This window comes from Pseudarthrobacter sp. KH_020_B (assembly GCF_057840185.1).
In genome coordinates, this window is record NZ_CM174506.1 from 115,344 (window position 1) to 343,037 (window position 227,694).

Genomic DNA, 227,694 nt, shown 5'->3' on the forward strand with positions numbered 1-227,694 from the left:
ACCGGGCCTACAACCCGGACGGTACGCTCGTCCCGCGCTCCCAACCGGGCGCAGTCCTTGAGGATCCAGAACAAGTGGCGGAACATGTCCTGCGGATGGCCACGGAATCCGCCGTCCGCACAATCGACGGGTCCACCCGCAAAATCCGCGCAGAAAGCATCTGCGTGCATGGTGACTCACCGGGGGCAGTAGCAATGGCCACCGCAGTGAAGTCCGCTCTCGGCGACGCCGGTGTCAGCATCGGCTCGTTCCTCTAGTCCCACCCCATGGCCGCACACCGGCCCCCGCAGCACCCCTCATCCCCCGGAGGAAAACCATGACCAGCACAAACAAGGCAGCAAAGACGGCGGCAAGGAAGCCCCCGCCCGGTGCCCTGAAGGCGTATATCGCCAGCCTCACCGGCACCTCGCTCGAGTACTACGACTTCGCCATCTACTCGGTGGCCTCGGCCCTCGTCTTCCCCAAGATCTTCTTCCCCTCGGACGATGAATTCGTGGGCCTCCTCCTGTCCTTTTCCGCCTTTGCGGTGGGCTACCTCGCCCGCCCGATCGGTGGCGTGATCTTCGGCCGCCTGGGCGACAAGATCGGCCGCAAGTACGTCCTGGTCTTCACCCTGGTGCTGATCGGCGTCGCCACCGTCATCATCGGAGCGCTGCCTGACTACTCCGTGATCGGCATCTGGGCGCCCATCATCCTGGTGCTCCTGCGCCTGGCCCAGGGCATCGGCGTCGGCGGCGAATGGGGCGGCGCTGTGCTGCTGTCCAGCGAATTCGGCGACCCCAACAAGCGCGGTTTCTGGTCCTCCGCGGCCCAGATCGGCCCGCCCGCCGGCAACCTCATGGCCAACGGCGTCCTGGCCGTCCTCGCCGCCTCCCTCAGCACCGAAGCATTCCTCTCGTGGGGCTGGCGCGTAGCCTTCCTGGCCTCGGCCCTCCTGGTGGTCTTCGGCCTGATCATCCGCCTCAAGCTTGAGGAAACCCCGGTCTTCAAGGCCATCGCAGCCCACGGCGACCAGCCGAAGGCGCCCATCAAGGAAGTCTTCACCACCCAGCCCCGCGCCTTGATCTCCGCAGCCCTGTCGCGGGTCTGCCCGGACGTCCTGTACGCGCTTTTCACCGTTTTTGTGGCCGTCTACGCCACCAAGGAACTGGGCATGACCACCGGCAACGTGCTGGCCGCCATCCTGATCGGCTCCGCGTTCCAGCTCTTCCTGATCCCGCTCGCCGGCGCCCTGACCGACCGGTTCAACCGCCGCTGGGTTTATGGCATTGCCGCTGCCGCCACCGCCGTCTACATTCCCCTCTTCTTCCTGATGATCGCGGGCAAGTCCGTGATGATGCTGATCCTCGGCGTGGTGATCGGACTGGCCCTGCACGCCTTTATGTACGGCCCGCAGGCGGCCTTCATCACCGAGCAGTTCCCGGCCCGCCTCCGCTACGCCGGGAGCTCCCTGGCCTACACCCTTGCCGGCGTCATCGGCGGCGCTGTGGCTCCGTTGATCTTCACCGCCCTCTACGCAGCAGCGTCCGGCGGCTGGTACCTGATCGCCGGGTACATCCTCCTGACGGCCATCATCACGATCGTGGGCATGCGCCTTGGCCGCGACCCGCAGCCCGAAGAAGACCTCCGCCTGCTGCACCGCGACGACGCGCAGGGGAGCCGCGCCTAAGCGGCGCGGCCTGATCCCATGGAAACAGTCAGCAAGCCCGCCGCCGCGGCCCGGGTGCTCGCCGTCAGGCCGGTAGGTACGACGGCGGTGCTCGCCGAACTCTCCGGGCTCCACGATGTGCTGGCCCTGCAGGCCCTCCTGCTGGAGCACCCGCTGCCCGGCCAGGTGGACGTCCTGGCCGCCGCCGAAACCGTGATGGTCAAGGCGGATTCACCCGCTGCGGCGCGCAGGATGGTGGCCCGGCTGCAGGAGATGGACCTGACGGTCCAGTCCCACGCCGAAGGCAAGCTGGTGCAGATTGAGACCGTGTACGACGGCGACGACCTCGCCGAAGTGGGGCGGCTCACCGGGCTGGGCGCCGACGGCGTCATCGCGGCCCACACCGGGCAGGTCTGGACAGTGGCCTTCGGCGGCTTCGCGCCGGGCTTCAGCTACATGGTGGGGGAGAACCAGGTACTTGAAGTCCCGCGCCGGAGTTCGCCCCGGACCGCCGTCCCCGCAGGTTCCGTGGCCCTGGCGGGCAACTATTCGGCCGTGTACCCACGGAAATCCCCGGGCGGCTGGCAGCTGATCGGCCGCACCGCGGCCCCCATGTGGGACCTCAGCCGGGAGCAGCCGGCCCTGGCTGCTCCCGGTGACCGCGTGCAGTTCCAGGCGGTGCGCGAGCTCATTGAAGTCGCGGCACCGCGTGTCGCTGCCGCGGATTCCGAAGCCTTGGCTGCCCGGGAACCGGAGATTCAGTCCGGCCTCCGGATCCTGTCGCCCGGACTCCAGAGCCTGATCCAGGACCTCGGCCGCCCCGGTCACGCCGGGCGCGGGGTGTCCTCAGCCGGGGCACTCGACCGCTCCTCCCTGCGCCGCGCCAACCGGATCGTGGGCAACCACCCCTCGGCCGCCGGCGTCGAATCCGTTGCCGGCGGGCTGCGGGTGCAGGCCGTGGGGGACCAGGTGCTGGCAGTCGCCGGCGCGCCGTCGGCACTGACTGTTGTGACGCCGTCGTACGCTCCCGATCCGGAGGCTGATGACGAAGGCGACCGGTCCGAGCAGGTGCGCGAGGTGCCCATGGCCACGGCGTTTGCCCTGCTGGACGGCGAGATCCTGACCATCGGCGCGCCCGAGCGCGGCTTCCGCAGCTACCTGGCCATCCGCGGCGGGGCAGCAGTGGACGCGGTGCTGGGGAGCCGGTCCACGGACACCATGTCCGGGATCGGGCCTGCGCCGCTGGCCGCCGGGCAGCTGCTGGGCGCCGGCGCCGCCACGTCCTCCAACGTGGTGGGCAACCCGGAACTGCAGCCCGACTTCCCGGACACGGGCGTCACTGTCCTGGACATCGTGCCCGGACCCCGCGATGACTGGTTCGACGCCGCCGCGCTCGATTCGCTCTGCGCCCAGGACTGGGCGGTGACGCCCCGCTCCAACCGCGTGGGCATGCGCCTGGACGGTGAGCCGCTGGGGCGGAGCCGGGACGGGGAGCTGCCCAGCGAGGGAACTATGGCGGGCGCGCTCCAGATCCCGCCCGAAGGCCAGCCAGTCCTCTTCCTGGCTGACCACCCCATCACCGGCGGCTACCCCGTGATCGGTGTGGTGGTGGACCACCAGCTGGACCTGGCCGCCCAGGTCCCCATCGGCGGGTCCATCCGGTTCCGCTGGGCTCCCGGCTACGGGCTGCCCACGCATTCTTCCCCTGACATTTCCCAGACAAAGTGAGCAACTGATGCGCAAGGTCCTGATCGCCAACCGCGGAGAAATCGCCGTCCGCATCGCCCGTGCGTGCGAGGACGCCGGACTGGAGTCCGTGGCTGTCTACGCGGACGTTGATGCCGACGCCATGCACGTGGGCGCCGCCACCGAGGCCTACAGCCTGGGCGGCAACGCGCCGTCGGAAACGTACCTCGATATCCCCAATCTCCTGCGCGTGGCCGCGGAGTCCGGGGCGGACGCCGTGCACCCCGGCTACGGCTTCCTGTCCGAGAACGCCGGCTTTGCCCAGGCGGTCCTGGATGCCGGCCTGACCTGGATCGGGCCCAACCCGGAGGCCATCCGGCAGCTGGGCAACAAGATCACGGCGCGCGAAATCGCCGTCCGCGCCGGCGCCCCCTTGGTGGCCGGTAGCGACGGTCCGGTGGCTTCGGCCGCGGAGGTCCGCGAATTCGCCGAACAGCATGGCCTGCCGATCGCCATCAAGGCGGCCTTCGGCGGCGGCGGGCGCGGGCTGAAGGTGGTCCGCGAGATGGACCAGATCGAGGAGTCCTTCGATTCCGCGGTCCGTGAAGCGGTGGTGGCCTTCGGCCGTGGCGAGTGCTTTGTGGAGCGGTACCTGGACCGGCCCCGGCACGTGGAGGCGCAGGTCCTGGCGGACCAGCACGGCAACGTGGTGGTGGTGGGCACCCGCGACTGCTCGCTGCAGCGCCGGCACCAGAAACTGGTGGAAGAGGCCCCCGCGCCGTTCCTGACCGAAGCCCAGACCAAGCAGATTTACGACGCCGCCAAGGCAGTGTGCCGCGAGGCCTCCTATTCAGGGGCCGGGACGGTGGAGTTCCTCGTGGCCGCCGACGGCACCGTCGCGTTCCTTGAGGTGAACACGCGCCTCCAGGTGGAGCACCCCATCACGGAGGAGACCACCGGTGTGGACCTGGTCCAGGAACAGTTCCGGATCGCCGCCGGCGAGGTGCTGCGCTTCACCGCCGATCCCACACCTCGCGGGCATTCCTTCGAGTTCCGGCTCAACGCGGAGGATGTGGGCCGGGGCTTCCTGCCGTCACCCGGAACCATCGCCACGTTCAGCGGCCCGACGGGACCCGGCATCCGGCTCGACTCCGGGGTGCGCTCCGGCTCCATTGTGGCGCCGCAGTTCGACTCTCTGCTGGCCAAGCTGATCGTCACCGGCGCCGACCGCCAGCAGGCGCTTCGCCGTGCCCGCCGTGCCCTCGCGGAAATGGAAATCACCGGCGTGGCCACTGTCCTGCCGTTCCACCGGGCCGTGGTCCAGGCGCCGGACTTCACCTCCGAGACCGCGCTCGGCATCCACACGCGCTGGATCGAGACTGACTTCGCGGATTCCATCGCGGCGGATCCGGAGTTCGGCACGTCCGTTCCGGACGGTGAGCGACGCACCATTACTGTGGACGTCGACGGCCGGCGCCTCGCCGTCGGCCTTCCCGCTGACCTGTTGGATGGCTGGGCGCGGTCGGGTGGCGCTGTTCCCGCGGGGGTTTCCCTTGACGGGACGGCTTTGGACGGCGCGGCCGACGGCGGTGCTGCCGCCGGTTCCGCGCATCCGGGTGAGTTGCGCGCGGACATGGCCGGGACCGTGGTGAAGTGGCTCGTCGAGCCGGGCGCCGAAGTGGCGGCGGGGGACGCCGTCGTCGTGCTTGAGGCGATGAAGATGGAGACCCAGGTGACCGCCCACCGCGCCGGTACGGTGACCGGTGTCAGGACCCAGCCCGGTGGGGTTGTGAACGTAGGAGCCGTGCTGGCGCTGATCGGCTGATGCCTCAAGGCCCTCGATCTCGACGGTAACCGTGTCACCGGGTGCGGGGAAGAGCTGCGGATCGCCCAGCGTTTCATCCAGGCCTGTTCCCTTGCGCTTCGGGGCGCTCACAGTGCACCATCCTGTGGCAGGCGGGAGCGTTTCGGCCCGTGCGTTGCAGCGCTTGTTCGTGTCGTTCAGGGGACGACTCAATGGAGGTGAGGCCGCTGTGGTGCCCCAAAATCTTCACTGAGAGAGCGTCCGGGGAGAGCGGCCCAAAGGTGAGAGAGCGTCCTGCCTACGCCGCCGTGATCCGCAGCGGCAGCGAACGCCAGCCGCGCAGGGTGTTGTGCAGGTACGGCACGGGCTCGCCGGCGAGTTCGATGCTCTTGACCCGTTTGGCCAGGGCCGTGAACAGCACGTCCATTTCGAGGCGGGAAATCGGCTGGCCCACGCACTGGTGGATGCCCATGCCGAACGCCAGGTGTCCGCCGGCGTTGCGGCCGATCACGTACTCGTCCGCAGTGTCGCCCCAGTGCCGGGCATCCCGGTTGGCCGAGCCCATGAAGAGCAGCACCTTGGTCCCGGCGGGCAGCGGGATGCCACGGAACAGGGTGTCCGACCCGGTGGTGCGGAAGAAGGATTGGAACGGGGATTCGAAGCGGAGGGCCTCGTCGATGGCGAACTTCGCCAGACGGGGGTTGGCGTGCAGCTCGGCCCACTGTTCCGGGTGGGCTGCCAGGGCCTGGAGCGTGTTGCCGATGGAAAATACCGTGGTGTCCAAGCCCGCCGAGAGCATGGCACGCACCAGTAGCGCCGCCTGCCCGGCCGTGATCTCGCCGCGGTCCGCGAACTCCCAGATCTGGGCGCCCATGCCGTCGGGGGAGAGGTTTTCGCGCGCGCAGTTGTTCATGACCCACTCGTGCGTCCCCGCGCCTTTCTCGAAGAACTCTTTCGAACGCTCGTCGTCCGGGCCGAAAGCACTGAAGTTCATGGCGCCATGCGGGAGCAGGTTCGCTTCGCGTCCCTCGCGGGGGATCCCGACGGCGTCTCCGAAGACCCGGATGGGGAAGAGTTCGGCGAGGTCCGCGACGCCGTCGAACGTTCCCCTTGCGATCAGCGCGTCCACCAGCTCGTCGGCAAACGCCTCAAACCCGGCGCGCAGGGACCGGACCCCGCGGGGCGAGATGACGGCGGCCATGGCGTTGCGCATGGGACCGTGCACCGGCGGATCGGATTCCAGGATGCCCTGGGGCCGCCAGGCGGGTTCGCTGTGCAGGTTCTTGGGGCCGACGCCGGCACTGGAAATGAAGGTCCGGTAGTCGTCCAGGATGTCCTTGCATTCCTCGAAACCGGCGAAGGCCAGCACCTGGTACTTCTCAAGCCACACGGCCGGCCCGGCCTCCCGCATGCGTTCGAACAAGGGGTACGGGTCGCGCAGGTTCTCGTCGGAGTAGGGATCGTCCGTCATTACCGGGATGGTCTGCGGGGGCATGGTCACTGACATCTGGGGCCTCGTTTGCGTCGATGGGGGGCTGCCGCTCAGCGGGTTCGTGGCCTCAACGTACCGGTCACAAAGTGCAGCCGGTAAACGATGTTCTCACCCTGTGAGAATAGGGTTTGTCGCAATGGCCTGGCGTCCTGCACGATCATTCCGTGGTGGCGATCCGTGAGGGATCCGCCCGGCACACCCGTCCGGCACAGAGCACTTCAGAAAGGGGCAGGCCCATGGCAGGAACAACATCCTTCGAACGCGGTCTCATGATCCTGTCCGAAATCGCCGACGGCGGTGACACCACAGTGGAGAGCGTGGCCCTGAAGCTGGGCATCCCCGTCAGCACCACCTACCGCTACTTCCGGCAGCTCCGCGAACACGGCTTCGTGCAGGAGGACGACGGGAGCTACAGGCCTGGGCGTGCGCTGTTGGCGCTGTCCGGCAGGCACCTCACGCAGAGCCACCTCGCGGAAGTTGGCACGGCTGTGCTGAAAAGTATCGTCGACGCCGTGGGGGAGACCGCGGTGATGGTGATCCGGGTGGGGACGCAGGCCATGTGCCTGCGCCGCGCCGAACCGGACAAAGGCTTCAAGTACACCTTCGCCGTCAACGAACTCCTGCCCCTGTCCGCGGGAGCAGGCCCGCGGACGCTGCTCGCCTGGGCGCCCGCCGACGTCGTACGCCAAGTGCTCGACGGCGAGCTTCCGCGCTTTACGGACAACTCGCCATCGGCCGAGCAGATCCTGGCAACGCTGTCCCAGATCCGGGCGAACGGCTGGGTGGTCTCGCGCGGCGAGCTTGATCCCGGAGCGGTCTCGGTGGCCGTCCCGGTGATCTTCGACGGCGAGGCAGTCTGCGCCATCAACGTGGCCGGACCGGAGAGCCGCTGCGGCTCGCGGGCCTGGCTCAATTCGACTTTGAAAACCATGAACGAGGCAGCGGAGAACCTGGCGGCGTCGCTGGGTTCCCTCGCCAGCCAAAAAACAACACGAGAGGCAAGCGATGACGCTCGACACTCTGCTTGAAACCGAAACGGTGGTCCTGGGGATCCACCGGGCAACGTTGGAGGATCTGGTGCAGGTGGCCAGGCACCGCAGGCCCGTGGTGGTGGACCAGGCCGCCCTGGCCCGGATGAAGCCCAGCGAGGACTGGCTCAACGGCGTCATGGATGACATGAAGGCCGGCAAGGACACCGCGCCGATTTACAGCATTAACACCGGCTTCGGATCGCTGGCCGGCCGCAAGGCTTTCGACGAACCGTCCGACGCCGCCGAGCTCTCGCGCCGCCTGGTTCTCTCCAACGCCGCCGGCGTGGGCCGGTACGTGGACGAGGAAGTCGTCCGGGCCACCATGTTCATCCGCATCGTCAGCCTCACCCAGGGCTATTCCGGTGTGCGCGCGGACATTGTGAAGACCCTTGCCGAGATGCTCAACCGCGGCGTGTACCCGGCCATCCCCGAATACGGCTCCCTTGGCGCCTCGGGTGACCTCATACCGCTGGCCCACGTGGCCATAGTGATGTCCCGCTCGCACACCGGCGAGGACGAGGAACTGGACTCCGGCGAGGCCTTCGTGGACGGTGCCGTAGTCTCCGGGATTGCAGCCATGGCCCACGCCGGCATCGAGCGCCTCCCGCTGGGAGCCAAGGACGGACTGGCCCTCCTCAACGGAACCTCGTTCTCCTGCGCCCAGGCCGCACTGGCCCTCTACGACGCGCAGAACCTGCTGGAAACAGCGCAGATCACCGCGGCCATGAGCATCGAGGCACTGATGGGCTTCGGCGATGCGTTCATCGACGAGCTCCACCAGGCCCGCGGCCAGCGCGGGCAGATCGAAGTGGCCGCACGGCTCCGTGAGTTGCTCGCCGGCAGCGGTTTGGTGGACGGCGATGCGGACCGCGACCCTGTCCGGCAGCCCCCGCAGGACGCCTATTCGCTGCGTTGCATCCCGCAGGTCTTCGGCCCGGTCAAGGACACCCTGGAGTTCGCGGCCGGCATCATCGATAACGAGATCAACGCTGCCACCGACAACCCGCTGATCTTCCCCACGCTGCCCGCCAGCCGTACCCTGAAGGCCGTCTCCGGCGGCAACTTCCACGCCGAATACGTCGCCTTCGCGGCCGACTTCATCTCGATTGTGGTCACCGAAATCGGCAACATCACCGAGCGCCGGCTCTTCAGGCTCGACGACGGCACCCTGAACCGCGGGCTGCCGGACATGCTGGTGGCCAGCGAACAGATCGGCATGGACTGCGGGTACATGCTGCCCCAGTACCTCGCAGCCGCGCTGGTGTCGGACTGCAAGACCCTGGCGCACCCGGACAGTGTTGACTCCATCCCCACCTGCGCCAACCAGGAGGACCACGTGTCCATGGCCAACAACGCAGGCCGGCACACCCGGCAGATCGTGGCGAACATCGAATCCGTGGTGGCCATCGAGCTGCTCATGGCCGCCCAGGCCCTGGAGCTGCGGATGCGCATGCCGGCCCCGGGCGGCGCCGAGCAGAGTGCCAAGCCCGGCGCCGCGAGCCTGGCCGCCCTGGCCTACCTGCGCTCCACCGCGTCCGCGGACGGCCGACCCATCGACCACCTCACGGAGGACGTGGTGATGTACCCGCGGCTCCGCAAGGCCGGCGAACTCGTCCATGACGGTTCCGTGGTGGCCGCCGTGAACGCCGCGATCGGCGGAGGCAGCCATGACGCTGCAGGCCGCTGATTCCGCCGTCCTCGCGGCTCCCCTGAAGGGGTTCACGCGCCTTGCGGTGGGCGCCATCCGCCGCGAGGCCGACGCCGTCGTCTCCTTGCTGCTTAGCGACCCCGACGGCGGTGCGCTGCCGGCCTGGGTGCCCGGCGCGCACGTGGACATCCTGTTCGCCAACGGCATCCTGCGGCAGTACTCGCTCTGCTCGGATCCGGCCGACCGGACTGCCTGGCGCGTGGCCGTGCTGAGCGAGCAGGCCAGCCGCGGCGGCTCCAGCTACGTCCACGAGGCCCTGCGGGCCGGGGACACTGTGGAGGTCCGCGGCCCGAAGGACAACTTCCGAGGCGCGTCCGGCGCGGGGGAGAAGGTGTTCATCGCCGGCGGCATCGGCATCACCCCTCTGCTGCCGATGATCCGTGAAGCCCATGCGGCAGGGGAGCCCTGGCGGCTGCTGTACCTGGGTGCCGGCGCGCGGTCCATGGCCTTCCTTGCCGAGATCGCAGCTCTGGATCCTGCCGGCGAAAGGGTCCGGATCCATGCCAAGGACCAGCACGGCAGCCTGGACCTGGCGGACTACCTCGGCGGCGCCGTTGCGGCGGACGCCACGGTGTATGCCTGCGGTCCGTCCCGGCTCCTGGCCGAGCTCCGCGCGGCCCATGCCGCGGGCACGCTGCCGCACCTGAGGTTTGAGGACTTCGGCGCCACGGTATCCGCTCTTGATTCCGATGGCGGTGATTCCGGCGGCGGGCCTGCTTCCGGCGGGGACAACTCGCCTTTTGTCGTGGAAACGGCGGACGGACAGGAAATAGATGTCGCATCCGGTGAAACAATTCTGGACGCCCTGCAAAGATCGGGCGTTCCGGCATTGAATTCCTGCAGGAAAGGCACTTGCGGCACCTGTGAGACGGTTGTTCTGGAAGGAATTCCGGACCACCGCGATGACATTCTCAGCGACGAGGAGCGCGCATTGAATGAAACAATAATGATTTGTGTTTCCCGCTGCCTCGGGGAAAGGCTCGTGCTCGACATCTAAGCGGTGCCGGGCCTGATGGATCGGTGGACTTGGCCGCCGCGCAGCTGGCGCAGGACCGTCTCTGCCCCTGCGACTTTCCGAATGGTTAATCCTTGAATTGCGGTGCTTCATGTCCTTTTTCAAATGCCGGATCCGGCCATTCCGGATCCGGCATTTGCATTTTGGTAATACTTTGAATTTTGCACAGATTAACTATTGTGGGTTGTGATATTCATCTCTAGGCTGATCAAAACCCACGCTGATTTTTGAAAGGAATTACCGCACCCCAAGCGGCAGTTCTTCGGCGGTTCGCACGAAGCGTTAGAACAACAAGGAGCATAAACATGAGCATTTCAGCAATTTCCCTCCGCAAGCCGGCCATCGCCGCCCTGGCGCTTGCCGCCGTCGTCGGCCTCACCGCCTGCGGTGGATCAGCAACGGCCGGCAACCCTGCAACGGCCGACGCGGCAAAGGCGCCGCTGTTCAGCCAACTGCCCCAGGACATCCAGAGCGCCGGGACCATCAAGGTGGCCAGCAACGTTGAATACCCGCCGTTCGAGTCCTTTGACAAGGACGGCAAGACGATCATCGGAATCGACCGTGAATTGGCGGACGCCATCGAGAAGAAGCTCGGCGTCACGCTGGCCTTCGACAACATCGCGTTCGACGCCATCATCCCGGGCCTGGCCTCCGGCCGGTACAACATGGGCATGTCCGCCATGTCGGACACCAAGGAACGGCAGAAGCAGGTCAGCTTCCTGGACTACTTCCAGGCCGGCGGCGGCATCATGACCACCAAGACCAAGGCGGACAAGCTGAAGTCCCTGGACGATCTCTGCGGAACCAAGGTGGGAATCGTCAAGGGGACAACCGAGGACGCCGACGCCACCGCACAATCGGGCAAATGCGAGGCCGCCGGCAAAGCCCCGCTGGCCGTGACCATCTACGCCGGACAGAACCAGGCCGTGCTGGCCCTGCAGAGCGAGCGCGTGGACGCGTTCCTGGTGGACTCGACGTCGGGTTCCGTGGTCGCCGCCGAAAGCAACGGCGAACTGACCATGGGCAAGGCCTACGAGGCAGCAGCCTTCGGCATCGTGTTCCCCAAGGAAAGCACCCAGCTGATGACGGCTGTCCAGAAGGCCCTTGAGCAGCTCAAGACCGACGGCAGCTACGACGCGATCCTGGCCAAGTACAAGATGGATGATCACGCCGTGGACACGTTCACTGTCAACGGGGCCACCAAGTGACGCTGTACCACGCGACGGAGGACGAGCAGACGCTCTCAATCGTTCCCGCCCGCTACACCGGGCGGTGGGTCATGGCAGGTTTCGTGGTATTGGGCGTGGTCCTGCTGGGCTACGGCATGATCACCAACCAGCGCTTCCAGTGGGAAGTAGTGGGGGAGTACCTCTTCGCCGCACCAGTGATGTCCGGGCTCGCCAACACGCTGCTGCTAACCGCCGTGTCCATGGCCATCGGGATTGTCCTGGGAATCGGGGTGGCCGTTTGCCGCCTCTCCCCGAACCCCATCCTGTCCTCGGCCGCCTGGGCCTACTCCTGGTTCTTCCGCGGCACCCCGCTCATGGTGCAGTTGCTGTTCTGGTTCTTCATGGCGGCGCTGGTCCCCAAGCTGGTGCTGGGTGTGCCGTTCGGCCCCAGCTTCTTCGAGATCTCCACCAACACGCTGATCTCGCCGTTCACGGCAGCCCTCCTCGGCCTGGCCCTCAACGAAGGCGCCTACATGGGCGAGATTGTCCGCTCCGGCATCCGTGCCATCCCCGTGGGCCAGACCGAGGCCGCCAAGGCCATGGGCATGTCCCGCCTGCAGACCATGCGGCGCGTCATCCTGCCCCAGGCCATGCGCGTCATCATCCCACCCACGGGCAACGAGACCATCGGCATGCTCAAGTACACCTCGCTGGTGATTGTGATCGGCTACAGCGAGCTGCTCACCTCGGTCTCGATCATCTACTCGCGCACGTTCCAGACCATCCCGCTGCTGATCGTGGCGGCCCTCTGGTACCTCGCTGTCACGGCGGTCCTGTCCGTGGGCCAGTACTACGTGGAGCGCCACTTCGAACGCGGCTTCACCCCGCACAAGGCCACCAAGCCGTCCGCAGAGAAAGGCGTGCCGAAGGCCTCGCCCGTGCGTCCATCCGCCGTCGCCCTGGCCAGTGGCCCCGAGGCAGAACTGGAGAACGTCAAGTGAAAGAACCCATCGTGCGGGCCCGGGACATCCGAAAGTCCTTCGGCAACGTGGAAGTGCTCAAAGGCATCAGCCTGGACATCAACGCCGGCCAGGTCGCCTGCCTGCTGGGCCCCTCCGGCTCGGGCAAGAGCACGTTCCTGCGCTGCATCAACCACCTCGAGAAGATCGACGGCGGTCAGCTCTGGGTGCAGGGTGAGCGGATCGGATACCGGCGCTCGGGCAACAAGCTGCACGAGCTCAAGGAACACGAAACCGCCAGGCAGCGCGCCCACGTCGGCATGGTTTTCCAGCAGTTCAACCTCTTCCCGCACCGCACGGCCCTAGAAAACGTCATCGAGGGTCCCACCGTGGTCCAGCGCATCCCCAAGGAACAGGCCGTCGAGGAAGGCCGCCAGCTGCTGGCCCGGGTGGGCCTGGCGGACAAGGCCAACCACTATCCTAGCCAGCTCTCCGGTGGCCAGCAGCAGCGCGTGGCGATTGCCCGCTCCCTGGCGCTCAAGCCGTCCGTGATGCTGTTCGACGAGCCCACCTCCGCCCTGGACCCGGAACTCGTGGGCGAGGTGCTGGACGTGATGCGCTCCCTGGCGGATTCGGGCATGACCATGATCGTGGTGACACACGAGATGGGCTTCGCGAAGGAAGTGGGCAACGTGGTCCACTTCATGGCGGACGGCCAGCTCGTGGAGAGCGGCGACCCCCACCAGGTCCTGGAGGATCCGCGCGAGCCCCGTACCCAGGCCTTCCTGTCCAAGGTGCTTGCATGAGCAGTTCGGGCCAGCTGGCGGCGTTCCTCGACGGCGCGGCGGATTCCCGGCCGGAGCCCCCGACGGCGGTAGCGGCCGTCGTCGGGGAGCTCCAGCAGGCGCTCGGCGGCAAGGTCGCCGTCGACGTCCCCACCCGGACGGCCCGCTCCCACGACCGTTCGCACCTGCCCGCGGGGCTGCCCGCCGCCGTCGTGCGCCCTGCCTGCACGGAGGACGTCGCGACGGCAGTGCGGATCTGCGCCGCGCACGGCGTTGCCGTGGTGCCGATCGGCGCCGGGACGGGGCTCGAGGGCGGCGCCAATGCGCGGGCCGGGATAGTCACGATCGACCTGTCCGCCATGGCCGGGATCCTGCGGCTCAGCCCGGCGGACCTGGATGCCACCTTGCAGGCCGGCGTCATGAAGAGCGCGCTCAACGCGGCGCTGGACCCGTACGGACTGGTCTTCCCCGTGGGGCCGGGCGTCGATGCGAGCGTCGGCGGCATGTGCTCCACCCGGGCCAGCGGCACCACCGCCGTCCGCTACGGCACCATGCGCGAGAACGTCCTGGGGCTCACCGTGGTGCTGGCCAGCGGCGAGATCGTCCGCACGGGCGGGCGGGCCCGGAAGTCCGCCGCAGGCTACGACCTCACCCACCTGTTCGTCGGCGCCGAAGGGACTCTGGGGATCATCACCGAGGTGACGCTGCGCCTGTACGGACAGCCGCAGGCGGTCTCGGCCGCCGTCTGCGGCTTCCCGTCACTGGGCGCGGCTTCGCTGGTGGTACAGGAAGCCATCCAAGCGGGGATTCCCGTGGCGCGGGTGGAGCTCCTGGACGACACCACCATCGCGGCCGTGGGCGCCTACTCCGCCCTGGAGCTGCCCGGACGCGCGACCCTGCTGTTCGAATTCCACGGCACCAGGCGGGCTGTGGAGGAACAGACGGAGCAGATCCGGCAGATCGCCGCCCGGCATGGCGGCAGCGGCTTCGAATCCGCCACGGAGGCCGGGGAACGGGAGCGGCTGTGGCAGGCCAGGCACGACGTCCTGCCCGCCTGCCAGGCCCTCGTGGAAGGGTCCCATACCTGGTCCACGGATGTGTGCGTGCCCATTTCCCGGCTGGCCGAGTGCATCGCCGCCACCAAGGAGGACATCGTCGCTTCCGGGCTGGTGGCCCCGATCGCCGGGCACGCCGGCGACGGCAACTTCCACCTCGCCATCGTGCTCAAGCCCGGCGACGACGAAGCGTTCGCCGCGGCGTCGGCCCTCAACCAGCGGCTCGTGGCCCGTGCGCTCGCCATGGGCGGCACCTGCACGGGCGAGCACGGCATCGGCGCCGGCAAGATGGATTCCCTCCGGGCCGAACACCCCGCTGGTGTGGGCGTCATGGCCGCCATCAAGGCAGCCCTGGATCCGCGGAACCTCATGAACCCCGGCAAGGTGCTGGCGGCCGGGAACGCGGCCCCGGTGCGACCCGCTGCCCGTCCGGCGCCAAGGCCCGAAATCGCAGCCCTTCCCCGCTATTCCCGGGCGTCCGGGCTGGCGAGCGTCACCTGGGTGGCGTCGTCGAACGAATCCTCCGTGCCGCCGTCGCCCGCTGTCCGGAAAGCCATGGCCGAGGCCGCTGCGGGAGTGAACCGCTACCCGAGCCCCTTCGGGGATGAGCTGGTGGCCGGCATTGCGGCCCGGCTGGGACTCACCGGCGAGCAAGTGGCGGTGGGCGGGGGCTCCTTATCGATCCTGCAGCAACTGCTGACCGCCTACACGGGGCCCGGCACCGAGGTGGTGCATGCCTGGCGCAGCTACGAGGCGTACCCGATCACTGTGGGCGTGGCGGGGGCGTCGAGCGTCCGTGTGCCGCTCGACGCCGGGTACCGGCACCAGCTCGATGCCATGGCGGCGGCCATCACCGAGCGGACCAGAGCGGTGATTGTCTGCAACCCCAACAACCCCACGGGAACGGTGCTGGGGTATGGTGAACTGCTCCGCTTCCTGCGCCGGGTGCCGGACCATGTGCTGGTGGTACTGGATGAGGCCTACCGGGAATTCACGCAGCCCGGGCAGGATGACGTGGCGCTGCTGGACCTGTTCCCGAACCTGGCCGTCCTCCGGACGTTTTCCAAGGCCTACGGACTCGCCGGGGCACGGGTGGGCTACCTGGCTGCTTGCCCGGATATCATTGGGAACGTGCGGGCCTCGGCGCCGCCGTTCGGGCTCAGCCGCGTGGCCGAGGCAGGGGCAGTCGCGGCCTGGGCCGAGCAGGATCTCATGGAAGCCGCCATGGCCGATGTGGTGGCGGAACGGCGCTTCCTGGCCGACTCGCTGCTGGGCCGGGGACTGGACGTGCCGGAGAGCGGCGGCAATTTCGTGTGGATCGCCCTTGAGCAGGCACGCGAGCTGGAACAGGAGTGCGTGCGCCACGGCGTTTCGGTGCGCACGTTCGACGGCGAAGGCGTCCGCGTGACCATCGGCGGCCGCGAGGCCTCCCTGGCCGTGCTGGCCGCGGTGGACGCGTTCCTCCAAAAGTGAGAGAGCGTTGGCCGGAAGGGCCGCAAGGGTGAGAGAGCGTTGGGTCCCCTTGGACGCTCTCTCGCTTTTGTGGCCAGAATACGGAACCCTCTCGCAGATCATATGCAAGAGGTCGTCTACCTGGCGACGCACAAGCTCAGCCCGCTGTCCCGCTCCAAAGACACGCCGGCCACGACCCTCCCCGGCGCCCAACTCCAAGAGTCCAAGGCCCGTGTTTCCGCGGAGGAAACCGCATGAACGCCGCGACTTCGTCCACGCTGGTGGTCATCGACATGCAGAACGCCTTCCGCGAAAGCACCAGCCAGTGGGCCGTTCCACGGTATGACGAGATTGTGCCAGTAATCGAGGCCCTGCTCCTGCCATCTACACGAAGTTCGCGGCAGATGGCCAGAAGCCCGGCGCCTGGCAGGCGTACTACCGCCGCTGGCATGAGATGTGCCTGCCCGAGGACGCCGCCGAGTGGCACATCACCATTGACGTCCCGGCCGCAGCGAGACCATCTCCGCGCCCACGTTCCCTGCCCTTCGGCTTCATGGCGGCGATGACGCTGTGCGGCACGGTGAACGGCGTCGCGATGATGAAGATGTACCGAAGCGCCGTTGTGGACCCCCGGCGCCGTATCGGCTTCAACGTGGTCATCACAGGCGTCTCCGCAGCCTCAGCCCTGTTCATCTCGGTCATCACCATCGCAGGCGTACTGCACGGGATGCTCGGACTCACCGACCCGGTGACCACCTTCCTGGCCGAACTCGACCTCGGCCATGCCGGACTGGTCCTCGTGGCGCTGCTGCTGTTCATCTGGGCCGCGCATACCTGGGTGCGCCGCGCGGGCGAAGCTGCCTCCGCCACAACGGGCGGAAACCCGCAGGGATAGGGCTGGACGCTGCTACTCGGCTGACGGCCGCTGCCGTTGCCGTTTCGTCGCCGACCGCTGTTCCTTGGCGGCGAGGCGACGGCGGTTCGAACCCCGGGTGGGTTTGGTCGCCCGGCGGCGGGGGCCTTCGGGTGCCAGGCCTTCAGCCACGAGATCGGCGAGCTTGGCCAAGGCGGTCTCGCGGTTGCGCAGCTGGGAGCGCTGCTCGGAGGAGGCCACGGTGATCACTCCGGTGACGAGGCGTGGTCCGAGACGCGTGAGCAGCATCAGCCGCTGGTCATCCGTGAGCGCGGCGGAGCCGGCGATGTTCCACGAAAGTTCCGCGCGGCTGTCCGTCGTGTTGACGTGCTGACCGCCTGGCCCGGACGAACGCGAGAACCGCCAGCGGAGTTCCGACGCCGGAATCGTGAGCGCGGGCGACACCTCCAGATCCATGCAACCAGCCTAGTGCTCGTAGATGTCGCGCCGGTGGCCCATGGCGAGAACCAGGACGATCAGCTGTGCGTCCCGGATCTCGTAGATGATCCGGTAATCGCCGGTACGGACACGCCAGTCGCCGCTGCCTCCGGAGAGTTTCCTGGCTCCTGGGGGACGCGGCGTCTCGGCGAGCAGTTCGATGGCGGCTTGGATGCGTCGGCGCGCGTCGGGCGGAAGTTTGCGCAACTGCCGGACAGCGGCAGGAGCGAGCTGCACGGCATAGCTCACGCCAGACCCAGTTCCGCCTTGACTTCCTCCCAGGGCACCGGGCCTTCGCCCGTATCGGCCATTTCTGTCCGCGCCGCGCTCGCCGCGCGGAGATCCTCCAGGTCCTCGGCAGCCTCGATCAAGCGGGCCAGATCCTCCGCGTCGATCAGCGCGGCCACGCGGCGTCCCCGGCGCAGCAGGTACACCGGTTCATGGTTCACCCGCGCGGTATCGACCGCTTCCGAGAGCCGGCTCCGTGCGTCGGACACAGTCATCTCACTCATGACTCTATTTTAGTCCTAACCTGCTGAAACGTACATAAGCGCCAAAAAAGCGGAAATGACGTTCATGCTACGCCCGTCGGGCGCAGCGGAGGGAGGTACTGGCAGACCCCTGATAGGCAGGGCCCTCGCTAGGACCGGGATGACCGCGTTGTATTGAACGTGAACCCCAGTCTTGCCCCTACCCATAGAACGGAGCCAGCGTGACCGCCGTCGACACCACAATTCCCGCACGCGAGCAGGCGGTGGGCCGGCCCCTGGCGATTGTGCTTGGCCTGCTGACCATCTTCGGTCCCATCTCCATGGACCTCTACCTTCCGGTGCTCCCAGCCCTCACGGCTGAGCTGCAAAGCACGACGTCGGTGGCCCAGTTGACCATCACGGCCTGTCTGCTGGGCCTCGCCATCGGCCAATTGGTGGCCGGGCCGCTCTCGGACCGCCTGGGCCGGCGGACGCCGCTGCTGATCGGCGTTGTTGCCTACACGGTCACGTCGGTCCTGTGTGCGCTGAGCCCGACCGTCGAGACGCTCATCGTCGCTAGGTTTGTCCAGGGCCTGGCCGGCGCCGTGGGCATCGTTATTGCGCAGGCCGCCGGGCGGGACGTCTACTCGGGCGCCAAGCTGATCCGCTACTACGGCCGCCTCACGGTTCTCGGCGGACTGGCCGCCATCATCGGCCCGGTCATTGGCGGGCAACTGGCCACCGTTACGGACTGGCGGGGAGTGTTCCTGTTCCTCGCAGCCGTCGGGGTCGCGGTCCTGCTGGCGTCATTGGTGATCTTCAAGGAGACCCTGCCCGCGGAGCGGCGGGTGATCGGAGGTCTCTCGCACACCCTCCAGGATTTCCGCAGACTCCTCGCCGACCCGGTGTTCGTCGGCGCCGTGCTGATCACCGGTTTCACGTATTCTGCGGTCTTCGCCTATCTGAGCGGGGCAACGTACATACTACAAGGCATGTATGGGCTCTCCCCGCAGGGCTACTCGTTTGCCTTTGGCCTGAATTCACTGGGCTTTGTGGTTTTCGGTTTCGTCGCGGGCCGCCTCGCTGAACGGTGGTCCGAGCGGGGGACGCTCACCGTGGGCCTGATCATGACGGCGGCCGGCGCCCTGGGTCTGCTGGCGACGGCGGTCCTGCACCTGCCGCTGATTGCCATTGTCCTGTCCCTGTTCACCATGGTCAGCGGCGTGGCCGTCACCAGCCCGCCGGCCACCTCACTCGCACTCAAGGATTATCCCGATATCGCCGGGACGGCCTCCTCATTGCTGGGGCTGGCCCGGTACGCCTTCGGAGGGATCGCCGCCCCTTTGGTGGGCATCGGCGGCGCCAACGACGCCGTTCCGTTCGGGATCGTCGCGGCCGTTTCCGCGGCAGCGGCCGTCCTGTGTCTGGGGCTGGTCAGGAGCCGGCGCAGCCCGGATCGAATTCGCTGACCCGGACCACACTCGCACACCCTCTCTGAGGCTTCGTCAGCGAGGCGTGTAGACGTCCGCGCGGTGTTCGATGCGGTGGACATATAAGGTGTGCTCTTCAATATCGAGAGTGAACAACACGCGGTAGTCACCACGGCGTGCGGTGCGCAGGCCCAGGAGTTCACTTGTGAGGGGCTTGCTGAGCCGGCGGGGATGGTCGGCCAGAACTCCAGTAACGAATTCGACAATTGCGGCAGCAGCCTTCTCCGGCAGCCGACGAAACCCCTTCAGCGCGGGGCTGGTGACTTCGATTCTCCAAGGGCCCTGCTCGTTCGATGGCTCCTCCGTCACCTCGGCGGTAGCCCAAACTCGCGGCGCAGGTCATCGCCGCTGACGGTGTTCCCTGCCTCGATGTCGCGCCGGGCCTGTTCCAAATCTGTCCTGATGTCCGGCTGCGATAGCCAGTGGATGGTTTCCTGGAGTGACTCGAGGTCGTCAGCGGACATCAACACCGCTGACGGGTGCCCGTGGCGGGTGATCTGGATGATCTCATGCGTCTTGTCCGCCTCCTCCACGAGTGCGGAAAGCTTGTCCTTGGCTTCGCTAAGAGGCACGGTTTTCATACTGTGATTATAGCCAGAAGTCAGGCCATTTAATGGCCTGACTTTTAGCCGATAATGGAACTCGCGGGAGATCAGCTGATGTCCCTGCTTAGGCCCGCCGCGTCACCCCGTCCGCTCCACCGCCGCCAGGATCGCCTGGCCCAATTCCACAGGTTTGGTGAACTGGGGCCAATGGCCGGTGGGGAGGTCAACGTATTCCACATCGCGGATGCGGGCCAGTTCGGCGGTGAAGGGGTGGCCGGCGTCGATCCATTCGGTGAGGAGCGACGATGGGAACTGGCACGCGATCACAGTCGCCGGAACGTCGTAGCGGCGAACGTCGTGCAGGCGCTGCTTGCCGTAGGCCACGCCCCTGGGCTCGGGGATGGCCCGCGCCCGGAACGACGCGCGCAGGTCGTCGGTAAGGTCCACCAGGTCGGCGTCCTCGAAACCGTCCCACGGTGGCAGCGGCACGTCGTCGCCCTTGGTGGGCAGTTCGTCATTGATGGCGCCGCCCTCGCCGAGCGGTCCGCTGTCCACGTAGATGTTCCGGGCAACGCGGTCCGGCCGCGCGTCCGCCACTCCGTGGATAACCGCGCCACCACCGGAGTGCCCCACCAGGACCACCTTTCCGTTGAGGCCGTCCACAACATTTACGACGGCGGCGATATGGTCCTTGAGGGTGATGCCGCCCCGCCGTGCGTCCACCGACTCAAGGCCGGGCAGAGTCAGAGGGTGGGTCGTGTGCCCCGCCGCCTCCAGGGCAGGCATCACCTCCTCCCACGAGGACGCGTCCAACCAGAAACCGGGTACCAGGATGATGTCCATGACGGAACCCTACTCCGGGGTGCCTGCGGGGGGTAGGCAAGAAACGGTGCCGGCACGGCGCGTGGTAGCCGCAAGCGGGCGCCACCGGGCTCCACAACGATACGTGAGGCCGTGACGATCAACCTTGGCTAGTCAGTTTCCGGCCCGTTGCAGTAGGGACAGTCTGTGGGGCATTGCCCGACGACTGTTTGAACGGGCAGGGCCTCCTCGGACCCGTCCCGGCTCATAGATCCAAGACCAGCCGCTTGCCACGGCACCGGGACACGCAGATCATCATGGTGGTCCCTTCGTCGCGTTCCTCCGGCGACAGCAAGGTGTCCCGGTGATCGATTTCTCCGTGCAGGACGGGAGTCTCGCACGTACCGCAGATGCCTTCGCGGCAGGAGTTGACCGGGTTAACACCAACCGATTCCAGCGCCTCGAGGATGGTCAACTCTGGGGGGACCGGCACTTCTGTCCCGTCGGCCAGTTCGACGACGAACGATGAGTTGGACTCCACAGTGGCTGTTTCGCCGGGGCCAAGTGAAAATCTCTCGCAGTGGAGGGCTGACGGATCGGCCCATCGGTGGGAGGCCGCTTCCAGACCGTCGAGGAGTCTCTGCGGCCCGCAAGCGTAAACCGCCGTGCCGGGAGCGAGTTGGTCAACGAGGTCATTCAACGGATAGGGTCCGGCATTCTGGCTGACATGGATCCGGGCGTTGTCCCCGAATGCGTTGATTTCCTTGACGAAGGCCATTGAGTTCAGGGTGCGGCCGAGGTAGACCAGATCCCATGGGACGTCCTGCTGTATGACGCGCCGGACCATGGAAATGATGGGTGTGAGGCCGATGCCTCCCGCGATGAACAGGTACCGCTCCGCAGGGGTCAGGGGGAAGTTGTTCCGGGGTCCCCGGACCTGGAGTTTTGTGCCCCGTTTCAGTTCGTCGTGGACGTAGGCCGAACCGCCCCTCCCGTCGGGCTCGCGAAGCACGGCAATGCGCCAGCTGCGTGGTTCTTCAGGGTCCGAGCAGAGCGAGTACTGGCGAACCAGGCCGTTGGGAAGCTGAACGTCGACGTGCGCGCCCGGGTGCCAGAGCGGAAGGTCCTGCCCCAGGGGGTGTTCCAAAATCAGCGAAACGACGTGGTCGGACTGGCTGTCCACTGAGTGGACCACCACGTCAAAGAACCCTTTCTCCATGTCAGCTGGTTCCCTCTCCGGACAGGACGGATGCCAGGAAGGCTTTCGTCCGCTCGTTCGCCGGGCTGGTGATCACATCACGGGCAGGGCCTTGTTCGATAACGTGGCCGCCATCCATGAACACGACGCGGTCCGCGACGTCCCGTGCGAAGTTCATCTCATGCGTCACAACAATCATGGTCATCCCTGACAGGGCCAGGTCCTTCATGACCTTAAGTACTTCCCCTACCAGCTCCGGATCGAGGGCCGATGTTGGTTCATCGAACAGCATCAGTTTGGGTTCCATGCACAGCGCCCGGGCAATGGCGACGCGTTGCTGCTGGCCTCCGGAGAGCTGGCGCGGGTACGCGTTAGCTTTATCGCTTAGACCCACCTTTTCCAGGAGGTCCAGGGCACGGGCCGTCACGGTGGCTTTCTTTTCTTTTCGTACCAGACGCGGCGCCTCGATCAGGTTTTCCAAGACGGTCATGTGGGGGAACAGGTTGAATTGCTGGAACACCATCCCGATGTCCATCCGCTGGCGGCACACATCCCGGTGGTTTTGCTCGTGGAGCCTGGTGCCTTTGAGGTCGTAGCCCACGATGGTCCCGTCCACCCACATCCGGCCGCCGTCCACTGTTTCCAGGTGGTTTATACAGCGCAGGAAGGTGCTTTTCCCTGAACCTGACGGACCGATGAGGCAGACCACCTCACCGCGGGCGACTTCCATGTCGATGCCCTTGAGGACTTCGTTGCCCGCGTAGCTTTTGTGGATTGAATTCGCCCTGACCATTGGCTCCGGCGCTGTTTGGACCGTCATCGCGGGCCGCCTTTCAAGGAGATGCTCTTAAGTGACAGGGCATCGTGGGTGCGGAAGAACTTCCGAAGCTGTTGAAACGGCGTGGGCGGCAGGTTGCGCTGGTTACCGCGTGCGTATCTGCGCTCCAGGTAGTACTGGCCGATGGTCAGAATGGACGTGATCAGGAGGTACCAGAGGCTGGCAACGATCAGCATCGGAATGGTCTCAAACGTCCGGGCATAGATGACCTGCGCCGAGTACAAGAGCTCAGGAACTGCAATAACGCTGACGAGCGAGGTGGATTTGAGCATGCCGATGGTCTCATTCCCGGTGGGAGGGATGATGACGCGCATGGCCTGGGGCAGCACGATCCTGCGAATGGTCTGCATGCGGGTGATGCCCAACGCTTCGGCAGCCTCTATCTGCCCGTTGTCGACGGACAGGATTCCGGCCCGAACGATTTCCGACATGTACGCGCCCTGGTTGAGCCCCAGGCCCAGGATGGCGGCAGTGAGTGGGGTGATGAGCTGGTTTGCATCCAGATGGAGTCCTGGGATGCCGAGGGTGATGACGGGGTACAGTGCAGCCAGGTTGAACCAGAAGAGCAGCTGGACGAGCACCGGGGTTCCGCGGAAAAAACTGATGTAAGCGAAGGCAGCGGTACGCACCACGGGGTTGGGTGAGAGCCGCATTACGGCGAAGACCACTCCAAGGATTGCCCCGATGATCATGCTGATCGCGGTCAGTTCAAGGGTGACGAGGATTCCCTGGCCGATGGAGACCTCGCTGAGGTAGGTCATGACCACGTCCCAACCGAAGTTGGCATTTGTTAGCACCGATTGCAGGAGCAGCCCGCCGATGAGCACAATGATGGCGGCGGACGCCCAACGCCCGGGGTGCTTGGCTTTGACGACGGTATATTCGTCGCCGGTAGCCGCTGCGGCGAGCTGGGGTGTTGTTGTTGTCATCAAAGTGTCCACTTACTTTTGCGCCAGTACATCGGCTGTGACCAGGACGCTAGAGGGTACGCCCCACTTCTCGCTGATCGCCGGATAGTGGCCGCTGTTCAGCACATCCCGCACAGCCTCTGTGACCGCTGCCTTCAGTCCGGATTCCTTGTTAAGTGCCAGGCCAATTGGTTCCGGGTTGTAATCCTTGCCTTCAGCCAGTTCGAACTTGTCGTTTGCATGCTTGCCTTGGTAGGCGAGCGTGACACTGTCCGCGACGACGCCATCCACACGCCCGGAGACGAGGGCGAGATTGGCATCGGACTGCGAGGGGAAACTCTGGATGTCGATGCCCGTGTTGCCTGCCTCGGTGCACTTGGCCGAGAACGCAGGCAGAATTTCCATGGACTGAATCGAACCTTTTTGTGCGGCGACGGCCTTGCCGCACATGGTCAGGGGGTCCATGGTGATCTTTTGGGGGTTGCCCGCCAGGACAGCGACTCCTGAGCCGCTGTTGATGTACTGAACGAAATCAACGATTTTTTCCCGCTCGGGTGTTACGGAGAAAAAGGAGGCTGCCATGTCGTACTTGCCTGAGGCGAGTCCGGGAAGGATGGTGTCAAACGTTGCGGGGACGTGCTCGATCTTCAGTCCCAGCGCCGCCCCCACTGCGTCAGTGAAGTCAACATCCCAGCCGATCATGGTCTTGTTGTCGGTATCGAAGTATTCAAAGGGCGCGTAGGTGGGATCCGATGCGACCCTCAGGACACCGGCGGCGCGGATGTTTTCGGGGAGAAGGCCACGGGCTGCTTCATTAATTGGTATAGCGGGGGCGCCGGATGCTGGAGCGTTGCTGGCGGCCGCGGCCGGGCCTTGCGGAGAGGCCTCCGAGACCGCAGTGCAGGAGCTGGCGGACAGGGCCAGGAGCATGGCGCCTGTGAGGATGAGGGGATTGCGGAGGTGGCTCATGGTGATACCTTTCGACGCTGAAACGTATTGGGACCCGGCATATGGCACGACGGTCAGGGGACCCATCGGAGGACTTTGGCACGTGTGGGGGAGAGGGTAATGACCTGCACGGCCGATTCACCGGCGGTCAGGGAGAGGCGAATCGACTCTGGGTCTTCGCCTTCGACAATGAAGGTGTCGCCCGGTCTGAGCCATCGTTGCCATGGCCCATCTTCAGCGGAGACCAGCGCCTCACCGGCAAGGCCAGCCATGACAATCTGCTCACCAGCATCCCGCTTGAAGACGCCGGTGTAGTTGCCTCCGTAGCGGGCGCTGCTGGTGCGGACATAGGCATTGTTGGCCGTGACCGCCGCAAGCGGTTCCGGGGTCGTTTCGTCGATCTCCACCGTCCACCGCCAAGGATCCCCGCGTTCGGCCGAGTCAGGGTTGGCGGCAAGGATCCGGGCCCCGGACGGTGCCCTGACGGCGCCAACGTCGTTGGCCCGGATGAGCATCCACATACCTAGCCCCTTCCTTGGGCGGCGGGTACCCGGGCGATGTCTGCGGACGCTGCCTGCTGCTCCTTACGAAGCAGTGCCGAGAGGATGCGCCGCGCCTTTGCCACACCCCCGTCCTGGGCGATGAGCACATCGTGCTCCCCGGCTGGCCGTGTGATCATGCCAATTTCCTGGGCCTCAAGGGCTGCGGCGTCTTCGTCCAGGACGGTGCTCAGTCCCACCCGGAGATCCTCGGTGGCCTGGGCATTGTCGACTGCGAAGTTGCGGCTGAACGCGTAGTAGTACCAGCTGTTGTGCTCGTCAATGGGTGTGATGCCGTTGAGTACCTTGATCAGGAATCCTTCTTCCCGGGGCCGGCCCTCGCCCGTGATCCCTGAGTGCAGCACGTGCAGGTTGGGTACAAAGAATTCCGTGCAGTGGAACCGGTCGAACAGGCCGCGCGCATCCATGGTCTCCGCATAAAGCGGGGGAGCTGCCACCGAGGGCATAAGGCGGTCTACGCTGACCACATTGCCGTCCACTTCAACCGTGATTCCGTGCTCGTAAATGTAATCGTCGCCGACGGTGGTCTGGTGCAGGAATGATTCGTGCGTCAGGTCCAGCAGGTTGTCGTGAATAAGGTCCGTGCGGCACTTGAAGTGGTAGGAGTGCGTGACGGTTGCCCATTCAGGATCCACCATCCAGTGTGTATCCGGGACCAGCGCCGGATCGGCCAGTTCGGCGTCGCCCGTCCAGACCCAGATCCAGCCGTCTTTTTCGACGAGGGGATACTTGCGTACCCGGGCACGTTCCGGGATGGAGGTCTGCGCCGGAACCCGCGTGCACGCCCCGTCCGGGCCGTACGTGAAGCCGTGGTAGCCGCACTCGACGGAGTCCCCGACAGTCCGCCCTTCCGACAGGGGAAAGGCGCGGTGGGCGCACCTGTCAGCCAGTGCCACGGCTTCGTTGTCCTGAGTGCGGAAAAGGACGATGGGCTGCTTGCAGATGACGCGGCGTACGGGTTTGCGGGACACGTCCGCGGACCACGCTGCCACGTACCAGGTATTCAAAACGAACATCTTTGTTCTCCTCAAAATTGACTGTATACAGTGTATTCAGAGAATTGGATAAGGGTCAAGCATTTCCCGGGGTGATCTCAAGGGCAATAAAGCGGGAATCAGGGGCATTGCCTGAACTTTCACGTCGTGTCATTCGTGTCAAAATTGCAGGAACTGAAAGCAGAGGTCCCATGGCCGTACAACCGAAGGATCTCCGGCCCTTGGCCGAGAAGGTCTACGATTTGATCACCGCTGACATCGCCACGGGACAGATTACGTCAGGCACCGCCCTCGTCCAGGAGCAGGTGGCAGCGCAATACGGGGTCTCCCGGACTCCGGTCCGGGACGTCCTTACCCGCTTGACTCTGGAAGGGCTGACCACGCTCGTTCCTGGCCGCGGCTACATCGTCAACGAACTGGACGAAAGCGAAATCGCGGATGTTTTTGACGTGCGTTACGCCCTCGAAGCGCTGGCGGTCCAACGCGCATGTGGCCATTACACTCCCCAGCAGATGCTGCGCATGAGCAGTCTGACGGAGGAGACTGCAATCATCGACCCCTCGGACAACCTGGAACTGTTCCGGCTGGGCCAGTCCTTTCACATAGCCCTCGTCGAGCCGGCCGGAAACAGCTTCCTGCTGAGTGTGCTCACGTCCGTTTGGAACCATCCCATCCAGAAGCGCATCACCATGACCTATCGGCAAGGTGCTGGCTATCAAAAGAAGGTGGTCCACGATCATCGGCAGATTCTGGAGGCCCTCAAAAACGAGGATGCTGACCGGGCAATAGACCTGCTGCGCCACTGCCATGACGTGGCTGACCCGACGCGCTCCCAGCTGCCAGGCGGCTGAAGCCGGGAAGGTACCGGGGCGCCGGAAAGGCGCCGGCCCAACACCTATGCCGGTACCGCCGGCACCGCCGGCGCCGTCAGACCCCCGTCGCGCATCACGGCGACGGCGTCCGTCAGCGGGACGAATTCGGTTTCGTGTGTGACCATCACGGTGGCGACCTGGAACTCGTCCGTCACCCGGCGCAGCAGCCCCACGATTGACGCGCTGCGCGCGTGGTCCAGCGCCGCCGTCGGCTCATCCACCAGCAGCACTTTCGGGCTGCCCATCAGGGCGCGGGCAATGTTCACCCGCTGCCGCTGACCGCCCGAGAGCTGGTGCGGCCGCTTGTCCGCGGACCCAGCCAAGCCCACCAGATCCAGCAGTTCCGTGGCGCGCGAACGCGCGGCCTTCAGCGGTTTGCCGCGCAGGTGGTGGCCGATCATCAACTGCTCGACGGCGGTCAGGGACGCCAGGAGGTTGGGTTGCTGGAAGATGATGCCCACCTTCTCCCGGCGCAGCGCGGTCAGTTCCCTGTCCTTCAGGCCTGCCGTTGTGATCCCGTCGATCACCACCTGCCCATTACTAGGGCGGACCAGGGTTGCGGCGACGGCCAGGAGGCTGGACTTGCCCGAACCGGACGGCCCCACCAACGAGACCATCCGGCCGGCGGCGACCTGGAGGCTGACGCTGTCCAGGGCTTTGATGGTTCCGCCCCCGTCCGGGTATTCGAGGGTGACATCGCTGAGGGTCAGCGGGTGGGTGAGGGCGGAGCCGGCAGTTGACGCGGCGAAGGATGCGGCAGCAGTAACAGACATGGGAAGTACCTTTCGGGAGATGCGGGGGAAGGGTTAGTTGCCGCCGAGGGCAATCAGCGGATCAACCGTGGTGACCCGCCGGACAGCCAACGCGGCACCGGCCAGGCCGAGGGCAACAATTCCGAGCACGGGAAGCAGCGTGGTGGCGGGAGTGACCAGGAAGGGCGCGGCCTGCGCTGCGGCGAACCCGCCCAGAATGCCGACGGCCCCGCCAAGACCCGCTCCGGCCAGCAGCACGACGGCAGCCTGCGTGATGGCGTCGCGCAGCACGTAACCACCGGACGCGCCCATGGCCTTGAGCACGGCGATATCGCGCGTCCGCTGCAGGGTCCAGACCGTCAGGAACGCCACGATCACCAGCGCCGAAATCCCGTAGAGGAACGCCTGCATCAGCATCAGCGATCCGTTTTCGCTCTTGAAGGAACCCAGCGCCTGGAACGAGCCGGTGCGGCTGGTGCTGACCGTGCGTGCCATCGCGTTGGCCGACGCCTCGTCCACCACGGCCCCGTCCTGGTAAGTGACAGCCACGACGGTCGCCACCGGCCCACTTCCCGGCGAGCTGCCGGCGGCCGGGGCCAGGTGGGCCGTCTCAGCCCAGGTGGACAGTGCCGTCCACACCACACCGGTATGCGAATACCACTGATCATCGACGACGTCGGTGACGGTCACTTCAGTGACACCCACCGTGGCCGTATCGCCGACGTCGAGCGAGAGATCTGCGGCAACGGTCGCGCCGATCACCACCGAGCCCGCCCGGACCGCGGCCGGCGCGAGCAGCCCGTCCTCGGCGACGCCGAACACCGCCACATTGGTAGTGCCGCCGTCGCCGCCCTGGAGGCGTGACTGGCTGATTCCCAGGGGCTCGGCCCTGTCCACCCCGGCGACATGCTTCCAGCTGTCCACCTGCGCGGCCGTCACCTCGCTTTCCGTGTAGGACGCCGTGGGCTGGTTGGTACCCGGGGCGCCGAAAACGATGCTGTCCACCGGTTTCGCCTCAACGCCGGAAGTGCCGGACGCACCGCCAAGCGGGCCGGCGCCCAGCTTCCCGATGGCCGACGTCGACTGGTCGCCCAGCCCGGCGGTGAGGCCAGACAGCAGCACCAGGAGCAGCGTCACCAGGGCCACCACGCCGCCCATCAGGGCGAACCTGCCCTTGGCGAACCGGATGTCGCGAATAGCGAGAAACACGTTGTACTTCCTTCAGTCGGGGTGAAATTCCTTCTGCATCAACTCTCCGGCGCATCGGCCCGGCCCACATCGGGGACTTGGTTGAGCCGGGCGGTTCGAAGGGTTGACGCGCCGGTCAACCTTTTGGTTGATCCGCCCGCCCCCACGGGCGCATAAGCTGGGGGAATGCCTGCCGCGGACCCACAGACCACCCCGTCGGGGGCTGCCATCCTGCGGTTCCTTCGGGTGACGCTGCATGTCGGGTTTGCGGTGCTGCTGCTCGTGGCCATCCTGCGGATGCACCTCGCGGACGGAGCGGCCGACGCGGGCACTCCCGCCGGAGCGCGTCGCTACATTTGGTCCGCGCTCGCCGTCGCCCTGGCCGGGGCATACCTCGCCGGCACCGTCCTGGAGAAGCGCTTCGCCGCCGGCCGCTCCAGCTTCAATCCGCACCCCTACGCCGCCCCGTGGCTGGGCCTGGTCACCGCGCTGTGGGGCGTCCTCCTCGCCGGCAGCGCCGAATTTTCCTGGGTCGCCTTTCCGCTCTTCTTCCTCCACCTGCATGTCCTGCGGCGATGGATTGCGCTGCTCACCATCGCCGCGATGACGGCCGCCGTCGTGGCCTCGCAGTGGGTGGCCAGCGGGCTGCCGTCGCCCTCCCTGCCGATGGTCCTGGGGCCGGGGCTGGGTGCCGTCTTCGCGGTGGTCACCGGGCTGGCATACCGCGCTCTCTACCAGGAGAGTGAGGCGCAGCGCCTGGCCGCGGACGAACTCCGCCGCACCCGGGCCGAACTGGCCCGAACCCAGCACGACGCAGGCGTCGCGGCCGAACGTGAGCGCCTGGCCCGCGAAATCCACGACACCCTCGCGCAGGGCCTGTCCAGCATCGTCCTGGTGGCGCGGGCCGCGGAGAAGTCCCTGGCCAGCGGCGATCTTGCCACCGCCGCCGAGCGGTTCGCACTGGTGCAGCAGACGGCGTCGGAAAACCTCGCGGAGGCCCGCAGCTTTGTCCGCGGGCTCACGGCGCCCCGGCTCCAGGAGTCGTCTCTCCCGGAAAGCCTGCAGCGGCTCTGCGGCGAAACCGAAACCCTGGCCGCCGCGCGCGGCGACGGGCTCCGCTGCCGCTTCGAACTGGTGGGCGATCCCGCGGAGCTGCCGCCGCAGTACAGCGTCACGCTGCTCCGCGCCGCCCAGGCCAGCCTCGCCAACGTGAGGCAGCACGCGAAGGCACGCACCGCCGTCGTCACCCTCGCGTTCCTTGGGGACGAGGTCACCCTGGACGTGTACGACGACGGCACGGGCTTTGTGCCGGAAGCGCCGGGTTCCGGGGTGGCCGGCCGGGTGGACGGCAGCGGGTTTGGGCTGCGCTCGCTAGCTGCCCGGGCGGCCGAACTGGGCGGAACCGTGGACGTGGAGACGGCACCCGGCGAGGGGACCGTCGTCGCCATCCGGCTGCCGCTGAGCGGCGCGGCTGCGACGCCGAAAGGGGAGCGGGACTGATGGGTAATCTCCGCATTCTCCTGGTGGATGACCACCCCGTGGTCCGTGCGGGCCTGCGCGCCATGCTCACCGAATTCGAGGACTTCAGCGTGGCCGCCGAGGCCGCCGACGGCGACGCCGCGCTGCGTGAACTCGCGCGGCTGCGGACGCTGGGGGAGCGCGTGGACGTGGTGCTGATGGACCTGCAGATGGGTGCCGGGATGGATGGCGTCACCGCCACCGCCGCGATCCGGCAACTGGACTCTCCGCCGCCGGTCCTGATCCTGACCACCTACGACACCGAGGCGGACATCCTGGCAGCGGTGGAGGCAGGCGCCAGCGGCTACATGCTCAAGGACGCCCCGCCGGAACAGATCCGGCAGGCAGTGCTGTCGGCCGCGGCCGGCCAGACGGCGCTCGCACCCAAGGTTGCCGCACTGTTGATGTCGCGGATCAGCAGCCCGGAAACCGCCCTCACACCCCGCGAAGTGCAGTTGCTTGAACTGCTGGCAACCGGCCTGACCAACCGCGCCATTGCCCGGCGGCTGTATATTTCCGAGGCCACCGTCAAGACCCATCTGGTGCACATCTACGGCAAGCTCGGCGTGGACAACCGGACCTCAGCCATCGCCCTGGCCGCGCAGCGACGGATTATCCGCACGCACGGCCAGTAACCTCCCGAATTTTTGGGCAGATATCGGCCCCTGGACGGCCTCCAAAGCCGAATAGGTGGACAAAAACTCCGGGGGTGGGCGGGGCTACAATGTCCGACGCCGGTGTAATACTGAGGTTTGCATCACTCGGCGGTCGGGGGGAACTTCTTACATGATCCTGGATACAGCCACGCTGCGGGTCGCCTTCGGCCTGATGGCCCTCCTGATGGCTCTCCTGTTCTACTTCTTCGCCTACCGCACTACGCGCGCTCAATACTGCGGCTTGTGGTGCGCCGCACTGGCGTTTTTCCTCACGGGAGCCCTGGCCTTCCTGCTCGATGGCACGCCCCATCAACGGTGGGCCAATCCATTGGGGAATGTCCTGTTGGTTTCGGGGGCGGTGAGTGTTTGGTCCAGTGCATGTTCACTGCGGCGCGAACTTCCGCGGCCGTGGATGTTGGTGGCCGCGCCCGCCGCGACCCTGCTGGCTTCCGTTCTCGACAGTCCGGCCACGAACACGTGGGCAGGGGGCCCGGTTTTTCTCGCTTCGATGGCGCTGATGTTCGGCCTGGCGACCCGCGAAATGTGGCCGACTGAGCCAGGTTACACCCGCGTCCGCGTCCCCATGACGGCATCTGTCGGGCTGGTGGCCGTCTTCTACACGGGCCGCCTTATTGCGTTTCTTACAGATGGGCCGGGAGGGCCCATCTTCGAGTTGTTCTTTGGTTCCGCGGTCACCACCATGCTCACCATGGTGCTGCTGGTGGTGGTGTCTTTCAGCATGGCCGCGCTCAGCAGCGAACAGCAGACCAGGGCCCTGCATATGGTGGCCACCCGGGACGATTTGACGGGGCTGCTCAACCGCAAAGCCTTCCTGGACCTGGCCGGGACGCTGTTGAAGGACCCGGCCGTGGCTCAGGGGACCGGTGCCGTGATCCTCGCAGACCTCGACCACTTCAAGTCGGTCAACGACACCCACGGCCATGCCGCCGGCGACCTCGCGCTCCAGGCCTTCGCCCGCGCGTGCCGAGACACCGTCCGGTCCACGGACCTGGTGGGACGGTACGGCGGGGAAGAGTTTGTCCTCCTGATCGAAGGCGCTTCCGCCGGTCGTGCGGAGAAAATCACCGGGGAAGTCAGCAGGCGCCTGGCCCAGATACCAACTGCCGGGGGACTTGAGATGCCTACCGTCAGTTATGGCGTGGCGATGTACGACGCCGGGACCTCCGATGTGGAGGACCTCATCGGAGCCGCCGACCGGGCTCTCTACGTGGCCAAGTCGCTGGGCAGGAACCGCACGGTCCACAGCGACCGGATCGGCTAGTTCAGCTTCCCCGCCAGCCGCTCCCGCATGGCCACGCTGGCGGCATTGAGCCCGATCAGCTCCACTTCCCGTCCGTGCCGGCGGTACTTCTCGGTCACGGCGTCCAGCACCGCGATGGTTGACGCGTCCCAGAGGTGCGAAGCGTGCAGGTCCACAATCACCCGGCTGATGCCCGGCTCGGCGTCCAGGGCGTACTCGAACTGCGTGTAGAGGTCGTTGGATGAGGCAAAGAACAATTCGCCGTCCACGGTGTAGGTGGCCACGTTCTCGCCGTTAAGTTCGACGACGGTACGCTCCACCATGACGAAATGCGCCACCCGCCAGGCGAACAGGGCCGTGGCCGCCAGCACACCCGCCCCGACGCCGATGGCCAGGTGTGCGTGGCCGACACCACGGCCACGGTGATCAGCATAACGGCGGTCTCGGACTTGGGCATCCGGCGCAGGGTCCGCGGGGCGATGGAGTGCCAGTCGAAGGTGATGGCCGAAACGAAGATCATCACGGCCACCAGCGCGGCCATCGGGATCATGCCCACCACGTCGCCGAGCGCCATCACGAGGACCAGCAGGAAGACGCCGGCGAGGAACGTGGACACCCGGCTCCGTGCCCCGGATCCCTTGACGTTGATCATGGTCTGGCCGATCACGGCGCAGCCGCCATGCCGCCGAAGAAGCCGGTGACGATGTTCGCCACGCCCTGGCCCCAGGACTCGCGGGACTTGTTGGAGCGGGTGTCGGTGATGTCGTCCACGAGCTTGGCGGTCATCAGCGATTCCAGCAGTCCCACCAGTGCCATCGAGAGGGAGAACGGCGCCAGGATCTGGAACGTCTCCCAGGTAAGGGGAACGCTCGGGATGAATAGGGACGGCAGGCTCTCGGGCAGCTGGCCCTTGTCCTGCACGGTGGGGACGTCCACGCCGGCGAGGACGGCAAACAGGGTGAGCACCACCATGGCCACCAACGGTGAGGGCACCGCCGTCGTAATTCTTGGCAGCCCCACCACAATGACCAGTCCCACCGCCACCAGCGGATAGACCAGCCACGGCACGCCGATCAGTTCGGGCACTTGGGCCATGAACACCAGGATGGCCAGGGCGTTCACAAAGCCCACCATCACCGAGCGCGGGATGAACCGCATCAGCCGGGTCACGCCGAGGACCGCCAGCAGGATCTGGAAGACGCCCGCCAGGCTCACCGCTGCGATCAGGTGGTCCAGGCCGTGGCTGCGCATCAGCGGCGCGATGACCAGGGCTACGGCGCCGGTGGCGGCAGCAATCATGGCGGGATCAGGGCCAGTGCCACCACGAGGCCTGCCAGCGCCTCGGTCTTCAGCCGCCGCGGCGAGCGAAGGGTGGCGCGGACTGATTGGAGCCGCTGAGGCGTGCCGGCCCGGGCTTCGGGGACGCTTCGTACGGCCATGGCTGGGTCCGATCGTGCTGGTGAAGCCGGCAGTGGCGGCTTCATTCATGGGCGGGGATGGGGCGGCGCGACGCCTCGTTGCGAAATAGGGGGCACGTCCGCCGGGAAAGGTCTGGGGCGCGCGCTAGGCCAACTGCTAAAATGGCTGGGTTGTAGACCGGCCTATAGCTAGTCCAGCCAGCGCCGTAACGTAAGTAGGGGACCACACAAGACATGACGGCAGGCGGTTCACACATCAGCACTTCGGAGAGCTTCCCGGGTCCGTCGAAAAAGACTGCGGCGGAACTTCCGAAGTCCGCTGCGCCCGCCGTAGCTCCCCCCACGAAGCGCCGGGTGTACATCGCCACGTGGCAGGGGTTTCTCGGCGCCCTCATGATGTTTGTGGGCTCGATCGGAACGGGCTGGATCGCCAACGGCTCACCCATGATCCGCCAGCCGGTGGTCATCGCCCTGCGGACCGAGGGCTGGGGCGTGACGCTGTCCACCGTGCTCCTGACCGTGGGGGCGATGCTCCTGATGCGGTCCTGGCTCCGGCTGGGCCAGCGGCTGGACGACTGGGGCGAACACTCGCTGCGCTCGGTGGTCATCGCCATCTCCGCCTGGTCCCTGCCGCTCCTGCTGGCCGTCCCCATCTTCTCCCGCGATGTCTACGCCTACACCGGCCAGGGCCGCCTGGTCATGGAAGGCCAGAACCCCTACACCGTAGGCATCTCCACCCTCAACAACTGGTTTGCCCTCGGCGCGGACCCGGCATGGGCCGAGAACCGGACCCCCTACGGGCCCTACTTCCTGTGGCTCGCCCGCGGAGTGGTGGAGCTGACAGGGGCACAGCCGGACGTGTCCGTGCTGCTGTTCCGCCTGCTTGCCGGCGTCGGCGTTCTGCTCTGCGTTATCTACGTGCCCAAGCTGGCCGAACTGCACGGCATCAACGGCGCGCGCGCACTCTGGATCGCGGTGGCCAACCCGCTGTTCCTCATCAGCTTCGTGGCCAGCGCCCACAACGACGCGCTGATGGTGGGCCTCGCCGTCGCCGGTGTCTACTTCGCCGCGACAAAGCATTACCTCACCGGCATACTTCTGGTCACCGCCTCGATCGGGATCAAGCCCATTACGGTTCTGCTGCTCCCGTTCATCGGGGTTATGTGGGCGGGGCCGGCCGCCTCGTGGACACGGAAGTTCCTGATTTGGGGCGCGACGGCGGGAATCAGTTTCGCGGTGCTGGCGCTCAGCGGCATCCCGTACAACCTCGGGCTGGGCTGGGTCTGGGCCATCATGGATCCGACGCCGGGTTACACCGGCTATTCGCCGTCAGGCTTCCTGGGGCAGCAGATTGAGTTCCTCGGCAACGTGCTGGGGCTGCCGGGCGGCACGTTTGCGGACCTGCTGCGCACCGGGATGAAGTGGGCGGCCATCGGGCTGGTGCTGCTGCTGATGTTCCGTGGCGATTACTCGCGGGCGGTGCGCCGGCTGGCCCTGGCGTTTACCGCCGTCGTGATGCTTTCACCCATCATCCAGCCCTGGTACATCCTCTGGTTCCTGCCGTTCCTGGCCGTGACGGGTATCCGGAATGACTGGCAGATCCGGTGCCTCTACGTGGGCATAACGTTCTTTGTGGTGTTCGGCGCGCAGGACCAGCTCTCGGTCTGGTCCTTTGTGGAGCTGCCTATTGACGCGTCGTCCCTGGCGTTCGTGACGGCGCTGCTGTTCACGTTCTACCTGCTGGTGCTGGACATCCACACGCGGAAGCTGCTGATCGAGGGCAAACCGTCAGACTGGGCGCGGCGGGCGTGGGGCTGGGTCCTGGACCAGCGGGCCGGCTCGGCACGCTGAGGGACGGCCCGCCTGCTTCGCGTTGCAGTTTATTGTTCCCCGGCCGGTGTGCGAGGTCGGAGGAGGGTCACCCGGTAGGTTGCGGCAGTTCCACCGGATCTCCGTCGAGCTCGAGCCGGCACCGCAACCCCAAACCGCGGACAGCAGCGCCGGTTTCGAAACTCTCGCAGAGCCGGCGCAGGCTCTCGATCAGCGAGGTTCCCTTGAACGCGGGGAGGACAGACCGCGGACGAAATTCCGGGCCTCCGCCAGGTTCTCCAAGACGGTCTGCTCCACCAACGCGAAGCGTGCGGCGGCGATGGCGGTGTCTCCGTCCGCGAGCGACTTTCGGCGCAGCCTCGATACCGCTGAGCAGGGCATCGCCCGGTTCTAAGGACGCACTGATTATTTAGTTGGTGTGTCGCCTGGTTTGAGGGTGTAGTTCCATTCGGGGTGCCATTCGTGTCTGTTCAGGGTTCCGCTGGTCTCTAGTGAGGTCATTTCGTGGTCTGGTATTTTCACGCCGGTGGGGTACTGTCCTGTGTCGAGTTCGGCCCGGACGGTGAGGCCTGTTTTGGTGGTGGTCGCGGCGATGGAGTTGACGATGACTTCGTGGCTGGACAGAGGCCGGCCGCGCCAGTTCATCGAGATGTGGGAGAAGAGCTTGTGCTCTATTTTGTTCCATTTGCTGGTGCCCGGGGGCAGGTGGCAGACGGTGATTTCCAGGCCGGTCTCGGCGGCCAGGGCGGCGAGTTCGGTCTTCCAGAGCCGGGTGCGGTAGCCGTTGGATCCGCCGCCGTCGGCGGTGATCAGCAGGCGGTTCGCCTGCGGGTGGGCGGGTTGGCCGGCGGTGTTCCACCAGGAGCGGATGGTGTTCACGGCGAAGGCTGCGGTGTCGTGGTCGGTGCCCACCGAGACCCATCCGGTGTTCGTTCCCACGTCGTAGACGCCGTAGGGGTTGGCCTTGCCGAGTTCCTTGTCGATGAAGTCGTGGACCTTGACCTGTTCCGGCTCTCCGGCCGGACGCCATTCGGCGCCGTTGTTCTTGTACTGGCCGACGAGTTCCTTCTTTTTGGTGTCGACGCTGATGACCGGCTGGCCCGCGTCCAGGTGCCCGGCGGCCTGGTCGTTGAGGTAGCCGAATTGGCCGTCGCGGTCCGGGTGTTGGCCGCCTTCGAGAGTCTTGGCGTTTGCCTGCAGGCTGAAGCCGTTGTCCTTGAGCAGTTTCGCCACGGTTTCCGCGCCCGCCGGGTGCCCCCTGCCGGTCAGTTCGGCGGCAAGCTTCGCGGTGGAGAGCGTGGTCCAGGACAGTGCCGATTCGGGGTCCCCGCGGCGGGTGGGCTCCACCAATTCCAGCAGGGCCGGGACCAGGCCCGGGTCCTTCTCCACCAGGGTCTTTCGCCCCGCACCGGGCTTGCGGACACGGCCCAGCGGCGCCTCGCCGGCCTCCAGCTCGGCGACGCCCTGCTGGACCCGGGAACGCGCAGCCCCGGACGCCCGGGCGACCGCGGCAATCCCGCCGTGGCCCAGGGAACGCGCCTCCGCTGCCAACAAAAGACGAGTTGAGCGTTCGTCGAGGTGCGGCAGGATCGCATCGAACTTTGCGCGCAAGGCCTCGACGGCTTCAGTGGAAATAGGCATACACCATCATCCCACCAAAAACCGCTAGTAGACGCACTTATTTATCAGCGTGTCCTAAGGGACCGGTCCGGTCGGGAAGGGAGGGTGCCTCTGCAGGGCATTGGATCAGCTTATACGTTCCCGGTCTGGGACGGATCAACCAAAAGGTTGACCCGAGGATCAACCATTCGTCCGTCCCAGATCAACCCCCTGCACGATGGCGCCGGACCCGGTCCGCGGGACAGTGGATATAAGAGCCCCTCGGCCGCTGCGTCATCCACTGAAAGAAGAGAAAACGTGTTTCTTGCCATCCGCGACATCCGCTTTGCCAAGGGCAGGTTCGCCCTAATGGGCGGCGTCGTCGCCCTGATCACCCTGCTGCTCGTCATGCTCTCGGGACTGACGGCCGGCCTCGGTGATCAGTCGACCTCCGCCATTGACAAACTCGGCACCGTCAACGGCAGCGGCGTCGCCTCCGAGGCCGTGGACAGTATCGTTTTCGGCGCCCCCGGCACCAACGAGCCCAAGGCCTCCTTCACCGAAAGCGAAGTCACCGCCGCGCAGCTCGAGACCTGGAAGAACCGGGCCGGCGTACAGAACGCCGAAGCCCTGGGCATCAGCCAAACCCGCTTCCAGGCCGTGGCCGCAGACACTGGATCGGGCACCGGCACCACCAACGTCGCCGTCTTCGGCGTCGCCCCGGACGGCCGGCTGGCACCCTCCCGGGTCACCGCCGACACCGTCGTGATCGGCAAAACCGTCGCCAAGGCCCTTTCCCTGAACACCGGAGACAAAGCCAGCGTCGGAGGAACCGAACTGACCGTCAGCGCCGTGGTCGAAGACCAGTGGTATTCGCACACCAGCGTCGTCTGGACCGCCCTTCCCACCTGGGCCAAGCTCGCCCACCTGACCGACCCGGAACAGCTCGGAACCGTCGCCGCCATCACCTACAAGGACGGCGCCACCGTTGATGAGGCCGCCGCCAACACCGCCGCCCGCACCGTGAGCGACTCGCGCACCGGATCCTTCCAGGCACTGGGTTCCTACAAAAGCGAGAACGGCTCCCTGACCCTGATGCAGGCATTCCTGTACGGCATCTCCGCCCTCGTGATCGTGGCCTTCCTGACGGTCTGGACCGTCCAGCGGACCCGCGACATCGCGGTCCTGAAAGCCATGGGCGGATCCAGCGCCTATATCCTGCGCGACGCCATCACCCAGGCCGCAATCGTGCTGCTCGCCGGAGCGGGAATCGGCGGCGCGATCGGCGTCCTCGGCGGCTTCTTCGCAGCCCAGGCAGCCCCCTTCCTGGTCACCCCCGCAACAACACTCCTGCCCATCCTGGGAATCATCGCCCTCGGCCTGGCCGGAGCGGCGCTGGCCGTCCGCCGCGTCACCAAGGTCGACGCCCTTATCGCCCTCGGCGGCAACTAAGCCTCCCGAGGGCCTGGCGCGTCCCTTCCGCAGACCCCGCCACCGAATACTCCCGAGCACATCATTACAAGGAAGCAACATCATGTCCTCCAGCCCCCTGAACCTTGTTAACGTCACCCTTGAATACCCGGACGGGGACGGAACCATCAAAGCCCTGGACACCGTGAACCTCACGGTCCAGGCCGGGCAGATGATCTCCCTCGTCGGCCCCTCCGGTTCCGGCAAATCCAGCCTCCTGGCCGCTGCCGCGACCCTGGTCCGCCCCACCCACGGACTGGTGCTCATCGACGGCACGGACGCCACCGCGCTCGGCGACAAGGACCTCACAGCGCTGCGGCGGGAGAAAATCGGCATCATCTTCCAACAACCCAACCTCCTCGCGTCCCTGACCGCCGCCGAACAACTCATCATCGGCGATCACCTGCGAGGAAAATCCGTCAAGGCAGCCCGGGCCAAAGCCGCGGAGCTGCTCGACATCGTCGGACTCACCTCCAGCGCGGACAAACGTCCGCACCAGCTCTCCGGCGGGCAGCGCCAGCGGGTCAACATCGCCCGCGCCCTGATGGGCGACCCCAAGGTCCTGCTCGTGGACGAACCCACCGCTGCCTTGGACCACGAACGCAGCGACTCCATCGTCCGGCTCCTACGCCGCGTCACCGACGACTTCATGGTCGCCACCGTCATGGTCACCCACGACACCGAATTTGTCCCGCTGACCGACTCGGTCGCCACCATGCGCGACGGAAGACTTACCGCCCCCGTGCTGACCAAGGTTTAACGCCCCTCTACCAAACCCCACGCAAGAACCGGGTGCCGTCCCCGGTACCATCCCGGGGAGCTGCCGCCTCCCACCCCATCAAGCCAAGGACCACACCCATGAAAAAGCTCTACTACGCCGCCTTCACCTACATGATCGCCGGACTGGCGTCCGGGCTGTTCTACCGCGGATTCACCAAAGCAAACGACTTCACCGCAGACAGCCAGCTTTCCGTGGTCCACACCCATTTCCTGGCCCTGGGCATGCTCTTCTTCCTTACCGTCCTGGCACTGGATAAAGTCTTCAGCCTTACCGGCACGCGCATGTTCAACGCGTTCTTTTGGACCTACAACTCCGGCCTTGCCCTCACCACGGCGATGATGATCCTCAGCGGCATCCTCACCATCCAGGGCATCACCACGTCCGCTGCGGTCGCCGGCATCTCCGGGCTGGGCCACATCGGCCTCACCGCTGGCCTGATCCTCCTCTTCATCACCCTAGGCAAGCGCGTCTCCGGCAAAGCAACCGCCGAAGCCGAACTCACCCCCGCCAACTGACCCGGCCCATGACCATCAACCACGGCGCCGGCGCCGCAATTGCCACGGAGGAAACGTAAGATGTCGCACCGAGTGCTGCGCGTGACCGTGTGCGACGGACTCGCCGGGGTCAACCGAGTCGTCAGCCTGGTGCGTGTCCGCGGAACCGAACCCCGATCCATCACCGCATGGGTCACGGCCGAGACCGACACCTGGGTCGTCGAGCACACACTCATTGCCAACGAAGAAGGTGCAGCGCTCCTCCAAAGGCAGCTCGAACGGCTGCCTTGCGTAGTAGCTGTCCAGCACGGCTTGGCAGGACCGGCAGTCTCACTTGATGAGCTCCGACAGGGTTCACGAGTGACGAGTCGGCAGCGCTGGGACCTACCAGTGATCTAGGGGTATTTCCGGCTGGGCCTGCCGGTCTCACCGCCGCGGCCAATCAACCCGTTTCTTCGGGGCATCGAACCTAAAACCCACGTCCCACACCAAGGTGACGAGATCAGGAACAGAAAAGCATGGATCCAGGACGAATCATCTTGATTACCGGAATGATCGGGTTGTTGGCACTGATCATGATGCTGCTGGCACTCCTGTCCCGGAGGATCCTGGGTGTACGCATCGGAACGGCCCGCACGGCCATGGCCCTGATCGTTGCGGTCGGGGCGGAATTCCTCTTCGAATCCCAAATCCTGTGGCAGAACCCGGACCGCGGACTCGCCTACATCAGCATCCAGTTCGGCATCGCACTGTTCGCAGCCTTCTTGTTCTTGGTCGTCGCTGAACTCATCGTCCCCCGTGGAGTTCTGCCCCCGCCCCACAGCTGGCTCCCCGCGCTACGAGCGGCGTCCCAGCGGGGGATCCGGTACGCCCAGATCCTGCGTATCGCCGCCAGCCACGGGCTCTTCCCGCTCCGCGCCTCCAACGACCCGGACGTCAACGCCAACGCGCACGGTCCCGGCGCCTCGCCCTGGAAAAAGCAGGTGTGACGTTCGTGAAGTTCGGCCAGATGCTCTCCACCCGGCCGGACTTGCTGCCTCCGGAATACATCACCGAACTATCCCGTCTCCAGCAGCAGGTAGGGTCAGTCCCCTGGCACGAGATCCGACTCATGGTTGAAGCGGACGCCGGCCGCCCCATCGAAGATGCCTTCTGCTACTTCGAGGAAACGCCTCTGGCGGCCGCGTCGATCGGACAGGTCCATCGGGCAACCCTTCACGACGGATCCCGGGTTGCCGTCAAAGTCCAACGACCCCACATCCGGCGCAAGGTGGCACTGGACCTAGACATCGCCGTCCGGCTGGGCAAAATGCTCGAAAAGTCCTCGACCTTCGGCAGGTCCCTGGGTACCGAGGCGCTGGCCCGCGGCTTCGCCGAAAACCTCCGGGAAGAACTCGACTATGAGCAGGAGGCACGCAACATAGTCGCCCTCCGCACCGCCGTGGCCAAGCACCCGGACGCCGTGCGAGTCGTCATACCGTTCCATGTCCCCGAGCTTTGTTCTTCCCGCGTGCTCGTGATGGAGATGCTGGAGGGATGCACGTTCAGTGACCCGGAAACAGCCCGTTCCATGGACGCCGGGACCCGCAGGAACTACGCCAACCAGTTGATGCGCAGCCTCCTGCGGCAGATCATGGTCGACGGGACATTCCATGCCGACCCGCACCCGGGCAACATCATAGTTCTGGGCGACGGCCGGCTGGGCTTGGTTGACTTTGGCTCCGTAGGCCGGCTGGACCATGACCTCCGGGCCAGCATCCAACAAGTCGTACTGGCCATCGACCGGGCCGATGCATCTCTCCTCGTCGACGCCCTCTTTGAGGTTGTCATCAGGCCAGATGAGATCGATGTCCCGGTTCTCAAACGCGCCCTCAGCCAATTTATGGGAACGTCCCTCCAGTCCGGTGTCCCGCTGGACCTAAAAGTCATTAACGAACTGATTCGGATCCTTGCCCGCTTTGATCTCGCCATCCCGCCTGCTCTCGCCGGCGCCTTCCGTGCCATAGCGACCGTCGACGGGACGCTCACCTCGCTTGCTCCGGGCTTCGACATCGTCGCCGAAGCCCGGACATTTGCCGGCGCCCAGATTCAAGAACGACTCAGCATCGCGGGGATCAAGGAGACGGTGCAACAGGAACTGATGGACACCCTCCCGCTCCTGCGTAAATTGCCTCGCCACCTTGACCAGCTCGTGTCATCCCTGCAGGAAGGTCATCTGAGCGTCAACGTCCGGCTCCTCGCGGACCGACGCGACAGGGAAGTGTTGACCCGAATGCTGGGCCAGGCCCTGGTGACACTCATCGCCGGGGTGCTCGGAATCATGGGCGTCGTCATGCTCGCCTTCGGCAACAGCGCCGACGTCGCCCCGGGCCTGCCGCTATTCCACGTCATCGGCTACAACCTCGCCGGCATAGCCGCCGTCCTTATGCTCCGCGTCCTCTACCTGGTCTTCAACACCCGCTCGAATGAATAGGCACCCGCAGGACTCCGTGAGGCATTGAATGAGAACGGACATCTGCGCCCAGCGCCCCCAGGTCAGGCCGTCCGCGCCTCGGGAACCGCCGTCGCCTTCCGGCCGAGCTCCGCGGTCCGCTTGACCGACCACCACAGCAGCACCACCAGGAGCACGTTGCGGGTGGTGAGGATGGCCGCCATGACCGGGTGGGCGTGGATGAGCGGGGTGTAGAACAGCGGGTAGATGACAAAGGTGGTCATGGCGATGCCCATGAGCAGGGCAGCCGGGACCTTCCACCGCTCCCAGTCGTGGGTCAGGCCCGCGATGATCACAGGGGCCAGCCAGATGATGAACTGCGGCGAACCCACCTTGTTGAACACGATGAACGCCGTGGTCATCATCAGTGCGCCTTCGAGGAAGAGTTCCTCCCGTTCGGCACCGCGGTTCAGCGCCCGGACCAGCAGGACGGCAGCTACGACGGCTGCAACGATCAGCAGCGGCTGCATTAGGAACGCGGCCACCTCGGCGCCCGGGCCGTAGACCTCGGTGGAGTTGATGGCCGTGTTGTCCGCCATCTTGGACCCGGCGATGTTGAACACGCTCAGCCAGACCCACGGCGTGGAGAATGTGGCTTCAAGCTGCATGCCGCGCTCGCCCTGGTTGGTGAGGAAGTCCATGATGTGCGGCAGGCCGCCGGACAGGTACGTGCCAACGCCCACCACGGCGGTGACCGCGACGCCGGACGCCAGCACCTGGATCCGCTTCCGGCTGGCGATCACAATCGGCACCAACACGGCCGCCGGCCACACCTTGATCCACGTGGCTACGCTCAGCAGAATCCCCGCCAGTACGGGGCGTTCGGCCGCGTACAACAGGGCAATCAGCACGATCGGGGCGGTGATTCCCTCCACCCGGGCGAAGCTCAGGTAGCCCATAAAGACGGTGAAAAACAGCCACCACCAGGCCGGGGCAATGCCCTTCACCTTCCGCTGCCCGCGGGTCAGGAAAGCAAGCCCGACGGCGTTGAGGGCTGTGATGATCAGGAACCAGCACAGGAGGTAGAGGCTCGGTCCGGCGATGTTCGCGAGGAAGATCGGGATCTGTGCCAGCACCGGGTACACCCAGGGGCTGATCTTGCCGTCCAGGCTGGCCGGGTTGTAGCCGTCTACAGCCCATTGCCGGTACTGCTCGGTGTCACTGAACGTGTCGCCGTTGAGGAAGAACGACGCCATCCAGCCCAGGAAGTACAGGTGGATGACCGCGAAGCCCCACCAGACGCTGGACGGACGGGCGAACCAGTCCACTACGCGGGCAGGCAGGACGATGCTGCGGACGCTGACCAGCCGGTCGAAGAACTTCGTGGAAATCTTAGGACTCCTTGAGCGCGGGGACGGACGCGGGAGTCTTTTTGCCCAGCGAGTACAGGCGCCGGACCGACCACAGGAACAGGACCACCAGGAGGACGTTGCGGATGGTCAGCACACCGGCCATGAGGGGGTTGTTGTGGCTGAGGGCATCATAGAACAGCGGATAGATGAAGAACGTGGCCACCGCGATGGCGATGAGCATGGCCGCGGGGACCCGCCACTCACGCCAGCTGTGCGCCAGGCCCACGGCTACGGCCGGGGCCAGCCACACCATGAACTGGGGTGAGCCGACCTTGTTGAACACCACAAACGCGGTGGCCAGGGTCAGCGCCCCGGCCAGCAGGAGCTCGGTACGGTCAACGCCGCCGTCGACTTTTCCGTTGCCGTGGAGCTTGCCGTTGTGCAGCGCCCAGAACGTCAGGCCGGCCACAAGCAGCGCGGCCAGGATGAGGAGCGGCTGCATCAGCACGGACATCACGGCGGTGCCGGGGCCGTCCACCTGCATGGAGTTGATATCGGTGTTCATGTACATCCGGGAATCACCGATGTTGAGCACAGACAGCCACAGCCACGGGGTGGTGAACGTTGCCTCAAGCTGCATGCCCCTGTCACCCTGCTGCGTCAGGAAGTTCAGCAGCTTGGGCACACTGCCCACGACGGCGGCCAGCGCCACCACAACAGCCGACGTCGCCACCCCTGCCAGCACCACGAGGAGGCGGTTCTTGACCACGGCGAACAGGGCCAGCATCACCGCGGCAGGCCAGACCTTTACCCAGGTGGCGGCAGCGAGGATGACCGAGGCGATAAACGGCCGGCGCACCCCGTAGGCCAGGGCCACCAGGACGATCGGGGCCGTGAGGCCGTCCACGCGTGCGAAGCCCAGCCAGCCCATCAGCAGGGTGAACACCAGCCACCACCAGGCTGCCGGAATCGCGTCCTGCTTGCGGCCGCGCTCCGTGAGCTTGGCCAGGGCCCAGCCGTTGAGGATGGTGGTCATCAGCACCCAAAGGAAGAAGAACGGTCCGGGCCCGGCAAGCCCCGCCAACGCCATGGGGATCAGCGCGAGGATGGGGTACACCCACGGGCTGGGGCCGCCGCTGAGGTTCGCTTCGTCGAAACCCGCCCGGGCCCAGTCGCGGTAAATGAAGGTGTCGCTGAATGCCTCGCCGCGCAGGGACAGCAGTGCCGCGAAGATCAGGAAACCCAGGTGCACCAGGATGAAGCCGGTGAGGAGCCCCCGCGGCGTGTTCAGCCAGGACCGTGCGGCGGCCGGCAGGATGACGTTGCGGATCCGGGTGAGCGTGGCGAAGAATGCGTCCGTGGAAATGGCGGAATCCTTGTCAGAGAGGGGCAAAAACAGGTGCCGGATCTTGCCGCGGGGCTGGAGCCGGGAGCATCGGAGGTCGGTCTACAACAGCCTCCACCATGAGTCAAGGGTAGTTGAATGTCGGTGGTGCCCAATAATCCTGCGGCTCCGTGAGTGGTCTACGCGGGCTTGGTCTGGCGGTAGCGCTCGATCTGTTTGAGCCGCCGCAGGAGGCTGTCGCGCCGCGGGTGCGGGACGGCGTCGGGCGCCTCTGCGGTGAGGTCAATGTGTTTGGTGCCGTACTGCCAGAGCAGGAGGTCATCCAGCAGGCGGTCCGGGCCGGGGGAGTAGCGGTGGTCCAGCGCCTTGCGGACCTCGGTGATCCGCTGGGCGCTGAGCAGGCCAGCCAGCTGGACGGTCTGGTTGAGGCCGTGGGCGGCCATAAGTTCCGCCGCCCAGCCCCAGTCGTCATCTACTTTGCGGTCCACGTGCGGCAGCAGCGTGCGCCAGACGTCGCGGATCCGGTTGGGCGTGAGCTGCGCGGCGCCTTCCCCGTCCACGTCCCAGTAGCTGCGGACTTCCTCATAGCGTTCGTGCAGGTCCGCGAAGGCGCTCTCTACTGTTTCCAGCATGGCGGCGGTGGCCGTGAACTGGCGGTCGAAATGCGGTGTCCAGGCGCGGGGATCCTCGGCCTTGAAACGGATGTCGTGCTCGATCTCGCTCCACGCGTGGGCGAAGACGGTGCGGATCTGGCATTCGAAGAAGTAGCTGCCGTTGGCAGGAATGTCCGCGTTGAAGACCTGCTGGTATTCCTTGACCGCCTCGTTCTGTATGGTGCGCAGAATGAGGTGGCGGCTGGAATAGCCATAGGTGCCCGACTCGATGGAGCCGATGTCCTTCTCCCGGTCACCGCGGCAGTCGAATACCTGGCGCTGGCGCTTGATGATGTTGGCCACCAGCGCATTCTCGGCCGGCAGCTTGGTGATGACGCGCACGCCCACCATGTCGTTGAGCGTGCGGAACGGGTCCGGGAACTTCAGCACCGGGGGTCCGCCGGGCTCCAGCGGTTCCTCAATCCGGGAAATCTTCTCCCGGAACGATTCCACCGACTTGGTGCGCCCGGTGACAAACAGCGGCGTGACCTCGGTGTCCTTCAACATGTCGCGGAGGATGTGGAGAACGTCCTTGGTGACGAGCTTCAGGGCAGGGCGGACGCGCTCGTAGATCTCCACGTTTTCCTGCACGGATTCACGCAGGCTGATGTCCAGGCTGTCCCAGTTACTCGGCATGCTCCCAGCTTACGGCGGGGGTGTGACACCACCCCATCAGGACGCTCTCTCACTTAACGTAAGAAAATCAGCAACGCTCTCTCACTTTCTTAGGGAAAGTGAGAGAAGGTTGATCGAAAACCTGCATTAAGTGAGAGAGCGTTGTCAGGGGCGGGAGGGTCAGTCGGGGTTTGACGTCGAGTTGCGGACCACCAGGGAGCTCTCCAGCGTCAGCTGCGGCTGCTCCAGCCGGTGGCCTTCCATGAGCCGGCGCAGCTGCCCGCCTGCCTGCACTCCCAGGGAGGTTGCCGGCAGGTGCACGCTGGTCAGGCTGGGGTTGCTCGTGGCGGAGTAGGGCAGGTCATCAAAGCCCGCGATGGCCAGCCGGCCCGGGATCTGCACCCCGGCCACCCGTGCTTCCTGCAACACGCCGTAGGCGTGGGTGTCAGTGCAGCAGACGACGGCGGTGACCCCGGACTGCTGCCACGCCGGCCAGGCGGCGGCGAAGGCAGCCGCGGACGCCCCGACGTCGATGGTGGTACTGATGATGCCGTCGGCGGGCACCGATATGCCGCGTGCGCCTGCCGCAGCCAAGAAGGCGCGGCGCCTGACCTCGAACGTTGCTGTGCCGGTGACGCTGTCCACGTAGGCCACCCGGCGGTGCCCGGCATCCGCCAAGTGTGCGGCCAGCTGGCGCGCGCCGTGCGCAACGTCCAGATTGACCGACGGCGCGTAAGCCTCCAGGCCGGGAGCGTCGAGCAGGACCACGGGGCCGGCGGCGGAAAGTTCTTCCAGGAATTCGGCGTTGGGGGCACCCACCAGCAACCCGGCCGGCCGGAGCGCCATCAGCTTCCGGACGTCGGCCGCCTGCGGAAATTCACCCGCGTCGGTGACGGACAGCAGCAGCTGGTAGTCAGACCCGAGTGACTCCCGGACACCGGCGATCACCTTGGCGAAAAACGGGTTGGAGATGTCCGGAGACACGAGGATAACGATGGAGCTGACGCCTTTTGCCAGCGAGCTGCCGATGCCGTCCACCACGTACCCGAGCACGGAAATGGCGTCCCGCACCCTGGCGATGTTGACCTCCGAGACGCGGCCGGCAGTCTTGCCGTTGGCCACCAGGGAAACCGTCGCCGTCGAGACGCCGGCACGGGCCGCGACCATGGCAGCCGTGATCCGCCGAGAGCGGACGGCGTGTTGAACCTGCTCGACGGATTCCATACCCCCGATCGTAGTAGGCGGCGGACATAAAACCGCACACCAAGACATCAAGCGCTTGACGTGCAGCAACGTTAAGCGCTTGACGCATGCCCCGGGCAAGTGCCATGATCGCACTGAATGCTTTCGGCCACTGCTCCGGCAGGCCCCAATGACGTGGAGATTTAACGTGGAATCCAAACCGATGAAACCCGCCCCCAAGAAAATCATTCTTGACTGCGACCCCGGGCATGACGACGCCGTGGCCATCCTGCTGGCGCACGGCAACCCTGACATTGAACTGCTGGCCGTGACCACCGTGGTGGGCAACCAGACGCTCGAGAAGGTCACCAAGAACGCCCTGTCCGTCGGGACCATCGCAGGCATTACCGGGGTGCCTTTCGCCGCCGGCTGCGGCCGGCCCCTGGTCCGCACCATCGAAACCGCGCCGTCCATCCACGGCGAGACGGGCATGGACGGCCCCGCACAGCCCGAGTCCACCATCGAACTGGACCCGCGCCACGCCGTCGACCTCATCATTGACACCGTGATGGCCCACGAACCGGGCACGGTCACCCTGGTCCCCACCGGCGGCCTCACCAACATCGCGCTGGCAGCCCGCAAGGAACCGCGCATTGTGGAACGCGTCAAGGAAGTTGTCCTTATGGGCGGCGGCTACCACGTGGGCAACTGGAGCGCCGTGGCCGAATTCAACATCATCATCGACCCCGAGGCCGCCCACATCGTGTTCAACGAGAAGTGGCCCGTGGTGATGGTGGGCCTGGACCTCACGCACCAGGCCCTGGCTACCCCGGACGTCGTCGAGAAGATCGCGGCCGTGGGCACGGGACCGGCCAAGTTCGTGATGGAACTGATGGAGTTCTTCACCCAGACCTACAAGGACGCCCAAGGCTTTGACTTCCCGCCCGTCCACGATCCGTGCGCCGTGGCCTACGTGATCGATCCCAGCATCGTCACCACGCGCAAGGTTCCGGTGGACATCGAACTGCAGGGCACGCTGACGCTCGGCATGACCGTGGCCGACTTCCGCGCCCCCGCACCGGAAGATTGCACCACTTCCGTGGCCGTTGACCTGGACCACGCCCGTTTCTGGGACCTCGTCACGGATGCCCTGGTTCGGATTGGGGAGCCCGACGCCGGCGCTCCCGCCGCCGCTGCTGAACCCGCCGTCCTCGCAGCAGCCACGGGAGCCAAGTAAATGAGTGCCACCCTCACCGAGGCAAAGACCAGCCGGGGCAACATCACCGCCCTGATGGTCGCCCTGCTGGCGGCGTGCGTCGCCTTCCAGCTCAACGCCTCCATGCTCAGCCCCGCCCTGGTCACCATGGGCAACGAACTCCAGACTGACCAGGCAACCATCGGCCTCTCCCAGACCTGGTTCTTCACCGCGGCCGCCCTGTTCTCCCTCTTCCTGCCCCGCCTGAGCGACATCATCGGCCGGAAGAAGATCCTGATCGGGATGATGCTCCTGATGGCCGTCGGTTCGGTCATTGCGGCCATGGCCCCCGACGTGACCTGGCTCTTTGTAGGCCGCATCATCCAGGGCGTCAGCGGCCCCACCGTGCCGTTGTGCCTGATCATGCTGCGCTCCGCCGTCAGCAACCCGCGCAAATACGGGACGCTCATGGGCCTCATCACCGCAGTCAACGGCGGCGTCGCCGGTGTGGACTCCTTTGTGGGCGGCTATTTCGCCGAGCACTTCGGGTTCCGCAGCATCTTCTGGCTCATGGTGGTCCTGGCCGTCGTCGCCACCGCCCTGATCGCCCTCCTCGCCGGCGAAAGCAAGCCGGCCGCAGGCACCTCCATGGACTGGCTTGGGGTGTTCTTCATAGTCGTCGCCGTGGGTGCGCTGCTCACCGCCCTCAACGAGGGCTCCAAGTTGGTGGGCGCCTTCGCGCCCGGAACGCTCATGCTGGCGATCGGGCTGGTGGTGGTTGCCGCCGTCGCGTTCTACGCCTTCTGGACCGTGGAAAAGCGCGCCAAACAGCCCATGGTGGAAACCGTCCACCTGCGCCAGCGCTCCACCTGGGCGCCGCTGCTGACCACCACGCTGACCATGACCGGCATCTTCGCCGTCATCAACGGGATCGTGCCGGCCTATGTGCAGGCCGCCGACCCCGGATTCGGCATCGGCCCGACGGAAATGTCGCTCATCATCCTCACCCCGTACGCCCTGCTCGGCTGGCTGGTGGGACCCCTGAGCGGCAGGCTCGCGCCCGTTCTCGGCTACACCAAGGTCCTGCGCATCGGCATGCTGGGCAGTGTTGCCGCCCTGGCCATCATCGCGTTCTTCGGCCTCAGCAGCCTGCCCATGATGATCGCCGGCACCGTCTTGCTGGGCATCATGTACGCGGGTACGGTCAACATCATGCTGAACGGACTCGGAGTTGTCCTCTCACCCGCCGGAAACCCGGGATTCCTGCCCGGCATGAACGCGGGCGCCTTCAACCTGGGCGCCGGCCTGAGCTTCCTGGTGCTGCCCGCCGTGCTCGTGGCCACGTCGGCTCTCGGCGACGCCAAGGCGTCCTACCTCACCGTGGTTGTCACCGGCCTGGTCATCACGGTGGCCGCGTTCGCCGCGTCGCTCCTCATCCCCAAGCCCGTCGAGGCTGAGGTGACCGAGTGACCTCCGCAACAGCCGGCACCCAGGGCCGGATCGTCGTCGTCGGTTCCCTGAACGCGGACCTGACCATCTACTGCGAGCGGCTGCCGCTGCCTGGTGAGACGGTGCACGGCAACGGATTCGCAGTGAACCCCGGTGGCAAGAGCGCCAACCAGGCCGTCGCCGCCAGCCTGCTGGGCGGTTCCGTGAGCCTTGTCGGTGCCGTGGGTGACGATTCCAATGGGAAGATGCTGCTGTCCTCCACGGCCGGCGCGGGAGTCGACGTCGGAGATGTCCGGACCGCCCCCACGGAGACGGGCGTCGCCGTCATCGCCGTGGATTCCAACGGCGAGAACAACATCATCATCTCGGCGGGAGCCAACGGCACCCTGTCGCCGGCGGACGTCGCCGCCGCGGCGGAAACGTTCGACGGCGCCGCGGTGGTCTGCCTCTGCCTGGAGGTCAGCCTGGACACGGTTGAGGCCGCCGCCCGGGCAGGGCACGACGTCGGCGCCACAGTTCTGCTGAACCTCTCGCCTTACGCGGAAATCCCGCAGCCGCTGGCTGACCTGGCCGACGTCCTGCTGGTCAACGCCCACGAGGCGTCGCTGTTCCTTGGCTCGGCCGCGATTCCCGGCAGCGACGCGGATGCCGGCGACTGGGAAACCATCCGGCTGCGCTTTGGCGAGCGCGGGCTCCAGCGGGTCCTGGTCACGCTGGGCGCCCACGGCTCCGTGGTGCTGGATTCGCTGGCCCCCGCCGGGCAGCAGCTGGTCCGGGTGGCGCCCACCAAGGTCAATGCCGTGGATACCACCGGCGCCGGCGACGCCTTCACCGGCGCTGTGGCAGCCCGCCTGGCAGCCGGAGCGACCCTGGCTGACGCCGCCGCCTTCGCCTCGGTCGCCGCCGCGCTCGCCACCACCCGCAAGGGAACCCAGGCTGCCTACCCGGAAGCGGCGGACGTGGAGCGTGTGCTCGCCTCGGGAACCGTCTGACGGTCCCACGAAACGCGGGAAACGCCGACGGCGACAGGTGACTGTCGCCGTCGGCGTTCCTTGTATTTGGGGTTGTGGAGCCGGGGTTACCGGCTGTGGCTAGCGGCTCGTTTCTGCTGCCGGACCTCGGCCGGCGTGAACCGGGCACCAGTGTCCGGGAAGGTGGGGACCTCGATCCGGGCGTGGGTGTGGACCTCCTCGACGGTCCTGCGGGTGTGCTCGGCGATCTCCTCCATTGTGGTGACCCACATGCCGTCCATGGATTTCACCCGGTCAATCAGCTGTTCCAGGGCCACGGCCTTGGACGGCCGCCCGGAGATGAACGGGTGGTTGGTCAGGACAAAGCAGCTGCCCTGGGCATGGTGTGCCTCAGCCTCCAGGGTCCACATTTCCAGGACCTTGGCGGGACTTTCGATGACGCCGCTGCCGGTGACGCCGGGGTAGAACGCGTACTGTTCCCAGTCGTCCAGGGTCCAGTCAACCGGGATCTCCACGATGTCCCTGGTATCGCCTTCCGCCACCGCAAAGCGGTACGGTGCGTCGCCGTCGAGCAGGCTCGAATCGTAGAGGAAGCCGCGGTCCGCGAGGAGCGCCGGGGAGTGCCAGTTCAGTTCCCACCACGGGGCCCGGTAGCCCACCGGTTCCACGCCGACCTTGGCGAGGGCCTCCAGCCCGCGGTCGATGTAGCGGGCTTCGGTCCCGGCGTCGATCCCCTGCATGGGTTCGTGCAGGTAACCGTGGTGGGCCACCTCGTGCCCGGCATCCACGATGCGCCGGACCGTGTCCGGGTAGCAGTCTGCCGTGAAGCCGGGAACGAAGAAGGTGGCCCGGATGTCCTGCCGCTGCAGGATCTGAAGCAGGCGCGGCACCGCCACCTTGGGCCCGTACGACTGGTGGGTCATCAGGGACATCCGGCGCGTGCTCTTCGGATCGTGGGCGATGGTGCAGGATTCGGCGTCGACGTCGAACGTGAAGGACGCTGCTGCCTGCTTGCCCTCAGGCCAGGTGATGGGGTGGGCGGAATCCGGGAATGCTTCAAAGGTCATGGTTTGGTTCCTTGGGTATCAGGGTCCGTCAGTGATTCAGGTCCGGGGTGTTCAGAGTCCAGCGGGGGCGCTGGGCCGGGCGGCGAATCCCAGGTCGGCGGACGTCTGGTGAGCGGCGCCATCTGACTGGGCGGAGGCGAGGTATTTGCGGTGGACCTTCGGCCCGAGGATGGCGTAGGTGCCTGCACTGGCGAGGCCGCCGGCGAGCCAGGACAGGTCCCAACCGCCCAGGGCCACGGCCATGGGGCCCTGCATCGCCGGAACAAGTCCGTACATAAACAGCCAGGTGGCGAAGATGCCGACCAGGAGGGCGGTGACGCCTGCCCAGTTGACGCCGGGGAGGCGTTTGGTACCTACGGCGTCGAAGAGCCTCTCCGGGTTGCCCGGCCAGCGCTTCTCGATCCAGAAGTAGTGGACCAGCATGACGCCGCCCCATGCGGCAACCCACGCGACGAGCCCGATGAGCCAGGCGTCGAGGACTGTTGCGAAGTCTTCCTGGAAGATGAAGAACACGACGGCGGCGAGGGAGAAGACGCCGACGAACAGGTTGAGTTTGCGGCGGCTGATGGTGATGTCCAGCGACTGTGTGGCCACCGAGAAGGTGTAGATATTGAGGATGTTGGTGGCGATAGGGCCGTGGAGGACCATCAGCAGGACCGGCAGTGCGAGGACGCCGAAGTTTTGGACGATGAGCTTGCCGGGGTCGATTTCACCGCTGTTGGTGGCCAGGCTTGCGCCGAGGATTCCCAGCCAGACAACCGGGATGAACTGGCCCAGCACGGAAGCCAGGTAGACCTTTTTCTTGGGAACTTCCGTGCTGACAAACCGGGAGTAGTCTGCGGCGTAGGTAAACCAGGTGATGCCCCAGCCGATGCCGATGGCGGTCATCACGGCGCTCATGGCTGCGATCCGTTCGGAGCCTTCCAGGATGTTGCCGGCCGGACCGGCGTATGTCCAGTTGATCTTCATGCCGAACCAGGCAACGGCGGACATGACGGCCAGGATGAGGATGGTGGGCGGCACGGTCCACTTTTCGAAAGCTGCGATGGCCTTGTAGCCGAACCAGGCGATGGCTACCTGCGCGGCCATGATGGCGGTGGCAACGCCGATTTTCCATCCATAGTTCTGTGCTGTGGGATCAACCCAGCCGAGCGTGCCGAAAAGGGCCATGACGAGGTCCAGGATGATCCACGTGTTAACCGCGCACCAGCCGATCACCAGGACCGCCTGGATGGCTGCCGGCAGGTAGTTGCCGCGGCGGCCGAACGCTGCGCGGGCCAGGACCATGCCAGTGGCGCCGGTCTTCTGGCCGAGGAGCACAAAGCAGCCGAAGAGCAGCATGCCGATCAGGTTGCCCAGCACCAGGACGATGACGGTATCGGCGAAACCCAGCCCCAAGTGGATTCCGAGGGCACCCAGTACCCAGTTGATGGGCGCCAGGTTGGCGCCGGCCCAGATCCAGAACTGTCCGGAGACCTTGCGTGTCCGCTGGGATTCGGGGATGGGCTGGAGCCAGGCTTCGCAATCCTCGGCCGGCGTCGTTGCCGGGCCCGACTGCGTGGTGGAGAGGTTGTCTTGCATGGGGGAGAGCCTCCATAAGTGAAAGGGATAGATCCAGATTATGTGGGCCAGGCCACATGCACCACATACAATGTGTCTTGAAGTTAATGAGAAAACGCTACGGAGTGTCATGCCAATACGCCTGCAGGATGTTTTGAAACATTCCACCCTCACCCCCGCGGATCCTGTGATCCGCGCAGCGGCGGCCATTGCGGCGCAAACCCAGCTGCGCTGGATCCACTCCAGTGAGGTTTTGGACATCGCCCCGTTACTTGGCGGCGGCGAACTGCTGCTCACCGGCGGCCAGGCCCTCGTCGCGGCCACGGACAAGCGGAGAATTGGCTACATCTGGGAGCTGGCGGAACGTGGAGTGGCTGCGCTCGCCATCGAGACGGGCACGCAACTGCCGTCCATTCCGTCCTCGATGGTGGCAGCAGCGGAAGCCGCCGGGCTTCCCTTGATAGAGCTCCGCAAAGTGGTGCCCTTTGTGGGCGTCATGGAAGCCATCAACTCGCTGCTGGTGAGCGAGTCAGCTGCCCACTTGCAGCAGGCTGACCAGGCCAGCCATGCCATGGCGGTGGAGCTGGCCCATGGCGGCAGTCTCGACCGGATCCTGGCTGTCCTGGCGGACGCTACCGGCAGGGAAGTTGTCCTGACGTCCATCGCGGGCGCCCCGTTGGCGAGTGCCCTGCCAGCTGATCACACGGAAGAGCCCGAGCCCACAGACTCGATCGACGCGCCGGATCGTGCAGGAACCATCCAGGTTGACGTGTCCGTACGTGGCATCCCTTCGGCCCGCCTCACCCTTCACGCCCGGGAGGGAACGGATGTGAACCTGGCGAGGACCGCGGGGAACCGCTCGGTGGACATTCTGGCGTTGGCCCTGCTGCAGCGCATGCCCCCCGGCCTGAAGGAGATGGCCGGTGCGGCGCTGATCCGCGCCGTCGATTCCGGAACTCAAAACTGGCGGCTCCAGCAGCTCGCTCCGGCAGCCGGGATCCCGTTGTCCGCGCAGCTGGTGGCCGTTGTGGTTCGTTCCCCTGGCTCAAGGCAACCCCGGATGGCCGTGGAGCACCTGCTGGAGCGGGTGGGGCATCACAGTGCAAGCTACGCCGACAACGCGGAACTCCTGGCACTGGCCGTCCTCCGCCCCGGCAAGATGCAGGAAGACCGGGACGCAATCATGGCCGGACTGCAGTCGCTTGCCTTGCCGGAGGGAACCGTCAGCGCCGTCGGACCGGTGGCCACCGGAATCGCCGCGGCGCCATGGTCCCTGACGGAAGCCCGGCTGACGCTGGACCTTGCAGGCGGGGCCGAGCCGCTCAAGGCCGGGCCGCTCAGAGCCGGGCCGGGACAGTCGGGAGTGCTCCTCGACGCCGAGGCGTTCGCGGTGGAGCGGCTCGCCTTCCATTCCTTGGATGATACCCAGCGCACGGACTTTGTCAGCCAGCAGCTCGGTGCCATCCTCGCCCACGATGCCCAACGAAACTCCGCGCTGGTTGAGACGCTGCGGGTCTGGCTGGATTCCGGCTGCAACACCGCCCAGGCTGCGCGCGAACTGCACCTGGAGCGGCAGTCGATGCATCAACGGCTGCAGCGGATCTTCTCCCTCTGCGGCGGCGACCCCCGCGGAACGGGCAGGCTCGCCGCGCTGCACCTGGCCACCCGGCTCGCCGCAATGTAGCCCCGCCCCCCTCAGACGCTCTCTCACTTAATGTGGGTTTTCGGCGAACGCTCGTAACCGAACGCTCTCTCACCTAATGCGGGTTTTCGGCGAACGCTCTCTCACCTCCCGCAGCCAAATGGCCGCCTGTGGATAACTTCTGCAGCGGCATGCCGTTACGGGTCACAATGCCAGCATGCGAAAGCAAGATTTTCTGCCCCAGCCGCATGAGCACACGGTCCCGGACTTGGCTCGATTTGGCACGAACCCTGCCGCTCAAAGACCTGGTGAGCATGGGCGATGAATTGATCCGCATCCCGCGGGTGGATTTCGAGGGAAGGACGCAGCCCTACGACACGATGGCGGGGCTGCGCATGCTGGTGGGCCGCCACCCAAATCTCCAAGGCATCGTCCGGGCCCGTGAAGCGTTGGATCTGATGCGTGTGGGTGCTGACTCGGCGCCAGAGTCGCTGCTTCGGTTGGCAATCGCCGACGCCGGGCTGCCCGAGCCCGAACTCCAGGTGCCATTGCGCGCCGGAGACGCGCGATCGCCGTCGGCCGATCTCGCCTACCGTCATTGCCGGCTCGCCATCCAGTACGACGGCGGACATCACCTTGGTGCCGTGCAGATCCTCAGTGACAGGAGACGGGACATGGCGTTCGAATCAGCTGGCTGGACGGTCTTGGTTTTCGATAAGAGCGATCTTGCCGACGATTTCCAGCAAGCAGTCGTGAAGATCAAAAAGGGGCTTCGCAACGGCTGGCTTGACCACCCCCAAGCGTCTGGTTTTGCCAGCGACTGAGCGTTAAACCCGGGACGCTCCCTCACCAGAGTGAGAGAGCGTCACGCAGAAACCCACATTAAGTGAGAGAGGATCGCCCGAAAACGCGCACTAAGTGAGAGAGCGTCCTGGGGGTGGGGGCGCACGTCTGTTAGCGGAGCACTACCGTCCTGTTCCCCTGCAGGATGACCCGGCCCTCGCAGTGCCAGCGCACCGCGTTGGACAGGGCCTTGCATTCGGTATCCCGGCCGGCAGCGACCAGGTCATCGGGACCGTACGTGTGGTCCACCTCCACCGTCTGCTGCGAGATGATTGGCCCCTCGTCCAGCTCGGCATTCACGTAGTGCGCGGTGGCGCCAACAGTCTTAACCCCGCGCGCGTAGGCCTGGTGGTAAGGCTTGGCGCCCTTGAAGCTGGGCAGGAATGAGTGGTGGATGTTGATCGCCCGGCCGTCCAACCGCCGGGTGAGCTCGTCGCTGAGCACCTGCATATAACGGGCCAGGACCACCAGTTCCACGTCGTATTCGTCCACCAGTTCCAGCAGCCGGGCTTCGGCTTCGGGTTTGGTGGCGGGGGTGACGGGCACGTGGAAGAACGGGATGCCGTGCCACTCCACCAGACCCTGGTGGTCCGTGTGGTTCGAGACCACGGCCGCGATCTCCACCGGAAGCTCGCCGGTCCTGGTGCGGAACAGCAGGTCGTTGAGGCAGTGCCCGAACTTGGACACCATGATCAGCACGCGGCGCTTGGAACCCTGCGGCTCCAGCCGCCAGCGCATCCCGAACCGCTCCGCCACTGGGCCGAAAGCGGCCCGCAGCGTATCCGCGGTGGAGGCGTCGCCGTCGGACGCAAAATGCACGCGCATAAAGAAGTGCCGCTCGGCGCGCTCGCCGAACTGCTTGCTGTCCACGATGTCGCAGCCGTGTTCCAGCAGGAACCCGGACACGGCGTGGACGATGCCGGGCGTCTCTGCGCAGTCGAGCGTCAGGACGTGCTCCACCGAGGTCGGGGCAGTGGACGGGGAGGATTCAGTCTGAATGGCAGTCATGGTTCAGCACTCGATCACGTTGACGGCGAGACCTCCGCGGGAGGTTTCCTTGTATTTGGTTTTCATGTCCGCTCCTGTCTCGCGCATGGTTTTGATGGCTTTGTCGAGGGATACTTTGTGGCTGCCGTCCCCGTGCAGGGACAGCCGTGCGGCGTTGATGGCCTTCACGCTGGCGATGGCGTTCCGTTCGATGCAGGGGATCTGCACCAGGCCGCCCACGGGATCGCAGGTCAGGCCAAGGTTGTGTTCGATGCCCACTTCGGCGGCGTTTTCCACGTGTTCGGGTGTCCCGCCGAGGACCTCGCAGAGGCCGGCGGCCGCCATGGAGCAGGCCGAGCCCACCTCGCCCTGGCAGCCCACTTCGGCGCCTGAGATGGAGGCGTTGATCTTGAAGAGGATTCCGACGGCGGCCGCGGCCAGGAGGAAGCGGACCACTCCGTCGTCGTTCGCGCCCGGAACAAACTTGATGTAGTAGTGCAGGACGGCGGGGACGATGCCCGCCGCGCCGTTGGTGGGGGCGGTGACGATGCGCCCGCCGGCGGCGTTTTCCTCGTTGACCGCCAGGGCGAAGAGGTTCACCCATTCCATCGCACGCAGGGGGTCGGTGACGCCCGTGTCCGCGGTGAGGGTCTGGAATAACGACGGCGCGCGGCGCCTGACGTTTAGCCCGCCGGGAAGGATCCCTTCCGCGGCGCAGCCGTTGTCCACGCATTCGCGCATCACGGCCCAGAGTGCCAGCAGCTTTTCGCGGAGTTCGGCTTCGCTGCGCCACACCAGTTCGTTGGCGAGCATGACGTCGGAGATGGACATGCCTTCGCGGCTGCAGATCTCCAGCAGTTCGTCGGCGGTGGTGAACGGGTAGGGGAGCACGGTGGCGTCGGCCACCACACGGTCGCCGGCGTCGGCGTCGCCGTCCACCACAAAGCCGCCGCCGATGGAGTAGAAGCTCCGTTCGCTCAGGACGGCCCCGGCGTGGTCCAGGGCGCGGAAGGTCATGCCGTTGGGGTGGGCCGGCAGGGACTTGCGCCGGTGCAGCACCACGTCCTCGTCCCAGTTGAAGTCCACCCGGTGGGTCCCGCCGATCATGAGTTCGGCGTCGAGGGCTGCGGCGGCCACCTGGTCATCCGCCGTGGTGGTGTCCACGGTTTCCGGGTCCAGCCCTTTGAAGCCCAGGACCACGGCCTTGTCCGAGCCGTGGCCCCGCCCGGTGGCACCGAGCGAACCGAACAACTCGGCCTGGACGCGTCGGGTGGAGCTCAGGTGGCCGTCGCCCTTGAGCCCGTCGGCGAACAGCTTCGCCGCCCGCATCGGGCCGACCGTGTGTGAGGACGAGGGCCCGATGCCAACGGAGAACAGGTCCAGGACGCTGAGGGCCATTTAGGGGACCTCTGGCGAGGCGTACTCGCGCATTGCATCGAGGAGCCAGCGGCCCAGGAAGTCCGCGAACGAGGCGCGGGGGAAGAGCCGGAAGCTTTCCTCCCCGGTTTTCTGCAGGACCACCGGGATGTTGCCCACCTCGGTGTTCAGCGCGGTTCCCGGGGTGAAGCTGCGGGGGTGCAGGTCCAGGGCGCAGCCCTTTTCCAGGACGGCCCGGGCGCGGGGGCCGGACAGTTCGAACGTGGTGCGGTTGGCGGACAGGTCCACCACCTGGCCCGGGGCGTCACCCAGCGCTTCCGTGAGGGAACCGATGAGATGGCCGCCCAGGGAGTCGTGGGCCTGTTCCGGTGCCACCACGAGGAACTCCGACGGTCCCAGCCAGAGGACGCTGACGCCGTCGGCGCCGCCCACTTCGCCGCAGTGCGCCGGCAGGCCGCCGGTGGCGGCGGCAAGCCGTGCACCTTCCGCAGAGCGCGGGTCTACGCGGACCCCGGCCATGGTCTGGAACGGGCCCTCGTTCAGGACCACTGTCCCCTGGATGGAGCCGGCTTCCAGCGCTGCGGTCAGGTGGGAGGCGGGGCTGCGGCGGATGTCCCGGAGTCCATTGATGCCTTCGAGTGCTGCTGAATTAGCCATCTTTGCGGGTCCCTTCGGGGTCAAATAGTACGGTTTCTGCCACAACAACATCAACCAGCTGGTCGCCGGCTGCGGCCACCAGGGTCTCGCCGATGCGGTTGCGGCCATTCTTGATCAGTGCCAGCCCGAACGAGCGGCCCAGGGCGGCGCTGTGGTAGCTCGAGGTCACGAAGCCCTGCATGGGGACGGGGCCGTAGGCGGGGCTGGTGCTGATGCCCTTTTCCACGAGCTGGGTCCCTTCCGGCAGCCGGATGGAGCCGTCCACGGGCAGGACGCTGACCAGGTGCTTGCGGTCCTCGCGCTGGGCGTCGGCGCGGGCGTAGGAGCGCTTGCCGATGAAGTCCTTGGCCTTGGAAACCACCCATTCCATCCCCGCGTCCTGCGGGGTGACCGTGCCGTCCGTGTCCTGGCCGACGATCGGGTAACCCTTTTCGGCGCGGAGCACGTGCATGGTTTCGGTGCCGTAGGGGGTGATGTTGAATTTGGCCCCGGCGGCGGCCACGGCTTCCCAGGTGTTCAGCCCGTACCAGGACGGCACGTTGATTTCGTAGGCCAGCTCACCGGAGAACGAGATCCGGCAGATCCGGGCCTGCACGCCGGAGGCGAGCGTGGTTTCCCGGAAGGTCATGAACGGGAAGGCTTCGGCTTCGAGCCCGCCGTCCGCTGCCAGTTCCGGTGCCAGTTTGGCGAGCACCGCCCGGGAGTTAGGCCCGACGACGGCAATCGTGGACCACTGTTCGGTCACCGAGGTGCAGTGCACGTCGAGTTCCGGCCATTCGGTCTGCAGCCATTCCTCCAGCCAGTCGAGCACCTTGGCGGCGCCGCCGGTGGTGGTGGTCATGAAGTAGCGGTCCTCGTCCAGGCGCAGGGTCACGCCGTCGTCGAAGATCATGCCGTCCGCCATGCACATCACGCCGTAGCGGGCGGAACCCGGGGCGAGTTTCTTGAACGCGTTGGTGTAGATCCGGTTGAGGAACTCACCGGCGTCCTTGCCGCGGATTTCGATCTTGCCGAGGGTGGTGGCGTCCATGAACCCGACGGAGTCGCGGACGGCGGCGCACTCGCGGAGCACGGCTGCGTCCATGTCCTCCCCGGCCTGCGGGTAGTACCAGGGCCGCTTCCACTGCCCCACGTCCTCGAACAAGGCGCCCTTGGCCTCGTGCCACGGGTTGATGGAGGTGACGCGGGCGGGGTCGAACAGTTCGCCGCGCTGGCGTCCGGCCAGGGCCGCGAAGGCTACCGGCGTGAAGGGTGCCCGGTAGGTGGTGGTGCCGATGTCGCCGATGCCGCGGGACGCTTCGCCGGCGGTCCGGAGCGCGGCGGCGATGACGCCGATCGCGTTGACGCCGGAGGTCTTGCCCTGGTCGTTGGCGGTGCTGATGGAGGTGTAGCGCTTGATGTGCTCCACGGACCGCATACCGGCACCGGTGGAGCGCAGGACGTCGGCCACGGACTGGTCGCGCTGGAAGTCCACAAAGTGGTGGTGCCAGTCATCCGGGGTGCCCGCCTGGCCGGGGACCAGCCACAGCTGGCGGGTCGGGGCGGACGCCTTCGGCTCTTCGATCACGGAAGGCGCGACGGCGGAGCTGAACCCCGCCGCGATGGCCGCGGCGGCACCCGCGGAGATGCCCTCGGCAAGGCAGTCCCCGAGTTCGAAGCTGCCGCGGCCCGAGCCGATGGTCTGCTGGTTCGGAACCACGGTGCTCGGCACAAACGCCGCCAGCTCATCGTCCCAGCGCAGTTTGCCCTGGCGCTGGGAGTGGAGGTGGACCAGCGGGCTCCAGCCGCCGGAGACTGCCAGCAGGTCGCAGGCGATTTCTTCGACGCCGGAGGTGAGTTCGCCGTCGTCGTTAATGCTCCGGACGGTGACGCTCCCAACCCGGCCGTCTGCGCTGTTGGAGGCGGTGTTCGCCACCGCGCTGCCGATCAGCACGCGGGTGCCGGCTTCGACGGCGGCGGCCGCCACCGGCGTGAGGGCCGGACGGGCGTCAACGACGGCCGCGACCTTGACACCGGCGGCGCGCAGGTCCGCGGCGAGGGCGTAGGCGCTGTCGTTGGTGGTGCTGATGACCACGCGCTGCCCGGCGGCGACGGCGTAGCGGTTCAGGTACGTGCGGACGGCGGAGGCCAGCAGGATGCCGGGGCGGTCGTTGTTCTCGAACACCAGCGGGCGTTCGTGGGCGCCGGGAGCCAGCACCACCTGGTTGGCACGCACGTGCCAGATCCGCTGCCGGGAGACGCCGGGGGCGGCCGGGCTGGACAGGTGGTCGGTGCGGTTCTGGACCGCGATCACGTAGTTGGCGTCGTAGGCGCCGAACGCGGTGGTGCGGTTCAGGACGGTGGATTCGGCGCCGGAAACCAGTTCGGCTTCCACGTCCGCCACCCATTCCAGGGCCGGCTTGCCTTCGATGGTCTCGGCCAGGCCGGACGCGGTGGCGCCGGAGAGGAGCGAGCCGCCGAGTTCGGGCTGGTCGTCCATCAGGATCACACGGGCGCCGGTGCGGACCGCTTCGCGGGCAGCGGCCAGGCCGGCGGGGCCGCCGCCGATCACCAGGACGTCGGTGTGGACGTACTTCTTGTCGTACTCAGCACGGTCATCTTCCGGGTCCAGGCGGCCCAGGCCGTTCAGCATGCCTGCGGCGAGGCCGTCCACCAGGGTGACGGTGGTGGCGGGGAGCATGGACTCGGCCACGTGGCCCGGGAACCGTGGTTCAACACGGACCAGCGCGTTGGATTCCTCCACGCCGGCGGACATGATGCCGCGGGGGCGGTCCTCGTAGAGCGAGTTGCCGGCGGCGATGCGGCCGTTGGCGAGCAGGGCCGAGGCGAGGGTGTCGCCAGGGTGGCCCGTGAATTCCTCGCCGTCCACGGTGAAACGCCAGGAGATGGTGCGGTCGATGCGTCCGCCGGCGGCGAGGCGGGCGTTCTGGGAAGTCACTTGGTTGCTCCTTCCGGGGCGGTGGTGCTGGCGGTGATGCTGATAGCGGCTGGGCGCGGCGTGCCCATCGGGTAGACGGCCTGGATGTCGTAGGTGACGGTGTCGCGCAGCATGTTGAACCACTGGCGGCAGCCGGTGCTGTGCAGCCAGCGTTCGGCGAAAATGCCTTTGGTGTTGTCGCGGTAGAACAGGTACTCGGCCCATTCGCGGTCGTTCAGGTCGTTCGGGTTCTCCGGGTAGGCCACGTGGGCCTGGCCGCCGTAGTGGAATTCGGTCTCGTCGCGCGAGCCGCAGTTGGGGCATGAAATGAGGAGCATGTCCGGCCTCTCTTAGTGGGCCACGGCGGCTGCGCCGTGTTCGTCGATCAGTTCGCCGGTTTCGAAGCGTTCCAGCGCAAAGGGCTTGTTCAGCTTGTGCGGGGTGCCCGTGGCGATGTTATGGGCGAACGTCAGTCCGGCGGCAGGGGTGGCCTTGAAGCCGCCGGTGCCCCAGCCGCAGTTCACGAACATGTTCTCCACCGGGGTGTTGCCCACGATGGGGGAGGCGTCCAGTGTCGTGTCCACGATGCCGCCCCAGGTCCGGAGCACGTGGGCCCGGGCGAAGATGGGGAAGAGTTCGACGGCGGCCGCCATCTGGTGCTCGATCACGTGGAAGGAGCCGCGCTGGCCGTAGCCGTTGTAGGAGTCCACGCCGGCGCCCATCACCAGTTCTCCCTTGTGGGCCTGGGAGACGTAGACGTGTACGTGGTTGGACATGACCACGGTGGGGTGGACCGGTTCGTGCAGTTCGGAGACCAGCGCCTGGAGCGGGTGGGACTGGATGGGGAGCCGGAAGCCGGCCATTTCGGCCAGGACCGAGCTGTGCCCTGCGGCCGCGAGGCCCACCTTTTCGGTGTTGATGGTGCCGCGGTTGGTCTTGACACCGGTGACCCGGTTGCCGTCCTTGACGAAGCCCGTGACTTCGCAGTTCTGGATGATGTCCACGCCAAGTTCGTCGCACTTGCGGGCGAAGGCCCAGGCCACGTGGTCGTGCTTGGCGATGCCTGCGCGCGGCTGGTACGTGGCGCCCATGACCGGGTAGCGGATGTTGTCGCTGATGTTCAGGATGGGGCAGAGCTCCTTGACCTGTTTCGGGTCCAGCCATTCAGCGTCCACGCCGTTGAGCTGGTTGGCACCCACGCGCCGGATGCTTTCGCGGACATCGCCCAGGGTGTGGGCGAGGTTCATCACGCCGCGCTGGCTGAACAGGAAGTCGTATTCGAGTTCCTCCGGCAGGATTTCCCAGAGCTTGAGGGCGTGCTCATAGATGGCCGCGCTCTCGTCCCAGAGGTAGTTGGAACGGATGATGGTGGTGTTCCGGGCCATGTTGCCGCCGGCCAGCCAGCCCTTTTCCAGGACGGCGATGTTGGTCATGCCGTGGTTCTTGGCCAGGAAGTAGGCCGTGGCCAGGCCGTGCCCGCCGCCGCCCACGATCACGGCGTCGTAGGACTTCTTCGGGTCCGGGTTCCGCCAGAGGAAATCCGGGTGCTCGGGGAGCTGGTGGGTGCTCACTGGGCTGCTCCAATCAGGTCAGATTCGAAAGCGGCGATGTCGGTGCCGCCATTGAGGTGCGAGTAAAGGGGGAACTGCTCTGCCAGGGCGGTCACGCGGGCACGGAGTTCGACGACAGTCTGGTCGCCGATGGTGCCGTTACCGGCGGCGGCGATCAGCGCCGTCGCGATGATGTCGGCAACCTCTGCGAATTCCACCGCGCCGAAGCCGCGGGTAGCGAGGGCTGGCGTGCCGATCCGGAGGCCGGAGGACACCATCGGCGGGCGGGGGTCGAACGGAACAGCGTTGCGGTTGACCGTGATGCCGATCCGGTGCAGGACGTCTTCTGCCTGCTGGCCGTCCAGTTCCGAGTGGCGCAGGTCCACCAGGACCAGGTGGACGTCGGTGCCGCCGTTGACCACGGAGATTCCGGCCGTGGCAACGTCCTCCTGGAGGAGCCGTTCGGCCAGCAGCCTGGATCCCGCCAGGACGCGTTCCTGGCGTTCCTTGAATTCAGGCGAGCCGGCGAGCTTGAAGGCCACGGCCTTGGCGGCGATGACGTGCTCCAGCGGGCCGCCCTGCTGGCCAGGGAACACGGCGCTGTTGATCTTGCGGGCGTACTGCTCCTTGGCCAGGATGACGCCGCCGCGCGGACCGCCGAGTGTCTTGTGGGTGGTGGTGGTAACGACGTCGGCGTACGGCACCGGGTTCGGGTGCAGCCCCGCGGCGACGAGGCCGGCGAAGTGGGCCATGTCCACCATGAGGTAGGCGCCCACGAGGTCCGCGATCCGGCGGAATTCTGCGAAGTCGAGCTGGCGGGAGTAGGCGGACCAGCCGGCGACGATCAGCTTCGGGCGGTGTTCCAGCGCCAGCGCCTCGACCTCTGCCATATCGATCCGGAGGTCGTCCTCACGCACGTGGTACGGAACCACGTTGTAGAGCTTGCCGGAGAAGTTGATCTTCATGCCGTGGGTGAGGTGGCCGCCGTGGGCCAGGCTCAGGCCCATGATGGTATCGCCCGGGCTCAGGAGGGCGAACATTGCGGCGGCGTTGGCCTGCGCGCCGGAGTGCGGCTGCACGTTGGCGAACTCGGCGCCGAACAGGGCCTTGACCCGGTCAATGGCCAGCTGCTCGATGACGTCAACGTGCTCGCAGCCACCGTAGTAACGCTTGCCCGGGTAGCCCTCCGCGTACTTGTTCGTCAGCACGGAGCCCTGCGCCTCCATGACGGCGGACGGGGCGAAATTCTCCGAGGCGATCATTTCCAGCGTCGACTGCTGGCGGACCAGTTCATTATTGATGGCCTGCTGGACCTCGGGATCGACTGCGGAAAGTCGCTCGTTCAACTGCTCAACCACGGATGCTCCTTTGAAATACCACTGTTGTGATGACTGATATATCAGCGTGAGGTCAATGTTATGATTGAGGTCACACAAGAGTCAATAGCTGGAAGCAAAGTGGCACAAAGCTTCCCGGTTGAAGTCGGAGACTCGGTAGCGAAGAACGGAGCGGCGCCTTGAATGCACTTCCTGTAATGCCTCCCGCCGAGGCTGAAGCGCCGTCCCAGGCGGAGGCGGCCTACCGGCAGCTGCGCGACAAGCTGATCATGCTTGAGATCCGCCCCGGTGAGCCCATCAACGACGGGCAGCTGGCGGCAGAGCTCGGTTTCGGCCGCACTCCCGTGCGCGAGGCCATTAAGCGGCTTGAGGTGGACCATCTGGTGGTGTCCTATCCGCGCCGGGGGACCTTTGCCACCACTGTGGACTTCACGGAACTCGCGGATGTCTCCGAAATCAGGGAGCTCCTGGAGCCGCTCGCAGCGCGCCGCGCTGCCAAAAGGGCCAGCAGCGCGATGCGGCAGGAGCTACTGGAAGTTGCCGAAGCCATTGCCGCCCTGGACCCCAGCCTCGCCGAATCCCGCGACCTCATGCGCTACGACCTGACAGTGCACCGGCTGATTTACAGAGCCGCCGCCAATCCCCATCTGGAAGACACCCTGATCCGCTACGACAACCTCGCCACGCGCATCTGGTGCCTGGTCCTGGACAAAGTCCCGGCGGTCAGCGGCCACATTACAGAACATGTGGACCTTCTCAAGGCCGTCGCGGAGGGTGACGCCGACAAGGCCGCCGAGCTGGCCCTGCACCATGTCACCAGCTTTGAGGAAACCATTCGGAAGGTGCTGTAAGCCCCGCCACAAACCGGAACGCTCTCACCTTCCGCAACGAAAACGCTCTCTCATGCGTGAGAGAGCGTTCCGTAAAAGGGCGCAGGATGTGAGAGAGCGTTCCAACCACCGAAATGCCCGGTGATCCGGAGGCCCACAGCAACGACTTGCACTATTCCCACTTGCGTAACGGAATGCCGGTTTCCTCGCGTCTGGCGGCATAGGATCGAAAGCGTTTGAACTAACCGGGAGGTCGCCATAGGCGCCTTCGCGGTGGGTAAGCAAGCCGCACACTACTTGAGAGTATGGAACATGGCTTCGAACAATGACCGAGACCCCGACGTCGACGCGGAGGCCGGCCAGCACGGCGGCGTCCAGTCAGTGGACCGGGCCATGGCGGTCCTCGAGATCCTGGCGCGGGACGGCCATGCCGGCGTGAGCGACATCGCCGAGGAGATGGGCATCCACAAGTCCACCGTGTCCAGGCTGCTGGGTTCGCTGGTGAGCCGGGAAATGGTCCACCAGAACAGTGAGCGCGGGAAGTACCAGCTGGGCTTCGGCATCCTGCGGCTGGCGAGCTCCATCCCCGGGCGGCTCAGCCTGGTCCGCGAGGCCCGCCCCGTCCTAGAAAGCCTGGCGGAGGAATTCAAGGAGACAGTCAACCTCGCCGTCCTGCGCTCCAACTACGCCGTCAATGTGGACCAGGCCATGGGCCCGTCGACGCTGGCCACCTATGACTGGGTGGGCAGCCTGACGCCGCTGCACGCGACCTCCAGCGGAAAGGTCCTGCTGGCCGCATTGTCCGCAGATGAGCGTGACCGGATCCTGAAGGAGACCGGGCTGCCGGCCCGGACACCCCGGACCATCACCAACCGGAACAAACTCGAAACCCAGCTGATCGACGTCGCCCGCGACGGCTACGGCGTCACCCTGGAGGAATTCGAGATCGGCATCAATTCCATGTCCGTTCCTGTGTACAACCACCTGGGAACGGTCATTGGCGCCGTCAGCATCTCCGGCCCCGCCTTCCGCTTCGACCCCGAAAAGGAGCCCGGACTCGTCGAAGGAATCAAAGAGGCCGGGCTCCAGATCAGCGCGAAGATGGGTTACACCCGGCGCTAGCTGGACGCCGCGCAAGAACACAAACGAACACCCCGGATAAAAGTCCGGGGTGTTCGTTCGTCCTGCGGCCGTTGCGACAACTCAGGAGACGATGCTGGCTGGGGACTCGTTCCGTTCGAGGGTTTCAGCGCGCTCCTCCAGCGGCGGGGTATCGGCGGTGAGGCCCAGCCGCACCTCTCCTGACTGGGCGATGTCGCCCACCTTTTCCTGCACCCAGTCATGGAAGGCGCCGATGTGGTGCTCGCTGGGGACCAGCACACCGCCCTTGGCGTAGGTCTTCGAAGCCATGCCGGGCTGGCAGCGCTCGCAGGCGTCGAAGTCCTGCATGTTCACCCGGTGGAACAGCTCCACCGAGGCGGTGACATCCTTTCCGCTCTCGACCACCGACGGCAGGTACAGCCAGTCGCATTCAACAATGGTGTGGTCCGCGGACATGGGGAACATGCGGTGGATGATCACGTGGTCCGGAACCAGGTTCACAAACACGGTGGGCTTGATGGTGATGGCGTAATAGCGGCGGTCCTGGTCATCCCCGATGCCCGGAATCAGGTCCAGGCCCTCGGAGCCGTCCACGGTGAAGCCCTTGATGTCCTCGCCGAACTCCGCGCCGTGTCCCACGAAGTACTGCGCGGCCAGGCCGTCCGCGAACTCCGGCAGGACCTCGGTCAGTTCCGGGTGGATGGTGGCGCAGTGGTAGCACTCCATGAAGTTCTCGATGATGAGCTTCCAGTTGGCCTTCACGTCGTAGCGGATGCGGCGGCCGAGGCTGAGGTTGGCCACGTCGTAGCCTTCGATCGCCTTCAAATCGCCGAGCCGCTCCTCGATGGCGCCCATCACGTCCTCTTCGAACGACGGCGGCTCGTCGGCCAGGCACACCCACACGTAGCCCAGGTATTCGCGGATGTGGACCTTCACCAGGCCGTACTCGTCCCGGTCGATGTCCGGCATCTTGGTCAGGTTGGGTGCCGCGATGAGCTTGCCCTCGAAGTCGTAGGTCCAGGCGTGGTACGGGCACTGGAAGGAGCGCGCGGCTTCACCCTGCTCCTCCATGCACAGCTTGACGCCGCGGTGCCGGCAGACGTTGTAGAAGGCGCGGATAGCGCCCTTGCGGGTGCGGCTGATCAGCACGCTCTCCCGCCCGATCTGCACGGTCTTCCACGCGCCGGGCTTGTCCAGGTCCGCTGAGCGGATGGCACAGAACCACATCTGCTCGAAGATCCGCTCCTGCTCGGCTCGGAACACGGCCTCATCCACATAGGTGTAGCCGGGCAGGGTGGGGATCAGACTCGGGGCACTTACCTCAACAGACAATTTGTCCTCCTAACGAACAAAAGATCAACAAACAAAAAACTTGGGTGGGAAAGGGGATTCGGGATCAGGGTGCGGACAGTTCTCAATGCACGACGTCGGCAGGCGCGGCGGCCGCCGTCGCAACACCGGCCGGCGCTGAGAGGCTCCGCCGCCACTTGGTGAACAGCCGCGGCTGGTTCATGCCGAGCACGGCCACCGGGACATCCTCGCGGTAGTACACGGCAAGGCAGCTGTGCGAGCGGACTTCGCCCACTTCGATCTCCAGCCGGTCGTAGCCGGCAGAGTGGCCGGCGAACTGCAGCTTGACGCCGTACTGGTCGGACCAGAAGTAGTGCGGCTTGGCCGGCTTCGGCGCGGCATCAGCGTCCAGCAGTGCCTCAACGGCGACGGCGGCACGCTCCAGGGCGCCGGTCCAGTGTTCCATCCGGCGGTGCTTGCCGGCTGCCTGGTCGAACCACGCAGCGCAGTCACCGACGGCCACGATTCCCGGTACACCGGTTCGCCCCATCGCGTCGCACACCACGCCGCCGCTTAGCTCCAGGCCGGAGCCCTCCAGCCACCCGGTGTTGGGCTCGGCTCCAATGCCAACCACCACGACGTCGGCGGCCACGTAGCGCCCGCAGGCCAGCCGGAGTCCGGTCACGTTGCCCTCGCCGCTGTAGAAGTCCTCGATCACGGCCGAGGAAATGAGCTCCACTCCGTTCGCTGCGTGCAGTCCGCCAACCACGCCGCCCATCTCGGTGCCGAGCTGGGCGGCGAACGGCACTGGCTTGGTGTCGATCATGGTCACGTCCATGCCCCGCGACGCGGCTGCTGCGGCCACCTCGGCGCCGATGAAGCCGGCGCCTATCACGGCCATCCTGCTGCCGGGGACCAGTTCCGGGGCGAGGCTCTGTGCGTCCGCGAGGGTGCGGAGCGTAAAGACATTGCTCAGCCCCGCCAGGGTGGGCAGCTGGCGCGCCCTCGCACCGGTGGCAATGACAATGCCGTCCGCTGCTATGGTGCGGCCGTTCCTAAGGAGGATGGTCCGGGAAGCCGCATCCAGGGAAGCCGCGCCGGTACCCAGAACCCATTCCGCCTCCAGCTCGTCGGCATCGGTTTCCAGGTAGAGGTCCTCGGCACTGACCGCTCCGAGCAGGAAGTCCTTTGAGAGCGGGGGACGGTCGTAGGGCCGGTGGGGTTCATCGCCAATGATGACCAACCGGCCGGTAAAGCCCTGGGCGCGGGCCGCCCGGGCGGCGGACAGACCGGCCAGGGAGGCTCCCACAATTGCAAGCGTCTGCATCAATACGGCCTCTTTCAATTGCTTCTTACGCAACAACAATCGCTATATGCAACAGAGTGATCTATGCCACGACGACTGTCAAGCGTTCCGCCGATGGGAAGACGAAGACCCGCAATAGAAGGAGAAAACCTTGACAAGCGGTGTGAGCTACCGCACTCTGTTGCTTATTGCGATTGCTGTTGATCACTACGGAACGGCAGGCATCGCACCCCTAGGATCCCCGAACGAGGAAGAGGTCCCTACATGCACAAGGCATGCCCGCTCAGTGAACTGGCGCCCGGGGAAGCACTGCGGCTGGATACGTCGCCGCCCATCGCCGTCTTCCACACCGAGGACGGCGAGCTCTTTGCCATCGACGACACGTGCACCCACCAGGACGCCTCGCTGGCGGACGGCTGGGTGGAGGACTGCTGGGTGGAATGCCCGCTGCACGCCTCCCGGTTCAACCTCCGCACGGGGAGCGTCGACGCGCCGCCCGCCAAGCTCCCGGTGCGCTCCCACGAAGTAACAGTGATCGACGGCGACATCATGATCACCGAATCCACGGAAGTCCCCAACCTTCCGCCCGGCCTGACAGTGGACGGCCACGTCTAGCACCAGCCCATGCATCCGAACAAAAAGGACTTGCTCATGGCTTTGAACAGCGACACCCGCGCGGTCACCGAAATCCGCGTCGACACCACCCCCCTTCCCCTCGCCGGCCAAGATCAGCTCGCGGAAGCCGAAGACACCGAACAAATCATGCAGGAACTCCGCCAGACCCGGTCCGAGCAGGCCGTGGCCGAACGGCGGAACCGCAAGCTCATTCTCGACAAGGCCACCTTCGGCATTACCGGTGTCCTCGCCCTGGCCTTCGTGGCCTGGGGATTCCTTGGCCGGGACAGCCTGGCCGCCACCTCAACACAGGCACTCAACTGGGTCATGGAGTACACCGGCTGGCTCTTTATGGTCCTGGCCTCGTTGTTCGTGGTCTTCGTGCTCTGGCTGGCGCTCGGAAAATGGGGCAACATCCCGCTGGGCAAAGACGGGGAGAAGCCCGAATTCAAGACGGTCTCCTGGGTCTCCATGATGTTTGCCGCGGGCATGGGCATCGGCCTGATGTTCTACGGCGTTGCCGAGCCGCTCTACCACTACATCTCCCCGCCGCCCGGAACTGTGGACGGACGGACCCCCGCGGCCATCCAGACCGCCATGGCCACCTCCATCTTCCACTGGACCCTCCACCCTTGGGCCATGTACGCAGTCGTAGGCATCGCCATGGCCTACGGCACCTACCGCCTGGGCCGCAAGCAACTCATCTCCGCGGCGTTCACGTCCCTGTTCGGCATCAGAACCGTGGAGGGGCCGGTGGGGAAGTTCATCAACATCCTCGCCATCTTTGCCACGCTCTTCGGCACGGCGGCTTCCCTCGGCCTGGGCGCCCTGCAGATCGGCAGCGGACTGACATCGAACGGCTGGGTGGGCGAGATCGGCACCCCCGTGCTGGTGGCTATTGTGGCCATCCTGACGGCCTGTTTCGTGGCCTCGGCAGTGTCCGGCATCAGCCGCGGCATCCAGTGGCTATCCAACATCAACATGGTCCTTGCCGTGGTCCTGGCGCTCATCGTGTTCATCGCCGGACCCACGCTGTTCATCCTCAACCTCATCCCTGCAGCCGTGGGCGACTACGCCCGGGACCTGGCCGAGATGGCATCCCGCACCGAGGCCGTTGGCGACGAGGCCCTGCGCACCTGGATGTCCGGCTGGACCATCTTCTACTGGGCATGGTGGGTCTCCTGGACACCCTTCGTGGGCATGTTCATCGCCCGGATCAGCCGTGGCCGCACCATCCGTCAGTTCGTCACCGGCGTCCTGCTGGTCCCCAGCATCGTCAGCGTGATCTGGTTCGGGATCTTTGGCGGAACCGCCTTCCACGTCCAGCAGGAAGCAGACAAGGCCAACCAGCCCGGCCTGGTCACCATGACCGACGGAACACCGTCCATATCCTTCGACGGCGCCCTCTTCGACCTGGTGCGGAACCTGTCCATGCCCGCCTGGGTGACCGCAGCCGTCGTCGTCCTCGCCATGGTCCTGGTGGCAATCTTCTTCGTGACGGGGGCAGACTCTGCCTCCCTGATCATGTCGTCCCTGAGTTCAAACGGTTCCGCTGAACCGAAGCGCGGGCTGGTCATCTTCTGGGGCCTCCTCACCGGTGCGGTGGCGGCCGTGATGCTGCTGGCCGGCGGCGATGAGCCCTCGGAAGCACTGTCCGGCCTGCAAAGAATCACCATTGTGGCGGCCCTGCCGTTCGTGCTGGTCATGCTGCTGCTGTGCTTTGCCCTGGTCAAGGACCTGCGCCGGGACCCCCTGTCACTACGACGGCGGCTGGCAACTTCCGTCGTCGAACGCGCCATCCGCGACGGCGTGGACCAGCACGGCGGAGTCCAGTTCGACCTCGTCACCAGGCACGAATGCGATGACCGCTGTTCCGTCGGCGCCCGCTGTCCCGGCGACGCCACCGAAGCCGCCAGGAAATAGGAGAAACCGTGACCGCCATCATTGAAAGCCGCCCCGCCCGCGCCGAAACAGTAGCCGCGACGGCCGCCGTCAAAACCCGGGCAGCCGAATTTGTCCTCACCCTGTCCTGCCCCGAGCAGCCCGGCATCGTCCGGGCGGTGACCGCCTTTCTGGCCGACCGCGGCTTCGACATCGTGGAGCACCAGCAGTTCGACGACCACGTCAGCGGGAACCTCTACCTGCGCACGGCCTTCAGTTTCGACAGGCTCAACCACCAGGACGGGCTCAACCACCGGGAGGTGGAGAGCCTCACCGCCGCCTTCGCGCCGACGGCCAACGAATTCGGCATGGACTTCAGCATCCACGACGGCCGGCCGCAACGGCTGCTGGTGATGGTCTCAAAGTTCGGGCACTGCCTCAACGACCTGATCTTCCGCTGGCAGGCGGGCAGCCTCGGTGCGGAGATCGCCGTCGTCGTTTCCAACCACGAGGACCTGCGCGCCATGGCCGAAGCCGCCGGCTTGCCCTTTGTCCATGTGCCGGTGACGCCCGGCACGAAGCCAGAGGCCGAGGCCCGGCTGCTGGAACTCGTGGCCGAGTACAACGCGGACCTGGTGGTCCTGGCCCGCTACATGCAGGTGCTGTCCGACGGCCTGTGCACCAGCCTGCGCGGCCGGGCCATCAACATCCACCATTCGTTCCTGCCCGGCTTCAAGGGCGCCAAGCCGTATCACCAGGCCTACGACCGCGGCGTGAAGCTGGTCGGGGCCACGGCGCACTACGTGACGCCGGACCTCGACGAAGGCCCGATCATCGAGCAGGAGGTCTTCCGGGTGGACCACAGCCTGGATGCAGAAGCCCTGGTGACCGTGGGACGGGACGCCGAAACGCAGGCCCTGTCCCGCGCCGTGAAGTGGCACTGCCAGCACCGCGTCCTGCTCAACAACACCCGCACCGTCGTCTTCCGCTAACGCGAACGTCCGCCAAGCAAAACCAGGAGAACCACTTATGAGCACCTCACCACGCGTTGTCATCATCGGCGCCGGCATCGTCGGCACCAACCTCGCGGACGAACTCGCCACCCGTGGCTGGACCAACATCACGGTGGTGGAACAGGGGCCGCTGGAACTGGCCGGCGGTTCCACCTCGCACGCCCCCGGCCTCGTGTTCCAGACCAACCCGTCCAAGACCATGACGGAATTCGCCAGCTACACGGTGGACAAGCTGCTCTCCCTTAGCGCAGACGGAGTGTCCTGCTTCAACCAGGTGGGCGGGCTGGAACTGGCCACCACCGAGGCCCGGCTGCAGGACCTCAAGCGCAAGCTCGGCTACGCCGCGTCCTGGGGGATCGAAGGCCGGGTCATCGACGCCGACGAGTGCGAGAAGCACTACCCGCTGCTGAACAGGGGCGTACTTGCCGACGGGCGCCGCATCCTGGGCGGTCTCTATGTCCCCACCGACGGCCTGGCCTCGGCAGCCCGCGCTGTGCAGCTGCTGATCAGCAAGACCCGGGCAGCCGGCGTAACGTACCGTGGCTCCACCACTGTGACCGGCATTGAGCAGGCGGGCGGCAAGGTCACCGGCGTCGAAACGGCCGACGGCGTGATCCCGGCTGACATCGTGGTCTCCTGCGCCGGCTTCTGGGGCCGTGAACTCGGCAAGCTGGTGGGCCTGAAGGTGCCGCTGCTGCCGCTCGCGCACCAGTACGCCAAGACCACCCCGCTGAACGAGCTGCGCGGCGTCAACGAGCTGCCAAGCGGGGCCAGCAAGCCCATCCTGCGCTACCAGGACCGCGACCTGTACTTCCGCGAGCACGGTAACCGGATCGGCATCGGCAGCTACGCACACCAGCCGATGCCCGTGGACATGGAACGGCTGCCCCGCGTCGGCGCGGAGGAGATGTCCGACCACCACATGCCGTCCCGCCTGGACTTCACGCTCGAAGATTTCGCACCGGTCTGGGAGGACTGCCAGGACCTGCTCCCGGCGCTGCATGCAACCCAGATCAATGACGGCTTCAACGGCGTCTTCTCCTTCACTCCCGACGGTGGGCCGCTGATGGGGGAGGCGCCCGACGTCGAGGGCTTCTTCGTGGCCGAGGCTGTGTGGGTCACGCACTCGGCCGGAGTCGCCAAGGCCATGGCCGAACTGCTGATCGAGGGCCAGTCCCGCACCGACCTGCACGGCTGCGAGCTTAACCGCTTCGAAAAGGTGCAGACGTCCGACCAGTACGTCAGCGAAACATCACAGCAGAACTTCGTGGAGATTTACGACATCCTGCACCCGCTGCAGCCCAAGGAATCCCCGCGGGACCTGCGCGTCAGCCCGTTCAACGTCCGGCAGAAGGAACTCGGGGCGTTCTTCCTGGAGTCCGCCGGCTGGGAGCGTCCGCACTGGTTCGAGGCCAACCGCGGCCTGCTCGACGAACTGCCGGCGGAATGGCAGGCGCCCGAGCGGGACGAGTGGGCAGCGATGTTCCATTCCCCGATCTCGGCTGCCGAAGCGTGGAAGACGCGCACCGCCGTCGGGCTTTATGACATGACCCCGCTGAAACGGCTGTCCGTCACCGGTCCCGGTGCGCAGGCGCTGCTGCAGCGGCTCAGCACCGGCAACATCGCCAAGAAGCCCGGTGCCGTGACGTACTGCCTGCTTCTGGAGGACGACGGCGGCATCCGCAGCGACGTGACCGTGGCGCGGTTGGGGGAGGAACAGTTCCAGCTGGGCGTGAACAGCAATGTGGACTTCGACTACCTGCGGGTCGAGGCCCGGAAGCAGTCGACGGCGGATCCCGCCCAGTGGGTGCACGTCGCCGACATCACCGGCAGCACGTGCTGCATCGGACTGTGGGGGCCGCTGGCCCGGAAGGTGATCGGGAAGGTCAGCGGGGACGACCTCACCAATGATGGGCTGAAGTACTTCCGGACCAAGGAAATCTCGGTGGGCGGCATCCCGGTCACGGCCATGCGCCTGTCCTACGTGGGCGAGCTCGGCTGGGAGCTGTACACCACTGCCGAGTACGGTCTGAAGCTCTGGGACCTGCTGTTTGAGGCCGGGCAGGAGCACGGCATCATCGCGGCCGGGCGCGGCGCGTTCAACAGCATGCGGCTCGAGAAGGGCTACCGGCTCTGGGGCACGGACATGACGTCCCAGCACCACCCTTACGAGTCCGGCCTGGGCTTCTCGATCGCCAAGGACAAGGAGGGCTTTGTGGGTTTTGACGCTCTTGCGGCACGCAAGGAGCAGCCTGCCACGCGCGCGCTGCGGTGCCTGACGGTCGACGACGGCACGTCCGTGGTGCTGGGCAAGGAACCGGTGTACGTCAACGGTTCTGCAGTTGGATACGTCACGAGCGCCGCTTACGGCTACTCGGTGCGCAAGCCGATCGCGTACGCCTGGCTGCCGGCGTCGGTGTCCGTGGGTGACGCGGTGGAGGTCGAGTACTTCGGGAAGCGCATTGCCGCCACCGTCACGGCCGAGCCGCTGTTCGATCCCGGCATGGAGCGCCTGCGCGGCTGACGCCCGGCCTGCCGGGCATCGTTGGGGCCCAGCGTCCCGCGCTGAGTGGCCCGCCGGCTTGGGATTCCCAGGCCGGCGGGCTCTTTCGCGCGAACGGACACTTCAGGCCCCGTTCCTTCCCGTGAGGTGGCACTTAACGGCAGTCCCGTCGAACACTGCCGTTAAGTGTCATCTCGCCGGTGGGAGGCGGGCTGGACTGAGCCTGCACGTCAAAATGTCAGACCCTCCCGCGATGATGGATGCATGGGAAGAGAAGCCGTGGCGAAGGCATTTGCGGATATCAATGCCGCCGTTGCTGTGCTGAGTGCCGAGCTTGGCGGGAACGGCTCGGGGGAAGCCGCTGATACCGACCCGATGCAGGGCCTGTCGGATGTTTGCCTGGACATTCTGGCCGGGGTGGCCGGGTCGGAGCCGCGGTTTGCCGCCCTGAAGGCCCAGGCCGCCGTGAAGTTCGCGGACAATATCCGCTCGATGGCACCCCCCGGCGCGCCGACGATGCCGCGGGAGGCGTCGGTGGCTGCGGAGATCGGGTGCGTCCTGAGCATCGGGCCGCGCGCGGCGGGTGCGTTGCTGTCCGAGTCCCACGAGCTCACCACGCGTTTGCCGCTGACCCTGTCCGCACTGGAGGCCGGGACCATGTCCTGGCAGCACGCCCGGGTGATGGTGGACGAAACAGCCAGCCTCGATCCGGCAGGGGCCGCGGCCCTGGAGGCGCACTTCCTGGACCCTGACGCACCAAACCCGGCCAGTGGCTGCCCTGCCGGGGAAATGCCCGCCTCCCGGTTCCGGCACAAAGCCCGCATCTGGCGCGAACGACACCACGCAGAGAGCATCGAGAAGCGCCACGCCAAATCCGTCCTGGACCGGCGGGTGGACTACACGCCGGACAAGGACGGCATGGCCTGGCTCTCGGCCTACCTCCCCGCGGACCAGGCGGCAGCGATCTGGAACCGCACCACCGCCATTTCCCGGGGTCTGCAGGGACCGGACGAGTCCAGGACCCTCACCCAGATCCGGGCCGACGTTTACGCCGCAGCCCTCCTCGGCCGCGGAAACGGCCGCAGTATCGGCCGCGGCGGCGAAGCGGGGGACGGGGAAGCGGGGAACCTGGGAGGAACGGGTCCCGGGCAGGTCCGCACGCCCCGGGCCGAGGTCCTGGTCACGGTACCGGTGTTTTCCCTGCTCGGCGCCACCGAGGAACCGGCCATGCTGGACGGGTACGGCCCGATCCCGGCGTCGATGGCCAGGGACCTGGTCGCCAACGGGGCCGAGTCCTTCTACCGGGTCCTGGTCGACCCGCGGGACGGGGCGTCGCTGGAGATCGGCCGCACGAGGTACCGGCCCACCAACGCGATGCGGCGCTGGCTGCGGATGCGGGACGGCCGATGTCCCTTCCCGGGATGTTCAAACCAGTCCCTGGACAACGAAGCGGACCACCTCGTGGCCTGGCATCGGGGCGGAACCACCGGCGTATCGAATTTGGGCCATCCATGTCCCCGGCACCACCGGCTCAGGCACACCACCGCGTGGAGACCCACGCCAGCCACGAAGAACGAACCACCCGGCTGGATATCACCCAGCGGGCGCCACTACAAAAGCGAACACCAGGACTGGGAACCACCACTCTTGCCTAAAGACCTGCAACCGGAAGTGGCATCCAAGCGGACAGCAATCGAGCACGGGCCACCCCCAGCTCGGCGTGACTCGTTCTGCGGCCACCTGGATTTCGCCCACATCGGGCTCTCCATGGGAGAGGAAGGCCTGGCACGGTTCCTCCACGCCGCCGTCTGACAAGCGCCCGAGAGCAGCGTGTGCGCCCGTCTGCACCTGGTAGCACTATGACGGGCGTGGGAGCCGGGGCGTTGGTGTTTCCCAGGTTCTTTGGCTGCACCCATGGTTGCCGCGGTCCGGAACAGGTACAACTAAGTCATGACGACATCCCTGGTGCTCGGCCCCATGATGCGGTACGTGGATGAGACCTCGGCCAGCATCTGGGTGGAGACCCGGAATGAGTCCCGCGTCACCGTTCGCGCCGGCGGCAGGGACTGGGAGGCCCGGACCTTCGCCGTACACGGCCACCATTACGCACTGGTGGAGGCGGACGGGATTGAGCCAGGATCAGTGCTTGCCTACACCTTGGAAATCGACGGCGTGCAGGTCTGGCCCGAGCCCGCCTCCGGGTTTCCGCCGCCGGTGATCGCGACCCTGAAACCCGGCAAGCCGCTCCGCATGGCCTACGGCTCCTGCCGCACCAGCGTCCCGCACGACGCGACCGGCAACCGGACCCACGGCGTCGACTCGCTCCGCGCCTACGCACTGGCGATGGCATCCGGTGGAGGTGTGGCATGGCCGGACCTGGTGGTTTTCCTCGGCGACCAGGTGTACGCCGACCTGACGAGCGAACAGATGCAGGATTTCATTCGCGCCCGCCGGGACATTGAGGAACCGCCGGGGGAGGAGCTCAAGGACTACGAGGAGTACGCCCACCTCTACAATCTCGCGTGGTCCGACCCGGCGAACAGGTGGCTGCTGTCCACCCCGCCCAGCGCCATGATCTTCGACGACCACGACATCCGCGACGACTGGAACGCCTCGCTTAGCTGGAAGAAGGAGATGGAAGCCACCTCGTGGTGGCACGGGCGGATCGTCTCGGGGCTGGGCTCCTACTGGGTCTACCAGCATCTGGGGAACCTCTCGCCGCAGGAGCGGCTCAACGATGCCATCTGGCAGCACATCGTCCGGCACCAGGGCGAGGCCGAACTCGACGTCAGCGCTGACCTGGACAGCTTCGCGGAACGCGCAGACCAGGACCCGGAATCCTACCGGTGGAGCTACTGCCGGGATTTCGGCGACACCAGGCTGATAGTGGTTGACTCCCGCGCCGCCAGGAACCTGGCACCGGAAGCCCGCGCCCTGCTCGACGACGACGAAATGGCCTGGCTTGACGGCCGGATGCGCGGCGGATTCCGCCACCTGCTCCTGGCCACGTCGCTGCCTTTCCTGCTGCCGATGGGCCTGCACCACGTCGAGTCGTGGAATGAGGCTATATCGGAGGGCGCGTGGGGGAAGCTCGCCGCCCAGGCGGGCGAGAAGCTGCGCCAGACGGTGGACCTGGAACACTGGGGCGCCTTCCAAAATAGCTTCCAGGACGTGGCTGCCATGGCGTCCGAGGTCGCCGATGGCAAGCGCGGCCCGTCACCCGAGACAGTGACCTTCCTGTCCGGGGACGTCCATTTTTCCTACGTCGCGGAGGTGGAACGCTCCTCCGGCAGCCGGATCATACAGGCAGTCTGTTCCCCGATCCGCAACCCCCTTCCCCGGCTGATGAGATACTTCGGGGCCGTCATGGCCTACGGCCTGGCGTCACCGGTCGGTGCCATGGTGGCCCGCTCGGCGCATGTGCCCAACCCGCCGTTCCGCTGGACACGCGTCGAGGGGCCTTGGTTCAACAACAGCCTGGCCAGCCTGGAGGTTGCCCCGGAAGGGTTGAAACTCTGGTGGCAGACAGGCGTCGTGGAAGGCGGCGACAACCTGCACCCACGGCTGGAAACTGTGGCATCCCTTACCGTGGCTCCTCGGAACTCCCAGGAGCGTGCGGCACGAAGCGGACGAACATTGCCGGGGCGCGACTAGGCAGCCAGCCACACACTCCCTTCCAGGTACCGCACGCACGTGCCGGAGAGCAGGGTGCGCTCACCTTCCACTCGGCAGAGCACGGTCCCACCGCGTGCCGAGAGTTGGCTGGCAGCCAGGACCGTGCTGCCCAGCCTGGCGGCCCAGAGTGGGGCCAATTGGGAGTGTGCCGAGCCGGTCACCGGGTCCTCGCTAATGCCGGCCCCGGCACCAAAGAAGCGTGAGACGAAGTCGTGGCCGGTTCGGTTCCCCGCAGCGGTGACGACGACGCCGCGAACCGGCAGCAGCCAAGCAGTCCGACGGCGGCGGCATCAGCTTCGGGATCCACTTTGGTGCACTGCCCTGCCGCCACCAGGGTCTTCTTCGCGAATGCGCCGATGCCCAGCGCCGGCGACAGTTCCGTGCCGTCCTCGAGCGTCATCTCCTGCGTGGCGTTGTGGGTGTTGAAGCAGTACTGCGGCTGGCCCTTGGCGCAGGCGCGGCATTCGCCGCAGGTGAGGATGTCCACCAGCGCCTCACCCGGACCGGGGTCCGGCACCAGGATCCCAAAGGGACGGCTAGTGGGCTGGTTCGAGGTCCTCATCACGCTTGATGGGGTCGCCGGCCACAGCCTTACCGGCCACGGCGCCATCTGCCGCGGGAGCCGCATGCTCGGCCAGGACACCGGTCTGGTGCCGAAGCTTCAGCCGGTACATCAGGACGCCAATGGCGACGACGGCCCCAACGAAGATGACGCCGCCCCACTGCAGGTACCACTCGAACGGGGGCACTGAGTTGTAGATCTCCGGCCGTGGCCAGATCAGGTTCAGGGTCATGCCGCCGCCCCAGAGAACGGCGAGGACATTCACCGGCAGCCCCCACTTGCCGAGGCTGAAGCCGGGTTCGGTGTCGTCGTTGGGCAGCGGCCATTTCTTCACCAGGCGCCTGCGGAGCATGGGCACGGTGACCAGAAGGTAGGACAGGTAGATCAGCACGATGCTGATGCTGGAGAGGATGGTGAAGATTGCGGGCTGGGAGACGTTGACGATCAGCGGGATGACGGCGATGACGCCGATCACGATGGCCGCGACCGTGGGGGTCTTCCGGCCCGGGTGTACCTTGCTGAGCTGGTGGCTGAACGGCAGGTTGTTGTCCCGGGCCATCGCGAACATCATCCGGATGGCGGCGGCGTGGACGGCCAGGGTGCAGACCACCACGGCCACCACGATGCACACCAGGAACGCCTTGCCGAACGGGCCGCCCAACACGGACAGCACGATGTATTGCAGGCCGCCGTCGGCAGCTCCAAGCCTGGGGTCGCCCAGGTCCGGTGCAGCCAGGAGCCCGCCGAGCAGGATCAGTCCGCCCAGCACGAAGGACGCAGTGACCGCACGCAGGATCGCCTTCGGGGCCGTGCGCTTCGGGTCCTTCGTCTCCTCGCCCAGGGAACTTGCGGTATCGAAGCCGTACATCACGTAGCCGGACGCCATGGCCCCGATGAGGAACACGCCGAAGAACCCCAGGGGGTGCTCTTCGCCGAACCCGGCGGTGTCAAAGAGGACCTCGGGACCGCGGACCACATGCCAGCCAAGGGCGAGGATGAGCAGCACGGCCGCGACCAGTTCCACGAACACGCCAATGCTGTTGATCTTGGTCATCAGCTTCACGCCGAAGGCGTTGATGAGCGTGGAGATGCCGATCATGATGCTGGCCAGCACCACGCCGTTGACCGCGAAGTCGGACGGCCCGGTCCCATCACCCACAAGCTGGAATCCGGACCAGATCTGCGGCAGCGTGAGTTGCAGGGCCAGGGCCACTGCCCCAAGCGCCACGATCGAGGAAATGAGCAGCAGCCAGCCGGCCAGCCAGGCGAACGTGCCGGAGGAGAGCCGCTTGGCCCAGTTATAGACCGAGCCGGCCACCGGGTATCGGCCTGCCAGTTCGGCGAAGCACAGCGCCACCATGAGTTGCCCGGCGAAGACCAGCGGCCAGGACCAGGCGTAGGCCGGTCCGGCCATGGAGAAACCAAAGTAGAACAGTTGAAAAACACCGGTGAGGATGGAGATGTAGCTGACTCCGGCGGCAAAACTGGCAAACTTGCCGATGCTGCGGTCCAGGGTCTGGGCATAGCCGAATTCGTCCATGCCGCTTGCGTCAACGCTCTTGCTGGGTTTTAACATCTGAGCTCCTAAATCGAATAGCACGATGGTGATGCCCCGCATCTCGCCGGCGCAGGCGTCATCAACGGCCGGGCACAAAGCGATGCGTGCCGGGCCGGTTCCCCTTGGTTTTGCGTAATTGTTAGTGCGTGGCTGTTGAGCCGGTCCTGCCTGTCCTAGGCCTCCGTCGGTGAGCCGAACCAGCCGCTGGGAGCGGGCCGGGTGTTCTGCCAGATGTGCTTGGTTTCCCGGTATTCGGCCAGGCCGAGCGTTCCCAGTTCCCGGCCGTTGCCGGACTGCCCGAAGCCGCCCCATTCCGCCTGCGGGACGTAGGGGTGGTAGTCGTTGATCCACACCGTGCCGTGCCGCAGAGCCTGCGCCACGCGCTGCGTGCGGGAGGCGTCGCCGGACCAGACAGCTCCGGCGAGGCCGTAGACGGTGTCGTTGGCGATGCGGATTGCCTCGGCCTCGGTGCGGAAGGTTTCCACCGTGAGCACGGGCCCGAAGGATTCTTCCTGCACAACGCGCATGCTGCTCCTGCAGCCGTCCAGGATGGTGGGCGGGTAGTAGCTTCCTGCTGTGAGGTCGGCCCCGGCGGGAGAGACGCCGTCTGGGATGAAACCGCCGCAGACGAGCGTGGCGCCTTCCTCCACCCCTGCCTGTACGTAGGCGTGCACCTTGTCCCGGTGGGCGAAGGAAATCAGCGGCCCGGTCTCGGCCGCTTCATCGAACGGTCCGCCGAGCCGGATATTCCGTGCCCGCCGGGCAACCTCGGCCACGAACTCATCGTGGATCGACTCCTCCACGATCAGGCGCGCCCCGGCCGAGCAGACCTGCCCGGAGTGCAGGAAGATGGCGGTCAGGGCGAAGTCGACGGCGGCTTCCCGGTCGGCGTCGGCGAACACAATGTTGGGGTTCTTTCCGCCCAGCTCCAGCGCCACACGCTTGACCGTGGCGGCAGCTGCTTCCATGATGCGCTTGCCGGTGGACAGGCCGCCGGTGAAGGACACCAGGTCCACCCTGGGATCGGTGCTGAGCACGGCCCCGACTTCCGGCCCGGTGCCGGTCACCAGGTTGGAGACGCCGGCCGGCACCCCGGCCTCGGCCAGGGTCTCCATGAGAAGCACGGCCGTTGACGGCGTCAGTTCGCTGGGCTTGAGGACGAAAGTGTTCCCTGCAAGGAGCGCCGGGGCCACCTTCCACGAGACCTGGAGGAGCGGATAGTTCCAGGGGGTGATGAGCCCGCAGACCCCCACCGGCATGTGCACGATCCGGCTGATCGCCTCGGGGTTGCCGGTCTCGATCACCCGTCCCGCGTCGTTTCCGGCAATCCCTGCGTAGTAGCGGAAGCAGGCAATGACGTCGTCGATGTCGCATTCGGCCTCGACGTAGCGTTTTCCGGTGTCGAGCGCCTCGGCGGTTGCGTAGGCTGCCTTGTCGCGCTCCAGCAGCGCGGCGACGCGCTGGAGGACGCGGCCCCGCTCCTTTTCCCCGGCGCGCGGCCAGTCGCCGTCGTCAAAGGCGCGCCGTGCGCTGGCCACTGCGGCGTCGGCATCCGCTGCCGTCCCTTCGGCGACGACGGCCACCGTGGTTCCGTCGGCAGGGCAGCTGATGGTCCGGGTCCGGTTTCCCGACGACGGCGACCACGCGCCGTCGACATAGACGCCCCGGGCGAGCTGGACTGGTGTGTCAATCGTCATGTCCCCGCCTCAGCCCTGGTTCGTGGCGACAGCGGTACGGTCCAGCGGGCTGATGCCGTGCCGGTAGAACTCCGCGTTCTGCGGTGCGAGCGGCGCCTTGCCGGCGATCAGGTCGGCTGCTTTTTCGGCCAGCATCATCACCGGGGCGTAGATGTTGCCGTTGGTCACGTAGGGCATGGCCGAGGCGTCCACCACCCGGAGGCCGCGGGTGCCGTGGACGGTCATGTCGAGCGGGTTCACCACGGCCATGGGATCGGACTCCGGACCCATTTTCGCGGTGCAGGACGGGTGGAGCGCGGTTTCGGCATCACGGGCAACCCAGTCGAGGATCTCCGCGTCTGTCTGGACGCTGCGGCCCGGCGAAAGCTCACCGCCGTTGAAGGGGCCCATGGCCGATTGGCCGAGGATGTCACGGGCGATATGGATTGCCTCCACCCATTCGCGGCGGTCCTGTTCGGTGGAAAGGTAGTTGAACAGCATCGAGGGGTGGACGGTGGGATCCGTGGACCTGATCCTGAGGCTGCCTCGGGCGTCCGAGTACATGGGGCCAATGTGCACCTGGTAGCCGTGCTTCGCTTCCGCCTTCTGGCCGTCGTACCGCACGGCGACAGGAAGGAAGTGGAACATCAGGTTGGGGTAGTCAACGTCCTCGTTGGAGCGGACGAAGCCGCCGCCTTCGAAGTGGTTGGTGGCGGCGGGTCCCTTGCGTCCCAGGAGCCACTGGAGGCCGATGAGCGGGTAGCGCCACAGGTCCAGGTTCGGCTGCATGGACACGGGCTGCGTGCAGGCGTGCTGGATGTAGACCTCGAGGTGGTCCTGCAGGTTTTCGCCCACGCCGGGCAGGTTGACCACCGGGTTGATGCCGAGGGATTTCAGATGCTGCGCTTCGCCCACACCGGACAGCTGCAGCAGCTGCGGGGTGTTGATGGCGCCGCCGGACAGGATGACCTCGCCGGCTTTTACCTGGTGCGTCTTTCCGTTTCGGCGGAAGGTGACGCCGGTTGCAACGTTGCCCGTGAAGTTGACCTTGGTGACCAGCGCGCGGGTCAGGACGGTGAGAGTGGGCCGTTTGGTGTTGGGACGGAGGTAGGCCCTGGACGCCGACAGGCGCTGGCCTTTGTGCACGTTCCGGTCGAAGGCTGCAAAGCCTTCCTGGCGGTAGCCGTTGACGTCGTCGGTCATCGGGTAGCCGGCCTCCAGGGCGGCTTTGAAGAAGGCCTGGAACAACGGATTTGTGGCGGGGCCGCGCTCCAGGACGAGGGGACCGGAATGGCCGCGCAGCTCATCATCGGGATCTGCGGCGAGGGCGTTTTCCATCCGGTTGAAGTAAGGCAGGCAGTGCGCGAAGTCCCAGGTGTCCATTCCGGCGTCGGCGCCCCAGCGCTCGTAGTCGAGCGGATTTCCGCGCTGGAAGATCATGCCGTTGATGGAGCTCGATCCGCCGAGAACCTTGCCGCGTGCGTGGGCAACTCTCCGGCCGCCCATGTGCGGTTCGGGATCAGACTGGTAGCGCCAGTCGTACAGGGGGTTGCCGCTGGGAAAGGTCAGGGCGGCAGGCATTTGGATGAAAAGGTCCCACGGATAGTCGCTTCTGCCGGCTTCCAGGACAAGGACACTGGAGCCTTCCGCGCTCAGCCGGCCGGCCAGCACAGAGCCGGCGCTTCCCCCTCCGACGATGACGTAGTCGTAGTTCGTGTCTGTCATGTGCAAAGTCTCCTTGTACGTCGTACGGACCCGGCCTGGTGGCACCCGGCCGGCGTCTCGTCGAGAAGCTGGCCAAGTGCCGGCACCGCATCCAAGTCAATTGCGTATTACACAACACGGTGCACATAGCGCGTACTCGAAAATATGACAGCCATCACAAAGGGTGTCAATAGAAGGCGCCACTGTGACTCTCCCCGCGAAACCAGGAGTCACTTTCGGCGCCCGATTCGACGCAACGCGCCATCGCTGGCTGCAACTAATTCTCAGGGCACCCCGACTATCCAGATGGCCCTATCCAGCGCCTTCCCCAAAAATTTTCCCGCTACAAACAAAAAAGGATTGACTGTGCTGCAGGTCACGCATAATCTGATGCAACAGCGTTGCGCTGATTGCAACCCCAAACAACTTGGTGGATACATGAGTAACGAAACTCCCTCCCCCGCTCTTGCGGGAGGCCTTGGCCCGGAACCGCACGGCGTACATGACAGCCCCCGCGCCAGCCGCAGCACCATGAGCGGCCAGAATTTTGAACCGGCTGACAACGGTGTCAGCAAAGAAACGCGCCGCAGAGTCATTGCGGCCAGCTTCATCGGCAACTTCGTTGAATGGTTCGACTACGCCGTTTACGGCTATCTGGCCGTTACCATCGCCACGGTGTTTTTCCCTGAGTCAGATCCCCAGACCGGGCTTCTGCTGACCTTCGCCCTGTTTGCGATTTCGTTCCTTGTACGCCCGCTCGGCGGGTTCGTCTGGGGCCATATCGGAGACAAGGTAGGCCGCCGGACCGCACTGTCGCTGTCCATCCTGATCATGTCCGGGGCAACTTTCTGCATCGCACTGATTCCTGGCTACGACACGATCGGCATCTGGGCTCCCGTCCTGCTTCTGATCATCCGGGTAGTTCAGGGCTTCTCCGCCTCCGGCGAGTACGCCGGAGCATCGGCCTTCCTCGTCGAGTACGCGCCCGCCAATAGGCGCGGCCTGTACGCCGCGGTTGTTCCCGCCAGCACCGCGGCCGGCCTGCTCCTCGGTTCCCTGATGGCAGGCCTGCTGACAGTCCTGCTCAGTTCCGACGCAATGCAAAGCTGGGGCTGGCGCCTGCCGTTCGTGCTGGCAGCCCCGATGGGACTGATCGGCCGCTACATCCGGACAAAGCTCGAAGACACCCCGGTGTTCCGCGAACTCGCAGCCGAGGACGAAACCATCAAGGCACCCGTGTCCAGCCTGTTCCGGAACCACTGGCGGCAGTTGCTGCAGGCCGTCGGCGCCGTGCTGCTCAACGCCGTCGGGTTCTACGTCATCCTCAGCTACATGCCCACTTATTTGTCCGCGGAACTGGGCCTGGGCGAAACAGAATCCTTCCTGGCAACCACCATCGCGCTGCTGACGTACATCGGTTTTATCTTCCTGACCGGAATGCTCTCGGACCGCTATGGCCGCAAGAAGGTCCTCATCAGCGCATCCATCACCTTCATTGTGCTGACCGTGCCCGCCTTCGCGCTGCTGGGAACAGGGAACTTCCTGGTCATCGTCCTCGCCCAGATCCTCCTCGGTGCGATGCTCACCCTCAACGACGGCACGCTCCCCAGCTTCCTGGCCGAAATGTTCCCCACCCGGGTCCGCTACAGCGGCTTCGCGGTCAGCTTCAACCTCTCCAACGCGCTTTTCGGTGGCACCGCTCCGTTCATGGCAACGCTGCTGATCGCGGCCACTGCCAATGACCTGGCTCCGGCCTGGTACCTGGTGGGCGCCGCGGTGATCTCCCTGATCGCCGTTGCCCTCTCCCGCGAAACCTGCAAAGAACCGCTGCGCCACGACTAACAGACTTCTTCTTCCCACTTCAAGTAACTGCACCACAGAAAGGCACCACCACAATGACCACCACAGCATCTGAGAACGCAACCTCCGTTTCCGAACTGGAGCGCCTGAAGGTCCTCAAGAACGGCCAGAAGGTCTCCCTGACCTTCTCCGACACCGAGTTCGAGCGGCGTATCGCCGGGCTTCGCCGGATCATGGCGGAGAAGGACCTGGACGCCGTTGTCCTGACCAGCTACCACTCCATCAAGTACTACTCCGACTTCCTCTTCACCACCTTCGGCCGTTCCTACGCCATGGTGGTCACCAAGGATGACACTGTCACCGTCACCGCCAACATCGACGCCGGCATGCCCTGGCGCCGGAGCTTCGGCGACAACCTGGTCTACACGGACTGGCGCCGGGACAACTACATCTTCGCCATCCAGGAAGTCCTGCGGACCCGCGGGATCAACCCGCGCCGCCTCGGCGTCGAGGACGACTCGCTGCCGCTGGACAACCGCAACAAGATCCAGGCCGCCTTCTCCGGCGCAACCCTGGTGGACGTGGCCCAGGCCGCGATGCGCCAGCGCATGATTAAATCCGCCGAGGAAATCGAGGTCATCAAGCACGGTGCCCGCATCGGCGACCTCGGCGGCGAGGCAATCCGCAACGCCATCACGGCCGGCATCACCGAATACGAGGTGGCCCTGATCGGCACCGAGGCCATGGTGCACGAAATCGCCCGCACGTTCCCGGACTCTGAGATCCGCGACACCTGGGTGTGGTTCCAGTCCGGCATCAACACCGACGGCGCCCACAACTGGGCCACCACCCGCAAGGTCCAGGAACACGACATCCTGTCCCTGAACTGCTTCCCCATGACCAGCGGCTACTACACAGCCCTGGAGCGCACCCTGTTCTACGGCGAACCCGATGCCCGCTCGCTGGAACTGTGGAACATCAACGTGGAGGTCCACAAGCGCGGCCTTGAGCTGATCAAGCCCGGCGCCGTGTGCAAGGACATCGCCGCAGAACTCAACGAGATCTACGTCGGCCACGGACTGCTGGCCAACCGCACCTTCGGCTACGGCCACTCCTTCGGTGTCCTGAGCCACTACTACGGCCGCGAAGCCGGCCTGGAACTCCGCGAGGACATCGACACCGTACTCGAGCCGGGCATGGTGGTCTCCATGGAGCCCATGATCACCGTCCTGGACGGCCAGCCCGGTGCCGGCGGCTACCGCGAACACGACATCCTCGTGGTGGGCGAAGATGGGGCAGAGAACATCACCAAGTTCCCGTTCGGCCCCGAATACAACATCATCGGAGCCTGACCCGGGGCGCTTGAGCTTAACCCCCGGTGGTTGAGCCTGTCGAAACCCGGGTTTCGACAGGCTCGACCACCGACCAGGTATTCGCCGCTTTCGGCTGACTATGCGCAATGATAGTGACCATCATGACCACACCAGATTCCAGTGACACCAACGGCAGCGACACCAACGGCACGGGCGACACCAAGGGTGCCTCGGTCATCCTCAACGCCATCGCCGTCCTACGATCATTCACGGCCGACGAACCCTTGCTTGGCGTGACGGAGATCGCCAACCGGGTAGGCCTGCACAAAAGCACGGTGTCACGGATCCTGGCAACCTTCGAACAGGAAAACCTCGTGGAGCGGGATGCGGACACGCGCCGTTTCCGCCTCGGGCTGGGCCTGATTGCCGTCGCCGGCCCGCTTCTGGCCGACCTGGAGGAACGGCGCGTCGCCTATCCTGTTCTGCAGGAACTCACCGAACTGACCGGCGAAACCAGTGCCTTGATGTTGTGGGAGGGCCACGAGTCGATCTGCGTGGAGCAGATTGCCAGCCGTCACCAGATCAAGCACACAACGCCGTTGGGGGCACGGTACACCGACGCGTTGAGTTCCTCGGTCCAGGTGTTCCTGGCAGCGGAACCGGAGGAGAGGGTCCGGGCCCTCCTGCGCAGCGGAGCCATTACCTACCCCGGGCTGGACGAGGCTTCCCTCGAGGACTATCTGCTCCGCCTCAAAGACGACGCCAGCCGCGGATGGGCCATCAACTACGGCGAGTCCTCCATGGATGAAGTCGGCGTCGCCGCCCCCGTCTACGATCACCGCGGCGACCTTGTGGCAGCAGTCCTCATCCCGGCCCCGCGGTTCCGCGTCTCCAAGGACCGCCTGCAGAACCTCGGCGAATCCTGCCGGGCAGCGGCAGCCAAAGTCACGGCACGGCTGGGCGGCAACGCCCCCGGCCCAATCAAACGCTCTCTCACTTAACGCAGGAAAATCACCAACGCTCTCTCACTTGCCTCAAGAGAGTGAGAGAGCGTTTGGCTTAAAGCCGCATCAAGTGAGAGAGCGTTTGGGCTGGCTGCACGGATTCAGGCTGTTTGGCTATTCGTCGTACGTGGTGGGGAATTCCCGTTCGCCGCCAATTCCGGAAATGATGCCGGCGGCCACATCCTTTAGCTTGATATTGCGGTAACTGGACGCCTTGACCAATATCTGGAATGCCGCCTCGCGGTTGCACCGGTTCTGCGCCATGATGGCCCCAATGGCTGTGTCAATGACAGTGCGGGATTTCAGGGCGGCCGCGAGGTCGTCACGCGCGTCGCGCAACTGTGCGATGTTCAGGGCAAGGTCCAGCGCCTTGGCGGCGATGCCCGTCAGGCCAACAGCCGCATCAATCCCGTGACGCGGGAAGCCATCCGTGTTGGGGGAGTAGAGGGTAACCACCGCCTGAGCAGGAGCATGCAGATGCATTGGTACCGCCACGATGGAGCCGATGCCCAGCAGGCGGGCAGCCTGGGTGTATTTCGGCCAACGGACATCGTCGTCCAGATCCGGGACATGGACCATGCCTTCTGTCCGAAGGGCGGTCAGGCAGGGTCCGTCGCCAATGCTGTTTTGCAGTTCGTCCAGGGTCCGGGCGCGGGTATCGCTGCAGGCCACAGCGACCGGCCGCTTCTGCCGGACGACTGTGATCCCACAGGACAAGTGGTTCCCGGGCTGTGACAGTTGGGTGGCAAGAATCGCGGCCGTGTCCGTCAGGAATTCACGGACGTCGGGGCTTGCCAGGACGAGGTCCTGCAGGTGGAGCACAAACTCGTGCAGGCCGGCGCCGGCGCGTCCAAGCTTGCCGGATTGGGGTTCTCGGATATCAAAGTCCTGGGACATGTGCACTTCCCGGTCCGTCCGCCGTGATCTCCTTGATTGCGGCTTGGATGAGATCCATCTGCAGTGGGGCCAATTCCACCAGTTCGTGCAGATAGGCGTCCACCCCGAGCAGATCGACGTTTCCGCCGATCCCCTAATAGTAGGTCCATAGCCGGGGGAGGCTGATGTTCCCGCTCTGGAACTGGGTGGCCGCAAACTTGCGCTGCTCCGCCTCGAAGGCTGGCTGGGGGGTGCCCAATCCGCCGTCGTCCATCATTTCTTCCCGCCTCCTGTGATGACGGGGATGTCTGACGTGTGGTGCAGGATGTCCTCGGCGATGTCATGCACCCGGCGGTTGCTGCTGCGGGAGGCAAGATGCAGGAGCTTGACGGCGGTCTCATGGCTGCAGCGGTTCTGCACCATGATCAGGGCCACGGCCGAGTCCACAACGGCCCGGGACTGCAACGCAGTTCGTCCGCCTGAAGATCACGGATAAGGACTGTGCGCTGCTCCCGCAGCGCCGTCAGGCAGGGGCCGTCCTCGAAAGCGTACTGGCGTTCGTCCAGGCTCCGGGCTGTCAGTCCAAGGAGGAATTCGGTGAAACCCTGACTCTCAAGAAGCAGGTCCTGTAATTGCTCCGCCGTTGGCAGGGCATCATTCTCGGCCATGCGGCCTCAATTCCAAGCGTCGCCGGGGTCACCCGACCCCGCTGGCGGCTGTGCGCTCTCTGCGCGCGCGGCCCGTATATTCAACCCCGGACCTATATGCCACCCCGAAATCTCCTACTACCGACACTACGCCCTTCCCAGGAGGCCGCTGGTGGTCCCGGCGATGTATTAGTTCGCCACCGCGGCGAGGAGTGGACCCAGCCGTGCGGCCATCAGCCGGTAGCCCGTGTTGTCAGGATGGAGCGTGTCCGGCATCAGTTCGGCGGCCTGGTCGGGAGTGAAGACGGCGGCGCCGTCCAGGCAGTGGAACCCGTGGTCGCCGCGTTCCCGCAGGACACGCACGACGGCGGCTGTTGCGTTCCGGTAGTCCCGAAAGGTCATCCCGACGGCGTTGGGCAGCTCCTCCCGGGGCAGCGACAGCATGGGCGTGATGACGGCGATCGGCGCCAGGGGATGGGCTTTGCGGATGTTCGCCAGGAAGCCCAGGACCTGGCTCGCGTAGCTGCGTTCCGAAAATACGGCTGCGTTATAGGAGTTGATGCCCAGGCAGAGCGAGATGAAATCAGCCGGCAGCTGCTGCAGCGTCGACTCCGCAGCGGGATCCAGCTGGCACTCGCCAGCGAACCCAAGCGAGGTGAGCTGCCAGCCATACCGGTTCGCCACCAGGGCAGGCCAGGTTTCCGACGGGCCATTGGCCTGTTGGCAATGCGTCAGCGAGCTGCCGTACGTCAGCCAGCGTTTGCCGGACTCCGTCACTGATTCCACGCCCTCGCCCTGAGCGATGCTTCCCGGATCCTGACGGTCCCAAACTGGGGGAGCCAAAGCTGCACCGTAGTTCCGGGCTTGAGGGTCCCCAAGGGGAGCTCGTAACTCACCGGGCCTGCCGCGGTGACCCTGTGGGCCAGCTTCCCATCCACCAGAACGTCAAACGGTGAGCTGTCCGCTGTGCCCTCCGCTTCCAGGACAAGCGTCCCGGACGACGCCGTCCAGCTTGCCCGGATGCCGGCGGCCATGGTGGCCCGGTTCTCGAGTCCGTCGGTGGCCGGGGAAATCAGCAGGGCCGGATCGAGCCGCCGGAAGTGTTGCCAGCCTTCGGCGTCCGTGATTACCCGAAAGGCCCCGGTCCAGTGCGCACTGATGGAATTCACGGCACAAATCTACCGGTTTGCTGCTCGACGACTTTGCCGGGAGGCACCACGCTGTAGGCTCGGCACATGGCTGATCTGCGGCGTCGGACGTTTGTCTTCCGCACGCTGGTTGGTGCGGCTGCCGCGGCGGCCGTTGGAACTTTCGGCGCCGCGTGTTCGCCCGGCGCCGAGCGGGACGGTACCGCCGGCGGCGGCGCCAAGGGGGATGCAGTGAAGCGGCACAAGTACCAATACGGCGAGGACGCCAGCCAATGGGGCGAGCTTTTCCTGCCGGAACTGCCGGCCGGCGGCGAGCACCGCGGTGTGGTGGTGGTGATCCACGGCGGCTACTGGCGCTCGCAGTACGGCGCAGAGCTCGGGGAGCCCATCGCCCGGGACCTGGCCGCTCATGGCATGGCCACCTGGAACCTGGAATACCGCCGGGCCGGAAACGGCGGTGGCTGGCCCAACACGTTCATTGACGTCCTCGCTGGAATCGACAAGCTGCAGGACCTCGCGGCCAAGCATGCCCTGAACATTGGCCCGGTGGTGGCGCTGGGTCACTCAGCGGGCGGGCATCTGGCTGCCTGGGCTGCGGGCCGCGGCAAGCTCGCCCAGCTGGGAATGCCGGACGCTGACCGCCAGGTGGCCCGTACCTCGGACGCCTCCGCGGTGCACCTCACCGGTGTGGTCAGCCAGTCCGGCCTGCTCAACCTGGCCGAGGCGGAGAAGCTGAACCTCAGCAACGGTGCGGTGAGCAACCTGCTGGGCGGGTCGTCGTCGAAGTATCCGCACCGCTACAGATACGCGGACCCCATGACCGCACTGCCGCTGGCCGTGCCCGTGATCGCTGTGCATGGATCGGAGGACACCACTGTCCCGCTGGGCCAGTCCGAGTCCTATGTGAACGCCGGAACCACAGCAAACATGGAGACGCGGCTGGTCAGGGTTCCCGGGGACCATTACGCCCTGATCGACCCCAAAACGCCTGGTTACCGGGCGTGCCGCGAGCTAGTCCGGTCCCTTTTGGGTTAGATTCGGCGCTCCTGGGTTAGATTTGGTCACTCGGCGTTGAAAATGCTCAAAAATAGGTTCGTCATTTCTAGACATTGGACGTCCCATCTCCTGTACCCTTGAGAGGTAGGACGAGTCGCGACCCCTAAGCGCGGCAAGGAGGAGACCCCCGTGGCCATCGCATCGCAAGAAGTATCGCCCGCCCGTTTCAGTGCGCAGCTCCGTTCGCATGCCCTGCAGACGCGCATCATGGACCTTATTCTGGAGCGCGGCCTGGATGTCGGTGACGCGCTTCCCACCGAAAGTGAGCTTTCCGCCGAACTCGGCGTGGGCCGCAACACCGTGCGCGAGTCCCTGAAAGTACTGCAAGCGCTGGGCGTCATCGAGATCCGGCACGGCTTTGGCATGTTCGTTGCGCCCAACAACTTCAGCGCCCTAGTGTCCGGCCTGACGTTCCGTGGCCGGCTGTCCCTGCGCCACAAGGGCGAGGAAGCCATGGAGCTCATCGATGTGCGCCAAGCCCTCGAGTCCGGGCTGATCGGACCGGCCATTGACCTGCTCACCGATGAGCACGTGGCTGACCTGCGGTCCACCATGGAAGCCATGGAGAACGCGGCCAAGAAGGGGGAGCCACTGTATGAGCACGACGCCGAATTCCACCGCCGCCTGTACGCCCCCCTGAGCAATGAGCTGCTCATCAACCTCATGGATGTGTTCTGGCAGGTTTACCGCAAGATCCACCTGGCCATCGGTACCGGCCCGGTCAACCTCGAGCAGCAGACGCAGGACCACTGGGACATCTTCGAGGCCGTGGCCAACAAGGACAAGGCCCTTGCGTCCGAACGCCTGCAGCGCCACTTTGACGGTATCCGCCTGAAACTCAAGGACGTCGCGGCCGCCTAGCCTGTTTTTCTCCGCCTTTTCCTTCGACGCCCGCGCCCGGGCGGATTCAGCCCTGCCCTTTTCGTAGAGAGTGCCTTTGACGTGGAAATTTTCGTTGTGCCTACCGCCTCAGCCACCGGTTCCGTCGCCGCCGGGATCCTTGCCGCCGTCATCCGAAGCAAGCCCGACGCCGTCCTGGGCGTGGCCACGGGCGGATCGCCGCTGCCCATCTACGCGGCGCTCGCCAACCACCGGCTTGACATGTCTTCCGTCCGTGCCTTCGCCCTCGACGAGTACGTGGGCCTGTCCGCCGGACACCCCGAAAGCTACGCCGAAGTTGTCCGTCGCGAAGTGACTGAGCGGCTGCATCTGAACCCCGCCAACGTTACGGTGCCAGACGGAAGCGCTGAGGACCCCGAGGCTGCTGCCGCTGACTACGACGCGGCCATTGCCGCCGCCGGCGGGATCGACGTGCAGATCCTCGGCATCGGCCACAACGGTCACCTGGCCTTCAATGAGCCCGGTTCCGCCCTGGACTCCCGGACCCGCGTGGAGGTCCTCACGGAACGCACCCGCGAGGCCAACGCCCGCTACTTCAGCACGCCGGAGGAAGTGCCGCTCCGCTGCATCACGCAGGGCCTGGGCACCATCCTGGAAGCTGGCCACCTCCTGCTGGTGGTCAACGGCGCGGACAAAGCCGGCATCCTGGCTGCCGCGCTCAACGGACCCGTCACCGCGGACTGCCCGGGGTCCGTCCTGCAGCTGCACCCGCACGTGACGGTGGTGGCTGACGAAGCCGCGGCGTCGCAGCTGGCGCAGGGGAGCGGGCAGGTCGCCGTGCGCGTGTCCGAGGCGACCGCCGGGGTCTGAGCCCCGCTGGTTGCCCTGGCATTTCCGCAGGGTTCAATAGTGGTGCCGGGCGGCGATGATGACGAGCTGCGTGGGTTCTGCGGCGTAGACGAGCCGGTGCTCCTCGGTGATTCTTCTGGACCAGTAGCCGGACAGCTGATGCTTGAGGGCTTCAGGCTTGCCGATGCCGTCGAAGGGATCGCGCTGGCAGTCCCTGATCAGCAGATTGATCCGCTTGACCATTGCCTTGTCGGTTGCGGTCCAATAGACGTAGTCGTCCCAGGCCTTGTCCGTGAAAAGGATGTTCAGTCGGCCAGTCCGCGCTGGGCGGCCGTGCCGGCTCGGTGCTGCGCAATGCTTTCAAGCAGATGGGCCGCGTTCGCTGGCGTCCGCAGCAGGTACGCCGTTTCCTGCAAAGCCTCGTAATCTGCCAAGGACATCAGCACGGCGCTGCCCTTTTTTGACACGATTTCAATGGGCGTGTGGTCGGCATTGACCTTTTCAATAAGGGGAAACAGCTCTGCCCTGGCCTGCGAGGCGGTGATCGCCATGACGTGCTCCTTAGTCGCGGAGTGGTACCACATATTGTACCACTCTGGGCCTTTGACGCACGCGGGGCGTCAGTTTCAGCGGACCTCTAAATGGATGCCATCGACGTCGGACCGAGTGGTGAACTGGATCTGGATATGCTGGAGCTCGGAGCGTGGAAGCACTGCAGTTACGACGCCACCGCCTGCCAGTTCTGCGCCGATACCGTATACGAACGGGTCCGTATCGACCTCCGCGGCGAGTACTTCGACTCCGTTAACGAGGACGCTCACCTGATCATTGACCATTCGGTCGGTCACTACACGCGCGGGCTGATCCCAGGGGTTGCCGCTCAGCCTGAGCTCCTTCCGGAACTGGTTCATGAGGACGTAATTAAGGTGGTCGACCAGCACACTGCGGACCGAAGAACGCTCGGAGGAGTCACGGTGCCAGGTGGTTCGTACGGCCTCCCACAGCTGCGGGTATCGCATTCGCTCCACCTGCTCGACCAGCCAGGCGGGTCGCGGCCAGGGCGGAACGTCCTCGATCGCCCTGCGCTTCTGCTCGTCGAGGTCCGCGAGGTTTATCGGGTCTGAGCGGTCAAGCGGGTTTCGCCAGATTGTGTAGGTGACGCTCGCTGTCATTTCCTTGAATCCACGAGCGTCCTGACCGTATCCCAGGCCGACCGTATCCGTGTCCTCCAGCGAGGGCTGGGGCACGAGTCCCATCACCGGGATGGGCATGAGTTTCAGGCGTTCAGCCTGCTCAGCGCGAGGGTCGGGCGCGTCCTCAGGGAGAATTCCAGTCACTCTCATGCCTCGAGTATGAACCCCACACGTGATCGGGGCCCATGCACGGGCACGAGATTGCCGAACCAGTCCGGTGGGCGTTCCGCTTCCTGGGGGCGAGGCACCTCGATGCCCGCCGCCGTCGTCGATGTGCGACGGCGGGCATCTTCAGACGCCTACGGGGCGGTGTCTGAGACAGAGGTTTCTACCGTCGTCCAGGTTCTCGCTGTTCCGGCCGGCATGGTCCCGGAGGGTTCGGTGAGCACTTGACGTTCCCCGGTGGGCAGCCCGTTTTTGGGGTCAATGATGATGTCGTGACGGAAGTGTGAGAAGTCTTCGACCCGTCCGATGGCGATGCCTTTGCGACCATCGAGGGTGGCTTGTTCATCGGTCACGGTCACTCCTGGTATCAGTGCCGCCGCCTTATACAGTGCCGCCCGGAGTTCGCCGGGAACCATTCCCGTGCGCAGGAGATCGGCGATGAATACCAACGCTTCGCCATCAACAGACTGCCCCCTTCCGAGGGTCTTTTGATAGATGTCGTCCAGGAGCACTCGGGGGTCCCGGGAAAAGGAGTCCAGATAGCTGGGGGAAGGGAAAGTGGATTCGCTTCCCGGTCCGTAGAAGGCTCCGTTTGCCCCACGCAATACGTACGCTTCCGTTCCATCTGTTTGCGTGCGCTCTACGTATTCTCTGGATGCTTCATCAAAAAATGTCGTCGGGATCCGGCCTGAACGTTCCCAAACCCATTCGCCCTCCCGGTTGGCCGGGATAGACATGGTCATCTTTTCTGTATCCAGCCACTGATAAGTATTTCCGCTGGCGTCGACCGCGGACGAGGCCCATAAATTCGTGCTTTGAATCTTAAGGTACTGGCCGGGTCCCACAACCGGGTCGGAGGTCTGGATGGTTGCTGCCGCTGCATTGTTCAGGACCTCGGCGGCTTCGGCAGTTGCGCCCGGACCCGTGGGCCTGACTACGTCTGCCACGACGATTCCGCCCACGAGCAGAGCCGCTGCTGCCGAAGCGAGCAGGATCCGGCGCCGGAAGCGGATCGGGCTGACAGTGCCTTTGGTGTCCCTGTCTGTCGACGCCGCAGTGGTGGAAGTCGAATCGATCCTGGCCATGAGTTGGCTGCGACCGCGGGCCAAAGTGGCCGAAGCGGGGGAGCCGATGTCGCTACGCATTTCGCGGAGCAGCTGCAAGTCGTCCATGGTCGTTCTCCGTTTCATCAAGTGTTTCGAGGTTGAGCTGTTTCCGCAGCATCCGGCGGGCGCGGTTAAGGCGGGAACGCACGGTGCCCACCGGGACGTCCATGGCCAGGGCGATGCCCTCGTAGGTCAGGTCCGCCCAGGCATGCAGCAGCAGCGTTTCTCGGTCGATGGCCGGCATGGACTTCAGGGTTCCGGCAACTTGGCTTCAGCACGATGATGCCGCCGGAGCAGATTGGTGGCGATCCCGAACAGCCAGGGCCGGGCATCCTCCCGGTCAAGGTCGTAGGTTTCCAGCTGCCCCCAGGCGACCAGAAAGGTCTCGGACGTGACGTCGTCGGCAGCGAAGTCCCCGGCCCGTCTGGCGGCGTATCTGTAGATGACTGAGGCGTGTCTGTCGTACAGCTCCCCGAAAACTGCGGGGCTGGCCCGGGACCGCCTGATGATGTCGTTATCTGTGCTCACACTATGTATTGCCCCCTGGCCGCAAAAGGGTTCACGGAGCTTCCCCTTCTTCACAGTCAACGGATCTCCATCGAAGCGTACCGGCGTCCCGTAGGCGGATTACTCATGATGCTGGTCCAACCCTGGCCGCTCTACGATGTCACCGCAGTCCTGGCTGCATCGACCTCCATGAAATTATCCGGGGCACGCAGGACGTAAGGGTGTCAAGGTTGCCGATATGCCCCTCCATGGAACGAATCTTGCAGGGCAAAGGAATTGCTTCGCTAAATCATGGAACCGGCGGGGGTGACCGGACACTATGAGGTATGGGCGAGGAATTGGGTGTCTCGGATGAGGTTTTGTGGCATCGAGTTGTCAACGGAGATGGTGACGCCTTCGGGGTGCTTTTCGACCGCCATCACGACCGCGTGTGGCGGCACGCTGTAAAAGTCCTCAGGCTCCCTCACGTGGCTGAGGACGTGGCAGCTGTGGTCTTCTATGAGGCGTGGCGCCGGCGAGCCAATGTCCGCATGGTCAATGACTCCATATTGCCCTGGTTGTTGATTACGACGAACAACACTCTGCGTAACCACGTCCGCCAGCAGCGCCGCTATAGACATTTCCTCAACCAGCTCCCACCGCCGGAAGATGCAGCCGACATTGCCGACAGCATTGCTGATACTGACGAATCTCAGATCAAGGCCTCTGCCCTCCGGACAGCTTTCGCCCAACTAAGACCTCCGGAACGCGACGTTCTCACCTTGTGTGTTGTTGAAGGCATGGGAGCTAGAGAGGCCGGCGCTGCCCTTGGCATCGCGGACGGAACGGTGAAGTCCCGTCTTCACCGCGCCAAATCAAGGCTCGGCGCCTTGTACAGCCAGGTCATGCATGAAGAAGAAATTGATGCCCAGACAACTCTCGGACGGAGAACATCATGAGCACACCCCAGTTCCAAGCCGACCGGCGGGAGGCCTTGCGTCAGCAGCTCGTTGAGCTGCCAACACTGGTCGGCGCTGAGGACCCCATCCGGTACAGACCCGGCAAGGCAACTCCCCGCCGCCGGCTCCGCAGTTCGGGGAATCCGAATTCCCGCTTGCAGCTCAAGGATGCCGCGGCGCCTCGTCCCATCGCCCGGCGTGTGCTACTAACAGCCGCCACGGCTGCTGTCGGGACACTTGTCGTCGGTCAGATCAGCGTCACTGCCCAAAGCGCCCACGCGGCTGAGGTCCTGCGCGCCGCGGCAGAGCAGACAATGACGTTTGTGGATCCGGTAGCAACGCCGGGCGAATACTTGCTGGTCCATACGCACGCCAATTGGAGTGTCACCAGTGCGGACGCATCCGGGAAAATCAGCACCAGGATGAATGCACAAACCATTGACGTCTATGTCCCAGGGAACCGCGACGAGGAATGGGTGCTCGATCGGGACTGGGGAGACGCGGGTCCCGCGCCCATGGATGACGGCGTAATCCGGGCCAAAGACGGACACTTTTATGGAGGTCCATGGACACCGCTAAGTGACGAGGAGCTGGATGGCCTGCCGCGGGACGGGCAGGCTTTGTACGACCACTTCAACGCCCAGTATCAGGGTGGTTCCGCCTCACGGGATGAGGACAATTTCGTCCGGATCACCGACCTTCTCAGGTTGGGACTCGTTCCGGCTGACCTCCGCGCTGGTCTCTACGAGGCCTTGGCCCTGATCCCTGGGGTGACTGCCAGCGAGCAAGCGAACTTCGACGGCAAGGTTGGCATAGCCATAGGCCGCACAGAGCCACTTCGTGCAGGAAAAAGGGCTGAAATGATCATTGACCCTGGCACCGGCTTGGTCATAGGCGAACGAAGCATCATGACTTATGCAGCCTTCGGCTTCGGCTCCAACGAAGTCGTCGGCCACACCGCCATCGACTACCGAATTGTGGATGAAGCCCCTCAATAGAGGTGGGCAAACAAACCTCAGCTTTCACACTGCGGGTCGGTTGCTGAGTTGCTGTGCCAGGCAGAGCATGCTGATAGGAGGAAGCCGTGCCAGACAAGGACCTGAATGATCAGCGAGCCGCGGAGCTCGTCATCGTGCCCGACGTTGTAGGTGAGCGATTCCTCGCAGCTCGGGAGATAGCCCAGTCTGCTGGACTGACATTGGCGAACCCTGACCCGGATGGACCACCAATAAGTGGGATCGCGTGGCCCAACAACCCGCTCGTTGAGCGTCAGTCTCCGGCGCCGGGCAGTCTTCTGTATAGGAACGACTCACTGCGAGTATGGTTGCGCTTGGATCTTGAACCGGACATGGCTCGCAAGCTGGAAGTGCGTCCGCCTTCCGTAGATTGGGCCCACGCCACGCCGGATAAGCCTGTTCAAAGCGTCGAGCTAACCAGCAGCAACCCTGAGGATGAACCGGCTGGCGGGCCGATCAGTTAGGGCGGATTTGGAGTCCTGCGTGGCTTCCCATCGAGGACTACGGCGGCTACGGCCGCGGCCAGGGCTGGGACGTAGAACCAGCCGATGCTCGCGGAGGCGATGACTACGAAGACGACAAGAGCGACAGCAGTCGCGACCGACACTGGCATCCGCGCACGCCCTCGTATCAGGAGCGGTAGCGCGGTCAGGGCCACGGGGATGAGCAACGGCACGAAGATAGACGGCCCTACTGTCTCAAGCAGGGTCGGATGACTGACCTGCTCTGGCCCATCAGACGTTACTTTTACTTGGGTGTACATCGGAACCAGTAAGAGGACCAAGGAAGCAACTATCGCGAGTAAGACAGAAAGGACCTGGCGAACCTTTTTAGAATCCAGATGGCGTTTCATGTGACTCTCCAGTTGATGCTGTATAAGTCAACGAAAGCATGGTTAGTGTGATTCCACGAGAGGACAGTTGGGCTCGAAACGAACGTCCCGTAGGGGGTTCCTCAAACGGGACACTTCAATGGCTCTCTGCGGACCACCCTACGGCGGCGATTGCAGCGGACTATATTGATCACGGTGAACACTCTAAGGAAATCGACACCCGCCGCTGTTGGCAGCCTCCGGAGTTCATGGATAGTTTGGTCAGCAGCCGGAATGGCGTGGCTGCTCGGCTTCATCTCAAACTTTTTGGTTGCTCCGACCAACACCGGGATGGATGTAGGGAGCTCGTATGCCGCATTCCAAGGTGGATCCAACCTCGGCAACCTGGTGGCTCTGGCCGTGTGGTCAGGCGCAGCCCTCGGAGCCGGGTTGCTCGCGTCGCGATTGTCGGGACCCACATGGGTGCGAACCCTTGCGGCCTACGGGGTGCCCGCGGCCACGTCGCTGTATCCGTCTGCGGTGGTTAGCAACGCGGTCGCCCATGTGGTCGCCGTCGGGGACGGATTCGTTTACGACGACTGGTTGGCTGGACCGTTGGTGATATCCGGTCTGGCGGCGCTGGCGGCGGCGTTGACTGGCGGCTTAATTGCCCGGAAGCGCAAGAACGGCATACGCCCTGATCAGGCCTCTTCGACCGGCAGCACCAGCAGGTAGCCGGCCGGCAGGTCGCTGCTCCAGCGTCGCGGTTCTCGGACCACGAACTGCGTCGCCAGCTCCTCGGGGGTGAGTCGGCTGTTGGGGGCAGGCGACGGACCCCACTTACCGCTGCCGTGCGGGTAGAGCGGATCCTGGACGCGGACGCCGGTGACCGAGAACTCCGGAAACTGGTCGGGATCGCCGAGCGACTCGAACCCGCTCATCACCCAGGCGTGGCGGCCGCTCCACATGACCAGCCCGACCGGCCGGTCCGTGTCGGCGATGGCTCGCGCAGCGGTTCGAAGCGCGTCCTCGTAGTCGGCGATGCTGACGACGGCGTATGGCCCCATTCCCACCTCAGTCAGCACCGCAGCCCAACCCAATGGGTTGGCACCGTTGAACGAGTTGGATGACCGCGCCCGGGCCTTCTCCCACAGCTCGTTCTGCTGAGCGCGGTCGGTCCATGTGCCGCCCCCGGTGTCGTCGATGAGGTTGTGCGCGATCTGGATACTCGCCGCAACGCACCAGTCGAAGGTGTACTGCGGCACGAAGTCCCCCTCCTGGTAGAGGTTGACGGCGAACGCCTGGGGTACCGGGGCTGGCGCGGGAACCGCCGTCGGGGTGGGGCTCGGGCTCCGCTGAGGGGCGAGGGCGACGTCGCCTGCGGCCGGCTGGACCGAGGAGGTCGGAATTGGCCGATCGGTGGCGATATCGTCGAGGTCGATCGTCGGAGTGCAGCCCGCGACGAGGGTCGCCAGGAGGACGATCCAAGCCAGAAGACGGGCAGGGGCACCGGTCATGATCGAAAGTCTAGCGCGATGCGGCCAGGTATTGACGGGGAACACAGGCGCCGTTCGCCCGGCGCCTGTCCTCCCGCCGTCGTTCACATTGGACGCCTCCGGAGGGAGAAACGCCCGACGGCGGTGGCCTGGCGGGGTGCCTTGCGCCAGGCCCGGCGGTCCAGCGCCATCGTGGCCAGAACCGCGAGAACGACGACCACGAAGTAGATCAGTTCCGCGCGGTCGGCGCCGGCGACGGTGAAGCCGAAGGAACCCACCGTGAAGGTGCCCTGGCTGCTGTGGAACAGGAGCGTCAGCAGGACGCTGCCGCCTGTGCGGTTGAAAAGCCACACGTAGAGGAAGGTGATGGCGAACGTCGTCGGCAGCCCGATCAGGCTCAGCCCGGCAAACAGGACCAGCGGCAGGTGCCACACAGCCACAAGGATGCCGAGAATTGCTGCGGACGGCAGCGGAGGCAGGGACGCCTGAAGCAGCGGCAGGGCGTAGCCGCGGAACCCGGGTTCTTCGCCCAGTGGTCCGTCCATCGGATTGACCAGCCGGACGGCGAATACGGTTAGCAGCCCGCTCCACGTCAGCTGTGCAAGGCCCGGAGCGGAGGCGCCGAGCGTTATGGTGATGAGCCCCGTGACCAGGACAAGGACGGCGGGCAGGAGAAGTGCGACGGCGTACCAGACCCACCGGACGCGCCACCGGATGAGCCGCCGCCCCCAGGCGAGGAAGCCAGGGCGGCCCTCAGCCAGGGCGATGACGATAATTGCCGCAGCAAGCGGGCCTATCGGCAGGAATTCCATGCGGGGAACCAGCCCAGACGCGGAAGCGGGCCACGATGCCCAGGAAATCGCGTAGGTCAGGACAAAGAATGCCAAAAGCCTGTGGTGTTTTAGCCAGCCAGTGGAACGGCGCATGATGGCTCCAAACAGTCACTGCAAGGTGCTCCAATTGTCCGCCCCCTGCAACGTGCGCGCCAGTGCTGGATGCCCGCCTTTCCGGATGGTCCAGCCCGGGCGCTAAACTCCGACGGCGGGGCGGCCCAGGGTGCGGCCGGCGCGCAGTACCAGAACGCGGCGGAAGTTCCGGTCCACCACCACGACGTCGGCCCGCAGGCCGGCGCGGAGGCTGCCGATTTCCTGCCCCTGGCCGATGATGGCCGCGGGAACCGCGGTGGCTGACAAGACAGCGGCGGCCGGCTCCACGCCGGCGCCAATGGTCCGCCGCACAACGTCCAGCATTGTGGCCGTCCCGCCGGCGAGGGTGCCGTTGCTGAGCCGGGCCACGGCACCGCTGACAGAGACGGCGGCGGGGCCAAGCTCGTAGTCGCCGTCGGGCAGCCCGGTGGCGGCCATCGAGTCGGTCACCAGGACCACGTTTCCGGCCCCCACGAGCTCGAAGACCATCCGGACCGTTTCGGGGTCCAGGTGAGCGCCGTCGGCGATGAGTTCGACGGCAATCGTGCCCGCCCCGGCCAGCCGGAGGCACGCAGCCACGGGACCGGGGCTGCGGTGGTGCAGCGGCGGCATGCCGTTGAAGACGTGCGTAACGGTGGGGCGCGATACGGTCCGCAGTCCGGAGGTTGCCAGCAGCTCGGCTGCCTCGGTGAGGGAGGCCGCCGTCGTCCGCGCGTCCGCGTCGGTGTGGCCCAGCGACGGCGTCACGCCGTGCTCGGCGAGGGTGCGCACCACGGCGTCGGCTCCGGGCAGCTCGGGCGCGTACGTCATGGTCCGCAGGTGGCCGCCAGCCGCAGCCAGCATTTCACCCAGCAGCGGGAGGTCCGGCTCGCGAAGGAACCGGGGGTCCTGGGCGCCGCAGCGGGCGTGGGACAGGAATGGCCCCTCGGAGTGGATACCCGCGATGAGCCCTTCGTCGGCGAGCTGTCGGAGGGTCTCCAAGCCGCGCAACAGGTCCTCGCGCGACGCGGTCACCAGGCTTGCCAGCAGCGTGGTGGTGCCGCTGCGGTGCAGGAAGTCCACGGCGGTGCGGGCCGGATCGCCGTCGCCGCTGGGGAAGTCGCCTCCCACGGCGCCGTGGCAGTGCAGGTCCACGAGGCCGGGCAGAATCATGCTGCCTGGCGGTAATTCGAGTTCTTCAAGACCGGGCAGCGATGACTCATCCAGGCCGGCTCGCGGGCCCACATACGCGATGCGGCCGTCCACGACGGCCACCACTGCATCGTCCTGGGCCGAGCCGTCGGACAGGACCGTGCCGGCCAGCAGGTAGTTCCCGGACTCGGCGGCGTTCGGTCCGGGCGTCACTTCAGGGCCTCGGCGAACCAGCCGGTGATGGTGGCCGGGTGCGTGATCGCGGTACCGACGACGACGGCGAACGCGCCGGCGTCGAGGCACTGGCGGGCCTGTGCGGGGGAGTGGAGGCGGCCTTCGGCGATGAGCGGCACGCCGAAGCCGGCGGCGGCGATCTGTTCCAGCAGTTCCAGGTCCGGGCCGTGCGTCTTGGGTCGCTCGCCGCTGTAACCGGACAGCGTGGTGCCGATCAGGTCAGCCCCGGCCTCGACGGCGGCGGCAGCGTCATCGAAGGAGCCGCAGTCGGCCATCACCAGCGCGTGGGAATCCTGGTGGATGCCCGCCACCGTCTGGGCCAGGGTCAGGCCGTCCGGGCGCTCCCGGCGTGTGCCGTCGACCGCCACCACCTGGGCGCCCGCGTTGGCCACCGCCAAAGCGTGGCGGAGTGTGGGCGTGATGAAGACGCCGTCGTGCCCGTCCTTCCAGAGCCCGATCACCGGAACCTCCACGACCGAACGCGTGAACTGAACATCGGCCAGGCCCTGGACGCGAACAGCGGCGGCGCCACCGATCACCGCGGAGGCGGCAACCTGCCCCGTGGTGCGCGGGTCCCGCATGGGCTCGCCCGGGTACGCCTGGCAGGACACGATCAGTTGGCCGCGCAGGGCTTCGAGGGCTTCGGGGGTTAGGATCACGGTCGGTTTCCTCTGGAAAGTTGGCGGTGCGGGCTGAAGATCGGGTGGGGCGAGGTAGTTGGGACGACGGGTGCTTAGGACGGCGTGGTGAGCACCAGGCGCGCGGCGCCCACCATTGCTGCTGCGTTGCCGAGTTTAGCGGGGAGGACGGGGAGATCGAGCAGTGCCGGCAGGAGTTCGGCGCGCAGGGCGCGTTCCATAGGGCGCCACCAGGGGGCGCCGGCGTCGGAGAGCCCGCCGGAAACCACCACCACTTCGGGGTCCAGGATGTTGGCGAGTCCGCCCACGGCCTGGCCGGCCGCGGCCGCGCCCATGCCCACCGCCTTGATGGCCGTGGCATCGCTGGCGCTGGCGAGGGCAAAGACGCCGCGGGCGTCCGACGCCGGCTCCTGGCCGCCGAGGCGAACATACGCCTCGCGGATGGCGGGCCCGGAGGCGATGGCCTCAACGTGCCCGGCGCCGCCGCAGACACACGGAACAGCCTGGCCCTCGTGGAACGCATACGGGGAAGCGAAGTGGCCCACGTGTCCGCCAACGAAACGGTGCCCCAGGACCGGGTGCCCGGCCAGGACAAAACTGCCGCCGACGCCGGTGCCGAAGGCCACCAGGAGCGAGCTTGCGGTTCCTGCGGCGGAACCCGTCCACGACTCGCCCAGGGCGTGCGCATGGACATCGTTCACGGCCTGGACAGCCTCCGGCGCCAGGCCAAGCCGGGCGGCCAACCCTGCGGTCAGCTCGGTCCCGGCCCACCCGAGGATGGCATCGGTAGCGGACACCACCACACCGCGAACGGCGTCGATGACCCCAGCCGAGCCCACCCCGACCCCCACCACATCCAGGCCCTCTGCTTGAGCCCGTGACATGAGGGAAGAAACCAGCGCCGCAGTAGCGTCCAGGATCGCCTCACCGCCATCCCGGTTCAGCGTAGGAATGGTCTCCGAAAACAAGACCTCCCCAACCTCGGAAACAACCCCGGCAGCAGTCTTAGTACCCCCAAGGTCAACACCGATCGCGTACAGCATTATTGTCCTTCTGCTCTCTGCTTTGGTTGTGCTGTTGTCGGGTTCGTTGTGCTCGGGTCGCGTCTGAGGGGTCATTTTGCCGTCCCTTAGACACCTCCCGCCATGCCACTCCGGTCGCTGAGCGACCTCCGCAGCATTCTGGTCGGCGATGCGGGACTACGCAAAACAACCCCTCAGTCGCTAGGAAAGCCGCTCACCGATCGCGCCACCTACGGAAGGCAGCCATCGCACCTAGCGTCACAAGCTCACCTATTGATCTGTCTCTGCTTCGGGAACCTGAGCCGGACGCCTAAGGTGCCTGGCCGGGGTCTTGCGTAGGCCCGCATCGCCGACCAGAGTCGTCTGCAGGTCGCCCCGCGACCGGAAGATGACGCCGGGAGGTGTCTAAGGGCCGGCAAGGCCTCGGTCTGGCGCCGACCCGACCACGACCCGGCACCCCTGGATTTCGACAGGCTCAATCACCAGGCGCCACAACTAACTAGATCAGGCCGTTGCGTTCCAGGATGACCTTGACCGCTGCGGTCTCGTCCTCGTCCAGGGAGAGCATGGGGGCGCTCATGACGTTGGTCTTGATGACGCCCATGAGCTGCAGGGCGGTCTTGAAGGCGCCCAGGCCCGCGGCGTTGCCGGACATGCGGCCGGCCTTGGGGGTGTAGACGATTTCGAAGACATCGGCCAGGCGGTCCTGCTCGGCTGCAGCGCCGGCCCAGTCGCCGGCAACGGCGGCGTCGTAGAGGCGGCGGTAGCCGGCCGGATCAACGTTGCCCAGGCCCGGAACAACACCCTGGGCGCCGCCGAGGAGGGCGCCGTCCACAACCACTTCGTGGCCGGTGAAGATGTCGAAGTTGGGGATGTCCTTGGCTGCGATGAGCAGCTGGCGGAAGGAGACGTCGTCGCCCGAGGAGTCCTTCACACCGGCAATGACACCGTCGCGGCCCAGCTCGACAAGCAGGTCCGTGGGCAGCTTGAAGTGTGTGCGCACCGGAACGTCGTAGGCAAAGACGGGGACGTCCACGGCGGCGGCGATGGAGCGGAAGTGCGTGTTGTTCTCCTGGGCGTTGGAGATGGCGTAGTACAGGCTGGTGGCCACGATCGAGTCGGCACCCAGCGCGATGACGCGCTTGGCTTCTTCGATGACGCGGTTGGTGGTCTGCTCTACGGCGCCCACGATCACCGGCACCTGGCCGGCGTTCACGCCTGCCACGGTCTGTACAACGAGGTCGCGCTCGGTGTTGGTCATATGGGTGACCTCGCCGGAGGAACCCAGAACAAACAGGCCGCTGACGCCGCCGTCGAGCAGGTGCTTGGTGACGTTTTCCAGCGACGGTACGTCGATGGCGCCATCGGCAGTGCGGGGGGTTACGACGGGCGGGATGACGCCCTGGAAGCGGGAAGCGACAGTAGTCACAGTGTTCTCCAAATATTGATGGTTAGACGAAAAACTTCTTGGGGGAAAGCTAGATGTGGAGCAGGCTCGGGGCGGCGCCCAGCAGCTTCTTGGTGTAGTCGTTGGTGGGGCTGTCGAAGACCTGGGTGGCGGTGCCCTGCTCGACGATCTTGCCGAAGTACATAACGCAGATGCGGTCCGAGACGTAGCGGACGGTCTGGATGTCATGCGAGATGAACACCATGCCGAGGTTCAGTTGCGTCTTCAGGTCCGAGAGCAGGTTCAGCACCTGGGCGCGGACGGATACGTCCAGGGCCGACGTCGGCTCGTCCGCCACAATGATGTCCGGGTCCAGGGCCAGGGCGCGGGCGATCGCCACACGCTGGCGCTGTCCGCCGGAAACTTGCGACGGCGTGACCTCGGCCGCGGACTGCGGCAGGCCCACGAGGGCCAGCAGTTCCTTGACCTTGGCCGCGCGGGTTGCCGCGGTGCCGATGCCGTGGATCTGGAGGGGGTCCGTGAGGATGTCCTGGACGGTCATGCGCGGGTTCAGCGCCGTGGCCGGGTCCTGGAAGACCACGGACACGGAGCGGCCGAATTCCTTGCGCATGTGCGCGTTCCGCTTGATGGCGGGCTTGCCGTGGAACAGGACCTCGCCCGACGTCGGCGTCTGCAGTCCCACAAGCACGGACGCGAGTGTGGACTTGCCGCAGCCGGACTCACCCACGATGCCCACGGTTTCGCCGCGGCTGATGCTGAAGTCGACGCCGTCGACCGCTTTGACGATGTTCGGGCGGAAGAGCCCGCCGCCACGTGCGTGGTGGTGGACCTTGACGTCCTTGAGCTCGATGACCGGCTTGCCGGTGGATTCACTCACTTTGCATCCTCCTTCAGGTGGCTCGCCCAGTAATGGTCAGCGTCCCCGCCGCCGGCGGCTCCGACTGACGTCAGGACCAGCTGCTGGTCGGGGTCGGCGTCGGACCGCAGTGAACGCGGGGCGAAGCGGTCGCCCGGGGCGAAGTCGCGCGGGGACGGGACGGTGCCGGGGATCTGGTGCAGGCGGACGGCGTCGGCCTCGATGGAGAGGACAGCGCCGAGCAGGCCGCGGGTGTACTCGTGCTTGGGGTTCTGCAGCAGCTCCGAAGCCTGTGCGGATTCCACCACCTGGCCGGCGTACATGACCGTGATGCGGTGGGCCAGGGAGGCCACCAGGGCGAGGTCGTGGCTGACGAAGACCATGGCGAAGCCGAGCTGTTCGCGCAGTTCGTTGAGCAGGTCCACCACCTGTTTCTGGACGGTGACGTCCAGGGCGGTGGTGGGCTCATCGGCCACCACGATCTTCGGCGAACGGGACAGCGCCATGGCGATCAGCACGCGCTGGCGCTGGCCGCCGGAGAGCTCGTGCGGGTAGCTGGCGAGCGTCCGGACGGGATCGAGCTTGACCAGTTCCAGCAGCTCGGCCGGGGTCTTCCGGCCGCCGCGCTTGGTCAGCTGCTCCATCTGGTCCTTGATCTTCATGGACGGGTTCAGGGAGCTCAGGGCGTCCTGGTAGACCATGGCGATCTGCTCGCCGCGCAGGCCCTCGTAGGCCTTGACGCTGCTGTGCTTGATGGCCGGATCCAGCAGTTCCTTGCCGTCGAACTTGATGGAACCGGTGACCTGCGCGGTCTTGGGCAGCAGGCCCATGACCGCGAGGGACGTGATGGACTTGCCGCAGCCGGATTCGCCCACCAGGCCCATGGTTTCGCCTTCGCGGACCGTGAAGGAGACATTGTCCACAATCGCGGTGTCGCCGAAGCGGCCCGGGAAGCGGATGGACAGGTTCTTGACCTTGAGGACGTTCCGTGCGCCGGCCGGGACCTGGGGGAGGCGGTCCGTACGCTGGGCCTCGATGGCGGAGAGCAGTTCCAGTTCCTTGTCCAGCAGCAGGTGCGGGTTCGCCGCGGCCAGCTTCGGATCGGTCAGGATGGCCGCTTCGTTGTAGTGCTCCTCGGTGAGGACGTCACCATAGGCGGCGCGCACGCCGTCGAGCTCGTGCTCTTCCACCACGGAGGGCTGGGCCACGGACGTCGCGATCTCGGTATCAACAGCGGCGCCGGCAACGGCGGCGGAGGAGCCGTCGTCGTCCTTTACTACAGGAGCCTTGCGCAGTTTCGGGTTCACCATGGCGTCGGTGAGGCCCTCGGCGAGGATGTTCAGCGAGAGCACGGTGAGCAGGATGGTCACACCGGCGAAGGTGGTGGCCCACCAGCCGCCGGACAGGACCAGGTTGCGGCCGTAGGAGATCACGTTGCCCCATGACGGTGCAGGGTCCTGGACGCCGGCGCCGAGGAATGACAGCGAGGCTTCGAGGATGATGGCGTCAGCCACCATGACCGTGGCGAACACCAGCACGGGGGCGGCGGTGTTGCGGACGATGTGCTTGAGCAGGATGTAGAAGCGACCGGCGCCGATCACACGCTCGGCGCGGACGTAGTCTTCGCCGTACTGGGAGAGCACGTTGGCGCGGACCACGCGGGCCAGCTGGGGTGTGTAGATGATGGCGATCGCGATGATGATGGTGGGAACCGAGTTGCCGAACGCGGCCAGCAGCACTGCCGCCAGGGCGATGCCCGGGAACGCCATCAGGATGTCCATGAGGCGCATGATCAGTTCGTTGACGGCCTTGCTGGATGTCGCGGCGAAGGAGCCCAGCAGGGCGCCCGCCAGGATGGCCAGGATCACGGCGCCGAGGCCGATCATCAGCGAGGACTGGGCGCCGAAGAGCAGGCGGGAGAAGATGTCGCGGCCCAGCCGGTCGGTGCCGAAGAAGTGCTCGGCGCCCGGCGGGGTGGCGGGGATGAAGGTTTCCAGCGGATCGTGCGGGGCGATGACCGGCGCGAAGACGGCTGCGAGGACGATCGTGATGAGGAAGAGGAGGGCGATGCGGGAGCCCCAAGGCAGGGCCTTGAAACGGACGCCCGGGGCACTCAGCCGTTCAGCAAGCTTGCTACGCATGAGCTATACCGTCCTGATTCGGGGGTTGATGAGCAGGTACAGGAGGTCCACCACGATGTTCACCAGAACGAAGGTGACCGAGATGGTGAGCACCACGCCCTGGACCAGGTTGACGTCCAGGTTGGTGATGCCGTTGAGGATCAGCTGGCCCATGCCGGGCAGGGCGAAGATCATTTCAATCACGACGGCGCCGCCGAGCAGGTAGCCCACGCGCAGTCCCAGCACGGTCACCGGAGTCACCAGCGCGTTGCGGAGGACGTTCTTGGAGACCACCTCACGGTAAGGGACACCGTTGCCGATGGCGGTGCGGACGTAGTCGCGGTCCAGCTCCTCCACCATCGAGGTGCGGACCACGCGGATCAGCGAGGCGGAAACCGGGATGCCGAGGGCCAGGGCCGGGAGGGCCATCGAGTTCAGCCAGCCGCCGAAGCCGGATTCCGGCGTCGCGATTCCTCCGGAGGGGAACAGGGGGCTGGCGCCGAGCGCGAACCACTGGATCAGCAGGATGCCCAGCCAGAACGACGGCGTGGCGATCGCGGCGATCGAGAAAACCCGGACCAGCTGGTCCTGCCATTTGTCCCGGTAGAGGGCGCCGAGGATGCCGAAGGCAAGGGACACGACGATCGCGATCAGTACGCCCAGGAAAGTCAGCTGCAGCGTCAGGGGGAACGCTGAGCCGATCATGGAGGCCACCGACTTTGCCGGCGGGGTGGTGACGCCGAGGTCGAACTGCAGCAGCTTTCCGAGGAAGCGGAAGTACTGGAGGACCAGCGGATCGTTCAGGCCGTTTTCCTGGCGGTACTGCTGCTTCGCTTCTTCGCTGGCGCCGTCGCCGAGGGCGGAGCTTGCCTGGTCGCCGGGTGCGGCCTGCAGGACAAGGAAGACGAGCAGGGTGATGCCCAGGATCATCAATGGCAGTGCTGCGAGTCTGCGGCCGAGCAGACGCAATATCGTGACCAATTTGTTCTCCGGTTTTGTTTGGTTGTGCCGCGGGGGGTGCGTCACGGGGTGGTGCTTCTCAGCCCAGAGGGGCCATGGCCAGCGGGCCACAGCCCCTCTGCTGCGTCGAGTTGGTGGTGCCTGATCCCGGGAAGTCCCGGGGGATTCGCTCCTTAGGAGGTGCGTCCGACGTCGATGAACGACATGCCGGTGGTGGGCAGCGGCTTGAAGCCGTTGAGCTTCTTGTCGTCCCAGGCGGAGGGCAGCTGGCGGTGGAAGATCGGGTACAGGGGAAGTTCCTCGGAGACAAGGTCCACAATTTCGCCGGTGATCTTCTTGGCGTCTGCTGCGGCTGCCTGCGAACCCTTGTTCATGAGTTCCTGCAGCTTGGCGCGCTCCGGAGCGGTCCAGTAGGCCCGCTTTTCCATCCAGGTGGCGCCCGAGTAGAACCAGCTCAGGAGCAGGTCCGCGTCGTTGCCGAAGACGGACGGGTCGCCCGGGGCTGCGACCACTGTGTAGTCGCCCGTGCCCACGCGGTCCGTGTACAGCGCGCCGGACTGGATGCTCTTCACGGAGACCTTCACGCCCGGGATCTTGTTCCAGGACTCGAGGATCAGCGGGGCAACGTCCTTGACCCAGGCGGTGTCCGTGGTGAGCAGCTCGAATTCGAGGCTCGTGACGCCGGCCTGCTTCAGCAGGTCTGCAGCCTTGTTGGCGTCGTAGCCGTAGACGTTCTTGGCCTTGACGTAGTCCGGGTGGCCTTCCTGGAAGTAGGAGCTGGCGGCCTTGGCGTTGCCGAACAGGGCCTTCTTGATGATGGCTTCCTTGTCCAGGCCGTAGTGCAGGGCCTGGCGGACCAGCTTGTTGTTGAACGGGGCCTTGTTGCAGTTGAACAACAGGAACATCAGGCCGAAGGACTGGACTGATTCAACCTTGACCTTGGACTTCAGGCCATCGATGTCCAGGTAGGGGACGTCCTCGATGGCCTGGACACGGCCGGACTGGACGGCGGTGACGCGGGCTGCGGCGTCGGAGAGCAGGAGCCAGGTCATGCCCTTGGCCAGTGCCGGCTTGGGGCCGTTGTAGTCGGCGAATGCTTCGAAGACGATCTTGTCGTCCTTGGCAGCGGAGATGAGCTTGTAGGGGCCGGTACCGACGGGCTTGGCGTCGAAGGCCTTGAGGTCGGTGGCGAGGGCCTTGGGGACAATCTTCACCACGGAGATGCGCGGTCCGAAGCCGGGGAAGGCGTACTTGAGGGTGAACTCGACCGTCTTGGCATCAACAGGCTTGACGTCCTGGATGAACGGGATGAACTGCGAGAACAGGGACTTGTTGGCCGGGTCCATCACGCGGGTGAAGGAGAAGGCGACGTCTTCGGTGGTGACCGGGGTACCGTCGTGGAACTTGGCGCCCTCGCGGATGGTCACCTGGTAGGTGGTGTCGCTGACCTTCTTGGGGTCCGATGCCGCCAGCGCGTTGTACGGCACGCGGGTGGCCGGGTGCAGCTCGATGAGGCCTTCGAAGATGTGCAGGTTGGCGGCCATCGGGGTGGCGCCGGAGGAGCTCAGCGGGTCGAAGCCGGTGGAGAGGGCGTAGGAGATGCCCGCCTCGATGGTGAGGTCCTTGTTGACTGCCGCGGCGCTCGCTGTGCCGCCGGTGGTGGTTGTTGCCGGGCTGCCGCAGGCGGCCACAGAGGCGGTGAAGGCTGCGGCGGCGCCCATGGCACCGGTCAGCTTAAGGAAGTTCCGGCGGCTGGCGTCATTGACCAGCGGCAGGTTCTTGGTGATGTTGTTCATGAGGGCCTCGCCATTCCAGAAGGTTTATCGGATGTAGGACGTCCGAGCTCGTATGTCGACTGTAAGCGTCATCACAGGTTCACGTCAAGCGCCAGTTTCCCGGACGCTCTCTCACATAATGTGGGTTTTCCCGAAACGCTCTCTCAGATCCTGTGGGTTATTCCCGGACGCTCTCTCAGTCCGCCGTGCTGACGTCGCCTGTTCGGGTGTCAAACGTGAAAGCACGACGGCGGCGCACGGCAGTGCCGCCGCTCTCGGTGGTCACCTCGTAGGCCACGTCCGCATGGCCCTGAGCCACGTCCGCCTCCGTGACGGTGTACCCGGGCGTGAAATACAAGGTTTCCTGCCCGGCGCCAAGGTCCGCCGCGGGGAACGCGTCCGAGCCGGGACCGGACAGCCGGACCCCGGAAATGGGCAGGGCTCCGTCGTTGCGTGCCCGGCCCGTGAAGGCCAGGATGTCGCCGGCCTTGTAGCCGGGAATGATGGGGCCATAGTTCAGGTCCTGTGCCTCCCGCGTGCCGATGACCTGCGCAGCTTCGGCCGAATAGCCCTGGCCGATTTCCTTCCAGGTGTGCACGCCCCAGTCCTCGCCGCCGGGCTGCAGGACGTGGAACTCGCCGGCGTTCTGCCAGACCTTCGGCCGGCCGGGCGTGATGGAGCGCAGTTCCATGTCGAAGACCAGGCCGGCATTGCCATCAGGTTCGGATCCAGGGTCAGCGGCGGCGGCAGCCGCCCGGCCCGCAGCGGCCACCTGATCAAGAAGCTGTTCCGCGGGCACCGAAACAAACACGATTTCCCGGTAGCCCTGCCGTTCGTAGAGGACGCCGATGTTGCCGTCGGGGAGCCGGGCCGCCGTTGAATAGGCCGAGCTGCCCGGACACAGGACCAGCTTCGCCGGCCAGCTGGTTCCGTTGTCCGTGGACAGGCTGATCACGGTGTTCCGCCGCAGTGCCGTGTCGTGGTTGTTCGTGGCCAGCAGCCACGAGTCGGTGGCCTCGACGGCAACTGAGGCCACGGATGGCAGGCCGTCGAAGCGGACCAACGAGCCGTTGTCACCCGGGTCCGGGAGGTCCTCAACGGGGCGCAGGGCGCTCCAGGTGGCCCCGCCGTCGTCGGACGTTGCGGCAAGACGGCACGGGGTGCCGCGGCTGTGCAGCAGGAGCCGGCCGTCCTGCAGGGCGGCAACCTTGTTTTCGTTGGGGGCGTGGCCGTGCGTCCGGGCGCCGATGAGCTCGCCGAGCGTCCAGGTGTCGCCGTGGTCGTCGCTGTACGCGGAGGCGGCCATGATCTCGCCGCCGGCCAGGACCACAAACTGCTGGACCAGCCGGCCGCGGTAAGGGCCGGTGTGGATCTGGATGCCCTGCCCCGCCGCGGCGAAGATTCCGGTGATGTCCGGCTCGTCCGTCCTTGGCCCACGCGGGTGAGCCGGCGGGCGGAGCTTGAGCTGCGCGGTGATCCTGCGGTGCTGCCAGGTCAGGCCGTCGTCGTCGGAGAAGCTGAGATCGCAGTGCTGGACGTCGTCATCGGGCTCCAGCCCGGCCGCTGCTTCGAAGAATCCGGCGTGCGTTCCGGCGGCGTGGAACATCAAGATGCGGCCGGTCTCCACGTCCACCAGGAGGCTCGGATCGCCGTAGCCGTTGAGGCCGCCGCCGGTCCGCACCACCTGCTGCGCGCCCCAGGTCCGGCCGTTGTCCGTGCTGCGGCGGAGCAGGAGATCGATCGGGTTGGGCAGGTCATCGAGGTTGGGGCGGCCGTCGTAGGCGGCCAGCAGGGTGCCCTGCCGCGAGACCGCGAGGGCGGGGATCCTGTATTGCCGGTAGCCACCGGTGCCGCGGACCGCCAGGACGTGTTCGACGTCGGGCAAGGCAGCCGACATTGGCGGGAGGACATGGGATGTCATATCTCCATGGTATGCGACTCGTAACACGCCTGTGTAGGCGGGCACATCTCTGGCAGAGTATGACCATGCTCACAGTAATTGGCGAGGGCCTTGTTGACGTTGTCCAGCGCGCCTCCGGAATCGAAGCCCACGTGGGCGGCAGTCCCCTAAATGTCGCGGTGGGCCTGGCCCGCCTTGACCACCCCGTGCAGTTCATCGGCCGCTACGGCCTCGACGCCTACGGGGATTCGGTGGCGGCGCACCTGCGCTCCAGCTCGGTCATGCTGCCGCTGGGCCCCGATGAGCTGCCCACCAGCGTGGCCACCGCCGTAATTGACGACGACGGCGCCGCCACCTACACGTTCGACCTCGCCTGGGAGCTTCCCGGACTGGCGGACCGCCTCGCCTTTATGCTGCAGGGAACCACCCTGCTGCATACCGGCTCCATCGCCACGATGCTGGCGCCGGGCGCCGCGGCGGTGCTCGCCGCCGTCGAGCACGCCCACCCCGCCGCGACGATCAGTTTCGATCCCAACTGCCGTCCCAGCATCATCACCGACGTTGATTACGCGCGGACGCAGGCGGAGAAATTTGTCTCCCTTGCGGACGTGGTCAAGGCCTCGGACGAGGACCTGGAGTGGCTGTACTCGGGTGTGGACGCGCGGGAATCGGCGCGCCGCTGGCTGTCGCTGGGCGGTTCCGAGGGGCCGGCCCTGGTGGTGGTCACGCGCGGCGCGGCCGGTCCATGGGGGATTACGGCCGCGGGTGAAGCCGCGGTTGACGCGCCGCGCGTGGAAGTGGCCGACACCGTGGGTGCCGGTGATTCCTTCATGGCTGCGCTGCTTTCGGGGATCGTGGACCGGGGCCTGGACGGTGCGCAGAACCGAAAGGACCTGCGCGAGCTTCCGGCCGAGGGCCTGGCCGAACTCCTGGCCCACGCTGCCCGCGCGGCGGCCGTCACCGTTTCCCGCCCGGGTGCCAACCCGCCCACGCGTGCCGAACTGAACGCGGTCCCGGCGGAGTAAGAAAGCTTTCCTCATCGATTGCTCCTCCCCACCGGCCCCCTCGCCTCGCAAGCTCGGCCAGGGAACCTTGCCGGCGTGGGCCCATGCGCCGTTTTGAGGGGTCAAAAGGGCGTTTACGGAGCAGCCGATTGTTCAAATGTTGGTGGCGCGGGTGAATCGCTCACCCATTCGCGCAGGTACGCCTTGAGTTCTGGCGGGGAGCGCACTTCGAAGTCGGCCCCGATCGTGCCGAGGAAAAGTGCTATCCAGTCAAGGGAGTCCACGTCCGCCCGCATAATGCCTTCCTGGTCGAGTGTTTCTTCGACGACGGCCCACCGGCCAACTTCGGTACTGACTGCAACCGCCGGCGCGTGGATCAATACTTCGACGCGGTACCGCCGCGGAAGGTTCTCGATGCCGGTCCGGACAAACTCTGCAGCGTCACCGCCGGGCAGGTCGCGGGAACGGAACCGCCCTCCGGTTCGCACGGCGTCGGCCAGCCGGTCGAGGCGGAAGCTGCGCCAGTTGTGCCGGGCCAAGTCGTACGCAACCAGGTACCAGCGCCGGCCCAGGGAGACCAGCCGGTGCGGTTCGACGTGTCGCTCACCCTGCTGACCGTCCACGCGGGCGTAGGTGAACCGCAGACGTTCGGCATCCCGGCAAGCCTGTGCGATCAGCGTAAGAACCGCCGATTCGACGTCGCCCGCCGGAATTTTATCTGCCCATATGGCTGGGACCTCAGTAGTGATGGTTGCCGATCGCAAACCGGACTGGCCGTTCACGCCCAGCCTGCTCCAGGTATACGTGGACGATCTCCCCGCAGCCCTCGAACGGGCCCAAGGCCTGGGCGGGACTGTTGTCACCGATCCCACCGACTTGTACGGCACAACGCTCGCCCGAGTGCTGGACCCGTGGCGCAACCTGTGGTGGATCTGGCAACACCGGGAAGCCCCCTCATGGGAGCCGGAAAGAGCAGAGTCCGGCTTGGCCTCGTACGAGGATCCTGAAGAGGGTTGGAGCCAGGACTCGCCTGAGCTCACCTACATTCACGACACGCTGCTCAAAACCATGCGCGAGCTCGGACGGTGACGAGCGGCTGCCCTGATATGGGGTGGCCTGGCTTTCAGGGCTCCGGGCTCCGCAGATGCTCGTGGTGGCCCACCGCGTAGGCCTCGCGGAGCCAGCTGGCAAGTTCGTCGTCGACCTCTGATGCCTCGGTCACACGCACCGTGTAGAGATGCGTGTACGGAGACAATGTTTCGACCCGTCGGAATCTGGGCGACTCAACCCGGCGTGTCAGCCAGAGGTCCACATCAAGCCACTTGCTCGCAGGTTTGACCCCGGCGAACCGGACCCGAACCGTAAAGGCCACACGGTCGCGGTACCGAACCAGCGTCACCGGGCCGATCGTCTCAACCGTCCGGCGCGTCGACGGTGTCCGCGCGTCCTCGAGGAAGCGCGTCAGCTCCCGCCGGTGCGAAACGGGCAGCTGCTCCCATTTGTCCGGCGCTCCCACGGCCGCGTCCAGGGCGGCAGCCAAATCTCCGGGCGGGATGAACTCGTTGGCGTTGAGCGCTAGAACGTCCACGGTGACGGTTTCCCCGACGCGCACGCCCGTTGCCGTCCGCAGGCCGCCAGAAAGATACAGGACGTGCCGGCCGGACTTGCCCGGCATCACCGTGGCGTTGAACTCCGTGCCCCTGAGCTTTCCGGTCACCCTGATCCGGCCATGCTCAGCAAGCGGCAGCAGTTCAGCCACCGCTGTCGTCGGGACGTCCACAAATGTATGGACCCCGCGCAGCTGAACAGTGGCGGTGAAACGGACCATACGGTCATTATCGACCCGGCCGGTCGGCTCGAAAAAGGAATCCTGCGAGTACGCGGGTGACCGCTGCCCCGGCCGAGTACCGGGTTCTGCCGCATCCATTGCTCCGTAACCGCCGTTTTGAGGGGTCAAAAGGGCGCCTACGGAGCAATGGATGGAGTTTGGCTTACTCCTTGCCGAGTCCGGCCGCGGAGGTCTTCTCCCTGGTGACCTGGTTGAGGGCCGCCAGGTCAAAGATGCCGTTGATGTCCGCCTGCTTGGTGGTGCCGGCTTCCACGCCGTCCTTGAGCAGCTTGGGGTACGTTCCGGCGAGCGGATCCACGGTGAAGACGATGTTCTGCAGGGACCGCTCGATCACGTCGGCCTTGAGTTCGGCACCGGCAGCTTCCTTGAGGGCAGCGTTGATGATGGTGGCCTTCTCGCCTGCAGCCGCGCTGTTCAGCCAGTCAACGGACTTGGCGTGGCCCTTGAGCAGGGCCTTCACGGTGTCCGGGTGCGCGGCGGCGAACTTCTGGTTCACGATCAGGATGGTGGTGGGGAACTTGCCGGCCTCGCCGGAGAGTGATCCGTCCCAAAGATCCTTTTCGTCCACCAGGACCTTGGCCCCGGCGGTCAGCACCAGACGGGAGGCCCACGGCTCAGGCAACCACGCGCCGTCGAGCTTCCCATCCTGGAACAGTTTCAGCGTCTGGGCGTTCTCCGTCGGGTTGATGGCCACGTCGCCGCTGCCGTCAACGTTGGTTTTGTAGCCCTGGGCGGAGAGCCACGCGCGGAGCGCCACGTCCTGCGTGCCGCCGAGCTGCGGCGAGGCGAGGGTCTTGCCTTTCAGATCGGCAGCGGAAGTGATCCCAGGACGCACAACCAGCTGCGCGCCACCTGCGGCAGCGCCCGCGATGACGCTGACGGACTCCCCCTCGCTCTTGACAAACGAGTTGATGGCCGGGTTCGGGCCGATGTAGGTGGCGTCGATGGCGCCGGCGTTCAGAGCCTCGATCGCGGCGGGCCCTGCGTTGAAGACCTGTGTGCTCAGCTTGGTGGCGCCCAGTTCTTTGGCGATGTGGCCCTGGCTGACACCCACCAGCGCGGGTGCGTGCGTCACGTTGCCGAAATAGCCGAGCTTGAGCTCTGGTGCCGGGTTGCCGGCCGGTGCGGACGCCGCGGAGGTGCCGGCGTTTTTGCCGGAGAAGGCCGATGCCACGGCCACGCCGCCGCCGACCAGGGCCAGAATGCCTGCCACGATGCCGATCTTCAGGCCGAGCGGACGCTTCGGTGCGGACGTCTGGCCGGCCACGATGCGGGTTGCCGCCGGTTGGTTTTGCGGAGTGTTATCCGGGGGAGTTGTCACGGTATTTCCTTTGCTTGCGGAGATGTTGAAGATGAGATTACGGACGGCCCCCACGCCCCACAACGGCACCGGACACGGACGTTCACGCCACGACGCGCAGGCTCAACAGAACGTAGCGCGGCGTCAAAAAACGTCGCCGGGCGACTCCAGCGGGCCAGCCGCCAGGGATGAAGCTTCACGGCCCGGGAAACCCCGTGCCCCACGTAGACTGGCAGGATGCGGCTGGTAGCAAGTGATATTGACGGAACGATTCTTGGGCACGACGGAAAGATCAGTGACCGCACCGTCCGGGCCTTCCACGCCTGCCGGGACGCCGGGATCGAGCTCGTTTTTGTCACCGGCCGCCCGCCGCGCTGGCTCCACCCGCTGGAGGAACAGCTGGGCCACACCGGCACGGTGATCTGCTCCAACGGCGCCGTGGTGTGGGACCTCGAAGCGGACCGGCTGGTTTCCGCCCGGACGCTTGGCCTGGATGCGGTGCTGGAACTGCGGCGGATCATCAAGGAACTGCGCCCCGCCGCGCTCTTCGCCGCGGAAACGCTGACCGGATTCCACCTTGAGCCCGGTTTCATCGAGAACGGGTCCAGCGAGCTGCTGGCCGAATTTACCCCCGCCCCGCTGGCCGAAACGCTCACCGCGGACGACGCCGTCGTGAAGTTCCTGGCGATTGTCAGGGATGGCACCGCGGACGACTTCCTGGCAGCGGTGCGGCCCGCCGTCGCCCATCTCGCCTCCGCGACGCACTCCGCGCCCGCCGTGGCGATGCTGGAACTGGCGCTCCCCGGGGTCAACAAGGCCGTCACCCTGGCCGAATACGCCAAAGCGCTGTCCATTGACGCGGCCGACGTCGTGGCGTTCGGCGACATGCCCAACGACGTCGAAATGCTGCGTTGGGCTGGCCACGGGTACGCCATGGCCAGCGGCCATCCGGACGCCATCAACGCCGCCGGACAGCAGGCGCCCCACTTTGACGACGACGGCGTGGCCCAGATTCTGGAGGCCAGGCTCGCGGCGCTGGGGGTAGGGCTGTCCTGACCTGACTTTCGCAGCAGGAATTCACAGCTTCCGCTCACCTCCCGTTCACGTTTGCCGCCTACCGTGGGCCACGGATACACATCCGCAGCAAAGGGGGAAGTCATGGCAAGGAACGGCAACCAACGCGCGGCCGAAGCGCCGCTGCGCCCGGCAGAGCCGGCTGCGCACTGGAAGGCACTGAAAGAGGGCGACCGCGTGCGCGTCCGCCTCAGCCAGGGATATGAAACCGGCGGGTTCGTGGATGCCATCACGTGGGACCACACTGCTGTGTGGGTGGACCTCGACAACGGCCATGGCCGCACGCTGCTGCACTGCAGTGACGGCGTGGAGATTGTGCCGCAGGACGCATAGCCCAGCGCCTCGGGTACGCTCACAAGCGTGACTGAGCCGTTTTTTGATGCTTCCGGCGGTGCCGCCTGTCCCATCGCCATGGCCCACCGCGGATTCTCCCGGGAGGGGCTGGAGAACTCGATGGCCGCCTTCCGGGCCGCCGCCGAACTTGGCTATGAGTACCTCGAGACGGACGTGCACACCACCTCCGACGGTGTGCTGCTGCTCGTCCACGACGACACCCTGGACCGGGTCACCGACGGCCGTGGCCGGATTTCCGAGCTGACCGCTGCCGAGGTTTCCACGGCGCGGATCGGCGGGCGAGAACCCGTGGCGCTGTTCGATGACCTGCTGACGGCCTTCCCGGCTGCCCGGCTGAACCTGGACGTCAAAGACTGGAACTCCGTGCAAAGCCTGGCCGCCGGCATCGAACGGCACGGCGCGCATGACCGGGTCCTGGTGGCCAGTTTTTCGGACCGCCGACGCCGGGCGGTGCTGAAGCTGCTGAGCCGTCCGGTGGCGTCGTCGGCAGGGATGGTGACGAATGCGCTGTTTGTCCTGCTGGGCCCGGTCCTCCCGGCTGCCTGGCTGCGCTTTGTGCTGCGGGGTCCGTTGCGGGATGTCCAGGCGCTGCAGGTTCCGGTCCGCTATGGGGCGATCCGCGTGGTGACGCCCGCCTATGTGCGGCGGGCGCACGCCCTGGGCCTGGTGGTCCATGTGTGGACCATCAACCACCCCGCCGAGATGCGCCGGTTGCTTGACCTGGGCGTGGACGGGATCGTGACGGACCGCGCGGATCTGCTGAAGCAGGTTCTGCAGGAACGCGGCGAGTGGCCCGGCAGCTGACCCGTTTTGAGCGTGGCGGTTTTGAGCGTGCCGTCAGCCGCCGCGCGGTCTACCTCAGTCAGAACCGCCGGTTCCGTGAGCGTGATCGGCTGCGGCGGCGAGGTGGCGGAGCCCGTCGGGGTCGAGCGGCGTATTCCACGCCGCCCAGTCCTTCGGCCGCACGGAGGGCCGGCCCAGCAGGTAGCCCTGACCGGCGCTGAAGCCCAGCTCGGTGAGGACCTTCAGTTCTTCGGCGGTTTCAACACCTTCGGCCACCAGAACACTGCCGATCTGCTCCGCGAAGTCCACCAGGCACGCGGCCAGGGCATGTTGGGACGTATCCGTGTCCACGCCGCTGATCACGTTCCTGCCCAGCTTGATGAAGTCGGGCCGCAAATGAAGCATCCGGCTGAGGGCGCCGGCGCTCGGGTGGGAATCATCGATAGCGATGCGCAGCCCGCGTTCGCGGAGCGGCGTAATTGCGGAAATGAAATGCGAGTATTCTTCGTCCTGAATTTCGTCCGTCAATTCGAGCACAATGCGGTCCATTGACAGTTCGATGTGGTCAAACAATTCAGGCAGCCGGGGATCCAGGCATGACCTTGGGGAGATGTTCAGGGACACATAGAGGTGTGGCGGGAGTTTCGCGGCAGCGGCGGCTGCGGAGGCGAGGGCCGAGAATTCCAGGTTGGCGCCCAAGCCAACGGCGGCCGCCTCCGCGAACCAAAGTTCCGCGCTGGCGCCGTCATCGCTGACAAAGCGCGACAACGCCTCTACGCCCACCACGTCCTTGGATTCGAGGCCGTAGATCGGCTGGAATGCGGTCATCAGCATCTGGTTTTCCAGGAGAGCGCTGATCCGGGACAGGCTGCGCAGGGAATCCAACTTCTCGGCCAGGTGTGGCGGCATGGCGCTGAGCGGCTGCGGGAAACGCGCGGTGTCCGGGGTTTCCACGTCTGTAGTGTCCTCTTGCCGGCGTTCCAGAAGATATTCCAGCAGTGCCCGTTCCGGCATGCCGGGGTTTTCCCCCAAGCGGTCGCTAAGGCGCTGACGTACTGCCGCGCCGGCAGGATCGGAATCCCCCAGAACCGCAGCAATAATTCCCCAAGCTTGTACCCGAACCGTCATTAGCAACGCCCCCAGCTGACGAAGTAATGGCTCCTTGGCCCCTTTATTTTCAAATTTCCAGATGCCTTCGGAATGCGTTACTCCTGATTAATGCCGATCTTCCTGGCCTCGAAGAACCGGATACCGCAACTCGATAGTATATCGGGATGAGCAAAAAGCGCAGCCCTTAATCGATCAACCTCTATTACTTTCGGAAGAAGTTTCGGCCAGCAGCGCGGGAATCCGTTCGGGCGGGAGGGGCTTGCTGAAGAAATAGCCCTGTGCGCTGAGGCACCCGAGGTTCCTGAGGTGCTCGGCCTGTTCCGCTGTTTCCACGCCTTCCCACACGGCTTCGAGGCCGCAGGCGCGCACCAGCTGCAGGACTGCAGCCACCAGTGCCGGCTGGCTGGGGTCTGTGCCCAGGCCCTCGATCAGGGACCGGTCCACTTTAACCCGGTCCACCGGGAGCCGGCGCAGGTAGCTGATGGAGGAATATCCGGTACCGAAGTCGTCGATCTCGATCCCGACGCCCAGTCCCCGCAGCCCGCCCAGGGAATACCGGTCCAGTTCGTTGCCCCTGACGATGGCCGCTTCCGTCAGCTCCAGGACCACCTGCTCGGGACGGACGCCTGTCTGCTTGAGCACGGCGCGGACGTCCTCGATGAACTGCAGGCTCTGCAGATCCGTTGCGGAGATGTTGATCCGGACGGAAAACCGGCTGTCCACCACGTCGGCATCAATCCAGCGGCGCAGCTGGCCTACAGCCGTGCTGAGCACCCACAGGCCCAGCTCGGAGATCAGCCCGGCATCTTCTGCCAGCGGGATGAACTCGTCCGGCATGATGCGGCCGCGGGTGGGGTGGTCCCAGCGGATCAGGGCTTCCACCCCTTCAATGCGCCCGGTGCCCAGTTCAACCACGGGCTGGTAGTTCAGCACCAGGCCGTCGCCCTTGATGGCGGCCCGGAGGTCCTCCAGGAGTTGGCTGCGGAGCCTGCGGATGAGCAGGAGCCCGGGTTCGAAGACGTGCAGCCGGTTCTGGCCCTCGGCTTTGGAGGCGTACATGGCCACATCGGCCTCCATCAGCAGGTCCTCGGCCCTCCGCCCGGCCGCCCCGACGCTGAGTCCTACACTCGCCCCGCAGCGGACGGTCCGGTCAGGCAGGTCGATGGGTTCCTTAATGGCTGCCAGGATGCGCTGGCCTACGACGGCGGCCTGGTCGGGGCCCGTGGCCGGCATAACGATGGCGAACTCATCCCCGCCCAACCGGGCAACGACGTCGCTGCTCCGGACGGCGCTGCGGATGCGTTGCGCCACGGTGATCAGGACCTGGTCGCCGGCAGTGTGGCCGAGGGTGTCGTTGATGGATTTGAAGGCGTCAAGGTCAAGAAGGAGGATAACGGGCTGGCTGAGGGCATCGCCGTCGTGGTCCTGGGTGGACTTGAGTGCGGCCAGAAGCGCCGAGCGGTTGGCGAGGCCGGTGAGGGGATCCTGCATGGCCATTATCTGCATTTCGCGGTGCGCTTCGTGCAGCAGCCGCGTGCGGACCTCGACGCGCTGCTCAAGCTCTTCGTAGATGATCTGGAGGTCCTCGGCCAGGAGGTTGGTGCCCATGATGATGGCGTCGAGCTCGTCCCGGGCCGGCGATACTTCGATCCGCGACTGGAGGTCTCCGGAGGCGAGCCGGACGATGCCATCGAGCAGCTGGGAGAGCCTGGGGTCATCGTCAGCGAACATCTGGTGCCTCCTTTCCGGTTCAGGGTTCGTGGGACGCGTGGGCTCCAAGGGGGAGGTTCACGGTAACAGCGGTGCCAACACCCAGCTCCGAGGTTACGTCAATGCGTCCGCCGTGGCGTTGGACGATGTCCTGCGTGATGGCGAGCCCAAGTCCGGTGCCGGGAACCGCCCCGGACATCGCGTTCGAGGCGCGGTAGAAGCGGGTGAAGATGTGGGCTATCTCGTCGCTGGAGATCCCCATCCCGGTATCCGAGACGCTGACCGTCGCCCACCGCGTGCCGTCTGCATCTGTCCGCGTCAGGCTGACGACGTCGATCTGTCCGCCGCCGGGGGTGAACTTGATGGCGTTGGAGACCAGATTCGTGAAAACCTGCTGCAGCTGAACCTCATCTGCCAGGATTTCCGGGTCCTCCGAGGCGAGGGCCATCACAATGGCGACGTTCTGCACTTTCGCGAGCGGCCTGAGTGCAGCGGTGACGATTTCGAGCGTCCGCGCCAGCCGGACAGGGGCCAGATGCAGCGGGCTTTGCTCATGCCCGTTGCGGGAAACGCTCAGCATGTCTTCGATCAGCAACCGCAGCCGTTCGGTGTTCCTGACCACGATGTCCAGCATCTGGTGGACCTCGCTGGACACGGGGTGGGACGTATTCTCCTGGATCATGTCCAGGTACGCCATGATCGATGTCAGCGGCGTGCGGAGCTCATGGTTGACGGTGGCCAGGAAGTCGGTCTTGGCTTTGTCCAGCTGCTGGAGCTGCTTGACCACCTGCTGCTGGCTGGTGATCAGGTGGCTTTGGATCAGGCCGTGGGCGGCATTGCCGGCCACGTGGTGGATGAGTCCGAGCTCGGTCCGCGACCAGTCCCTGGGCGAGTCCATCAGGGCTATCCAGATCAGGCCCAGCGACGAGCCGCCTTCCCCCATGGGAATGGCCAACGAGGCGGCGGCGCCGAGTCTTGCGAGTTCGGCCGGCAGCCCGACGTCGCCGGTGCCGCCGGGCACGAAGGCTCCCTCGACTGTCAGGGCCTCTGCCCGTGCCCACAGGAGATCAGCCGTCCTGCGTGCCGGTTCCTCATCACTGAACAGGCCATCCGGCAGGGGAGTCAGCCTGGACCGGTGCCACTGGGCGGTGATGGGCGGCACCCGGTCGTCGTCGAACGTTGTCAGCCAGACCCGGTCCGCGCCGAAAGTCTCGCCGAAACCCCTGACCACAAAGTCGGCGATCTGCTGCGGATGGTTGGTTCCGCGGACGGCCGCCGATACCTGCCGCAGCCTTTCGCGTAACGTCTCCGCTTCCTGCCGCGCTTCATTCCGGCGGGAGACCAGGTTGATCAGGGCTGTGGCGCGGTGGACAAGTTCCTTGGCAGCAGGCGGTTTGGCGATGGAGTCCCGTACGCCGGCATGCTCCACCGACTTGATCTCTGCCGGACTGTCGAGATCCACGAGGACCAGCACAGGGGCGGTCACGTCGACGTCGGAGAGTGAACTGTCCAGGACCAGGACGGAGGGCTCGCGCTGGTCCAGGAGGGCCGTCAGGCTGGCGGCGTTAGCGGCCGCGGTGACGGTGAAGCCCGCCGCCTCCAGCGTCGTCGTCGTGAATTCCCGGCGCCCGGGGTCGGGGTCCGCAACGACAGCCAGGTATGGCACGGTTGCGAAATGTGGTGTGTCCGCAGGCAATCTGCCCCCTTCGCTCCTGAGTGAGCACCCGTTTGCTCCTGACTGAGTACATTGTAGGGTGACGGAGCACACCTGTTCCTATAAGAATGCGCGGAGGGTAATCGTGACGAGTCAGCCTGCGGAAGCAGCCAAGGCGGACCTGACGCTGGATGAACAGGGTGTTGTCCAGCTGAAGTGGCCGCGGGGTGTGTCCATCGCGGAATCCGACGCCGAGGCCGCCATGCAAAACGTGAACGACCTGTGTGGGGCCCGCCGCCATCCCATGCTGGTGGATATGGCCACGACGGCCCAGGTCAGCCCGGGAGCCCGTGCCGTCTTTGGCCGCCCCTGCCAGGCCTCCCGCATTGCGCTGCTGGGGGCGTCGCCGGTTGACAAAGTACTGGCCAACTTCATCCTGGGCATCAACAAACTGCCCTGCCCCACGCGGTTCTTTACGTCCCGCGACGACGCCATGGCCTGGCTGCTGAAGGAGCCCGCGGCCACAGCCTGAAGGAACCCGCCCGGCCAAACCGCCGGAGCGTGCTTGGGGTCCTATATTTATACGATGCCATCCCCAGCGAAACAGGTGCTCTCCGCCTTGCGGAAGTACCTGATCCTGCCCAAACTGATCAGGCTGTCCTGGTCTGCTCCGAAGAACAGGACTGTGGCGTGGGACCGGTATTGGGCCGGGATCGCCAGGACGGGCGCCCGGGGTGACGTGCTGTGGGACTCCGGCACGGACCACGAAATGCTGGGCTACCGGGACGTCCTGCACCGGCATTTCGATCCCAGCCTTCCCGTGGTGGATGTGGGATGCGGGCACGGCGCCTTCAGCCGCGCGCTGACAGTGTTTTCACCGCGGGTCCTGGGCGTTGACGTGTCTGCGCACGCGGTGGCCCGTGCCCGTGGTGAATCGGCGGGTGTTGAGGGTGTCAGCTACCTGGCGCGTGACATGACCGAGCCAGGGGCGGCTTCCGGGCTGGTGGGATCCACGGATGCCAACGTCTTTGTCCGCGGTGTGCTGCACGTCCTGACCCCGGCCGATCAGGCCGCGCTGCTGGAAAATCTGAGGCAGCTCGTGGGCGCCCGCGGCACAGTATTCCTGGCGGAGACGAACTTCCAGGGCAACCCGGTGGAGTACGTCGCGCATCTGGGTGCTTCACTGCGGAGCATCCCGGCCCCGCTGGAGCTGGCTATCCGGAACCTGCCCATGCCGGGCCGCTTCGGTCCGGAGGAGCTCGCCCGCGTGATGCCCAACGACCGGTGGACGCTGGTGGAGGACGGGGCCGCAACCATCGAGACGAATCCGCTGATGGACGCTGCGGGGAACAGCCGCGTGCCGGGCTACTTTGCGGTGCTCAGGGCCAAGGATCCCGACGCCGGCCGGTAGCGGCCGTCACGTACTGTCCGCATGCCGGATTGGGCAAGCGCTTTCCCGGGCTCGGCTGGCATGATGGACGGCATGCGCATTCTCATTGCTCCGGACAAGTTCAAGGGCTCGCTCACCGCCGCGGAGGCCGCCGCCGCCATCGCCGAGGGTGCGCTGCGCGTCTACCCGGACGCTGTGGCCAACCAGTTTCCGATCGCCGACGGCGGTGAAGGAACCCTGGAGGCTGCCGTTTCGGCCGGCTACGAGGAGCGGCTCAACGCCGTCGTGGGTCCCATCCTCGCCCCCGTGGGAGCCGCCTGGGCCATCCGGAAGAACGCCGACGGCGGTGCTACCGCCGTCATCGAGACGGCGCAGGCCTCCGGCCTGGCTGAGATGGAACCCACCCCCGCCAACGCCCTGCGGGCCCACAGCTACGGCTGCGGACAGCTGATCGCCGCGGCCCTGGACGCGGGAGCCACGGAGATTGTGCTGGGCCTGGGCGGATCGGCCATGACCGACGGCGGCAGCGGCGCCCTGCGTGCGCTGGGCCTCAAGCCGCTGGACGCCGCCGGCAACGTTGTCCCGCTCGGCGGCGGATCACTCGCCGACGTTGCAACCCTCGACACCACCGGACTGGACCCCCGCCTGTCCGCCGCCTCGTTCCGGATCGCCGTGGACGTCCAGAACCCGCTCTATGGAACCACGGGCGCGGCCCACGTCTTCGGGGCCCAGAAGGGCGCCGACGACGAGGCAACCGAACAGCTCGACGCCGGTCTCCGCAACTGGGCGTCCGTCCTCCGGGAGGCCACTGGCCGGGACGTCAACATCCCGGGCGCCGGGGCAGCGGGCGGCTTCCCGGCGTCGTTCCTTGCCTTCACCAACGCCGGGCTGGAAGGCGGGTTCGCGCTCGTCGCAGGGCTCACCGGCCTCGCAGGTCAGCTGGACAACGCGGACCTGGTGATCACCGGCGAAGGTTCCATGGATTCGCAGTCGCTGACCGGCAAGGCCCCCATCGCGCTCGCCGACGCGGCCCGGGACCGCGGGATCCCGGTGATCGTCGTGGCGGGGCGGATCCTGGTCACGCCCGAGGACCTGGCCGGGCACGGCGTGGTAGCCGCCGCGCAGCTGCTGGATGTTGCGGCCAGCCCGGAGGACGCCGTCGCCAACGCCGCAAAATACCTGGCCTGGGCCACCAGCCAGGTCCTGGAAGGCGCCTGAAGGCCGGGGCAGCTCTACCGTTTCGCTGCGCGCTTGTTGAGGTTCAGCGGAACGTAGATCAGCAGGACCAGGAGGACCGCCAGCAGGATTCCGCCGGCCGTCAGGCCGGCGGTGCGGCCAGCCGTCACGTCAAAGACCAGGGCCGCTGTCCCCACACTGAGCATCCCCACGCCGGCCAGGGCGATCTTGGTGATGGTGTCGGCGCTGGAGACCAGGGTTTCCTTGAGCCGTTGGCGGAAAAGCCGGCGGTGGACGCTGACGGGAAGCAGAATAAAGGCCGTTGTCAGGGCCGCGATCACCACATTGACGAGATAGAGGGCCACCTGGAAATCGTCCAGGTCCTCGAACCGCTGCTGGAACGGCAGCGTCAGGAGAAAACCGGCCAGGATCTGGACCCCGGTCTGCAGCACCCTGAGCTCCTGCAGCAGCTCGGCCCAGTTCCGGTCCAGCTGCTCCTCGCGGGTTTCATTCCGTCCGGTGCTGCCGGTGAAGTCCTCGATATCCGACATGTTTCTCCTCGCTTCGGGGCCAGGCGTGTGCTCCAAAACTAAGCTGAAGTTGCGCCAAGGGCAACGCTTAATAAGTTTGCTGATTATTTCCTCCGGGCGGTGGAGCGGCCGTGGCCAGCACGACCGTTGCGGCCAGCGCCGTCCGTGCGGGCCAGGGCCGTTCAATGGAGTTTTATCCCCGGACTGTGATGTCTCCAGACATCGGTGACAGTTCTGCCTCAGGACAATGGTGACACTTGCTGCATCAAGACATCGGTAACAGTCCGCTCCTGCGCGCCACTACTTTCGGAACCGTGCTCGGGCCTTGCCGATCCCGACGTATCCGGTGCCTTCTGGCGGCCAGAAGTACTCCGCGATGACCTCGCCTTCGGTGTTGGCGAACACGACACCGTCCGTGTCCCAGACGGCAGTGACGATTCGTCCGCCCATCCGCTTGGTTACCGAGTACAGGGTCCTGCCGATGTTGACCACGCCGTTGGGATAGACCTTGAGCTTCTGGCTGCCGGTGGCTGCCGGGTGGGCAATGCTGCCGCTGATCTTCTGTGATGCTGTGGCCTCGGAAGAAGCTTCTGCTCGCGGCTCCGTGGTGGTCTGCCCTGCCGCTTCCGTATCGGCGGCCGCCACTGGTTCGGCAGCGCTCGGTGCCCCGGTCACCGGCCCCAACACCTCGGGTTCGGGAAGAACCGGCACTGGTTTGGGCCGGGGTGCTTCGGTAACGGCCGTGGCATCCCAGGACTGCTTCGGAGTGATGCGCCCCGGCAATCCCTGGTGCGGACGCTCGGTGTTGTAGATCAGGTCAAACCGGTCGACCTGGGCCTGGAGCTCTGCGTGGGATTGGGCCAGGGGCTGCTTGTCCAGCCAGCGGAACAACGTCTGATGGAACCGCTCGTTCTTTCCCTGGGTGGTCGGTTTATATGGTTTGCCGGTGATCGGCTCGACGCCGAGCGAGGAGACGTAGGTGACCAGCTGGCCTTCCCACCCCCGGCGTGAAGGATTTAGGGCCATGCCGTTATCCGTGAGCAACCTTTGCGGCACACCGTGGGCGGTGATGCCCTTCTTCACGACCGCCAGGGCCGCCTCACTGGTTTCGCCGGCCGCCACGTGGGTGGCGAGTGCGAGGCGTGAATGATCATCCTGCAGCTGGAAGATCACGCACTTGCGCCCACCGGTGAGCACGTACTCGGTGGCATCCAATTGCCAGCACGCGTTCGGGGCCGGATAGACGAACCTGCGGTAAGCGGCACGGGGCTTCTTCTTCGGCTCCAGCCGGGCCACGTTCTTCTCCCGAAAGATCCGTGCCAGCGAGGCCACGGACGGGGCGCGCATCTTCAGGGACACCATCTTGTCGTGCACGCTGATCGGCCCATGATCCAGCCCCGAGGATTCCAGAGCGGCCCGCACCTTCAACGCGTCTTCCTTGAGGTCCTCGGTGAGCTTGGTGGGTGAGGTTTTCGGGCGGCGTGAGCGTGGCTCCAAGGCTGCGGCCTGGCCTTCATCGCGTGCCCTGGCCCGGATCGCGTAGAACGTCTTGCGGGTGATGCCGTGCTCGTCGCAGAATGTGGTGACGGACCCGCGGGGTGCATCATCGGGCCACTGGGCGATCGCAAGGCGGATACGGGCGTTGATGGGCTCATTCTTATTCACCCGTCATTCTTGGTTTCCCATGCCATGCCGGCCAAAGCCGTGTTAACCCTCGAAAAGTGTCACCACCAAAGCCCGCCGAAGTGTCACCATTGTCCTGAGGCAGAACTGTCACCGATGTCCTGCGACATAACAGTTTTATCCCCGGACTGCGGTTTTTGTGTGGCTGGATCACGCCCTGGGAGCCATCACCGGACGTATCCTAGAAGCAGGTTTTGCAGTGGGCCACGCGTTTCGAACCTAGGCGTGGAACATGGCCGCGGAGACACCGGGGGAGCCGGGCTGGGGATCGCTTCCCGATCCCCAGGATGTGGTGTTCGACAGCACGGATGTTGAAGACTTCCTTGCTGCGGTCACCGGCGAGTTCATGCGCGACATCGACGGCGATTCCCGCGGGATCAGCTGGGCTGTCACTTTCTTCCGCCCCGGCTCTGTCCGGACGGCCGCCGCCGGTACCGTCGAAGCCCGCGCCGCAGACGAAGAACAATGCTCGTTCGCGGACGGACCGGTGCTGGAAGCCGTTCGCGCGGGTGATTTTGTGCACCTGCCCGACGTCGCCCGCGACCGGCGGTGGCCGGGCTATGCCAGTGCTGCCGCGGGCCACGGCGTCAGGTCGCTGCTGTCCACGCCGATTGTGGCCACCCTCGGATGGAGTGCCGCACTGAGCCTCTACGCGTCCACTCCGCATGCCTTCACCAGCGAGGACATCATCAGGACGCGCCGGTATGCGCGGCAGGTGGCCCGGTCGCTGCGGATGGTGGTGCGGGTGGCGGAGCGGGCCGAAGCCGGCGCCCAACTGGCGGTAGCCCAAAGCTCCATGATGCTCATGGACCTGGCAGTCAGTACCCTCAAAACCGATTACGGGCTCGGCCATGAGGCGGCACTGCAGTACCTCCGCACTGTCTCGCGGCACACCAACCAGGGGCTTCGCGAGACAGCCCTGAATATTGTGGCTGCCTCGCGCCCGGACCCGGCGGGACGCGGCCGGGAGAATGCCTCCTTCCAGGGACTCGCTGGAATTGAAACCTCCTCCCTCAGCGAGGGACCCTACAAAACAGGGAGCACGGCATGAACGTCTGGAAACAGGACATTTCAGCCAAGAACACCTCTGTGGAACCGGCGCCCCACCCGTGGCACCGGCTGGTTGCGTTGGGTGACTCCTTTACCGAGGGGATCGGGGATCCGGAGCCGCGCAGCGAGGGTGGTTTGCGCGGCTGGGCAGACCGCGTGGCCGAGGAACTCAGTGCGAACCAGCCTGATTTCGCCTACGCCAACCTGGCCGTCCGGGGCCTGCTCGTGCAGCAGATCCTCGACCACCAGCTTGCCCCTGCACTGGCCCTGAAACCTGACCTGGTCACGCTTTCCGCCGGCGGCAACGACATTGTTTTCCGCCGCAGCGATCCTGACCGGCTCGCCGAAAAGATCGACGACGGCGTGGACCAGCTGGCACGGTCCGGCGCCACCGTGGTCCTCTTTGCCGGGCCGGACTGGGGTGCGACGCCGGTCTTCAGCCAGATCCGCGGCAAAGTGGCCATCTTCAACGAGAACCTCCACGCGGTGGCCGCCCGCCACGACGCGGTCATGGTTGACCTGTGGTTCCTGCGCGAACTGTCGAACCCGGGGATGTGGGATCCGGACCGGTTGCACTTCTCACCGCTGGGGCATCACACCATCGCCGCGGCCGTGCTGAATGCCCTGGGTGTCCCGCACACCCTGGAGCCGTTGGCGCCCAAGCCGCCGCTGCCCCGCAGCTGGAAGGAAGCCAGGACCGAGGACCTCATCTGGGCACGGGAATACCTGGTTCCGTGGGTGATCCGGCAACTGAAACACCCCGCGGAAGCGGAGCTGACCGCCAAGCGTCCCCAGCCGCGGCCGGTCTTCGGCATTGGAACGCCACCAGGACCATTCTTTCGCGGCGGTCACGCAGCCTGACTCCGCAGCAGTCTGAAGCGCCAGCCGGACGCCACTTCGGACGGGTCAGCGCTTCTTGGGCCTGCGTTTCGCTGCCGCGTTGGCGGCTGCCTTCACGGCCGGCGGAAGGCCCGTGTGCTCCGTTTCCGGTTCCGCCACCGAGCCCCGGGCCTTCGCGATGGCTTTCATGCCGTGGTAAATCACCAGGGCGGCGGCTGAGCCGAGGGCGATGCCGGTGAACGTCAGTTCCCCGATGGTCCAGGTGTAATCCGCGATGCCGATGATCAGCGCGACGGCGGCGGTGGTCAGGTTTACCGGGTGGGAGAAGTTCACCTTGTTCTGCACCCAGATCTTGACGCCCAGGATGCCGATCATGCCGTACAGCATGGTGGCGGCGCCGCCCAGTACACCCTGCGGGACCGTGGCAATCAGTTCGCCGAATTTCGGCGAGAAGCTCAGCACAATGGCGAACACGCCGGCAACCCAGTACGCCGCCGTCGAATACACCTTGGTGGCCGCCATAACGCCGATGTTCTCTGCGTAGGTGGTGGTGCCGGAGCCGCCGCCGATGCCTGCGAGAACCGTGGCGGCGCCGTCGGCCATCAGCGCGCGGCCGGAGACGCCGTCGAGGTTCTGGCCGGTCATGGCCGCCACGGACTTCACGTGCCCGATGTTCTCGGCCACGAGGACCAGCACCACAGGGACAAAGAGCCCAAGCACGCCCACATGGAACTCGGGGGTCTGGAAGTGCGGGAGACCGATCCAGGCGGCGGCCTCCATTTTTTCGTAGCTCACTTCGCCGCGCAGCATGGCCACGAGGTAGCCCACCACTACGCCCACCAGGATGCTGAGCCGTCCGACGATTCCGCGGAAAAGAACACTGACCAGAATGATGGTGGCCAGCGTGATGACGGCGGTGACGGGGGCGGCGTCGAAGTTCATTTTCGCCGCGGGGGCGAGGTTCAGGCCGATCAGCGCCACGATGGCGCCGGTGACGATGGGCGGCATCAGCCGGTTGATCCAGTCTGCGCCGAACTTCTGCACGATCGCGCCGATGAGGGCCAGTGCGACGCCGGCAAGCACCACTCCGCCCAGCGCGCCGGGCACGCCGAACTGCTGCTGGGACGCCATGATGGGCGCGATGAACGCGAAGCTGGAGCCGAGGTAGCTGGGGACGCGCCCCTTGGTGATGACCAGGAACAGCAGCGTGCCGATGCCGGAGAAGAAGAGTGTGGTGGCCGGCGGCATCCCGGTGATGATGGGCACCAGGAACGTGGCGCCAAACATGGCCACAACGTGCTGCATGCCAACGCCGATGGTCAGGGGCCAGGCGAGCCGCTCATCCGGAGCAACCACGTGGCCGGGCTTAATCGATTTGCCGGTGCCGTGAAGCTTCCATTTCATTCCGAGCATGCTCATGGTCGGGGCCTTTCAAGGGGTTGCCGCTGGGGCTGGGATCTTCCGGTGCAACAATACCGCGCCGCTTCGCTGTGGTGAACGTCACCTGCGTATTGGGAAGAGGGCGGGCGAGCTTGAAGTTACAACTATGGAAAGCAGACCGCACGCCCATCATTTGCGATGAGCGGCCCAGCGAAAGGTACGCCATGACTATTGCCCACGAAGAAGCTGTCATCGATTCGGCCGCCGTCGACGCCATTTTTGCCGAGGCCCGCACGGCCAACTCCTTCACCGGCGAGGTGACCGAGGACCAGGCCCGCGCCATCTACGAGCTCACCAAGTTCGGCCCCACGGCGTTCAACTCCCAGCCCCTCCGCGTGACCTACGTCCGCTCGGACGAGGCCCGCGCCACGCTCGTTGACACGCTGGCCAACGGCAACAAGGCCAAGACCGCCTCCGCGCCGCTGGTCGCCGTCCTCAGCTACGACACCGCCTGGGCCGAACAGTGGGACAACTTCCTCCCCGAGTACAACGCCCCGAAGGCCATGTACGACGCCGCCCCGGACCTTGCTGCGTCCACCGGCAACAACAACGCGCACCTGCAGGCTGGCTACTTCATCCTGGCCGTCCGGTCCCTCGGCCTCGCAGCAGGCCCGATGACCGGAGCAGATTTCGGCGCCATCGACGCCGCGTTCTTCCCGGCCGGTGACCAGAAGAGCTTCCTGGTGGTCAACATCGGCCAGGCCGGCGCAGACGCCTGGGGCGCCGCGAAGCCCAAGTTCAGCTACGACGATGTTGTCCGCACCGTCTAACGCTCTCTCACTTTCTGCGGCTTAACGACGAACGCTCTCTCACTCTCCTGAGGAAAGTGAGAGAGCGTCGGTCATTTAAGTGCATTTAGTGAGAGAGCGTTGGGTTTGCTCGTGGGCAGGCTAGGCGATGACGCCGTCCACCAGGGCCTTGGCTTCCGCCTGGACCTGCTTGAGGTGCTCCTCGCCCTTGAAGGACTCGGCGTAGATTTTGTAGACGTCCTCGGTCCCGGACGGGCGCGCAGCGAACCAGGCGTTCTCCGTGACCACCTTGAGTCCGCCGATGGACGCTCCGTTGCCGGGCGCCTCGGTCAGCTTGGCGGTGATGGTTTCGCCGGCCAGTTCCGTTGCGGTGACGTCCGACGGCGAGAGCTTGCCGAGTGCCGCCTTCTGCTCCCGCGTGGCCGCGGCATCAATCCGGGCGTAGACGGGGGCGCCGAACTGGTCGGTCAGGCCCTTGTACAGCTGCGACGGCGACTTGCCGGTGACCGCGGTGATCTCCGAGGCCAGCAGCGCCAGCAGGATGCCGTCCTTGTCGGTGGTCCAGACGCTGCCGTCCAGCTTGTTAAAAGAAGCGCCGGCAGACTCTTCGCCGCCGAACGCGCCTTCGCCGGACAGCAGTCCCGGCACAAACCACTTGAAGCCCACGGGGACCTCAACCAGCTTGCGGCCCAGGCTTTCCGCCACACGGTCGATGATCGAGGACGAAACGAGGGTCTTGCCCACCACCGAGTTGGGGTTCCAGCCGCTGCGGTTGCGGTAGAGGTAATCGATGGCGACGGCGAGGTAGTGGTTCGGGTTCATCAGGCCACCGTCGGGGGTCACGATGCCGTGCCGGTCGGCGTCGGCGTCATTTCCGGTGGCGATGTCGAACGCTGCTGAACTGCCGCCGTCGGACATCCGCTTGATCAGCGAGGCCATCGCGGACGGGGAGGAGCAGTCCATCCGGATCTTCTCGTCCCAGTCCAGCGTCATAAAGGCCCACTGGGGATCCACAGTGGGGTTCACCACGGTCAGGTCCAGATGGTGGCGCTCGCCGATCTCGCCCCAGTAATCCACGGCGGCACCGCCCATGGGGTCGGCGCCGATACGGACACCGGCTTCGCGGATCGCGTCCAGGTTCAGCACTGACGGGAGGTCGTCAACGTAGCTGCTGAGGAAATCGAACTTGCCGGTGCTGTCCGCAGCCAGGGCCTCAGCCACGGCAATGCGCTTCACGCCACGCAGGTCGTTTTCGAGGAGTTCGTTGGCACGGTTGGCGATCCAGCCTGTGGCATCGGAATCGGCCGGGCCGCCGTGCGGCGGGTTGTACTTGAAGCCGCCGTCTCCGGGCGGGTTGTGGCTGGGCGTGACCACAATGCCGTCCGCCTCCGGGGTGCCGGGCTGGCGGTTGTTGTTGTACGTGAGGATCGCGTGGCTGAGTGCCGGCGTGGGGGTGTAGCCGTGCCGCGCATCGATCAGCACGTGCACGCCGTTGGCGGCCAGGACTTCCAGCGCCGAGTTCTGCGCCGGCTCGCTGAGGGCGTGGGTGTCCTTTGCCAGGAAAAGCGGGCCGGTGATGCCCTGTCCGGCACGGTATTCCACGATGGCCTGCGTGATCGCGACGATGTGTTTTTCGTTGAACGACGCCTTGAGGCTCGAGCCGCGGTGCCCGGATGTACCGAATGCCACGCGCTGGCCGGGATCACCCAGATCCGGCGAAATGTCGTAGTACGCGTCGAGGAGCGCAGTGATGTCAACAAGGTCCTGGGGTTGGGCGATTGTGCCCGCACGGCTAGCCATGGCACCAGCATGCCAGACCCGGACGGGAGTCAAAACGCCGGGTCCATAATCCGGCCCCTGTGACGCGGAATGTCATGAACAGGTGGTTAAACCTGAGTACTGGGCCCAAAAGTACCTATATACCGGCTCCCTGCGGCGCTGCTACTTTCGGAAAAACTCAGGAAGAATGCCCGACGGCGGGGAGCGCCGCCGTCGGGCAGTGCAGTAGGCCGGGCGGCCCAGCAAGCGTCAGGCACTGCAGTGGGTCGGCACTCGGGAACCGGGGGAAGGTCATGGGGGCAGGAGACGGCGCGGCCGAGCAGTCGAGGCTGGCCGCCGAACGCGTGCAGCGGCTGAAGCGCCAACTCGACCAGGCCGAGCGGGCCACGAAGTCGTGGGACGCCGGTGCGGTGGGCGAGCGGCTCGTGGCGGACCGGCTGAGCCGGCTCATTCCGCACGGCTGGTACCTTCTGAACGATGTGAACTGGCCGGGGCGGCCCAAAGCCAACCTTGACCATGTGCTGGTGGGTCCGGGCGGGGTGGTGGTGGTCGATGCCAAGAACTGGACCGGCGAGGTCCGTGTCTCCGCCGGTGTCCTGTGGCAGGGCCGTTTTGCCAGGACGCAGTCCGTGGAGGGTGCGCTGGCGCAGTGCGCCGCCGTCGCGTCCGTGCTGGCACCGCCCCACCGGCGGTTCGTCCGCCCGTTGATCTGCCTCGCTGGTCAGCCGGACCTCTTCGGGATCACCAATTCAGACGTCGCCGTGGCAGGGGCCGACCGCGTTGTTGCTGCCGTCCTGGCGCTGCCCCCGGTGCTCGACCAGCAGACGGTGGTAGGCCTGCATGCCCTTCTCGGCCAGCAGCTCCCGCAGGAACCGGCCGACAGTGGCACGCTGGTTAGGCCCGCTGTGGTTAAGCCCGCCGTTAGCCGAGGGGTTAGGCCAGGCGTTAGGCCGGCCGTGGCTGGACCTGGTGTGTCTGGACCGACGCGGTCCGGGCAGTCGGCGGGGCGGCCTGGGTCCCGGCAACTCGCCCACGGCAGGAAGTCGAAGGCGCAGCACCACGCAGCCAGTGGAATGACCCGGTTGATGTTCCTGGCTGCCTTTGTATTTTTTGCCGTTTACGTCCTGCCGTATTGGGGGCGGTAGGACTGGGTGAGTGCGGCTGTAGGCCTGTAAAGTAGGCGGCGGTAGGCTGGGAGACGAAGACTTCGAATGGGGAAAACCATGACTGACCAGCAAACTCCGCGCCCTGATTCGCAAGGGTCCGGCACCCAGGGACCGGCCGATTCGCCGGCGGGCTACGAGCCGCCGCAGTTTGTGCCGCCACAGGGCCCCAGCATTCCGGCGCCGCCTCTGTATGACCAGAACCCGTACGGCCAGAGTCAGTACGGCGCAGGCCAGAACAGCCAGCCGGGGCAGTACAGCCAGCCGGGCCAGTACAACCAACCCGGCGCGTACAGCCAACCCGGCGGTCAGTACGGCGCGACCTATGCCCAGCCGGCAAGCCCTTACGGCCAGGGTGCCAGCCCTTACGGCCAGCCGGCGTACGGACAGCCCGCGTATTACGGCATGCCGGCCCAGGAGCCCAAGGGTCTGAGCATCGCCAGCATGGTCTGCGGCATTGCCTCGGTCATCGTTGGCTGGATCATGATTCCGCAGATCGCCGCAATCATCACCGGCCATCTTGCCCTCCGCCGTGAACCCTCCGGCAAGGGCATGTCCATCACCGGACTGGTCCTGGGCTACCTGTGCCTGCTCGGCTACGGAGCGTTCTGGCTGTTGCTCATCATCGGGCTGTCGTACGCCTCGACTTACGGCTACTGACCCGCAGCGGCGTATGTTGTCCGGAGACGCCTACTTGTGCGGAGCAGACACTGCCAAGCAGCGGAAAGGCCCCCGGCAGGGGGCCTTTCTTCAGGTGGGCCTGAACAACAAGATCAGACTCGCTCGCGCCCGCGCTCAGCGGCCGGTTCCTGGGCTTCGTGGGTCCTCCGGCGACGCGGGAACGCCCAGAAGGTGAAGTCCTGGGCCGTGTAATGCGGCTCCGGACGGTCCGGCGGTGTTTCCTGGCGTGCTTCGGGTTTCCGGTCGGCTTCTCTCTTGTTACGCCACCCGAAATCCTCCATCGATGAGTAGCACATCACAGACCTCCTCATAATGACTGCCCCTTAATCGTCCTCCGGATCGGCCCCCGAGTCGACACCCTGGAGCAGTTCAAACGGCCATCAGAAGCCGAGTTGTGCCGCCACCTGGAGCAGGAGCAGTTCCGATCCCGCCGGTCCCACAAGCTGGATGCCCATCGGCAGGCCGCGAGACGGCTCCCCGCCGGTCCAGTACACCGGAATCGTGATGGCCGGCAGGCCGCAGACATTCACCATGGAGGACCATGGCGCGAATTCGCACTGCCGGCGATAGTCGCCGTCGGCGTCCCCGGGCCATTCCGCGGCTGGCCACGGTTCGTCGCCGTGTGTGGCGCCGGTGAACCAGCCCACGGGACGCGGGGTCTGCGCCAGGGCCGGCATCAGCATCAGGTCCCAGCCACCGTACTGCGTGATGGCGTCGCGCTCGAATTGCCGCAGGAACGCCAGCGATTCATTGAGCTTTGCGGCGCTGCGCTGCTGGGCCCGGCGCCTGAACGTACGCGTCAGCGGGGCCAGAAGCGCTTCGCGCTGCGGACTGATCCGGGCAGTTCCAACGGCGGCGGTCCACGCTGTGGTGAAGGCGTCCGGGTAGCGGTTGTCGTACCGGATGGAGGCTTCGCTGACGGCGTGCCCGGCATGCTCCAGCATGTCGGTGCCCGCCTGCAACGCGGCCATGGCCTCTGGTTCGGGCGTGAACGGAAAGGTGGCGAACCAGGGGCTGTCCAGGGTCAGGCCGATGCGCAGCGGGCGCGGTTCGTGTGCCACTGCGTCGAGATAACTGTTGTCACGGGATGGGACCAGGGCATCCATCAGCAGGGCCGCGTCGGCTGCGGTGCGGGCCAGCGGCCCCGCTACGACCAGGCGGGCGGGGTCGCCTGAACTCTCGCCCGACGGCACCACGCCGCGGCCGGGTTTGAGTCCCACCAGGCTGCAGGCGGCGGCCGGGATGCGGACGGAGCCGCCGCCGTCGGTCCCTGGTGCGAACGGAAGCAGGCCGGCGGCCACCGCGGCAGCGCTGCCCCCGGAGGAGCCGCCGGAACTCCGGCTCGGCGCATGCGGATTGCGCGACGGCGGCGCGATGCGGTTTTCGCTGTATGCCGTCAGTCCGAACTCCGGAACCTGCGTCTTCCCCAGTGAGACAACGCCTGCGGCCCTGAGGACAGCGGCCACGGCGCCATCGGTGGGCGCCGGTTTATGGTCAAGCGCAGCGCTTCCGTGGGTGGTCACCACGCCGGCGACGTCGGTCAGGTCCTTGAACGCCACCGGCATGCCGTGCAGGAGCGGCAGGCTGTCCGCGCTGCCTCCGGAGTCCCGCGCGGAGTCGTTCCCAAAGTCCTTTCGGAACCGGACGAACCGGGCATCGGCGGCCCCAGCATCGGCCATCGCCTGATCCGCCGTGACCGTGACAAAGGCGCCCAGCAACGGATTCTTTTCGGCAATTCGCGCCAGGAAATGGGCGGTGGCTTCCCGCGCTGAGAGCTCGCCGGCGTAGAGCACATCCCGGAGTTGGACGGCGGTCAGTTCGTGGATGTCAGCCGTGGAACCGGTTGTCTGCTCAGCGGGCAAAGCTCCTCCTCAGGATCATTTAGAAGCGTAACGTGCGTCGGCTTTCGGCAGGCAGGAAGGGCGGCTCGCGCTAGGCTGGAAGCAGACCCGTGATTCTCCGAAAGAGGACTCCCATGAGCGATTTCAATTCCGTGCCCGTCAACGACGTCCCCGCCGACGCCGTGATCCTGGACGTCCGCGAAGACTACGAATGGGTAGCCGGACATGCTGAGGACGCTCTGCACATTCCCCTGGATCAGCTTCCGGCGCGGCTTGATGAACTGGACCCGGACCAGGATGTCTATGTCATCTGCCGCACGGGCGGGCGGTCTTTCCGCGCCGCGCAATGGCTTACCGGTCAGGGCTATACGGCCATTAATGTGGCCGGCGGAATGGACCAGTGGCTCGAGTCCGGCAAGCCGCTGGTGTCCGATAACGGCCTGAAGCCCCTCGTTCTCTAGTTCAGCCCGAACCTGCGTCCCGTCACCACAGAGGAATCCATGCCCGCGACACCTGTTACGTACACCTTCCTCGGGCCTGAGGGCACATTCACCGAGGCGGCACTGATGCAGGTTCCGGGTGCCGGAGAGGCCACCCGCATCCCGGCCTCCAACGTTAACGCCGCCCTGGACATGGTCCGCGACGGCTCTGCGGACGCAGCGATGGTCCCCATTGAGAATTCGGTGGAAGGCGGGGTCACCGCCACTCTGGACGCTATCGCCGGCGGGCAGGAACTCCGAATCATCCGCGAAATCCTTGTCCCCATCAGCTTTGTGCTGGTGGCCGGACCCGGTGCGCGCACTGAGGATATCCGCCGCATTTCCACTCACGGCCACGCCTGGGCGCAGTGCCGTCTTTGGGTGGAAGCGAATATTCCAGGCGCAGAATATGTTGCCGGCTCCTCCACGGCGGCGGCCGCCATGGGGCTCCTGGGCGGCGACGCCCACTACGACGCCGCGATCTGTGCGCCCATAGTGGCCCAGGAGCAGCCGGGGCTGACCGTCCTGGCGGAAAACATCGGCGACAACCCGGGAGCAGTGACGCGGTTCATCCTGGTCAGCAGGCCCGGCGCGCTGCCCGAACGGACCGGTGCGGATAAGACCACCGTCGTTGTCCCGCTTCCGGAAGACCGCCCGGGTGCGCTGATGGAAATCCTGGACCAATTCGCCACGAGGGGTGTGAACCTCAGCCGGATCGAATCCCGGCCTACGGGTCAGTACCTGGGTCACTACTTTTTCAGCATTGACGCCGACGGGCACATCGCGGACGCCCGAGTGGCCGACGCCCTGGCCGGCCTTCACCGCATCAGCCCGGCCACCCGCTTCCTGGGCTCGTATGGACGGGCGGACGCCCAAAGCTCCAGCGTCGCGCAACACACATCTGACGAGGCATTCCGGGCAGCGCATGAATGGGTCGGGAAGATTCTGCAGGGGGAATGAATGCAGCTTGAAGGCGCTTGAGGCTTCGCCCACAGCGTAGGCCAAGGTACTTCCGCGGGATAGTTACTGTGCGTATGCTTGCTTGATCCACTTGGGGGATGGCCCCTAATGAAGGGAACAGGTCATGAGTACCAGCAGCACAGACAATGACGGCCAGGGCATGATTGTTAATCCGAAGCCCACAGCCGACAATCAGGACTGGGACGGGGATGACGCTGACCGCGCCGACCGCCTGCGCTTCGAAGAGGAGCAGGCCATGATCCGAGAGCAGTCCGAGGCGCGCGCCGCGAAAGCCGCCGCAGAGGCTGGAACTGCCAAGAAGGCAACCGCCTGAGGCCGGACCGGCCTTAGGCCTGCTGTCCTTTCACCCTGATCAGGAGGGACCGCGGTTCCACCCGGACGGTGAGCTTGGTGGCCAACCCGGACGTGTCGCCGTCGATTTGTGTGGGCATGGGCTCTGGGCACTTGATGACGATTCTCCCGGCCCGGTACATCGTCATGATGGGCAGGTTGCGCTTGTGTTTGAAGAGGATTTTCGCGTACATGGCCACCCAGCCGATGGCACTGCGGGGGCTCATGACCACCACGTCCAGCATGCCGTCGTCGATCATGGCCTCCGGGATGAAATCGATCCCTCCCGGTACCAGCCCGCAGTTGGCAAAGAGGACGCTGCGGATGTTCCGGACCTGCTCCGGCTTGTCATCCAGCGCGACTGATACTTTTCGTCGCCGCCCAGGCAGGTGACGCATTCCGGCCTCGGTATAAGCAAGCCAACCCACGGCTTTCTTGAGGCCGGCATTGGTATCGGCGAGTATTTCGGCGTCCATGCCGATCCCGGCGATCACCAGGAACGCGTGTTCGGACGAGTGTCCCGTGCGGGAATTCTCGATGCTCATCCGCGCGGTATCGATGTAGCGTTGGTGGCCGAAAAGCGCTGTATGCACGTTGGCGTGAAGGTCGTTGACATCCAGGTCCACGTTTCGCGCCAGGAGGTTTCCCGTCCCCAGGGGAATCAGGCCCATGGCTACACCCGTTTGTGCAAGGGACTCAGCTACCACCCGGACAGTACCGTCGCCACCGCCCACCAGAACGACGTCGGCCTTGTAGTCCAGCGCCGAGCGGGCCTGGGAGTACCCGGGGTCGTCGGCGGTTGTCTCCAGGAAGAGGGGCTCGTCCCAGCCGGCCGTCAGGCAGGCGCGCTGGATGGCGTCCTTCGCTTCCAGGGCACGGGCCTTGACGGGGTTGAGGATGACCGCCACGCGTTGCTGGGTGAGGCCGGTTTCATGTGGTTCTTCGTGGACCGCGCTGCGGATGTGCAGGGCTTTTAGCTTCCGGACGCCCCACCAGCTGGAGACGGCGAAAGCCAGCGCCGCCGCGCTCAGGACGTAGAGAAGCCAGTCGTTCATGGTGCTCCAACAGTATCCCGGTCGCGGCGCCGCGGTTCCCCCTGTCCGGCCGCGCAGTGTTGGTTCTGCCGGATTCGATACTCTTGTCTGGTGATCGACGTAAAAGACCTCAGCGAAAACCCGGACAAGTTCCGTGCCAGCCAGCGCGCCCGCGGCGCAGACGAATCAGTGGTGGACGCGATCATCGCCGCAGACTCCGCCAGGCGTGCCGCCCTGATCCGGTTTGAAAACCTCCGCGCCGAGCAGAACGTCTTCGGCAAGAAGGTGGCGCAGGCCAAGGGCGATGAGAAGAAAGCCCTGCTGGCCGAGGTCAAGGAGCTCGCCAACTCGGTGAAGGCTGCCTCGGCCGAGGCGGACGCCGCACAGGCCAAGCAGGAGGAGCTGCTCCGCGGCATCCCCAACCTCATTGAGCCCGGCGTCCCCGCAGGCGGCGAGGACGATTACATTGTGGTCAAGACCGTCGGCACGCCCCGCGAATTCCCGGACTTCGAGCCGAAGGACCACCTGGAAATCGGCGAACTGATCGGCGCGATCGACATGGAACGCGGCGCCAAGGTCTCCGGCTCACGCTTCTACTTCCTGCGCGGTGTGGGTGCACGCCTGGAGATGGCGCTGCTGCAGATGGCCATGGACCAGGCCATCGAGGCCGGCTTCATCCCGATGATCACCCCCACCCTGGTCCGGCCGGAAACCATGCAGGGCACCGGCTTTGACGTCAAGCACGACGCCGAGATCTACCGTCTCGCCGAGGACGACCTTTACCTCGTGGGAACCTCCGAGGTTGCCCTGGCCGGCTACCACGCCGACGAGATCCTGGACCTGTCCGCGGGCCCCGTCCGTTACGCCGGGCAAAGCTCGTGCTACCGCCGCGAGGCCGGTTCGCACGGCAAGGACACCCGCGGCATCATCCGCGTGCACCAGTTCAACAAGGTGGAGATGTTCATCTACACCACGGTTGAAGAGGCTGCCGCGGAGCACGAGCGCCTGCTGGCCTGGGAAGAGGAGATGCTGGCCAAGTGCGAGCTTCCCTACCGCGTGATCGACACTGCCGCCGGCGACCTCGGCAACTCGGCAGCCCGCAAGTTCGACTGCGAAGCCTGGGTTCCCACCCAGGGCGCCTACCGTGAGCTCACCTCCACGTCGAACTGCACCACGTTCCAGGCCCGCCGCCTGAACATCCGCGAGCGTGTGTTTGCCCCGGACGGTGCGCCCAAGGGCACCCGCGCCGTGGCCACCCTGAACGGCACGCTGGCCACCACCCGCTGGATTGTGGCCATCCTGGAGCACCACCAGAACCCGGACGGCTCTGTCAACGTCCCGGCCGCTCTGCAGAAGTACCTTGGTGGCCTGGAAGTCTTCCCCGTCCTCTAGGCTCCGGCCGCTTCACTGACAATTCCCCGTCGCGTGGTCCATTCCCCTTGTAACGCGAGGGGGATTAGGCCACGAGGCGGGGATTCTTGCGTATTACTCCGGCACGTTGTAGTTTCCGCAGCAATAAATCCGGGTCGGTTATGGCTTTCCAGTCCCAGCGGACAACCTTGTAGCCAAGCGCCCGGAGCCGATCCTCACGTTTCTTCTCAGCCAGGACGGTTTCCCGTGTGCTGCGGCCGTCCAGGAGGTCGTCGTCGAGATACTTGGCGTCGCCGTCGAACTCCCCAACGACGCCATATTCGGGCCAGAAGAAGTCCGTCCGGGCAATGAAACCTTCATGGTCATAAAAGGAATGCTGGAGGACCGGAGCCGGAAGCCCCAGGATGTGGATGAGTGCCCTGCTCCGGGACTCGCCTACGGATTCCGAGGCCTCGTCAGAAAGTTCGAGCACCTCCAGGACCCGGCGGCGTTTGGCGGCAGATGCAAGGCCGGCCGACGCTTGCTTCAAGTCGATGCGGGTGAGGCCTTCGCCTTCCTTACGCCGGCTTCCCAAGACAGCGTCCGCGATCGCGACAGCCTCGGGAAGTTCCAGCCGGACTACACAGTCCATAACGGTTTGAATCAACGACGTCACACGTAACCCACCGGTCTCGACGAGGTCCGCATGCCAGTGATGCCGGGAGATTCCATAGCCGCGCACGTCTTCCAGCCCCGTGCGGCCGGTCTTCGGGTCCTTTGCCGCCCGCGTGGTTGAAGGAAGCCTGCCAGCCTTGTGCGGTGACGGCGTCAGGATGTGGACGTGGTCAGGAACCCGCGGGCTGGGTAGTCGCCAGACACGTAGGGCGGTCAGGTAGCAGAACCCTGTTTCCGGATCACTGGCCGCCACGGCTGCGACCGTGGCCGCATAACGTTGCCAGGCTTTGAGGGCGATCCAGGCGGGCTTGCTGTAGTAGACGCCGGTTCTGACGCGGACCAGGTCTCCCTTGTTGTAGGCGCGGCTCAAGCCACGGCTGCTTCCGGTGAGGGCGCGCCTGCGGCTGGCGAGGACCAGGGCTGGAGGGGCGGATTCCATGGTCCAATGCTGGGCGGTTCATTCTTACGTAGCCAGACCCGCGCGCCCGGATGTGGATAAGTCCCGGCAAGTCCCCTCAACGTGGACTTTTCCCCGTGTCACGCGGTGGGGAATTGACCACGCGGCGGGGAATCTAGGGCCGGCCGGCGGGAACGGCGTGCCGAAGGTTAACACTCACACCGGGGATAACCCTGTGAGTATTAACCGGCTGTTCATGGCGTGCTGTGGCCTGCGTCCTAGCCGGTGTCAGGGGTCTCTGGTCTACTGGTATGCATGACTACATTGACTGAAAGCACAGTCGCTGGCATCGATGACCAGCGGATCGCAAACGAAAACAGCACCACCAAGTTCATGGTTGCCCTAGATGTGGACGGAACCCTGGTGGACCACGACGGCCACATGTCCGCCCCTGTCCGTGAGGCAGCCCAAGCCGTGGTCGCCGCCGGACACGATGTCCTCATCGCCACCGGCCGCTCCCTGAACGCCACGCTGCCCATCATCGAGCAGATCGGCATCGACCGCGGCTACGCCGTCTGCTGCAACGGCGGCGTGACGCTCCGGCTGGATCCGGACCTGGCTGACGGCTACGAAATCATCCACAAGGCCACCTTCGATCCGGCCCCCGCGCTCCGGGCGCTGCGGCAGAAGCTGCCCACGGCCAAGTACGCGCTGGAGGACGAGGACGGCAACTTCCTGTCCACGGAACGCTTCCAGGACGCCAGCTTCGGCGTGGAGGCGATCGGCGTCGACTTCCAGACTCTGCTCGAAGCCACCGCCGTCCGCCTGGTGGTGTTCAGCACCGAAAACACCCCGGAAGAATTCACCGCAACCATCCAGGAGATCGGACTGGCCGGCGTCACCTATTCGGTCGGCTGGACGGCGTGGCTGGACATCGCCGCGGCCGGAGTCACCAAAGCCAGCGCACTCGAGCGGCTCCGCGACCAGCTGGGGACCGAACCCCACAGCACCGTGGCCATCGGAGACGGCCGGAACGACATCGAAATGCTCGGCTGGGCCGGCCGGGGCGTAGCCATGGGCCAGGCCCCGGAGGAAGTCATCGCCGCCGCGGACGAGGTCACGCTTTCGGTGCTCGACGACGGCGCCGCGCACGTGCTGCGCAGCCTCGTTTAGAGGGCCGGCAGGAGCGGCAAGTGGCTCTTGAGCGGCAACCCTAGACTGGGGCTGTGCACTTCGAGGAGTGCCCGGCGCCGCCCGGGCTGCAGCCGTTCGTCACGGGTTTCTGGTTCATCCGGGCCAGCCCCGCGGCACGCTATGAAAAGATCCTGCCCGGACCCTCGGCCCACCTGGTCCTGAACCTCTCGGATCCGTACCGGCTGATCGACCCCGCCGGCTCCGAGGGGCCGGCGCAAGACGTCGCCACCGGGTTTTACTCGGGACTCCAGCGCACGTACCTCATCAGTGAAAACCCCGCGCAAATTTTCAACGTGGGAGCCGTTCTCGCGCCTTTCGGCGTGGCCGCATTCACGGAGCAGCCGCCGTCGGCCCTGACCGGACGGGTACTGGATGCGGACCGGATCTTCCCTGGATTCGGCCTTCTTCGTGACTCGCTGAGCCGAGGAACGGAAAGCCCGACGCCGGGGCGCGCCTTCGCGGCGCTGGAATCGTTCCTCACGGCGAGGCTCCGCCCCGGTTACCGGTGCGACGAAAGGGCGGCAGCCGCCGTCGGCCTCCTTGCCCGGGACGATATTCCGGTGGCGGACCTTTCGAGGCGGCTGGGACTCAGTACGTCCACGCTGGAACGGATCATGATGCGGGACTGCGGAACGACGCCGAAGGGGTTCTCCGACGTGTGCCGCTTCCACCGTTTCGTCAATGCGGCGGCAGCTTTGCCGCCCGGGGCGGCAGCTCCTGGCCCTGGCCGACTACTACGACCAGCCCCACCTGATCCGCACCTTCCGGCGCTTCAGCGGCTTCACACCGTCGGAGTACCTGAGGATCGTCCGCGAACACGGCGCCGACTACGCCACGTTTGTGCCGGTGGAGGAGCTGCCCGGCCTGAGAACAGGACCTGACACTGCGGCTTTTTTACAAGACCATACGGATTTCCGCCGCTAGCATCGGGCTATCACCCCTTGAAAGGTGGATGCCCCCATGGCCATCAACATCAACTGGCTGGCCGTGCTGCTGGCCGCCCTGGCGAGCTTCATCGTGGGAGGGCTCTGGTACTCGGTGCTCTTCGCTAAGGTATGGCAGCGCGAGGCCGGCGTGACCGATGAGCAGCTGAAGCACGGGACCGTGCGGGTTTTTGTGGGATCGTTCCTGCTCGCAGTGGTGATGGCCGTGGTGCTCGCGGCGTTTATCGGCGACGGCGGTGCCGGATTCGGTGCCCTAGCCGGGCTGGCTACGGGCGCGGCCTGGGTTGCGGCTGCCCTGGGCGTCAACTACCTCTTTGAACGCCGCAGCCTCATGCTGTTCGCCATCAACGCCAGCACAACATCGTGACGTTCACGGCGATGGGGGCGATCATCGGCGCCATGCAGTAACGGCGAGATGAAGGGATCGTTCAGCGCACTTCGAGGATGAGCGCCAGCAACCGCGCGGCGGCGGGGCGGGCAGCGTGTTCCTCGTTCCATTGCGACCTGGCCACTGCCTTGCTGACGGCCTGGGTGGTGATGTTGAGTTCCTGTGCCACCGCTTTTTGCTGTCCGCGGACGCCGGGGGTCATGAGGTCCAGGACGCGCCATTCAGCGCAGGACCTGTCCCTCACAATGTGGCCCAAAAGCCGCAGCACGGCTTCGGCTTCGTGGGCGATGTCCGCCAGCGGTCCTTCCACGGCAACCGGGATGCGTTCCTTGCTGTTCCGGAGCCGGTCCACCGCACGCCGGGCATAGATCAGGCCGTGGCCGGACGCATCCTTGATCTGGTTGGGAAGCGGCTCGTTGACCGGCCCGACGCCGAGCCCCACGTACCAGGAGCCGCAGCGCAGGGCGATCAGCGCAGCCTCCACGGCCTGATGCGGGCAGTCCACAATGCCTTGGACTTCATCCTCCACAGACCGGTCGAAATCCAGGCGCGCGGGTATGTGCCGCAGGTCCTTCAGCAGTTGAGGGACGCGGTCGCCGTCGCGCCGGCTATCGGTCTGGTTGATGGTCAACGTGAACATGTGAAACACAGACTACCGGCTGGCAGCTGGCCCAGGGCAAGTCAGCGAGCAGTTCCTCAGGGGGCAGGCTTGTGCCGCGTACTGATCGGTGTTGCGATGGAGGCATGGCTGCCGACGGCGGCGCAGCTACGTGAGGATGGTCATGGCCGGAAGCATGGGGCAGGACAACCTGGGGCAGGAAACCCTGGATCTTGTGGACCGTTGGTGGCGGGCCGCGAACTACCTTTCCGTGGGACAGATCTACCTGCGCTCCAACCCGCTGCTGCGGGAGCCCCTCGCCGCGGACCATACCAAGTCCAGGCTGCTGGGCCACTGGGGCACCACTCCCGGGCTGAACTTTGTCTACGCACACCTGAACCGCGTGATCCGCCGGGACTCGCAGGAAATGCTCTTCATTGCCGGCCCGGGCCATGGCGGTCCTGCTGTTGTGGCGAACGCCTGGCTCGAGGGTACGTACTCCGAAATCTACGGCCAGGTTGGCCCTGACGAGGCAGGCCTGGCCGAACTCTTCCGTCAGTTTTCCTACCCCGGCGGCATTCCCAGCCACGCGGCGCCGGAGACGCCGGGTTCCATCAGCGAAGGCGGCGAACTCGGGTACGCGCTGGCCCACGCCTACGGGTCCGTGTTCGACAATCCCCAGCTGATCACCGCCGTCGTGATCGGCGACGGCGAGGCAGAAACGGGGCCGCTCGCGGCGAGCTGGCACTCGCACAACTTCCTGGATCCGGCCGCGGATGGTGCCGTGCTGCCCATCCTGCACCTGAACGGCTATAAGATCGCCAACCCCACCATCCTGGCGCGAATGCCGCAGGAACAGTTGGAGCAACTGCTCCGCGGTTACGGCCACGAACCGTACTTCGTGACCGTCCAGGACCCGGACAACACGGAGCAGGCGCACCGGGACTTCGCGGCCGCCGTCGACAACTGCCTGGCCGGGATCCGCGCCATCCAGAACTCCCGCCGGGACGGAGCGGACGGGACGGGCGGGAAAGCGCACGACGGCGCCCCTACAGCCGGTGCCCCTGGAAACGGCGCTGCGCCGCGCTGGCCCATGATTGTGCTGCGCTCGCCCAAGGGCTGGACGGGACCTCGGATAGTGGACGGACTCCAGGTGGAGGGCACCTGGCGCAGCCACCAGGTCCCGCTGGCGGAAGTCCGCACTAACGGCGCACACCTGAAACAGCTGGAGGAGTGGCTGAAGTCTTACCGTCCGGAGGAGCTGTTCGACGCCGAGGGCCTGCTCCGGCCCGACGTAGCCACAAATGCGCCCACAGGGAACCTCCGGATGAGCGCCACCCCGCACGCTAACGGCGGACTCCTTCGCACACCGCTGAAGCTGCCCGCCTACGCCGCCCACGCCGTCGACGTCGCGGCGCCGGGAACGGAACGGATCAGCCCCATGATCACCCTGGGCTCGTGGATGCGGGACGTCGTCTCGCTGAACATGGAGAACTTCCGCCTCTTCGGGCCGGATGAAACGGCATCCAACCGGCTTCAGACCGTCTACGAAGTGACCGACAAGGTCTGGCAGTACCGGATTGACGACGTCGACGAGCACCTCGCCCGCTCCGGCCGGGTTCTGGAGGTGCTCAGCGAGCACCTGTGCCAGGGCTGGCTGGAAGGCTACCTCCTGTCCGGCAGGCACGGGGTGTTCAGCTGTTACGAGGCCTTCATCCACATCGTGGATTCCATGTTCAACCAGCACGCCAAGTGGCTCAAGGTCCACCGGAAGCTGACCTGGCGCCAGCCCGTGGCTTCGCTGAACTACCTGCTCTCGTCCCATGTGTGGCAGCAGGATCACAACGGTTTTTCGCACCAGGATCCCGGCTTCATCGATCACGCGGTGAACAAAAAAGCCGAGGTTATCCGCGTGTACCTGCCGCCGGACGTGAACACGCTGCTGTCGGTCATGGAGCACTGCCTGGCATCCACCGATTACGTGAACATTGTGGTCAGTGGCAAGCAGCCATCGCCCACCTGGCTGGGGCCGGCCGACGCGGCGAACCACTGCCGGCGGGGGCTGGGCATCTGGGAATTCGCGGGTTCGGAGGTGCCAGGGGAAGACCCGGACGTTGTTCTGGCGTGTGCCGGGGATGTGCCCACGGTGGAAACGGTTGCCGCGGCCGAACTACTCAAGCGGGGTGTCCCGGGGCTGAAGGTCCGTGTGGTGAACGTCGTTGATCTGATGCGGCTCCAGGACGCCGGTGAGCACCCCCATGGCCTCCCGGCGTCGGATTTTGACGGGATCTTCACGCCGGACAAACCGATCATCTTCGCCTACCACGGCTATCCGTCGCTGATCCACCGGCTGGCGTACCGCCGGACCAACCAGGAGGGCCTGCACGTGCGTGGCTACAAGGAGGAGGGAACCACCACAACGCCGTTCGACATGGCCATGCTCAACGGCATCGACCGCTTCCAGCTGGCCATCGACGCCATTGACCGCGTACCCGGTCTGGCCGAAAAGCACTCGTTGTTGAGGCAGGCGCTTCAGGACCGCCGGATGCAGGCCCGCGAACACACCCGGAGGCACGGCGAGGACCCCGAGGAGATCCGGAACTGGACGCTCAACGTGGACTGATGGCTTTAGAAGCGGATGGCATCGATGACCTTGACGCGCACAGCCACCAGGGCGGGAATCGCTCCGGCCAGCGCTCCCACCAGCACGGCGGCACCCAGGCCGAGGATCGCGGCCTCCACAGGGAAGGGTGGGAACTCGGTAAGCCCTGACCCAACCCTGGCCTCGATCCACGGATTCTTGACCACGGCTACGGCAATCATCACGCCCACAACGCCAGCCACCGCCGTCGCCACAACAGACTCCATCATCACGCCCACAAAGATGCGTTGCGATGTTGCCCCGAAGCTGCGCCGGATGCCAATCTCCCGCACCCTGTACCGTACGGTGACCATGGATATGTTCAGCATCCCCACGGCGCCAAGGAGCATCACCAGTCCGGCAACGCCCGCCACCCCCAACTGGACCATCGCGAACGGATCGCCATTGCTGGCATAGTCCCTCCGTTCCACGTGGGCCTCCATGCCCGGGAATTGCTCCCGGAGGTCCGCGGCGATGGCTGCCTTGAGCGACTCGGCCTGAGTGTCCTGCACCCAGATCTCAAACTGGCTGGGGCCGCCCATGGACACCACCCCGGCCCGGGCGGCGGCGCCGGTCAGCATATAGGCCGACGGCGGCATCTGCGGATAGAGATCGGGAACCACTCCGATGATCACCGCAGTGGTCTTCTGCGGTCCGGCCAGCGTAACCGCCGGCTGTGTGGTGAGGTTGGGCCGTCCGGCGGCGGTGTAGAAAGCCTCGGAGACCACAAGGGCAGGGGCAAACCGTTGCTCGTCCGTGTCCGCAAACCATGATCCCTGGGACAGGTCCACACGATGGATCACGCCGTAGTCGGGGTCAACCACCTGGACCTGGGCCGACTGGACGCCTCGCGGAAACTGGAAGTTGTGCTGGGTCTGCGACACGTTTGTGGAGTAGGTGATGCCGTAACGCTCGCCAATGCCGCGGTACGCCTGGCTGAGCTTTTCCGGGTCCGGCATCGTCTGGCCGTAGACCCCGAGGCCAAGCGTCGCGGTGCGGCCGCCGCTGCGTTCCGAGGTGGCCTTGTAGCCTTCGCGGACCAGGTTGCCCATGCCCACCACCGAGGTCAGCGCAGCGACGGAGAGCGCCACACCTATCAGGGCCAGCAGGATCCGGGTCTTGTTGATGCGAAGTTCCTGCCAGGCCTCAACTATGGCCGACACGAGGCCGCTCATGACGCCACCCCGGCTGATGCTGCCGCGGAAACTCCCGCTGGAACACTTGGTGCAATGCCCTCGGGATCCGGGTGGGCCGGGATCTCGGCGCCGGCCAGAACACCGGCTTCCAGCCGGTAGCAGGCCCTGGCAAGCGCGGCCACATTGATGTCGTGCGTGATGGTGATCAGGGCGGAGCCGGATTCGGTCGCGACGGTATCCAGGAGCGCCATCACCACCTGGCCGGTTTCGACGTCGAGGGCTCCCGTTGGTTCGTCCGCAAGGATCAGCCGGGGTCTCCGGACCAGGGCGCGGGCAATCGCCACACGCTGCTGTTCGCCGCCGGAAAGCATGTTCGGCATAACGTCCACCCGGGCACTGAGGCCCACCCGGTCCAGCATTTCCATCGCGAGCTCGCGGCGGCGCCAGAAGGCAGTACCGCGGGCATACAGCAGGGGAGTGATCACGTTGTCCAGGGCGCTGCGGCCGGGCAGCAGGTTGAACTGCTGGAACACAAAACCCACGGAAGAGCCTCGAAGCCTGGCCCTGGCGTTGCTGCTCAGGTGGGCCACAGGTTCGCCCTGGAAGCGGACCTCACCGCTTGAGGGCAGGTCCAGCAAGCCGATCAGGTTCAGCAGGGTTGATTTTCCGCCGCCGGACCGCCCGATGACGGCGGTGTGATCGCCGGCGTGGACGGCAAGGTCCACACCCTTGAGGATGTGCAGTTCCTGGTCGTCAGGAAGCCTGACGGTCCGGGTGACGCCCGTCAGCGAAACCAGTTCCTCCACGGTCAGCCTCCGGCCGGGTAGGCCATGCCGGGCTGGAGGCCAGGCTGTACCTGCGCCGGTGCGCCCGGGATGAATTCGAGCACAAATTCGCCCTCGGCCAGTCCGGAAACTACCTCAACCCGGGAACCGTCATTGAGGCCGAGCTGGACTTTCCGCTCTTCCGAAGGGCCCGAGGACACTGATCCGCCTGGAACGCCAGGGCCCGCAGGGCCGGCAGCTGCACTACCTTCGCCCGGCGCTGCCTCGCCCTGTCCGCCTGCCGCTGCGCCGCCGTCGGACGATGAACCATCCGGAGCGGGACCTCCCTGGGCAGGACCTCCCTGGGCAGGACCTCCGGCAGAGACCCACACAGTGCCGTCCGTAACGGTGCCCCGGACCGCGGTGAGCGGAACGGTAACAACATCCGCCGACTGGCCCGCCGTGACGGTCATGGTGGCACCGAGCCCGGCAAAGACCTCCACTCCGCTCGGGACCGCACAACTGATGGTGCCGGTTGGGGTGCCGCCCTCGGCCGGCGTCCCGCCGAGAGGTCCGGCGGACGCGAACGGAACGCCGCGGCTGGCGCCGCCGGCCCCACCGGAAGCGCCGACAGCACCGCCCGAAGTACTTGCCAGGCTCTTCAACGTGACGGCGGGACAAGTGAACGGAGCCGGGCCGCCGACCACCGAGATCACCGCTGAACCCGGCTTGGCCAGGAGCCGGTACTGTTGCGCGGCGTCGATTGAACCGCTGACCGTGAACGTACCGGGATTCACCGTTGCTGTCGTTTCCCCCACGCTGACCTGCTGATCGATCAGGACGCTGAGTGTTTCCACGTTCCCGGAGACCGGTGCGTAGACGTCTGTATACGTGTAAACCGGTGCCGTTCGGACAGGTGCTGCCGGCGCTCCACCTTCGGACTCCCCGGAAACCATGTTCCGGGCTGTCGTGGCCGGATCCGCCTGAACCTCGGTCCGGACCTGGTAGAGCGGGGCTTGTGCGCGAACCTCCTCGCCCGGCGAAACGAACAGGTAGGTGACGGTGCCCGCCTTGGTGTTCTTCACGGCAACGGCGGCGTCACTGTCTACGGTGGCCTGCACTTCAACGGTATTCGTCACGGTTGCCCGGGTGGCCTGGACCACCGGGATTGCGACCTCCGCCGACGGCCCCATGAGGCCTTGCTGCGGCTTCATCCCGTCTACGAAAGCGATCTTCACTAATGCCACGGCGATGACGGCAAAAACTGCCAGCCACGCTACCGGCAACACGATGCGCCTGAAAATCCTCATTACTGCCCCCATCAGTAACTCCCCGCAGACCAGTTCTGCGGAAAGCGTGCTGTCCACACCCTATACTGAGTACGTAGCCAATCCGCGCATCTCCGGCCTACATTTCCCGGTACTCAAGCGCGCCGGGAATCCCGCCCGCCTCACCCAGTCCGTCGCCGCGGGCAAAGGCGGCCCACAGCCGGCGCACTTCGCGGCCCACGGCGTTGATCTCATCCCAGGTTGCGCCCTTGAGCAGCCCGGCGGCGGCCCAGGTCTGTTGGTTTCCGAACAGCAGCGGCAAATCAACGGTGTGTGCGGCGCGGTAGAAGTTTCCGGGTGCGCCCCAGGACAGCAAGTAGCTGTAGGCCTTGCCTCCGGCGCGGGCGTGGCGGCGTGCAAACCTGCGGGCGGATCTGCCGTAGACCGCCTCCGTCACCGCCCAACTAATGGCCCGCACGGCGGCCGCACCCAGGCCCGGGATCTTGCCCAACAGGCCGACCACGGGACTCCGGGGAAGGAACAGCAGGGCCTCATCGGAGGTGTGCCCGATCAGCACTTCGATGCCCGGGGCGGTGGCGTTCCAGGCGGCCTCAACGCGTGATTCAGGGGGCAGCGGGGCGTGCCCATACTGGGTGCCGAACGGCATGGCCGCCATGAGCCCGAACTTCCGGGCCACCTGTGACACGTGGTCTTCGATGGTCACCACGTCCAGCATCGGGGTGTCCTCCGTGACGGCTTCGGCCGCGATGCCCATGGCCCGGCTCATCTTGTGCCGGCCGCGGGTGATCCCCAACGGTGCACTCTGGATGATGGCCCGCTGGAACAGGGACGGCGCTTCGGGCGTCGCCATGAGATGGGCTACGGAGTCGCCGCCCGCTGACTGCCCGAACGCGGTGACCCGCCCCGGGTCCCCACCGAAGGCCGCGATGTTGCGCTGCACCCACCGGAACGCCTCCAGCTGGTCCAGCAGGCCGAGATTCGCGGGCCGGCCGGTGCCGGTAGCCAAATACCCGAACAGGCCCAAGCGGTACGTCACCGAAACGACGATGACCCGGTTCTCTGCTACCAGGGACGTGGCATCAAATATCGCCAGGTCGCCGGAGCCGGACGTGTAGGAGCCGCCGTGCAGCCACACCATGACCGGGACCTGCTCGCCGTCGGCAAGCCCGGCCGGAACGGTGATCGACAGGCGCTGGCAGTCCTCACTTCCGGGGAGCTCGCCGTACCGGGTGCCCAGGACGTCGTCGAGGAACGGAACGGGGCCCTGCGGGCAGGCCGGCGCGAGGGTGGTGGCGGCATACTCGGCAGGCCAGTCGGACGCCGCCACCGGAGGTTGAAAGCGGCCCGCGGTGGCGTACGGGATTCCCGTGGCGCGTACCACCTCACCGTCCCGCCACCCGCAGATCGGACCGCACGGAGGATTAAACGAAGGCTCGGAACTCACAGTGCAACGATTCCACAGTTTCCTGAGACTCCGCTCCCGCGGACCACCCCAACGCGCGAACGGACACTTGAGGCCCCCGAATCCGCAGATTCCAGGGGCCTCAAGTGTCCGTTCGCGCCGGGGAAGGCTGAACGACGACGGCGGGTGCACGGCTCTTGCGAACCCGGCACCCGCCGTCGAACTACAGCTGGGCCCACGCCGTCAGGGTTCCCTGACCGAGCGGAGCGAGGTGAGGGAGACGGTGGGGATTAGTGAGCGGCCGGCACGTAACGCTTGATGGAGGCTTCCAGCTCGGCCTCGGCGGCGGCGCGGTCGCCCCAGCCTTCAGCCTTGACCCACTTGCCCGGCTCCAGGTCCTTGTAGCGGGTGAAGAAGTGCTCGATTTCCTTGATCAGGAAGTCGCTGACATCGCTGATTTCCTGGATGTGATCAAAGCGGGCGTCAACCGGGACGCACAGGACCTTGGCGTCTCCGCCGCCGTCGTCGGTCATGTTGAAAACGCCGATGGGGCGGGACTCCACGATGACGCCGGGGATCAGATCGAAGTCCTGCAGGAGCACCAGTGCATCCAGCGGGTCGCCGTCTTCGCCGAGGGTGTTCTCGAAGAATCCGTAGTGCGTGGGGTACTGCATGGAGGTGAAGAGGACGCGGTCCAGGCGGACGCGGCCGGTCTCGTGGTCAACTTCGTACTTGACGCGCGATCCCTTGGGAATCTCGATGGTCACGTCATGCTTCATGGAATGCTCCTCGGCAATTGCAGGGGGTTCGCGGCACAGGAGACGACCAACAAAAAGGAGTGTCGGTGCCGCCGACTACTATTGAGGATATAGCGAATGGCCCAAGTTTCAGGAACTGTGGGGAATTTTCAGGACTTGAGGACCAGCAGCAGCATGAAGGAAACAGCGGGCCCCGGCGCGTTCCGGCACACCCTCGCGCGCGGGCTGCGTGCCTGGCCCACCGCGTTGCTCCTGGCCGTGATCCTTGCCCTGGCGCTCCCTGCCGTGTGGCTGGTTGCCCCTGCTTTCGTCAGCCCGCCTCCAGTGGCGGCGCCTGTGGTGCCCGCCTGGCAACAGGCCCCCACAGCGCTTTCGGCCCGGCAGGGCCTGGCTCCCCTCACGGATTCGGCGCCCCTCCCGCTGCCCTCGGCCGTCGCCGCGCAGTTGGACGCTTTGTTAAGGCCCGACGGCGACGGCAGCTTCACAGGGCTGGTCCAGGATGCGCTCACTGGCCAGGTCCTGTTTGACCGCCGCGGTTCGGAGAGCCGGATCCCCGCCTCCAATATGAAGCTGCTCACCGCCGTGGCCGCGCTCCGGGCAATCGGCCCGGACCACCGGTTCAGTACCAAGGTCCTGGCCGGCCCAGATGCCAACCGGGTGGTGCTGACCGGCGGCGGCGACGTGCTCCTGGGCGCCGGGGAATCCGCGCCCAACCAGGTGATGGGCCACGCCGGGCTCGCCACCCTTGCCACCGAGACCGTGAACGCGCTCCAAGCCGCAGGAACAACCGGCGAGCTGAGGGTCCTAGTGGACGATTCCCTGTTCACCGGCCCAACGCTGAACCCGGCCTGGGCTGAGGGGGACGTTGCCGCGGGCGAGGTGGCCCCGCTGTACCCGCTTGCACTGAACTCGGCCCGCTTTGACCCGGCCGTCATCAGCGGCCCGCGCCCGCAGGACTCAGCAATCACCGCCGCGGAGGCGTTTGCCGCGCAGCTCAAGACGGCAGGCGCCGCTGCGGGACTCACGGTAGCGGCCGGCGTCGAACGTTACACCGCGCCGGAAGCCGCCGCAGAAGAGCCGGCGGTCCTGGCCGAGGTCCGGTCCGCCACCGTGGCCGAGCAGGTTGACCTTATGCTGCAGACCTCGGACAACTTCCTTGCGGAGGTCCTGGGCCGGATGGCAGCGGCGGCTGCGGGGGAGCCCGCCAGCAACGACGGCGCCACCGTGGCAGTCCGCGCGCAGCTCGCGGACGCGGGGATCTCCACGGACACCATGCGGCTCGCGGACGTGTCCGGGCTGGCGCTGGCCAACCAGGTCTCGGCGCGCCAGTTCGCGGAAGTGGTGCGGGCCATCACGTCCGGGACCGACCCCCGTTTGCGGGCTGCGCTGGATGGATTTCCGGTCGCAGGGCTGACCGGAACACTGGACACCCGCTACGGGGATGGCGCCACGGCCCGCGGCGCCGGCCTGGTCCGGGCCAAGACCGGGACCTTGAACTCGGTGATCGCCCTCAGCGGCTACGTGGTGGACGCCGACGGCCGGCTCCTGGTGTTCTCCTTCATCGGCAACGATCTGAAGCCCGGCGCGGCCGGGAACAGGGAAGCCCTGGACCGGGCTGCCACGGCGATCGCGGCCTGCGGCTGCCGCTAGGACGGCGCTGAACAATGTGGGTGGGTTGAGGCGCGCCTGCTGGACTTCGGGTCGTGGTCGTTAAGACTGGGTACATGCAAGGTATTGAGGCGGCCCAGCGCGGGTATTTGGATGTGGAGGCACTGGCCGGGGAGTTGTTGGCTCCGGGCGGTGCCTACGCTTTTTTGGCGGAGCATCGGGGCCGGCTGTTTCCGGATTCGATGATGGAGGACCTGTTTCCCTCCCGGCGGGGCCGGCCCTCGATCCCGGCCTCGGTGATCGGCACGGTCCTGGTCCTGCAGGCCCTGGAAGGCTTGTCGGACCGGGCGGCCGCGGAGGCGTTGACGTACGATCTGCGCTGGAAGGCCGCCTGCGGGTACGGGCTGACGGAGGCCGCGTTCCACCCCACCGCCCTGGTCCATTGGCGCAACCGGCTGCGGACCAGCGAGAACCCGCACCGGATCATGGAGGCTGTCGCCCAGGTCATTACCGCCACCGGGGTCCTGGCCGGGCGGCACCGCCGGGCGGTGGACTCGACGGTCTTCCAGGACGCGGTGGCCCGCCAGGACACCATCACCCAGCTCATCGCCGTGATCCGGCGCTTCGGCAAGGCCATGGAGCACGGCGCGACACTCATGGCCGTCCACGCGACCTCCTATGACTACACGCGGGTGGGGAAGCCGGATATCGCCTGGGATGACAAGGAAGCAAAAGACGAACTGATTTCCGGGCTGGTCACTGACGCGCTGGCGCTGCTGGCCGCGGTGGACCCCGCCACCCTGGATGACAGGTCCCCGGAGTATCAGGCGTACGTGCTGCTGGCGCTGGTGGCGGGGCAGGACGTGGAGCCGGCCGAGGGCTCCGACGGCACCGACGGGAGGTGGCGGATCGCCCGGAAGGTCGCCCCGGACCGGATCGTTTCCACGGTGGACACCGAGGCCCGGCACGCGCACAAGTCCCGCTCGGTGATGATGGACGGCTTCAAGGGCCACATCGTCGCGGAGCCGGAGACCGGGCTCTACACCTCCGCGGTGATGACCCGGGCCGCCGGGCCCGGCTCCAGTGACGCGGACGCCGGAATCGTCCTGCTCGGCACGGACCCGACCATGAAAGACGACGCCGTGGACTACCAGGTGCTCGGGGACTCGGCCTACGGTTCCGGTCCCATGCTCGAGACCCTCGATACGGCCGGGCACCAGGGCCTGGTCAAGCCCAAGCCGTTGCGCCCGGCCGTGCCAGGCGGGTACGACCTGGACGACTTCACCCACGACGAAGCAAAGAACACGCTCAGCTGCCCGGCCGGGGAGGTCCGCACGATCAGCCCCCGGGGCAACGTGAACTTCGGCACCGCCTGCAAGGCGTGCCCGCTGCGGGATCAATGCACGAAGGCCAAGGGCGGGCGGAAAGTCGTTATCACCGTCCACCATGCCCGCCAGCGCGCCCACCGCGCCGCCGCCCGCCAGGAAGCATTCAGGCACGACTACCGGGCCTACCGGCCCCTGGTGGAAAGATCCATCGGCTGGCTGGTCGCCGGAGGCAACCGGCGCCTGCGATACCGGGGCGTGGAAAAGAACAACGCCTGGCTGCAGGTCCGCACAGCCGCACTGAACCTTCGGCGACTGCTGAAACTAGGCCTCACCGGCGAAAACGGGGCCTGGGCCCTGGGATAGCACCCAAAATGGGGGGCCGCCCCGGCCCCCGGCCCCGATCCGCGCCGACGGGAGCTATGGACGGCCCGGCAAGGCCCGCAAAATTCATGACCGGAATTCCGGCGCCCGGAATCGATGCCCCCAGCGAGCCGCCCAAGGCCCCGGAACGAGTCCAAAAGCGAAACCTGCCGCTCCGAATTGTCCCTTGTTCAGCGCCGTCCTAGGAAGGCTGCCTGACGTTGGCATGTCCCTGACCCCGCAATAGCGGTCCTGCCCCGCAAAAGCGGTGCGGGGCCGCAACGTCCGTGCGGGGCACGGCCGCGGTTGGGCCCCGAGGCCGTTCGCCGGTCAGCGAACTTAAGGACCATCCGCCGTCGGCTGTGATGTGATGGGGACTATGGAGTCCACTGCGCGTGATTCGTCAGCACCGGCATCATCCAGCCCGGCCCAGTCCCTGATCAACTGGGACCTGGCCGCATCCACTGCGGCCCGGCTGGCGTCTGCCGGGCCAACCCTCAACTCGGCGGAAATCGGCGAAGCCGTAGACAGCCTGCGCCGCCTCGCGGACGCCTCCGTCCCGCACGTCCACGAAATCACCGGCCTCGAAGCCGCACGGGACCTCCGCGACTCCTCTGTCCTGGTGGTGGACAGGGCCAACTGGGCCAAGGCCAACACACAGAGCTTCGCCGTGATGCTCAAACCCGCCATGGAAAAAATGCTCGAAAGCCGCCGCGGCAACATCAGCCCGGCGGCGGCCAGCGTCAGCGGCGCCATCACCGGCAGCCAACTCGGCGCTGTCCTGGCGTTCCTGTCCAGCAAGGTCCTGGGCCAGTACGATCCGTTCGCCGCGCTCGCCGAAGGTTCCAAAGCGCCGGCCGCCGGCCGGCTGCTCCTGGTGGCGCCGAACATCGTGGCTGTGGAGCGCGAGCTCAACGTCACGCCGGAGGATTTCCGGCTCTGGGTCTGCCTGCACGAACAGACGCACCGCGTGCAGTTCGCGGCCGCGCCCTGGCTCCGCCATCACATGCTTTCCGAGATCGACAACCTCAGCGGGCACCTGCTGGGCAACGTTGATTCGCTGATGGAGCGGGCGTCCGCCGCCGCGCGTTCCCTCAAGGACCGGACCGCCACCGGCAATGTTCCCGGCCGCGGCGCCATCCTGGACCTGCTGCAGAACCCCGAGGAAAAGGCGTCACTGTCGCACCTGACGGCAGTGATGAGCCTGCTGGAGGGCCACGCCAACGTGGTGATGGACGCCGTCGACGCCAGCATCGTCCCCTCGGTCAGGACCATCCGGCAGCGCTTCACCGACCGTGGCAAGGACCGCGGCGTGATCGAGAAATTCATCCGCAGCCTGCTTGGCCTGGACGCCAAGATGCGCCAGTATTCCGACGGCGCCAAGTTTGTCCGCGCAGTGGTGGACGTGGCCGGGATGGAGGGCTTCAACCGGGTGTGGGAATCCGCGGAGAATCTCCCCACCGAGCCCGAAATCCACGACGCCAAGCTGTGGGTTGACCGGATGGGCCTGTAGGTGCAGCACGCACCAAAGGTGCCGGATGCCCGCACGGCTTCAAGCGGACGACGACGTCCGGGCCGGCTCGCGCCCGTCGTCGGCACAGCGCGCAAGGCGCTCCAGAACGCCTTGGCGGACGCCGGCTATCCGGCGCACGTGCTGGTGGCGTGCAGCGGCGGCCCGGATTCCCTGGCACTCGCGGCGGTGGCAGCCTACTTCGCCCGACGCGGCCACGTTGACGGGCACCCCCTGACGGTCGGCGCCGTGGTTGTTGACCACCAATTGCAGGAGGGCTCGGCCCGGGTGGCTGCGGCCACCGCCCAAGCCTTGAAGGAACTGGGACTCTCACCGGTGGAGGTCCGAACCGTGGACGTTGCCAGCACCGGTATGGGCCCGGAGGCTGCCGCCCGGGATGCCCGCCACGCAGCCTTGGAAGCTGCAGCCCGGGACCAGGGAGCAGCGGCGATACTGCTCGGCCACACGCTGGACGACCAGGCCGAACAGGTCCTGCTGGGCCTGGCCCGCGGCTCCGGCACGCGCTCGCTGGCCGGAATGCGGCCTGCCCGCGGCCTGCTGCTCCGGCCTTTCCTCGGCCTGCGCCGCGCGGACACCCTGGAGATCTGCGACGTTGAGGAGCTCGAGCCCTGGCACGATCCCAGCAATTCGGATCCGTCGTTTGCCCGTTCACGGACGCGGGTGGAAGTGCTGCCGTTGCTGGAGGAAAAACTCGGGCCCGGTGTGGCTGAATCGCTCGCCCGGACGGCGTCCATCCTGCAGTTGGATGCCGACTATCTGGAGGACGTGGCAGATCGCACATTTGCCGCCTTGGCCGAGCGGTCCGGACTGGAGGTAAGCCTCCCGGAGGAGGCCCTGGGGGAACTTTCCCCGGCCATCAGGTTCCGGGTCATCGCCAAGGCAGCGGCCGACGTCGGGGGCCAACAGCCCAGCTACCAGCGCCTACTGGCGGCGGAAGCGCTGCTGCGGCGGCAGGGTTCCGCCGGTCCCGTGGAGCTGCCGGGCGGCGTGAGCGTGTACCGGCTATCACTTGCCGAGCTGGCCCAGCGGGACGCCGCCGGCCAGCGGCAGCGGGCTCAGGACGGGCACGACGGCGGTGCCCCCGTTCCCCGCGAAGCGGCCCGCTGTGGGAAGCTAGTATTCCGGCCTCAAAAACCGCCCCAAGAATAGTCGCACCCCGCATCTACACAGGAGCCATTGGTGGATTCAAACGACGTCCAGGCAGACCTCAAGCACGTTCTCTACACCAAGGAACAAATCCAACAGCGGATCGGCGAGCTCGCTGCGCAGATCGACAAGGACTACGAAGGACGCGAAATCCTTCTGGTCGGTGTGCTCAAGGGTGCTGTGATGGTCATGGCCGACCTCGCCCGCGCCCTCCACAGCCACGTTTCGATGGACTGGATGGCAGTGTCCTCCTACGGCTCCGGCACCCAGTCCTCGGGTGTTGTCCGGATCCTCAAGGACCTGGACACCGACCTGATGGGCAAGGACGTCCTGATCGTCGAAGACATCATCGACTCCGGCCTGACCCTGTCCTGGCTCAAGACCAACCTGGAATCCCGCGGCACCGCGTCCGTGGAGGTCTGCACCGCCTTCCGCAAGCCCACGGCCGCCAAGGTGGAAATCGACGTCAAGTACGTCGGCTACGACATCCCCAACGAGTTCGTGGTGGGCTACGGCCTGGACTACGCCGAGAAGTACCGCAACCTGGACTTCGTGGGCACCCTCGCCCCGCACGTATACGAGTAAACCTCCCGCCGAGATGGCACTTCACGGCAGTCCCACGAACGGACATTGCCGTGAAGTGCCATCTCGGGGCATTAAGCGAACGTGGGAGAGCGTTGAGTAGCAAGAACGCTGGCATCAAAGACGTAGCCGCCGCCGCCGGAGTGTCCGCCACCACCGTCTCGCACGTCCTGAATGATGTCCCGCACGCGCGGATAAGCAGCGAAACCCGGGCGAAGGTGAAGTCTGCAGCGGCGCGGCTCGGCTATGGCCCCAACCGGCTGGCCCAGGCGCTGCGCACTCAACGCTCCGGGATGATCGGGTTCATCAGCGAGGACATCGCCACCACACCCCATGCCGGACGCATCATCCTGGGCGCGGACGAGGCCGCCCGTGCCCGCGGCTACAACCTGATGATCATCAACACGTCCGGGTCCGCGAGCCCTGAATCCAGGGATGCCGACGTCGAAGCCCTCCTGGAGCGCCGGGTTGACGGCATCCTCTACGCCACCATGTACCACCGCCACGTGCAGTTGCCTGTCAACCTTGGCAGCGTACCGGCCGTTCTGGTGGACTCCGTCAGCATCGGCAGCAGCATCACGGCCGTGGTCCCGGACGAGGAGGGCGGCGCCCGCGCCGCCGTCGGAATCCTCCTGGCCGCCGGCCATACCCGTATCGGCTTCCTCAACAACACCGACGACGTCCCCGCCACCCGGGACCGCCTCCGCGGCTTCCGGGCCACGCTGACGGAGGCAGGGCTCGACGGCGGCGCGGCACCTGTCGAGTCGGAGCTGTCCGAAGTGCAGGGAGGCTATGAGGCGGCCCGCCGGATGTTGGGGCGTGAGGACAGGCCCACCGGGCTGTTCTGCTACAACGACCGGATGGCCATGGGCGCCTACCGGGCCGCGGCGGAGCTGGGGCTGTCCATCCCCGGGGACCTGTCCGTGGTGGGCTTCGATGACCAGGAACTCATCGCGGCAAACCTGCACCCGGGCCTGACCACGGTGGCGCTGCCGCACTACGAAATGGGCGTCTGGGCCGCCGAGAACCTGATCGACGCCATCGAGGGCAAGACGGACTTGGCCCTCATGGCGCTCCACCCGACCACCCTGGACTGCCCGCCGGTGACCCGCCGATCTGTGGGACCGCCGCCAGATCCCGCTACGCCCAGAGGGAACTTTTAAGCGAGACCGTGCGTGAATTACTCCGAACGGTGTATAGCTAGTAGCTGAGCACCACACGCGCGCAGACCACTCGCCGTGCAGCACTACCAGGAGGGACGGGGCCAGCCCCCGATCAGATGAAAGCTAAGAGTTTCTTCAAGGGCCCAGGCATCTGGATCGTTGTTGTGATCGCCATGCTCCTTGTGGCTTTTGCAACACTGGCTCCCGGTGGCGCGGCACGGATCGACACCGACAAGGGCCTTGAGCTCCTCGCCGGGAACGGCCAGGTGGAGCAGGCAAAGATCTTCGACGGCGAAAACCGCGTTGACCTGGTCCTGAAAGACAGCCTGCAGGTGGACGGGCAGGACAAGGGCAAGAGCGTCCAGTTCTTCTTCGTTGATGCCCGCGCCATCGACGTCGTCAAGGCCGTCACGGCCGCCAATCCCGCGAACGGCTACACGGACCAGCCCATCGAAAGCAACTGGTTCTCCGGGCTGCTCTCGCTGCTGATCCCTGTCATCCTGCTCGGTGCGCTGTTCTGGTTCCTGATGACCCGGATGCAGGGCGGCGGCTCCAAGATCATGCAGTTCGGCAAGTCCAAGGCCAAGATGGTCAACAAGGACATGCCACAGGTGACCTTCGTGGACGTTGCCGGTGCCGATGAGGCTGTTGAAGAACTCCAGGAGATCAAGGAGTTCCTGCAGGAACCGGCCAAGTTCCAGGCCGTGGGCGCCAAGATTCCCAAGGGTGTGCTGCTGTACGGCCCTCCCGGTACGGGCAAGACCCTGTTGGCCCGCGCCGTCGCCGGCGAGGCCGGCGTGCCGTTCTTCTCCATTTCCGGCTCGGACTTCGTGGAAATGTTCGTTGGCGTGGGCGCGTCCCGTGTCCGCGACCTCTTTGAGCAGGCCAAGGCCAACTCGCCGGCCATCATCTTCGTGGACGAGATCGACGCCGTGGGCCGGCACCGCGGCGCCGGCATCGGCGGCGGCAACGACGAACGCGAGCAGACCCTCAACCAGCTCCTGGTCGAGATGGACGGCTTCGACGTCAAAACCAACGTCATCCTGATCGCGGCCACCAACCGCCCCGACGTCCTGGATCCGGCCCTGCTGCGTCCCGGCCGCTTCGACCGCCAGATTGGTGTGGAAGCGCCGGACCTGATCGGCCGCGACCAGATCCTGCAGGTGCACGCCAAGGGCAAGCCCATGGCACAGGATGTTGACCTGAAGGCGGTGGCAAAGAAGACCCCCGGCTACACCGGTGCAGACCTCGCCAACGTCCTGAACGAGGCCGCCCTACTGACCGCGCGTTCCAACGCCAACCTCATCGACGACCGTGCCCTGGACGAGGCGATCGACCGCGTTATGGCCGGCCCGCAGAAGCGCAGCCGCGTGATGAAGGAACACGAACGCAAGATCACCGCGTACCACGAAGGCGGACACGCCCTGGTGGCGGCTGCCCTGCGGAACTCGGCGCCGGTCACCAAGATCACCATCCTGCCCCGCGGCCGGGCCCTGGGTTACACCATGGTGGTCCCGGAGAACGACAAGTACTCCATCACCCGCAATGAACTGCTGGACCAGATGGCGTACGCGATGGGCGGCCGCGTGGCGGAAGAGATCGTTTTCCACGATCCCTCCACGGGCGCCTCCAACGACATTGAAAAGGCCACCTCCACGGCCCGCAAGATGGTCACCGAATTCGGCATGAGCGAGCGTGTCGGCGCAGTACGCCTGGGCCAGGGCGGTGGCGAACCCTTCCTGGGCCGCGACGCCGGCCACGAGCGCAACTACTCGGACCAGATCGCCTACGTGGTGGATGAGGAAGTGCGCCGCCTGATCGACCAGGCGCATGACGAGGCCTACGCCATCCTCATCGAAAACCGGGACGTCCTGGACCAGCTGGCCCTGGAACTCCTGGAACGGGAGACCCTCAACCAGGCCGAGATCGCGCACATTTTCCAGGACATCCGCAAGCGTGACTTCCGCGAGGTGTGGCTCTCCAAGGAGACCCGCCCGGTCCAGCAGGCCGGCCCCGTGGAATCCCGCCTGGAGAAATCTGAGCGCGAAGCCCACGAGGAAGCCAAGCAGGCCCGCCTTAAGGAACCGCTGGACGCACAGCCGCCGCACGCGCAGGGTGTCGGGGATGACGCCGCATTCCAGGGTGGCATCCCCGACTCGGGGCCTGACGCCACGCACGGCTAAGCTTTCTTCTGTGACTCACTTCGACGACGACGACGCTCCCGCCTCCGCCGGACACCCGGCGGAGGACGGCTCCCACCACAAAAAACACGAGAAAGTGGACCGGCCCCGCATCGAGGCGGCCGTCCGTGAAATCCTCATTGCCATCGGCGAGGACCCGGACCGCGGCGGCCTCCTGGACACCCCCAGGCGGGTAGCCAAGGCCTACGCCGAGGTGTTCGCGGGACTGCACCACGATCCCGCGGACGTCCTCTCCACCAAGTTCGACCTTGACCACGAAGAACTGGTCCTGGTCAAGGACATCCCGTTCTACTCCACATGTGAGCACCACCTCGTGCCGTTCCACGGGGTTGCCCACGTCGGCTACATTCCCTCCCACGACGGCAAAGTGACCGGACTCAGCAAGCTGGCACGCCTCGTGGACATCTACGCCCGGCGCCCCCAGGTGCAGGAGCGGCTCACCACCCAGATCGTCGAAGCAATGGTCAGCCACCTCAAGCCGCGTGGCGCGATTGTCGTTGTCGAATGCGAACACATGTGCATGTCCATGCGCGGTGTCCGCAAGCCCGGAGCAAAGACCGTCACCAGTGCGGTCCGCGGGCAGCTTCATGACCCGGCCACCCGTGCCGAAGCCATGAGCCTCATCCTCGGAAGGTAAGTAACAGACCATGGACTCACTCGCTGCAGCCCCGGGAACCGGGCCCGCAACATCTCCGCTGCCTATCCTGCGCAACCCGCGCCCGGCCGCGAAATTCTCGGACCTGCCCACCGGCCGCACCCTGGTCATGGGCATCCTGAACGTCACGCCGGACTCCTTCAGTGACGGCGGGAAGCACCCGACGGCGGACACCGCCATCGCGGCGGGCCTGCGCATGTTCTACGCCGGAGCGGACATCATCGACGTCGGCGGCGAATCGACGCGCCCCGGCGCGGAGGACGTCAGCCCGGAGGAAGAGCGGCGCCGGGTGATCCCCGTGATCGAAGCCCTGGTCAAGGCGGGCGCCCTGGTCAGCATCGACACCACGCACGCCTCCACGGCCGCTGCTGCACTGAAGGCCGGCGCCGCAATTATCAACGATGTTTCCGGGCTGACCATCGAACCTGAGATGGCCGAGCTCGTAGCCGCATCCAAGGTGCCCTATGTCCTCACGCACCGGCGCGGCGACGCCCGCACCATGAATTCCTTGGCGGAATACCAGGACGTGGCCGGCGAAGTGGTGGCTGAACTGGCCGGAGTCCGCGACAAGCTCTACGCCGCCGGCGTGAGCAAGGAGCAGATCATCGTGGACCCGGGCCTGGGCTTCGCCAAGAACGACGCCCAGAACTGGGAGCTCCTGCAGCACCTGGAGCAGCTGGAAAGCCTGGGGCACAAGGTCCTGGTGGCCGCCTCCCGCAAGCGTTTCCTGGGCACACTCCTGACAGTCGCCGGCAAGTCCGCCGGCCCGGAGGAACGCGACGCCGCCACGGCCGCCATCACCGCGATCAGCGCATTCCGGGGGGCCTGGGCCGTCCGCGTGCACGACGTCGGTCCAAGCCTTGACGCCGTCAAGGTGGCCGCGCGGATGGCCGCCGCCCCTACCACCACCTAGGCCGGGCACCCATGGACAGGATCACGCTGAGCGGAGTCACCGCCGTCGGCCATCACGGCGTCTTCGATTTCGAGCGCCGCGAGGGCCAGCCGTTTGTGGTGGACGCCGTGCTGCACCTGGACTTCGCCAAAGCCGCGGCATCCGACGACGTCCGGGACACCGCCCACTACGGTGAAGTGGCTGAGCGGATCAAGGACTGGATCACGGGGGAGCCGCTGAACCTGATCGAGGCGCTGGCCGTCCGGATCGCCGACGGCCTGCTCGCCGAATTCACCATCCAGGCCGTGGACATCACTGTCCACAAGCCCAAGGCACCCATCGAGGTGCCCTTCGGGGATGTGGCTGTCAGCGTGCACCGGGAGAGGCCATGAGCTCCGGGTACACCAAAGCCGTCCTGGCCCTCGGCAGCAACCTGGGCGAGCGGAACGACACCCTGTCCGAGGCCGTTGCCGACCTGGTGGACCCGCCGGAGGTTCGCCTGCAGGCCGTTTCCCCGGTGGTGCAGACCAAAGCCGTGGGCGGCCCGGCCGGCCAGCCCGACTTCCTGAACATGGTGGTCACCGTGGAAACCACGCTGTCCCCAACGGAGCTGCTGAAGCACTGCCAGGCGGTGGAAAACAAGCACCTCCGCGTGCGTGAAGTGCGCTGGGGGCCCCGGACGCTCGACGTCGACATCATCACCTACGGCGACCTCACCAGCGACGACCCCGTGCTGACCCTGCCGCACCCGCGAGCCGCCGGACGCGCCTTTGTGCTGTATCCGTGGTCGCTGATCGAGCCGGCGGCCACCCTGGGCGGGGAACGCATCAGCGAACTGGCTGCCCGGGCCGCCGACTTTGACGACCTCACCCCGTTCGACGGTTACGGCGACAACGACGGCGTCCCCACAGCCGGGGCGGTCGAGTAACAGGTGAAGCCCATCAACCCTGTCCGCCTGCTGCTGATCGGCCTGGTCCTGACCGTGGCCGGCTGGTCAGCCACCGTGGTGACCACCCGCTACAGCATGGCCACGCCCGTTCTTCCGGCCACGGCGCTGGCCACCATGGGCGTGATCATTGCCATCACATTGATTCTTGGCATCCGGGTACTCCGGTGGCGCAACAGCACCAAACGCAAAAAAGCGCTGGACCCGATCCTGGCCGCCAGGACCCTGGTGCTCGCCCAGGCGTGCGCCTACGCGGGAACCGTCCTGCTGGGCTGGCATGCCGGGATCTTCCTGGACCAGCTGCGGATCTGGAACCTGCGCAGCGACCAGGACATCACCTGGGTGGCCGTCGCCATCGCCGTTGGCGGCCTGGTGATGATCGTCGTCGGCCTGCTGGTGGAGCGGTTCTGCAAGATCCCGCCGGAAGACAGCGATGCGGCCCCCGGTGAGGGGAAACCCGGCCGCGGGGTACGCGGCGAAGCCGCAGGGGAAGGCGAATATGCGTACAGAGGCGATTGATCCGCCGGGCATTACCTGGCAGCGGGTATCCCCGAAATACGTCACGGTGCGGCTGGTGCAGTGGGCCATCGGGAACCTGGTCACGGTGACTGTGCTGACCCTGCCCCTGGTTCTTGTCCTGCTCGGCTGGTGGCGGTGGCCGCCGCTGTGGCTGGCCATCACCGTCCCGGCGGCGACTCTGGTCCTGGCCATCTGGCGGCTGGTGCTGATCCCGCGCCAGGTGCGCGCCATCGGCTATGCCGAGCGCGACGATGACCTCCTGATCCGGGGCGGCATTTTCTTCCAACGGACCATGACGGTTCCCTACGGCCGTATGCAGTACGTGGACATCGGGGTGGGCCCGGTGGAACGCGGGCTGGGACTCTGCACACTCAAACTCCACACCGCCTCACCCGGAACCAACGCCACCATCCCCGGCCTGCCCGCCGCGGAGGGGGCACGCCTGCGCGAGCAGCTCGCCGCCCGCGGTGAAGCGAGGCTGGCAGGGCTGTGACGGCAAACGTTCCGGAGGCCGGCGCGCCGAGTGCGGTTCCGGTAGCGCCCGACGGCGAGTGGCTGCGTGTGCACCCGGCATCCCCGTTTGTGCGCGGCTGGGTGGCCCTGGCGGCCATTGGTTTCGTCTTCGGGCGGGACTATTTCGAACGGTTGCTGCAGGGCCGTCCCCTGTTCGAGGAGGACTTCGCCGGCCGGGCGCCCTGGCTGGTGGCCGGCGGCGGCATCGTTTTGGTGGTGACCGTGCTGGGCTTCATCCTGACCTGGTACTTCACCAAGTACCAGGTCTCCGAAGGGTACGTCAGGGTCAACTCCGGCTTCCTTTTCCGCCAGCAGCGCCAGGCCCGGCTGGACCGAGTCCAGGCCATCGATATCGTGCAGCCCTTCCTGGCCAGGATCTTCGGCCTGGCCGAGCTCAAGTTCGAGGTGGCCGACGCCGGCGAATCGGCCGTCAGGCTGGCCTACCTGCGGATGGACGACGCCCGCCAGCTCCGGGCTACCATCCTGGCACGCGCCGCAGGCGTGGTCCCGGACCCGGCCCGGCCGCACGAGGCCGCACCCGAGGCGCCCGAATATCCGGTCCTGTCCGTGCCGCCGTCGCGCCTTATCGGTTCCCTGCTCCTCAGCGAGCAGAGCTTCTTTGTGGTGCTGGGCGGCATCGCCTCCGTGATCCTGTCCGTCGTGACAGACAACCGGGGCTTCTTCTTCTACCTGATCCCGGCGGTACTGGGCCTTGCCGCCAGCTACTGGGGGTCCTTCAACAAGGGCTACAACTTCACCGCGGCCATTTCGCCGGACGGGATCCGGCTCCGATACGGGCTGCTGGACACACAGGCGCAGACGCTGCCCCCGGGCCGGGTCCAGGCGCTGAGCGTGGCCCAGTCCCCGCTGTGGCGGATCTTCGGCTGGTACCGGATCCAGGTCAACGTGGCCGGATACGGCGCGGCCGGAAGCAACGGCGAGACGGCGTCCCGGACCACGCTGCTGCCCGTGGGCAAGCTGCCCGACGTGATGTCCATGCTCGCCCTCGTGCTGCCGGACCCCGGAACGCCGGAGCCCGGACGCATCTTCGCTGCCGGGATCTCGGGATTGGATTCCGACGGCGGTTTTGTCACCACGCCGCACCGCGGCAGGTTCCTCGCGCCGCTGGGCTGGCGCCGCAATGGCTTTGCCACCACTGACACTGCCCTGCTGATCCGCTCGGGTCGGTGGTGGCGGGAAATGGTGGTGGTCCCGCACCAGCGCACGCAGTCAATGGCACTGCACCAGGGTCCACTCGCACGGCGGTTCGGCGTGGCGGACCTGGTCCTGCACACCACGGCGGGGCCGGTCTCGCCCCGGCTCACCCAGGCCGGGCTTGACGAGGCCCGGGCCCTGTTTGATGCCCAGTCCGCCCGCGCCCGGCTCGCCCGCAAGCGGCAGACCAGCGAGCAATGGCTCGCAACGGTGGTTGAGCCCGCCGAAACCACTGCCCCGGTGATTGAGCCCGCCCCGGTGGTTGAGCCTGCCCCGGTGGTTGAGCCGGTCGAAACCAGTCCCCAACAGGAAGGCCCGCAACGTGGCTAAGCCCGGGCGCCTTGGCGTCGGAATCATCGGTGCCGGGAAGGTGGGTGCCGTCCTTGGTGCGGCATTGCGTTCGGCCGAGCACGCCGTCGTCGGGGTTTCCGCGGTGTCCGATGCCAGCCGCGAGAGGGCGGAAACGCTGCTGCCGGGCGTGCCCATCCTGGAGATCCAGGAGATTGTGGAACGGTCCGAACTGGTGCTCCTGGCCGTGCCCGACGACGCCTTGGCCGGGCTGGTGGACGGACTCGCCAAACTCGGCGCGTGGCAGCCCGGACAGATCGTGGCCCACACCTCAGGCCGATTCGGCGTGGGCGTCCTGCGCCCGGTGCGCGCCGCCGGCGCCATCCCCCTTGCTCTGCACCCTGCCATGACGTTCACGGGCATGAGCCTGGACCTGACACGACTGCTGGACTGCACCTTCGGCGTTACAGCGGACGCCGCGATGCTGCCCATTGCCCAGGCACTGGTGGTGGAGATGGGCGCCGAACCCGTGGCCATCGCCGAGGGGGACCGGACGCTGTACCACACGGCCCTTGCCCATGGCTCGAACCATATGGTCACCCTGGTGGCGCAGGCTTCGCAGCTGCTCCGCGACGTGGGCGTGGACGCGCCGGAGCGGATGCTGGGGCCATTGCTGCGGGCCACGCTGGAGAACGCGCTCGCCTCGGGCGAATCGGCGCTGACCGGGCCGGTGGCCCGCGGTGATGTGGGCACGGTGTCGGCCCACGCCGAGGCGTTGCGGGAGTACGACGCCGGTGCGCACGGCGATGTGCTGGAGGCTTACCTCGCCATGGCCCGCGCCACGGCACGGCGGGCAAGCAGCCGGGGGCTGCTCAAAGCGGATCAAGTGGGGGCCCTTCGCGCGGCCCTGGAAGAGGGAAACTGACATGGCCACGCAATTGGTGACAACTGCCGCAGAGCTCCGGGAGGCGAGTGCCCGGCTGCTGGCGCAGAAGGCCGGCCGGTCCCAGGGCCTAGTGCCCACCATGGGCGCGCTGCACGAAGGGCACGCCCGGCTGGCGCGGACCGCCGTCGAACAGAACGACGTTGTGGTGGCGTCCATTTTTGTGAACCCGCTGCAGTTCGGCGATGCGGTTGATCTGGACCGGTACCCGCGGACGCTCGACGCCGATCTTGCCCTGCTGGAAGAACAGGGCGTGGATCTGGTCTTTGCGCCGCCGGTGGAAGAGGTCTACCCCGGAGGCGAGCCGCTGGTGCGCGTGACCGCCGGATCCCTGGGCGAGAAGTGGGAAGGCGCCTCACGGCCAGGCCATTTCGACGGCGCCCTCACAGTGGTTGCCAAGCTGCTCCACTACGGCATCCCGGGCTCAGGGCTGCCTGCAACCGGGGCCTTCGTCTCCGGGGGCGGCGGGGGGCTGCCGGCGTACCGGGCATATTTCGGGCAAAAGGACGCTCAGCAACTGGCGCTGGTGCGCCGCATGGTGGCGGACCTGAACTTCCCTGTGGAAATTGTTGCCGTTCCCACCGTCCGGTCCGAGGACGGGCTTGCCCTGTCCAGCCGCAACCGGTTCCTGTCCGCGGAGGAGCGCGAGGCCGCCCTGGTGTTGTCACGGGCGCTGCGGCTTCTCGCAGAGCGGGCGAAAGCCCACCAGCCGCTTGATCTGGAATCGGCCCAGGCCCTGGTGGAATCCCAGCCATTGGTGGGACTGGATTACTTCGACGTAGTGGACCCCAGCACCCTTGAGCCGCTGGCCGAGAACTGCCGGAAAGTCCCGTTCCGCGGCGAGGGCCTGGCTCTGATAGCAGCCACGGTGGGGCCGGTCCGGCTGATAGATAACGTGCCGCTCAGCAGCTGAAATGTAGCGCCCGGCGCCGGGCGCATTGTGGACGGCAGCCTCACGCTGTAAGGCCGGCCGTTACAACGTCGATTCACCCTGCGGGTCGCGGTTGAGCATCAGCTGCTGAAGGAGCGCACGTTCGGGCTTGCCGGGGTTCTGGGCAACGCAGCGGCGCAACCTGGCCCGGGCCAGCTCCTCGCCGGGAGCCGTCCCGTGGAGCACTTCATCGATGATTTCCTGCGCCTGCCACCGCAGGGATTCCCGGGCGAAATGCCGGACCTCGGCGGACGCAGCGGTACTTTCTAGCCACGGGTCAGTGTCGTCGCACGGGACAAAATCGTACGTTCGCTCAGCTGACATCGGGGCCTCCTTGCACCAAGTTGACGGGGCCTTTAGGGGGTCCCGTCGGCGTCAAAGCACTGCGTTTGGGAAAACCCTACAGCGAGTAAGACCGGTCTGTCTGCACCTTGAAGTAAACTGTTCCTACGATGACTTCCGATGCAGACCACACTGCAGAACCCGCGCTGTCACCTGCGGATTTACCCGCCGAGGCGGCAGTTTTTCCTGCTGATTCCCGGGGCCGGATACTGGCTGTGGCTTATGAACTGTTCTCCCGCCGCGGTGTGCGGGACGTGGGCGTTAATGAACTGATCGAACGTTCCGGCGTGGCCAAGGCGACTTTTTACCGGCACTTCCCGTCCAAGGACGCACTGGTCCTGGCTTTCCTGGAGCAGCGGGACCAGGTATGGACTGTCGAGGCCATCGTTGGCCAGGCCAAGCTGCGTGGCACTACCCCCACTGAACAGCTCCTGGCCATCTTCGACGTTTTCGGCGACTGGTTCCTGCGCGACGACTTCGAGGCCTGCTCCTTCATCAACATCCTGCTGGAAATGGGGCCGGCGCATCCGCTTGGCCAGGCCAGTATCGACTACCTGGCCAGGATCAGGGGCCATGTGCAGGCCCTCGCGGAGCAGGCCGGACTGGACCGTCCGGAGGATTTCGCCCGGTCGTGGCACATCCTGATGAAGGGGTCCATCGTCTCGGCCACGGAAGGCGACACCCAGGCGGCGAAGCGGGCCCAACAAATGGCCAGCTGGCTGATTGAGCACCACCGCAGCTGACCTCCCCGGCGCGAACGGACACTTAAGCCCCGAACCCCGGACGGCACGGAGTCAACAGCACCTCGCCTAGCGCGTCGGAAAAGAGCTCCGTTACGAACGCCCGCGTCAGATCGTGGATCATTTCCGTGCGTTCGGCCTCGTCGGCGCTATCGGTCCCTTCCGTGAAGATCACCAGCGCATACGCTGCGCCGCCATGTTCCAGGAGGGCCGCGTCATGGAGGTCCCCGCCAAGCTGGCCATATTTGTGATAAACGGTGATGCCGGGCCCCGAGGCGGCGGGGATCAGTTCCTCGTTGTTGGTGTCCCGCATGTACCCCAGCAACTGCGCGGTGTTGCCGGGGTTAAGCAGTTCTCCGGCATACAGCTTCGTCAGGACCAGGGCCACTTCACGGGGAGTCAGCGTGTTGTCTTTTGGATCGTAGGTTACGCCAATCGAGGCAGCATACTGGATCAGCCGCTGGTGGCCGAGCCTGTTCATCAGCAGGAGCCAGGAATCATTGTTGCTGCTATTGATCATGGACTCGAGCTGGAAAGAGGCAGCGTAGTTGCCCAGCGTCTCATCGAGCCGCGCTTCACCGGATTCTACCAGTTTGAGATAGGCCGCTGCGGTGATGACCTTGGCAGTGCTGGCCGCCGTAAAGGCCGCAGTGTCGCCAAAAGTGCGGACCGCTCCATCCGCTGTATCTGCGACGGCCACACCAACGCGGTAGCCGGAGGCCCGGCTGATGATCCTCGCGACACTCCCGTCATCGGCGCCCGTACCAACCTCTGCCATGGTGGCAACCGGCCCGGTCCCGGGGAAGGCGGGAGTTACGGTCCCGGCGAAGGCGGGAGTTGCCGTTCCGGGGACGCCTTCGGCGCGGATCATGGCCGAAGTGACTGCAGCCAGCACAACCACCAAAGCGGCAGCCACCGAAAGTACCAAGGACAAGGGACTTCGGCCAGCGCCGTGGTAGTGGCGGCCTGCCGGATATTCAGGGGAGTACACGTCCAACTGGGGCTCCTGTCTGGCCGCTTGCGCGGTCGAACAATCACAAGAGGCCCCAGCCCCGGCTCATACCTAAGTTCGCTGATTAAATCACACCTGCCGGCCAAGTGACCGCAGCTGACCTCCCCGGCGCGAACGGACACTTGAGCCCCCCCGGATTAGAGGCAATGCCGTTCGGTTAGGCGCCGGAGTTCAGCGTCAAGTCCCGCCGCGTCGGCGTGTTCTCCGGGAAAAGAGGTGTGGCTCCTGTTGAAGTAGTTCGGTCCTCCAAGACTGATCTACCCCACGGGAGCCACGATGTCCGATTCTGCCATTAATCACGCCCCGGAGGTACTCGCCCCCCGGCCACTTGGGTGAGCTGACCCGCGTGGTGCCGTTCGAGATGGTCGATGCCGCCCTCGAGACGGCCGCAGGCATAGAACAACGGGTGCGCAGGCTGCCCTCCCGCGTCGTGGTCTACCTGCTGCTGGCCGGGGTCCTGTTCGCCGACCAGGGCTGGAAACAGGTCTTCTCACGCCTGGACTCCGGACTTCCCACACCCCTGAAGAACCCCACGGCCTCGTCGCTGAGCCAGGCCATGCGCCGGGTGGGCCCGGCGCCGCTGCGCGAACTGTTCACCCTTCTCAAGGGCCCCGCGGCGACCGGGAACCGGCAGGTAACCCGGTTCGCCGGCCGGCTGGTGGTGGCCATCGACGGTACGCAGATCGCCATGGCCGACACCGAGGCCAACCGGGCGAGGTATCCCAAGCCGCGCGGCGGACCCAACGGAGAGGCCGGATACCCCATGCTCCGGATGGTCGCGATCCTCACCGCCGGGACCCGGTCGGTGATCGAGGCGGCCTTCGGCACCGATGCCGTGGGCGAGCTGAGCTACGCCCACCAGATCGTCTCCTGCCTGCACTCGGGCATGGTGCTGCTCGGAGACCGGAATTTCGCCACCTACGCCTTCTGCCGGGACGTGGCCGACACCGGCGCGGACTTCCTCTTCCGGGCCAAATCCGCGGCCACCGCGATGAAACTGCCGGTGCTCCGGCTGCTCCCCGATGGTTCCTACCTCTCCAACGCCGCCGGGCTGCCGGTGCGGGTCATCGATGCCGAACTCACGGTCACCACGGAGAAGGGAACCACCCATGCGGACTACCGCCTGATCACCACCCTCTTGGATCCCCGCCAGGCTCCCGCCCTCGCACTGGTCACGCTCTACCATGAGCGCTGGGAGATCGAAACGGCGTACTGCGAACTGAAGGCCCGGATCCCGGGCGGCCGGGTGCTGCGCGGGCGGCACCCGGGAGCGGTCATCCAGGAAATGTGGACGCTGCTGACCTGCTACCAGGTCCTGCGCATCGCGATGACCGATGTCACCCTGCGGCACCCCGGGGTCGATCCGGACCGACTGTCCTTCGGCATCGGCCTGAGCGCGGCCCGTGACCAGGTCATCCAAGCCCGCGGGATCCTGGCCGGAACCGTGATCGACCTGGTGGGACGCATCGGCGCGGCAGTCCTGGCCGAACCGATGCCCGCCCGCCGGACACGCACCCGGCCCCGGGTGATCAAACGCGCCATCTCCAAGTACCGGGCCAAGGAACGCAACGTCGACCGCCGCACCTACCCCGCGACACTCACCACGAGGATCTTGACACCGGACCCTGCCCTCTAACCGAACGGCATTGGCACTAGGGGAGGCCCTTCACGCTCCACTTGCCGATCTGGCACGGCCGTCAGCAGGGCGGCGGCTACTGAAAGCCCTGAAGACTGCCGTCAGCTTCAAAGCCTCCTATGACCAGAGCGGTACGTGGAACTTCGGCTCGGATCTCACAGGGGCCTCCGGTGGGGGAGCGGACACCGGGGTCCTCGAAACCGACCTCCGCAAGCTCGTCCACGACCTGGCATTGGCTGCGGAAGAGGAGAATGTCGGTCTGGCGATCCTGATTGACGAAGCTCAGGATCTCGATCAGGCCGAGCTCGTGGCGCTCTGCGCAATCGCCCACGCCGCCGCGCAAGATGACTGGCGTGTACTTTTCGCATTTGCTGGTTTGCCGAGCCTGCCCAGAGTGCTCGCCGAAGCGAAGTCCTACGCCGAGCGGTTCAATTACGAAAAGATCGAGGAGCTCCGGGGAGCCGTTGCCTCGGAGGCTTTGACGGTACCGGCAGGCGATGACGGGGTCGAATGGGAGGACGCCGCCGTTGCACTGATCGTCGATGAAAGCGCCGGCTACCCATACTTCCTGCAGCAATTCGGACAGGACACCTGGAATGCCGCAACCGGCGTGAACATCACGTACGACGATGCGCGGGTCGGTGCAGCCAACGGACGTGCGGCTCTGGACAGCGGCTTCTTTCGGGCCCGCTGGGACCGGGCAACCAGGGCCGAACAAAGCTACCTCAGGGCTATGGCCGAAGACGGCGACACGGGAAGCTCATCGGGCGAAATTGCGGCGCGCCTGGGACGAGGCCCGGCCAGTTTCGGCCCGATCCGGGCGAACCTGATTGCAAAAGGTCTTGTCTACGCTCCGGAACACGGTGTCATTGCCTTCACCGTCCCCGGAATGGCGGCCTTCATCCAGCGCCAACCCAAGTGAGCAGTAGATCCTTCACCAACGGCCTTGCGATAGGCTTCCGGAAATTAACGAACGAGTTGCCTGGCACCTGTATCCGCCGTCCTTGGGGCACCATCTGAAAGGGGTCGAAGACGGCTCTGCGCCGTCACAGGTTGTATGCCCTCTGTGGCCGATTGTCACCTTGCCTGATTCGTGCGCTGACCGAACAGGAGACAGACGACTGACCGATAGCCTGAGGTCAGTGCAACCGTGCTGATACGTCTACGGCAAGGATAATTCGCGATGGGTTCCGGCACTATCGAGAAGGATTGGCATACTCGCTCATCGTCCGAGGTTGCAGCGTCCTTGGACGTGGACCCTTCCGTGGGGCTCACGGCCGCGGCCGTGAGTGCCAGACAGGAGAAGTTCGGAGCGAACGTGCTCGCGGACGAGGCTAAAGTGCAGGTCTGGAAGAAGGTTCTGCGGCTGCTTGCAGACAAGATGATTGTGGTGCTCATCATCGCCGCTATTGTCAGTGCGGTCGTCTCCCGGGAATGGGAAACCCCCGTTGTGATCCTGGTTGTGATCGTGCTGAATACAATCCTGAACTATGTTCAGGAGAGCCGGGCTGAGAGCAGTCTCGCAGCTCTGCGGACCATGTCAGTGGACACTTCACGGGTCCGCCGGAACGGCCATGAGGAGGAAGTCTCCAATGAGGAGTTGGTTCCCGGTGACATTGTGGTGCTTGAAGCGGGCGACACGGTTCCGGCGGATGGCCGCCTACTCGAGGCGGCGCGGCTGCAGGTGGCTGAGGCTGCGCTGACCGGTGAATCCCAGCCAGTGGAGAAGACCGGCGTTACCCTGGAAGATCCCGGCCTGCCGCTCGGTGACCGAACGAACATGCTTTTTATGAGCACGGACGTAAGCCGCGGACGGGCCGTCATGGTGGTTACTGGCACCGGCATGTACACCCAGATTGGCAATATAGCGGCACTGCTTGAGGGCTCAGGCGATGAAAGGACGCCACTGCAAAGGCGTATCGGCCAGCTGGCGCAGCTGTTGACCGTCGTTGCACTGGCGGTAGTCGTCGTCGTCTTTGTCTTGGGGCTTGTCCGCGGACAGCCTTGGTCTGAGTTGCTGATCACCGCAGTTTCGCTTGCCGTGGCCACTATCCCGGAGGGCCTGACGGCGGTGGTCGCCTTTACGCTCGCCATGGGCGCCTCGCGAATGGCGCGCCGTGGCGCGATCATCAAACAGCTATCCGCCGTCGAAACCCTCGGCAGCACCACGCATATCGCCACCGACAAGACCGGCACACTGACCCTGAACGAGATGACGGCACGGCGCCTGCACATGATGGGGCGTTCGTTCCGCATCACCGGCCAGGGGTACACGACGGAAGGAAAGATCCTCAGTGGCGACGGCGAGCCACTGCCGGCGATGTCCGACGCCTTGGTTTCCATGGCCCTGTGCAATGATGCCTGGATCCGGGACGGCAAGCTCGTCGGTGATCCCACGGAAGGCGCCCTGGTGGCGCTGGCCGAGAAGGGTGGGATCGATGTTGATGGCGTCCGCGGCAACCACCCCCGGGTGGCGGAAGTGCCGTTTGATTCCGATTACAAGTTCATGGCCACCTTTCACGAACAGAACTTCACCAAGGGAGACAGCACGCCGGCCAGGTTCCGTTGTTTCGCCAAGGGCGCGCCGGGTGTCCTCCTGGAACGGGCGGATTCGATCCTCACGGCCGAGGGCATTCTGCCGCTGACCGACGAGGACCGGACGGCGGTCCATGAGGATGTCGAGGCGATGGCGGCCGAGGGCCTGCGCACGTTGATGATCGCCGGCCGCCGGCTGGACGGCGAGCTGCCCTCAGACGGCGACGAACTGCGTGCCGCTGCGGACCATCTGACCATTTACGCCGTAGTCGGAATTGTTGATCCGCCCCGGGCGGAAGCGGCAGAGGCCATCGCGACTGCCCAGACCGCCGGGATCACCGTGCACATGATCACCGGCGATCATCTGGTCACGGCTTCTTCTATCGCGAGGCAACTGGGTATCCCAGGCGAGGCCGCTTCGGGTTCAGCCCTGGATGATCTGGACGACGCCGAGCTCAACCGGCGTGCCGCTGGATTCGGAGTGCTGGCACGCGTGGCGCCCGAGCACAAGATCCGTGTGGTCAAGGCTCTGCAGCAGGACGGCAATATCGTGGCCATGACCGGCGACGGGGTGAATGACGCGCCGGCGCTGAAGCAGGCGGATATTGGCATTGCCATGGGCATTACGGGCACGGACGTGTCCAAGGGCGCGGCGAAAATGATCCTGACGGACGACAACTTCGCGACGGTTGTTTCAGCCGTCGAGGAGGGCCGCGGGATCTACGCGAATATCATCAAGTTTGTGAAGTTCCAGCTCACAACGGCGTGGGGTTTCGTTCTTATTTTCCTCATTGCCGGGGTGCTCGGTCTCGCCGGCGGGGCGCCGTTCACCGCGTTGCAGATCCTCTGGGTGAACATCATTATGGATGGGCCGCCCGCACTTGCTCTCGGTGTGGATCCAGCCGAGCCGGACATCATGAAACAAAAGCCGCGACCAGCCAACGAGCCGTTGCTGACTCCTAACCGGCTGCTTCGGATCCTGGGACTCGGTGTGGTGATGGCAGCAGGAACCACTGCGGTCCTCGTCCTGGCGCCCGTCCTGTTCCCGGCGAGTTCCACCGATCCGTTGCTGGGGACCACCCTTGCATTCACGACCTTTGTCTTTTTCCAGGTCTTCAATCTGCTCAACGTACGATCGGAATCCGGTTCCGTGTTCGCACTGCAGACCTTCACAAACCGCAGTATCTGGGTAGCCTTGCTGGTTGTGGTGGTCCTGCAGTTCTTAGTCGTTAGCCTCGACGTGTTGCAGCGATTCTTCGGAACTACCGCGCTCAGCTCCACGCAATGGGGACTGGCTCTGCTCGTGGGGTCCTCCGTGCTCTGGGTGGAAGAAATCCGGAAGGCGATTGTCCGGTCCCGGAATCAATAGCTGGATTCTACGCGGGGGTCATTCGCTAGCGTCACTCGGATCCGGCCGATGCGCATTCGATCCATGACGAGCATGGTCAGCGGATGGCCAGATATCTTCACTCTGTCACCGGTTCCGGGCAGGCGACCCAAACGGTCGATGACGAAGCCGGCCACCGTCTCGTAATGGCCGTCTGGCACCTGTATGCCCGACACCGACTCGAATTCCTGCAGGATCAGGCCGCCGTCGACGTCGACAGATCCATCGGTCACTCTCACGCGATCCTCACGTGTGACGATGCCGGCTGTCCCGCCGTACTCGTCCACCACCAGTGCGATGTGGTTGCCCAGTTTGCGCATTCTGGACAGTGAGGGCAGCATCCGATTCGTGCCCGGCAGCGGAAGAAGCTCACGAACAATATCCTTCACCGCCCCTCAAAATGCCCTTCATCCCGGGGCATCATGCCACGGATATTGATCGTCGATGGTCCTGCCAATCACGGGATAGCGCGAATACGGGGAGTCCCTGACCTTGCAGCGGGCATCCGCAACGCTCAGGTTGCCTTCGATGAAGACCACCCTTGGTGCGAGGCCGCATGACCTCCTGCAGCAAACGATCACCGGCTCCAAACACGTCCGTCAGGATGGTGCGGCTACTTTCTTCCAACATCTCGCTCTCGGCGACCATGTCCCAGAGTTCCTCCGAGCTGACGCTCTCCGATTTTGCATTCGGATCGCCGCCAAGCCCGACCATCGCGTTGGTTGAGACGGACAGCAGCCAGATGACCAGTCGCATAATTTACGAGAAGATGATCAACGGCGGAGCCAGAATCTTCGTCAGTCCCACCGCATTCTGCATAGCCAGCCTCTTAGTGCCAGCTCCCCAAGCACCAGGGAAAGGTAGGCCACCAGCAAACGTCATGCCGATAAAGGACACCGGTTCCGACGCGGAGCCCAATCCCAAGCCCTCAAGGAGAGGAGTTACGTCCGGTGCAATGGTGGAGGCACCATAAGCGGCTGAGAAAAAACCGGAAAGTGCCACTCCAATCTGTACGGCTGAGAGGAAACGGTTTGGGCTCCGAGCCAGCTCCGCCGTCCTGGCCCTGACGTATCTGACTATCGCGCAGGGAAACCAGTGCCATTTCCGTGCCGGCGAAGACACCGCCCAACAGCACAAAGAAGAGGATTAACACGAAATTGAGCCGAGTGCCACCAGCCATGAGTCGAAATTACCGAACTCGCGGCACTTTACTGATTGGCGAGCCGGATGAGGTTCGACGGCTACGGCCGTATGAGCCGGATGAGGTTCGACGGCTACGGCCGTATGAGTATGTCAACTAATTGTGGCCCCGGTGGGACGGTTATTTCTGGCCCCGCTCAATGCCGGTGAGGGGCACGTCTCCACTTCATCCCATGGGGATGCCGATCAGATGTAGCGGCAGACCTCGTCAGCGGAGCACGTGTCCGGTTCAGGTTCAGCGGCCTGGGCGTGCAGCTGGGAGATGGTTTCCCTGAGGGCAAGGAGCTCGGCGATCTGGGCATCGAGTTCCCGCAGACGCTCCCCTAGCAGGTCCCGGACGTGCGAGCACGGGGCCTGGCCGTGTTCGCGGATCCTAAGGATCTGCCCGATCTGGGCGAGGGTGAGCCCGGCGGCCTGGCCGCGGTGGATGAACCCGACCCGGCCCACAGCATCGTCGGTGTAGTCCCGGTAGCCGGACGCCATGCGCTCGGCGGGCGGGAGCAGCCCCGACTCCTCGTAGAACCGCAGGGTCTTGGTCGTGGTTCCGGTTGCTTCTGCAAGCTGTCCGATTCTCATGTGCGCTGATTTCTCTTTCGGTAGCCACCCGATTTGACCTTCCACTGTACTGGAAGGTTCATGATGGTTCCATAGGAACTTTCAAGTCACGGGGAAGGACGCCGGGATGGGCAACGAACGGTTCGATCTGGCGATCATTGGTTCCGGTGGCGCGGCGTTTGCGGCCGCGATCCGGGCCAGGGAGCTGGGCAAGCGGGTAGTGATGGTTGAGCGCGGCACCGTGGGCGGGACATGCGTGAACACCGGCTGTGTGCCCTCGAAGGCGCTCCTGGCTGCCGCGGACGCCCGCCACGTGGCGTTGGACTCGGCCCGCTTCCCCGGCGTGATGGCCTCGGCGGGTCCTGTGGACATGCCGGCCCTCATCGGGGGCAAGGCTGCGCTTGTTGACAGCATGCGGACGGAGAAGTACATCGACCTGGCCGCGGACTATGGCTGGTCCATGGTCGAGGGGGACGCAGCGTTCACCGGGACCCAGGACGCGCCGTTGCTCCAGGTCACCTCACCGGGCGGTGCGGTGACAACGATCGAGGCCGGACACTACCTCGTGGCCACAGGCTCCACACCATGGGCGCCGCCCGTTCCGGGACTGGCCGAGGCCGGGTACCTGACCTCGACGACGGCGATGGAACTGGACGAGGTGCCCAAAACAATGCTCATCCTGGGTGGGGGCTATGTTGCCTTGGAGCAGGCGCAGCTGTTCTCCCGGCTTGGCGCCCGGGTCACCATGCTGGTCCGCTCCCGGTTGACCTCGCAGGAGGAACCGGAAGTATCCAAGGCGTTGGCCGGAGTCTTCGCGGATGAGGGGATCCGGGTGGTCCGGCGGGCCACCGTGGATTCCGTGAGCATCGATGAGGCCACCGGCGGGGTCATCGCCACCGGATCCGTGGCCGGAGGCCAGGAAGTGTTCCGGGCCTCCCGGCTGCTCGTGGCCATGGGCCGCCGGCCCGTCACCGACGGGCTGAACCTTGAGGCCGTCGGGGTAAAGACCGGCACGTCCGGCGAGATCGTGGTCGACTCGCGTCTGGCCAGCTCCAACCCGCGGGTCTGGGCCGCCGGGGACGTGACCGGCCACCGCGAGTTCGTCTATGTCGCCGCGGCCCACGGCACCCTGGCCGTGGAGAACGCCTTCACCGGCGCCGTGGCCGAGGTCGACTACCGGTACCTGCCCCGGGTGACCTTCACCAGCCCGGCCGTGGGTGCCGTCGGGATGACTGAGAAGGACGCGGTCGCTGCCGGGATTCGCTGCGACTGCCGGGTCCTGCCCCTGCAATATGTCCCGAGGGCGCTGGTCAACCGCGACACCCGCGGCTTCATCAAGGTCGTCGCCGATCGTGACACCGGCAGGATCCTGGGCCTCACTGCCGTGGCCAAGGACGCCGGGGAACTGGCCGCCGCCGGCGTCTACGTGCTCGAGGCGGGCATGACCACCGCACAGGTCGCCGCCGCTTGGAGCCCCTACCTGACCATGACCGAGGGCATCAGGATCGCCTGCAAAGCCTTCACCACCGACGTCTCCAAACTCTCCTGCTGTGCCTAAAAGCGCGGCCCTGAACCTCAAGAAAGCGAATCCCATGACCACCCTTCCAAGGACCAACTGGTAAAGACCATGAATTTGGCGCTCCCGGCACAGAATCTTTCCATTGGAGAGAATGGTGCGCGAGGGGCTGACCGACATCACCCTCATCTCGACCACCAGCAGGCCCTCGCCGGCGGTGGGGGAGGGGTCTGAGGAGGATCGTTAGGGGATTCACGGTTAAGGGGTCCGGTTTGCACACCGCTGCTCGGCATGTCGGGCCAGGGCTGGCCGAAAGGGTGGAAGGCCGCGGCACGGACCGGACCAGAGCCGGGAACGCCATAGTGGAATGTCTTAGCAGTGCTGGCAGGAGCGTCTGGGAAGGCTGGCCATATAGCGTCGGCAGGTTAATGATGACTGAATGGGGTATTCAGCCAAGGTCGCGTCATCGGTCCTGTTCGTGGCCGAACTGGACAGGTCTGTGACGTTCTACCGTGACCTGTTCGGATGTGAAGTATCCCTCCGCTCCGAGGGGGATCCGGCTCTTCTTCTGGCCGCCGGGGGCTTCCAGCTGTACCTCATCGCGCGAGGCAACCGGGCTGAGCACCACACAGGGGGTCTGGGCTTTCACGTGCTGATGTGGGCCACGGACAGCGTCCAGGGATTGGAATATTTCCAGCAGGCTCTGAAGGAGATGGGGCGATACACGGACACCCACACAGCCGGAGGAGTCACTTTTGTCGAAGGCGTTGACCCCGATGGCCTTCGGGTCATCGTCGCCCACCCAGACCCCTCAGAAAGGCCGCGTTCGGTCTTCGACAGCCGTTTGTACACCTGAGCTCTCTCCAGGCTCGTACAGGCGGCAAGCCGCTGTACCTGAGAATCAGGTGCCGGCTGTTTTAGTCAGATTCCGCTGCCAACTGCAGCCGCAGCTGCTCGGGGTAGTCGTCGTAGCTTGCGATGACGTCGGCCAGATCGAGCATGGGCGGGAAATCGATGACCGGTTGATGGGCGGCCAGAAACACCGCCGTCTGCCTGACCACCTGCCGCTCGTCGGCGCCCTCCAGCTCCAGCTGTTCAAGCGCGCCAGGATCGACTCTGAACCTGGACTCGATCACTTCCCCCTCGGCCTGAGCGCGCACCAGATACTCGTGCTCGATTAACGCCTCAACCTCAAACTGAGCTTCCATGTCAGAAGCGTACGCCCAAGACGGCTGATAGCGGGTCCGGTCATGGGTCGTGCTTTAAGCGCGCCCGTTAAACGACTGACGGGGGTTAGTTCGCGAGCACTGTGCCCATGCGCTGGTAGTCGCGCGGGATAACCAGCATGGGAACGGGCAGTGCGCGCAGGACTTTATTGGCCGTGCTGCCGATGAACAGCTTGTTTTTCTCCGCCAGGCGGGAGGATCCCACGATCAGTATCTCCCCGTCGTCCCATTCCAGGTTATCGATGCACTCCTCGATAGTCCGGCCATGAGCCACCTCAACGGTGACCTTGTGTCCCTCCGGGAGCCGGCGGGACGCTTCGGTGAGTACGGTGTTGGCATGGATGTGCGCTGCGTTGACCACCTCGCCTCTGTCCCCTTCAGCATCCAGCTCCACGAGCGAGACCAGGCGCAGCGGAAGACCGCGCCGTTTGGCGGAATCAACGGCGGAGTCGATGGCGGCATCTGCACCCGCCCGCTGCCCCACGGCGAGGGTTAGCCGGGTCACAGCCTCTGTGCGGCGGTACCCTCGAGGAGCCAGCGCAACCGGGACCGGCGAGGCATGCAGCAGTGCGTTGGCCACGCTGCCCACTGTGTGGCGCTTGAACAACCCATCGTTGGCCGCGCCCACCACAATCATCTCCGCTCCAACCGCGGCGTCGATCAGGCCTGCGGCGAACGAATCGGCGTTCCGCACATGGAACTCGACGCTGACGTCTTCGGGGGTCAGGCTGAGCCCTTTGCGCTGCGCGGTCAGGACGGCCTGCTCTTCGGCGCTGACCTGCTCTTCGGCGCTGACCTGGCCGCCGCCGGGATTCCCTGCAGCGTGCAGCGCGCCGTGGTCCACCACATAGACCAGGTCAAGCCGGGCGCCCTGGGCTCGGGCCATCGCCGAAGCCAAGGCAACGGCGTCGGCGCTGCGTTCGTTTGGTGTGTAGCCAACTACATATCGCATCTGTGAACCCCTTTGGGTCTGGGGCCGAATCCAGCTTCGTACCGGGGTTTCCGGGCGGCGTCGGCCGGCCTGCGTTCCTGAAGTGGTGTTGCTGACTCTAGTCCGGAACAAGAATCCGTGGTGGTTTTGGCGCAGTCGGGTAGGTGGGCCAGGTTGCCTTGGCCCGCCTCTCACACCACCGTATGAGCACGAAACGACGCGCTGTGTCCGCGAGAGACATGCACTTCAGCTGCCGTGCCGCTCACTTCGTGGCGGCGGTCAGCCGGGCGCAGCAGGGTGCGCTCTCGGGGGCGGCCTCGATTCGGTGCTGTGTGTCGTTGCAGCCGTCCAGCGTTCCTTGGAGGAGGGAGGTATTGAGACCGCAGACGAGCCGGGTGTGGTCCTTGGCGAGGCGGTGGAACGGGCAGTTGCCCAGAACCAGTCCCTGCGCGTCGGCCTCGGGTTCATAACCGTTGTCGGCCAGGGCTTTCTCGGTGCTTCCAGCGAGCAGCCCCAGTCTTTGGCCTTCACGGTAGGCGATCGTGCGAAGGGCTTCCTCGACGGGTTCGCCGGTCACCAGGGATGCTTCTATCGCGGAAGCGAGCAGGCGGGCTGCGAGTTCATATTCACGAGCGGGAAAGGAAACGCTGACCTCATCAACTACGGGTTTATACAGCTTGGTCGGTCTTCCGGATCCGGGGCCCGTGCGCGTGCCCAGTTTTCTGCTTTCGGTTTCCAGCAGACCCTCACGGACCATCCTTTCGAGATGGAAGGCTGCGGTGCTCGGAGCGAAGTTCAACATCCTGACCAGCTGATCCCGGGAGAGTGGAACCGGGCTGCGTATGAGCGCCCGGTAAAGAGAGCGCCGTGCCGGATCGGCCAACGCGGCAACGTCGGGGTCTTGCGCGGAAATCGACGAAGGATTCATAAGCAAATTCAACCACCTCTAAGAGGACTTGACGGACCCTATTATACGTTCTAAATTCAATATAACCAACTTTAGAAGGCAATCATGCTATCCCCTCAGTTCCAGGACCGGCAGAGACAGTACGCCGACCCAATTGACGAGCTCGCCCGGCTTGACCTTGAGCAAGAGGGCAGGGCCGGAATCGACGTTGCGGGTGCCCGGGCAGCCGTTGCCGCTTTGCTGGTTGCCCTGGGCCGTGACATCTCGGATCCACATCTGGCGGAAACTCCCCGCCGCGTGGCTAAAGCCTTTGAGGAGATGCTGACTGCCCGGCCTGCTGCGTGGACGACGTTTCCGAATACGGACGGGTACACAGACCTGGTTATCGTGAAAAGCATCCCCTTTCATTCGCTCTGCCAGCACCACCTGTTGCCGTTCCGTGGTGTGGCGCATATCGGCTACATTCCCGGGGACAGGCTGATCGGGCTGTCCAAACTTGCCCGAGGCCTGGAATTGTTCGCCAGAGACCTGCAGGTCCAGGAACGCCTCACGGTGCAGGTGGCGGACTGGCTGATGGAAACACTCGACGCACGGGGCGCCGGCGCAGTCCTGGAAGCCGAACACCTGTGCATGTCGCTGCGGGGAGTGGAGGCGAGCGGCACCCTGACAACGACGTCGGCCTTCCGTGGGGAGCTCAGCATCCCGGGACCGCTCCACGACCGCTTTTTCTCGAAGTGATGGTCCGTTTTTCCCGGGCAAAGTTTGATCCGGAACTGGATGGAGATGGTCATGATGAACAAGATCGTTATCGTCGGAGCCGGCCTTGCCGGGGCGACTGCCGCACAGACCCTGCGGGCTGAAGGGTTCGAGGGCGCAATCACGCTGGTGGGCGCGGAAAAGCACTACCCGTACATCCGTCCGCCTCTGTCCAAAGGCTTCCTGGCCGGGCGGGAGGACGAGCAGTCTCTGCTGCCATACACTCCGGGTGACTATGCGGACAAGCAGATAGGACTGCTGCTGGGTGAAAGTGTGGAATCCGTCGATCCGGCAGCTGGCCTGGTGACTCTGGCAGGAGGCGGCGTCCTGGAGTATGGGCAGCTGCTGCTGACGACAGGGGCCTCGCCCCGCACCCTTCCCGTCCCCGGCGCCACCTTGCCGGGCGTGGATTGCCTGCGCACACTGGAGGACAGCAAGCGGCTGCGGGCATCCCTGAGCCGCTCCGGAGATCACGGCCCGCGGCGCGTCGTTCTCGTCGGCTCGGGCTGGATCGGCATGGAAGTCGCTGCCACTGCCAGAACACTCGGGGCCGAGGTTACGGTCCTGGGACGGGAAAAGGTCCCGCTCGAAGCTGTCATCGGACCGGAACTCGGCACCGTCTTCATGCAGCGGCACGAAGAAGCGGGAGTGTCCTTCCGTACTGAAACGACAGTCGCCGGAATCACCGAAACCAACGGCCGGGCTGCCGGCGTCATCACTGACGCTGGCCACGAACTTCCGGCTGATCTGGTTGTGGCAGCTGTGGGCGTCATCCCCAACACCGCTCTGGCCGAAGCCGCAGGGCTCGTCATCGAAAACGGCATACTCACAGACCAATCAATGCGAACGAGCGATCCAAACATTTTCGCGGCAGGCGACGTGGCCAACGCCTACCATCCCATCACCGGCAGGCATCAGCGAAGCGAACACTGGGCGAACGCCATCAACAGTGGCAAGGTCGCGGCCAGGGCAATGCTCGGGCAGACCGCGGTGCTGGATAACATCCCCTATTTCTACACGGATCAGTTCGACCTGGGCATGGAATACTCCGGCTACGCCTCATTGGCGCGCAACGCCAAGCTGGTCCTGCGCGGGGACCCGTCCTCACGCAAATTCATCGCGTTCTGGGTCACTCCGGTCTCATCCACCAAAGGCAGGGTCGTGGCCGGCATGAACGTCAACGTCTGGGACGTCCAGGACGACATTAAGTCCCTGATCACCAACGCCCACACCGTCCAAACGCAGCAACTTTCAGACCCGGCCGCACCACTGAGCGACTTGTGATGCAGCAGCCAACACCGGAGACGAGAGAACCGCCGGGAGCGACGGCAGCCGCAACGCCTGGGACTACCACGTACGAGCCGGCGCTCCTGCACCCCGTGCACCGGTTCGGGAGCCGGATTATCGATTTCCGCCGCCAGGCAGCACTGATGGCCATCATCAACCGCACCCCGGATTCGTTCTACGACACCGGACGGACCTTCGGACTCGAAGCGGCCATCGACGCATCGATGGCCGCACTGGCAGAAGGCGCGGACTGGGTTGACATCGGCGGGCAGCCGTTCGCACCAGGGACCTGCCTGAGCACACGCGAAGAATCCGACCGTGTCATTCCCGTCATAACAGAAGTGCGCCAACGCAGCGACACCATCATCTCAACTGATACTTTCAACCCGGAAGTTGCTCAACTGAGCATCAAAGCCGGAGCTAATGCCATCAATGACACCTCCGGGCTCCGGAACCCCGACATGGCTGCGGCAGTCGCTGAATCCGCGGCGCACCTGATCATCACCCATAGCCTGGCTCCGCCGCGGTCCGCCTGGCCCCGGCCCGGTTACCATGACGTAGTTGGGGAGGTCCGGGACTTTCTGTGCCGAAAAATAGACGAGGCGCTCCGGCTCGGCGTCAGCGAAGAACAGATCATCATCGATCCCGGGCACGACCTGAACAAGAACACCCTTCATTCGCTGGAACTCACCCGCTGCCTGGGGCGCATCGCGGCATTGGGCTTCCCCGTCCTCGCTGCTGTCTCCAACAAGGACTTCATCGGCGAAACCCTGGGCAAGGCCAAGGATCAGCGGGTGGAAGGCTCACTCGCTGCTGCCGTCATCTGCCTTCTGAACGGAGCGCGTATCCTGCGCATGCACAACATTGCGGCCGCAGCTGCCGCGCTTCACCTGACGGAGGCGGTGCTGGGCTGGCGGAACCCGGTGTCACTGCAGCACAACATGGGGCACCACAAGATGGGCGAACCGGTGCCGCAACCGTCTAGGGTGCTGCTGTGATTGATCGTCTGCTGCCCAGACACGTCGCTGCCGCCACCGATCAGCAACTGGTGGACTGGTATACACATCCGGTAGCAAGCGGGCCCCGGGTCAGTTTCAACTTCGTCTCCAGCCTGGATGGTGCCGCAACGCTCAACGGCCGCTCCGGAGAGCTGGGCAACGCAGCGGATCGGCGAATCATGAAGCTTTTGCGCCGTGCCGCCGACATCATCCTCGTCGGTGCTGGAACGGTCCGGGCAGAAGGCTATTCCGGGGATCTCATCGACCCGGAAGACAGCCGATGGCGCCAGGACCACGGCAAGAGCAGCCGGCCTTCACTCGCCATGGTCTCCGGAAGCCTCAGCGTTGACCCGGGCATGCCCTTCTTCACTGCCGCAGCCGAACGGCCCCTGATTATCACCGCCGAGGAGGCTGATCCCGCCCGAAAAAGGAGACTGGAAAAGGTGGCGGATGTGCTCGTCTGCGGGCAGCGGAGCCTTGATGTGGAGGTCCTGATCCACGAACTCGGGCTGCGTGGATTTTCACGGCTCCACTCCGAGGGAGGGCCACACCTGTTTGGGACGTTCCAGCAGGCGGGCCGCGTCGACGAACTTTGCCTCTCGGTCAGTCCCGTACTTGTGGGAGGGCCAAGGGAGCGTATTGCGGTGAGTTCCACCCAGAATCCCCAGCCGAGCCACATGCACCTTGACCACGTGCTTCGTTCCGGGGATATGCTCTTCCTCCGCTACCTGGCCCGGCAGGACGGCGGCCTTGCAGAACACCGGGCGGCGCCGGGAGTACCGCCGCCGAGCAAAGGATCATGACCATGAACGATCCATTGGCCGCCCTCAACGCGGCTGGAGTCTCAATCTGGCTTGACGACCTGAGCCGGGAACGCCTCGTCTCCGGCAGCCTTACCGACCTGATCGCCCATCGCCGGGTGGTCGGGGTGACAACCAACCCGACGATCTTCGCCAAGGCAATCAGCAACGGCGCTGCCTACGAATCCCAGATCCATGACCTGGCCGTCCGCGGTGTTGCCATCGATGAGGCCCTGCGGGCACTGACCTGTTCTGACGTTAGAGCGGCCTGTGACCTGCTCCTGCCCGTATATGAGGCGACACGCGGCATTGACGGACGTGTCTCAATAGAGGTCGAACCCCGGCAGGCCAGAAGTACAGAGGCGGCCATCGCTGAAGCCCGGGCGCTATGGTGGATGGTCGACCGACCAAATCTTTACATCAAAATCCCGGCCACTCCCGCAGGGATACCGGCGATAGCCCACTGCCTGGCCGAAGGCATCAGCATCAACGTCACCCTGATCTTCTCCCTCGCCCGCTACGAGTCCGTGATGGAATCCTTCCTGGCAGGCATGGAACAGGCCCGTCAGGCAGGGCTGGAACTGTCGAGGATAGGTTCTGTGGCATCTTTTTTTATCTCCAGAGTCGACAGCGCGGCCGATGCCCTGCTCGACACGATCGGCGGGCCGGAGGCAGCCGAACTTCGCGGCAGGCTGGCCACGGCGAACGCGCGGCTGGCCTACCAACGCTACGAAGCCGTCTTCTCGTCCCCGCGCTGGCATGCACTCCGGGCTGCAGGGGCCAACCCGATGCGTCCCCTCTGGGCTTCCAGTTCTACAAAGGATCCCGCGTACAAGGACACCCGCTACATTGTTGATCTCATCGCTCCCGGCGTAGTCATCACCATGCCTGAAGCCACTCTGCGCGCCGTAGAGGACCACGGCACGGTGCCGGAAGACTCCGTTCGGGCCAATTACGTTGACGCAGAGCGTGCCTTGGCCCGCATCCAGGGAGCCGGCGTCGACTACGACGCACTCGCGGCCGGACTTGAGGACGAGGGTGCCGCCGTTTTCGAAACCGCTTGGGAAGCACTTCGGAAGCAGCTGTCTGCGCGGCTTTCATCGTCTCTGGCGAAAGCACCCTGAGGCGGGCTGGGATGGACTGGCAGGGCTGGGCCCTCTTCGGTCTGCTGGCCACCAGCGTGCTGACGGTTGTAATGATTGCAGCACAAATGGCCGGCTGGACGCGTCTTGACCTGCCGTTGGTGCTGGGCACGCTGTTGACCCCGGACCCGGATCGGGCACGCGTCGCGGGTTTCTTCGTCCACCTTGCCGCGGGCCAGGCATTCGCCCTGGGATACGCCGCTACATTTGCCCTGCTGGGCCGGGCCACCTGGTGGATCGGGGCGCTGCTGGGGCTGGTTCACGTCGCCGTCGCCCTGACGGTCATCCTGCCCCTGCTGCCGGGCGTCCACCCCCGCATGGCCTCTACAAGGGCGGGGCCGGCCAACAGGGCTGTCCTTGAACCGCCGGGTCTGCTCGGCCTGAACTACGGCATTCAGACACCTGCGGTCGCCATCGTCGCCCACGTGGTTTACGGCACGGTTCTCGGACTGCTCCTGAGGGCGTCATGAGAACACCGCGGAAAACATACCAGGCCGAAAGAGGCGAAGAGATCCCCCTTGCAGCCCGGCGCTGGCAGCCCTCACCCATCGCGGACTACGGGCTGCTGGGCGACACCCGCACCGCAGCCCTGGTCTCCGCCGATGGTGCAGTGGACTGGCTCTGCGCCCCCGCGTTCGACGGCGAGCCTGTATTCGGTGCGCTCCTGGGCGGCGCCGAGGCAGGGACCTTTGTGGCCGGCCCGGTCCTGCCTGCACGAATGGTCTCCCGCCGTTACCGTCACCACAGCGCAACGTTGGAAACAGTATGGTCATCTGGCGAAGGCCGCCTCATCCTCACCGAAGCCATGGTGGCTGAAGTCGCCGGCCAGCTGCTGCCCACAACGGTTCTCATCAGACGGCTCACCGCGGAGGAATCGCCCATGGCCGCCGTCATTTGCTTTGACCCCAGGCTGGGCGAACAGCATCGTCGCCCGCGCGTGCGCCGTGGGCGCGATCTGGTCTGCGATTGGGGTCCGCTGGCCCTGTCCCTTCGCTGCAGCCCAGAGTTGGAACTGGAGCCCGGCCGCCAGTCATTCCTGACAGTCCGCCCGGGCCAGCCGGTCACCCTCGTACTGGCGCTGGCCTATGGAGAACCACTCATTCACCTCGATCCGGAATCAGCCTGGGATCTCGTCGAGGCCGACGAGGCCCGCTGGCGGGATTGGACGGACGGCATCGATGAAGGCATCCCCTTCCGGGAAGCCGTCCTGCGCAGCCTGCTGACACTCCGGCTGCTGACCTATTCCCCCTCCGGCGCGCCGGTGGCAGCGCCTACCACCTCCCTGCCCGAGTACCCGGGAGGCATACGCAACTGGGATTACAGATACGCCTGGCCGCGGGACGCCAGCATCGGCGTCGGTGCCTTCCTGGGTGTCGGCAAATCCGCTGAGGCACGGAAGTTCCTTGGCTGGCTGCTGCACGCCAGCCGGCTCCAACGACCCCGCCTGCCGGCGCTGCTGACCCTTGCCGGAGGGCATGTGCCCGCGGAACGCACCCTCCACGGCTGGCCCGGGTACGCCGGCAGCACCCCGGTCCGCACCGGCAACGGCGCCGCCCACCAGCACCAGCTCGACGGCTACGGATGGGTCCTTGACGCGGCCTGGGTACTCGTGCAGGGCGGGCACCGGCTGTACTCAGAGACGTGGCGGGCGATGCGGGGTTTCGCTGATCTGGTGGCCCTGCGGTGGCAGGAGCCCGACGCAGGAATATGGGAGCTGCGCGCCGATGCCGCCCAGCACGTGCACTCCAAAATGATGGGCTGGCTCGCCCTGGACCGCGCACTTCGCATCGGACAAACCCACCACCTCAGCGCGCGGCGGCAACAGCTATGGCAGATAGCCAGGGAAAATATCGCCGCCGAGATCAGGGCCAAGGGCTTCGACCCTGCCAGGAACACCTATACCCGCACCTACGGATCCGCTGACCTGGACGCAGCACTGCTTGTCCTGCCCGTCATCGGCCTCGAAGACACCAGCTCGCCCCGTGTCAAGGGAACAGTGGATGCCGTCAGGGAGGATCTGTCCGCCGGCTTCCCCTTCCTCTACCGTTACCCGCCCGGCCGGGACGGGCTGCCCGGAACCGAGGGGGCATTTCTGCCCTGCTCATTCTGGCTCGTGCAAGCCCTGGCCCGCACCGGCAGGCACACCGAAGCCAGCGAACTCTTCGGAGCGCTCGTGGACAAGGCCAATCAACTGGGCCTCTACAGCGAAGAAATCGATCCGGCCACCGGCGTCCTTCTGGGCAACTTTCCACAAGCCCTGACCCATGCCGCACTCGTCCAGGCAGCGCTTGCCCTTCGCGATTCTCCAATGGAAGGCGAAGATGCCACTGACCATGGACAACGATGACCCTCTTGCCAGGGCGGGCACAGCCCTGAAGGCCGCAGATTCCGGCGCATTGTCTTGCCAGGCAATGCCCCGGCCACCCAAACCCGAAACTGTGAAGAGGACCTACCGAACCAGGAACATCGTCGGGACCTCATCGACCGGTTGCGGACAGCCTGATGGCCTGCCGTTCAAGCGAACCAATCAGTCGGTGCACAAGCAAAGCACGGACGAAGCTCAGCCCGTAAGGAAACTCGCGGCCTTCAATATCGAATGTGATTCGGACAAACACCCCTACGCCACCCCAGAGAGGAAACCCCGATGGCCACCCGGCATGAAGTGAAAGTACGGCGCATCTATGAAGAACCCCAGGAAACGGACGGTATGCGTATCCTCGTGGACCGCCTCTGGCCACGAGGCCTAAGCAAGGAAAAGGCGCACTTCGACGAATGGTGCAAGGCGATAGCCCCATCAGCTGAGCTACGCAAGTGGTACGGCCACGACCCCGGCCTCTTCGAAGATTTCAGCCGACGCTATCGCAAAGAGCTCCAAGAACCCGATCCGGCAGCAGCCCTTACCCGACTCCGAAACCTGGCCCATCAGGGTCCGTTGACGCTGTTAACGGCAACCAAGGAGCCCACCATCAGTGAGGCAGCAGTACTCTGCGCAATGATTCAAGAGAGCCGCCAGCCGCCAGTTGCCGGACAAGGCCCTTCCCGCCAAGGAACCGACCACGACCAGACACAGACCAGCCCGCATTGATGAGGGCGACCAGCCACGCCTCAACCAGTAGGAACAATACATAACCCCGCCGCCAAGCACCCAAGCGCGAAAGGATACCGATGGCTAAAGCAAGGCGAAACAGCACAGGAATGCCTGCCGCGCCGGGAACATTTCACAGCACGGGTGCCTCCGAAACGGGTCTCCTTGACTTCCACCAGGAACCCTCCTATGGTCGATAATACTAACATCAAAAATATTAAATTTAGAAGCCGTGCACAGCCGCTGTGAACTGCGAGGCCTCGCCAAAGGTTGAGGAGAGGTATCCCGAGGAGGTTCCCGATGCCGTTGTCGGATAGAGATCGGAAAGTACTTGAAGAACTGGAGCTGGACCTAGCCGCTGACGATCCACGTCTGGCCCAGGAACTCTCGTCCGGTTCTGTGGGGAACAGGTTCAGGGCAAGCTCCTACTTCGGCGCTATAGCGTTCCTGATCGGGGTTGTGCTGCTCATGGCAGGAATCGCCTCACAAGTCGTCGTCGTCGGCGTCGGCGGTTTCCTGCTCATGGGAACAGGCGCCTACCTTCTCGTAGAGAGTCGCTACGCTGGCCACTTTGCCCGGCCTAAGCCAATGAAGCCTCCTTCACGCTGATCCGCCTGCGGCTCTCTCGGATGTCAATAGAAATACAACCAGAACCGGCCGTAGAAAGGTTGTGAAGCATTGGACAGATCAGAGATAGCAACAGACGATATCCGGGTCCACAGCGAGGCCCCGGCTGAAGGGGACACCTCCCGGGAATTTCCCGAGATCCGCTCCCACTCCCAGGACCCCGCTGAAGGATCTGACGACAGCACTGACGCTGACGCCAACAAACAAAGGCAACCGGAACCCTAGCCCCGGTACTCAGCCGGTCCTGGCTGAGTTCATCAGGTCCTTCACTAGACCGACGCTACCCCTAGGATGCAGAGCCGTGACAGGAACATTCGAACTGGCGGAACCCAGCCGTGGAACCTTTGAGTTCAGGCTGCTTTCCAGCACCGGGAAAGTACTGGCCGTGTCCGGAACATACCGCGACAAGGACTCGGCCGTCGCGGCCATCCGCCTCGCACGAGAATGTGCAGCAATGGCCCTCATCCAAGACCACACCACCAGAGCGCCGCATCCCACAACGCCATCGAAGACAAAGTCACGGCACGACCAAGGGGCGCCGTCGCGATGGTTCGGATAAAAAGAGCCGGGACGTAAGCCGTTCGTGCACCCTTCCCTATGCCGGGAACCGGTGAGACATGCTGGCCAGTGATGGAAAGACACGCTCCCAGCTCACTTAATTAGCAACATCAGTACTTAGAAGGAGAGTATCGTGGCTGCCACCTCAATTCCTGTCCCCGCCGACGGCGGGATCAGTCGTGTCCTGCACCGGGCACGCGTGGAACCTGCCTATGGGGCGTTTCTGACGTTGTGGATCGGTTTCGTTGTCCTCCCCGTTGTTTTCGGCCTGGACAAGTTCGCCAACGTCCTCACGAACTGGGAGGGATACCTGGCTCCATGGCTTGTCGGTTTGCTGCCTTTCAGCGCGCATACGGCAATGCTCATCGTGGGCGCCGTGGAGATTGTCGCCGGGATCCTGATTGCCATCAAACCGCGCTACGCAGCGTACGTTGTGGCATTTTGGCTGGCCGGCATCATCATCAACCTGTTGACATACTCAGGTTTTTATGACGTTGCCCTGCGTGATTTTGGGCTCCTCGTCGCTGCATTGGCGCTGGCGCAGCTGGCACGCACCTATGACCACGGGAGCGGCCATCGAGGCCACGCGAACGCTGAGAATCGGTCGAGGTGATACGGGCCCCTCGAAGTTAGAGATGGCTTCGCTTCCACTCCTGTAATTGCGCCGTACTGTTCCATAGACAAATCTGATAGCCACGAGAGGAGAACGCTTAACATGGAGAACTTTAATCTCCTGACCAGATTGATGCAGTGGACACAGCGACTTGCGATGAACGTCTTCGGGCCTGCGGACAGAACTGATGCGGACACGCCGATCATCCACAGAAACGATGACGGGGAAATAGCATCCCAGGAGCAACTTGCTGACATTGAGGTAGAACGCGACAACGAGGGGCATTCCTGGGGGCTCCGGAAAACGACGCATCCGGAGAAATGACCGCCGCATAGTTTCCACGTAGGCCCTGTTCGTCAGTCCGGCTTCCCAAGGGCAGATTATAAAAACGCGCCGGCCGCGAGCACAGCCCCGCAGGGACACAAAGGGAACATTCATGGTCACACGTTCAATCCAGGCATTCGTGGAACAACTCGCTGCAGCGAAAGCCGGCAGGAACAGCGATAATTTCTTCGACTTCACCAGCCCGGAGAACGCCGGCCGCCGACGCAATCTGGAGCTGTATCTGCAGGAGATGTTTCAAAGGAAACCAAAAGTACTCCTCTTAGGGGAAGCGCCGGGTTTTCGAGGGATGCGAATTACAGGAGTCCCGTTTACCAACATGGCCATCCTCCAAGACGGGACCAACCACTTTGGACTGTTTGGGCCCGGGAAGGGCTACACGTTGCCTGCCGGATCCCCGACCATAGCGCCGGAGCCGACAGCGACCGTGATGTGGCGAGTACTTGCGGAACTTGATTTCCTGCCCCTGCTCTGGAGCACCTACCCGCTCCATCCCCACCTTCCAGACCGATGCCTATCAAATCGCACCCCCACTACGGCTGAGGCCCTCGCTGGCCAGCCCTTTTGGTTGGCACTGACCCGCTTGTTCCCCATAACGTCTGTCGTAGCCGTCGGAAACGTCGCCTACCGCAGCGTTCTCGCCAGCGGAAGATCCGGGCCCAAAGTGAGGCATCCCGCCCACGGAGGCAAGGCCCGGTTCCGCCTGGGATTGCAGGAGCTTCTGGAAGCAGGGATTACCACCAACCCCAACGCCCGCAGTGCTGCCCCTGCGAGGACAAGGAATGAAAGGAGCCCCCGGCGAACAGACATGAGCGCCTGCGCTGAGTCGTTTTGACCGCCCCAGCAGAAAACACGCGAGCCCCAGGGCGAGAATCGACCGGCACAGTCGCCGAGGCCATTGCTCTAAATCGGCGAAGCTCATGAAGTAGCGGCGATGTCACCACCCTCCCGTCCCAAGCTGACAGACACTTGGCACACTAATACGGTCTCAAGACAGCTTTAGTGCATTGACACATATGCTGCGATGAGAAAGCATTAGTGCATGAGTTCAATGGAAGCAATGACGACCCGTGAGGCCGGGCAACGCCTCGGCATCACCCAGTCCTCCGTCCGCCAGCTCATCGGCTCTGGCCAGCTGACGGTCGTAGGCAAGGCCGGCAGGGCTTTACTGTTGAATCGCTCTTCAGTGGAACGGCGGGCAGCTGCAGGCACACGGCGCGGCCGTGCCTGGACCCCAAAGGTTGCTTGGGCGGCACTGACCATGCTCTCCGGCGGCAACCCGGGTTGGATTTCAGCGTCGGAGAAGTCACGCCTCAAAAGCAGGCTCCGCGACCGAACCGCCGAGGACGTCGCCGCCCTGGCGCGCCACAAGGACCGGGTCCGCCGCTACAGGGTCACACCGGACGGGCTGCCTATCCTTCAGGATCACCTCATTCCCGGTGGCGTCTCGGCCCTGCGCAGCGAAGCAGTAGCAGCCCGGTTCGGCTTAACTGGCGGCAGTGGACTGGTCGAGGGCTATGTGATGCAAGGCGACGCCGAACAGCTCGCCGCAGCCCTCGGGCTGGTCGACGACCCGGACGGGAACGCCATCATCCGTGAAGTGGGAGTCACCGAGCCGTTCGCTGAGGGCCATGCACCCGTGGCTGCGATCGCAGTAGACCTGATGGGGAGCCTCTCGACCCGTGAACGAAGCGCTGGCCGGCGCGTCATCAACGAGCTCCTCCATGTCTGAGCCGACGATGGAAATACATGCCGAACCCAGCGACGACCGCGAAATCTGGGACGTCCCTGTGCCGCCGGGCGGTTGGGGAACCCCCTGGCCCCAGTGCGTGGAGCTCGCGCGAGAGCTTCCATCAACCCAGTGGACACTCGTTGGCGGTCTCATGGTCCAGCTCCACTCGGCCTCCGCCCTGGCCGTCTCCCGGCCAACAGCAGACGTCGACATCGTTCTGCACATCGAAACCGGGGCGGCGACGACGTCGTCGGTGGCTTCGGTCCTGAACAGGCTGGGATACACCCTGCAGAAATCCATCGACCGGGATGCCCCAGCCCACCGATTCGTGCGGGACAAGCAGCAGATCGATGTGATGGTCGCTGACCACCTGCCTCCGGCCAGGGTCCCGACCCTCGGTGGCCGCAAGCCCTTCCAAATTGCCGGGGGCACGCAGGCGCTGCAGCGCACGGTCAACTGCCCGTCTCGACGTCGACGGCGACCCCGTCCTGATCAGCATCCCCAATGCGCTCGGCGCCCTCGTTCTCAAAGGTGCCGCCTACCGGGAAGACTCACGCGACAAGGACCGCCACCTCGATGACGCCGTTGTCCTCGGCGCGACGATCAGGAACCCCCTCGTCACAGCAGCGCAGATGAAAGGCCAGTGACAGATCCCGGATACTGACCCTGCACAAAGAGCTTTCGGATCCGGGGCACCGCTCCTGGCAACTGCTGGAATCGGCCGACAGGACGCCGGCCATGGACGCCCTCCGAATCCTGGCCACCAACTACAACCTGCCCCCGGTCAACCGCCTCAAGCCCAGCTAACTGCAGCCTGGCCACCACAGCGGCCACCAGCGTGATGATCATGATGACCGCCGGCCCCAATTGTGCATTTTCTGTTCACCGCTGACCGGGCATCGGGAGATGACCGCGGTGTTTGTTTTCAGGCTCCGTCAGGTTGGGGTCTAGACGGTTCACCGGGGGAGCGTAGGAAAGGTCTGCTGGACCCTATTCTGACAGTGTGCGAGGGGCAGCCTGACATCAGGTTGGGGTGTACTTTACCGGACGATTGAAGAGAGAAGTGTCAGCCAGTAGTCACCTGCAATCGCACCCTTTAGCTACTAGCACCAACGTATAATTCCACGATCCCGCGGTGATCGGGATGGTTCGAGACGACCCCGACAATATCGATAGGCAGCTCGCCGATGCGTGCGCGGAACAGCAGATCGTTGAGGCAGTGCTCGAATTTGGACACCATGATCAGGACCCTGCGTTTCGTCCCGTGTTCACGCAGTTGCCATCGCATGCCGAATTTGTCGGCGACGGACGCAAAGGTTTCCCGGAGCGAATCCAGGGTGGCCGGTCCGCCGGGGGAGTCTCCGTCGGGTGCGAAGTGGATCCGCATGAAGAAATGGCCGTCGTCCTGTGAGTCGAATTGTTTGCTGTCGAGGATGTCGCAGCCCTGTTCGAGGAGGAATCCAGACACGGCGTTGACGATTCCGCGGGTTTCCGGGCAATCGAGGCTCAGAACTTATTCAGCGGCGCTGCTATTCAAGGTATCCACGGTTCAGCGCTCGATCACGTTCACGAGGAGGCCTCCTCGGGAGGTGTCCTTGTACTTGGTTTTCATGTCCGCTCCTGTCTCAAGCATTCTCTTGATGGCTTTGCCCAGCGACCTTTTATGGCTTTCGTCCCCGTGCAAGCACAGCCGGGCGGCGCTGAGGGCTTTCACGCTGGCGATGGCATTGCGTTCGATGCGGGGGATCCGCGCCAGGCCTCCTACCGGGCCGCCAGGTCAGCGCGGGGTTGTGTTCGATCCCGATTTCGGCCGCATTCTCGACCTGCGTCGGAGTCCGCATTCGTAGGGATGCCCTTGTCCTGGCTCCATCTCATGCCAGGGCTGCTTGGACGGCGCTGATGACCTCGGGTGAGTCGGGCGCCATTCCAGAGGCAAAGTGCGCTACAACCCCGCCATCGCGGTTCACTAGGAACTTCTCGAAATTCCACTGGACCCGTTCCGGAGGATCGGAGTTCTTGAACTTTGTCAGTTCCGCGTAGAGCGGGTGCTGGTCCTCGCCATGGACGTCTGCCTTGGCAGTCAGTGGGAAGGTCACGCCGAAGTTGGTTTCACAGAACTCGGCGATCTCGGTGTCGGCTCCCGGTTCCTGCCCGGCAAACTGGTTGCACGGGACCCCCAGCACCGCGAAGCCCTGCTCCCGGAACTTGTTGTGCAGCGTCTCAAGCCCTGCATACTGCGGCGTGAACCCGCAATGGGACGCGACGTTTACCACCAGTACCACCTCCCCCTTGAATCGGCCGAAGTCAGCGTCCGTTCCATCGATAAGGGTGAGGGGAATGGAGTGCAGAGCGGTCATGAGGCATCCTCGCAGAGTTGTTGTTCCGTGGCTGCGTCCCTAAAACGGCAATGCAGGGCGCTTGGCATCAACGCGCCCGGAACTTCATATTGCCCCGCGCGCCGAGCGCCTGCGCCTTGCCGCGTCGGAATCCCGACCGGTCGGCCGCCACAGTTCAGCACTCGATCACGTTGACGGCGAGGCCTCCGCGGGAGGTTTCCTTGTATTTGGTTTTCATGTCCGCTCCTGTCTCGCGCATGGTTTTGATGGCTTTGTCGAGGGATACTTTGTGGCTGCCGTCCCCGTGCAGGGACAGCCGTGCGGCGTTAATGGCTTTGACGCTGGCGATGGCGTTCCGTTCGATGCAGGGGATCTGCACCAGGCCGCCCACGGGATCGCAGGTCAGGCCAAGGTTGTGTTCGATGCCCACTTCGGCGGCGTTTTCCACCTGTTCGGGTGTCCCGCCGAGGACCTCGCAGAGGCCGGCGGCCGCCATGGAGCAGGCCGAGCCCACCTCGCCCTGGCAGCCCACTTCGGCGCCTGAGATGGAGGCGTTGATCTTGAAGAGGATTCCGACGGCGGCCGCGGCCAGGAGGAAGCGGACCACTCCGTCGTCGTTCGCGCCCGGAACAAACTTGATGTAGTAGTGCAGGACGGCGGGGACGATGCCCGCCGCGCCGTTGGTGGGGGCGGTGACGATGCGCCCGCCGGCGGCGTTTTCCTCGTTGACCGCCAGGGCGAAGAGGTTCACCCATTCCATCGCACGCAGGGGGTCGGTGACGCCCGTGTCCGCGGTGAGGGTCTGGAATAACGACGGCGCGCGGCGCCTGACGTTTAGCCCGCCGGGAAGGATCCCTTCCGCGGCGCAGCCGTTGTCCACGCATTCGCGCATCACGGCCCAGAGTGCCAGCAGCTTTTCGCGGAGTTCGGCTTCGCTGCGCCACACCAGTTCGTTGGCGAGCATGACGTCGGAGATGGACATGCCTTCGCGCTTGCAGATCTCCAGCAGTTCGTCGGCGGTGGTGAACGGGTAGGGGAGTACGGTGGTGTCGGCCACCACACGGTCGCCGGCGTCGGCGTCGCCGTCCACCACAAAGCCGCCGCCGATGGAGTAGAAGCTCCGTTCGCTCAGGACGGCCCCGGTGTGGTCCAGGGCGCGGAAGGTCATGCCGTTGGGGTGGGCCGGCAGGGACTTGCGCCGGTGCAGCACCACGTCCTCGTCCCAGTTGAAGTCCACCCGGTGGGTCCCGCCGATCATGAGTTCGGCGTCGAGGGCTGCGGCGGCCACCTGGTCATCCGCCGTGGTGGTGTCCACGGTTTCCGGGTCCAGCCCTTTGAAGCCCAGGACCACGGCCTTGTCCGAGCCGTGGCCCCGCCCGGTGGCACCGAGCGAACCGAACAACTCGGCCTGGACGCGTCGGGTGGAGCTCAGGTGGCCGTCGCCCTTGAGTCCGTCGGCGAACAGCTTCGCCGCCCGCATCGGGCCGACCGTGTGTGAGGACGAGGGCCCGATGCCAACGGAGAACAGGTCCAGGACGCTGAGGGCCATTTAGGGGACCTCTGGCGAGGCGTACTCGCGCATTGCATCGAGGAGCCAGCGGCCCAGGAAGTCCGCGAACGAGGCGCGGGGGAAGAGCCGGAAGCTTTCCTCCCCGGTTTTCTGCAGGACCACCGGGATGTTGCCCACCTCGGTGTTCAGCGCGGTTCCCGGGGTGAAGCTGCGGGGGTGCAGGTCCAGGGCGCAGCCCTTTTCCAGGACGGCCCGGGCGCGGGGGCCGGACAGTTCGAACGTGGTGCGGTTGGCGGACAGGTCCACCACCTGGCCCGGGGCGTCACCCAGCGCTTCCGTGAGGGAACCGATGAGATGGCCGCCCAGGGAGTCGTGGGCCTGTTCCGGTGCCACCACGAGGAACTCCGACGGTCCCAGCCAGAGGACGCTGACGCCGTCGGCGCCGCCCACTTCGCCGCAGTGCGCCGGCAGGCCGCCGGTGGCGGCGGCAAGCCGTGCACCTTCCGCAGAGCGCGGGTCTACGCGGACCCCGGCCATGGTCTGGAACGGGCCCTCGTTCAGGACCACTGTCCCCTGGATGGAGCCGGCTTCCAGCGCTGCGGCCAGGTGGGAGGCGGGGCTGCGGCGGATGTCCCGGAGTCCATTGATGCCTTCGAGTGCTGCTGAATTAGCCATCTTTGCGGGTCCCTTCGGGGTCAAATAGTACGGTTTCTGCCACAACAACATCAACCAGCTGGTCGCCGGCTGCGGCCACCAGGGTCTCGCCGATGCGGTTGCGGCCATTCTTGATCAGTGCCAGCCCGAACGAGCGGCCCAGGGCGGCGCTGTGGTAGCTCGAGGTGACGAAGCCCTGCATGGGGACGGGGCCGTAGGCGGGGCTGGTGCTGATGCCCTTTTCCACGAGCTGGGTCCCTTCCGGCAGCCGGATGGAGCCGTCCACGGGCAGGACGCTGACCAGGTGCTTGCGGTCCTCGCGCTGGGCGTCGGCGCGGGCGTAGGAGCGCTTGCCGATGAAGTCCTTGGCCTTGGAAACCACCCATTCCATCCCCGCGTCCTGCGGGGTGACCGTGCCGTCCGTGTCCTGGCCGACGATCGGGTAACCCTTTTCGGCGCGGAGCACGTGCATGGTTTCGGTGCCGTAGGGGGTGATGTTGAATTTGGCCCCGGCGGCGGCCACGGCTTCCCAGGTGTTCAGCCCGTACCAGGACGGCACGTTGATTTCGTAGGCCAGCTCACCGGAGAACGAGATCCGGCAGATCCGGGCCTGCACGCCGGAGGCGAGCGTGGTTTCCCGGAAGGTCATGAACGGGAAGGCTTCGGCTTCGAGCCCGCCGTCCGCTGCCAGTTCCGGTGCCAGTTTGGCGAGCACCGCCCGGGAGTTAGGCCCGACGACGGCAATCGTGGACCACTGTTCGGTCACCGAGGTGCAGTGCACGTCGAGTTCCGGCCATTCGGTCTGCAGCCATTCCTCCAGCCAGTCGAGCACCTTGGCGGCGCCGCCGGTGGTGGTGGTCATGAAGTAGCGGTCCTCGTCCAGGCGCAGGGTCACGCCGTCGTCGAAGATCATGCCGTCCGCCATGCACATCACGCCGTAGCGGGCGGAACCCGGGGCGAGTTTCTTGAACGCGTTGGTGTAGATCCGGTTGAGGAACTCACCGGCGTCCTTGCCGCGGATTTCGATCTTGCCGAGGGTGGTGGCGTCCATGAACCCGACGGAGTCGCGGACGGCGGCGCACTCGCGGAGCACGGCTGCGTCCATGTCCTCCCCGGCCTGCGGGTAGTACCAGGGCCGCTTCCACTGCCCCACGTCCTCGAACAAGGCGCCCTTGGCCTCGTGCCACGGGTTGATGGAGGTGACGCGGGCGGGGTCGAACAGTTCGCCGCGCTGGCGTCCGGCCAGGGCCGCGAAGGCTACCGGCGTGAAGGGTGCCCGGTAGGTGGTGGTGCCGATGTCGCCGATGCCGCGGGACGCTTCGCCGGCGGTCCGGAGCGCGGCGGCGATGACGCCGATCGCGTTGACGCCGGAGGTCTTGCCCTGGTCGTTGGCGGTGCTGATGGAGGTGTAGCGCTTGATGTGCTCCACGGACCGCATACCGGCACCGGTGGAGCGCAGGACGTCGGCCACGGACTGGTCGCGCTGGAAGTCCACAAAGTGGTGGTGCCAGTCATCCGGGGTGCCCGCCTGGCCGGGGACCAGCCACAGCTGGCGGGTCGGGGCGGACGCCTTCGGCTCTTCGATCACGGAAGGCGCGACGGCGGAGCTGAACCCCGCCGCGATGGCCGCGGCGGCACCCGCGGAGATGCCCTCGGCAAGGCAGTCCCCGAGTTCGAAGCTGCCGCGGCCCGAGCCGATGGTCTGCTGGTTCGGAACCACGGTGCTCGGCACAAACGCCGCCAGCTCATCGTCCCAGCGCAGTTTGCCCTGGCGCTGGGAGTGGAGGTGGACCAGCGGGCTCCAGCCGCCGGAGACTGCCAGCAGGTCGCAGGCGATTTCTTCGACGCCGGAGGTGAGTTCGCCGTCGTCGTTAATGCTCCGGACGGTGACGCTCCCAACCCGGCCGTCTGCGCTGTTGGAGGCGGTGTTCGCCACCGCGCTGCCGATCAGCACGCGGGTGCCGGCTTCGACGGCGGCGGCCGCCACCGGCGTGAGGGCCGGACGGGCGTCAACGACGGCCGCGACCTTGACACCGGCGGCGCGCAGGTCCGCGGCGAGGGCGTAGGCGCTGTCGTTGGTGGTGCTGATGACCACGCGCTGCCCGGCGGCGACGGCGTAGCGGTTCAGGTACGTGCGGACGGCGGAGGCCAGCAGGATGCCGGGGCGGTCGTTGTTCTCGAACACCAGCGGGCGTTCGTGGGCGCCGGGAGCCAGCACCACCTGGTTGGCACGCACGTGCCAGATCCGCTGCCGGGAGACGCCGGGGGCGGCCGGGCTGGACAGGTGGTCGGTGCGGTTCTGGACCGCGATCACGTAGTTGGCGTCGTAGGCGCCGAACGCGGTGGTGCGGTTCAGGACGGTGGATTCGGCGCCGGAAACCAGTTCGGCTTCCACGTCCGCCACCCATTCCAGGGCCGGCTTGCCTTCGATGGTCTCGGCCAGGCCGGACGCGGTGGCGCCGGAGAGGAGCGAGCCGCCGAGTTCGGGCTGGTCGTCCATCAGGATCACACGGGCGCCGGTGCGGACCGCTTCGCGGGCAGCGGCCAGGCCGGCGGGGCCGCCGCCGATCACCAGGACGTCGGTGTGGACGTACTTCTTGTCGTACTCAGCACGGTCATCTTCCGGGTCCAGGCGGCCCAGGCCGTTCAGCATGCCTGCGGCGAGGCCGTCCACCAGGGTGACGGTGGTGGCGGGGAGCATGGACTCGGCCACGTGGCCCGGGAACCGTGGTTCAACACGGACCAGCGCGTTGGATTCCTCCACGCCGGCGGACATGATGCCGCGGGGGCGGTCCTCGTAGAGCGAGTTGCCGGCGGCGATGCGGCCGTTGGCGAGCAGGGCCGAGGCGAGGGTGTCGCCAGGGTGGCCCGTGAATTCCTCGCCGTCCACGGTGAAACGCCAGGAGATGGTGCGGTCGATGCGTCCGCCGGCGGCGAGGCGGGCGTTCTGGGAAGTCACTTGGTTGCTCCTTCCGGGGCGGTGGTGCTGGCGGTGATGCTGATAGCGGCTGGGCGCGGCGTGCCCATCGGGTAGACGGCCTGGATGTCGTAGGTGACGGTGTCGCGCAGCATGTTGAACCACTGGCGGCAGCCGGTGCTGTGCAGCCAGCGTTCGGCGAAAATGCCTTTGGTGTTGTCGCGGTAGAACAGGTACTCGGCCCATTCGCGGTCGTTCAGGTCGTTCGGGTTCTCCGGGTAGGCCACGTGGGCCTGGCCGCCGTAGTGGAATTCGGTCTCGTCGCGCGAGCCGCAGTTGGGGCATGAAATGAGGAGCATGTCCGGCCTCTCTTAGTGGGCCACGGCGGCTGCGCCGTGTTCGTCGATCAGTTCGCCGGTTTCGAAGCGTTCCAGCGCAAAGGGCTTGTTCAGCTTGTGCGGGGTGCCCGTGGCGATGTTATGGGCGAACGTCAGTCCGGCGGCAGGGGTGGCCTTGAAGCCGCCGGTGCCCCAGCCGCAGTTCACGAACATGTTCTCCACCGGGGTGTTGCCCACGATGGGGGAGGCGTCCAGTGTCGTGTCCACGATGCCGCCCCAGGTCCGGAGCACGTGGGCCCGGGCGAAGATGGGGAAGAGTTCGACGGCGGCCGCCATCTGGTGCTCGATCACGTGGAAGGAGCCGCGCTGGCCGTAGCCGTTGTAGGAGTCCACGCCGGCGCCCATCACCAGTTCTCCCTTGTGGGCCTGGGAGACGTAGACGTGTACGTGGTTGGACATGACCACGGTGGGGTGGACCGGTTCGTGCAGTTCGGAGACCAGCGCCTGGAGCGGGTGGGACTGGATGGGGAGCCGGAAGCCGGCCATTTCCGCCAGGACCGAGCTGTGCCCTGCGGCCGCGAGGCCCACCTTTTCGGTGTTGATGGTGCCCCGGTTGGTCTTGACACCGGTGACCCGGTTGCCGTCCTTGACGAAGCCCGTGACTTCGCAGTTCTGGATGATGTCCACGCCAAGTTCGTCGCACTTGCGGGCGAAGGCCCAGGCCACGTGGTCGTGCTTGGCGATGCCTGCGCGCGGCTGGTACGTGGCGCCCATGACCGGGTAGCGGATGTTGTCGCTGATGTTCAGGATGGGGCAGAGCTCCTTGACCTGTTTCGGGTCCAGCCATTCAGCGTCCACGCCGTTGAGCTGGTTGGCACCCACGCGCCGGATGCTTTCGCGGACATCGCCCAGGGTGTGGGCGAGGTTCATCACGCCGCGCTGGCTGAACAGGAAGTCGTATTCGAGTTCCTCCGGCAGGATTTCCCAGAGCTTGAGGGCGTGCTCATAGATGGCCGCGCTCTCGTCCCAGAGGTAGTTGGAACGGATGATGGTGGTGTTCCGGGCCATGTTCCCGCCGGCCAGCCAGCCCTTTTCCAGGACGGCGATGTTGGTCATGCCGTGGTTCTTGGCCAGGAAGTAGGCCGTGGCCAGGCCGTGCCCGCCGCCGCCCACGATCACGGCGTCGTAGGACTTCTTCGGGTCCGGGTTCCGCCAGAGGAAATCCGGGTGCTCGGGGAGCTGGTGGGTGCTCACTGGGCTGCTCCAATCAGGTCAGATTCGAAAGCGGCAATGTCGGTGCCGCCATTGAGGTGCGAGTAAAGGGGGAACTGCTCTGCCAGTGCGCTCACGCGGGCACGGAGTTCGACGACAGTCTGGTCGCCGATGGTGCCGTTACCGGCGGCGGCGATCAGCGCCGTCGCGATGATGTCGGCAACCTCTGCGAATTCCACCGCGCCGAAGCCGCGGGTAGCGAGGGCTGGCGTGCCGATCCGGAGGCCGGAGGACACCATCGGCGGGCGGGGGTCGAACGGAACAGCGTTGCGGTTGACCGTGATGCCGATCCGGTGCAGGACGTCTTCTGCCTGCTGGCCGTCCAGTTCCGAGTGGCGCAGGTCCACCAGGACCAGGTGGACGTCGGTGCCGCCGTTGACCACGGAGATTCCTGCCGCGGCAACGTCCTCCTGGAGGAGCCGTTCGGCCAGCAGCCTGGATCCCGCCAGGACGCGTTCCTGGCGTTCCTTGAATTCAGGCGAGCCGGCGAGCTTGAACGCCACGGCCTTGGCGGCGATGACGTGCTCCAGCGGGCCGCCCTGCTGGCCAGGGAACACGGCGCTGTTGATCTTGCGGGCGTACTCCTCCTTGGCCAGGATGACGCCGCCGCGCGGACCGCCGAGTGTCTTGTGGGTGGTGGTGGTAACGACGTCGGCGTACGGCACCGGGTTCGGGTGCAGCCCCGCGGCGACCAGGCCGGCGAAGTGGGCCATGTCCACCATGAGGTAGGCGCCCACGAGGTCCGCGATCCGGCGGAACTCGGCGAAGTCCAGCTGGCGGGAGTAGGCGGACCAGCCGGCGACGATCAGCTTCGGGCGGTGTTCCAGCGCCAGCGCCTCGACCTCTGCCATATCGATCCGGAGGTCGTCCTCACGCACGTGGTACGGAACCACGTTGTAGAGCTTGCCGGAGAAGTTGATCTTCATGCCGTGGGTGAGGTGGCCGCCGTGGGCCAGGCTCAGGCCCATGATGGTATCGCCCGGGCTCAGGAGGGCGAACATTGCGGCGGCGTTGGCCTGCGCGCCGGAGTGCGGCTGCACGTTGGCGAACTCGGCGCCGAACAGGGCCTTGACCCGGTCAATGGCCAGCTGCTCGATGACGTCAACGTGCTCGCAGCCACCGTAGTAACGCTTGCCCGGGTAGCCCTCCGCGTACTTGTTCGTCAGCACGGAGCCCTGCGCCTCCATGACGGCGGACGGGGCGAAATTCTCCGAGGCGATCATTTCCAGCGTCGACTGCTGGCGGACCAGTTCATTATTGATGGCCTGCTGGACCTCGGGATCGACTGCCGCGAGCGGCTGAGTGAGGTTGTTCGTCATAATGACCTCTTTCAAAGGTGCTGATGCAACGCTGTTGTGTCTGTTGCAACAGTAACCGCGAACTACTGTTAGGTCAATCACTTTATAGATCGCAGCCGTTGCTGGAACAGATCGCGTATTTCTTTGAATAACCCCAAAGATGACTCTTGACTGTGGTGGAGCTCACCCCTATTCTGGAGCAACAGCGTTGCATTTATCGCAACCCTATGACTTCAATTGGTGGACACATGAGTAACGAAATATCCTCCTCGCTGCCTCCGAGTGACCAAGTACATCCCGTCAACGGAGACGGCGTCAGCAAAGAAACGCGCCGCAGAGTCATTGCGGCCAGCTTCATCGGCAACTTCGTTGAATGGTTCGACTACGCCGTTTACGGCTACCTTGCCGTCACCATCGCCACTGTGTTTTTCCCAGAGTCAGACCCCCAGACCGGGCTTCTGCTGACCTTCGCCCTGTTTGCGATTTCGTTCCTTGTACGCCCGCTCGGCGGGTTCGTCTGGGGCCATATCGGAGACAAGGTAGGCCGCCGGACCGCACTGTCGCTGTCCATCCTGATCATGTCCGGGGCAACTTTCTGCATCGCACTGATTCCTGGCTACGACACGATCGGCATCTGGGCTCCCGTCCTGCTTCTGATCATCCGGGTAGTTCAGGGCTTCTCCGCCTCCGGCGAGTACGCCGGAGCATCGGCCTTCCTCGTCGAGTACGCGCCCGCCAATAGGCGCGGCCTGTACGCCGCGGTTGTTCCCGCCAGCACCGCGGCCGGCCTGCTCCTCGGTTCCCTGATGGCAGGCCTGCTGACAGTCCTGCTCAGTTCCGACGCAATGCAAAGCTGGGGCTGGCGCCTGCCGTTCGTGCTGGCAGCCCCGATGGGACTGATCGGCCGCTACATCCGGACAAAGCTCGAAGACACCCCGGTGTTCCGCGAACTCGCAGCCGAGGACGAAACCATCAAGGCACCCGTGTCCAGCCTGTTCCGGAACCACTGGCGGCAGTTGCTGCAGGCCGTCGGCGCCGTGCTGCTCAACGCCGTCGGGTTCTACGTCATCCTCAGCTACATGCCCACTTATTTGTCCGCGGAACTGGGCCTGGGCGAAACAGAATCCTTCCTGGCAACCACCATCGCGCTGCTGACGTACATCGGTTTTATCTTCCTGACCGGAATGCTCTCGGACCGCTATGGCCGCAAGAAGGTCCTCATCAGCGCATCCATCACCTTCATTGTGCTGACCGTGCCCGCCTTCGCGCTGCTGGGAACAGGGAACTTCCTGGTCATCGTCCTCGCCCAGATCCTCCTCGGTGCGATGCTCACCCTCAACGACGGCACGCTCCCCAGCTTCCTGGCCGAAATGTTCCCCACCCGGGTCCGCTACAGCGGCTTCGCGGTCAGCTTCAACCTCTCCAACGCGCTTTTCGGTGGCACCGCTCCGTTCATGGCAACGCTGCTGATCGCGGCCACTGCCAATGACCTGGCTCCGGCCTGGTACCTGGTGGGCGCCGCGGTGATCTCCCTGATCGCCGTTGCCCTCTCCCGCGAAACCTGCAAAGAACCGCTGCGCCACGACTAACAGACTTCTTCTTCCCACTTCAAGTAACTGCACCACAGAAAGGCACCACCACAATGACCACCACAGCATCTGAGAACGCAACCTCCGTTTCCGAACTGGAGCGCCTGAAGGTCCTCAAGAACGGCCAGAAGGTCTCCCTGACCTTCTCCGACACCGAGTTCGAGCGGCGTATCGCCGGGCTTCGCCGGATCATGGCGGAGAAGGACCTGGACGCCGTCGTCCTGACCAGCTACCACTCCATCAAGTACTACTCCGACTTCCTCTTCACCACCTTCGGCCGTTCCTACGCCATGGTGGTCACCAAGGATGACACTGTCACCGTCACCGCCAACATCGACGCCGGCATGCCCTGGCGCCGGAGCTTCGGCGACAACCTGGTCTACACGGACTGGCGCCGGGACAACTACATCTTCGCCATCCAGGAAGTCCTGCGGACCCGCGGGATCAACCCGCGCCGCCTCGGCGTCGAGGACGACTCGCTGCCGCTGGACAACCGCAACAAGATCCAGGCCGCCTTCTCCGGCGCAACCCTGGTGGACGTGGCCCAGGCCGCCATGCGCCAGCGCATGATCAAATCCGCCGAGGAAATCGAGGTCATCAAGCACGGTGCCCGCATCGGCGACCTCGGCGGCGAGGCAATCCGCAACGCCATCACGGCCGGCATCACCGAATACGAGGTGGCCCTGATCGGCACCGAGGCCATGGTGCACGAAATCGCCCGCACGTTCCCGGACTCTGAGATCCGCGACACCTGGGTGTGGTTCCAGTCCGGCATCAACACCGACGGCGCCCACAACTGGGCCACCACCCGCAAGATCCAGGAACACGACATCCTGTCCCTGAACTGCTTCCCCATGACCAGCGGCTACTACACAGCCCTGGAGCGCACCCTGTTCTACGGCGAACCCGATGCCCGCTCGCTGGAACTGTGGAACATCAACGTGGAGGTCCACAAGCGCGGCCTTGAGCTGATCAAGCCCGGCGCCGTGTGCAAGGACATCGCCGCAGAACTCAACGAGATCTACGTCGGCCACGGACTGCTGGCCAACCGCACCTTCGGCTACGGCCACTCCTTCGGCGTCCTGAGCCACTACTACGGCCGCGAAGCCGGCCTGGAACTCCGCGAGGACATCGACACCGTACTCGAGCCGGGCATGGTGGTCTCCATGGAGCCCATGATCACCGTCCTGGACGGCCAGCCCGGTGCCGGCGGCTACCGCGAACACGACATCCTCGTGGTGGGCGAAGATGGGGCAGAGAACATCACCAAGTTCCCGTTCGGCCCCGAATACAACATCATCGGAGCCTGACCCGCCGATATGCCCGCCTGGAAGCGGCACAGCCCCTGCAGTGCCGCTTCCAGGCATTCATAGGTAATGATAGGTAGCACCATGAACGCAACAGAACACCCTGACACCAACGGCAACGGCGATGCCAAGGGCACCTCCGTCATCGTCAACGCGATTGCCGTCCTGAGGTCATTCACGGCAGACGAACCGTTGCTTGGAGTTACCGAGATCGCCAGCAGGGTGGGTCTGCACAAGAGCACCGTTTCACGGATACTGGCAACCTTCGAGCAGGAACACTTGGTCGAGCGGGATCCTGACACACGCCGCTTCCGCCTCGGCCTGGGCCTGATCGCCGTCGCAGGTCCGCTCCTGGCCGAGCTGGAAGAACGGCGCGTCGCCTACCCGGTGCTGCGCGAACTCACGGAGCGGACAGGGGAAACCAGCGCACTCATGGTTTGGAACGGCTCAGAATCGATGTGCGTGGAACAGATCGCGAGCCGGCATCAGATAAAACACTCCACGCCGCTGGGCGCACGTTACAAGGACCCCATGAGCTCCTCCGTCCAGGTGTTCCTGTCCGCGGAAACTGCCGAGCGCGTTCGGTCCCTACTCCTTAGTGGAACGATCACCTACCCAGGGCTGGACGACATCAGCCTCGACGCTTACCAAACTAAACTCTGCGACGTAGCCCGGCGTGGCTGGGCCATCAACTACGGGGAATCATCCATCGACGAGGTCGGCGTTGCCGCCCCCGTTCACCACCACCGCGGCGACGTCGTAGCGGCAGTGCTGATCCCGGCCCCCCGGTTCCGCGTCTCCCGCGAACAACTGCAAAGCCTAGGGGAAGCTTGCGCCGCCGCGGCCCAGAAAGTCACGGCACGCCTAGGCGGAAGGAGCCCCGTGTTGGCGCAAGCGGCTTCGCTGGCAGCAAGCTCTTGATTGGAACCGAGGCGGTCTGTCAGCGGCTTGTGCCAAAATGCGGTCCGCCTCTACGGGCAGCCTTACAAGGCCATCTCACCCACGGGTAACCCCCTCCGGTTCTGGAGCGACCTAACGACGGCAACGAAACAGACGCACCAGCACACCTGCTTCAGCTGGGGGAACGCCTCTTCAACACCGTTCTGGCTGCCTCGAGGAATCCAGGAACAAATCTCTGGCCTGCACCGTGCCGCTAAAAGCCCGGTGTGGCACAGAGCTGCTAGTCCCGCATGTGCAGTTCGACTTCGAAATATACGTCCTGGGACCGGGCGACAGCGTCGCCTTTGACTCCATGGTCCCCCACCGCTTTTGGAACAACGGCACCGAAACCGTGCGCGCCGTATGGTGCACCGTCGAATCACGCCCGGGGAATCCTGCGCGTTCTAATCGAGTGAAATGGGCTGCCGGGCGGTTCGCAGGATCGCGTGCGCGTGGAGCCTGGTTCCGGTCTCAAGCGACATGCAATCCGAAGATCGACATTCAGCCGACTACATCGATACCAACTTACATCGCGGGCAAGTTTCGCGCGAGGCGCCGGAGTGTCACAGCGCATTCAATGCCTACACCCTAGGGTGCGCTCATGGTTGCAGAGGCCATGGCGGCGAGCCGGCACAATGGACCTGTGTCCGGATCGCCTGTCAGATCCAGCAGGACACCCACCTGGAAATCCGCAAAGAACTCACTCATCCTTCAACCCGCGCGAAGCTTCTCGTGACGAGTGCAGGTCCGGCTGCGGAGGAGTTGGTGGCCGCATTGCAGTGTCGCAGGCAAGGGCGACTCGGGGAAGCTGCTGCTCACTCAGATTTGTGGGCCCGACGTCGTCCTTCGCCATCAAGCGCTGCCGTGGGTTTTCTGGCAAATGAACCCTGCAACCGGGGGGCACTTCTTGGCACATGTCTACAACTGTTCCCCCTTACGACGCGCGCTGCTGACCGTAGCAAGCAAGCCATCTTTTGACGGGTCAAGGGCGCCGGCCGTCTTCGGGCCGACGTCGGTGTCTTTACCGGCAACCGTCTCCTGCACGAGGAGATCCTTGGCGCAGCCAGCCTGCTGGTCCGGTACAAGGACATTGACGGACTGATCGAAGCCACGAACAAGATGGACGGGCAGCTGACGGCCTCGGTCCACGTGACCGACGAGGACCACGCTTCCGCAGCTGCGCTGCTCCCGGCACTGGAGCGCAAGGTCGGCAGGATCATCATCAACGGATGGCCCACCGGCGTGGAAGTCGGCCACGCCATGGTCCATGGCGGCCCCTTCCCCGCCACCTCCGATTCACGCACCACCTCCGTGGGAACCATGGCAATCAGCCGGTTCCTGCGGCCCATCGCCTACCAGAACTTCCCACAGCCGCTCATTCCGGAACCCCTGCAGGACGCCAATCCCTGGAAGCTGAACCGCCTGATTGACGGAATACCGGAACTTCCGCCCAGTGAATAAAAACACGGCTGCAATCTTTCGCCCGGGATTGACCGGCGGTTGGTTGTTGTATTCACTCAACCACAGCAGACGAACCCGCTTCCGCCGGAGCTGGTGTTATGCGGGCCGCTCGCGGCCGCCCAGTGCCAGGGCTTGGTGACTCCTGGCGCGCTGGGGTTCCTCCTGACGGCCTTGAAAGTCCCCGATGCGAAGGGACGCCCTCGGCCCGAGATCATGTACGGAAGGCGGAAAATGACGCAGTGGCTGCGCCGGAATGGCTTTCCGGAAGCCTCCAAACACACCGTGGACCGGCTCATGCGCGAAGAAGGCATGAACGGTCTCATCAGAGGCCGCAAGACCCGCACCACCATCCCCGGCAAGGACGGCCGCCGCGCCGTCGACCTGCTGAACAGGGATTTCACCGCCCCGGCCCCGAACCAGATCTGGGTCACTGATTTCACCTACGTCCCGGTGTACTCCGGATTCGTCTACGTCGCCCTGGTCATCGACCTGTACTCCCGGGCGATCGTCGGCTGGGAAACCTCAACCCTCAAGGACACCGCGTTCGTCGAACACTGCCTGCGAATGGCCCTGTGGCGGCGCGAACACACCGGCCGCCCGGCACCGGCGGGACTGATTCGCCACAGCGATTATGCCGAGGAAACCGTTAAGCCGAGGTTGCGGCTTCTGCCCTTGTGATTCAGGGGTCCCCGGCCCTTTCCTCGGCTTAACGTTTGGTGCTATTTCAGCGAGTAGAGCAGTTGAAGTTCATCGTCGTTGAGCACCTCGGTGCTCGTTTCGCTGATTGCAGGGGTGGCGGCATTCATCGCTTCCCTCACCATGTCGAGGGTGGCGAAGGCATAGAACGCCGAGGTGGTGCTCATGCTTTCATGGCCGAGCAGCTGCATGATGATCGGCAACGGTATGCCTTGCTTGTAGAGGTCCATGGCCTTGGTCTTTCGCAGCATGTGGCAGTGGAGGTTGCCCGGAATGGAGGGGCATCGTTCACGGGCGATGTCCCCGGCTTTCGTGAGCGCCGCTGCGACAGTGTCACTGGAAAGGGCCACTGGTTGACCGCGGTGGAAACTATAGAACAGAGGCCGCGCCGCGGGCTCGGTGGCGCGTTGCGGGTGGAACTCCTCGAGAAAGACCTTCAGGTGTTCAACGCTCTTCTCTCCCAGAGGGACGATGCGGCTCTTGTCCCTCTTCCCGGTGAGGGTCACGCGGGCAGGTTTTGCCAGCGCCAGGTCCTCAATGGTGAGCGCGGTGATCTCTCCGACCCGTGCACCGCTGTCGTAGAGCAAGATGAGCAGCATGCGGTTCCGGCGTGTTCTCCGGTTCCTGCCGTCGTAGGCGGCGAGAACAGCCGTGGTCTCCTCCTCCTGAAGGTATTCGATGGGTTTGCGCGGTGTGGCCGGCGCCTTGATGTTCTTGGCAGCCTGGTAAACCGCGACCAGGGTGATCTCTTCCGCGGACGCGAAATTCAGGAAGGACTTGACGGCACTTAGGCGCAGGCCGATGGTTGCGGGCCTGTAGTTCTTGGCTTGTCGCATCCAGACCAGCCAATCCTTCAGGATTTGCCTCTCGAAGTGGTCAAAGCAGATCTCCTGGCGGCGGACCTGCTTCTCGGCGACCAGGTAATTGACGTAGCTTTCGAGACTGATCCGGTACGCCTCGATGCTGCGAGGCGCCATCTGCCTGACCTTGGGCAGGAAGTCGTGCAGGTAGTTCCGGGCATAGCCCCAGAAATCAGGGGTCGGTTCTTGCATCGAGCGTTTCATTCGAAGCCCACCTCGGGAAACACACCTTGGCCGTCGTCGGTGAGCGTTGCGTAGCCGTCCATGAAGTCCGGCGAGGTGTGGATGTAGTAGAAGGTGCTGTCCAGCGATGCGTGCCCCATATACCGGGCAAGGTAGGGAAGCATCGCGTTGACGTCGGTGCCGTCGGCCATCCATCGTTCGATGTTGGCATAGGCAAAATGATGGCGCTTATGTGGAATTCCACATAAGCGCCATTAGGCGGACGGCTGGGTTATGTGCCCTGTCGGGGTGTTTTGGCTGGTGGGGGCCGTGCCGGTGGTTGTTTGGGGAGCATAATCCTGGTGGTCTCCGATTATCGTGCCGCCGCCGGTTCCGGTTGGCCGGTAGGGACGGTACGGGCGGGCCGTTAGCGCTGTCGGGGACCGTCCGGCTCGATGGAGAATCGCTTCTGTTCATTGGTGTACCGAATGGAAGTGGTGATTCTCGTGGGAGAAATCAACGTCAGATCCGCTGTCGGCGATGTCGCGGCGGTGTTGCGGCAGTCAGGCAGGGCCGAGGGCACGGTCCGCCGCCAGCAGGCCGTGCTTGACCTGTTTGCGGCCTTCCTGGCCGCGCGCGGCGTGGAAGTGCCCGGCGATGAGGCGTGCCTTGATTTCATCGCGAAGCAGACCGGGGTCAGACTGAGGGCGTTGCGGGAATCTGTCAGGGACAGGAATGTCGCGGCGGTCCGCCGGCCGGTGGTACTGATGGCTGACCTGCTGGCCGGGCGGGCGATCGAAATCGACAAGACGGTGATCCCGGCGAAGGAGGGTTGTCCGGCGAAGTTCCGCCTGCTCCGGAACGACTACCTCGCTTCGTGCCGCCGGCGCGGCAACGCGGAGGCGACGGTTCTCGCCAAAGACAAAACGGTCAGCCGGTTCCTGGCCTACCTGGAAGAAACGGGCGCCGGGGACCTGGCCGCGATCGGGGTCCGGGACTTGTCCGGCTTCCTTCTGCGCCAGCGCCACCTGCGGCGCAAGACCGTCGCGGCCATGAGATCGTCGCTGGCCGACTTCCTGGCTTTCCTGGCCGCCGGGGGCCGGACCCCGCAGAACCTGGCCGAGAGGCTGCCGCCGTACAGACACGTCCGCCACGAGTCCGAGCCGCACCTGTGGACCGCTGATGAGGTTCGTCGACTGCTGGCCGCGATCGACCGTGGCTCGGCCACCGGCAAACGCGACTACGCGATGATCCTGGCCACCGCCCGCCTGGGCCTGCGGATCTCGGATCTGCGCCATCTGGAGTTGGGCGACCTGGACTGGCGGGCGAAGACCATCACGATAGTTCAGCAAAAGACAGGCCGGCCGTTGCGCCTTCCGCTGCTGGAGGACGTGGGATGGGCGGTCATCGACTACATCAGGGGCGGGCGCCCCGAAACCGCCTGCCCGAAGGTGTTCGTCAAGCACAGCCACCCGTTCGACACGTTCGGATCTGCGTCCTCGGTCGCGTCCAGGCTCTCTCGGCACGCTGCCCGCGCCGGGATCGGGTTCCCGCCGGAGCAGGTCTGCGGGATGCACTCCCTGCGCGGCGCGCTGGCTGTTGCCATGATCGGCAACGGCACACCGATACCGGTGGTCTCGGCGGTGTTGGGACACGCCTCGTCCGACACGACCCAGGCGTACTACCTGCGCTTCGACGTCGAGAGGCTGCGAGGCTGCGCGCTGGACGTCGAAGACGTTACCGGCCGGGCCAAGGCCGGTGGCCGTGATGCCTGAGACCACGCTGCCGGACCTGGTCGCCGACCTGGTCGCCACCCGCCACGCCGGCGGGTACAGGTTCAAGGTCCAGGAACGAATCCTGGGCCAGTTCGCCGATCACTGCCGCCGGGAGGGCTACCCGGACGGGTCAATCATCAAAGAGGCGGTCGTCGGTTTTCTTTACGGCCGGCACCTGCGGCAGTCCACGATCCGGCGCAACGAATTGGCGCTGCGCCAGCTGGCCGGCCACGCCCGGGCCTTCGGCTGGCAGGCCTACATGCCGGCCGCGGCCACGCCGGTCCGGGTGCGCCACCAGGCGCCGTATGTGCTCACCGATGAGGAGATGTGCCGTTTGTTCACCGAGATCGATACCCAGCCGATGTCCTCCTACTCGAACAAAGCACTGGTCGACCCGGTCTTGTTCCGGGTGTTGTATGGTGCCGGGCTGAGGGTTTCAGAGGCACTGAACCTGACCCTGAACGACGCCGATACCCGCACCGGGACGCTGCGGATCCGCGACTCGAAGAACGGCGAGAGCAGGACCGTGCCGATCACTCCCCGGCTGGCCGCGACCCTGGATAACTACATCACCGCCGCCCACCCGGCCCCCGAAAGCAGCGACTACGTGTTTTACAGCCTCGCTGCGGGCAGGCCGATCAGCCAGTCAACCGTCTACACGCGGTTCCGCGGCTACCTGGCCGATGCCGGCATCCCCCACTTCGAGGGCGGTCCCCACCCCCATTCGCTACGCCACGGCTTCGCCGTGGCCAACTTGAGAAGATGGGCCGCAGAAGGTGCGGATCTGGCCGTCATGCTGCCCTACCTGGCGTGTTACATGGGCCATGCGGACCTTCGCGGCACCCAGTACTACCTGAGGCTGACCGCCGATGCCCACCCCGAGGTGATAGCCAAAGCCCAAATCCGGTTCGGCTACACCATCCCCGCCCCGGCCGGGGAGGAACCGTGAGACCAACGATCCTGCCATCGGATCTTGCCGGGCACTGGCTGGCGAAGTTCTTCACCGACCACCTGGCCGGGGAACGGGCAGCCTCACCCAGGACCATAACCTCCTACCGTGACGCGATGAAACTGCTGCTCATCTGGTTCAGAGATTCAGAGGCCATCCCGCCCGAGAAGCTGCGCCTGGCCGACATCGACCGAACCCGCATCCTGCGGTTCCTTCACTGGCTGGAGACCGAGCGGAACTGCAGTGCGGCCACCCGCAACCAGCGTCTGGCGGTGATCAAGTCGTTCTGCCGATACACCGCCGTCGAGCAGCCCGACAGACTCGACCAGATCACCCAGGTCCTCGCGATCCGGCAGAAGAAAACCCCGGCCCCCGAGCCGGGATACCTCACGGGCGAGGAAATCAGGGCACTGCTGGCCGAACCCGGCACGGCCGGCCCGCGCGCCGCCAGGGATACCGCCCTGCTGGCCCTGGCCTACGACACCGCCGCCCGCGTCCAGGAACTCTGCGATCTCGACGTTGCCAACATCCGCCGCTCCGCCCCGATGACGATGGCGATCCACGGCAAGGGATCCAAAATCCGGTACGTGCCCGTGATGGACCCAACCGCCCGGCTGCTGACCGACTACCTGGAACACCGCGACCGGCACCCCGGCCTCGGCGCCGACGCGGACCCGCTCTTCCACGGACCCAACCACTCCCGGCTGACGCGCTCCGGAATCGCCAAAATCCTGACCCGCCACGTCGGCGCCGTGCGACAACGCGACCCAGGATGGGCTCCCGGCCTGCGGGTCACCCCGCACACGCTGCGGCGCACCAGAGCGATGCACCTGATCCAGGCCGGCGTCAACCTGATCTACATCCGGGACCTGCTCGGTCACGCCGAAATCTCCACCACCGAGATCTACGCCCGCGCAGATGCCGAGACCAAACGCAAAGCCATCCAGAACGCCTACGAACCGCTGACCCCGGATGACCTGCCGGACTGGACCCTGGACGCCTCCCTGATCGGCTGGCTCGATTCACTGGCACGATAATCGGAGACCACCAGGATTATGCTCCCCAAACAACCACCGGCACGGCCCCCACCAGCCAAAACACCCCGACAGGGCACATAACCCAGCCGTCCGCCTAATGCCTGAAATCGTAGGGTCGGGGCTGTTTGCCACCAACTGCTCGCGGCAACCCGGCCCGGTCCCAGATCCTGTTGAACGTAACCCCGATCGAGGCCGGTGAGACCGGCGCTGGGGTAGAGGAGACAAAAAACCCGGGACGCGCTTGCCCGAACTTCCGGCGGGATATGCGGTCGCAGTCGGCGAGGATATCGATGACCAGGCCGCTGATTGGCAGGCGTCGGCTTCTGTTGCCTTTGGACCACAGCACATCGATTTCCCCTTTGACGAGGTCAACATCCCGGGGCCGCAGCCTGCGGGTTTCACAGGTCCGAAGCCCGCACGAATGCATTAGCCCAAAAAACGCGACGGACTGCCACTTCCACGGCGAAGTGGCTTCCACCTCGGCAGCGGAGCGGAAGAACAACGAGATTTCCTCGCGGCTCAACAAGTACGGCTGGGAGCGGAAGAACCCGCTCCTCCAGGACTCGGCAAGCACATACGCCTCCGGGTTGCCGTGGGTCCGCATCCAACGGCCGAAATCCCTGATGTATGACATCCAAGACGGACTGGAGCCCGGCTGGGAGGACTTCTTGAAGATGACCCAACCTTCGACCGCCTGCTGGTCACAAGATGTCACCCCGTGTTCCGTGCAGTAGGCGTCGAAGCTGCGCAGGTACCAGATGCGCGTTGCCCCGTAGCAGCCCATGCTCTGTTTGAAGGCAAGATACCGCGTCAGTTCCCCGGCAAAAACACTGGTGAACTCGTACATGCTCATCGGATTTCCCTCTCCGGCAGCGGGAGGACGCACGAGAGCAATCGTTCGGTGTCGGCACTCAGATACACATTCGTCGAGTCGCTGTGGGCATGGCCCAAGATCGCCGAAATCGTCGGCAACGCCGTGCCCGCCCGCAACAGCTTGGTCGCCGCGTTGTAGCGAAGGGCACGCGTCCCAACCTTCACATCCTCCACCCCGGACGTACGAAAGACCTTATTGACGATCAGGTAAATCGTTGCATGATCGGCCAAGGCAACATACGGAGCCTTCAGCCTCAGGAACACCTCCTCCTCGGCGGAGACCGGACGCTCGTCAAGTACGTAGCGGGCCAGCTTGTCCAGGATCAGTGGCGGCAGCGGCAGCGTCAGGGGTTTGCCGGTCTTTTGCTGCACGATCCCCAACGTGCCGCCCCGCCAGTCGATGTCCGCCAGCCGCAGGCTGCGGATATCGCACGCACGAAGACCGGTGATCAGCGAGAGGAGCGCAATCGCTGCGTCCCGTGAGGAGACCAATCCTTGCCGGCAGGTATCAACAACTCTCCGTTCAACCTCGGAATCGAGCAGGGCAACAATCTTGTGGTGCCGTCTCGCCCGGGCCAAGGCCAGTGCATCGAGCAGATCCGTACGGGACGTGAACTTCAGGAACGGGCGGAAACTGGCCACCGCCGACCACATGCTCGAATCAGCCCACCGGCTTCGAAGGGACTGAAGAAATGCCAGGACGCTGGATCCGTCGGCGTCCTCCCACAAGGAAATACCGCAAGCCTCCAAGAAGTTCAGGTAATCGCAGACCAATCCGCCAAAACAGTTCTGCGTCGAACGCGCGAGGCCCCGCTGCTCCATGTCATGGGACCAGGCAGACAACAACCCGGAGAATTCAGGACTGATGGGCACTTCCCTCTGCTGCCCTCGGTGCCTCGTGGAAAGATCCACGGCGCCGGTGAGCACATACGAATCGAACAACAACACCACCCGGTTGTAATCGGTGTGGCGCTGGGCGCTGTACCGCCCGGTCCGCGGGCTCGTCGTCATCGAAGCGAACTCCGCACCCAACTCGCATGCATACACCCCATCCTGTTTTTCGGCCAGAACACCCAGCCACTTGATGGACTTGCGGTACTGGTTGATCGTGGATTGCATGTAGCCGGCGTCTTCCAACGCTGCCACAACGGCAACTCCGATGGCCGTGACTGTCGTATCCATTGCCTTGTCCTTCCACTAGGAGCATGGACACACGTCAGATTAGGCCGAAACGTTAAGCCGAGGAATGGGCCGGGGACCCCCGAATCACAAGGGCAGAAGCCGCAACCTCGGCTTAACGGTTTCCTCGGCTTAATCGCTGTTAAGCCGAATTCGGCTTAACAGCGATGCGGGAAGCCAGTACACCTCCATCCGTTACACGGACACCCTGGCTTTGGAGGGCATGCAGCCGTCCATAGGCAGCGTGGGTGATGCTTATGACAATGCAGCCGCCGAGACCGTGATGGGGCTGTTCAAGAACGAGGCCGTCGCGAAGGATTCACCGTTCCGCAGCGGGGGCTTGAAGACCGAAACCGACGTGATGGAGATCGTCTTCGAGTGGGTCCACTGGTACAACAACGAACGCCTGCATTCCGCCCTGGATCACCAGACGCCAGAGGAATTTGAGCAGACATATTATGATCTACGAACCGGCTCGTTACCCGACGACGCCGCCAACAAACAGGCGGCATGATTCCCGGGACGGTTCAGTTGTAGGCTCGTCCCACCAGGATGTCAAGACCAAGGGCGCCACTTGTCAGGTTGGGGTGTACCCTAGCCAGACACTTGGCAGTGTCACAACACAATCCCGGGGTGCCTCACCCCGTCCACCTGCAATCTTCGGGTCGCGTTACCATGACCCGATGCAAGCAGCTTCAGGTCATTGATGGAGAGTCTCGGTCAAGACGGCTTCGGCGATGCGAAGGGACTCCAAAGCGGCAGGGGCACCACAATATGCTAGTCACAATAGAGCCCGTGTGGCTCGGGCTCGTTTCCGCGGCCATGTTAGATCGGATTCGAGAATGGCTTCTACGCGCGTTCAGAATGTGCCCTAACTGATCCGTGCGGACAGAACCCATAAAAAAGCCGGGCAAGGGTAGCGGACGCAGCCCCCCGCTAACGGCAATGCCGTTCGGTTAGAGGGCAGGGTCCGGTGTCAAGATCCTCGTGGTGAGTGTCGCGGGGTAGGTGCGGCGGTCGACGTTGCGTTCCTTGGCCCGGTACTTGGAGATGGCGCGTTTGATCACCCGGGGCCGGGTGCGTGTCCGGCGGGCGGGCATCGGTTCGGCCAGGACTGCCGCGCCGATGCGTCCCACCAGGTCGATCACGGTTCCGGCCAGGATCCCGCGGGCTTGGATGACCTGGTCACGGGCCGCGCTCAGGCCGATGCCGAAGGACAGTCGGTCCGGATCGACCCCGGGGTGCCGCAGGGTGACATCGGTCATCGCGATGCGCAGGACCTGGTAGCAGGTCAGCAGTGCCCACATTTCCTGGATGACCGCTCCCGGGTGCCGCCCGCGCAGCACCCGGCCGCCCGGGATCCGGGCCTTCAGTTCGCAGTACGCCGTTTCGATCTCCCAGCGCTCATGGTCGAGCGTGACCAGTGCGAGGGCGGGAGCCTGGCGGGGATCCAAGAGGGTGGTGATCAGGCGGTAGTCCGCATGGGTGGTTCCCTTCTCCGTGGTGACCGTGAGTTCGGCATCGATGACCCGCACCGGCAGCCCGGCGGCGTTGGAGAGGTAGGAACCATCGGGGAGCAGCCGGAGCACCGGCAGTTTCATCGCGGTGGCCGCGGATTTGGCCCGGAAGAGGAAGTCCGCGCCGGTGTCGGCCACGTCCCGGCAGAAGGCGTAGGTGGCGAAATTCCGGTCTCCGAGCAGCACCATGCCCGAGTGCAGGCAGGAGACGATCTGGTGGGCGTAGCTCAGCTCGCCCACGGCATCGGTGCCGAAGGCCGCCTCGATCACCGACCGGGTCCCGGCGGTGAGGATCGCGACCATCCGGAGCATGGGGTATCCGGCCTCTCCGTTGGGTCCGCCGCGCGGCTTGGGATACCTCGCCCGGTTGGCCTCGGTGTCGGCCATGGCGATCTGCGTACCGTCGATGGCCACCACCAGCCGGCCGGCGAACCGGGTTACCTGCCGGTTCCCGGTCGCCGCGGGGCCCTTGAGAAGGGTGAACAGTTCGCGCAGCGGCGCCGGGCCCACCCGGCGCATGGCCTGGCTCAGCGACGAGGCCGTGGGGTTCTTCAGGGGTGTGGGAAGTCCGGAGTCCAGGCGTGAGAAGACCTGTTTCCAGCCCTGGTCGGCGAACAGGACCCCGGCCAGCAGCAGGTAGACCACGACGCGGGAGGGCAGCCTGCGCACCCGTTGTTCTATGCCTGCGGCCGTCTCGAGGGCGGCATCGACCATCTCGAACGGCACCACGCGGGTCAGCTCACCCAAGTGGCCGGGGGGCGAGTACCTCCGGGGCGTGATTAATGGCAGAATCGGACATCGTGGCTCCCGTGGGGTAGATCAGTCTTGGAGGACCGAACTACTTCAACAGGAGCCACACCTCTTTTCCCGGAGAACACGCCGACGCGGCGGGACTTGACGCTGAACTCCGGCGCCTAACCGAACGGCATTGGGATTAGAGGAGGCTGGCCCCGATGTCCTTGCCGATCTGCCGCAGCAGCGCCGCAGACAGTTCGGGGTCCTTGGACGAATCCCGGTCGGTGTACTCCGCCAGCGTGTACACGCTCGTCAGGGCGAGGCCGGACCAGCGCTCCCGCGGCAGCAGTGAACGGCCGGCGACGGCGATGATGGGCCGCGGGCCGGACCGGCGGGCGACGGCGGCGGGCAGTTTCCCGGCCAGCGTCTGTTCGTCGATGCTTCCCTCGCCGGTGATGACCACGTCGCAACGGTCCTTGCGGGTGTTGAAGTCCAGCAGGTCCAGGAAGTAGTCGGCCCCCGAGACCTGCTTCGCCCCGAGCAGCAAGCAGGCGTAGCCGATGCCGCCGGCACTGCCGGCCCCCTTGTGCTCTGCCAGTGCTGCCGCGTCCGTGAAGCCGGCGTCAGCCAGCACGGCTACAAGGTGAGCGAGTCCGCACTCCAAAGCGGAAACCTCGGCCGGGCCTGCACCCTTCTGCGGTCCGAAAACCCTCGGCGCACCCTGGTCACCAAGCAGAGGGTTGTGGACGTCGCTGGCGACGACGAGCTCGGTGTCGGCCAACTCGGGAACGGGAGACCCCTGGATGGAGTGGATCCGGGCCACATCCGCTCCGCTGCCGTAGAGCAGGCGTCCTTCGGCGTCGTGGAAGGTGTAGCCCAGGGCGGCGAGCATGCCCATGCCGCCGTCGGTGCTGGCGCTGCCGCCGAGCGCCAGCACGATCCGGGCAGGGTTAAGGCTCAGTGCGAACAGGACCGCTTCGCCGAAGCCTCGGCTGGAGGCTTCCAAGGCTTCGAGTTTCCCGCCGGGCAGAAGCCCCAAACCGCAGGTGTTGGCGACTTCCACAACGGCCGTGACGCCGTCGAACGCAATGCTGGCCTGGACGGGCTGGCCGGTTGGTCCGGCCACGGTGTGGCTGCGGCGGCCGAAGCCGGAGGCGATGGCGGCATCAACACTGCCGTCCCCTCCGTCTGCGAGTGGAAGGAGCTCGCAGTGCACCGTCCCGGCCCCGCCGGAAGAACCGCCGGAAGAACCAGTGGCGGAACGCAGTCCGGCTGCCAGGGCGTCCGCTACTTCGCTGGCAGTGAGGCTGCCTTTGAACTTGTCCGGCGCGATGAGGGTCCGGACGGTTTTTGGGGCGGTTGTGTTGGTCATGTCAGACGGATTCCGAGTAGGCGGGGCGGCGGTTGGGTGAGTGGTGGCCGTATTCCGCGAGGTCCTCGTCGGTCTCGGTGACCTCGTCGAGGTGGGTGGGGTCCTCGGCGGGCATGGGCTCCACGGTTTCGCCGTTGAAGACCCGGCGGGCGCGGTCGGCGTCCAGGGTGCGGTCCCACCAGGCGATGAAGAGCGTGGCGACGGCGTTGCCGGTGAAGTTCACCAGGGCGCGGCACTCGGACATGAACTTATCGATGCCGAAGATGAGCATGATGCCGGCAGCCGGGATGGTGCCGATGGTGGTGAGTGTGGCGGTCAGGGCGATGAAACCGCCGCCGGCCACGCCTGCTGCACCCTTGGAGGTCAGCAGCATCACGGCGAGCAGACCCAACTGCTGGCCCAAGGTCAGGTCCGTATTGGTGGCCTGGGCGATGTAGAGGGCAGCGAGGGAGAGGTAAATCGCGGCGCCGTCGAGGTTGAAGCTGTAGCCCGTGGGGACCACCAGGCCCACGGTCTCCTTCTTTACCCCGGCGTGCTCAAGCTTGCGCATCAGGCCGGGGAGGGCTGGCTCGGCGGTGGAGGTGCCCAGGATGAGCATGTACTCCTCCTTCAGGTGGCGGATCATCTTGAAGATGTTCAGCTTCAGGAAGGCCATGACGGAGCCGAGGACCACCACAACGAACAGGATGGAGGTGATGTAGAAGAGCGCGATCAGCCCGCCCATGCTGGTCAGGGAGGACACGCCGTACTTGCCGACGGCAAAGGCCATGGCACCGAAAGCGCCCAGCGGGGCGGCCTTCATGATGAAGCCCAGGATCTTGAACATCACTCCGGTGAGGCGCTGCACGCCGTCCAGGACCGGTGCGCCCACCTTGCCCATGGCGTTCAGGGCGATGCCGAACACCACGGCGATGAAGATGATCTGGAGGATGTCGCCCTCGACGAAGGGCCCCACGATGCTGTTGGGGATGATGTGAGTGAGGAACTGCCACCACTCCTGGTGCTGGCCGGCGTCGATCAGTTTCGCCGCGGATTCGGAGGTTTGGATCGAATCAGCGTCAGCGTTGACGCCGTCGCCGAGGCGGAAGATGTTGATCGCCACGAGGCCGAAGACCATGGCCAGGATGGTGCCCACCTGGAAGTAGGTGAGGGCCTTCAGGCCCGTCATGCCGACCTTCTTCAGGTCCGCGACGCTGGCGATGCCGCCCACAATGGTGAGGAACACGATCGGGCCGATCAGCATCTTCATGGAGTTCACGAAGGTGGTGCCGATGGGTTCCATGGCGATGCCGGCGGTCGGTGCGAGCCAGCCGACGAGAATGCCGAGAACAATGGCGGTGAGTACCCAGAAGTAAAGCTGCCGGTACCAACGGGTCTTGGGGGCCGGCGGTGAATCCGTGCCGGCGGTGCTGATGTGATCCATGATTCCTACCTCGTTGTGGAAAGTCGCTGGAGTTGGGGCAAATAGTGGAATAAGCGGCGTCCCGAGGGCCCCTACGCGAGCATGCGAGCGTTGGGTAGGGACCCCCGCGGGCGGCTGGCGGGCCGCCGTCGAACGTTTCAGTCAGACAGTTGCCAGGGTGTGGGTGAGGGCCTTGACGATGGCCTCGGTGACGTCGTCGGTGGTGGAGTCGCCGCCGACGTCGCGCGTCAGGTGCCCGGCGCCGGTGGTCTGCTCAATGGCGGCTTCAACCTGGCGGGCTTCCTCATGCAGGCCGAAGTGGTCCAGCATAAGAGCGGCGCTGGCGATGGCGCCAATCGGGTTGCTGATGCCCTTGCCGGCGATGTCCGGGGCGGAACCATGGACCGGTTCGAACATGGACGGGAAGCGGCGTTCCGGGTTCAGGTTGGCGCTCGCGGCTAGGCCCAGGCTGCCGGCCAGTGCCGAGCCCAGGTCCGAGAGGATGTCGGCGTTGAGGTTGGAGGCGACCACCACGGAGAGGTCCTCCGGCTTGAGGATGAATTTGGCGCTCATCGCGTCAACCAGCACGCTTTCGGTCTGAACGTCCGGGTAGTCCAATGCCACGCGCTGGAAGGTTTCGTCCCAGAGGACCATGCCGTACTGCTGCGCGTTGGACTTGGTGACCGAGGAGACCTTCTTCACCGTGCGGGTCCGGGCCAGGTCGAAGGCGAAGCGCATGATGCGCTCGCAGCCCTTCTCGGTGAACAATGCGGTCTGCAGGGCCACCTCGTTGCCGGGGCCACGGCCGCTCAGGTTACGTCCGCCCAGGCCGGCGTATTCGCCTTCGCTGTTCTCGCGGACCACAACCCAGTCGAGTTCGGTGTGGTCGGCCTTGCGCAGCGGGGACTGGATGCCGGGAAGG

213 protein-coding genes and 7 pseudogenes (2 of these 220 running past the window's edge) are annotated in these 227,694 nt (G+C 65.6%); 116 read left to right on the forward strand and 104 right to left on the reverse strand.

The annotated features are described in order from the left end of the window. The 4 genes in view from AC3IT0_RS00530 to AC3IT0_RS00545 are tightly spaced (at most 59 nt apart) and all read left to right on the forward strand, a layout consistent with a single transcriptional unit that may run on beyond the window. Positions 1-257 carry the end of a LamB/YcsF family protein gene (locus AC3IT0_RS00530; RefSeq protein WP_489321896.1) on the forward strand. It extends 502 nt beyond the left edge of the window, so 257 of the gene's 759 nt are visible here — the last part of the coding sequence; its start codon lies off the left edge, out of view; the stop codon is at positions 255-257. A gap of 59 nt (positions 258-316) precedes the next feature. Beyond that, the gene (locus AC3IT0_RS00535; protein ID WP_489321897.1) at positions 317-1,669 is read left to right on the forward strand and encodes an MFS transporter; all 1,353 of its coding nucleotides are present in this window, start codon (positions 317-319) and stop codon (positions 1,667-1,669) included. 18 nt (positions 1,670-1,687) lie between these two features. Then, positions 1,688-3,376, forward strand: coding sequence for a 5-oxoprolinase subunit B/C family protein (locus tag AC3IT0_RS00540; protein ID WP_489321898.1), 1,689 nt, complete (start codon positions 1,688-1,690; stop codon positions 3,374-3,376). A gap of 7 nt (positions 3,377-3,383) precedes the next feature. Then, positions 3,384-5,159 carry an acetyl/propionyl/methylcrotonyl-CoA carboxylase subunit alpha gene (locus AC3IT0_RS00545; RefSeq protein ID WP_489321899.1) on the forward strand — a complete coding sequence of 592 codons (1,776 nt, stop codon included), beginning with the start codon at positions 3,384-3,386 and terminating at the stop codon, positions 5,157-5,159. 277 nt (positions 5,160-5,436) lie between these two features. On the opposite strand, the gene AC3IT0_RS00550 is transcribed toward AC3IT0_RS00545, so the two are convergent. Beyond that, positions 5,437-6,609, reverse strand: coding sequence for a cytochrome P450 (locus AC3IT0_RS00550; protein WP_489321900.1), 1,173 nt, complete (start codon positions 6,607-6,609; stop codon positions 5,437-5,439). A 257-nt stretch (positions 6,610-6,866) separates the two neighbouring features. Between AC3IT0_RS00550 and AC3IT0_RS00555 the strand changes: the two genes are divergently transcribed. The 9 genes from AC3IT0_RS00555 (at position 6,867) to AC3IT0_RS00595 (ending at position 16,699) form a co-directional block, all read left to right on the forward strand. Then, positions 6,867-7,658 carry an IclR family transcriptional regulator gene (locus AC3IT0_RS00555; protein ID WP_489321901.1) on the forward strand — a complete coding sequence of 264 codons (792 nt, stop codon included), beginning with the start codon at positions 6,867-6,869 and terminating at the stop codon, positions 7,656-7,658. Continuing rightward, entirely contained in the window at positions 7,636-9,348 is a 1,713-nt protein-coding gene (locus AC3IT0_RS00560; RefSeq protein ID WP_489321902.1) for an HAL/PAL/TAL family ammonia-lyase, read from the forward strand. Before AC3IT0_RS00555 ends, AC3IT0_RS00560 begins: the two co-directional genes overlap by 23 nt. Then, on the forward strand, positions 9,329-10,366 hold the full coding sequence (locus AC3IT0_RS00565; RefSeq protein WP_489321903.1) for a PDR/VanB family oxidoreductase: 1,038 nt from the start codon (positions 9,329-9,331) through the stop codon (positions 10,364-10,366). Before AC3IT0_RS00560 ends, AC3IT0_RS00565 begins: the two co-directional genes overlap by 20 nt. Positions 10,367-10,689: 323 nt before the next feature. Next, complete coding sequence (locus AC3IT0_RS00570) at positions 10,690-11,592, forward strand: ABC transporter substrate-binding protein (RefSeq protein WP_489321904.1); 903 nt, start codon at positions 10,690-10,692, stop codon at positions 11,590-11,592. Continuing rightward, positions 11,589-12,554 (forward strand): amino acid ABC transporter permease, encoded by a 966-nt coding sequence (locus AC3IT0_RS00575; protein WP_489321905.1) that lies wholly within the window; start codon positions 11,589-11,591, stop codon positions 12,552-12,554. Before AC3IT0_RS00570 ends, AC3IT0_RS00575 begins: the two co-directional genes overlap by 4 nt. Then, a complete protein-coding gene (locus tag AC3IT0_RS00580; RefSeq protein ID WP_489321906.1) occupies positions 12,551-13,318 on the forward strand; it encodes an amino acid ABC transporter ATP-binding protein in 768 nt (255 codons plus the stop codon). Before AC3IT0_RS00575 ends, AC3IT0_RS00580 begins: the two co-directional genes overlap by 4 nt. Next, a complete protein-coding gene (locus AC3IT0_RS00585; RefSeq protein WP_489321907.1) occupies positions 13,315-15,825 on the forward strand; it encodes a histidinol-phosphate transaminase in 2,511 nt (836 codons plus the stop codon). The genes AC3IT0_RS00580 and AC3IT0_RS00585 overlap by 4 nt, the downstream gene beginning before the upstream one ends. Before the next feature lie 102 nt (positions 15,826-15,927). Beyond that, positions 15,928-16,062: a hypothetical protein gene (locus tag AC3IT0_RS00590; RefSeq protein ID WP_489321908.1), complete on the forward strand. Its 135-nt coding sequence runs from the start codon at positions 15,928-15,930 to the stop codon at positions 16,060-16,062. A gap of 196 nt (positions 16,063-16,258) precedes the next feature. Next, positions 16,259-16,699, forward strand: coding sequence for a HoxN/HupN/NixA family nickel/cobalt transporter (locus AC3IT0_RS00595; protein WP_489321909.1), 441 nt, complete (start codon positions 16,259-16,261; stop codon positions 16,697-16,699). Positions 16,700-16,711: 12 nt separating this feature from the next. On the opposite strand, the gene arfB is transcribed toward AC3IT0_RS00595, so the two are convergent. The 3 genes from arfB to AC3IT0_RS00610 are packed head-to-tail and all read right to left on the reverse strand — an operon-like array spanning position 16,712 to position 17,667. Further along, the gene (gene arfB, locus AC3IT0_RS00600; RefSeq protein WP_489321910.1) at positions 16,712-17,134 is read right to left on the reverse strand and encodes an alternative ribosome rescue aminoacyl-tRNA hydrolase ArfB; all 423 of its coding nucleotides are present in this window, start codon (positions 17,132-17,134) and stop codon (positions 16,712-16,714) included. Between the two features lie 9 nt (positions 17,135-17,143). Then, on the reverse strand, positions 17,144-17,404 hold the full coding sequence (locus AC3IT0_RS00605; protein ID WP_489321911.1) for a type II toxin-antitoxin system RelE family toxin: 261 nt from the start codon (positions 17,402-17,404) through the stop codon (positions 17,144-17,146). Further along, positions 17,401-17,667 (reverse strand): type II toxin-antitoxin system Phd/YefM family antitoxin, encoded by a 267-nt coding sequence (locus AC3IT0_RS00610; RefSeq protein ID WP_489321912.1) that lies wholly within the window; start codon positions 17,665-17,667, stop codon positions 17,401-17,403. Before AC3IT0_RS00610 ends, AC3IT0_RS00605 begins: the two co-directional genes overlap by 4 nt. Positions 17,668-17,867: 200 nt before the next feature. On the opposite strand from AC3IT0_RS00610, the gene AC3IT0_RS00615 reads away from it, so the two are divergent. Next, entirely contained in the window at positions 17,868-19,094 is a 1,227-nt protein-coding gene (locus AC3IT0_RS00615; RefSeq protein ID WP_489321913.1) for a multidrug effflux MFS transporter, read from the forward strand. A 36-nt stretch (positions 19,095-19,130) separates the two neighbouring features. Here the strand turns inward: AC3IT0_RS00615 and AC3IT0_RS00620 are convergent, their stop codons facing one another. From AC3IT0_RS00620 to AC3IT0_RS00660, 9 genes are all read right to left on the reverse strand, one after another. After that, on the reverse strand, positions 19,131-19,424 hold the full coding sequence (locus AC3IT0_RS00620) for a type II toxin-antitoxin system RelE family toxin (RefSeq protein ID WP_489321914.1): 294 nt from the start codon (positions 19,422-19,424) through the stop codon (positions 19,131-19,133). Then, positions 19,421-19,696, reverse strand: coding sequence for a type II toxin-antitoxin system Phd/YefM family antitoxin (locus tag AC3IT0_RS00625; RefSeq protein WP_056347465.1), 276 nt, complete (start codon positions 19,694-19,696; stop codon positions 19,421-19,423). Before AC3IT0_RS00625 ends, AC3IT0_RS00620 begins: the two co-directional genes overlap by 4 nt. Before the next feature lie 102 nt (positions 19,697-19,798). Next, positions 19,799-20,503, reverse strand: a complete 705-nt coding sequence (locus AC3IT0_RS00630; protein WP_489321915.1) for an alpha/beta fold hydrolase — start codon at positions 20,501-20,503, stop codon at positions 19,799-19,801. A gap of 223 nt (positions 20,504-20,726) precedes the next feature. Further along, the gene (locus AC3IT0_RS00635) at positions 20,727-21,680 is read right to left on the reverse strand and encodes a PDR/VanB family oxidoreductase (RefSeq protein ID WP_489321916.1); all 954 of its coding nucleotides are present in this window, start codon (positions 21,678-21,680) and stop codon (positions 20,727-20,729) included. A 1-nt stretch (position 21,681) separates the two neighbouring features. Then, positions 21,682-22,479, reverse strand: coding sequence for an amino acid ABC transporter ATP-binding protein (locus tag AC3IT0_RS00640; RefSeq protein WP_489321917.1), 798 nt, complete (start codon positions 22,477-22,479; stop codon positions 21,682-21,684). Then, the gene (locus AC3IT0_RS00645) at positions 22,476-23,426 is read right to left on the reverse strand and encodes an amino acid ABC transporter permease (RefSeq protein WP_489321918.1); all 951 of its coding nucleotides are present in this window, start codon (positions 23,424-23,426) and stop codon (positions 22,476-22,478) included. The genes AC3IT0_RS00640 and AC3IT0_RS00645 overlap by 4 nt, the downstream gene beginning before the upstream one ends. Positions 23,427-23,438: 12 nt before the next feature. Next, complete coding sequence (locus AC3IT0_RS00650; RefSeq protein WP_489321919.1) at positions 23,439-24,374, reverse strand: ABC transporter substrate-binding protein; 936 nt, start codon at positions 24,372-24,374, stop codon at positions 23,439-23,441. Between the two features lie 53 nt (positions 24,375-24,427). After that, a complete protein-coding gene (locus AC3IT0_RS00655) occupies positions 24,428-24,874 on the reverse strand; it encodes a hypothetical protein (protein ID WP_489321920.1) in 447 nt (148 codons plus the stop codon). A gap of 2 nt (positions 24,875-24,876) precedes the next feature. Next, the gene (locus AC3IT0_RS00660) at positions 24,877-25,929 is read right to left on the reverse strand and encodes a Rieske 2Fe-2S domain-containing protein (RefSeq protein WP_489321921.1); all 1,053 of its coding nucleotides are present in this window, start codon (positions 25,927-25,929) and stop codon (positions 24,877-24,879) included. Between the two features lie 200 nt (positions 25,930-26,129). On the opposite strand from AC3IT0_RS00660, the gene AC3IT0_RS00665 reads away from it, so the two are divergent. Further along, positions 26,130-26,759, forward strand: coding sequence for a GntR family transcriptional regulator (locus AC3IT0_RS00665; RefSeq protein ID WP_489321922.1), 630 nt, complete (start codon positions 26,130-26,132; stop codon positions 26,757-26,759). A gap of 44 nt (positions 26,760-26,803) precedes the next feature. Here AC3IT0_RS00665 and AC3IT0_RS00670 read toward each other — a convergent pair whose 3' ends face one another. Beyond that, complete coding sequence (locus AC3IT0_RS00670; protein ID WP_489321923.1) at positions 26,804-27,553, reverse strand: ABC transporter ATP-binding protein; 750 nt, start codon at positions 27,551-27,553, stop codon at positions 26,804-26,806. A 33-nt stretch (positions 27,554-27,586) separates the two neighbouring features. Continuing rightward, positions 27,587-28,741 carry an FtsX-like permease family protein gene (locus AC3IT0_RS00675; protein ID WP_489321924.1) on the reverse strand — a complete coding sequence of 385 codons (1,155 nt, stop codon included), beginning with the start codon at positions 28,739-28,741 and terminating at the stop codon, positions 27,587-27,589. A 165-nt stretch (positions 28,742-28,906) separates the two neighbouring features. On the opposite strand from AC3IT0_RS00675, the gene AC3IT0_RS00680 reads away from it, so the two are divergent. The 3 genes from AC3IT0_RS00680 to AC3IT0_RS00690 all read left to right on the forward strand — a co-directional run bounded on the left by AC3IT0_RS00680 (position 28,907) and on the right by AC3IT0_RS00690 (position 32,176). Beyond that, a complete protein-coding gene (locus AC3IT0_RS00680; protein WP_489321925.1) occupies positions 28,907-30,220 on the forward strand; it encodes a sensor histidine kinase in 1,314 nt (437 codons plus the stop codon). Next, positions 30,220-30,873, forward strand: coding sequence for a response regulator (locus AC3IT0_RS00685; protein WP_489321926.1), 654 nt, complete (start codon positions 30,220-30,222; stop codon positions 30,871-30,873). The genes AC3IT0_RS00680 and AC3IT0_RS00685 overlap by 1 nt, the downstream gene beginning before the upstream one ends. 151 nt (positions 30,874-31,024) lie before the next feature. Next, complete coding sequence (locus AC3IT0_RS00690; protein WP_489321927.1) at positions 31,025-32,176, forward strand: GGDEF domain-containing protein; 1,152 nt, start codon at positions 31,025-31,027, stop codon at positions 32,174-32,176. Here the strand turns inward: AC3IT0_RS00690 and AC3IT0_RS00695 are convergent. Beyond that, a pseudogene (locus AC3IT0_RS00695) lies at positions 32,173-33,594 on the reverse strand (SulP family inorganic anion transporter). The gene AC3IT0_RS00690 and the pseudogene AC3IT0_RS00695 sit on opposite strands and share 4 nt — an antisense overlap. A 213-nt stretch (positions 33,595-33,807) precedes the next feature. On the opposite strand from AC3IT0_RS00695, the gene mptB reads away from it, so the two are divergent. Further along, entirely contained in the window at positions 33,808-35,424 is a 1,617-nt protein-coding gene (gene mptB, locus AC3IT0_RS00700; RefSeq protein WP_489321928.1) for a polyprenol phosphomannose-dependent alpha 1,6 mannosyltransferase MptB, read from the forward strand. A 189-nt stretch (positions 35,425-35,613) separates the two neighbouring features. On the opposite strand, the gene AC3IT0_RS00705 is transcribed toward mptB, so the two are convergent. Both AC3IT0_RS00705 and AC3IT0_RS00710 read right to left on the reverse strand, forming a co-directional pair. Beyond that, positions 35,614-35,784, reverse strand: coding sequence for a hypothetical protein (locus AC3IT0_RS00705; protein WP_489321929.1), 171 nt, complete (start codon positions 35,782-35,784; stop codon positions 35,614-35,616). A 45-nt stretch (positions 35,785-35,829) separates the two neighbouring features. Beyond that, positions 35,830-37,044: pseudogene (locus AC3IT0_RS00710) on the reverse strand (ISAzo13 family transposase); the annotation flags it as partial. Positions 37,045-37,320: 276 nt separating this feature from the next. Here AC3IT0_RS00710 and AC3IT0_RS00715 point away from each other — a divergent pair. From AC3IT0_RS00715 to AC3IT0_RS00735, 5 genes are all read left to right on the forward strand, one after another. Continuing rightward, positions 37,321-38,454, forward strand: coding sequence for an ABC transporter permease (locus AC3IT0_RS00715; RefSeq protein ID WP_489321930.1), 1,134 nt, complete (start codon positions 37,321-37,323; stop codon positions 38,452-38,454). 82 nt (positions 38,455-38,536) lie between these two features. Continuing rightward, positions 38,537-39,232, forward strand: coding sequence for an ABC transporter ATP-binding protein (locus AC3IT0_RS00720; protein ID WP_489321931.1), 696 nt, complete (start codon positions 38,537-38,539; stop codon positions 39,230-39,232). A 98-nt stretch (positions 39,233-39,330) separates the two neighbouring features. Beyond that, positions 39,331-39,768: a DUF2871 domain-containing protein gene (locus tag AC3IT0_RS00725; RefSeq protein ID WP_489321932.1), complete on the forward strand. Its 438-nt coding sequence runs from the start codon at positions 39,331-39,333 to the stop codon at positions 39,766-39,768. A 497-nt stretch (positions 39,769-40,265) separates the two neighbouring features. Beyond that, positions 40,266-40,736 carry a hypothetical protein gene (locus tag AC3IT0_RS00730; RefSeq protein ID WP_489321933.1) on the forward strand — a complete coding sequence of 157 codons (471 nt, stop codon included), beginning with the start codon at positions 40,266-40,268 and terminating at the stop codon, positions 40,734-40,736. Continuing rightward, a complete protein-coding gene (locus AC3IT0_RS00735) occupies positions 40,733-42,220 on the forward strand; it encodes an ABC1 kinase family protein (protein WP_489321934.1) in 1,488 nt (495 codons plus the stop codon). Before AC3IT0_RS00730 ends, AC3IT0_RS00735 begins: the two co-directional genes overlap by 4 nt. A 62-nt stretch (positions 42,221-42,282) precedes the next feature. Here AC3IT0_RS00735 and AC3IT0_RS00740 read toward each other — a convergent pair whose 3' ends face one another. The 4 genes from AC3IT0_RS00740 to AC3IT0_RS00755 all read right to left on the reverse strand — a co-directional run bounded on the left by AC3IT0_RS00740 (position 42,283) and on the right by AC3IT0_RS00755 (position 47,367). Continuing rightward, positions 42,283-43,506 (reverse strand): glycosyltransferase 87 family protein, encoded by a 1,224-nt coding sequence (locus tag AC3IT0_RS00740; protein WP_489321935.1) that lies wholly within the window; start codon positions 43,504-43,506, stop codon positions 42,283-42,285. A 64-nt stretch (positions 43,507-43,570) separates the two neighbouring features. Then, a complete protein-coding gene (locus tag AC3IT0_RS00745) occupies positions 43,571-44,923 on the reverse strand; it encodes a glycosyltransferase family 87 protein (RefSeq protein ID WP_489321936.1) in 1,353 nt (450 codons plus the stop codon). A 131-nt stretch (positions 44,924-45,054) separates the two neighbouring features. Next, positions 45,055-46,164 carry a GTP pyrophosphokinase gene (locus AC3IT0_RS00750; RefSeq protein ID WP_489321937.1) on the reverse strand — a complete coding sequence of 370 codons (1,110 nt, stop codon included), beginning with the start codon at positions 46,162-46,164 and terminating at the stop codon, positions 45,055-45,057. Between the two features lie 159 nt (positions 46,165-46,323). Continuing rightward, complete coding sequence (locus tag AC3IT0_RS00755) at positions 46,324-47,367, reverse strand: LacI family DNA-binding transcriptional regulator (RefSeq protein WP_489321938.1); 1,044 nt, start codon at positions 47,365-47,367, stop codon at positions 46,324-46,326. Between the two features lie 148 nt (positions 47,368-47,515). On the opposite strand from AC3IT0_RS00755, the gene uriH reads away from it, so the two are divergent. From uriH to AC3IT0_RS00770, 3 genes are read left to right on the forward strand one after another with little or no spacing between them, the layout of a single operon-like run. Beyond that, complete coding sequence (uriH, locus tag AC3IT0_RS00760) at positions 47,516-48,562, forward strand: uridine-preferring nucleoside hydrolase UriH (protein ID WP_489321939.1); 1,047 nt, start codon at positions 47,516-47,518, stop codon at positions 48,560-48,562. Continuing rightward, complete coding sequence (uriT, locus tag AC3IT0_RS00765; protein WP_489321940.1) at positions 48,563-49,990, forward strand: uridine transporter UriT; 1,428 nt, start codon at positions 48,563-48,565, stop codon at positions 49,988-49,990. Further along, positions 49,987-50,961, forward strand: a complete 975-nt coding sequence (locus tag AC3IT0_RS00770; protein WP_489321941.1) for a ribokinase — start codon at positions 49,987-49,989, stop codon at positions 50,959-50,961. The genes uriT and AC3IT0_RS00770 overlap by 4 nt, the downstream gene beginning before the upstream one ends. 86 nt (positions 50,962-51,047) lie before the next feature. On the opposite strand, the gene AC3IT0_RS00775 is transcribed toward AC3IT0_RS00770, so the two are convergent. Then, a complete protein-coding gene (locus AC3IT0_RS00775; RefSeq protein WP_489321942.1) occupies positions 51,048-52,007 on the reverse strand; it encodes a polysaccharide deacetylase family protein in 960 nt (319 codons plus the stop codon). A 51-nt stretch (positions 52,008-52,058) separates the two neighbouring features. Continuing rightward, complete coding sequence (locus AC3IT0_RS00780) at positions 52,059-53,588, reverse strand: purine-cytosine permease family protein (protein WP_489321943.1); 1,530 nt, start codon at positions 53,586-53,588, stop codon at positions 52,059-52,061. 109 nt (positions 53,589-53,697) lie between these two features. On the opposite strand from AC3IT0_RS00780, the gene AC3IT0_RS00785 reads away from it, so the two are divergent. Beyond that, the gene (locus AC3IT0_RS00785; protein WP_489321944.1) at positions 53,698-55,251 is read left to right on the forward strand and encodes a helix-turn-helix domain-containing protein; all 1,554 of its coding nucleotides are present in this window, start codon (positions 53,698-53,700) and stop codon (positions 55,249-55,251) included. A gap of 206 nt (positions 55,252-55,457) precedes the next feature. Continuing rightward, positions 55,458-56,033, forward strand: coding sequence for an endonuclease domain-containing protein (locus tag AC3IT0_RS00790; protein ID WP_489321946.1), 576 nt, complete (start codon positions 55,458-55,460; stop codon positions 56,031-56,033). A gap of 130 nt (positions 56,034-56,163) precedes the next feature. Here AC3IT0_RS00790 and purU (AC3IT0_RS00795) read toward each other — a convergent pair whose 3' ends face one another. From purU (AC3IT0_RS00795) to glyA (AC3IT0_RS00825), 7 genes are read right to left on the reverse strand one after another with little or no spacing between them, the layout of a single operon-like run. After that, positions 56,164-57,060, reverse strand: coding sequence for a formyltetrahydrofolate deformylase (gene purU / locus AC3IT0_RS00795; RefSeq protein ID WP_489321947.1), 897 nt, complete (start codon positions 57,058-57,060; stop codon positions 56,164-56,166). Positions 57,061-57,063: 3 nt separating this feature from the next. After that, positions 57,064-58,437 (reverse strand): L-serine ammonia-lyase, encoded by a 1,374-nt coding sequence (locus AC3IT0_RS00800; RefSeq protein WP_489321948.1) that lies wholly within the window; start codon positions 58,435-58,437, stop codon positions 57,064-57,066. Continuing rightward, positions 58,438-59,073, reverse strand: coding sequence for a sarcosine oxidase subunit gamma (locus AC3IT0_RS00805; protein WP_489321949.1), 636 nt, complete (start codon positions 59,071-59,073; stop codon positions 58,438-58,440). Further along, a complete protein-coding gene (locus AC3IT0_RS00810; protein WP_489321950.1) occupies positions 59,066-62,011 on the reverse strand; it encodes a sarcosine oxidase subunit alpha family protein in 2,946 nt (981 codons plus the stop codon). Before AC3IT0_RS00810 ends, AC3IT0_RS00805 begins: the two co-directional genes overlap by 8 nt. After that, entirely contained in the window at positions 62,008-62,328 is a 321-nt protein-coding gene (locus AC3IT0_RS00815) for a sarcosine oxidase subunit delta (protein WP_489321951.1), read from the reverse strand. The genes AC3IT0_RS00810 and AC3IT0_RS00815 overlap by 4 nt, the downstream gene beginning before the upstream one ends. Before the next feature lie 12 nt (positions 62,329-62,340). Then, positions 62,341-63,561 (reverse strand): sarcosine oxidase subunit beta family protein, encoded by a 1,221-nt coding sequence (locus AC3IT0_RS00820; protein ID WP_489321952.1) that lies wholly within the window; start codon positions 63,559-63,561, stop codon positions 62,341-62,343. Beyond that, the gene (glyA, locus tag AC3IT0_RS00825; RefSeq protein WP_489321953.1) at positions 63,558-64,898 is read right to left on the reverse strand and encodes a serine hydroxymethyltransferase; all 1,341 of its coding nucleotides are present in this window, start codon (positions 64,896-64,898) and stop codon (positions 63,558-63,560) included. The genes AC3IT0_RS00820 and glyA (AC3IT0_RS00825) overlap by 4 nt, the downstream gene beginning before the upstream one ends. 176 nt (positions 64,899-65,074) lie before the next feature. Here glyA (AC3IT0_RS00825) and AC3IT0_RS00830 point away from each other — a divergent pair, with 176 nt between their 5' ends. Both AC3IT0_RS00830 and AC3IT0_RS00835 read left to right on the forward strand, forming a co-directional pair. Further along, positions 65,075-65,728 (forward strand): GntR family transcriptional regulator, encoded by a 654-nt coding sequence (locus AC3IT0_RS00830; protein WP_489321954.1) that lies wholly within the window; start codon positions 65,075-65,077, stop codon positions 65,726-65,728. A 291-nt stretch (positions 65,729-66,019) separates the two neighbouring features. Then, on the forward strand, positions 66,020-66,829 hold the full coding sequence (locus AC3IT0_RS00835) for an IclR family transcriptional regulator (protein ID WP_489321955.1): 810 nt from the start codon (positions 66,020-66,022) through the stop codon (positions 66,827-66,829). An 81-nt stretch (positions 66,830-66,910) separates the two neighbouring features. Here AC3IT0_RS00835 and AC3IT0_RS00840 read toward each other — a convergent pair whose 3' ends face one another. After that, complete coding sequence (locus tag AC3IT0_RS00840; RefSeq protein ID WP_489321956.1) at positions 66,911-68,140, reverse strand: aromatic ring-hydroxylating oxygenase subunit alpha; 1,230 nt, start codon at positions 68,138-68,140, stop codon at positions 66,911-66,913. An 82-nt stretch (positions 68,141-68,222) separates the two neighbouring features. Beyond that, complete coding sequence (locus AC3IT0_RS00845) at positions 68,223-69,425, reverse strand: NAD(P)/FAD-dependent oxidoreductase (protein WP_489321957.1); 1,203 nt, start codon at positions 69,423-69,425, stop codon at positions 68,223-68,225. Between the two features lie 243 nt (positions 69,426-69,668). Between AC3IT0_RS00845 and AC3IT0_RS00850 the strand changes: the two genes are divergently transcribed. The 6 genes from AC3IT0_RS00850 to AC3IT0_RS00875 all read left to right on the forward strand — a co-directional run bounded on the left by AC3IT0_RS00850 (position 69,669) and on the right by AC3IT0_RS00875 (position 79,070). Further along, positions 69,669-70,019, forward strand: coding sequence for a bifunctional 3-phenylpropionate/cinnamic acid dioxygenase ferredoxin subunit (locus AC3IT0_RS00850; RefSeq protein ID WP_489321958.1), 351 nt, complete (start codon positions 69,669-69,671; stop codon positions 70,017-70,019). Positions 70,020-70,055: 36 nt separating this feature from the next. After that, positions 70,056-71,942, forward strand: coding sequence for a BCCT family transporter (locus AC3IT0_RS00855; RefSeq protein ID WP_489321959.1), 1,887 nt, complete (start codon positions 70,056-70,058; stop codon positions 71,940-71,942). Positions 71,943-71,959: 17 nt separating this feature from the next. Further along, positions 71,960-72,892 (forward strand): formyltetrahydrofolate deformylase, encoded by a 933-nt coding sequence (gene purU, locus AC3IT0_RS00860; RefSeq protein WP_489323875.1) that lies wholly within the window; start codon positions 71,960-71,962, stop codon positions 72,890-72,892. Between the two features lie 37 nt (positions 72,893-72,929). Next, positions 72,930-75,437 carry a GcvT family protein gene (locus AC3IT0_RS00865; RefSeq protein WP_489321960.1) on the forward strand — a complete coding sequence of 836 codons (2,508 nt, stop codon included), beginning with the start codon at positions 72,930-72,932 and terminating at the stop codon, positions 75,435-75,437. 243 nt (positions 75,438-75,680) lie between these two features. Next, positions 75,681-77,228, forward strand: a complete 1,548-nt coding sequence (locus AC3IT0_RS00870; RefSeq protein WP_489321961.1) for an HNH endonuclease signature motif containing protein — start codon at positions 75,681-75,683, stop codon at positions 77,226-77,228. A 138-nt stretch (positions 77,229-77,366) separates the two neighbouring features. Further along, a complete protein-coding gene (locus AC3IT0_RS00875; RefSeq protein WP_489321962.1) occupies positions 77,367-79,070 on the forward strand; it encodes an alkaline phosphatase D family protein in 1,704 nt (567 codons plus the stop codon). Here the strand turns inward: AC3IT0_RS00875 and AC3IT0_RS00880 are convergent. The 5 genes and pseudogenes from AC3IT0_RS00880 to betA all read right to left on the reverse strand — a co-directional run bounded on the left by AC3IT0_RS00880 (position 79,067) and on the right by betA (position 84,612). Beyond that, entirely contained in the window at positions 79,067-79,357 is a 291-nt protein-coding gene (locus AC3IT0_RS00880) for a PhzF family phenazine biosynthesis protein (protein ID WP_489323876.1), read from the reverse strand. The two genes, AC3IT0_RS00875 and AC3IT0_RS00880, sit on opposite strands and share 4 nt — an antisense overlap. After that, a pseudogene (locus tag AC3IT0_RS00885) lies at positions 79,354-79,653 on the reverse strand (hypothetical protein); the annotation flags it as partial. The pseudogene AC3IT0_RS00885 and the gene AC3IT0_RS00880, both read right to left, overlap by 4 nt. Then, on the reverse strand, positions 79,628-81,229 hold the full coding sequence (locus tag AC3IT0_RS00890) for an APC family permease (protein ID WP_489321963.1): 1,602 nt from the start codon (positions 81,227-81,229) through the stop codon (positions 79,628-79,630). The gene AC3IT0_RS00890 and the pseudogene AC3IT0_RS00885, both read right to left, overlap by 26 nt. A 155-nt stretch (positions 81,230-81,384) precedes the next feature. Further along, on the reverse strand, positions 81,385-82,908 hold the full coding sequence (locus tag AC3IT0_RS00895; protein WP_489321964.1) for an aldehyde dehydrogenase family protein: 1,524 nt from the start codon (positions 82,906-82,908) through the stop codon (positions 81,385-81,387). A gap of 9 nt (positions 82,909-82,917) precedes the next feature. Further along, positions 82,918-84,612 carry a choline dehydrogenase gene (gene betA / locus AC3IT0_RS00900; RefSeq protein WP_489321965.1) on the reverse strand — a complete coding sequence of 565 codons (1,695 nt, stop codon included), beginning with the start codon at positions 84,610-84,612 and terminating at the stop codon, positions 82,918-82,920. A gap of 417 nt (positions 84,613-85,029) precedes the next feature. Here betA and AC3IT0_RS00905 point away from each other — a divergent pair, with 417 nt between their 5' ends. From AC3IT0_RS00905 to AC3IT0_RS00915, 3 genes are all read left to right on the forward strand, one after another. Further along, positions 85,030-86,433 (forward strand): MFS transporter, encoded by a 1,404-nt coding sequence (locus AC3IT0_RS00905; RefSeq protein ID WP_489321966.1) that lies wholly within the window; start codon positions 85,030-85,032, stop codon positions 86,431-86,433. 53 nt (positions 86,434-86,486) lie between these two features. After that, a complete protein-coding gene (locus AC3IT0_RS00910) occupies positions 86,487-87,743 on the forward strand; it encodes an aminopeptidase P family protein (protein WP_489321967.1) in 1,257 nt (418 codons plus the stop codon). A gap of 122 nt (positions 87,744-87,865) precedes the next feature. Next, positions 87,866-88,705 carry an IclR family transcriptional regulator gene (locus tag AC3IT0_RS00915; protein WP_489321968.1) on the forward strand — a complete coding sequence of 280 codons (840 nt, stop codon included), beginning with the start codon at positions 87,866-87,868 and terminating at the stop codon, positions 88,703-88,705. Positions 88,706-88,822: 117 nt separating this feature from the next. Here AC3IT0_RS00915 and AC3IT0_RS00920 read toward each other — a convergent pair whose 3' ends face one another. The 5 genes from AC3IT0_RS00920 to AC3IT0_RS00940 form a co-directional block, all read right to left on the reverse strand. Continuing rightward, entirely contained in the window at positions 88,823-89,605 is a 783-nt protein-coding gene (locus AC3IT0_RS00920) for a GAF and ANTAR domain-containing protein (protein WP_489321969.1), read from the reverse strand. Positions 89,606-89,857: 252 nt separating this feature from the next. After that, the gene (locus tag AC3IT0_RS00925) at positions 89,858-90,019 is read right to left on the reverse strand and encodes an ANTAR domain-containing protein (protein ID WP_489321970.1); all 162 of its coding nucleotides are present in this window, start codon (positions 90,017-90,019) and stop codon (positions 89,858-89,860) included. Then, positions 90,010-90,252 (reverse strand): hypothetical protein, encoded by a 243-nt coding sequence (locus AC3IT0_RS00930; protein ID WP_489321971.1) that lies wholly within the window; start codon positions 90,250-90,252, stop codon positions 90,010-90,012. The genes AC3IT0_RS00925 and AC3IT0_RS00930 overlap by 10 nt, the downstream gene beginning before the upstream one ends. Positions 90,253-90,420: 168 nt before the next feature. After that, positions 90,421-91,017 (reverse strand): GDSL-type esterase/lipase family protein, encoded by a 597-nt coding sequence (locus tag AC3IT0_RS00935; RefSeq protein ID WP_489321972.1) that lies wholly within the window; start codon positions 91,015-91,017, stop codon positions 90,421-90,423. Continuing rightward, a complete protein-coding gene (locus AC3IT0_RS00940) occupies positions 91,005-91,400 on the reverse strand; it encodes a hypothetical protein (RefSeq protein WP_489321973.1) in 396 nt (131 codons plus the stop codon). Before AC3IT0_RS00940 ends, AC3IT0_RS00935 begins: the two co-directional genes overlap by 13 nt. Positions 91,401-91,610: 210 nt before the next feature. Here AC3IT0_RS00940 and AC3IT0_RS00945 point away from each other — a divergent pair, with 210 nt between their 5' ends. The 3 genes from AC3IT0_RS00945 to AC3IT0_RS00955 all read left to right on the forward strand — a co-directional run bounded on the left by AC3IT0_RS00945 (position 91,611) and on the right by AC3IT0_RS00955 (position 94,145). Continuing rightward, positions 91,611-92,414, forward strand: coding sequence for an alpha/beta hydrolase (locus tag AC3IT0_RS00945; RefSeq protein WP_489323877.1), 804 nt, complete (start codon positions 91,611-91,613; stop codon positions 92,412-92,414). Positions 92,415-92,570: 156 nt separating this feature from the next. Beyond that, on the forward strand, positions 92,571-93,296 hold the full coding sequence (locus AC3IT0_RS00950) for a FadR/GntR family transcriptional regulator (RefSeq protein ID WP_489323878.1): 726 nt from the start codon (positions 92,571-92,573) through the stop codon (positions 93,294-93,296). A gap of 81 nt (positions 93,297-93,377) precedes the next feature. Continuing rightward, positions 93,378-94,145 carry a glucosamine-6-phosphate deaminase gene (locus AC3IT0_RS00955; protein ID WP_489321974.1) on the forward strand — a complete coding sequence of 256 codons (768 nt, stop codon included), beginning with the start codon at positions 93,378-93,380 and terminating at the stop codon, positions 94,143-94,145. Positions 94,146-94,178: 33 nt separating this feature from the next. Here the strand turns inward: AC3IT0_RS00955 and AC3IT0_RS00960 are convergent, their stop codons facing one another. From AC3IT0_RS00960 to AC3IT0_RS00985, 6 genes are all read right to left on the reverse strand, one after another. Further along, positions 94,179-94,367 carry a Txe/YoeB family addiction module toxin gene (locus tag AC3IT0_RS00960; protein ID WP_489321975.1) on the reverse strand — a complete coding sequence of 63 codons (189 nt, stop codon included), beginning with the start codon at positions 94,365-94,367 and terminating at the stop codon, positions 94,179-94,181. Between the two features lie 62 nt (positions 94,368-94,429). Next, a complete protein-coding gene (locus AC3IT0_RS00965) occupies positions 94,430-94,675 on the reverse strand; it encodes a type II toxin-antitoxin system Phd/YefM family antitoxin (RefSeq protein WP_489321976.1) in 246 nt (81 codons plus the stop codon). Positions 94,676-94,750: 75 nt separating this feature from the next. Then, positions 94,751-95,467, reverse strand: coding sequence for a hypothetical protein (locus AC3IT0_RS00970; RefSeq protein ID WP_489321977.1), 717 nt, complete (start codon positions 95,465-95,467; stop codon positions 94,751-94,753). A gap of 149 nt (positions 95,468-95,616) precedes the next feature. Beyond that, positions 95,617-96,654 carry a CU044_5270 family protein gene (locus AC3IT0_RS00975; protein ID WP_489321978.1) on the reverse strand — a complete coding sequence of 346 codons (1,038 nt, stop codon included), beginning with the start codon at positions 96,652-96,654 and terminating at the stop codon, positions 95,617-95,619. Further along, positions 96,620-96,832, reverse strand: coding sequence for a sigma factor-like helix-turn-helix DNA-binding protein (locus AC3IT0_RS00980; RefSeq protein ID WP_489321979.1), 213 nt, complete (start codon positions 96,830-96,832; stop codon positions 96,620-96,622). Before AC3IT0_RS00980 ends, AC3IT0_RS00975 begins: the two co-directional genes overlap by 35 nt. A gap of 5 nt (positions 96,833-96,837) precedes the next feature. Further along, complete coding sequence (locus AC3IT0_RS00985) at positions 96,838-97,116, reverse strand: RNA polymerase sigma factor (RefSeq protein WP_489321980.1); 279 nt, start codon at positions 97,114-97,116, stop codon at positions 96,838-96,840. A 305-nt stretch (positions 97,117-97,421) separates the two neighbouring features. On the opposite strand from AC3IT0_RS00985, the gene AC3IT0_RS00990 reads away from it, so the two are divergent. From AC3IT0_RS00990 to AC3IT0_RS01005, 4 genes are all read left to right on the forward strand, one after another. Continuing rightward, on the forward strand, positions 97,422-98,033 hold the full coding sequence (locus tag AC3IT0_RS00990; RefSeq protein WP_489321981.1) for an RNA polymerase sigma factor: 612 nt from the start codon (positions 97,422-97,424) through the stop codon (positions 98,031-98,033). Beyond that, positions 98,030-99,031, forward strand: coding sequence for a hypothetical protein (locus tag AC3IT0_RS00995; RefSeq protein ID WP_489321982.1), 1,002 nt, complete (start codon positions 98,030-98,032; stop codon positions 99,029-99,031). The genes AC3IT0_RS00990 and AC3IT0_RS00995 overlap by 4 nt, the downstream gene beginning before the upstream one ends. A 134-nt stretch (positions 99,032-99,165) precedes the next feature. Continuing rightward, positions 99,166-99,513, forward strand: coding sequence for a PASTA domain-containing protein (locus AC3IT0_RS01000; RefSeq protein WP_489323879.1), 348 nt, complete (start codon positions 99,166-99,168; stop codon positions 99,511-99,513). A gap of 641 nt (positions 99,514-100,154) precedes the next feature. After that, a complete protein-coding gene (locus tag AC3IT0_RS01005) occupies positions 100,155-100,595 on the forward strand; it encodes a hypothetical protein (RefSeq protein ID WP_489321983.1) in 441 nt (146 codons plus the stop codon). On the opposite strand, the gene AC3IT0_RS01010 is transcribed toward AC3IT0_RS01005, so the two are convergent. The 11 genes from AC3IT0_RS01010 to AC3IT0_RS01060 form a co-directional block, all read right to left on the reverse strand. Further along, the gene (locus AC3IT0_RS01010; protein WP_489321984.1) at positions 100,562-101,377 is read right to left on the reverse strand and encodes a hypothetical protein; all 816 of its coding nucleotides are present in this window, start codon (positions 101,375-101,377) and stop codon (positions 100,562-100,564) included. The two genes, AC3IT0_RS01005 and AC3IT0_RS01010, sit on opposite strands and share 34 nt — an antisense overlap. Before the next feature lie 83 nt (positions 101,378-101,460). Beyond that, complete coding sequence (locus tag AC3IT0_RS01015; RefSeq protein ID WP_489321985.1) at positions 101,461-102,282, reverse strand: CPBP family intramembrane glutamic endopeptidase; 822 nt, start codon at positions 102,280-102,282, stop codon at positions 101,461-101,463. A 102-nt stretch (positions 102,283-102,384) separates the two neighbouring features. Then, entirely contained in the window at positions 102,385-103,626 is a 1,242-nt protein-coding gene (locus AC3IT0_RS01020; protein ID WP_489321986.1) for an N-acetylglucosamine-6-phosphate deacetylase, read from the reverse strand. After that, positions 103,623-104,306: an N-acetylmannosamine-6-phosphate 2-epimerase gene (locus tag AC3IT0_RS01025; protein ID WP_489321987.1), complete on the reverse strand. Its 684-nt coding sequence runs from the start codon at positions 104,304-104,306 to the stop codon at positions 103,623-103,625. The genes AC3IT0_RS01020 and AC3IT0_RS01025 overlap by 4 nt, the downstream gene beginning before the upstream one ends. Positions 104,307-104,380: 74 nt before the next feature. Then, positions 104,381-105,328, reverse strand: a complete 948-nt coding sequence (locus AC3IT0_RS01030; RefSeq protein ID WP_489321988.1) for an ROK family protein — start codon at positions 105,326-105,328, stop codon at positions 104,381-104,383. A gap of 478 nt (positions 105,329-105,806) precedes the next feature. Then, complete coding sequence (locus AC3IT0_RS01035; RefSeq protein WP_489321989.1) at positions 105,807-106,736, reverse strand: dihydrodipicolinate synthase family protein; 930 nt, start codon at positions 106,734-106,736, stop codon at positions 105,807-105,809. Positions 106,737-106,785: 49 nt separating this feature from the next. Beyond that, on the reverse strand, positions 106,786-107,592 hold the full coding sequence (locus tag AC3IT0_RS01040; protein ID WP_489321990.1) for an ATP-binding cassette domain-containing protein: 807 nt from the start codon (positions 107,590-107,592) through the stop codon (positions 106,786-106,788). Continuing rightward, entirely contained in the window at positions 107,589-109,712 is a 2,124-nt protein-coding gene (locus AC3IT0_RS01045; RefSeq protein ID WP_489321991.1) for a dipeptide/oligopeptide/nickel ABC transporter permease/ATP-binding protein, read from the reverse strand. Before AC3IT0_RS01045 ends, AC3IT0_RS01040 begins: the two co-directional genes overlap by 4 nt. Positions 109,713-109,715: 3 nt before the next feature. Next, a complete protein-coding gene (locus tag AC3IT0_RS01050; protein ID WP_489323880.1) occupies positions 109,716-110,621 on the reverse strand; it encodes an ABC transporter permease in 906 nt (301 codons plus the stop codon). Positions 110,622-110,824: 203 nt separating this feature from the next. Continuing rightward, entirely contained in the window at positions 110,825-112,447 is a 1,623-nt protein-coding gene (locus tag AC3IT0_RS01055) for an ABC transporter substrate-binding protein (RefSeq protein WP_489321992.1), read from the reverse strand. Positions 112,448-112,622: 175 nt separating this feature from the next. Further along, the gene (locus tag AC3IT0_RS01060) at positions 112,623-114,347 is read right to left on the reverse strand and encodes a sialidase family protein (RefSeq protein ID WP_489321993.1); all 1,725 of its coding nucleotides are present in this window, start codon (positions 114,345-114,347) and stop codon (positions 112,623-112,625) included. A gap of 65 nt (positions 114,348-114,412) precedes the next feature. On the opposite strand from AC3IT0_RS01060, the gene AC3IT0_RS01065 reads away from it, so the two are divergent. Then, positions 114,413-115,351 (forward strand): PfkB family carbohydrate kinase, encoded by a 939-nt coding sequence (locus AC3IT0_RS01065; protein WP_489321994.1) that lies wholly within the window; start codon positions 114,413-114,415, stop codon positions 115,349-115,351. A 113-nt stretch (positions 115,352-115,464) separates the two neighbouring features. Here the strand turns inward: AC3IT0_RS01065 and AC3IT0_RS01070 are convergent, their stop codons facing one another. Beyond that, a complete protein-coding gene (locus tag AC3IT0_RS01070) occupies positions 115,465-116,193 on the reverse strand; it encodes a helix-turn-helix transcriptional regulator (protein ID WP_489321995.1) in 729 nt (242 codons plus the stop codon). Between AC3IT0_RS01070 and AC3IT0_RS01075 the strand changes: the two genes are divergently transcribed. Beyond that, positions 116,075-116,419 carry a VOC family protein gene (locus tag AC3IT0_RS01075; protein WP_489323900.1) on the forward strand — a complete coding sequence of 115 codons (345 nt, stop codon included), beginning with the start codon at positions 116,075-116,077 and terminating at the stop codon, positions 116,417-116,419. The genes AC3IT0_RS01070 and AC3IT0_RS01075 overlap by 119 nt on opposite strands. Before the next feature lie 34 nt (positions 116,420-116,453). On the opposite strand, the gene AC3IT0_RS01080 is transcribed toward AC3IT0_RS01075, so the two are convergent. Beyond that, positions 116,454-117,158: a DUF1905 domain-containing protein gene (locus AC3IT0_RS01080; RefSeq protein WP_489321996.1), complete on the reverse strand. Its 705-nt coding sequence runs from the start codon at positions 117,156-117,158 to the stop codon at positions 116,454-116,456. A gap of 163 nt (positions 117,159-117,321) precedes the next feature. Next, positions 117,322-118,500 (reverse strand): ABC transporter substrate-binding protein, encoded by a 1,179-nt coding sequence (locus AC3IT0_RS01085; protein WP_489321997.1) that lies wholly within the window; start codon positions 118,498-118,500, stop codon positions 117,322-117,324. Between the two features lie 216 nt (positions 118,501-118,716). Here AC3IT0_RS01085 and AC3IT0_RS01090 point away from each other — a divergent pair, with 216 nt between their 5' ends. From AC3IT0_RS01090 to AC3IT0_RS01100, 3 genes are all read left to right on the forward strand, one after another. Next, the gene (locus AC3IT0_RS01090) at positions 118,717-119,535 is read left to right on the forward strand and encodes an HAD family hydrolase (protein WP_489321998.1); all 819 of its coding nucleotides are present in this window, start codon (positions 118,717-118,719) and stop codon (positions 119,533-119,535) included. Positions 119,536-119,637: 102 nt separating this feature from the next. Further along, positions 119,638-119,886, forward strand: a complete 249-nt coding sequence (locus tag AC3IT0_RS01095) for a hypothetical protein (RefSeq protein WP_489321999.1) — start codon at positions 119,638-119,640, stop codon at positions 119,884-119,886. 27 nt (positions 119,887-119,913) lie between these two features. Next, complete coding sequence (locus AC3IT0_RS01100; RefSeq protein ID WP_489322000.1) at positions 119,914-120,711, forward strand: glycerophosphodiester phosphodiesterase family protein; 798 nt, start codon at positions 119,914-119,916, stop codon at positions 120,709-120,711. A 54-nt stretch (positions 120,712-120,765) separates the two neighbouring features. Here AC3IT0_RS01100 and AC3IT0_RS01105 read toward each other — a convergent pair whose 3' ends face one another. From AC3IT0_RS01105 to AC3IT0_RS01115, 3 genes are all read right to left on the reverse strand, one after another. Next, positions 120,766-121,704, reverse strand: coding sequence for an EAL domain-containing protein (locus tag AC3IT0_RS01105; RefSeq protein ID WP_489322001.1), 939 nt, complete (start codon positions 121,702-121,704; stop codon positions 120,766-120,768). 288 nt (positions 121,705-121,992) lie between these two features. Then, positions 121,993-123,531 carry a putative bifunctional diguanylate cyclase/phosphodiesterase gene (locus AC3IT0_RS01110; RefSeq protein WP_489322002.1) on the reverse strand — a complete coding sequence of 513 codons (1,539 nt, stop codon included), beginning with the start codon at positions 123,529-123,531 and terminating at the stop codon, positions 121,993-121,995. 19 nt (positions 123,532-123,550) lie between these two features. Further along, positions 123,551-125,176, reverse strand: a complete 1,626-nt coding sequence (locus AC3IT0_RS01115) for an ATP-binding protein (protein WP_489322003.1) — start codon at positions 125,174-125,176, stop codon at positions 123,551-123,553. A gap of 133 nt (positions 125,177-125,309) precedes the next feature. On the opposite strand from AC3IT0_RS01115, the gene AC3IT0_RS01120 reads away from it, so the two are divergent. The 3 genes from AC3IT0_RS01120 to AC3IT0_RS01130 all read left to right on the forward strand — a co-directional run bounded on the left by AC3IT0_RS01120 (position 125,310) and on the right by AC3IT0_RS01130 (position 127,772). Beyond that, entirely contained in the window at positions 125,310-125,696 is a 387-nt protein-coding gene (locus AC3IT0_RS01120; protein WP_489322004.1) for a DUF7793 family protein, read from the forward strand. A gap of 54 nt (positions 125,697-125,750) precedes the next feature. After that, a complete protein-coding gene (locus AC3IT0_RS01125) occupies positions 125,751-126,575 on the forward strand; it encodes a class I SAM-dependent methyltransferase (RefSeq protein WP_489322005.1) in 825 nt (274 codons plus the stop codon). 72 nt (positions 126,576-126,647) lie between these two features. Then, complete coding sequence (locus tag AC3IT0_RS01130; protein WP_489322006.1) at positions 126,648-127,772, forward strand: glycerate kinase; 1,125 nt, start codon at positions 126,648-126,650, stop codon at positions 127,770-127,772. A gap of 14 nt (positions 127,773-127,786) precedes the next feature. Here the strand turns inward: AC3IT0_RS01130 and AC3IT0_RS01135 are convergent, their stop codons facing one another. Continuing rightward, positions 127,787-128,281, reverse strand: a complete 495-nt coding sequence (locus AC3IT0_RS01135) for a DUF6328 family protein (protein ID WP_489322007.1) — start codon at positions 128,279-128,281, stop codon at positions 127,787-127,789. A gap of 279 nt (positions 128,282-128,560) precedes the next feature. Then, the gene (locus tag AC3IT0_RS01140; RefSeq protein ID WP_489322008.1) at positions 128,561-129,925 is read right to left on the reverse strand and encodes an integrase core domain-containing protein; all 1,365 of its coding nucleotides are present in this window, start codon (positions 129,923-129,925) and stop codon (positions 128,561-128,563) included. Between the two features lie 250 nt (positions 129,926-130,175). Here AC3IT0_RS01140 and AC3IT0_RS01145 point away from each other — a divergent pair, with 250 nt between their 5' ends. Together AC3IT0_RS01145 and AC3IT0_RS01150 are read left to right on the forward strand one after the other, a co-directional pair. Continuing rightward, positions 130,176-130,994, forward strand: coding sequence for a GAF domain-containing protein (locus AC3IT0_RS01145; RefSeq protein WP_489322009.1), 819 nt, complete (start codon positions 130,176-130,178; stop codon positions 130,992-130,994). Continuing rightward, positions 130,991-131,854: an SGNH/GDSL hydrolase family protein gene (locus AC3IT0_RS01150; RefSeq protein ID WP_489322010.1), complete on the forward strand. Its 864-nt coding sequence runs from the start codon at positions 130,991-130,993 to the stop codon at positions 131,852-131,854. The genes AC3IT0_RS01145 and AC3IT0_RS01150 overlap by 4 nt, the downstream gene beginning before the upstream one ends. Before the next feature lie 45 nt (positions 131,855-131,899). On the opposite strand, the gene AC3IT0_RS01155 is transcribed toward AC3IT0_RS01150, so the two are convergent. Next, entirely contained in the window at positions 131,900-133,252 is a 1,353-nt protein-coding gene (locus AC3IT0_RS01155) for a uracil-xanthine permease family protein (protein WP_489322011.1), read from the reverse strand. A 185-nt stretch (positions 133,253-133,437) separates the two neighbouring features. Here AC3IT0_RS01155 and AC3IT0_RS01160 point away from each other — a divergent pair, with 185 nt between their 5' ends. Beyond that, entirely contained in the window at positions 133,438-134,043 is a 606-nt protein-coding gene (locus AC3IT0_RS01160) for a malonic semialdehyde reductase (protein ID WP_489322012.1), read from the forward strand. Between the two features lie 120 nt (positions 134,044-134,163). On the opposite strand, the gene pgm is transcribed toward AC3IT0_RS01160, so the two are convergent. After that, positions 134,164-135,822, reverse strand: a complete 1,659-nt coding sequence (pgm, locus tag AC3IT0_RS01165; protein ID WP_489322013.1) for a phosphoglucomutase (alpha-D-glucose-1,6-bisphosphate-dependent) — start codon at positions 135,820-135,822, stop codon at positions 134,164-134,166. 272 nt (positions 135,823-136,094) lie between these two features. Between pgm and AC3IT0_RS01170 the strand changes: the two genes are divergently transcribed. Then, complete coding sequence (locus AC3IT0_RS01170; RefSeq protein WP_489322014.1) at positions 136,095-136,946, forward strand: nuclease-related domain-containing protein; 852 nt, start codon at positions 136,095-136,097, stop codon at positions 136,944-136,946. Between the two features lie 78 nt (positions 136,947-137,024). Next, complete coding sequence (locus AC3IT0_RS01175; protein ID WP_489322015.1) at positions 137,025-137,624, forward strand: DUF4190 domain-containing protein; 600 nt, start codon at positions 137,025-137,027, stop codon at positions 137,622-137,624. Between the two features lie 401 nt (positions 137,625-138,025). Here the strand turns inward: AC3IT0_RS01175 and AC3IT0_RS01180 are convergent, their stop codons facing one another. Beyond that, on the reverse strand, positions 138,026-139,507 hold the full coding sequence (locus AC3IT0_RS01180; protein ID WP_489322016.1) for an amidase: 1,482 nt from the start codon (positions 139,505-139,507) through the stop codon (positions 138,026-138,028). A 113-nt stretch (positions 139,508-139,620) separates the two neighbouring features. Between AC3IT0_RS01180 and AC3IT0_RS01185 the strand changes: the two genes are divergently transcribed. From AC3IT0_RS01185 to AC3IT0_RS01195, 3 genes are all read left to right on the forward strand, one after another. Then, positions 139,621-139,947, forward strand: a complete 327-nt coding sequence (locus AC3IT0_RS01185; RefSeq protein ID WP_489322017.1) for a rhodanese-like domain-containing protein — start codon at positions 139,621-139,623, stop codon at positions 139,945-139,947. Between the two features lie 39 nt (positions 139,948-139,986). Continuing rightward, on the forward strand, positions 139,987-140,925 hold the full coding sequence (gene pheA, locus AC3IT0_RS01190; protein WP_489322018.1) for a prephenate dehydratase: 939 nt from the start codon (positions 139,987-139,989) through the stop codon (positions 140,923-140,925). 124 nt (positions 140,926-141,049) lie between these two features. Next, positions 141,050-141,259 (forward strand): hypothetical protein, encoded by a 210-nt coding sequence (locus AC3IT0_RS01195; protein ID WP_141139103.1) that lies wholly within the window; start codon positions 141,050-141,052, stop codon positions 141,257-141,259. A gap of 13 nt (positions 141,260-141,272) precedes the next feature. On the opposite strand, the gene AC3IT0_RS01200 is transcribed toward AC3IT0_RS01195, so the two are convergent. Continuing rightward, the gene (locus AC3IT0_RS01200) at positions 141,273-142,331 is read right to left on the reverse strand and encodes a diacylglycerol/lipid kinase family protein (RefSeq protein WP_489322019.1); all 1,059 of its coding nucleotides are present in this window, start codon (positions 142,329-142,331) and stop codon (positions 141,273-141,275) included. A 90-nt stretch (positions 142,332-142,421) separates the two neighbouring features. Between AC3IT0_RS01200 and serS the strand changes: the two genes are divergently transcribed. Then, entirely contained in the window at positions 142,422-143,702 is a 1,281-nt protein-coding gene (serS, locus tag AC3IT0_RS01205; RefSeq protein ID WP_489322020.1) for a serine--tRNA ligase, read from the forward strand. Between the two features lie 64 nt (positions 143,703-143,766). On the opposite strand, the gene AC3IT0_RS01210 is transcribed toward serS, so the two are convergent. Then, a complete protein-coding gene (locus AC3IT0_RS01210; RefSeq protein WP_489322021.1) occupies positions 143,767-144,774 on the reverse strand; it encodes a hypothetical protein in 1,008 nt (335 codons plus the stop codon). Between the two features lie 273 nt (positions 144,775-145,047). On the opposite strand from AC3IT0_RS01210, the gene AC3IT0_RS01215 reads away from it, so the two are divergent. The 3 genes from AC3IT0_RS01215 to AC3IT0_RS01225 all read left to right on the forward strand — a co-directional run bounded on the left by AC3IT0_RS01215 (position 145,048) and on the right by AC3IT0_RS01225 (position 147,237). Then, positions 145,048-145,905 carry an HAD family hydrolase gene (locus tag AC3IT0_RS01215; RefSeq protein WP_489322022.1) on the forward strand — a complete coding sequence of 286 codons (858 nt, stop codon included), beginning with the start codon at positions 145,048-145,050 and terminating at the stop codon, positions 145,903-145,905. 53 nt (positions 145,906-145,958) lie between these two features. Then, complete coding sequence (locus AC3IT0_RS01220) at positions 145,959-146,807, forward strand: DUF6597 domain-containing transcriptional factor (protein WP_489322023.1); 849 nt, start codon at positions 145,959-145,961, stop codon at positions 146,805-146,807. A 79-nt stretch (positions 146,808-146,886) separates the two neighbouring features. After that, positions 146,887-147,237 carry a DUF1761 domain-containing protein gene (locus AC3IT0_RS01225; protein WP_489322024.1) on the forward strand — a complete coding sequence of 117 codons (351 nt, stop codon included), beginning with the start codon at positions 146,887-146,889 and terminating at the stop codon, positions 147,235-147,237. A 61-nt stretch (positions 147,238-147,298) separates the two neighbouring features. Here the strand turns inward: AC3IT0_RS01225 and AC3IT0_RS01230 are convergent, their stop codons facing one another. Next, a complete protein-coding gene (locus tag AC3IT0_RS01230) occupies positions 147,299-147,898 on the reverse strand; it encodes a hypothetical protein (protein ID WP_489322025.1) in 600 nt (199 codons plus the stop codon). 142 nt (positions 147,899-148,040) lie between these two features. On the opposite strand from AC3IT0_RS01230, the gene AC3IT0_RS01235 reads away from it, so the two are divergent. Further along, positions 148,041-150,479 carry a phosphoketolase family protein gene (locus AC3IT0_RS01235; RefSeq protein WP_489322026.1) on the forward strand — a complete coding sequence of 813 codons (2,439 nt, stop codon included), beginning with the start codon at positions 148,041-148,043 and terminating at the stop codon, positions 150,477-150,479. A gap of 5 nt (positions 150,480-150,484) precedes the next feature. Here the strand turns inward: AC3IT0_RS01235 and AC3IT0_RS01240 are convergent, their stop codons facing one another. From AC3IT0_RS01240 to AC3IT0_RS01260, 5 genes are all read right to left on the reverse strand, one after another. Then, positions 150,485-151,672, reverse strand: coding sequence for an ABC transporter permease (locus AC3IT0_RS01240; protein ID WP_489322027.1), 1,188 nt, complete (start codon positions 151,670-151,672; stop codon positions 150,485-150,487). Beyond that, positions 151,669-152,430, reverse strand: a complete 762-nt coding sequence (locus tag AC3IT0_RS01245; RefSeq protein WP_489323881.1) for an ABC transporter ATP-binding protein — start codon at positions 152,428-152,430, stop codon at positions 151,669-151,671. The genes AC3IT0_RS01240 and AC3IT0_RS01245 overlap by 4 nt, the downstream gene beginning before the upstream one ends. Positions 152,431-152,441: 11 nt before the next feature. Continuing rightward, the gene (locus tag AC3IT0_RS01250) at positions 152,442-153,707 is read right to left on the reverse strand and encodes an efflux RND transporter periplasmic adaptor subunit (RefSeq protein WP_489322028.1); all 1,266 of its coding nucleotides are present in this window, start codon (positions 153,705-153,707) and stop codon (positions 152,442-152,444) included. Between the two features lie 97 nt (positions 153,708-153,804). Then, positions 153,805-155,130: a carboxylesterase family protein gene (locus AC3IT0_RS01255; protein ID WP_489322029.1), complete on the reverse strand. Its 1,326-nt coding sequence runs from the start codon at positions 155,128-155,130 to the stop codon at positions 153,805-153,807. A 248-nt stretch (positions 155,131-155,378) separates the two neighbouring features. Beyond that, the gene (locus AC3IT0_RS01260) at positions 155,379-155,867 is read right to left on the reverse strand and encodes an inorganic diphosphatase (protein WP_489322030.1); all 489 of its coding nucleotides are present in this window, start codon (positions 155,865-155,867) and stop codon (positions 155,379-155,381) included. Positions 155,868-156,020: 153 nt separating this feature from the next. Here AC3IT0_RS01260 and dacB point away from each other — a divergent pair, with 153 nt between their 5' ends. The 16 genes from dacB to AC3IT0_RS01340 all read left to right on the forward strand — a co-directional run bounded on the left by dacB (position 156,021) and on the right by AC3IT0_RS01340 (position 172,649). Beyond that, complete coding sequence (dacB, locus tag AC3IT0_RS01265) at positions 156,021-157,496, forward strand: D-alanyl-D-alanine carboxypeptidase/D-alanyl-D-alanine endopeptidase (protein ID WP_489322031.1); 1,476 nt, start codon at positions 156,021-156,023, stop codon at positions 157,494-157,496. 74 nt (positions 157,497-157,570) lie between these two features. Beyond that, entirely contained in the window at positions 157,571-159,145 is a 1,575-nt protein-coding gene (locus AC3IT0_RS01270) for an IS1182 family transposase (protein WP_489319853.1), read from the forward strand. A 376-nt stretch (positions 159,146-159,521) separates the two neighbouring features. Further along, positions 159,522-160,655, forward strand: coding sequence for a zinc-dependent metalloprotease (locus AC3IT0_RS01275; protein WP_489322032.1), 1,134 nt, complete (start codon positions 159,522-159,524; stop codon positions 160,653-160,655). A gap of 111 nt (positions 160,656-160,766) precedes the next feature. Further along, positions 160,767-161,822, forward strand: coding sequence for a tRNA lysidine(34) synthetase TilS (gene tilS, locus AC3IT0_RS01280; RefSeq protein ID WP_489323882.1), 1,056 nt, complete (start codon positions 160,767-160,769; stop codon positions 161,820-161,822). Positions 161,823-161,852: 30 nt separating this feature from the next. Continuing rightward, the gene (gene hpt / locus AC3IT0_RS01285; RefSeq protein WP_489322033.1) at positions 161,853-162,404 is read left to right on the forward strand and encodes a hypoxanthine phosphoribosyltransferase; all 552 of its coding nucleotides are present in this window, start codon (positions 161,853-161,855) and stop codon (positions 162,402-162,404) included. A gap of 92 nt (positions 162,405-162,496) precedes the next feature. After that, on the forward strand, positions 162,497-163,564 hold the full coding sequence (locus tag AC3IT0_RS01290) for a LacI family DNA-binding transcriptional regulator (protein ID WP_489322034.1): 1,068 nt from the start codon (positions 162,497-162,499) through the stop codon (positions 163,562-163,564). 116 nt (positions 163,565-163,680) lie between these two features. Then, positions 163,681-165,747: an ATP-dependent zinc metalloprotease FtsH gene (gene ftsH, locus AC3IT0_RS01295; RefSeq protein ID WP_489322035.1), complete on the forward strand. Its 2,067-nt coding sequence runs from the start codon at positions 163,681-163,683 to the stop codon at positions 165,745-165,747. Positions 165,748-165,757: 10 nt separating this feature from the next. After that, the gene (folE, locus tag AC3IT0_RS01300) at positions 165,758-166,402 is read left to right on the forward strand and encodes a GTP cyclohydrolase I FolE (protein WP_489322036.1); all 645 of its coding nucleotides are present in this window, start codon (positions 165,758-165,760) and stop codon (positions 166,400-166,402) included. 10 nt (positions 166,403-166,412) lie between these two features. Further along, positions 166,413-167,333, forward strand: coding sequence for a dihydropteroate synthase (folP, locus tag AC3IT0_RS01305; protein WP_489322037.1), 921 nt, complete (start codon positions 166,413-166,415; stop codon positions 167,331-167,333). An 11-nt stretch (positions 167,334-167,344) separates the two neighbouring features. Continuing rightward, positions 167,345-167,704, forward strand: a complete 360-nt coding sequence (gene folB, locus AC3IT0_RS01310) for a dihydroneopterin aldolase (RefSeq protein WP_489322038.1) — start codon at positions 167,345-167,347, stop codon at positions 167,702-167,704. After that, the gene (gene folK, locus AC3IT0_RS01315; protein WP_489322039.1) at positions 167,701-168,240 is read left to right on the forward strand and encodes a 2-amino-4-hydroxy-6-hydroxymethyldihydropteridine diphosphokinase; all 540 of its coding nucleotides are present in this window, start codon (positions 167,701-167,703) and stop codon (positions 168,238-168,240) included. The genes folB and folK overlap by 4 nt, the downstream gene beginning before the upstream one ends. Positions 168,241-168,243: 3 nt before the next feature. Continuing rightward, positions 168,244-168,777 (forward strand): DUF3180 domain-containing protein, encoded by a 534-nt coding sequence (locus AC3IT0_RS01320; RefSeq protein WP_489322040.1) that lies wholly within the window; start codon positions 168,244-168,246, stop codon positions 168,775-168,777. Next, the gene (locus AC3IT0_RS01325) at positions 168,758-169,270 is read left to right on the forward strand and encodes a PH domain-containing protein (protein ID WP_489322041.1); all 513 of its coding nucleotides are present in this window, start codon (positions 168,758-168,760) and stop codon (positions 169,268-169,270) included. Before AC3IT0_RS01320 ends, AC3IT0_RS01325 begins: the two co-directional genes overlap by 20 nt. After that, positions 169,267-170,835: a PH domain-containing protein gene (locus AC3IT0_RS01330; RefSeq protein ID WP_489322042.1), complete on the forward strand. Its 1,569-nt coding sequence runs from the start codon at positions 169,267-169,269 to the stop codon at positions 170,833-170,835. Before AC3IT0_RS01325 ends, AC3IT0_RS01330 begins: the two co-directional genes overlap by 4 nt. Next, positions 170,828-171,718 (forward strand): Rossmann-like and DUF2520 domain-containing protein, encoded by an 891-nt coding sequence (locus AC3IT0_RS01335; protein ID WP_489322043.1) that lies wholly within the window; start codon positions 170,828-170,830, stop codon positions 171,716-171,718. The genes AC3IT0_RS01330 and AC3IT0_RS01335 overlap by 8 nt, the downstream gene beginning before the upstream one ends. 1 nt (position 171,719) lies before the next feature. After that, positions 171,720-172,649: a 4-phosphopantoate--beta-alanine ligase gene (locus AC3IT0_RS01340; protein ID WP_489322044.1), complete on the forward strand. Its 930-nt coding sequence runs from the start codon at positions 171,720-171,722 to the stop codon at positions 172,647-172,649. A 60-nt stretch (positions 172,650-172,709) separates the two neighbouring features. On the opposite strand, the gene AC3IT0_RS01345 is transcribed toward AC3IT0_RS01340, so the two are convergent. Further along, positions 172,710-172,991: a hypothetical protein gene (locus tag AC3IT0_RS01345; RefSeq protein WP_489322045.1), complete on the reverse strand. Its 282-nt coding sequence runs from the start codon at positions 172,989-172,991 to the stop codon at positions 172,710-172,712. 128 nt (positions 172,992-173,119) lie between these two features. Here AC3IT0_RS01345 and AC3IT0_RS01350 point away from each other — a divergent pair, with 128 nt between their 5' ends. Further along, the gene (locus AC3IT0_RS01350; RefSeq protein WP_489322046.1) at positions 173,120-173,752 is read left to right on the forward strand and encodes a TetR/AcrR family transcriptional regulator; all 633 of its coding nucleotides are present in this window, start codon (positions 173,120-173,122) and stop codon (positions 173,750-173,752) included. A 22-nt stretch (positions 173,753-173,774) separates the two neighbouring features. On the opposite strand, the gene AC3IT0_RS01355 is transcribed toward AC3IT0_RS01350, so the two are convergent. Continuing rightward, on the reverse strand, positions 173,775-174,665 hold the full coding sequence (locus AC3IT0_RS01355; protein ID WP_489322047.1) for a serine hydrolase: 891 nt from the start codon (positions 174,663-174,665) through the stop codon (positions 173,775-173,777). Positions 174,666-175,089: 424 nt separating this feature from the next. On the opposite strand from AC3IT0_RS01355, the gene AC3IT0_RS01360 reads away from it, so the two are divergent. From AC3IT0_RS01360 to AC3IT0_RS01370, 3 genes are all read left to right on the forward strand, one after another. Next, positions 175,090-176,397, forward strand: coding sequence for an IS4 family transposase (locus AC3IT0_RS01360; RefSeq protein ID WP_489322048.1), 1,308 nt, complete (start codon positions 175,090-175,092; stop codon positions 176,395-176,397). Between the two features lie 232 nt (positions 176,398-176,629). Next, positions 176,630-177,319 carry a DUF8462 domain-containing protein gene (locus tag AC3IT0_RS01365; RefSeq protein ID WP_489322049.1) on the forward strand — a complete coding sequence of 230 codons (690 nt, stop codon included), beginning with the start codon at positions 176,630-176,632 and terminating at the stop codon, positions 177,317-177,319. Between the two features lie 261 nt (positions 177,320-177,580). Beyond that, on the forward strand, positions 177,581-180,301 hold the full coding sequence (locus AC3IT0_RS01370; protein ID WP_489322050.1) for a cation-translocating P-type ATPase: 2,721 nt from the start codon (positions 177,581-177,583) through the stop codon (positions 180,299-180,301). Here the strand turns inward: AC3IT0_RS01370 and AC3IT0_RS01375 are convergent. After that, a pseudogene (locus AC3IT0_RS01375) lies at positions 180,295-181,499 on the reverse strand (hemolysin family protein). The gene AC3IT0_RS01370 and the pseudogene AC3IT0_RS01375 overlap by 7 nt on opposite strands. Before the next feature lie 206 nt (positions 181,500-181,705). Then, entirely contained in the window at positions 181,706-182,095 is a 390-nt protein-coding gene (locus AC3IT0_RS01380) for a heavy metal-responsive transcriptional regulator (RefSeq protein WP_489322051.1), read from the reverse strand. Between the two features lie 106 nt (positions 182,096-182,201). Here AC3IT0_RS01380 and merA point away from each other — a divergent pair, with 106 nt between their 5' ends. Both merA and AC3IT0_RS01390 read left to right on the forward strand, forming a co-directional pair. After that, on the forward strand, positions 182,202-183,632 hold the full coding sequence (merA, locus tag AC3IT0_RS01385; RefSeq protein WP_489322052.1) for a mercury(II) reductase: 1,431 nt from the start codon (positions 182,202-182,204) through the stop codon (positions 183,630-183,632). A 397-nt stretch (positions 183,633-184,029) separates the two neighbouring features. Further along, entirely contained in the window at positions 184,030-184,446 is a 417-nt protein-coding gene (locus AC3IT0_RS01390; RefSeq protein ID WP_489322053.1) for a VOC family protein, read from the forward strand. A gap of 61 nt (positions 184,447-184,507) precedes the next feature. On the opposite strand, the gene AC3IT0_RS01395 is transcribed toward AC3IT0_RS01390, so the two are convergent. The 3 genes from AC3IT0_RS01395 to AC3IT0_RS01405 form a co-directional block, all read right to left on the reverse strand. Continuing rightward, positions 184,508-184,798, reverse strand: coding sequence for a hypothetical protein (locus tag AC3IT0_RS01395; RefSeq protein ID WP_254752929.1), 291 nt, complete (start codon positions 184,796-184,798; stop codon positions 184,508-184,510). Positions 184,799-184,883: 85 nt separating this feature from the next. Further along, positions 184,884-185,768: a universal stress protein gene (locus AC3IT0_RS01400; protein ID WP_489322054.1), complete on the reverse strand. Its 885-nt coding sequence runs from the start codon at positions 185,766-185,768 to the stop codon at positions 184,884-184,886. Between the two features lie 241 nt (positions 185,769-186,009). After that, positions 186,010-186,675 carry a helix-turn-helix transcriptional regulator gene (locus AC3IT0_RS01405; RefSeq protein ID WP_489322055.1) on the reverse strand — a complete coding sequence of 222 codons (666 nt, stop codon included), beginning with the start codon at positions 186,673-186,675 and terminating at the stop codon, positions 186,010-186,012. An 84-nt stretch (positions 186,676-186,759) separates the two neighbouring features. Between AC3IT0_RS01405 and folE (AC3IT0_RS01410) the strand changes: the two genes are divergently transcribed. The 15 genes from folE (AC3IT0_RS01410) to AC3IT0_RS01480 all read left to right on the forward strand — a co-directional run bounded on the left by folE (AC3IT0_RS01410) (position 186,760) and on the right by AC3IT0_RS01480 (position 199,241). Next, on the forward strand, positions 186,760-187,392 hold the full coding sequence (gene folE, locus AC3IT0_RS01410; RefSeq protein ID WP_489322056.1) for a GTP cyclohydrolase I: 633 nt from the start codon (positions 186,760-186,762) through the stop codon (positions 187,390-187,392). A gap of 51 nt (positions 187,393-187,443) precedes the next feature. Further along, on the forward strand, positions 187,444-188,694 hold the full coding sequence (locus AC3IT0_RS01415; RefSeq protein WP_489322057.1) for an NAD(P)/FAD-dependent oxidoreductase: 1,251 nt from the start codon (positions 187,444-187,446) through the stop codon (positions 188,692-188,694). Beyond that, on the forward strand, positions 188,694-189,695 hold the full coding sequence (folP, locus tag AC3IT0_RS01420) for a dihydropteroate synthase (protein ID WP_489322058.1): 1,002 nt from the start codon (positions 188,694-188,696) through the stop codon (positions 189,693-189,695). The genes AC3IT0_RS01415 and folP (AC3IT0_RS01420) overlap by 1 nt, the downstream gene beginning before the upstream one ends. After that, positions 189,692-190,498: a pyrimidine reductase family protein gene (locus tag AC3IT0_RS01425; RefSeq protein WP_489322059.1), complete on the forward strand. Its 807-nt coding sequence runs from the start codon at positions 189,692-189,694 to the stop codon at positions 190,496-190,498. The genes folP (AC3IT0_RS01420) and AC3IT0_RS01425 overlap by 4 nt, the downstream gene beginning before the upstream one ends. A 2-nt stretch (positions 190,499-190,500) precedes the next feature. Further along, a complete protein-coding gene (gene tal / locus AC3IT0_RS01430) occupies positions 190,501-191,619 on the forward strand; it encodes a transaldolase (protein WP_489322060.1) in 1,119 nt (372 codons plus the stop codon). An 11-nt stretch (positions 191,620-191,630) separates the two neighbouring features. After that, the gene (locus tag AC3IT0_RS01435) at positions 191,631-192,107 is read left to right on the forward strand and encodes a hypothetical protein (protein ID WP_489322061.1); all 477 of its coding nucleotides are present in this window, start codon (positions 191,631-191,633) and stop codon (positions 192,105-192,107) included. Next, the gene (locus AC3IT0_RS01440; protein ID WP_489322062.1) at positions 192,104-193,984 is read left to right on the forward strand and encodes a glycoside hydrolase family 15 protein; all 1,881 of its coding nucleotides are present in this window, start codon (positions 192,104-192,106) and stop codon (positions 193,982-193,984) included. The genes AC3IT0_RS01435 and AC3IT0_RS01440 overlap by 4 nt, the downstream gene beginning before the upstream one ends. A 297-nt stretch (positions 193,985-194,281) precedes the next feature. Beyond that, entirely contained in the window at positions 194,282-194,722 is a 441-nt protein-coding gene (locus AC3IT0_RS01445) for a DUF488 domain-containing protein (RefSeq protein ID WP_489322063.1), read from the forward strand. A gap of 300 nt (positions 194,723-195,022) precedes the next feature. After that, the gene (locus AC3IT0_RS01450; RefSeq protein ID WP_489322064.1) at positions 195,023-195,331 is read left to right on the forward strand and encodes a DUF3040 domain-containing protein; all 309 of its coding nucleotides are present in this window, start codon (positions 195,023-195,025) and stop codon (positions 195,329-195,331) included. 403 nt (positions 195,332-195,734) lie between these two features. Then, on the forward strand, positions 195,735-195,908 hold the full coding sequence (locus tag AC3IT0_RS01455; RefSeq protein ID WP_489323883.1) for a hypothetical protein: 174 nt from the start codon (positions 195,735-195,737) through the stop codon (positions 195,906-195,908). A 132-nt stretch (positions 195,909-196,040) separates the two neighbouring features. Beyond that, entirely contained in the window at positions 196,041-196,520 is a 480-nt protein-coding gene (locus AC3IT0_RS01460) for a hypothetical protein (RefSeq protein WP_489322065.1), read from the forward strand. 102 nt (positions 196,521-196,622) lie between these two features. Further along, a complete protein-coding gene (locus tag AC3IT0_RS01465; RefSeq protein ID WP_489322066.1) occupies positions 196,623-196,844 on the forward strand; it encodes a hypothetical protein in 222 nt (73 codons plus the stop codon). A 307-nt stretch (positions 196,845-197,151) separates the two neighbouring features. Beyond that, the gene (locus AC3IT0_RS01470) at positions 197,152-197,697 is read left to right on the forward strand and encodes a uracil-DNA glycosylase (RefSeq protein ID WP_489323884.1); all 546 of its coding nucleotides are present in this window, start codon (positions 197,152-197,154) and stop codon (positions 197,695-197,697) included. Positions 197,698-197,904: 207 nt separating this feature from the next. Further along, positions 197,905-198,594 (forward strand): helix-turn-helix domain-containing protein, encoded by a 690-nt coding sequence (locus tag AC3IT0_RS01475; RefSeq protein ID WP_489322067.1) that lies wholly within the window; start codon positions 197,905-197,907, stop codon positions 198,592-198,594. Positions 198,595-198,992: 398 nt separating this feature from the next. Continuing rightward, positions 198,993-199,241 carry a hypothetical protein gene (locus AC3IT0_RS01480; RefSeq protein WP_489322068.1) on the forward strand — a complete coding sequence of 83 codons (249 nt, stop codon included), beginning with the start codon at positions 198,993-198,995 and terminating at the stop codon, positions 199,239-199,241. 473 nt (positions 199,242-199,714) lie between these two features. On the opposite strand, the pseudogene AC3IT0_RS01485 reads toward AC3IT0_RS01480, so the two are convergent. From AC3IT0_RS01485 to glyA (AC3IT0_RS01525), 9 genes and pseudogenes are all read right to left on the reverse strand, one after another. After that, positions 199,715-200,104 (reverse strand): annotated as a pseudogene (locus tag AC3IT0_RS01485) (formyltetrahydrofolate deformylase); the annotation flags it as partial. 39 nt (positions 200,105-200,143) lie between these two features. Next, a pseudogene (locus AC3IT0_RS01490) lies at positions 200,144-200,429 on the reverse strand (L-serine ammonia-lyase, iron-sulfur-dependent, subunit alpha); the annotation flags it as partial. A gap of 36 nt (positions 200,430-200,465) precedes the next feature. Continuing rightward, positions 200,466-200,951, reverse strand: a complete 486-nt coding sequence (locus tag AC3IT0_RS01495) for a glutathione peroxidase (RefSeq protein ID WP_489322069.1) — start codon at positions 200,949-200,951, stop codon at positions 200,466-200,468. A gap of 154 nt (positions 200,952-201,105) precedes the next feature. Next, positions 201,106-202,479 (reverse strand): L-serine ammonia-lyase, encoded by a 1,374-nt coding sequence (locus tag AC3IT0_RS01500; RefSeq protein WP_489322070.1) that lies wholly within the window; start codon positions 202,477-202,479, stop codon positions 201,106-201,108. Then, positions 202,480-203,115, reverse strand: a complete 636-nt coding sequence (locus tag AC3IT0_RS01505) for a sarcosine oxidase subunit gamma (RefSeq protein WP_489322071.1) — start codon at positions 203,113-203,115, stop codon at positions 202,480-202,482. It abuts the gene before it with no gap. Next, positions 203,108-206,053 (reverse strand): sarcosine oxidase subunit alpha family protein, encoded by a 2,946-nt coding sequence (locus AC3IT0_RS01510; RefSeq protein WP_489321950.1) that lies wholly within the window; start codon positions 206,051-206,053, stop codon positions 203,108-203,110. Before AC3IT0_RS01510 ends, AC3IT0_RS01505 begins: the two co-directional genes overlap by 8 nt. Further along, a complete protein-coding gene (locus AC3IT0_RS01515) occupies positions 206,050-206,370 on the reverse strand; it encodes a sarcosine oxidase subunit delta (protein ID WP_489321951.1) in 321 nt (106 codons plus the stop codon). Before AC3IT0_RS01515 ends, AC3IT0_RS01510 begins: the two co-directional genes overlap by 4 nt. Before the next feature lie 12 nt (positions 206,371-206,382). After that, the gene (locus AC3IT0_RS01520; RefSeq protein WP_489321952.1) at positions 206,383-207,603 is read right to left on the reverse strand and encodes a sarcosine oxidase subunit beta family protein; all 1,221 of its coding nucleotides are present in this window, start codon (positions 207,601-207,603) and stop codon (positions 206,383-206,385) included. Beyond that, the gene (glyA, locus tag AC3IT0_RS01525; RefSeq protein ID WP_489322072.1) at positions 207,600-208,940 is read right to left on the reverse strand and encodes a serine hydroxymethyltransferase; all 1,341 of its coding nucleotides are present in this window, start codon (positions 208,938-208,940) and stop codon (positions 207,600-207,602) included. The genes AC3IT0_RS01520 and glyA (AC3IT0_RS01525) overlap by 4 nt, the downstream gene beginning before the upstream one ends. 227 nt (positions 208,941-209,167) lie before the next feature. On the opposite strand from glyA (AC3IT0_RS01525), the gene AC3IT0_RS01530 reads away from it, so the two are divergent. The 4 genes from AC3IT0_RS01530 (at position 209,168) to AC3IT0_RS01545 (ending at position 213,346) form a co-directional block, all read left to right on the forward strand. After that, positions 209,168-210,508, forward strand: coding sequence for an MFS transporter (locus tag AC3IT0_RS01530; protein ID WP_489322073.1), 1,341 nt, complete (start codon positions 209,168-209,170; stop codon positions 210,506-210,508). 53 nt (positions 210,509-210,561) lie between these two features. Continuing rightward, complete coding sequence (locus AC3IT0_RS01535) at positions 210,562-211,818, forward strand: aminopeptidase P family protein (protein ID WP_489322074.1); 1,257 nt, start codon at positions 210,562-210,564, stop codon at positions 211,816-211,818. Positions 211,819-211,899: 81 nt separating this feature from the next. Continuing rightward, the gene (locus tag AC3IT0_RS01540; protein ID WP_489322075.1) at positions 211,900-212,736 is read left to right on the forward strand and encodes an IclR family transcriptional regulator; all 837 of its coding nucleotides are present in this window, start codon (positions 211,900-211,902) and stop codon (positions 212,734-212,736) included. Positions 212,737-213,007: 271 nt separating this feature from the next. Continuing rightward, a complete protein-coding gene (locus tag AC3IT0_RS01545; protein WP_489322076.1) occupies positions 213,008-213,346 on the forward strand; it encodes a cupin domain-containing protein in 339 nt (112 codons plus the stop codon). A gap of 326 nt (positions 213,347-213,672) precedes the next feature. On the opposite strand, the gene AC3IT0_RS01550 is transcribed toward AC3IT0_RS01545, so the two are convergent. Further along, a complete protein-coding gene (locus AC3IT0_RS01550) occupies positions 213,673-213,798 on the reverse strand; it encodes a hypothetical protein (RefSeq protein WP_489322077.1) in 126 nt (41 codons plus the stop codon). 75 nt (positions 213,799-213,873) lie between these two features. Here AC3IT0_RS01550 and AC3IT0_RS01555 point away from each other — a divergent pair, with 75 nt between their 5' ends. Continuing rightward, a complete protein-coding gene (locus tag AC3IT0_RS01555; protein ID WP_489322078.1) occupies positions 213,874-214,215 on the forward strand; it encodes a hypothetical protein in 342 nt (113 codons plus the stop codon). A gap of 231 nt (positions 214,216-214,446) precedes the next feature. Further along, entirely contained in the window at positions 214,447-214,893 is a 447-nt protein-coding gene (locus AC3IT0_RS01560) for a DDE-type integrase/transposase/recombinase (protein WP_489322079.1), read from the forward strand. A gap of 41 nt (positions 214,894-214,934) precedes the next feature. Here AC3IT0_RS01560 and AC3IT0_RS01565 read toward each other — a convergent pair whose 3' ends face one another. Together AC3IT0_RS01565 and AC3IT0_RS01570 are read right to left on the reverse strand one after the other, a co-directional pair. Then, positions 214,935-215,963, reverse strand: coding sequence for a tyrosine-type recombinase/integrase (locus AC3IT0_RS01565; RefSeq protein WP_489322080.1), 1,029 nt, complete (start codon positions 215,961-215,963; stop codon positions 214,935-214,937). 8 nt (positions 215,964-215,971) lie between these two features. After that, a complete protein-coding gene (locus tag AC3IT0_RS01570) occupies positions 215,972-216,145 on the reverse strand; it encodes a hypothetical protein (RefSeq protein ID WP_489322081.1) in 174 nt (57 codons plus the stop codon). A 276-nt stretch (positions 216,146-216,421) separates the two neighbouring features. On the opposite strand from AC3IT0_RS01570, the gene AC3IT0_RS01575 reads away from it, so the two are divergent. The 3 genes from AC3IT0_RS01575 to AC3IT0_RS01585 are packed head-to-tail and all read left to right on the forward strand — an operon-like array spanning position 216,422 to position 219,694. After that, the gene (locus tag AC3IT0_RS01575; protein ID WP_489322082.1) at positions 216,422-217,708 is read left to right on the forward strand and encodes a site-specific integrase; all 1,287 of its coding nucleotides are present in this window, start codon (positions 216,422-216,424) and stop codon (positions 217,706-217,708) included. Further along, positions 217,701-218,657, forward strand: coding sequence for a tyrosine-type recombinase/integrase (locus AC3IT0_RS01580; protein ID WP_489322083.1), 957 nt, complete (start codon positions 217,701-217,703; stop codon positions 218,655-218,657). Before AC3IT0_RS01575 ends, AC3IT0_RS01580 begins: the two co-directional genes overlap by 8 nt. After that, positions 218,654-219,694 (forward strand): tyrosine-type recombinase/integrase, encoded by a 1,041-nt coding sequence (locus AC3IT0_RS01585; protein ID WP_489322084.1) that lies wholly within the window; start codon positions 218,654-218,656, stop codon positions 219,692-219,694. Before AC3IT0_RS01580 ends, AC3IT0_RS01585 begins: the two co-directional genes overlap by 4 nt. 94 nt (positions 219,695-219,788) lie before the next feature. On the opposite strand, the gene AC3IT0_RS01590 is transcribed toward AC3IT0_RS01585, so the two are convergent. Further along, positions 219,789-220,547 carry a tyrosine-type recombinase/integrase gene (locus AC3IT0_RS01590; protein ID WP_489322085.1) on the reverse strand — a complete coding sequence of 253 codons (759 nt, stop codon included), beginning with the start codon at positions 220,545-220,547 and terminating at the stop codon, positions 219,789-219,791. Continuing rightward, the gene (locus tag AC3IT0_RS01595) at positions 220,544-221,713 is read right to left on the reverse strand and encodes a tyrosine-type recombinase/integrase (protein ID WP_489322086.1); all 1,170 of its coding nucleotides are present in this window, start codon (positions 221,711-221,713) and stop codon (positions 220,544-220,546) included. Before AC3IT0_RS01595 ends, AC3IT0_RS01590 begins: the two co-directional genes overlap by 4 nt. Before the next feature lie 193 nt (positions 221,714-221,906). Here AC3IT0_RS01595 and AC3IT0_RS01600 point away from each other — a divergent pair. Both AC3IT0_RS01600 and AC3IT0_RS01605 read left to right on the forward strand, forming a co-directional pair. Continuing rightward, positions 221,907-222,122: pseudogene (locus tag AC3IT0_RS01600) on the forward strand (IS3-like element ISMysp3 family transposase); the annotation flags it as partial. After that, positions 222,108-222,260 (forward strand): IS3 family transposase, encoded by a 153-nt coding sequence (locus AC3IT0_RS01605; RefSeq protein ID WP_489323885.1) that lies wholly within the window; start codon positions 222,108-222,110, stop codon positions 222,258-222,260. The pseudogene AC3IT0_RS01600 and the gene AC3IT0_RS01605, both read left to right, overlap by 15 nt. A 442-nt stretch (positions 222,261-222,702) precedes the next feature. Here AC3IT0_RS01605 and AC3IT0_RS01610 read toward each other — a convergent pair whose 3' ends face one another. The 4 genes from AC3IT0_RS01610 to AC3IT0_RS01625 form a co-directional block, all read right to left on the reverse strand. Continuing rightward, a complete protein-coding gene (locus AC3IT0_RS01610) occupies positions 222,703-224,010 on the reverse strand; it encodes an IS4 family transposase (protein ID WP_489322087.1) in 1,308 nt (435 codons plus the stop codon). Positions 224,011-224,197: 187 nt separating this feature from the next. After that, positions 224,198-225,370, reverse strand: a complete 1,173-nt coding sequence (locus AC3IT0_RS01615; RefSeq protein ID WP_489322088.1) for a glycerate kinase — start codon at positions 225,368-225,370, stop codon at positions 224,198-224,200. Between the two features lies 1 nt (position 225,371). Next, positions 225,372-226,793, reverse strand: coding sequence for a C4-dicarboxylate transporter DctA (dctA, locus tag AC3IT0_RS01620; protein WP_489322089.1), 1,422 nt, complete (start codon positions 226,791-226,793; stop codon positions 225,372-225,374). A 141-nt stretch (positions 226,794-226,934) separates the two neighbouring features. Continuing rightward, on the reverse strand, positions 226,935-227,694 hold the 3' portion of the coding sequence (locus AC3IT0_RS01625; RefSeq protein WP_489322090.1) for a tartrate dehydrogenase. 338 nt of this gene lie beyond the right edge of the window; the window shows 760 of its 1,098 coding nt (coding positions 339-1,098); the start codon falls outside the window, past its right edge; it ends in the stop codon at positions 226,935-226,937.

Bases quoted from the DNA above. Each gene is read 5' to 3' on its own strand.
- AC3IT0_RS00570 (WP_489321904.1), top strand. From the start codon at position 10,690: ATGAGCATTTCAGCAATTTCCCTCCGCAAGCCGGCCATCGCCGCCCTG.
- AC3IT0_RS00720 (WP_489321931.1), top strand. From the start codon at position 38,537: ATGTCCTCCAGCCCCCTGAACCTTGTTAACGTCACCCTTGAATACCCG.
- AC3IT0_RS01475 (WP_489322067.1), top strand. From the start codon at position 197,905: ATGAGTTCAATGGAAGCAATGACGACCCGTGAGGCCGGGCAACGCCTC.
- AC3IT0_RS00650 (WP_489321919.1), bottom strand. From the start codon at position 24,374: ATGAGCCACCTCCGCAATCCCCTCATCCTCACAGGCGCCATGCTCCTG.
- AC3IT0_RS00640 (WP_489321917.1), bottom strand. From the start codon at position 22,479: ATGACGGTCCAAACAGCGCCGGAGCCAATGGTCAGGGCGAATTCAATC.
- AC3IT0_RS01200 (WP_489322019.1), bottom strand. From the start codon at position 142,331: ATGAACGACTGGCTTCTCTACGTCCTGAGCGCGGCGGCGCTGGCTTTC.
- AC3IT0_RS00775 (WP_489321942.1), bottom strand. From the start codon at position 52,007: ATGACCTTTGAAGCATTCCCGGATTCCGCCCACCCCATCACCTGGCCT.
- AC3IT0_RS00755 (WP_489321938.1), bottom strand. From the start codon at position 47,367: ATGGAATCCGTCGAGCAGGTTCAACACGCCGTCCGCTCTCGGCGGATC.
- AC3IT0_RS01135 (WP_489322007.1), bottom strand. From the start codon at position 128,281: ATGTCGGATATCGAGGACTTCACCGGCAGCACCGGACGGAATGAAACC.
- AC3IT0_RS01495 (WP_489322069.1), bottom strand. From the start codon at position 200,951: ATGACCGCTCTGCACTCCATTCCCCTCACCCTTATCGATGGAACGGAC.
- AC3IT0_RS01050 (WP_489323880.1), bottom strand. From the start codon at position 110,621: ATGATCCTGGGCATCACCCTGCTCGTCTTCCTTGTCCTGCAGGCCGCA.
- AC3IT0_RS00635 (WP_489321916.1), bottom strand. From the start codon at position 21,680: ATGGAGAAAGGGTTCTTTGACGTGGTGGTCCACTCAGTGGACAGCCAG.
- AC3IT0_RS00800 (WP_489321948.1), bottom strand. From the start codon at position 58,437: ATGGCCCTCAGCGTCCTGGACCTGTTCTCCGTTGGCATCGGGCCCTCG.
- AC3IT0_RS00990 (WP_489321981.1), top strand. From the start codon at position 97,422: ATGGGCGAGGAATTGGGTGTCTCGGATGAGGTTTTGTGGCATCGAGTT.
- AC3IT0_RS01565 (WP_489322080.1), bottom strand. From the start codon at position 215,963: ATGCAAGAACCGACCCCTGATTTCTGGGGCTATGCCCGGAACTACCTG.
- AC3IT0_RS01130 (WP_489322006.1), top strand. From the start codon at position 126,648: ATGCGCATTCTCATTGCTCCGGACAAGTTCAAGGGCTCGCTCACCGCC.
- AC3IT0_RS01090 (WP_489321998.1), top strand. From the start codon at position 118,717: ATGCGGCTGGTAGCAAGTGATATTGACGGAACGATTCTTGGGCACGAC.
- AC3IT0_RS01215 (WP_489322022.1), top strand. From the start codon at position 145,048: ATGACTACATTGACTGAAAGCACAGTCGCTGGCATCGATGACCAGCGG.
- AC3IT0_RS01450 (WP_489322064.1), top strand. From the start codon at position 195,023: ATGCCGTTGTCGGATAGAGATCGGAAAGTACTTGAAGAACTGGAGCTG.
- uriT (WP_489321940.1), top strand. From the start codon at position 48,563: ATGAGTGCCACCCTCACCGAGGCAAAGACCAGCCGGGGCAACATCACC.
- tal (WP_489322060.1), top strand. From the start codon at position 190,501: ATGAACGATCCATTGGCCGCCCTCAACGCGGCTGGAGTCTCAATCTGG.
- AC3IT0_RS01175 (WP_489322015.1), top strand. From the start codon at position 137,025: ATGACTGACCAGCAAACTCCGCGCCCTGATTCGCAAGGGTCCGGCACC.
- AC3IT0_RS00830 (WP_489321954.1), top strand. From the start codon at position 65,075: ATGCCTCCCGCCGAGGCTGAAGCGCCGTCCCAGGCGGAGGCGGCCTAC.
- AC3IT0_RS01195 (WP_141139103.1), top strand. From the start codon at position 141,050: ATGAGTACCAGCAGCACAGACAATGACGGCCAGGGCATGATTGTTAAT.
- AC3IT0_RS00565 (WP_489321903.1), top strand. From the start codon at position 9,329: ATGACGCTGCAGGCCGCTGATTCCGCCGTCCTCGCGGCTCCCCTGAAG.
- AC3IT0_RS01055 (WP_489321992.1), bottom strand. From the start codon at position 112,447: ATGAACAACATCACCAAGAACCTGCCGCTGGTCAATGACGCCAGCCGC.
- purU (WP_489321947.1), bottom strand. From the start codon at position 57,060: ATGACTGCCATTCAGACTGAATCCTCCCCGTCCACTGCCCCGACCTCG.
- AC3IT0_RS00875 (WP_489321962.1), top strand. From the start codon at position 77,367: ATGACGACATCCCTGGTGCTCGGCCCCATGATGCGGTACGTGGATGAG.
- AC3IT0_RS01445 (WP_489322063.1), top strand. From the start codon at position 194,282: ATGGCCACCCGGCATGAAGTGAAAGTACGGCGCATCTATGAAGAACCC.
- AC3IT0_RS01615 (WP_489322088.1), bottom strand. From the start codon at position 225,370: ATGACCAACACAACCGCCCCAAAAACCGTCCGGACCCTCATCGCGCCG.
- AC3IT0_RS00690 (WP_489321927.1), top strand. From the start codon at position 31,025: ATGATCCTGGATACAGCCACGCTGCGGGTCGCCTTCGGCCTGATGGCC.
- AC3IT0_RS01125 (WP_489322005.1), top strand. From the start codon at position 125,751: ATGCCATCCCCAGCGAAACAGGTGCTCTCCGCCTTGCGGAAGTACCTG.
- AC3IT0_RS00645 (WP_489321918.1), bottom strand. From the start codon at position 23,426: ATGACAACAACAACACCCCAGCTCGCCGCAGCGGCTACCGGCGACGAA.
- AC3IT0_RS00895 (WP_489321964.1), bottom strand. From the start codon at position 82,908: ATGACGATTGACACACCAGTCCAGCTCGCCCGGGGCGTCTATGTCGAC.
- AC3IT0_RS01570 (WP_489322081.1), bottom strand. From the start codon at position 216,145: ATGGCCGACGGCACCGACGTCAACGCGATGCTTCCCTACCTTGCCCGG.
- arfB (WP_489321910.1), bottom strand. From the start codon at position 17,134: ATGGATCTGGAGGTGTCGCCCGCGCTCACGATTCCGGCGTCGGAACTC.
- AC3IT0_RS00625 (WP_056347465.1), bottom strand. From the start codon at position 19,696: ATGAAAACCGTGCCTCTTAGCGAAGCCAAGGACAAGCTTTCCGCACTC.
- AC3IT0_RS01145 (WP_489322009.1), top strand. From the start codon at position 130,176: ATGGCCGCGGAGACACCGGGGGAGCCGGGCTGGGGATCGCTTCCCGAT.
- AC3IT0_RS01260 (WP_489322030.1), bottom strand. From the start codon at position 155,867: ATGAAGCATGACGTGACCATCGAGATTCCCAAGGGATCGCGCGTCAAG.
- AC3IT0_RS00815 (WP_489321951.1), bottom strand. From the start codon at position 62,328: ATGCTCCTCATTTCATGCCCCAACTGCGGCTCGCGCGACGAGACCGAA.
- AC3IT0_RS01160 (WP_489322012.1), top strand. From the start codon at position 133,438: ATGACTATTGCCCACGAAGAAGCTGTCATCGATTCGGCCGCCGTCGAC.
- AC3IT0_RS01105 (WP_489322001.1), bottom strand. From the start codon at position 121,704: ATGCCGGAACGGGCACTGCTGGAATATCTTCTGGAACGCCGGCAAGAG.
- AC3IT0_RS00920 (WP_489321969.1), bottom strand. From the start codon at position 89,605: ATGTCCCAGGACTTTGATATCCGAGAACCCCAATCCGGCAAGCTTGGA.
- AC3IT0_RS01240 (WP_489322027.1), bottom strand. From the start codon at position 151,672: ATGAGCGGCCTCGTGTCGGCCATAGTTGAGGCCTGGCAGGAACTTCGC.
- AC3IT0_RS01415 (WP_489322057.1), top strand. From the start codon at position 187,444: ATGATGAACAAGATCGTTATCGTCGGAGCCGGCCTTGCCGGGGCGACT.
- AC3IT0_RS01095 (WP_489321999.1), top strand. From the start codon at position 119,638: ATGGCAAGGAACGGCAACCAACGCGCGGCCGAAGCGCCGCTGCGCCCG.
- AC3IT0_RS00835 (WP_489321955.1), top strand. From the start codon at position 66,020: ATGGCTTCGAACAATGACCGAGACCCCGACGTCGACGCGGAGGCCGGC.
- AC3IT0_RS01370 (WP_489322050.1), top strand. From the start codon at position 177,581: ATGGGTTCCGGCACTATCGAGAAGGATTGGCATACTCGCTCATCGTCC.
- AC3IT0_RS00680 (WP_489321925.1), top strand. From the start codon at position 28,907: ATGCCTGCCGCGGACCCACAGACCACCCCGTCGGGGGCTGCCATCCTG.
- AC3IT0_RS00660 (WP_489321921.1), bottom strand. From the start codon at position 25,929: ATGTTCGTTTTGAATACCTGGTACGTGGCAGCGTGGTCCGCGGACGTG.
- AC3IT0_RS01080 (WP_489321996.1), bottom strand. From the start codon at position 117,158: ATGGTCCGTTTCACCGCCACTGTTCAGCTGCGCGGGGTCCATACATTT.
- AC3IT0_RS01590 (WP_489322085.1), bottom strand. From the start codon at position 220,547: ATGAGCATGTACGAGTTCACCAGTGTTTTTGCCGGGGAACTGACGCGG.
- AC3IT0_RS00805 (WP_489321949.1), bottom strand. From the start codon at position 59,073: ATGGCTAATTCAGCAGCACTCGAAGGCATCAATGGACTCCGGGACATC.
- AC3IT0_RS01530 (WP_489322073.1), top strand. From the start codon at position 209,168: ATGAGTAACGAAATATCCTCCTCGCTGCCTCCGAGTGACCAAGTACAT.
- AC3IT0_RS01110 (WP_489322002.1), bottom strand. From the start codon at position 123,531: ATGTTCGCTGACGATGACCCCAGGCTCTCCCAGCTGCTCGATGGCATC.
- AC3IT0_RS00890 (WP_489321963.1), bottom strand. From the start codon at position 81,229: ATGTTAAAACCCAGCAAGAGCGTTGACGCAAGCGGCATGGACGAATTC.
- AC3IT0_RS00780 (WP_489321943.1), bottom strand. From the start codon at position 53,588: ATGCAAGACAACCTCTCCACCACGCAGTCGGGCCCGGCAACGACGCCG.
- AC3IT0_RS00545 (WP_489321899.1), top strand. From the start codon at position 3,384: ATGCGCAAGGTCCTGATCGCCAACCGCGGAGAAATCGCCGTCCGCATC.
- AC3IT0_RS00750 (WP_489321937.1), bottom strand. From the start codon at position 46,164: ATGCCGAGTAACTGGGACAGCCTGGACATCAGCCTGCGTGAATCCGTG.
- AC3IT0_RS01465 (WP_489322066.1), top strand. From the start codon at position 196,623: ATGGAGAACTTTAATCTCCTGACCAGATTGATGCAGTGGACACAGCGA.
- folK (WP_489322039.1), top strand. From the start codon at position 167,701: ATGAGCTCCGGGTACACCAAAGCCGTCCTGGCCCTCGGCAGCAACCTG.
- AC3IT0_RS00590 (WP_489321908.1), top strand. From the start codon at position 15,928: ATGCAAGAGGTCGTCTACCTGGCGACGCACAAGCTCAGCCCGCTGTCC.
- AC3IT0_RS01400 (WP_489322054.1), bottom strand. From the start codon at position 185,768: ATGCGATATGTAGTTGGCTACACACCAAACGAACGCAGCGCCGACGCC.
- AC3IT0_RS01210 (WP_489322021.1), bottom strand. From the start codon at position 144,774: ATGGAATCCGCCCCTCCAGCCCTGGTCCTCGCCAGCCGCAGGCGCGCC.
- AC3IT0_RS01515 (WP_489321951.1), bottom strand. From the start codon at position 206,370: ATGCTCCTCATTTCATGCCCCAACTGCGGCTCGCGCGACGAGACCGAA.
- AC3IT0_RS01250 (WP_489322028.1), bottom strand. From the start codon at position 153,707: ATGAGGATTTTCAGGCGCATCGTGTTGCCGGTAGCGTGGCTGGCAGTT.
- AC3IT0_RS00670 (WP_489321923.1), bottom strand. From the start codon at position 27,553: ATGTCTGTTACTGCTGCCGCATCCTTCGCCGCGTCAACTGCCGGCTCC.
- AC3IT0_RS01555 (WP_489322078.1), top strand. From the start codon at position 213,874: ATGGACGGGCAGCTGACGGCCTCGGTCCACGTGACCGACGAGGACCAC.
- AC3IT0_RS01230 (WP_489322025.1), bottom strand. From the start codon at position 147,898: ATGTTCACGTTGACCATCAACCAGACCGATAGCCGGCGCGACGGCGAC.
- AC3IT0_RS00865 (WP_489321960.1), top strand. From the start codon at position 72,930: ATGAGCACCTCACCACGCGTTGTCATCATCGGCGCCGGCATCGTCGGC.
- ftsH (WP_489322035.1), top strand. From the start codon at position 163,681: ATGAAAGCTAAGAGTTTCTTCAAGGGCCCAGGCATCTGGATCGTTGTT.
- AC3IT0_RS01340 (WP_489322044.1), top strand. From the start codon at position 171,720: ATGGCCACGCAATTGGTGACAACTGCCGCAGAGCTCCGGGAGGCGAGT.
- AC3IT0_RS00785 (WP_489321944.1), top strand. From the start codon at position 53,698: ATGCCAATACGCCTGCAGGATGTTTTGAAACATTCCACCCTCACCCCC.
- AC3IT0_RS01605 (WP_489323885.1), top strand. From the start codon at position 222,108: ATGGAGATCGTCTTCGAGTGGGTCCACTGGTACAACAACGAACGCCTG.
- folP (WP_489322058.1), top strand. From the start codon at position 188,694: ATGCAGCAGCCAACACCGGAGACGAGAGAACCGCCGGGAGCGACGGCA.
- AC3IT0_RS00610 (WP_489321912.1), bottom strand. From the start codon at position 17,667: ATGAGTGAGATGACTGTGTCCGACGCACGGAGCCGGCTCTCGGAAGCG.
- AC3IT0_RS01440 (WP_489322062.1), top strand. From the start codon at position 192,104: ATGAGAACACCGCGGAAAACATACCAGGCCGAAAGAGGCGAAGAGATC.
- folE (WP_489322056.1), top strand. From the start codon at position 186,760: ATGCTATCCCCTCAGTTCCAGGACCGGCAGAGACAGTACGCCGACCCA.
- AC3IT0_RS00910 (WP_489321967.1), top strand. From the start codon at position 86,487: ATGACCACCACAGCATCTGAGAACGCAACCTCCGTTTCCGAACTGGAG.
- AC3IT0_RS01395 (WP_254752929.1), bottom strand. From the start codon at position 184,798: ATGGAAGCTCAGTTTGAGGTTGAGGCGTTAATCGAGCACGAGTATCTG.
- AC3IT0_RS00915 (WP_489321968.1), top strand. From the start codon at position 87,866: ATGACCACACCAGATTCCAGTGACACCAACGGCAGCGACACCAACGGC.
- AC3IT0_RS00975 (WP_489321978.1), bottom strand. From the start codon at position 96,654: ATGGACGACTTGCAGCTGCTCCGCGAAATGCGTAGCGACATCGGCTCC.
- AC3IT0_RS00930 (WP_489321971.1), bottom strand. From the start codon at position 90,252: ATGGCCGAGAATGATGCCCTGCCAACGGCGGAGCAATTACAGGACCTG.
- AC3IT0_RS01185 (WP_489322017.1), top strand. From the start codon at position 139,621: ATGAGCGATTTCAATTCCGTGCCCGTCAACGACGTCCCCGCCGACGCC.
- pgm (WP_489322013.1), bottom strand. From the start codon at position 135,822: ATGGCTAGCCGTGCGGGCACAATCGCCCAACCCCAGGACCTTGTTGAC.
- merA (WP_489322052.1), top strand. From the start codon at position 182,202: ATGGGCAACGAACGGTTCGATCTGGCGATCATTGGTTCCGGTGGCGCG.
- AC3IT0_RS01155 (WP_489322011.1), bottom strand. From the start codon at position 133,252: ATGAGCATGCTCGGAATGAAATGGAAGCTTCACGGCACCGGCAAATCG.
- AC3IT0_RS01225 (WP_489322024.1), top strand. From the start codon at position 146,887: ATGGCCATCAACATCAACTGGCTGGCCGTGCTGCTGGCCGCCCTGGCG.
- AC3IT0_RS01005 (WP_489321983.1), top strand. From the start codon at position 100,155: ATGGCGTGGCTGCTCGGCTTCATCTCAAACTTTTTGGTTGCTCCGACC.
- AC3IT0_RS01560 (WP_489322079.1), top strand. From the start codon at position 214,447: ATGACGCAGTGGCTGCGCCGGAATGGCTTTCCGGAAGCCTCCAAACAC.
- AC3IT0_RS01500 (WP_489322070.1), bottom strand. From the start codon at position 202,479: ATGGCCCTCAGCGTCCTGGACCTGTTCTCCGTTGGCATCGGGCCCTCG.
- AC3IT0_RS01235 (WP_489322026.1), top strand. From the start codon at position 148,041: ATGGCCGGAAGCATGGGGCAGGACAACCTGGGGCAGGAAACCCTGGAT.
- mptB (WP_489321928.1), top strand. From the start codon at position 33,808: ATGACGGCAGGCGGTTCACACATCAGCACTTCGGAGAGCTTCCCGGGT.
- AC3IT0_RS01345 (WP_489322045.1), bottom strand. From the start codon at position 172,991: ATGTCAGCTGAGCGAACGTACGATTTTGTCCCGTGCGACGACACTGAC.
- AC3IT0_RS01580 (WP_489322083.1), top strand. From the start codon at position 217,701: ATGCCTGAGACCACGCTGCCGGACCTGGTCGCCGACCTGGTCGCCACC.
- AC3IT0_RS01170 (WP_489322014.1), top strand. From the start codon at position 136,095: ATGGGGGCAGGAGACGGCGCGGCCGAGCAGTCGAGGCTGGCCGCCGAA.
- AC3IT0_RS00560 (WP_489321902.1), top strand. From the start codon at position 7,636: ATGACGCTCGACACTCTGCTTGAAACCGAAACGGTGGTCCTGGGGATC.
- AC3IT0_RS00685 (WP_489321926.1), top strand. From the start codon at position 30,220: ATGGGTAATCTCCGCATTCTCCTGGTGGATGACCACCCCGTGGTCCGT.
- AC3IT0_RS00870 (WP_489321961.1), top strand. From the start codon at position 75,681: ATGGGAAGAGAAGCCGTGGCGAAGGCATTTGCGGATATCAATGCCGCC.
- AC3IT0_RS00585 (WP_489321907.1), top strand. From the start codon at position 13,315: ATGAGCAGTTCGGGCCAGCTGGCGGCGTTCCTCGACGGCGCGGCGGAT.
- AC3IT0_RS00630 (WP_489321915.1), bottom strand. From the start codon at position 20,503: ATGGACATCATCCTGGTACCCGGTTTCTGGTTGGACGCGTCCTCGTGG.
- AC3IT0_RS01010 (WP_489321984.1), bottom strand. From the start codon at position 101,377: ATGACCGGTGCCCCTGCCCGTCTTCTGGCTTGGATCGTCCTCCTGGCG.
- AC3IT0_RS00535 (WP_489321897.1), top strand. From the start codon at position 317: ATGACCAGCACAAACAAGGCAGCAAAGACGGCGGCAAGGAAGCCCCCG.
- AC3IT0_RS00980 (WP_489321979.1), bottom strand. From the start codon at position 96,832: ATGCCGGCCATCGACCGAGAAACGCTGCTGCTGCATGCCTGGGCGGAC.
- AC3IT0_RS01150 (WP_489322010.1), top strand. From the start codon at position 130,991: ATGAACGTCTGGAAACAGGACATTTCAGCCAAGAACACCTCTGTGGAA.
- dacB (WP_489322031.1), top strand. From the start codon at position 156,021: ATGAAGGAAACAGCGGGCCCCGGCGCGTTCCGGCACACCCTCGCGCGC.
- AC3IT0_RS01380 (WP_489322051.1), bottom strand. From the start codon at position 182,095: ATGAGAATCGGACAGCTTGCAGAAGCAACCGGAACCACGACCAAGACC.
- AC3IT0_RS00905 (WP_489321966.1), top strand. From the start codon at position 85,030: ATGAGTAACGAAACTCCCTCCCCCGCTCTTGCGGGAGGCCTTGGCCCG.
- AC3IT0_RS01325 (WP_489322041.1), top strand. From the start codon at position 168,758: ATGCGTACAGAGGCGATTGATCCGCCGGGCATTACCTGGCAGCGGGTA.
- AC3IT0_RS00705 (WP_489321929.1), bottom strand. From the start codon at position 35,784: ATGCCCTGCTCAGCGGTATCGAGGCTGCGCCGAAAGTCGCTCGCGGAC.
- AC3IT0_RS00850 (WP_489321958.1), top strand. From the start codon at position 69,669: ATGCACAAGGCATGCCCGCTCAGTGAACTGGCGCCCGGGGAAGCACTG.
- folB (WP_489322038.1), top strand. From the start codon at position 167,345: ATGGACAGGATCACGCTGAGCGGAGTCACCGCCGTCGGCCATCACGGC.
- AC3IT0_RS01405 (WP_489322055.1), bottom strand. From the start codon at position 186,675: ATGAATCCTTCGTCGATTTCCGCGCAAGACCCCGACGTTGCCGCGTTG.
- AC3IT0_RS01435 (WP_489322061.1), top strand. From the start codon at position 191,631: ATGGACTGGCAGGGCTGGGCCCTCTTCGGTCTGCTGGCCACCAGCGTG.
- AC3IT0_RS01045 (WP_489321991.1), bottom strand. From the start codon at position 109,712: ATGCGTAGCAAGCTTGCTGAACGGCTGAGTGCCCCGGGCGTCCGTTTC.
- AC3IT0_RS01275 (WP_489322032.1), top strand. From the start codon at position 159,522: ATGGAGTCCACTGCGCGTGATTCGTCAGCACCGGCATCATCCAGCCCG.
- AC3IT0_RS00845 (WP_489321957.1), bottom strand. From the start codon at position 69,425: ATGCAGACGCTTGCAATTGTGGGAGCCTCCCTGGCCGGTCTGTCCGCC.
- AC3IT0_RS01030 (WP_489321988.1), bottom strand. From the start codon at position 105,328: ATGCTGTACGCGATCGGTGTTGACCTTGGGGGTACTAAGACTGCTGCC.
- AC3IT0_RS01065 (WP_489321994.1), top strand. From the start codon at position 114,413: ATGCTCACAGTAATTGGCGAGGGCCTTGTTGACGTTGTCCAGCGCGCC.
- AC3IT0_RS01350 (WP_489322046.1), top strand. From the start codon at position 173,120: ATGACTTCCGATGCAGACCACACTGCAGAACCCGCGCTGTCACCTGCG.
- AC3IT0_RS01535 (WP_489322074.1), top strand. From the start codon at position 210,562: ATGACCACCACAGCATCTGAGAACGCAACCTCCGTTTCCGAACTGGAG.
- AC3IT0_RS00960 (WP_489321975.1), bottom strand. From the start codon at position 94,367: ATGGTCAAGCGGATCAATCTGCTGATCAGGGACTGCCAGCGCGATCCC.
- AC3IT0_RS00790 (WP_489321946.1), top strand. From the start codon at position 55,458: ATGAGCACACGGTCCCGGACTTGGCTCGATTTGGCACGAACCCTGCCG.
- AC3IT0_RS00725 (WP_489321932.1), top strand. From the start codon at position 39,331: ATGAAAAAGCTCTACTACGCCGCCTTCACCTACATGATCGCCGGACTG.
- uriH (WP_489321939.1), top strand. From the start codon at position 47,516: ATGACGTGGAGATTTAACGTGGAATCCAAACCGATGAAACCCGCCCCC.
- AC3IT0_RS00970 (WP_489321977.1), bottom strand. From the start codon at position 95,467: ATGAGAGTGACTGGAATTCTCCCTGAGGACGCGCCCGACCCTCGCGCT.
- AC3IT0_RS01505 (WP_489322071.1), bottom strand. From the start codon at position 203,115: ATGGCTAATTCAGCAGCACTCGAAGGCATCAATGGACTCCGGGACATC.
- folP (WP_489322037.1), top strand. From the start codon at position 166,413: ATGGACTCACTCGCTGCAGCCCCGGGAACCGGGCCCGCAACATCTCCG.
- AC3IT0_RS00550 (WP_489321900.1), bottom strand. From the start codon at position 6,609: ATGACGGACGATCCCTACTCCGACGAGAACCTGCGCGACCCGTACCCC.
- AC3IT0_RS01540 (WP_489322075.1), top strand. From the start codon at position 211,900: ATGAACGCAACAGAACACCCTGACACCAACGGCAACGGCGATGCCAAG.
- betA (WP_489321965.1), bottom strand. From the start codon at position 84,612: ATGACAGACACGAACTACGACTACGTCATCGTCGGAGGGGGAAGCGCC.
- dctA (WP_489322089.1), bottom strand. From the start codon at position 226,793: ATGGATCACATCAGCACCGCCGGCACGGATTCACCGCCGGCCCCCAAG.
- AC3IT0_RS00655 (WP_489321920.1), bottom strand. From the start codon at position 24,874: ATGTGGATGCTCATCCGGGCCAACGACGTTGGCGCCGTCAGGGCACCG.
- pheA (WP_489322018.1), top strand. From the start codon at position 139,987: ATGCCCGCGACACCTGTTACGTACACCTTCCTCGGGCCTGAGGGCACA.
- AC3IT0_RS00595 (WP_489321909.1), top strand. From the start codon at position 16,259: ATGTGCCTGCCCGAGGACGCCGCCGAGTGGCACATCACCATTGACGTC.
- AC3IT0_RS01470 (WP_489323884.1), top strand. From the start codon at position 197,152: ATGCGAATTACAGGAGTCCCGTTTACCAACATGGCCATCCTCCAAGAC.
- AC3IT0_RS00855 (WP_489321959.1), top strand. From the start codon at position 70,056: ATGGCTTTGAACAGCGACACCCGCGCGGTCACCGAAATCCGCGTCGAC.
- AC3IT0_RS00965 (WP_489321976.1), bottom strand. From the start codon at position 94,675: ATGGCGATCACCGCCTCGCAGGCCAGGGCAGAGCTGTTTCCCCTTATT.
- AC3IT0_RS01060 (WP_489321993.1), bottom strand. From the start codon at position 114,347: ATGACATCCCATGTCCTCCCGCCAATGTCGGCTGCCTTGCCCGACGTC.
- AC3IT0_RS00540 (WP_489321898.1), top strand. From the start codon at position 1,688: ATGGAAACAGTCAGCAAGCCCGCCGCCGCGGCCCGGGTGCTCGCCGTC.
- AC3IT0_RS00995 (WP_489321982.1), top strand. From the start codon at position 98,030: ATGAGCACACCCCAGTTCCAAGCCGACCGGCGGGAGGCCTTGCGTCAG.
- AC3IT0_RS01390 (WP_489322053.1), top strand. From the start codon at position 184,030: ATGGGGTATTCAGCCAAGGTCGCGTCATCGGTCCTGTTCGTGGCCGAA.
- AC3IT0_RS01015 (WP_489321985.1), bottom strand. From the start codon at position 102,282: ATGCGCCGTTCCACTGGCTGGCTAAAACACCACAGGCTTTTGGCATTC.
- AC3IT0_RS00730 (WP_489321933.1), top strand. From the start codon at position 40,266: ATGGATCCAGGACGAATCATCTTGATTACCGGAATGATCGGGTTGTTG.
- AC3IT0_RS00555 (WP_489321901.1), top strand. From the start codon at position 6,867: ATGGCAGGAACAACATCCTTCGAACGCGGTCTCATGATCCTGTCCGAA.
- AC3IT0_RS01575 (WP_489322082.1), top strand. From the start codon at position 216,422: ATGGAAGTGGTGATTCTCGTGGGAGAAATCAACGTCAGATCCGCTGTC.
- AC3IT0_RS01270 (WP_489319853.1), top strand. From the start codon at position 157,571: ATGCAAGGTATTGAGGCGGCCCAGCGCGGGTATTTGGATGTGGAGGCA.
- glyA (WP_489322072.1), bottom strand. From the start codon at position 208,940: ATGACGAACAACCTCACTCAGCCGCTCGCGGCAGTCGATCCCGAGGTC.